The following is a 165021-nucleotide window of genomic DNA, read 5'->3' as shown; positions in this document are numbered from 1 at the left end:
CCCCTTGCCCCCTCCCTTGCCACTATGTGCAATTTGTGGTCTTGGAGGCGCCAAAGCGCGACCCGCGCCAGAAAAATCTCACTCGGACCAGTTCATCATGGCCAAGATCAGTGGCAACGAAATCCGTCCCGGCTATGTCATCGAGCACGATGGCGGGCTGTGGGTGGCGGTCAAGACCAACACCGTCAAGCCCGGCAAGGGCGGCGCCTACAACCAGGTCGAGTTGAAGAACCTGATCAACGGCACCAAGCTCAACGAGCGCTTCCGCTCGGCCGAGACCGTCGAGCAGATCCGGCTCGACCTGAAGGATTTCTCTTTCCTCTACGAGCAGGGCGAGGCCCTGGTGTTCATGGACACCGAAAGCTACGAGCAGCTCGAACTCGCGAAGGACTTCGTCGGCGAGCGCGCCGCCTTCCTGCAGGACGGCATGATGGTGACGGTGCAGCTTTATGAGGAACGGCCGATCGGCATTTCGCTGCCCGACCAGGTGACGCTGACCGTCACCGAGGCCGATCCGGTGGTGCGAGGCCAGACGGCGGCCTCCTCCTACAAGCCGGCGGTGCTGGAGAACGGCATCCGCGTGCTCGTGCCGCCCTTCATCTCGGCCGGCGAGCGCATCATCGTCGACACCAACGAAATCACCTACATGCGCCGCGCGGACTGAACGCGGGCCGGTAGGAAGACAAAGCCAGGAAGAAAAAATGGCGCGCTCCGCTCTCCTCAACGTCATGGTCCAGGCCGCGATGAAAGCCGGCCGCTCGCTGTCGCGCGACTTCGGCGAGGTGCAGAACCTGCAGGTCTCGATGAAGGGACCGGGCGACTATGTCAGCCAGGCCGACCGCAAGGCGGAAGAGATCGTCTTTGCCGAGCTTTCCAAGGCGCGGCCGGGCTACGCCTTCCTGATGGAGGAGCGCGGCGCCGTCGAAGGCGAGGATTCGCAGCACCGCTGGCTCGTCGACCCGCTCGACGGCACCACTAATTTCCTGCACGGCATCCCGCTCTTTTCGGTGTCGATCGCGCTCGAGCGCCAGGGCCAGATCGTCGCCGGCGTCATCTACAACCCGGCTATGGACGAACTCTACACGGCCGAGCGCGGCGGCGGCGCTTTCATGAACGACCGTCGGCTGCGCGTTGCCGGGCGCTCCAAGATGACCGACGCGGTGATCGGCTGCGGCGTGCCGCATCTCGGCCGCGGCCAGCACGGCAATTTCCTGATCGAGCTGCGCAACGTCATGGCCGAAGTCTCCGGCATTCGCCGCCTGGGCTCCGTTGCGCTCGATCTCGCCTATGTCGCGGCCGGACGCATGGACGGTTTCTGGGAAACCGGCTTGTCGTCCTGGGACATCGCCGCCGGCACCCTTCTGGTGCGCGAAGCCGGCGGCTTCGTTTCCGACATGAGCGGCGGACAGGACATGCTCGACAATGGCGAGGTCGTCGCCGGCAACGAACTCATCCAGCGCGTTTTGCTCAAGACGGTGAAGAAGCCGCTGTCGTCGCGCTGAGCGGGCGCGACGCGGTCGGGCACTCCTGCAAATCAAACGTGCGGCCCCGTCCTTTGCGTCGAAAGGACGCGCCGCGGTCGCAAAACCGCAACCGAATCTTGAAATACTGACCTGCGACGGCCCAGATTAGGGTTGCAGGATCATTTGATGAGCGACGCGCAGCCAGACACCCAGATCGAGATCCCCTTCGTGGGGCGCTGGCATTATTCGCGCGCTGAGATGATCGCCGACGGGATTGTCCACGCTGTCGGTATCGTGCTGGCTATCGCCGCCGGCTCTGCCTTCCTGGCTTTAGCCGCGTTCCACTCCGGCCCCGGCGAATATGTCGCCGCCGTTTTCTATGTCGTCTCGCTGCTCACCGTGCTGTCGGTTTCGCTGGCCTACAATCTTTGGCCTGTCTCGTCGCCGGCGAAATGGATCCTGCGCCGCTTCGATCATGCCGCGATCTATCTGCTGATCGCCGCCACCTACACGCCCTTCCTCGCCCAGCTCGACAACACGCCGCTTGCGCTGCCCATGATCGTCGTCGTGTGGAGCGCCGCGTTGGCGGGCATCGCCATCAAGATGTTCCTGCCCGGCCGCTATGACCGGCTGGCCATCCTCTTCTACCTCGCCATCGGCTGGAGCGGCGTCGTGCTCGCCGGGCCGCTGGTCGAGACGCTGCCGACGACCTCGGTCGCGCTGCTCATCGCCGGCGGCATCGTCTATTCCTGCGGCGTCATCTTCTTCGCCTGGAAAGGCCTGCGCTTCCACAATGCGGTATGGCACGGCTTCGTCGTCACCGGCGCCGGCCTGCACCTGGCCGCCATGGTCGACTGCCTGGTCATCAACCGGTTCTGAACCCGGAGCAATTCCAGGAAAAGCGTGTAGTGGTTAGGTCCGGCGCCTTCGCCGTGGCCTTCCGTCCGGAGTTGCGCCAAACAGAGAGCCGCCTGCGATATTGCCAAGCGCCATTCAATTTGGTCACAATTCCGTTTAGAGTCGCGGCAATTCTGCGGCGGGTGGCATCGGAAACGGGGCACGGATGGCTTTTCTCAGATCCTTCGGCAGGCGATCGGACGTCCTGGTCTATGATCCGCACAGGCTGTCGAGCCCGCAGGTCTTCCTGCTCACCATGATGATCTTCCTGATCATCGTCGCTTTCATCGCCGCCATCCTCACCCGCCAGATCTCGACCGCCTTCTCCAGCAACCCAGGCCTCAACGGGCTGATCGTCGGCGTGCTGGGAGTCGGCATCTTGCTTGCCTTCACGCAGGTGGGACGGCTGTTCCGCGAGGTGCGCTGGGTCAATTCCTTCCGCGCCGGCTCCGAGTCCACCGAGCCGGTCCTGCTGGCACCGATGAAAGCGATGATCAGCCGTTCGTCCTCGATGGCCTTCTCGACCTCCTCGATGCGTACGATGCTCGATTCCATCGCCACCCGCCTCGACGAAAGCCGCGACACCTCGCGCTACCTGGTCGGCCTGCTGGTGTTCCTCGGCCTGCTCGGCACCTTCTGGGGCCTGCTCAACACCATCGCCTCGATCCGCGAGACGATCGAGGCGCTGGACCCCGGCACCGGCGATGCCGCCGCCGTGCTCGATGCGCTGAAACAGGGCTTGTCGGCGCCGCTTGCCGGCATGGGCACCGCCTTCTCGTCCTCGCTGTTCGGTCTTTCCGGCTCGCTGGTGCTCGGCTTCCTCGACCTGCAGGCCGGCCGCGCCCAGACCCGCTTCTACACCGAGCTCGAAAACTGGCTGTCCTCGGTCACCGACCTGTCGTCCGATATCGTCGTCTCCGACACGTCGAAAACAGCCGAGTCGTCCGAGGATATCCGCCTGCTGTCGGAGCGGCTGCGCAGCCTGCAGGAAAATGGCGGCGGCTCCAATCCGCGCGTCGCCACCGCCATGGCCAATCTTGCCGATGGCATCTCGGGGTTGGTGAAGAACATGCGCTCCGAGCAGCAGATCATGCGTGACTGGGTCGAGGCCCAGTCCGACGAGCAGAAGGCCATGCGCAACACGCTGGAAAAGATCGCCGACGCGCTGAAGAAGCAAGGGGTCCACTGACGTGGCGCTGGCAAGACGGCGCGCCGACCGCCGCATCGACTATTGGCCGGGCTTCGTCGACGCGCTGTCGACGCTGCTGCTTGCGATCATGTTCCTGCTTACCGTCTTCGTTTTGGCGCAGTTCCTGCTCAGCCGCGAGATCTCCGGCAAGGATGCGGTGCTGAACCGCCTCAACTCGCAGATCAACGAGCTGACCCAGTTGTTGGCCCTGGAGCGCACGAACAGCCAGGACAAGGAAGATTCGCTCGCCAACCTGCAGGCATCGCTGTCGGCCGCGCAAGCCGAGAAGAGCCGCCTCGAGCAATTGCTGGCGCAGGGCGCCGGCGCCGGTGACGCCGCCAACAAGCGCGCCGACCAGCTTACCGGTGAGCTCAGCAATCAGCGCCAGATCAGCCAGCAGGCGCTGAGCCAGGTCGAGATCCTCAACCAGCAGATCGCCGCCTTGCGCAAGCAGATCGGCGCGCTCGAGGACGCGCTCAACGTCTCGGAGCAGCGCGACCGTGACTCCAACACCAAGATCGCCGATCTCGGCCGCCGCCTGAACGTCGCGCTGGCCCAGCGTGTCCAGGAGCTCAACCGCTACCGCTCCGACTTCTTCGGCCGCCTGCGCGAGATCCTCGCCGACCGCGAGAACATCCGCATCGTCGGCGACCGTTTCGTCTTCCAGTCGGAGGTGTTGTTTCCGACCGGCTCCGACGAGATCAACGATGCCGGCAAGGTCGAGATGAAGAAGCTCGCCGACGCCATCATCGAATTGCAGAAGGAAATCCCGCCGGAGATCAGTTGGGTGCTGCGCGTCGACGGCCATACCGACAACAAGCCGCTTTCCGGCACCGGCCGCTATCGCGACAATTGGGAACTGTCGACCGCGCGCGCGACGTCCGTCGTGAAGTTCCTGATCGAGAACGGCGTGCCGGCCAACCGTCTGGTCGCCGCCGGCTTCGGCGAGTTCCAGCCGCTCGATCCCGCCGACACCGACGAAGCGCGCAGCAAGAACCGTCGTATTGAACTCAAGCTCACCGAACGGTGATTTAAAGCATGTCTCCCGAAAGTGGGAACCGGTTTCGGGACAAAGACATGCGTAGAATCAAAGCCCTAAAGCGCACGGAGCGTACCTGAAAGATGGCGACGCGCTTAAGGATCACGCAAAGTCACGGGAAGTTGTTCGCCGGCTCAATACTTAGGGTGCCAAGTGCCGGCGACAATACCTGAAAAAATTATCTTTTTTTAATTACCCATCGCGAATCGACGCACCTAATTTGCTGCGCAGGGCCGGGGACCGCCGGCGATGCCTCCCATCGCGACGCGACGGAACTGGACGGCCCCGGAACGTCGGAAGGCTGGCGGCGCGACCGCTCCCTTCCCTGGCAGGAGGATGCGCCGCCATGCGCGCTTCAACATCACTCAAGACCGTAACTCTGGCTGCAGTACTGATCGCAGCCCCGCTCGCCGCAGCCTATGCCGCCGGCCATCACAAGGGGGCCCTCGACGCGACCGACCCGACCGATATGGCCGGACCGCGCGTGACCAGCCTGATCGAGCAAGTCCAGGGTGTGGACGAAGGCATCAACGATGCGCGGGAAGCCAACACCATCTCGGCCGCCGAGGCGCAGCAGTTGCATATGCGCGCCGCTCACATCAGCCAGGCCGCCGAGAAGGTCGCCGCGTCGGATCATGGCCGGATTCCCGCCGCGCAATATCACGACCTGCTGCGCCGTCTCGACCATGTCGATCAGAAACTGATGGTCGACACCGGCAGCGGCTTCCTGATGGGCGACGGCGCCGACGGCGGTCACTACCCGAACGGCTAGAGCAATTCCAGGAAAGTGCACAGCGGTTTTCCGTCCGGAACTGCCTGAAAGCAACCACTTGGAGCGGGCGGGCTGTTCCGTCACAAGCCGAGCCGCTCCAGGTTTCTTCGGAGGAAACGGAAGGGACCACCTGGCGCCCGAGGGACCTGGCCCCGAGGGCGTCCTTTTTCCGTCACCACCCCAACCAGAGCGCGAGGATGGCAAGCACCGCCGGCACCGTCTGGATGAACAGGATCTTGCGGCCGACGGTCGCCGCGCCATAGAGGCCGGCGATGGCGACGCAGAGCAGGAAGAACATCTTGACCTGGAACCCGCCGGCGCCGAGATAGAGCCCCCAGATCAGGCCGGCGGCGAGAAAGCCGTTATAGAGCCCCTGATTAGCGGCAAGCACCTTCGACGCGCTGGCGAAGTCCGGCGTCAGCTTGAACGCCTTGTGGCCGCGCGGCGTGTCCCAAAGCGCCATCTCCAGATAGACGATATAGCAGTGGATCAGCGCCACCAGCCCGACCAGGATATTGCCGATCATAGTCCCCTCCAGCGGTTTGTTCTCGGCATTGATCACGCCGTCGCCTCACAAGGCAAGACGGCCGGTCCCATCCCGACCGAGCGGGGTTGCCAAGCTCGGTGCCTTGGTATCTTTTCGCGCCAACCAAATTGAACCTGGGATCCATCATGTCCTTCCAGAAACTCGACGAACTCGGCCACAAGCTCGAAGCGTTGGAACATGCTCTAGCCATCCTCGGCGCCGATGAGGCGACGCACATGGCGGTCGGCGGCGGCGAGAAGCGCGCCGAGGCGATGTCCTCGCTTGCCGGCATGCTGCATCGTCAGGCCACGGCGCCCGAAATCGGCGACTGGATCGCTGCCGCCGAAGCCGAGCGGCTCGGCGAAGAGCAGCTGGCGGCGGTCCGGGAATTGCGCCGCCAATACACCAACCTCACCTGCCTGCAGGTGGAGTTCGTCGAGCGACAGACCGTGGCGCGCATGCGTTCCGAGCAGCTCTGGCGCGACCTGCGCGCCAAGAACGACTGGGCCGGCTTCCAGCCGGCGCTGGAAGGCGTCGTGACCCTGGTGCGCGAGGAGGCCGCGTTGCGCGCCGACGCGCTCGGCCTCGCCCCCTATGACGCGCTGATGGAACAGTATGACCCCGGCAACCGCGCCGCCGATATCACACCGGTGTTTGCCGAGCTGAAGGCCTTCCTCAAGGATTTCCTGCCGCGCGCGCTGGCCGCGCAGGAGGCGCGGCTGGCGAAGCAGCCGCTGAAGCCGCTCTCCGGCAGTTACGCCGTCGAGAAGCAGCGCGAGCTCGGCCTCGCCATGATGGCGGCGGTTGGCTTCGACCTCACCCATGGCTCGCTGTCGGTATCGCACCACCCCTTCTGCGGCGGCGTGCCGAGCGACGTGCGCATCACCACCCGCTACAAAACCTCCGACTTCCTGTCGGCGCTGATGGGCGTGCTGCACGAGACCGGCCATGCGCTCTACGAGCAGAACCTGCCGAAGGCATGGTCGCATTGGCCGCTCGGCAAGGCGCGCGGCATGGCTGTGCATGAGAGCCAGAGCCTGTTCGTCGAAAAGCAGATCGGCCGCAACCCGGCCTTCTGGCGCTGGGCGCTGCCGGTGGTCGAAAAACATCTCGGCGAAGCCTGGTCGCTCGACGACATCCTGCCGCATGTCCACCATGTCGAACGCGGCTTGATCCGCGTCGACGCCGACGAGGTCACCTACCCGCTGCATGTCATCCTGCGCTACGAGCTCGAACAGGAGCTCGTGTCGGGCAGTCTGGAGGTCGCCGACCTGCCCGAGGCATGGGATGCCAAGATGCGCGACTATCTCGGGCTGTCGACCATCGACAACCCGGCCGACGGCCCGATGCAGGACGTGCATTGGCCGGGCGCCGCCTTCGGCTATTTCCCTTCCTACACGCTGGGCGCCATGATGGCGGCGCAGCAATGGGCGGCCTTGACCAGGGAGCACCCATCCGCCGACCAGGATCTGGCCAAGGGCGATTTCGGCGCCGTGAACGGATGGCGGCGCGACAGGATCTGGTCGCGGGGCTCGCGCTGGTCGACACCGGAGCTGCTCGAGCGCGCCACCGGCGAGAAGCTCGACGCCGTTTACTTCACGGAGCACCTGCGCAAGCGCTACGGCAACTGACGCGCCCATCGACGCCTGTTGAGCCAGACCCGCAAAACATGCGCCACCGGGCTTTACTTTGGCGGGAAAGACTCTGACAAAGAGCGTCGTTGCGTCAACGGGCTTGGGTTGTTGGTGGGTAACAGTCTTCGCGGGGCCAGGTCTTTCCGCTGCCTCCTGCTCTTTTTGGTCTTGCTGGCCGGCCTGGTCTCGCCGGCGGGCGCCGATGAAATCGTGCGTAAGGGACCGGCTCCGGGCTGGATCAAGACGGTCGATATCCCGTCGGCCGACCCGGCGCGCGCCGACCGGATCAAGAACGGCATTTCATGGCTGCTGGCGGATGAGCAGATCATCCATCGCGATTACGGCTATGACGACTATTGGCGCTCGGTTTACAAAATAGTCGACCGGCCCGGCCTGGAACGGGGCGCCGGCATCGACCTGCAGTTCGATCCTTCGCGCCACAGGGTCACGCTCAATCATCTGCGCGTTATCCGCGACGGCCAGGTGCTGGACCGGCTGGCCGACGTCAAGTTCGACGTTTTCCGCCAGGAGAAGGACGCCGAAAAAGGTGTTTATGACGGCTGGCTGACCGCTCACGTCAACATCGACGACGTGCGCGTCGGCGACATCGTCGACTATGGCCAGACCTACGAGACCACGCCGCTCATCGGCAAGGATCTGTTCTTCGACAGTTTCTCGACCGAATGGGACGAGCCGGTCGGGCTGATCCGCACCAGCATCATCTGGCCGACCGCGCAGCCGCTGGCGATCAAGCCGCGCGGCACCGAGATCAAACCCGTCGTCACCACGTCAGGATCGGACACCGTCTATCTCTGGGAGATCGCCAATCCGAAACCGGTCAAGGTTGAGGACAACCTGCCGACGGAATTTCCGGCATGGGGATCGATCGACATTTCCTCGACCGCCAGCTGGCAGGGTGTGGTCGACGCCGTCCAGCCCTACTACAAGCCGGCGACCGCCTTCCCCGTCGCTTTCGCCGCGAAGCTGGACGAGCTCGCGGCCAAGCATCCGCAGCCCGAGGATCGCATGATCCAGGCGATGCGTCTCGTCCAGGACGAGATCCGCTATGTCAGCCTGTCGATGGGCTCCGGCTCCTACATTCCGCGCGATCCGGCTACCGTCATCCAGAGCGGCTTCGGCGATTGTAAGGACAAGGCCCTGCTTCTGGCTTCGGCACTGCAGCGGCTGGGCATCCCGGCGCAGGTGGCGCTGGCCGACCTCGACAAGGGCTGGGCGCTGGACCAACATCTGCCGGCAATCCGTGCTTTCGACCACGCCATCGTCAAGGCGACGATCGGCACGAAGACCTACTGGCTCGACGCCACCAACTACCTGCAGGGCGGCGATGCCAGCGACTTCTGGCAACCGGACTACGGTTTTGCCCTGCCGCTGTTCGGCAATGGTCAACTGGAGAAGATGCCCAGTCCGCAGCTGACCGGCCCGTCGATCAAGGTCGCGGAGGATTTTTCCTTTCCCGACAAGCCTGATGGCCGCCTGACGTTGGCGGTGCTTTCGACCTATGCGGGCGCCGACGCCGACGACATGCGCAGCAGCCTGGCCAGCCGCTCGCTGAGCGACCTGTCGGACTCCTACCTGAAATATTACAGCAAGCGTTATCCCGGCATCGAAAGCGCGGCGAAGCTGGAGATCTTCGACAATCGCGACGGCAACATCATCAACGTGCGGGAGAGCTATCAGTTGCCGGCGCAGGCGTTGGCCGCCAACGACCTCGCCAAGAACTTTCCAATCAAGGCGGCCGATCTCGGCACCGACCTGCCGACGCCGACCATGGTGGACCGTGTCGGCCCGGTCGCGCTTGGGCGGCCGATCTATCGCAGCCACGCCATCACGGTGAGCAATCTGAAGGCGAGGTTTTCCGGCGAAGAGATAAAGAACGTCGTGACGCCCTATCTGTCGCTGAAATCGTCGTGGAGCAACACGCCGACCACTTTCGAGGTGAAGTGGGACTTTCGGACGCTGGAGAGGGAGGTCCCGGCCAAGGCGATCGGGGATTATTTGAAATCGGTCAAGGACCTCGGCGACAACACCGACTGGTCTTTCAACTTTGCCTATCAGGATGCCCCCGAAGATCCGGCGCCCGCCGCTGCTCCGGAAGACAGGTCCAAACAGCAGGTCATTGGCGGGTTGCTGCTGGTCTCGATTTTCGTCGGCATACCGCTTTTCATGGCCTTGCGGCGCTGGTAGCCGTGCGGGCTTGCCTTGCCGAGCGCGTCTGGGACGGATCTTACTCCGCCGCGCCCTTGAAAGCGCTGGCTCCGGTCTCGAACTGCAACTTGGCGAGCCGCGCGTAAATGCCGCCCTTGGCGACCAGGCTCTGATGCGTGCCTTCCTCGACGATGCGCCCGCCCTCCATGACCAGGATGCGGTCGGCCTTGAGCACGGTTGCCAGCCGGTGCGCGATGACGATGGTGGTGCGGCCGCGCATCAGCCGCTCCAGCGCCCTTTGCACCAGCGTCTCGCTTTCGGCGTCGAGCGCCGAGGTCGCTTCGTCGAGCAAGAGGACCGGCGCGTCGCGCAGGATGGCGCGCGCAATCGCGATGCGCTGGCGCTGGCCGCCGGACAGCGTCACGCCGCGCTCGCCGACCTGGCTGTCATAGCCCTTGTCGAGCCTGGCGATGAATTCGTCGGCAAGGGCCGCCTTGGCCGCGGCCTCGATCTCGGCGTCGCTGGCGCCCTGCCGGCCAAAGCCGATATTGTCGCGCACGCTGGCGGCGAAGACGGTGACGTCCTGCGGCACGATCGCAATGCGCTGGCGGATGGCGGCCGGATCGGCCTCGCTCACGTCGACGCCGTCGATGGCGATGCGGCCGGACTCGGGATCGTAGAAGCGCAGGATCAGCGAGAAGACGGTGCTTTTGCCGGCGCCCGAAGGCCCGACGATCGCCACCGTCTCGCCCGGCTTCACCTTGAAGCTCAGGCCATGCACGGCGGCGCGGTCCGGCCGCGCCGGATAGGAGAATGAGACGTCGTCGAAGCTGATCGCGCCTTTGGCCGTGGCCGGCAACGGCAGCGGCTCGGCCGCCGACTGGATGGCCGACTTCTCGGCCAGGATCTCGGTCAGCCGCTCGGCGGCGCCAGCCGCCTGCGACAGTTCGCTCCATACTTCCGACAGCGCGCCGAGCGCCCCGGCGGCAAACACCGAATAGAGCAGGAACTGGCTGAGCGTGCCCGCCGACAGCGTGCCGGCAAGCACGTCGCGCGAGCCGAACCACAGCACCGCCACCACCGAGGAAAAGATCATGAAGATGGCGAAGAACGTCAGGAAGGAGCGCGCGAACACCGAAGCCCGCGCCGCCTCGAAGGCAGCGTCGACCGCACCCGCGAAGCGGCCGGTGACCAGCTTCTCGTTGGTGAAGGCCTGCAGCGTGCGCACCGCGCCGATCTGCTCGCTGGCGTAGGCCGTGGCTTCGGCGAGCGTATCCTGCGCTTGCCGAGACTTGCGCCGCACCGAGCGGCCGAAGGCGACCAGCGGCAGCACGATCAGCGGAATGGCGGCGATCACCAGGGCGGAAAGTTTTGGGCTGGTGACGACCATCATCGCTACCGCGCCGAGGCCGAGGATGACGTTGCGCAACGCGACCGAAGCGGTGGCGCCGACCGCCGACTTCACCTGCGTGGTGTCGGCGGTAAGCCGCGACACGATCTCGCCCGAATGCGAACGATCGAAAAACGCCGGCGACAGCGTCGTGACATGGGCGAAAACGTCGCGGCGGATGTCGGCCACGACCCGCTCGCCGAGCGTGATGACGAAATAGTAGCGGCTGGCCGACGCGGCCGCGAGCAGCGCCGCCATCAAAACCAGCGCCGCGAAATATTCCGCGATGAAGGTCGAGCCCGAGGCCTGGAAGCCATGGTCGATCATGCGCCGCACGGCCATCGGCAAGGCGAGCGTCGTCACCGCCGCGACGATCAGCGAGATGATGGCGCCGACCGCGAGCTTGCGGTAGCGGGTGATGTAGGGGAAAAGGCTGCGGAGCGGCCGGACCGAGCGCCTGCGCTGGTCTCCACTGACACCGATATCCGCCATGAGCGTTTCCTCTGGCCGCTTGCCGGTACCGCGCTTCAATATGCGCCCGCGGCGGCCTTGTGATTCAATTCCGGCTGATGTATAGGCTCGCCGACCGTTTTAGAAGCCGTGGCTTTTCATTAGCTGCGGCTTCGAGTTTTAAAAAGGGGCGCATCGACGCAGGCCTTTAGGCCCGTCACCAGCGCCGGCAGCCAGGAAACACGACAATGAAGGCCGATATCCATCCCGACTACCACACCATCAAGGTCGTCATGACCGATGGCACCGAATACCAGACCCGTTCGACCTGGGGCAAGGAAGGCGACACGATGAACCTCGACATCGACCCGACCACGCACCCGGCCTGGACCGGCGGCCAGCAGACCCTGCTCGACCGCGGCGGCCGCCTGTCGAAATTCAAGAAGCGCTTCGAAGGTTTTGGCCTCTAAGCCCGATACATCGACAGGATTTGAAAAACCCGCCCTCGAGGCGGGTTTTTTGTTGCCATGACGTCCCGCCGATAGGAGGCTGAGGCGACCATGATGGGGGGATAGAGGTGATAGATCTTGATGACGAGCGATGGTCCGACCTCCGGGGTGGGTACAAGGTCGTTTACGACCCAAGACCAGCCTTGCGCGCGTTGGCTACTCGCTACGACGACAAAACAATCTGGAACGAACTTTGGGAGGAATTGCACCATCAAGGGGATGTCGGGAGCGCATCCTACGCAGCGATCCCCGAGATCGTTCGCATCTCGACCGAGCACGTCCCCGCGAATTGGGCAACCTATGGCCTCGCTGCGGTAATCGAAGAGGCTCGGTTGGCGGATGAGCGCAATCCGCGAATCCCCGATTGGATCGAACCGCACTATAGGGCGGCTTGGCAGACGCTGCTGCATCTGGCGTTGCGAGACCTGGCAACCACCACCGATGAGGCGACCGCGACGTACGCATTGGCCGTCGTCGCATTCCATCGTGGCAGTCTCAGCATGTCCAGAATAGTGATGTTCACCGACGATGAGCGCGACGAAATGCTCAAGATGTATTGGGGCAGCTAACCTGCCTACTTGCCCACCAATTCCCTCAGCGCCATGCCTTTGTAAGCCGCGACCAGCCTGTCGCCCTCCTCGCGATCGACGGAGATTGCCAGCCGCACGGTGGCCTCGCCCATCTGCCAGACCAGGAATGCCGTGGTTTCCAGCTGGACCGGATCGGCACCAGGCCTGAGCCGCTTGAGCACCGCGACCAGGAAGTCGGCATTGGCCCGGCTGTCGGCGAGTTCGAGCTCGCGCAACGCCTTGTCGGCCTGCGTGCCCGACCAGACGTCGCGTATCACCGGCTCGGCCAGGAACAGCTGGTAGTAGATATCGACCAGCTCTGAAAACGCGCTCTTGAAGCCTTCCGCATCGCCGACATCCTTCAGCGCCGCCGAAATACAAGCCTGGCTTTCGGCTGTGTAGCGCTCGGCCAAGGCCCAGACGATCGCCCGCTTGTCCGGGAAGAATTGGTAGAGCGAGCCGATCGAGACGCCTGCCTTTTCCGCAACCTCGCCCATGCGCATGGCATCGCTGCCCTGCTCGGCAATCAGCGCCGAGGCGGCCGCAAGCATACGCTCGACCCGCTCGCGGCTGCGCTGCTGGCTCGGCGCTCGCCGCGGTGAAGCAATGGCGGCCTGATCGGCCTTCGCGGAGACTTTTTCATCCATGGCTCTCTCCGGGCGATTTTTCGAAAACTGGCTTGACTCACAAAATACGAGGGTTTATCACGTTTTGCAAATGTGAGGATTACTCATGTTTGTAAACGAAGAGGTCGAGATGAACACCACGCAGAAACCGATTTTGATCCTGGGCGGCACCGGCAAGACCGGACGCCGGCTTGCCGAACGGCTGACCGCGAAGGGCATTCCCGTGCGGATCGGCTCGCGCAGCGGCACGCCTTCCTTCGACTGGCAGGACAAGGGAACTTGGGACGCGGCGCTAGAAGGCGTCGGCGCCGTCTACATCAGCTACTACCCGGACATCGCCGTGCCGGGCGCCGCCGAAACGGTCGAGGCGCTGGCTAGGCTTGCAGTGAAACGCGGCATCAAGCGGCTGGTGCTGCTTTCCGGCCGTGGCGAGACCGAGGCGCAGCGCGCCGAGGAGATGGTCAAGGCTTCAGGCGCCGACTGGACGATCCTGCGCTGCGCCTGGTTCTCGCAGAATTTCAGCGAGGGCTTCCTGATCGAGTCCATCCTCGAAGGCGAAGTCGCCTTGCCCGTCGGTGCCGTTGGCGAACCCTTCATCGATACCGACGACATTGCCGATGTCGCCGAAGCCGTGCTGACGGAGCCCGGCCATGTCGGCCAGCTCTATGAACTCACCGGCCCGAGGTTGCTGAGCTTCGCCGAGGCCGTCGCCGAGATCGGCAAGGCCACCGGCCGCGACATCCGCTACCGGCAGGTTTCACACGCCGAATTCACCGAAACGATAGCGGCGCACGACCTGCCGCCGGAATTCGCCTGGCTGCTCGACGAGCTCTTCACCGAAGTGCTCGACGGCCGCAACGAGACGCTGACCGACGGCGTGCAGCGCGCGCTCGGCCGTCAGGCGAAAGACTTTTCCGCCTACGCGATCGAAACCGCCGCCAGCGGCATCTGGAGTAACTGAGATGATGAAACTTCTTCCCACCCTCACCTTCATTGCGGCCATCGGCGCGGGCGTCGTCGGCGGAGTCTTCTTCGCCTTTTCCAATTTCGTCATGGCAGCACTTGCCCGGCTGCCGGTTCCAAGTGGCATCGTCGCGATGAATTCGATCAACATCACGGTGATCACCCCGACCTTCATGACGGCGCTGTTCGGCACCGGCCTGATCTGCCTCGTGCTCATTGCCGCCGTTATCTTCGGCTGGAGCCAGTCGGGTTCGTACTGGCTGCTTGCCGGCGCCGTGATCTATTTCATCGGCAATCCGCTCGTGACCATGGTCTTCAACGTTCCGCTCAACGACGCACTCGCCGCCGTCGACCCGGACAGCGCCAACGGCGCCGCCGTGTGGGCGAACCATCTGAACCAATGGGTGATGTGGAACCACGTCCGCACCATCACCGCCATCGTGTCGATGGCCTGCTTTATCTTCGCCTTGCTCTAAGAGGTCTTGGGAACGCGAGGGCCCCCGCTCAGCCGTGGTCTTTCTGCGTGTCGCCCTTCGACGTATGCCCCTTGCGGTCGGCATGGCCGAGATCGCGATCCGGATCGATGACGTCGCGGACCAGTTGCTTGAGCTTTGCCGCATCCGGAAAACCGCCGTCGCGCTTGCGGTCCCAGACCAGCGTCTCGTTGCAGGAGATGGTGAAGATGCCGCCGGTGCCGGGCACCAAGGTCACCTCGCCGAGTTTGGTGCCGAAGGTGGAGAGCAGTTCCTGCGCCATCCAGCCAGCGCGCAACAGCCACTGGCACTGCGTGCAGTAGGTGATGCGGATGACAGGAAGCGGCTGCTCGCTCATCTAGGAACCAGGCAACCGATCACGCCGCGCTGAGTTTGGCCATGGTCTCGTCGTCGACCTCGAAATTGGCGTAGACACTCTGCACATCGTCATCGTCTTCAAGGGTGGCGACCAGTTTCATCAGCGACTGGGCCCGTTCTTCATCCACCGGCACATTGTTCTGCGGCTGCCAGATCGGCTTCACGGATTCCGCTTCGCCGAGCGAGGCTTCGAGCGACTTCGACACTTCGCCGAGATTTTCGAAGCCACAATAGATGGTGTGACCTTCTTCGTCCGATTCCACGTCATCCGCGCCGGCCTCGATCGCCGCTTCCATCACCTTGTCGGTGCTGCCGGCCGAGGCTGGGTAGTAGATTTCACCGACGCGGTTCCACATGAACGACACCGAGCCGGTTTCGCCGAGCGCCCCGCCGGCCTTGGTGAAGGCGGCGCGCACATTGGAGGCGGAGCGGTTGCGGTTGTCGGTCAGCGCCTCGACGATCAGCGCCACGCCGCCGGGGCCGTAGCCCTCATAGCGCACCGCTTCGTAGTTCTCGCCGTCGCCCGCGGACGCCTTGTTGATGGCGCGCTGGATGTTGTCCTTCGGCATCGATACGGCCTTGGCGTTCTGCACCGCAAGGCGAAGCCTGGGGTTCATCGTCGGATCCGGCGTGCCGGTCTTGGCGGCGACGGTGATCTCGCGCGCCAGCTTGGAAAACATTTTCGACCGCACCGCGTCCTGGCGGCCCTTGCGGTGCATGATGTTCTTGAACTGCGAATGGCCAGCCATGGCACCCCTATCGTGTTCGGCTAGAGCGGCGCGTAGCGAAATGAGATCATTTCACCATCCGCAACTGCTCGAATTCATTTCAGAACGCTCCAGGCATGCCTGCGAAGGCACACGGCGCTCTTTGTCGGAATGGCCGGCTTATAGATAAATCGTCTCAATTCGTCCAGACGCGCCGTCCGGGTGGCGCCAGAAGAGCGGATCACTCTTCGAGATCGGACTTGAGCCTGTCCAGAATGCTGATGGCGTGGCCGGCATATTGGCTGATCCAGCGATCGTGGATCTGCCTGATCGGCAAGGCGTTGAGATGGTTCCAGCGCTCGCGCCCCTCCCGCTTTACCACCACCAGATCGGCCTCCTCCAGCACCCGCAAGTGCATCATCACCGTGCAGCGGTCCATGTCGGCAAAGGCCTCGCACAGCGCGCCGGTGGTCTGCGGCTGGTCCTTCAGACGATCCAGCAATTCGCGCCGGCGCGGATGTGCCAAGGCCTTGAAAACATGGTCGTCCGCAGTTTGACTTGACATGTTATATTTATATAACATATCGTTTCGAGCAGCAAGGAAGGAGCTGTGGATATGTCCCTTGGATTCAGGATTTCCGGACGCATCGGCAAGCCGGTCGCTGAGGTCTTCGACGCCGTGGTCAACCCGACGAAGCTCAGCGGCTATTTCACCACTATCGGCGGCGCCTCAGCCCCGCTGGTCACCGGCACCACGGTCACATGGTGGAAGACGGTGCCCGTCGAGGTCGACGAGGTTACGAAGGACAAGCGCATCGTGCTGCGCTGGGACGCCACCGACGCCGACGGTAAGCCGACCTACAAGACCAGCATTGAAATGAATTTCGAGCCGCTCGACGACGGCGGCACTTTCGTCACCATCGCCGAGCAAGGCTGGCACGAAGGCGAGGTCGGCCTGAAGAAATCCTACCTCAACTGCGAAGGCTGGTCGCAGATGCTGGCCTGCATGAAGGCCTATCTCGAATACGGCATCAACCTGCGCGACGGCTATTACCGCAGCGAGTTGAAGGGCGAGCCGGCCAACGAGAGCAACGTCTGAGTCCGGTATTCGGGCCCAATATCCGAACAAGGAGGAGGTCGCCGATGACGAAAGCAACGCCATTCCTGATGTTTGAGGGAAAGGCCGAGGAGGCCATGACGCTTTATTGCGAGACCATCCCGGAAAGCCGGTTCATCGAGGTCACGCGTTACGGTTCGGGCGAGGACGGGGCGGAAGGTACGCTCAAGCTGGCGCGCGTCTCGATCGGCGGCGTCGAGGTCAGGCTCTACAACAGCCCGGTCCATCACGCGTTCACCTTCACGCCGTCCTTCTCCTTCTTCGTCGACTGCTCTTCCGCGCAGGAACTGGAGCGGATCGTCGAAACTCTCTCCAGGGACGGCGGTTTCCTGATGCCGCCCGGCAATTACGGGTTCAGCCAGCGTTTCGCCTGGCTCAACGACCGCTTCGGCGTCTCCTGGCAGATCAACCTGCCGTGATGGGACGCACGCCAGCCATCAGGACAACCCCCAACCCTTGGAGCAGAGCATGGACGCGGAGATCACCGGCGGCATCAACATCGCCATGAAGGTGCCGTCTCACCAATATGAGGCAACGATTGCCTTCTACCGAGATATCGTCGGCCTGAAGCCGTTTACTGCCAAGGCGCCGGCGATCGGCTTCGAGCTTGGCCCCAATCGCCTCTGGATCGACGAGGCGCCAATGATGAGCCAGGCCGAGGTTTGGCTGGAGCTTTTCACGCCGGATTTCGCCGGCGCCGCAGATCATCTCGACAAGGCGGGTGTCGTACGCTGCGACGCCATCGAGCCGCTGGGCGAGGGCTTCCGCGGCGGCTGGATCACCAATCCGGCCAACATCGTGCACATGGTGCGGGAACCGGATGCCTGGTGACCTGTTCCGAAAAGGAGAACGCCATGGAGATCAAGGAAAAACCAACCGCCGAGACCGCCATGCAGATCCGCCGGCCGGTCGCCGAGGTTTTCGAGGCCATCGTCAATCCGGCTGTCACGACGAAATTCTGGTTCACGCATTCGAGCGGCAGGCTGGACGAAGGCAAGCCGGTCGAGTGGGAGTGGCGCATGTATGGCGTCTCGACCAAGGTAGAGGTCAGCGAGATCGTTCCCAACGAAAAGATCGTCATGCGCTGGAGCGATCCGCCGACCACCGTCGTCTGGACGTTTACCGAGATGCCGGACGACACAACTTTCCTCGAAGTCGAAAATTTCGGCTTCGCCGGCTCCGGCGACGAGCAGGTCAATCAGGCGATCGGCTCGACCGGAGGCTTCGCGCTGGTGCTGGCCGGCGCCAAGGCGTGGCTGGAGCAGGGGCTGACGCTTGGCCTGATCGGCGACCGGCATCCGAAGGGCGTTTCGGCCGCATAGAGGCGCCGGCCCCGCGGCAAGCTCAATGCCCGCCGTCGGTCCTTTGCTTCTTGCGATTTCGCGCCAGCATGTTGAGGCCTTCTACCAGCGCCGAGAAACCCATGGCAGCGTAGATGTAGCCCTTGGGCACATGGTAGCCCATGCCGTCGGCGATCAACGTCATGCCGATCATCAAAAGGAAGCCCAGTGCCAGCATGACGATGCTGGGGTTCCTGGCGATGAAATTGGCAAGCGGCGTCGCCGCCAGCATCATCACGCTCACCGCAACGATCACGGCGATATACATGATGGCGATCTCGTCGGTCATGCCGACGGCGGTGATGATGGAATCGATCGAGAAGACGAGGTCGAGCAGCAGGATCTGAAAGATCGCGCCTGCGAGGCTCATCTGCAGCGTGCCCACCATCGTGTCCTGATGGTCCTGCGGGTCGACCGTGTGATGGATTTCCTTCGTTGCCTTCCACACCAGGAACAGGCCGCCGGCGATCAGGATCAGGTCGCGCCAGGAAAAGCCGTGTTCGAACGCCGTGAACACCGGCGTCGTCAGTTGCACGATGATCGAGATCGTGGCGAGCAGGATGAGGCGCATGACCAGCGCGGCCGAGATGCCCAGCCGACGCGCGCGGGCGCGCTGCGCTTGCGGCAATTTGTTGGTCAGGATCGAGATGAAGATCAGATTGTCGATGCCGAGCACGATCTCGAGCACCACCAGGGTCAAAAGTGCGATCCACGCGGTCGGATTGGAAACAAAGGCGAAATGCGGCGCCAGGAACTCGATGAGCTGCATGAAGGTCGTCCCCTCTACGATCTAGAGCAGTTTTCGCGGGTTTCGTCGCCAGTTAGGTACTGACCTTGGCTATATCAATGTCACGACCAGAAAGACGGTGCCGTTTCTTCCAGCCGCGGCCCGCGACGAAACGGCGCGATTTTTTCGGCAAGCCCGGTGCGGTCGGAAATATCGACACCGACGCCGCACAATGTCGCAGGTCCGCTAGCCGCCTCGAAACGCCCCTTCGGCACCTTCGACAGGAAGCGGTTGAGCGGCTCTTCCTTGTCCATGCCGAGCGAGGAATCATAGTCGCCGCACATGCCGGCATCGGAGATATAGGCGGTGCCGCCGTTGAGGATCTGATGGTCGGCAGTCGGCTGGTGCGTATGCGTGCCGACCACGAGGCTGGCGCGGCCGTCGACGAAATGCGCGAAGCACATTTTCTCCGAGGTCGCCTCGGCATGGAAATCGACGATGGCCGCATCGGCCTGCTCCCCGAGCGGACAGGCGGCGAGTTCGCGCTCGCCGGCCTGGAACGGGTCGTCGAGCTCGGGATGCATGAAGACGCGGCCCATGATGTTGGCGACCAGCACGCGCGCGCCATTCCTGGCGATATAGACGCCCGAGCCGCGCCCCGGCGTGCCCTTGGGGAAATTGGACGGCCGCAGGAAGCGCTCCTCGCGCGGCGCGAAGATCAGCGCGTCGCGCTGGTCCCAGACGTGGTTGCCGGTGGTGACGACATCCGCGCCGGCGGCAAGCGTCTCGCGAAAAATCTCTTCGGTGATGCCGAAGCCCCCGGCCGCGTTCTCGCCATTGACGATGACGAAGTCGAGCTTGAAGTCGGAAATCAGCCCCGGCAGCTGTTCCCAGACTGCCGTGCGCCCTGTTTTGCCGACCATGTCGCCGAGGAAGAGAAGTCTCATGCGGCGCTACGCGTGCCAAGCGCCCGCGACACCGTTTCCGGTTCCTTGGCGATAACCTGCAAATAAGCCTGCGCCGCCTGGTCCGGCTCTGTTCTGCCTTGCTCCCAGTCTCGCAGCGTGCCGAGCGGAATGCGATAGCGGACGGAAAACTCCTCCTGGGTGAGGTGCAAAGCCCGGCGGATCACCTTGACGCGAGCAACAGCCGCCATGCCCGGCTGATCCGTGCTGAGCGGCGGATTATCCCTGTCCGCCAAAGCCCCAGCTTCCGCATCCGCGTCGCTCATGTCGCGCAGACGGTTCCAATCGGTTCCGGATTCAGGCTTGGCGTGCTTGGTCATATGCTTTCTGCTCATGGCGCGTCGCCTTTCTGGCGGAGATCAGTCTTATTCGGTCGCCGCGTTCGGTGTAAACCACCGTCAGCACCAACCCACTGATGATACCGATGCCGATGAAGCGCTCCTCTTCGTAATTCATGAGCGATCCGAATAATGCAGCGCATAAATGTCGTCGAACAGGCGCTTGGCATCGGAAAATGCCACGCCGTGCTTGGCAAGATTGCTCGCGGCTTTCTCGTCGTCCCACTCGAATTCAAGCATTCGGGTCTACTGGAATTCAGTAGTATCTGTCAGAGGGGCACGAACGTCAAGTCGTGACACGGCGCCCGCGCAGCCAGAAGAACCAGACGTAGAACACAGTGAACCCGCCGGTGACGGCAAGCAGCAGCAGCCCGCCGCGCCAGCCTTTCATCGCGGCCGTATCGAGGTTCGATGGATCGGCGGGGTCGTAGTAGAATTCTATCCGGTCGCCCTTGGTGGCCTTGTAGAGGCCGATGTCCTTGTCCTTGCCGGACCATGTCATCGGTGCCTCGTTGGCGATGTAGGAGACGGCGACATTGATGCCATCGGTAACGAGACCGTTCGCTCGCGTTTCGCTGTAGGGACTGACATCCGTTACGGTGGCGGCCGTCCGCTGCCAGGCAACCTGGTGATGCAGGGTCGTTGCGATGATGTACGACGCCATGGCAAACAGAGTCACCGCGATCAGGGCGAAAGGCATCAGCAGGTAGCGCGCCAAGACAAACACCATGCCCCCCGTCGGTTCGGACTGTATTTCGGGAATATTTATCCGACGTGTCTTTGAGACACGTTAAGCAGATCGCGATAGTTCAATACGTTTCGCCCAAAAGTGCGCAGCAGTTTTTGAGACTGACATCCGTTAAAACAAGGAAGCGCGTGGCCTGAATCCGTGTCAGCGCGACGCGTTTCAGGCGGTATCGAAGCGCCGCAACCCGCTCTCGGTCAGTATTTCCGCAATGATGACATCATGGTTCTCTTCCGGCACCCGCTCGACTTCCTGGCAGTCGAAGGCGATGCCGATCAGCCTGGGCGTGATGCCCTTGTCGGCAAGCCTGGCGATCGCCCGGTCGTAATAGCCGGCGCCATAACCGATGCGGTGGCCGCGGGCGTCGAAGGCGGCAAGCGGCACCAGCATCAGCGTCGGGTCGAGCACTTCCGCCTCGGGATGCGGCCCGACCGTGCCGAAACCCATCTCGACCATCGGCGCGCCGCGCACCAGCTCGCGGAACACGATCGTGGTCTTGTCGAGGATAGCCGGCAGGCAGAGCCTGGCGCCCTTCTCGCGCAACGCGAACATCAGCGGCCGGACGTCGACCTCCGAGCGCATCGGCCAGAAGCCGGAGACGATCCGGCCGGGTTCGAAGTCGATTTTTTCCTTCGCCGTCTCGGCCATTTCGAGCGCGATCTCGACGCGCCAGAATTCGTCGAGCGCATCGCGTCGCGCCAGCGCTTCCTTGCGAAGTTGTTTTTTCAGGTCTTTGGAAGGTGACATGCTCAGACGCTAGAAAGGGCAGAATATGGATGGAGACGCAGGAACGACGTTTTCTAGCGCAAATCCAGGAAAAGTGCGCAGCGGTTTTCCGTCCGGAATTGCGCTCAAAACAAAGAGCAGCTGCAAGTCTCGCAAAATCGGGAGAGTGACGATCCACACGACCGGTGGAGAGGTCGATCCCGGGTGCCTACAAAGTAGGGGGGCGCCGTGTGAGAAAACCCACAGGTCTTCCCAGGGACAGCTCCCTATGGATCGATAAGGCCCCGGGGATAAGTTTCTCCTGCCGGGAAGCGCAGACCGTCGGCAGCAAATATAGGCCGGCGGTTGGCCGAGCGCCAGAGAAACGGATGGCGCTTGAGCGTTATTTGCCTGGTCGGTTATCGCCAGGGCCGGCCACTTCGGCTTCGAAGCTTGCGCGCATGCGCATGGCTCCTTACGGTCGCCGCAAAACGGCCAGGAGAAAAAATGCGTTTCGAAGGCACAGCGGCCTACGTCGCCGACAAGGACCTGATGGTCGCGGTCAACGCCGCGATCGCGCTGGAGCGGCCCTTGCTGGTCAAAGGCGAGCCCGGTACCGGCAAGACGGAGCTTGCCCGCCAGGTGGCCTCGGCACTCAAGCTCGATTTCATCGAGTGGAACGTCAAGTCGACCACCAAGGCGCAGCAGGGCCTCTACGAATATGACGCCGTCTCGCGGCTGCGCGACAGCCAGCTCGGCGACGAGCGCTTCAACGACATCGCCAACTACATTAAGCGCGGCAAGCTGTGGGACGCCTTCGCGGCGCAGAAGAAGGTCGTGCTTTTGATCGACGAGATCGACAAGGCCGACATCGAATTCCCGAACGACCTCCTGCAGGAGCTCGATCGTATGGAGTTCTTCGTCTACGAGACCGGCGAGACGATCCGCGCCGAATTCCGGCCGATCGTCATCATCACTTCGAACAACGAAAAGGAACTGCCCGACGCCTTCCTGCGCCGCTGCTTCTTCCACTATATCCGCTTCCCCGACATCGACACGCTGCACCGCATCGTCGACGTGCACTATCCCGACATCAAACAGAATTTGGTGCGGGCGGCCCTCACGCAATTCTACGAAATCCGCGATGTGCCCGGGTTGAAGAAGAAGCCTTCGACCTCCGAGGCGCTGGACTGGATCCGCCTGCTAGTCGCCGACGATATCGCGCCCGAGGATCTGCGCGCCGATCCGAAGAACATGCTGCCGAAACTGCATGGCGCGCTCTTGAAGAACGAGCAGGACGTGCATCTGTTCGAGCGCCTGGCGTTCATGGCCAGACGGCAGCAATAGCGCTTTCCCCTTCTGTGGACCGTTGCCGGCAAGCGGTCGCGCCCGCAGCTTTGGGCCAAAATGTTGGAGGAGAAAAAATGTCCGAGATCAGCATCCGCCCGCTCGCGCAGTCCGACCACGCCGATTGGCGGCGCCTGTGGACCGCTTACCTCACCTTCTACGAGACCAAGCTGCCCGAAGACGTCTATGACCTCACCTGGAAGCGCTTGTTCACGGCCGGCGAGTTCGAGCCAAAAGGCTTTATCGCCACGCTCGACGGCAAGGCTGTCGGCCTGACCCATTACCTCTATCACCGCTCCTGCTGGTCTTTGGTCGACAATTGCTATCTGCAGGATTTGTTCGCCGACCCGGACGTGCGCGGCAAGGGCGTCGGCGCGGCGCTGATCAAAGCCGTGCAGGACGAGGCCGGCAAGATCGGCGTCAAGAACGTCTACTGGATGACGCACGAGACCAACACCACCGCGCGCCGGCTCTATGACCATGTGGCTAGGCGGACGGGCTTCATCGAATACGATCTGTTATAAGGGCCAATGTTTATCCCCTTCTTCCTCGAATTGAAGGCCGCGCGGGTTCCCGTTTCGCTCAGGGAATATCTGTCGCTGCTGGAAGGGCTGGAAGCGGGTCTGGTCGACTATGACGTCGAGGCCTTCTACTACCTCGCCCGCGCCGCCCTGGTGAAGGACGAGCGCCATATCGACCGTTTCGACCAGGTGTTCGCGCATGTGTTCAAGGGCGTCGAGGCGCTCGGCGGACCGGATGCCGTCGACGTCGCCAACATCCCGGAGGAATGGCTGCGCCGGCTGGCGGAAAAGCACCTGACCGACGAAGAGAAAAAGCTGGTCGAGGCGCTCGGCGGTTTCGAGAAGCTGATGGAGACACTGAAACAGCGACTGGAGGAGCAGAAGGGCCGGCATCAGGGCGGCTCGAAATGGATCGGCACCGGCGGTACCTCGCCCTTCGGCGCCTATGGCTACAATCCCGAAGGCGTGCGCATCGGCCAGCACGAGAGCCGGCATCGCCGCGCGGTAAAGGTCTGGGACAAGCGCGAGTTTCGGAATTTCGACGACACCGTCGAGCTCGGTACCCGCAACATCAAGGTGGCGCTGAAGCGGCTGCGCCGCTGGGTGCGCGAGGGCGCCGAGGAGGAGTTCGACCTGCCGGGCACCATCCACGCCACCGCCGAGCACGGCTATCTCGACGTCAAGACGCGGCCCGAGCGGCGCAATGCGGTAAAACTTTTGATGTTCTTCGATGTCGGCGGTTCGATGGACGACCATATCCGTGGTGTCGAGGAACTGTTTTCGGCCGCGCGCGCCGAGTTCCGCCAGCTCGAATATTTCTACTTCCACAACTGCCTCTACGAGCGCGTCTGGAAGGACAATCGCCGCCGCCTTGCCGAGACGATCCCGACCTTCGACCTCATCCACAAATACGGACCGGACTATAAGGTGATCGTCGTCGGCGACGCCTCGATGAGCCCTTACGAGATCGCGCACCCGGGCGGCTCGGTCGAGCACTGGAATCCCGAGGCCGGAAGTGTGTGGCTGGCACGCCTGTTGCAGCAATGGCCGAACGCGATCTGGCTGAACCCGGAAGCCGAGAAGAATTGGGGCTATACCCATTCGATCCAGATGGTCGGCGAGATCTTCGGCGGCCGCATGTTCCCGCTGACTTTGGCCGGTCTGGAAGCGGCGACCAGGCAGTTGTCGCGCAAGCACTAGCCCGCTTTGGCTGGCAGGGCCTGTAACAAAGGCCTATGTTCGGGCGAATACCCGTTGCAAGCAACAACGAGCCGCCAAGGCCAAGGAGATTTCATGGACACCCACGCCTATCCCGTCACCCGCACCGATGCCGAGTGGCGCGCCCGGCTGACGCCGGAGCAATATGCCGTGATGCGCAACCACGGCACCGAGCGTCCCGGCAGCTGCGCACTGCTCTATGAGAAGCGCGCCGGCGCCTTCCATTGCGTTGGCTGCGACCAGCCGCTGTTCGAATCCAAGCTCAAATTCGAGAGCGGCACCGGCTGGCCGAGCTTCAACGATCCCGTCCCAGGCTCGATCGAGAACACTGTCGACCGCAGCTACGGCATGGTCCGCACCGAATGCCATTGCTCGCGCTGCGGCAGCCATCTCGGCCATGTCTTCGAGGACGGTCCGCCGCCGACCGGCCTGCGCTACTGCATCAACGGCGTGGCGCTGCGCTTCGAGCCTGCGGCCTGACCTATCTCGAATATGAATTCGCAAAGGGCGGCTTCGGCCGCCCTTTTTTCGTGGAGCAATTCCAGGAAAAGCGTGAAGCGGTTCGCCGTCACGAATTGCTCATAGCGAAGATCCTCAAACGACGGCCGTTGCGATCAACCACAGCGCGGAACCGAGCATCATTAGCTGTGCCGTGAAACCGCCAGCCTTCTCCGCCTTCCGCCAGACGGCGATCGTCAGGAAGATGTTGTAGGGCACGGGCAGGAAATGCACCGTCAGCACCAGCCAGAGCGGCAGCTTCAATCCGAGCAGGACAAGCGCCAGCGCCGACGAGGCGATGCTGATTGCCGTGCCGACCAGCAGCATGTCGCGCCAGAACAGCCGGTCGAGCGGCGCTTCGCCTCTCCAGCGGGCGCGGAAGAAGCCGATATTCTCGTGCGTTGCCGGAGCTGGGCTATCCATCAATCGGGCCTTGTCGGGCCGACCGCTAGACTCTCTGACCTTCGACGAAAATCGAACGCCGGGAGGTGCAGAAATCGGCCGCGAAAACGTGTAGCATCACAGACCTGTGATCCGCATCGCATTCTGTCTTTTGCATGGCAAACACGGAGGGATTCGGAATGGTCGGTCACGTGTACAATGTTCTTTTTCTCTGCAACGCCAACTCGGCACGCTCAATTATGGGCGAAGCCATCCTCAACCGGCTCGGCGCCGGCCGCTTTAAAGCCTATTCCGCCGGCGCTAACCCCAAGGGCACCGTTAATCCCTATGCGCTGCAGCTCCTGGAAAGCCTGAATTACGACACGTCCTTCGCCCGCTCGAAAGGTTGGGACGAGCTCTCCGGACCGAATGCGCCGGAGATGGATTTCGTCTTCACGCTTTGCGACAGCACGGCTAACGAAAGCTGCCCGATCTGGCCCGGCCATCCTATGACGGCGCTTTGGGCGGTGCCGGATCCATCCAAGGCCACCGGCAATGACGCCGAGCAGCATTTCGCCTTCGCCGACGCCTACCGCATGATGAGCAATCGCATCGGCCTTTTCACGAACCTGCCGATACATTCGCTGGACCAGATGGCGCTGCAGCAGCATCTGGAAGAGATCGGCCGCGATGAGGTTCGGGCAACAAGTTGAGCGGACCACCTGCGCGCGCAGCAGCGCTATGGCCGGGCTTCCCCCAGCACGGCGAGGACGGCCTCTTCGAAGCGCGAGCACTCCGTTACCAGCCAGTCGGCCATGGCGGGCCAGTTGTCCTCGGCGTAGCAGTTCACCCGCCACATCGAATTGATGCCGAGCCCCTCGCAACTCTGCTCCGGCTTGAGCTTCAGCCTCGTCTCGATCACCGGCTGGAACGGCCGCAGCCGCGACCATGATTCCGTCGCGCCCAACTTTTCATTGCGCCCGAAGAAGACGCCGACATGGTTCTGCGCCGGCGCGACATACATCGAAAGCACCAAGGCGAAATCAGGCATCCCGCGCTGCCAGAACCACGGCCCGCGCCGGGCCAGTGTGGCCCTTTCTTCCGGATGCCGTTCGGCGAACAGCGCCCAGAAGCCGCGCTGGCGGAACTCCGATGCGCGGCGGTCGCCGAAGTCGAACTCATTCATGGCCGGGCTCCGGCCATCGGCCTCAGGCCATGCCGAGCGCGGCCTTGTAGAGGTCCAGAATGGATTCCTCTTCCTGGCGCTCGGCCTGGTCCTTCTTGCGCAGCCGCACGATGGTGCGGATCGCCTTGGTGTCGAAGCCGGTGCCCTTGGCTTCGGCATAGACATCCTTGATGTCGTCGGAGATCGTCTTCTTCTCTTCCTCGAGCCGCTCGATGCGCTCGATGATGGTGCGCAGCTGGCCGGCGGCTACAGTCTGGCTGGTCTCGGTGATTTCGTCGGCCATTTTTCTCTCCGCGTCTTCTGAAGCCAAGGCGATTCCCGCCACGGCAAATTGGAGCGGGTTCCCTGCCCGAGCGGGCGCGGCGGGTCAAGACACTTGTCGAGCGGTTGTGGACGACTGCTGCCAGCCGTCCATTCATGGTGTGCCTTGCTCGTCACTTAAAAGCGATGAGCAGGTCCTTCGCATCGATCTGGTCGCCGGCCTTGACCAGCACTTCGGCAATCTCGCCGTCGCGCTCGGCATGCAGCGCCGTCTCCATTTTCATCGCCTCGATCGACAAAAGCACGTCGCCCGCCTTGACCGCCTGTCCGGCCGCCACGGCAAGCGCCGAGACCACGCCGGGCATCGGCGCGCCGACATGCCCCTCGTTACCGGGCTCGGCCTTGCGGCGCGCCTTGGCGGCGGAAGCGCCATGTGCCCGGTCCGGCACCTTGACGCGGCGCGGCTGGCCGTTGAGCTCGAAGAACACGGTGACCATGCCCTTGTCGTCGACATCGCCGAATGCCTGGCAACGAACCACCAAGGTCTTGCCCTTCTCGATGTCGAGGAAGATCTCGTCTTCCGACTTCATGCCGTAGAAATAGGTCGGCGTCGGCAACACGCTCACCGGCCCGTAGGTCTCCTGGGCGGCGGCGAAGTCGGTGAACACCTTCGGGTACATCAGCCACGAGGCGAATTCGTATTCGGAAAGCTTGCGATCGAGTTTCGTCTCGATGTCCTTGCGGCTCGCCTTGAGGTCGGCGGGCTTCAAGAGCGAGCCGGGCCGCACCGTGATCGGCTTCTCGCCCTTCAGCGCCTTCTTCTGCAGCGCCGCCGGCCAGCCGCCGGGCGACTGGCCGAGATCGCCGCGCAGCATCGACACGACCGAATCCGGGAAGGCGATGTCCTTGGCCGGATTCTCGACGTCGGCGACGGTGAGATCCTGGCTGACCATCATCAACGCCATGTCGCCGACCACCTTGGAGGACGGCGTCACCTTGACGATGTCGCCGAACATCAAATTGACGTCGTGATAGGCCTGCGCAACCTCGTGCCAGCGCGTTTCAAGCCCCAGCGAGCGCGCCTGCTCCTTGAGGTTGGTGAACTGGCCGCCCGGCATCTCGTGCAGATAGACTTCCGAGGCCGGTCCTTTCAGGTCGCTCTCGAAGGCGGCGTACTGGTTGCGCACCGCTTCCCAGTAGAAGGAGATGCGGCGGATCCATTGCGGGTCGAGGCCGGGATCGCGCTCGGTGCCCTTCAGCGCCTCGACGATCGAGCCGAGACAGGGCTGCGAGGTGTTGCCGGAAAAGGAATCCATCGCCGCGTCGATGGCGTCGGCGCCGCTTTCCACCGCCGCCAGCACCGTCGCGGCCGACAGGCCCGACGTGTCGTGCGTGTGGAAATGGATCGGCAGGTCGGTCGCCTCGCGCAGCGCCTTGAATAGTGCGCGGGCAGCACTCGGCTTGAGCAAACCTGCCATGTCCTTGACGGCGATGATATGCGCGCCGGCTGCTTCGAGTTCCTTGGCCAGACCGACATAATATTTGAGGTCATATTTGGCGCGCGCCGGATCGAGGATGTCGCCGGTGTAGCACATCGCCGCCTCGACCAGCTTGCCCTCGGCGCCGACCGCGTCCATGGCGACGCGCATGTTCTCGACCCAGTTCAGGCAGTCGAAGACGCGGAACAGGTCCACGCCGCCGCTTGCGGCCTGGCGGACGAAATGCTGCACGACATTGTCGGGATAGTTGGTGTAGCCGACGCCGTTGGCGCCGCGCAGCAGCATCTGCAGCAAAAGGTTGGGCGCCGCCTCGCGCACTTTGCTCAGCCGCTCCCACGGATCCTCGGTGAGGAAGCGCATGGCGACGTCGAACGTGGCGCCGCCCCAGCATTCCAGCGACAGCAACTGCGGCAGCGCCCGCGCATAGGTGCCGGCGATGCCGACGATGTCATGCGTGCGCATGCGCGTGGCAAGCAGCGACTGGTGGCCGTCGCGCATCGTCGTGTCGGTGACCAGCACCTGGCGCTGCTCGCGCATCCAGGCGGCGAATTTCTCCGGACCCTCGGCGTCGAGCCTCTGCTTGCTGCCGTCCGGAACATGGCCGTTGAGATAGGGCACCACCGGCGCCGCCGCATTGGCCTTCGGCATCGGCCGTCCGCGCGTCTCCGGGTGGCCATTGACGCTGACGTCGGCAAGATAGTTGAGCAGCTTGGTGGCGCGGTCCTGCCGCTTCACCTGCTCGAACAGTTCCGGCGTCGTGTCGATGAACTTGGTCGTGTAGGAATTGTCGGCGAAGCGCGGGTGATTGATGATCGCTTCGAGAAAGGTGAGGTTGGTGGCCACGCCACGGATGCGGAACTCGCGCAGCGCCCGGTTCATGCGCGAAATCGCCTCACCGGGCGTCGGCGCCCAGGCCGTCACCTTTTCCAGCAGCGGATCATAGAAGCGGGTGATGACCGCGCCCGAGTAGGCGGTGCCGCCGTCGAGCCGTATGCCGAAGCCGGCCGCTTCCCGATAGGCGGTGATGCGGCCGTAATCCGGGATGAAATTATGTTCCGGATCCTCGGTGGTGATGCGGCACTGCAGGGCGTGGCCGTTGAGCCTGATGTCCTTCTGCGCCGGCACGCCCGATTGCTTCGTGCCTATGGCGAAGCCGTCGAGGATATGGATCTGCGCCTTGACGATGTCGATGCCGGTCACCTGCTCGGTGACCGTGTGCTCGACTTGGATGCGCGGATTGACCTCGATGAAGTAGAACTTGCCGGTGTCGGCGTCCTGCAGGAATTCGACCGTGCCGGCGCCGATATAGCTGGTCTCGCGCGCGATCTTGAGTGCGTACCCGCAGAGCTCCTGGCGCAGCTCTTCGCTGAGATACGGCGCCGGCGCGCGCTCCACGACCTTCTGGTTGCGGCGCTGGATCGAGCAGTCGCGTTCGAACAGATGCACCGCGTTGCCGTGGGTGTCGCCCAGCACCTGCACCTCGACATGGCGGGCGCGCTCGATCAGCTTTTCGAGATAGACCTCGTCCTTGCCGAAGGCGGCCTTGGCCTCGCGCTTGCCTTCCATCACCTCGCGCGCCAGGTCTGCCTCGGCGCGGATGGCGCGCATGCCGCGGCCGCCGCCGCCCCATGACGCCTTGAGCATCACCGGATAACCGACCTCCTTGGCCAGTTTCTTGACCGCCTCCATGTCGTCCGGCAGCGGATCGGTCGCCGGCACCACCGGCACGCCGACCTCGATCGCCAGGTTGCGCGCGGCGACCTTGTTGCCGAGCCTCCGCATCGTTTCCGGCTTCGGGCCGATGAAGGTGACGCCGGCCTCGGCGCAGGCCTCGGCGAACTCAGGGCTTTCCGAGAGCAGACCGTAGCCGGGATGGATGGCGTCGGCGCCGGACAGCCTGGCGACCCGGATCACCTCCTCGATCGACAGGTAGCTCTCGATCGGCCCCATGTCCTTGGCCAGATGCGGTCCGCGCCCGACCTGGTAGCTCTCGTCGGCCTTGAAGCGGTGCAGCGAATATTTGTCTTCTTCAGCCCAGATCGCCACGGTTTTGAGGCCGAGCTCGTTGGCCGCGCGGAACACGCGGATGGCGATTTCGGACCGGTTGGCGACGAGGATCTTCGTGATGGCCAAGGACTGGGCTCCAGTAGCGTAAGGGAAGATGAACCGGCGCAATGATTAGCGTGAAAATGCTGCAGTGCAAACAAATTTGAGCGACACCTAAAACGATTTAGGTCGCTTGTTTGCGGCAGACGCGTCACCGCTGTCCTTCCAGCGCCATGGTCGGATGACGGCAGAGGCCTCCAACGCGCAGAGCAGGTCCCTCTCAAGGCGGCTGAGCCGCAAACGAAAATGCCCGGCGCGAGCGCCGGGCATCCCGTTCAAGTCGGCCTGAGTGCCGGCTTATTTCTCGAAATAGCTGTACTTGCCGTCGTCACCCTTCTTCCATTCGTAGATGACGTAGTCCGGACGGGTGATGTCGCCCTTGGCGTCGTAGCCGATCTCGCCAATAACCGTCTTCCACGGACCGCCGGACTTGATCACCTCAGCAACCTTCTGCGCGTCGTCGGCCGAACCGACCTTGGCGATGGCCTGGGCGATGATCTGCACGGCGGCATAGGAGTAGAGCGTGTAGGCTTCCGGTTCGAAGCCGGCGGCGCGGAACTTCTCCACGACTGCCTTGGCGTCCGGGTTCTTGCGCGGATCCGGAGCGAAGGTATTGAGCGTGCCGGCAACGGCGTCGCCAGCGATCGAGGCCAGTTCGTTGGAGACGATGCCGTCGCCCGAGAACATCGGCGCCTTCAGGCCCTGGTCGGCCGTCTGACGGATGATCAGGCCGGCTTCGGTGTGCAGGCCACCCCAGTAGATTAGGTTGACGTTGTTTTCCTTCATCTTGGCGATGAGGGCCGAGAAGTCCTTGTCGCCGACATTGATGCCTTCATACATCACTTCCTTGATGCCGTTGGCGTTGAGGTTCTTCTTGGTCTCGTCGGCAAGGCCCTGGCCGTAAGGCGTCTTGTCGTGGACGATGGCGATCTTGGCGTCCTTGAAGTTCTTGGCGATGTAGTCGCCGGCCACCTTGCCCTGCTGGTCGTCGCGACCGCAGGTGCGGAAGGTGTTCCACAGGCCGCGCTCGGTAAGCTTCGGATTGGTTGCCGACGGCGTCATGACGAGGATGCCGTTCTCCGCATAGACTTCCGACGCGGGAATGGTCACGCCCGAGTTGAAGTGGCCGTCGACGAACTTGACGCCGTCGGCGACGAACTTGTTGGCGACCGAGATGCCCTGCTTGGGATCGGAGACGTCGTCGCCGATCTCGATCTTGAGCTGCTGGCCGTTGACGCCGCCCGCGGCATTGATGTCGGCGACCGCCTGCTCCGCGCCCTTCTGCAGCTGCGCGCCGAAGGCTGCGTTCGGACCGGTGATCGGACCAGCGACGCCGATCAGGAGGTCAGCGGCCCACGCGCTGCCGCTGAACGCGATGAACGCGGTCAGCGCCACGGCGGACAAGAGTGATTTTTTCATTGAAACGCTCCCATTTACGGAGTGGGCGTGGATGATACTTTCATGCGATGCCCACCCTTATCGCAGAAAGCATAGAATGCCGATTTTCAGGCACTTGTCACGCCGATTCATCCCGGAAACGGCGTAATGGTGAACGTCAACCTTTCGGTTTCCAGCTTAATAAGGAAGCTCTTTCATAGAGCCAGTTATACTGTGTGACCATCTGGTTGGTGCGCGTGTATTGATAGCCGAGGAAGCCCAATATCATCAGCACGATGGTGTCGACGATATAGTAATGCAGCGAGAACATCGTGCCGTCGAACAGCGCGTGATGGATGAACCGGATGCCGACGCCGAGACCGAGCATATAGAAGAACAGCTGAACATAGCTGCTCCAGGTCTGAGCCGCGGCCTTGCCGGTCATCCACGCCGCCCAGCCGCCAAGCAGGCAGGTGACGAACAGGAACTGCCAGATCGAGGCTTCTTCGTAGATTATACCCATGATTGATATCCCCCGATCTTTAGTGATGCCCGCCTTCGAGATAGGCGGCGCGCACTTCCGGATTGGCGAGCAACTCCTTGCCGGTGCCGCTCATCGTCACATTGCCGTTGACCATGACATAGCCGCGGGTGGCGAGTTTGAGCGCGCCAAAGGCGTTCTGCTCGACCAGGAACACGGTCAACCCTTGCGACTTGTTCAATTCGCGGATGGCGTCGAAGATCTGCTTGACGATCAACGGTGCGAGACCCAGCGACGGCTCGTCGAGCAGAAGCAGCTTCGGCCGCGCCATCAGCGCTCGGCCGATCGACAGCATCTGCTGTTCGCCGCCCGACAGCGTGCCGCCGCGCTGGCCGATGCGTTCCTTGAGCCGCGGGAACAGAGAAAACACCTTCTCGACATCCTCGGCATAGTGCTGGAGGTTGTCGAGACTGGCGCCCATCTGCAGGTTTTCCATCACCGTCATGCGCGGGAAGATGCGGCGTCCTTCCGGCGACTGGGCAATGCGCAGACGGGCGATCTCATGCGTCGGCATCTGGGTGATGTCGTTGCCGGCGAAGGTGATGGTGCCCGCGCGAGCGCGTGGTGCTCCAAAAATGGTCATCATCAATGTCGACTTGCCGGCGCCGTTGGCGCCGATAAGCGCCACGATCTCACCCTGGTTGACGGTGACATTGACACCGTTCAGCGCCCGGATGTTGCCGTAATAGGTCTCGACGCCCTTGACGTCGAGCAGCGTTGTGCCGGCCATTATTTACGCCCTCCGCGCGGCTTGGCAGTCGAGGATTTCGGGGCCGGCTTGCTCTTTGTCGAATTCGCGCGGGCATCGACCTGCGCCGCTTTCGAGGCACCCTTCGAGACCGTGACCCGCTCGCCTTCATTCGCGTGTTCGACGGAATCGGAAACCGGCCCTGCCATCATCGAAGCGGAATTACCCGGTCCGTGCGCGGCATCCGGCCCGGTATCGAGCTGCTCGATGACATCCTCGTCGCCGACTTCGGTCAGCACTTCTTGGACCTCTTCGTCGTCGACGCCGAGATAGGCGGCGATGACGCGTGGATCGGTCCTGACCGACGCCGGATTGCCGTCGGAGATCTTGCGGCCGTATTCGAGCACGACGACATGGTCGGAAATCTGCATCACCACCGACATGTCGTGCTCGATGAGCAGGATCGAGGTACCCGTGCCCTTGATGCCCATCAACAGTTCGTTGAGCGCGGCCGATTCCTTCGGATTGAGGCCGGCGGCCGGCTCGTCCAGGCACAGAAGTTCCGGCCCCGTGCACATGGCGCGGGCGATCTCCAGGCGCCGCTGCGCCCCATAGGGCAGGTCGCCGGCGGGATCGTCGGCGCGGTCGACGAGATCGGCCTTCTCCAGCCAGTGCCTTGCGAGCTCGATCGACTCGGCCGAGGCCTGACGGTAGCTCGGGAAGCCGAACAGGCCGAGGAAGGTATAACCTGAAGCCTTCATCAGCTTGTTGTGCTGCGCGACCAGAAGGTTCTCCAGGAGCGTCATGCCGGAGAACAGGCGGATGTTCTGGAAGGTGCGCGCCACGTTGGCGCGCGCCGGAATCTCGTGGTTGGGCAGGCGCTCGAGCAGAAAGGTCGAGCCGTCGCGTTTGTTGAGCGTGATCATGCCCTCGGTCGGCTTGTAGAAGCCGGTGATGCAGTTGAACACCGTGGTCTTGCCGGCGCCGTTCGGCCCGATCAACGCGGTGATCTCGCCGCGCTTGGCCTGGAACGACAGATCGCCGATGGCGACCAGGCCGCCGAACTTCATCGACAGGTGCTCGACCTGCAGGATGAAATCGCTCATGGAAGCTTGCGCGTTCATCAGCCGTGGCCCTCCTTGGTGAAGGACGCTGAGACCGCTCTTCGTTCCTTGAGGAAGGCTGTCGGTTCCCGACTGCCGACGAAGCCGCGCGGCTTCCACAGCATCACGATCACCATGGCCATGCCGAACAGAAGCATGCGGTAGAGTTCCGGCGTGAAGTCCGGACCGAACACGGCCTTGAGGAAGTCGAGCTCGCGCAGGATCTCGGTGCCGCCGATCATCACCAGCGCCGCCACCGCAATGCCGCCGAGCGAACCCATGCCGCCGAGCACGACGATGGCAAGGATGATCGCCGATTCCAGGAAGACGAAGGATTCAGGGCTGACGAAGCCCTGCCTTGCGGCGAAGAACGAGCCGGCGAAGCCGCCGAACATGGCGCCGGTGGCGAACGCCGTCAGCTTGGTGGTGGTGGTGTTGATGCCGAGCGAGCGGCAGGCGATCTCGTCCTCCCGCAGCGCTTCCCAGGCGCGTCCCACCGGCAGGCGGCGCAGCCTGATGGTGACGAAGGCGGTGAGCAGGCAGAGCCCTAGGGCGAGATAGTAGAGGAATATCTTATAGTAGGCGCCCGATTGAGCGATATGCAGCACCTTGGCGATGTAGTTCGGGTCCGAGACGTTGAACGATATCAGCCCGAAGAAGGAAACCTTCGGAATGCCGGAAATGCCGGCCGAGCCGTTGGTCACTTCGCGCCAGTTGATCAAAACCAGGCGGATGATCTCGCCGAAGGCAAGCGTGACGATCGCCAGATAGTCGCCGCGCAGCCTAAGCACCGGGAAGCCGAGCATGACGCCCCAGAAAGCGGCCATACAGCCGGCGGCCGGCAGCAGGATCCAGAACGACAGGCCGAAATGCGTGCCGAGCAATGCGTAGGCATAGGCGCCGACGGCGTAGAAGGCGACGTAGCCGAGATCGAGCAGACCGGCCAGCCCGACGACGATGTTGAGGCCCCAGGCCAGCATTACATAGATCAGGATCTGGATGCCGAAATTGTCGACCCATTTGAGCGAGCCCTGGAAGCCGAACAGCAGCACCATCGCGATTGGATAGAGCAGGAGGATGACCAGGCCGATCCTGTTGAAGTTCTGCTTGATGAAGCCCGGCTCAGCGACGACCGCCGGGGTCGCGGCCTTCTCGGCCTTCGACCGCTCCATCGCCGGAACCGCGTAGGCGACATAGAGAAACCGGCCGACGGTAACGGCAATGACCACGATGGCGAGCAGCAACCAGCGCTGCACCAGGATGAGCTCGTTGGTGATGTTCTGGTCCGTCCTGAGACCGATGAACAGCACGAATAGGCCTAGCGAAATGGCGCCGGCATAGAACGCTTCGCGAAAAGCGCGCTGGATGGGAGTAGCGACTGCGTCGCGCCCCGAAGACACGGTAGCGGCCATGAGGATCAGACCTTTTCGACTTCAGGCCGGCCCAGTATGCCGGAGGGCAGGAAGATCAGCACGATCGCCAGGATCGAGAAGGCGGCGACGTCCTTGTAGTCGATCGAGAAATAGGCCGACCACATGCTCTCGATGAAGCCGATCAAGAGCCCTCCGAGCACGGCGCCTGGCAGCGAGCCGATGCCGCCGAGCACGGCTGCCGTAAAGGCTTTCACGCCCGGCACGAAGCCGTCCGAGAATACCACGACGCCGTAATACATCAGGAACAGCGTGCCGGCGACGGCGGCTAGCGCCGCGCCCATGATGAAGGTGATGGAGATGGTGCGGTCGACATCGATGCCGAGCAGCGCCGCCATCTTGCGGTCCTGCTCGCAGGCGCGCTGCGCCCGGCCGAGCGCCGTTCGATTGACGAGATACCAGAAGATCGCCAGCAGTGTGATGGTGACGATCACGATGATGATCTGCTTCAGCGAGATGCTGATGCCGTCAAAAGTGTAGACCTGAGAGACCAGCGGCGGGATCGGCTTGTTGCGGGGACCCTGCGTGACCTGCACGAAGTTGGACAGCGCGATCGACATGCCGATGGCGGTGATCAGCGGCGCCAGCCGGAACGAGCCGCGCAGCGGCCGGTAGGCCACCTTCTCGATCGTCCAGTTGTAGAGGCTGGTAAGCAGCATCGCCACGATCATCATGATCAGAAGCGCCACCACGATCGGCACGGAATAAAACAGTGCGCCGAGGATCAGGAAGACGATGAGCGCGGTGAAGGCGCCGACCATGAAAATGTCGCCATGGGCGAAATTGATCATGCCGATGATGCCGTAGACCATCGTATAGCCGATTGCGATCAGCCCATAGATCGATCCCAGCGTCAGCCCATTGATAAGCTGCTGGACGAAGTACTGCATATTTATGCGGCTCCCCTGGAATGTCGCCTTTGCGGACGCATTCCTTTTCGTATTTCCCCTAGTCGTAAAGTTTCGAGCCCGGATTGCAACGTGATTTTTCAATCGCTCCGCGTGGTTTGGAAGCACGCTGTCCGACTGCCCGTTTTTTCGCACCCGACCCCTGGACTATCGCGGACCCTATCATTGGCACAACGCAATGTCTTTGACGATTCAACCTTATGATGAGCTTCCTGTCGAAGAAACCCGCGTCAAAATAATTTGATGAGACGAATCCTTGCGTAATTCGAGGTGGTCCGTTTTGGACCGCCGCGCATTCCGCCGGGTTAGGATTCCATCATGTGACGGCCATGTGACGGCGAGGCACCTTTCCGCGTAGGGCAACCTCGCCGGAATGGAAGAACCTTGCAGCGGAGCCTCAGTAGGCAGAGCCTCCCTCTCCATTGAGACTGTGCTTTTCGGTCCCTCTGAGCGGCGGATTGAACACGCTCACCAGCACCATGTCGCCGGCGCCGTCGGCGCGCAGGAAATGATCGTCATGCGCGTCGAGCACATAGATCGTCCCCGGTTCGACGCGGTGGACGGTGCCGGTCATATCCTCGACCTCGCCGCTGCCGGAAATGCAATAGCAGGCCTCCAGGTGCCTGCGATATTGCAACCGCGACTCGCTGCCCGCGCGCACCACCGTGTGGCATATCGTGAAGCCCATGCCGTCATGCTGCGTCAATAACCGATGGCTGGTGCCATTGCCCCAGTCGACGAAGAAGTCAGTTTTTTCTACATCAGCCAATTGTCTGGTGAACATTGTCGCCTTTCCACGAAAAAGGTTTGCGAAGCGCCAGCGCTTCAAGATTGGCGACGGAGATCGACTTTTCCGCAACTAGCGATTAGATTTCGCGCCGCGCTCCGGATCAATGACGCAGGTCGAACCGCGCTTCAAATGACGGATTTTGGTCTGATCTGTTAGAGAATTTTACAGATGGATTATTTGCCGCTGAACGCGATCCGCGCCTTCGAGGCGACAGCCCGCCATTTGAGCTTCTCCGCCGCAGGCGAAGAGCTGCATGTCACCCATCCCGCCATCAGCCACCAGATCAGGCGACTGGAGGAGTGGCTCGGCGTGGCGCTGTTTCATCGTGACGCCCGCAAGGTCCGCCTGACCGAGGCCGGGCTTGCGCTGCACGCATCCGCGGGCGCGGCGCTGGCCGAGCTCGACGCCGCCTGCCGGCGCATCCGCAGGAGCGCCGGCCTGCAGTCGCTTTCGGTGGGCTGCATTCCCTCCATCGCCAGCCGCTGGCTCGTGCCCCGCCTGTCGGACTTTACGGCTCGCCATCCGGAGATCGCGATCCGCGTCGCCTATGCGAAGGCAGAGGACAGGCTCGAGGACGGCGACAATGATATCTTGATCACCCTCGGCGCGGATCCATCCCCGAGGGCTGCCGGCCTGAAGCTGTTTTCCCGCATAAGCCGACCGGCCTGCAGTCCGCACTACCTGGCGCGCACGGGCCGGCTGGATACGCCGGCGCGGATCGCGGCGGCGGACCTGTTGCATGACGAGACGCGCCATGGCTGGCAGGAATGGTTCGCGAAAGCCGGGATCGGAAGGACCGACATTGGCCGCGGGCCCGTCTTTGCCGATTTCAACATCCTGGCAACGGCCGTCATCGCCGGCCACGGCGTCGCCCTTTGTCCGATCGAGGTCTTTCGCGAGGAACTGAGGCGCGGCGACCTTGTCGTCGTCTCCGATATTTCGACCGATGACGACAAGGGCTATTTCTTGACGATGTCGGCCCGGCCTTCGGCGGCCGAGATCAAATTCGCCGACTGGTTCCGCGATCAGGTGTCGGCGCCTGTCAGCTGACGATGAACCCATGTGCGAACGGATCGCGGTCGTCGATGAAGATGGTGTTGAGCCCGGTCATGCGCGCCCAGCCTCCGATCGAGGGAATGATCGCCGGCTTGCCCGCGACGCTGACCTCTTTCTCGACCCTGCCCTTGAACAGCGAGCCGATGATCGATTCATGCACGAAGCTGTCGCCCGGTTTGAGCTTGCCCTTGGCGTGAAGCTGCGCCATCCGCGCCGAGGTGCCGGTGCCGCAAGGCGAACGGTCGATCGCCTTGTCGCCATAGAACACGGCGTTGCGCGCATCGGCTTCCGCGTGTTTCGGCTTGCCCGTCCACAGCATGTGCGACAGCCGGTTGATGCCGGGATTCTCCGGATGCACGAAGGAAAATTTCTCGTTGAGACGCTGCCGCACAACCGGGCTCCACGCGATGAAGTCGCCGGCCGTGTAATCGGCCATGTCCTGGTAGTTCTTTTGCGGCTCGACGATGGCGTAGAAATTGCCGCCATAGGCGACGTCGACGCTGATCTCGCCGAGCACTGGGCATTCGACGGTCAGGCCTTCGGCGTAGAGGAAGGACGGTACGTTGGTGATGCGCACCTCCTCGACATATTCGCCGACCTGCTTATATTCGGCGATGACGAGGCCGGCCGGCGTGTCGAGCCGAAGCACGCCCGGCGTCTTCGGCTTCACCAGCCCATGCTCGATCGCCATCGTGACCGTGCCGATCGTGCCGTGGCCGCACATAGGCAGGCAGCCTGATGTCTCGATGAACAGGATGGCGATGTCGCAATCCTCGCGCGTCGGCGGATACAGGATCGAGCCCGACATCACGTCATGGCCGCGCGGCTCGAACATCAGTCCGGTGCGGATCCAGTCGTACTCGGCGAGGAAATGCGCCCGGCGCTCCATCATCGTCGAGCCCTCGAGCAACGGCCCGCCGCCGGCGACGAGACGCACCGGATTGCCGCAGGTGTGGCCGTCGATGCAGAAGAAAGATTTTTTGGCCATGATGCTTCCTAAGGCAATTTCAGGAAAAGTGTGAAGCGGTTTTCCGTCCGGAATTGCGTCAAAACAAAGAGATCAGAAACGCTGCGGGCGGAACGGGGTAAGGTCGAGCGGCGGAGTCTGCCCGAGAACGAGATCGCGGATCAAGCGGCCGGTCGCCGCCGACTGGGTAAGGCCGAGATGGCCGTGGCCGAAAGCGTAGTAGACATTTGGCGCGCGCGCCGCGCCGATCACCGGCAGCGAGTCCGGCAGCGACGGGCGATAGCCCATCCATTCGCGGCCGCCCGAGGGGTCGAGCCCGGGCAGGAAACGTTTTGCTTTCTCCAGCATCGCCTTGGAACGGGCGAAGTTGGGCGGCCGGTCGATGCCGCCGAGCTCGACGGCGCCGCCGACGCGCAGGCCCGTTTGCAGCGGGGTGATGACGAAGCCGTGCCCGGAAAAGATGAGCTGCCGCTTCACGGCGAAAGCCGACGACGGCAGCGTCGTGTTGTAGCCGCGCTCGGTTTCGAGCGGGATGCGGTCGCCGAGATTCTTGGCCAGGAGATGCGACCAGGCGCCGGCGGCGATCACAAGCTTGCTTGCCGTTCGCCTCGTGCCATCGGCCAGCACGATCGTGGCGCCGTCGGCACCCGCCTCCACGCGTTCGACCCGCGCATGCTCGAAACGGGCACCAAGCTTTTCCGCATAGGCCCAGACCGCCTTGCCGAGCAGCTTCGGATCGGCGACCGTCTTCCAGCCCGGCACGAAGGTGCCCTTGACGAAGCGCGGCGAAAGACCCGGCTGGAGCGCGGCCATCTCTTCGCCCTCGATATGGCGGAAGCCGATGCCGAACCGCTGCCGCTCGGCCCAGCCGGGCAGCGAGGCGCGGAATTCTGCCTCGCTCTCATAGAACTCCAGCGAACCCTCCTCGCGCAGCATCGGCCGCGTGCCGGAGCGATCGAGCAGGCTCATCCACTCGGCCTCGGCAAGCTTCATCATGCCGGCTTGCGTTGCCAGGCTCGTCTCGTAATGCTTCGCCGCGCCCGCCCTCCAGAAGCGGATCAGCCAGGGCAGGAGTTTCGGCAGGTAGGCCGGCGGAATGGCCAACGGCCCGAGCGGGTCGGCGAGCCATTTCGGCAATTGCCGGATCATGCCTTTATGCGCCAGCGGCAGCACGTCGGAGAAGGCGAAGGCGGCGGCGTTGCCGGAGCTCGTCTCCTCGCAGATGCCGGTACGGTCGAAGACGGTGACGCTTCGCCCTGCTTCGGAGAGCAGGGCCGCGGCGCAGATGCCGATGATGCCGCCACCGATGATGGCGATGTCTTCGCCTTCTCCCCGCTCACGGGGAGAAGCTGCCCCAGTGGCGGAGCGTTGCTCCTGTTCCGGGAATTTGGAATTTCCTGGCACGTGAAGGCTGTCCTTTATTCGGCCGCCACCAGTCTGTCCGTCGATCGAGCACTTGCCTGGAGCGACGGCAACTTCGGCCGCACCGCCAGCGCATCCCGGACGATCGTCTCGACCGCCTTGCGGCGTTCGCCCGACAGCGGCTGGCGCGGCATGCGCACGCGGTCATTGGTACCGATCGCCAGCACTTCGGCAAGCTTGATGTTTTGGACCAGATAGGTCGAGACATCGAGGTCGAGCAAGGGCCGGAACCAGCGGTAGATTGCCAGCGCCTCCTCGCGGCGGCCCTGCTGCATCAGCTGGTAGATGGCGACGGTCTCGCGCGGGAATGCGGTGACCAGGCCGGCGACCCAGCCGATGGCGCCGACCGACAGCGCCTCGAAGGCGAGGTTGTCGACGCCGGTGAAGAGATCGTAACGGTCGCCGAAGCGGTTGATGATCTCAGTCGAGCGGCGGATGTCGTCCGACGATTCCTTGATGGCGACGAAGCGCTTGTCGGACGCCAGCTCCTCCATCAGGTCGACGGTGACGTCGACCCGGTAGGCGAGCCGGTTCGAATAGATCATCACCGGCAGGTCGGCGGCTTCGGCGACGGCACGAAGAGCGGCGACGGTCTCTTCGGGGTTGGTGTGGTAGATCGGGCTCGGCACCACCATCAGCCCATCGGCGCCTTCCTTGGCGGCGCGGCTGGCGATGCTTGCCGCCTCGCGAGTGCCGGGCTCATTGACGGTCAAGAGCACCGGCTTCTTGCCGGCGACCTTCCGCGCCGTCTTCAGCACCTCGATCTTCTCGTCATGCGACAGCATCGGGCCCTCGCCGAGCGATCCGCAGACGACGATGCCGTCGCAGCCGGCCTCCATCTGCAGTCCGTAGCAACGCTCCATCTCGGCATGGTCAAGGCGATCGTCGGCGGTGAATTTGGTCGTGACTGCGGGGAAAACTCCGGTCCACATGGCTCTTTCTCCTCTGATATATCAGTCGTATATCTATTAAGAGTTGGCCTGTCAACGATGAATCCGTTATGATATATGAAAAATATATCAGGAGTCCGTCATTGATCTCCCCACTGATATCCGCTGACGCGAACGCGGCCTTCGAGCCGGCGGCGACCAAGGCTTATCGCGCGTTGGAGCATATGATCGTCACGCTCGAGCTGGCGCCGTCGAGCTTCGTCACCGAGGGGGCGTTGATCGATCGCCTTGGTCTCGGCCGCACCCCGGTACGCGAGGCGATCCAGCGGTTGGCCTGGGAAGGACTTCTCGACATCAGGCCTCGCGCGGGCATCGCGGTCGCGCCGCTTCACGCCGGCGACTGGCTGCGGGTGCTCGACGCGCGGCGCGGCATCGAGGTGGTGCTCGCCCGCTCGGCCGCCCGCTTCGTCACTCGCGAGGCGGCCGACCTGTTCCACGAGGCGGCCCTGGCGATGCAGAAGGCGGTGATCTCCGGCAACGTCCTTGCCTTCATCCAGGCCGACAAGGCGCTCGACGAAGCGCTGGCCATCGCCGCCGACAATCCGTTCGCGGCGCGCGTCGCCGCCCCCTTGCAGACACACAGCCGTCGCTTCTGGTATCGCTACAAGGCCGACACCGGGCTTGCCGAGTCGGCCGAGCACCATGTGGCGCTGATCCGTTCCATCCTCGACGGCGACGAGGAAGCCGCCGCCAAGGACGCCAAGAAGCTGATGGCGCTGCTGCGCGGCCACGCCGAAGTGGCCGCGACGCGTTAGCAGGGCAGCACCTGTTTGAAGCGTCTCAGCCGCCCGGCTGTCTGACGGCGGTGGCCAGCGTGTCTTCCCATCCGTCGCCCGCCGCAAGGATGCAGCTCTGGCCTTTAACGTCGGTCATCACCATGGTCCAGGTTCCACTTGGCGAGACGAAGACCTCGAAGATGGCGACTTCTCCGGCCACGCCGTAGCCGAGCCGCTTCTCCTCGAATGCCGCGGCCAGCCGCGCGATCAGAACGTCGTGGCCGCCGCAGACGACTTGCGACTGCGCCGGGAACGCCGGCAAAGCCATCACGGCGCCGACCGCCGCCAGCTTGATCCATCGAAACGAAAATCCGTGTGCCATGGGGCACCTCCTTCGCCTTCGCATTCCGGCAAGGGAGGCACATACGGCCGCCTCAGTGTGCCGGAAGGCTCCAGGCCGGATTCGACGTCTTCATCACGTCACTCCTTATGGCTTCCGGTCTGTCCTCAGGGAGATCATGACTCCCTGGATTCGATATGGTGAAGCTTCGCCTCGTAAACAAGCGGCGCTTCGGAAAGCACCTTGGTGCAGTTCGCGGCTCGGCCGCCGTGGTTGCGCTCGACCCAACTCCCCGGTGGCGCTTCAGGCGCCCGGCAGCGCCGCGGTGATCGTCGGGCTGTCCCAGCCCTCACCGGCGGACAGGACGCAGCTCTGGCCTTTGGTGTCCGAGGCCAGCACGGTCCAGCTGCCCTGATCCGACACGAAAATCTCGAGTACGACGTTCGGGTTGATCAGACCGCGCCCGGCCTCGCTTTCATGGTACTTGTCGCCAAGCGCCTTGATGATGTCGGCTCGCGCAGCGCATTGTGAGGCTGCGCCCGCTGCCGCGGTTCCACTAGCCGTTGCCGCCGCAACCAACATCGTCGCCATAAGAAATCGTGTCATCCGACACCTCCTCGCGCCAGACGAGAACCCCGGCTGTCACCGGCGCTGTTCGATTGCCTGCACGCAAGGCAGGAATACAGCCTAAGGCGCATGGTGGTCTGTTGGTTCCATCACACGGCGATGGAATTATTAGAAGGTGCGGATGTTCTCTCGACGTGCCGCTTTGGGGCGAACATACCTGGAGTTGCACAGCGACCAGGTCGTGCACCATGCCGCACATAAAAAGAAAGCGCGGTTTGCACCGCGCCTTCTCAATCTTGGCTTATAAGACTGCCGCTCAGTTCATCGTCGGGATGACGAACTCGGCTCCGTCCTTGATGCCGGACGGCCAACGCGAGGTAACGGTCTTGGTCTTGGTGTAGAAGCGGAACGCGTCCGGGCCGTGCTGGTTGAGATCGCCGAAGGACGACGCCTTCCAGCCGCCGAACGTGTAGTAGGCGATCGGCACCGGGATCGGCACGTTGACGCCGACCATGCCGACCTGGACTCTGGATGCGAAGTCACGCGCGGCGTCGCCGTCGCGGGTGAAGATGGCGACGCCGTTGCCCATCTCGTGGTCGTTGGTGAGCTTGATGGCATCCTCATAGCGCGGCGCGCGCACCACCGAGAGCACCGGCCCAAAAATCTCTTCCTTGTAGATGCGCATGTCGGCCGTCACGTTGTCGAACAGGCAGCCGCCCATATAGTAGCCGTTCTCATAGCCCTGCATCTTGAAGCCGCGGCCGTCGACGACGAGCTTGGCGCCTTCCTTGACGCCGATATCGACATAGCCCTTGACGCGCTCCAGCGCCTGCGCCGTCACCAGCGGGCCGAAATCGGCCGCGGAGTCGGTCGAGGGGCCGACCTTCAGGCTTTCGACGCGCGGCACCAGCTTTTCCATCAGCCGGTTGGCGGTATCGTTGCCGACCGGGACCGCCACCGAGATCGCCATGCAGCGTTCGCCGGCCGAACCGTAGCCGGCGCCGATGAGCGCATCGACCGTCTGGTCCATATCGGCGTCGGGCATGATGATCATGTGGTTCTTGGCGCCGCCGAAGCACTGCACGCGCTTGCCCGCGGCGGTGCCGCGCGAATAGATGTAGTGGGCGATCGGCGTCGAGCCGACGAAGCCGACGGCCTTGATGTCCGGATCGTCGAGGATGGCGTCGACCACTTCCTTGTCGCCGTTGACGACGTTGAGGATGCCGGCAGGCAGGCCCGCTTCGAGGAACAGTTCGGCAATGCGGATCGGCACGCCCGGATCGCGCTCGGACGGCTTCAGGATGAAGGCGTTGCCGCAGGCGATCGCCGGAGCGATCTTCCACAGCGGGATCATCGCCGGGAAGTTGAACGGGGTGATGCCGGCGACGACGCCGAGCGGCTGGCGCATCGAATAGACGTCGATGCCGGGGCCGGCGCCGTCGGTGAACTCGCCCTTCATCATATGCGGCGCGCCGATGCAGACCTCGACCACTTCGAGGCCGCGCTGGATGTCGCCCTTGGCGTCGGCGATCGTCTTGCCATGCTCGCGCGCCAGGATGTCGGCCAGCTCGTCATAGTCGCGCTGGACCAGTTCGAGAAATTTCATCAACACGCGCACGCGGCGCTGCGGGTTGGTGGCCGCCCACTTGGGCTGCGCCGCCTTGGCGTTCTCGACCGCGGCGCGCAGTTCCGCCTGCGAGGCCAGTGCCACCGTGCCGCGCACGGAACCGTCCATCGGCTGCATCACATCCTGCTTGCGGCCGCTGGTGCCGGCGACACGCTTGCCGCCGATGAAATGACCGTATTCGATCATGCTTTCTCTCCCTGTTTTGGTGATGATGGCATTGTCCGCCTTTGCGGTGGCGATGGCAACGCGAGGAAGATCGCAACCGTTGTGCGGAAAATAGACAACGATGACCTGGTGTGCATTAATTGCCGCAAATGATGAATTGCTGAAGGCAGGCCGGTCCGATGAACTGGGATGACGTCCGCATCTTCCTCGCCGTGGCGCGCGCCGGCCAGATCCTCGGCGCGGCGAAACGCCTGGAGCTCAACCACGCGACCGTGTCGCGCCGCATCGCCGCGCTCGAGGAAGCGCTGCGCACGAAACTCTTCCGCCGTCTGACCACCGGCAGCGAACTGACGCCGGCCGGCGAACGCTTCCTCGACATCGCCGAGCGCATGGAAGGCGACATGATCGCGGCTCGCTCCACCATTGCCGGCGAGGGCGACGATGTCTCCGGCACCGTGCGCATCGGCGCGCCAGACGGTTTCGGCGTCGCCTTCCTGGCCAAGCGGCTCGGCGAACTGACTGCGCTGCACCGCGAGCTCACGATCCAGCTCGTGCCGGTGCCGCGCTCCTTCTCGCTGTCCAGGCGCGAGGCCGATATCGCGATCACCGTCGAGCGGCCGACCGAGGGCCGGCTGGTGGCCGGCAAGCTGGTCGACTACACGCTCGGCCTGTTCGCTTCCCGCGCCTATGCCGAGGCCAATGGCCTGCCACGGGCGCCGACAGATCTCGGCCGGCATACGCTGATCGGCTATGTGCCGGACCTCATCGTCAGCCCCTCGCTCGACTATGCCGCCGAGTTCAGCCCGGACTGGCGCACCAGCTTCGCCATCTCCTCGGCGCTCGGCCAGGCCGAAGCGGTGCGCTCCGGCGCCGGCATCGGCATCCTGCACACTTTCGTCGCCCGTTCGATGCCGGAGCTCGTGCCCGTCGACATGGTGGCGCCCATCCGGCGCGCTTACTGGCTGGTCTATCACGAATCGGTGAGGCCGCTGCGCCGCGTCCAGCTTGTCGCGAACTTCATCACTAGGGCGGTCGAACGGGAAAGAGGCCTCTTCGTCTAATCTGCGTCGAGCACGAACGAGCCCATCACCTCCCCGGCTTCGTCCGCCAGCGGCGCCCATTTGCGCGCGACTTCCTCGGCGCGCACGTGCCGCCTTGCGCTTGCCACAAAGTCCGCGAGTGTGGCACCAGCGCTTCGCCATGCTATTGCGGGCGAAGGGAATATTGGATCACCGGCGGAAACATGCGAGCCGTTCTTGCCATTCTGCCGCTGCTTTTTCTGTCGGACTGCGCCAATCCCTGGACAAAGGTTCCGGAAGCGGGGCTGCCGAAGCCGATCCGCAACGCCATGGCGCGCCCTTCGCCTTTCGTCATCGGCAATTATTGCGGCCCGGGCACGCGCACCGGCGATCTATCGGCCCGGCCGGTCGACCGTCTCGATGCCGCCTGCCAGGTCCATGACGCCTGCTACATTGCCCGCCACAATCATTGCGACTGCGACAGCGCGCTCGTCGCCTCCGCAAGGGGTATCCGCGACGACAGGACGGCGCCGCGCAAAATGCGCGGCGAGGCCGAATTGCTGATCGCCACCTTCGCGTTTCCCGTCTGCAGTATCTTTCCGCAAGGCTTCTTGCCGCCGCGCGACCCGGCCGAGCTCAAGGCCATGAACGGGACGACCGGATGAGCGTCAGATCGGCCACCATCAGGGTGTTGCTTGGACTGGCGCTGACGGCGCTGGCCAGTTGCGCCGGCATGCCTGGACATTCGGCCTGCGCCTTCTTTCCGGGCGACGAAGCCTGCGGCCGTCTGCCCGTGTCGGCCGACAGCAGCGGCGCCGCGTTCGCCACGGCGCATTATTTCGCCGGCGACGGCGACAAGGCTTATCAGAAGCAGTTCCAGGCGCTGCTCGCTCAAAGCCGCATCGATGCGCTCGACCGCGCCAACGGCACCGGCCGCTTCGGTCGCGACTGGCGCGAGGTCCAGAACAGCCGCTTCCACGCCACCTACCAGGCGCTGCAAAAGCTGGCAAAGCCGCTCGACCAAACGGACCTGACGCCGACGCAAGGCAAGTCCGGCGAGGGTCATTTCACCGGCCGCTGGCGCATGTCGCGGCAGACACTCTATCTCGATGCCGCCGCGCGGCCCGCGGCGCCCAAGACCTTCAGCTTCTCCGGCCTGCAGGCGCGCTCGGTCGAGATCGTGCTGCGTCAGGCAGGGCAACAGCCCGTCGACATCAGCGGCACCTGCAACGGCACGCTCGCGATCCGCGCGTCCAGCCGATCCACCACCGTCGCCAGGAACTCGCCGTTCCACCTCAGCCTGCCGGTAGCCGAAGCCTCCGTCAGCCTGTTTCCCGATGAGGCGCTCCGCCGCTGCGATCTGCGGGTCAGCTCTGCCCTGGCGCCGGCCGGCGCGCCGCTGACCTTGCTGCGCGAGGAGGCCGCCGATCCGTGGATCGCCGGGCTCGACAGCCGCTACGACCGTTGCCCGGTACCCAACCCGTCTGGGCTGGAGGAACTCGACCGCGTCTTTTACGCCAGCCGCTGGCTGTCGCAGACCTGCGCGCTGCCGCTCGGGTTGCCGGTCCTGCTGCGCAAATCGCGCGACGGCTTCAACGCCAAGGTCGACGCGCTGCTCGGCAGGACGCTCCCCGACAGCGCCTTCGACAAGGCCGATCCGGAACTGCCGCTCGATTTCTCCAACGCGCCGAAACTCAGGCTGATCTATCTGTCGTCGCTGGAGTTCAAGGCGGATTTCTCCGGCCGCATCATGGAGCGGCTGATCCGCCATCACGCGGCGCGGGGCACCAAGGTGCGCATCCTGGTGACCGACGTGTTGGAGCGGGAGAAGGACGACGTCATGCTGCACCGGCTGGCATCCGAATTCCCCAATGTCGAACTGCAGGAATATCGCTGGCAGGCCGATCACGGCGCGCCGTTCGACGAACAGATCTCACAGTTGCACAAGACCCATCACATCAAAATGCTGGCGACGCTGGCCGAGGAGCCCGGTCGCTCGCGCGTCATCATCGGCGGCCGCAATATCCATGACGGTTTTCTGTTCCACAAGCCGGTCGACCTGACCCGCTATGGGGACCTCGAGCAATACGGCAAGACCGACGGCTTTTCGCTGAACTACTATTCCAACTGGAGCGACTTCGACATCGAGATCGCCGACCAGGCGACCGTCGAGACGCTGGCCGCGCATCTGTCGACCATCTGGTTGCGTGACGCCGACACCAATTTGTCGCGGCCTTTTTCCGTTCCGGTACCCGGCGGCAGCCCGCGGGGCGCGGCGAGGCATTTCATTTCCGTGCCCTATGAGGACGGGCACGCGCTGGAGGCCTATTTCGTCGAGCTGATCGACACCGCCGAGCATCGTATCGAGATCGTCAACCCCTACCTCAACCTGACGCCCGATATCGCCCGCGCCTTCGACCGCGCGCTCGCCAGGGGCGTGAAGATCGACGTCGTCGGCCGCATCGACCTCAAGGGCGATATTGGCGGCCGGTTCCTCACCGCGCTCAACAAGCTGTTCGTCGAGAGATACGGCGACCGCATCAACATCCGCGAATTCAAGGCGCCGGATGTCGTGCTGCATTCCAAGATCATGATGATCGACGAAAGGCTGGTGGCCATTTCCTCGGTCAACCTCAACAACCGCAGCTTCTTCCATGACTCGGAGAACGGCATGGTGGTGCTCGATCCGGCTTTCTACCGCCGCATGAAGCCGGTCTATGACGACTATCTCGCCCATTCGCGCCCGGTCGCCACCAATGTCACGATCGGCTGGCCCTACCGGCTGCTGTTCAGCGACAGCTGGGTCCGGGAGGCGTTCTGACGCCACCGCTAGAAATGAATCAAGGTGTGTCGAGATTCAGGTCAGGCCGGGCCGAAAATGGTGGGTTCCGAGAACCGGAGCGGAGCGTACTTTTTGTACGTGAGCACCGGAAGCGCAGGAAGCCGCCATTTGCAGGCCGGCCTCACCTGAATATCGGCGCACCTTAGATGGGTTTCAGGTACCGTTCCGGGCTAAGATCACGCGCGTTGATCTCCGGCACCCGGTTCGACATGATGTCGGCGAGCACCTTGGCCGAGCCGCAGGCCATGGTCCAGCCGAGCGTGCCGTGGCCGGTGTTGAGGTAGAGATTGGCAACCTCGCTTAACCCGATCAAGGGCGGTCCGTCCGGCGTCATCGGCCGCAAGCCGCACCAGAAGCTCGCCGCCTTGAGGTCGCCGCCGCCGGGGAAAAGATCGCCGACCGAATGTTCGAGCGTACGGCGGCGCGATTCATGCAGGCGAAGATCATAGCCTGAAATCTCCGCCGTGCCGCCGACGCGAATACGGTCGCCGAGCCTGGTGATCGCCACCTTGTAGGTCTCGTCCATGACGGTCGACACGGGTGCGGCATCGGCATTGCTGATCGGCACGGTGATCGAATAGCCCTTCACCGGATAGACAGGAATCGGCCGCCCCAGCGTGCGCATGAATTGCGACGAATAGCTGCCCATCGCCATGACGAAGGCGTCCGCGGATTTCCATCCGGTATCCGTAAGGACATTGGTAAGGCGGTTGCGGTTCCTGACGATTTTTCGGATGGTCGAGCCGTATTCGAAGATGACGCCGCGCGCCACGCAGAGTTCCGCGAGCCTGTCGGTGAACATCTTGCAGTCGCCGGTCTCGTCGCCGGGAAGCCTGAGGCCGCCGACGAACTTTTCGCGCACCGCCGCAAGCGCCGGCTCGGCGCCGACACAGCCGTCGCGGTCGAGGATCTCGTAAGGCACGCCGTATTTCTTCAGCACCTCGACGTCGCCTCCGGTGCCGTCGAGCTGCTTCTGTTTGCGGAAAAGCTGGAGCGTGCCCTTGGTTCGTTCGTCGTAGGTAATGCCGGTTGATTCGCGCAGCGCCTTCAGCGTGTCGCGGCTGTATTCGGCAAGCGGCACCATGCGCGACTTGTTGAGCGCGTAGCGCTCGGCCGTGCAGTTGCGCAGCATCTTGAGCAGCCAACTCCACATGTTCGGGTCGAAAGCCGGCCGCACGACCAGCGGGCCGTATTTCATCAGCAGCCATTTGACGGCTTTGACCGGGATGCCCGGCCCTGCCCAGGGCGAGGCATAGCCGGGCGACACTTCGCCGGCATTGGCGAAGCTGGTTTCGAGCGCCGGTCCGGGCTGGCGATCATAGACGGTCACTTCATGGCCGGCCTCGGTGAGGAAGTAGGCGGTGGTGACCCCGATGACGCCGCCGCCTAGCACGATGACTTTCATTCCACGCTCCCTCAAAGGCCGATCATGCCGCGGAAGGGCCCGGATCGTCCCCTTCTGTCTGCCGGATTTTGCCGCGCCCGCCAAGGGGCCAGTGGTCGGCGGGTGCGCTGTAGACCAGTTTGAGCCCGCGACGCCGCCGTTCAGCGGCACGATCCTGCGCCGCCTGCCGCGCGGTCTCCGGCTGGTAGGCCACCTCCTCGAGAAGGATCGGCTCGGCACGGCCATCGGGCCACACAGCCAGCGCGGATTGGCCTGCCCGCATGCCAAGCAGGCAGAGGCCGCGCCACGTGCCGACCGGCAGGCCGGATCCGACAGGAGCGGATGCTTCGGCCTGCACCAGCGTCCGCGTTTCGGATGGGCCGCCGCTGGCGCGGAAAATCACCCGGCTGTTGAGCGTGGCAAGATCCGGCTCGACAGCCCCCGTCGCAATCACGCGGCTTTCGGCGAGCTTGCGCTCGAGCATCGGCACGATCGGATCGGCGAGCGCGCGTCGGCGCATCAGCATCGCTTTCAGCACCGCGAAGTCCTTGGCCGTCAGGCGGTAGAAGGTCCCGGTCATGGCGCCCTCCGTCTCTGCTCGACGGCGTCGATCGTTGCGGAAAGAACCCGGCTGTCGCGGCTTCGCCAGGAGACCGTGCGTCCGGCCCGGGCGCCGATCAGCGCCGTTCCAAGCGGCGTCAGCACCGATATGCGTTTCTCGGCGATGTCCGCCTCGGCCGGATAGACCAGCGTCACCTTCTGGACGCTTCCTTCCGCGCCCTGCAGCGTCACCGTCGAGCCCATCCGCACCACGTCGGCGGGCATCGCCGCTTCGGCGGCGATCCTGGCCCGGTCCATCTCGGCAAGCAGGTCCTCGGCCATGTCGGGCACGCGGTCGAGAAAGGCCCTGGCGAGGCTGCTCAGCCGGTCGTGATCCCCGGCGCTGACAAGGATGGTGTTGTTTCGGGAACGCGATTGCGTTGCTGCATGCATGGCATACCTCATGGACAGGCGCATCGGCGACCGAATGCGCGCATGCCGCCGGCTCCCGGTCTTCTCCAGGAATAGCGGCGGCGAACAAACCCGGGCCGCAAGGGCCGCCGGCTCGATGAAAATGTCTGGAACTCAAACGCCCCGGTTCATGCGGCCGCCGGCAAAGGCGGTCGCGCCGGGGTTACGCTCCCGCGATGGGGCAAACCCTGAAACAGGTTTTGGTATAAGCGAGGTTGCTCATGCCCCGAGCCTTGCCGAGAAGCACCAACTTGTCAAGCAAAGCACCCGGTTCAGGCGCCGATGTAGCGGCGGTGAAAGCGCGCGCCGAGGCTGATCAATACCTCGTAACCGATGGTGCCGGCGTGCCCGGCCGCGTCGTCGACGCTTTGCGACGGACCGATCAGCTCGACCAGGTCGCCCTCACGCAGCCTGCTTGCCGGAAGCGCCGAGATGTCGAGGATTATCGAGTCCATCGACACGCGCCCGACGAAAGGCAATCGCGCACCCTCGAACCAGGCAGCCGAAGCGGCGCGCCGATGCCAGCCGTCGCCATAGCCGAGCGAGATCGTCGCCAGCCTGAGCGGCGCGTCCGCCTGGTGCGCGTGGCCATAGCCGATGCCCGCGCCGGTATCGACTTCCCGCGTCTGCGCCACCTTGGCCTGCAGCCCGATCACCGGCAGCATCGGATTGGGTTCGTTGGGCATCGGGTTGACGCCGTAGAGCGCGGCGCCCGGACGGGCAAGGTCGTAGTGATAGGCCGGTCCGAGAAAGATGCCGGACGAGTTGGCCAAAGAGGCGGGGGCTACGGGCAGCATCTTGCGCAGCCGTTCGAATTCGCGCCGCTGATTCTCGTTCGCCGCCTCTTGCGGCTCGTCGGCGCGGGCGAGATGGCTCATCACGAAACGGATGTCGATGCCCTCGAAGGCGCCCGCCTCCACCGCGACCGCCTCGACTTCCGCCGGCGCCATGCCGAGCCGGGCCATGCCGCTGTCGACCTGGACGGCGGCAGGCAGACCCTTGGCCATGCTTCGCGCGATCTCGCGCCAGGCCTTCAACTGGATGGCGCTGTTGATGACCGGGCAAAGCCCGGCCGTCGCGGCTTCCGCTTCGGAGCCGGGCGGCAGCCCGTTCAGCACGAAGATGTCCGGCCCCGGGCCGATCGCCTTGCGCAGCGCGATGCCCTCGCCGAGCAACGCGACAAAGAAGATATCGCAGCCTTCTTTCATCAGCGCCGCGGCCACTTGCGCGGCGCCGAGCCCATAGCCGTCGGCCTTGAGCACACCGGCGCAGCGGACGCCATTGAGCCGCGCCTTGAGCCGCCGGTGGTTTTCCCGGATGGCGCCGAGATCGATGGTCAGGATCGCGCCGGCGGCCGCCTCGCTTACAGTCGAACCACCGGCAGCGACTGTTTGCAGCGAGGTCACTTCGGCATCACTCATCAAGGCAATCGCCTCAGACGGTTTGCAATTGTTGCGGCGACGCACGACTGTCGACGCCGGCGCCGCCCCTCACCTGCCTGCCGGCATCCTCTCCCCGTATAGTGACGGGGAGAGGGGCGCTGTCGCCGCCGATTTCGCCAATCACCAACGTCGCAAGAAGCGCGCCGAGGCCGCGACCAGCCCCTTCTCCCCGTCACTATACGGGGAGAAGTGCCCGGCAGGGCGATGAGGCGCAGCGCCGACGCTCCGCTAAAGTGCGCTTGCCGCGCGTCGTTCATGTTTGCCTCTTTGCCTGCAGCGCATCTGCATCAACAAAGCATGATCTCGACTATGGTGCCAACCTCTTCGCTTGCGAACTTAGTTGGAAGCACGCCTGCCACGTCTAGCGAGCCAGGTGCTGGAATGCCGCCACCACCTGCTCGTAGACCTTGCGCTTGAACGGCACGATCAACTCGGGCAGCTCACGCATCGGCCGCCAGGCCCACTCATCGAACTCGGCCGTGTGGCCGCCGGGCGGCGGATTGATCGCGATCTCGCTTTCATCGCCCTCGAAGCGGTAGGCAAACCATTTCTGCGTCTGGCCGCGATAGCGGCCCTTGAAGGCGACGCCGACCAGATGCGGCGGCAGATCGTAATTGATCCAGCGCGGCGCCTCGGCAAGCAGCGACACGCTGCGCATGCCGGTTTCCTCGTAGAGCTCGCGCCCGGCGGCCTCGACCGGCTCCTCGCCCTTGTCGATGCCGCCTTGCGGCATCTGCCAGAGCTGCGTCGTGCCGGCGAACTCGCTGTCCGGTTCGGCGATGCGATGCCCGACCCAGACCAGGCCGGCTTGGTTGAGGATCATCAGCCCGACGCAGGGACGGTAAGGCAGCGTTTCGGGATCGATTGTCTTGGCCATAGGTTAGGATTTCCAGCCGTGTTGGGAATTGACCGCGGCGAGGCGGACAGCGTTAGCCTTTTTGCGGATCGATCGCCACCGCCGAGATCGGCACGATCTCGATGCCGCGCTTCTTCGCTTCGGCGATCCAGGAGGTCACCGTGTCGACCGTGATGTCGAAAGCCGAACCGATGCCGACCGCGCTGCCCTTGGCCCGTGCCGCCGCTTCCAGGCTGTCCAGCTTCTTCAGGATCTCGCCGCGATCCTGCACGGCATCGATCGCCATGTCGCCGGCGACGAATGGCACGCCGTCCTTCAGCGCGAGATCGGAGGCGACGCTGCGCGAGGATGAGCCGTCATCGATATAGGCAAGTCCCCGCCTGCCGAGGTCGGCCATGAACGGTTGCATCGCCGAGGCGTCGGCCGAGAAGCGCGCGCCCATATAGTTCATCACCCCGGTATAGTTGGTCGTGCGCGACAGCGCCCAGTGCAGGCTCTTCAGGTTTTCGTCGGGGCTGGCCGACACCGTCAGTGTATTGCGGCCGGGATTGACGTTAGGATAATCGAACGGCTCGAGCGGCACCTGCATGACGATTTCATGCCCGCTCTGCCTCGCCGCCTGCATCCAGCGGCCGATGCTGTTGCCTTGCGGCGCAAATGCCAGCGTCACTTCGGCGGGCAGCTTGGCGATCGCTGCCTGCGTGCCGGTCTGCGAGACGGCGAGCCCGCCGATGACGATCGCCACGCGCGCGCCGCGCGCGCCGGACCACGGCCGCGCATAGACGTCGAAGGGCCGCCTGCCGTCGGCGGAGCGGATCGGCAGCGGACCGGTCTCGCTGGTCTCGATCAGCGCCCGGTCCGGAATGTGGGCGACCTTGAGATTCTGGCCCAGCGTCGACGGGTCGCGGATGACGATCGCCGCCTTCGGCGGGCCATCGCCCTCCTCGGTCTGGACGTGGATGATCTGCGGGCCGCCGCTCTTCATCGGCGTTCCGGCCTGCGGCGCGGCCGCCGCAACCGGGGCCGGCGCTGGCACCGGCACCGCAGCCGGAGCTGCAGTGACCATTGGTGTCGAGACGGCGGCTTCCTGCGGCTTGCGGAACGGTTCTTCACGCAGCGCTATCGCGCCGGAGACGCCGATCACGCCAAGCACGGCGAGCACAGCGACGAGCGAGCCCGGGCCGATGCCGCGCGAGGCGGGTCGCTTTGGCTGCAGCGACTGTCCAAGCGGGCGTTCGATGTCCTTGCCGATCTCAGCCAAGTTGTGTTCCCCGGAAGCACGCCACTCAAGTGAAGGTCACGATTTTCGTGCGCGTAAACTTCGCAATCGCTGGCGCGATACCCCAGACGCGTGGCGCCCCAACCGCGGTCCCCGAATCAAACTGCCGGAACCTGACGGTCCCGGCAGCATTGCATTGCTTCGCTCAGCCGGCCAGAGCTTTGCCCCGGCCGTGATGGCCTCACTGGTTGAGCACGGCCTTGTCCGGGTTCGGCGGGAACGACGGATCGGTCTTCTCGCCGCGCAGCAGCTGCTCGGCATAGATCAGCTGCAGATCGTCCTTCGGATCCGGCGGCACATAGGCGGCCGAGCCCGAGCCGGTGGAGCTCTCGTCGGCGCCCTTGATGTGGCCCTTGAGGTCGGATTCGCCACGCGTCAGGTCGCGGCCCTGCAAATCCGGCGGCAGCGGCTGGTCGACCTTGATGTCGGGCGTGATGCCCTTGCCCTGGATCGACTTGCCTGACGGCGTGTAATAGAGCGCCGTCGTCAGCCTCAGCGCGCCGTTCTCGCCGAGCGGGATGATGGTCTGCACCGAACCCTTGCCGAAGGACTGCGTGCCGACCACCGTGACGCGGCGCAGATCCTGCAGCGCGCCGGCGACGATTTCCGAGGCGCTCGCCGAACCGCCATTGACCAGCACGATCATCGGCTTGCCGCCGATGTCGTCGACCTGCTTCGGCTTGGCGTCGAAGCGGGTGACGTCCTTCGGATCGCGTCCGCGGGTCGAGACGATTTCGCCGCGCTTGAGGAAGGCGTCCGACACGCTGACCGCCTGGTCGAGCAGGCCGCCCGGATTGAGGCGCAGGTCGAGCACATAGCCCTTCAGCTTGTCGTTCGGCACCTGCTTCTTGATGTTCTCGATGGCGTTCTCGAGATCGTCATAGGTCTTTTCGGTGAAGGAGGTGATCTTCATGTAGCCGATGTCGTTCTCGACCCGGTACTTCACCGCCTTGACCTTGATGATGTCGCGCACGACCGTCAGCTCGATCGGCTTGTCGGCGCCCTGGCGCAGGATGGTGAGCTTGATCGGCGTGTTGACCGGGCCGCGCATCTTCTCGACCGCGTCGTTGAGGGTCAGGCCGCGAACCTCCTCGCCGTCGATCTTGGCGATGTAGTCGCCGGCAAGCACGCCCGCCTTGGCGGCCGGCGTGTCGTCGATCGGCGTGATTACCTTGACCAGGTCGTTCTCCATGGTGACCTCGATGCCGAGGCCGCCGAACTCGCCCTTGGTCTGCACGCGCATGTCCTGCGCCTGCTCGGCATTCATGTAGGAGGAATGCGGATCAAGCGAGGCCAGCATGCCGTTGATGGCGTTCTCGACCAGCGACTTGTCGTCCGGCGGCGTCACATAGTTCGCGCGCACGCGCTCGAAGATGTCGCCGAAGATCGCCAGCTGCTTGTAGGTCTCGGACCCCGCAGCGTTCGCCGCCGAACCCGGTGCGCCGTAGACCAGGCTCATTGCCGATGCGCCCATCAGCGCGCCGGCAAAAAGAAGCGACAGTTTCCGCATCATTTCACGTCCTTCCAGAGAATCGATCCGCCCACCATGGGGCCGGATCGACGGGTTTTCCATCCTTACGGAACTCGACATAGAGCTCCGACGCCGAATTTTCATTCCGCGAGGCCGAGGTGCTTGCCACCCGGGCCTCTCCCATCGCGCCGATCGGCTCTCCTGCGAGCACCGACTGTCCGGTCGCGACGCTGATTCTGCTCATCCCCGCCAGTACGACATGATACCCGTCGCCCGCATTGAGGATCAAGAGTTGACCATAGGAGCGAAACGGCCCCGCATAAAGCACGTTTCCATCCACCGGCGCGGTGACGATGGCCCCCGATTGTGTCGCAACCATGTCGCCTTGCATCGCAGCGCCATTGCCGTCGTCGGTGCCGAAACGGCGTTTGATCTTGCCGATGACCGGCAGCGCGACCTGGCCCTGCAAGGCCGAAAACGGCGCCGATCCCGTGAGGCGGTTGGCCTCCGGCACCGGCAGCGCGGCGAGCTCGGTGGTCGAGGCCGTCGTGTCGTTGTCGGTCGTCTTCCGCTCGCTCGCCTTGACCTTGTCCTGCGCCTTGCGCGCCTTGTCGGCTTCGAGCGATGCGATCAGATCCTTTAGGCTGCTCGCCTTCGCCGCCAGTTCCTGCGAGTGCTGCTGCTCGGCCGCTATAGCCGTCTGTGTATCGGCCTGCAGCTTCTTCTTGGCCTCGAGCAGCATGGTGAGCCGCTTCTTCTCCGCCGTCTGGTCCGTGACGGCGGCGGTGAGTCGCGCCCGTTCCGCCTCGATCGAGGCCGTGACGCGGGTCTGCTCCTTGAGATCGGCCATCAGCCTGTCGGTCTGCTGGCGCAGTTCCGGCACCACCGCGCCGAGCAGGATGGCGCTGCGCACCGACGATAGCGCGTCCTCGGGCTTGACCAGGATCGCCGGCGGCGGATTGAGCCCCATGCGCTGCAGTGCGCCCAGCACTTCGGCCAGCACGTCGCGCCGCGCCATGAGTGAGGCGCGGAGCTTCGTTTCCTCCGCCTTCAACCCTTCGAGCTTGGCGCCGATATCCTCGATGTCCTGGCCGAGCTTCTGCTCGGTCATCGCCGACTGGATGAGCGCCGCGGTGATCGAGGCATAGTCCTTGCGGACCGAGGCGATATCGGCGGCAAGCTTGGCCAGCCGCTCCGACGACAGCGTGATTTCCTTGGAGACCTGTTCGTATTCGGCCCGGCTCTGATCCGGATCGGGCGCAAGATCGAGCGAATTCTCGGCCGCCCGGGCCGGACCGAGCGCGACCACGGCGGCGACAAGGGTCAAGCCGCAGCGGCTGCGCCAAATGCGCGTTCTCGAATTCCAGCCTTCAGACATCAGGCCTCGACTCTATCCGCCGCTTCGTTAACGAATCATCAACCATGTTGGAAGCGCAACAATAACTTGGCGGCCACGCGATTGAGGCGGAAATCGGACAGCTACGTGTCTTCCGATCGTGCCTCCAAGGTTCGCAAATCCTCGGCCAGTCGCACCGGCACGTCCATCCGATCATGCAGGATGCTTATCACGCCGATCCGGTCGCCGGAAAGCTTGCGAAAGAACACATAGTGGCGGCCGTAGTGACTGAAATAGGCGTCCAGCTTCAAGTCGGCGGGAATCGCCAGATTGCCGGGAAGCTTTCGCCAGAGGGTAGGTGCTTCGGAAAGGGTTTGCAGGTGCTGATGCAAGTCCGTGATATAGCCGATGGCCTGGGCTTCGCCCCATTTCTCGACGGTATCGCTCCAGATGTGATCCTGCGCTTCGTCCGCTGGCGGGTAGAACAGGTACCCTGCCATGCCTAGAGGCTTCGGCTTTGATTGCGCCGAATGACATCCTGGGCCGATACGGCCTTAAATTCGCTCTCGTCAGCTCTCAGACCCGGCTCAAGCTGGCGTTTCAGCCAGTCCCACGCTTCGTTGCGGGTTTGCAGATCGCGGCGGATCAGAGCACGGATATATTCGCTCGCGTTTTCATAAAGGCCGTTCTCGCCAATCTGTTGTTGCAGATGAGCCTGCAGTCGACCGCCAACGCGGACATGGATGCTGTTGTCTGCGGCCATGAACCAATCCTTTGCTCCTCCAGATTGTGGAAGGCGTCGCAAATATTGTCAATATTTGCCACACGGTTCCTCCTGGTGACCGCCCGGCCGAGCACGGCCTCGCCCGACCCTTGAGTGCGACATCACGAGCGATGATACGGATGGCCGGATAGGATCGTGGCGATCCGATAAAGCTGCTCGCTCAGCATCACGCGCACCAGCTGGTGCGGCCAGGTCAGAGCGCCGAAGGACAGCACGAGGTCCGCCTGCTCGCGCAACGAGCTGTCATGGCCGTCGGCGCCGCCGATGGCGACGACCAGCGCCTTGCGGCCGCCGTCGCGCAACTGGCCGATGCGGCTGGCCAAGTCCTCCGAGGAAAGCGACTTGCCGCGTTCGTCGAGCAGGATGAGGACGGCGCCCGCCTGCAACTGGGCCTGCAGCTTCTGGGCTTCCTCACGGCGGCGCTCATCGGCGCTCTGTCCGCGGCTCTCGGGGATTTCGACGATGCCGGCAAATTCCAGCCCGACCGCGGGCCCGCTCTTGGCAAAGCGCTCGAAATAGCGGTCGGCGAGTTCTCTCTCGGGGCCGGTCTTCATCCGGCCCACGGCATGAACGGTGATCTTCATCCTCGCCCCGGCGAGCTTCGTCCTAACGCGTACCGTGACGTTTCACGGCACGCGGATCAAGGCTCAGTGCAAGGTCTCTTCCTCGAGGTCCGGCGCCTGCCACATCTTTTCGAGATTGTAGAATTCGCGGACTTCGGGGCGGAAGACATGGACGATGATGTCGCCCGAATCGATCAGGACCCAGTCGGCGCCAGCCAGCCCCTCGACGCGCGCCGTGCCGAGACCGGCATCCTTCAGCGCCTTGAGGAGATGATCGGCGACAGCCGAGACATGACGGTGCGATCGGCCCGAGGCGATGACCATATAGTCGCCGAGGCTCGATTTTCCCTGGATGTCGATTGAGACGATGTTTTCGGCCTTGGAGTCTTCCAGACTGGCAAGGACTGTGTCGATGGCGAGGGATGCGGCGGCGTTTCCGCTGATCCCTGCCGGCGAAGGCATGACGTCAGCCTTCTTCCGCAGTGCTGTTCTCAGTGTGTTTCCTTTCCCAACAAGAACAACCAAATCACCAGGCAAATCAGGTGACACCACTTAGATAGGCAGAGTTCCATTGCAGTTTCAAGACGGGGCGCCCTGCCGGTGCCAACGCGGCCCTCTTCGGCAGGTTCCGCAACTCCCCGAAAAAATCGGAACCCTTTGCGCCCGGCACGGGTTATCGGCTCAACGATCAAAGGGGACTCATCATGCCGACAGACCCGCAAGAGGCACTTCTCGTCGTTCAGGCGGGGCTTGCGCAGCTCTCCACGCTCATCGTTTCCTATTCCTTCTCGGCCATCGGCGCCGTCATCCTGCTGGTCGTCGGCTACTTCGTCGCCGGCCTCGCCGAGCGCTCGATCCGTGCCGGCCTCGGCCATATCCACGGCTTCGACGCGACCTTGCGGCATTTCTTCTCCAAGATCGTGCGCTACGCCATCCTGATCCTGGTCACCATCATGGTGCTCGGCCAGTTCGGAGTGCAGACGGCCTCCATCATCGCCGCCATCGGCGCCATCGGCCTCGCCATCGGGCTGGCGCTGCAGGGGACGCTCCAAAACATTGCGGCCGGCATCATGCTTCTGGCGCTCCGGCCCTTCCGCATCGGCGAATATGTCGAGGTCGGCTCGATTGCCGGCACCATCGAGGAGATCGGCCTGTTCGCCACCAAGCTGCGCTCCGTCGACGGCGTCTATGTGCTGGCGCCCAATTCGACGCTGTGGAACCAGCCGGTGCGCAACTTCACCCGCAATGGCGTGCGCCGCATCGACGTGACCTTGAGCATCGGTTCATGGAACGACATCGACCGGGCGCAAAAAACGCTGCTCTCGATCGCCGGCGCCGAAAAGCGCATCCGGCGAGAACCGGCGCCGATCGCCTTCGTCGCCGGCCTCGGCGACACGACGGTTTCGCTCACCTTGCGCTACTGGACATCCGCCGCCGACTATTTCTCGACCCAGATCGACACGACCAAGCGCGCCAAGCAGGCCTTCGACAGCGAGGGCATCTCGATCCCGCTGCCGCCGCCGGAAGTGCCGGCGCCGGAAGCGCGCAAGCAGTAAGCCGGCCGGTGTTTCACTTGGAGCCGGTCGGATCGTCCGGCGCGAAGGCAAGTTCCACCGGCAAAGGCGTCTGCGCGCTCATCGGCGCGAAGCTGCCGCTTGCGGGGGCAGGAGTCGGCCGACCCGCAATCACGCGCCACAGCACGAACAGGCAGAAGGCCGAAGCGATGACGATGCCGACATAGATGAAGGTCGCGGTGCCGAAGACGGCCGAAAGCGCGGTGACGATGCCCGGCACGATGAAGCCGGCCAGCGACCAGGCAAACAGCATCGAGCTCGACAGCGCCAGAAGCTCGTCCTTGCCGGCGCGGTCGGCGGCATGGGCGCTGGAGAGCGCGTAGATCGATTCCGCCGCCCCGTCCCAGATGAGATAGATCACCACCAGCGCCATCAGCGCGCCGCCGTCGAAGACGATGGCCAAAGTGCTGGCGACGACCGCCAGCGCCGCGGCGCCCGCCAGCACATAGCGCCGGTCGGTGCGATCCGAGACCCAGCCCAGCGGGATCTGCAGGATCAGCGTGCCGACCGGCATCGCCGACAACAACAGCGCCACATCCGCCTGGCTGTAGCCCTTGGCGGTGGCGTGGATCGGCGCGAAGCCGGAAACGATCATCGACAGGCCGCCGACCGCCAGCATGCCGGCCACGCCCACCGGCGAGATGCGCCAGGCGCGGCGCAGCGCGACGGAGGCGGCCTGCGGCGCGGGTGGCTGCGCCAGCCGCGTCATGCCTACCGGCAGGATGGAGAGCGCGGTGAAGGTGATGCCGATCAGCGACGCCGCGGCCGTGTGGATGTCGACCAAGGCGAGCGTGGCATAGCCCACGCCGAGCCCGGCGATATAGGCGACGTAGAACACCGCCATGACCCGGCCGCGGATCGAGTTCGGCAAGGCGTCGTTCAGCCAACTCTGCGCGACGATGAACAGCCCGACTATGGCAAAGCCGTAAAGCGCGCGCGCGGCGATCCACAGCAGGGGGATCGGCCCGGCGCCGATCGCCGCGTTGGAAAGCGCGATCAGCGCCGAAAGCACCATGAAGGCGCGGGCGTGGCCCACGCGCTTGACGAGCGGCCCGGTCAGGATGCAGCCGGCCAGCCCGCCGGCCGAAAGCCCGGTGACGATCAGCCCGGCCCATGTCGGGTCGAAACCGTCGGCGCCGAGGCGCACCGGGATATAGGCGAACATCAGCCCATTGCCGATCGCGATCAGCGCCATCGACACGATGACGCTGGCAATGGCAATCAATGGCGCCGATTGCGCGGCGCGTCCGGGATCGGTCGTGGCGGGGTTCTTTTCCAGCATGCTTGCGCAGCTTGGCTTAGCTGAGAGCAAAAGGCCGCTGTAAAAGCGACATGGCCGGATTTCCTTTCCCCGTTGTGGGAAGGAGGGCGCCTACCCCCTCGCCGCCTTGCGGATCGCGGTGGAGGAGAGTGACGAGCGCGGGCCGTGGATGAAGGTCCAGGCCGGCGCTTGCATGCGGGCAAGCAGCGGCGCGTCGCCCTCGTCGACACGGGCATAGTCGAAGGTCTTGGCGACCACCGACGACAGGAAGGAAAGCGTCGCGCCCGGGCGATCGATGACCGCGATCGGAAAGGTCAGCACGATCTCGCGCCAGCGTTGCCAGCGGTGGAAGTCACGCAAGCTGTCCGCGCCCATGATCCAGACGAAATCGACACCTGGATTGCGCGCCTTGACCAAAGCGAGCGTGTCGGCGGTGTAGCGCACATGTCGCGCCGCCTCGAAGGCGGTGACCTTGATCTTCGGGTTCCTGGCGATCTTTTCGGACAGCTCGATACGCTCGGCGAGCGGCGCGAGTTCCCGCACGCTTTTCAGCGGGTTGCCCGGCGTCACCATCCACCACAGCTGGTCGAGCGCCAGCTTTCTCAGCGCGATCTCGGCGACCAGCGCATGACCGGCATGCGGCGGATTGAACGAGCCGCCGAACAGCCCGACGGTCAGGCCCTTGGCGGCGTATGGCATGCGGAGATAGCGCGCGGGAACCGCGGGCTGAGGGGAAGAAAGCATTGTGCTAGGCCCCCCTCTCTGCCCTGCCGGGCATCTCCCCCTCAAGGGGGGAGATTGGCAGCTCGTCCGCAGGCGCAAATCTTGCGGCGTCGGTGATTGGCGAAGGCCGAAGTGACGTCTGATCTCCCCCCCTGCGGGGGAGATGTCCGGCAGGACAGAGGGGGGTGTCCAAGCGCAACGCTTCAGGCTCTAGGGGCAAACAGCTTCACGGCCTCACCTGCCCTGCCCCGCGCACGCGGTATTTGAACGAGGTCAGCTGCTCGACGCCGACCGGTCCGCGCGCATGCATCTTGCCGGTGGCGATGCCGATCTCGGCGCCCATGCCGAACTCGCCGCCATCGGCGAACTGCGTCGAGGCGTTGTGCAGGAGGATCGCCGAATCGATCTCGTTGAAGAATTTTTCGACCGCTGTCGCGTCCTCGGCGACGATCGCCTCGGTATGGTGCGAGGAAAAGGTCTCGATATGCTCGATCGCCCCAATGACACCGTCGACCAGCTTCACCGCGATGATGGCGTCGAGATATTCCGTCACCCAGTCGGCCTCGGTCGCCGGGTTGGCGTCGGCGAACGCTTTCATCACGTCGGCGTCGGCATGGATCTCGCAGCCGGCGGCGCGCAGCGCTTCCAGGATCGGCACCAGATGCGTGGAGGCCACCGCGCGATCGACCAGCAAGGTCTCGGCCGCGCCGCAGACGCCCGTGCGCCGCATCTTGGCGTTGACGGCGATCTTGACCGCCATGTCGAGCTTGGCCGAGCGGTCGATATAGAGATGGCAGATACCTTCCAGATGCGCGAAGACCGGCACCCGCGCCTCGGTCTGCACGCGCCCGACCAGGCTCTTGCCACCGCGCGGGATGATGACGTCGAGATTGCCGCCGAGGCCTTTCAGCATCTCGCCGACGGCGGCGCGATCGGTGGTCGGCACCAATTGGATGGCATCCTGCGGCAGGCCCGCCGCCTTCAGCCCCTCGACCATGCAGGCATGGATGGCGGCCGACGAATTGAGCGAATCCGAGCCGCCGCGCAGGATCACCGGATTGCCGGCCTTGAGGCAAAGCGCGCCGGCATCCGCCGTCACGTTAGGCCGGCTTTCATAGATGACGCCGATGACGCCGAGCGGCGTGCGCACGCGCTCGATGTGGAGTCCATTCGGCCGGTCCCATTCGGCGATGACGTCGCCGACCGGATCCTCGAGCGCGGCGATCTCGCGAATGCCTTCGGCCATCGCCTCGATACGCGAGGAACTAAGCTTCAGACGATCCATGAAGGAGCCCGACAGCCCGGCTTCCTCGCCATTCGACATGTCGATGGCGTTGGCGTCGAGGATGGCCTGCTCGTTGCGCAGGATGGCATCGGACATGGCGACAAGCGCAGCGTTCTTGGCCTTGGTGGAGGCGACGGCCAACGGTCGGGCGGCAGCACGGGAGCGCCGGCCAATATCGGCCATCAGCGCCACTGTGTCTTCGCCGGATTTTTCATGCAGCTTCAGCATGGCTGATCCTCCGCTCAGTCGTCGGCCAATACTTGGTCGCCGGCAACGCTTACCACAAGGTCGTCGCGATGGATCATCGCCGATCGCGCCTCGTAGCCGAGCACATTTTCGATCTCGGCCGTCTTCAGGCCCGCGATCCTTACGGCATCGGCGGCATCATAGGCAACAAGCCCGCGCGCGATCTCACGGCCCTCGGGCGACAGGATCGCCACCGTGTCGCCGCGCGAGAAATTGCCGCTGACCAGCTTTACCCCGGCCGGCAGCAGCGACTTGCCTGACTTCAGCGCGCCGATGGCGCCGGCATCGACGGTAAGGCGACCCGCCGGCTCCAGCTGCCCGGCGATCCAGGTCTTGTAGCCCTTCACCGGATTGGCGCTCGGCTTGAAGAAGGTGGCGCGCTCGCCGCGCTCGATCGCCATCAGCGGCGACAGCCTGGTGCCCGAGGTGATGATCATGGCGGTGCCGGCGGCATTGGCGATCTTGCCGGCATCGAGCTTCGTGCGCATACCGCCGCGCGACAGCTCCGAAGCCGCCGCCCCCGCCATCGCCTCGATGTCGGGCGTGATGCGATCCACCACCGGGATGAACTTAGCCTTCGGATCCTTGGCCGGCGGCGCGGTGTAGAGCCCGTCGATGTCGGAGAGCAGCACCAGCAGATCGGCGCCCATCATCGTCGCCACCCGCGCCGCCAGCCGGTCATTGTCGCCATAACGGATTTCCGAGGTCGCCACGGTGTCGTTCTCGTTGATGACCGGCACCGCCTTCATCTTGAGCAGCGTCGAGATGGTCGCGCGCGCGTTGAGGTAGCGGCGGCGTTCCTCTGTATCACCCAGCGTCAGAAGGATCTGGCCGGATTTCAGACCGTCCTTGCCGAGCGCGTCCGACCAGGCGCCGGCGAGCGCGATCTGGCCGACGGCAGCCGCCGCCTGGCTTTCCTCGAGCTTCAGCGCGCGCTTGCCCAGGCCGAGAATGGTGCGGCCGAGCGCGATGGCGCCGGACGACACGACCAGCACTTCCGCGCCGGCATTGGCAAGCACCGCAATGTCTTCGGCAAGCGAGGTCAGCCAGTCGCGCTTGAGGCCGCTCGCACGGTCGACGAGCAGCGCCGAACCGATCTTCACGGTAATCCGCTTGTAGGACTTCAACGACTTCATGGTCATTGCCGCCAGCGCGTCTCGACGGGAGCGGGCACGGCATCGCGCGCCTCGGCCACCACCGCCATCAGCGCGCGCAGCACCGCCTCGACGCCTTCGCCGGTGACGGCCGAGACCAGCAGCGGCGCGCGGCCGGCGGCGCGCTTCAGCGACGCGGCCTTCTTCTTGCGCTGATCCGCGTCGAGGATGTCGATCTGGCTGAGCGCGACGATCTCGACCTTGTCGGTCAGCCCGTTGCCATAGGCTTCGAGCTCGGCGCGCACGGTCTTGTAGGCCCTGCCCGGATTTTCCTCCTGCGCCGATATGAGGTGCAAGAGGACGCGCGTGCGCTCGACATGGCCGAGGAAGCGGTCGCCGATGCCGACGCCCTCATGCGCGCCCTCGATCAGGCCGGGAATGTCGGCAAGCACGAATTCGCGCCCGTCGATGCGCGCGACGCCGAGGCCCGGATAGAGCGTCGTGAACGGATAATCGGCGATCTTCGGCTTGGCAGCGGTCACTGCGGCCAGGAAGGTCGACTTGCCGGCATTGGGCAACCCGACAAGGCCGGCATCAGCGATCAGCTTCAGCCGCAGCCAGATGCTGAGCTCCTCGCCCGGCAGGCCGGGATTGGCGCGGCGAGGCGCCTGGTTGGTCGAGGTCTTGAAATGCTGGTTGCCGAAGCCGCCATTGCCGCCCTTGGCGAGCAGGAAGCGCTGGCCGACCACGGTCAGGTCGCAGATCAGCGTCTCATTGTCCTCGGCGAAGATCTGGGTGCCGGCCGGCACTTTCAGCGTGATGTCGGCGCCCTTGCCGCCAGTCATGTTGCGGCCCATGCCGTGCATGCCGGTCTTGGCCTTGAAATGCTGCTGGTAGCGGTAGTCGATCAGCGTGTTCAGTCCGTCGACGGCTTCCGCCCAGACATCACCGCCACGGCCACCATCGCCACCGTCCGGCCCGCCGAACTCTATGAATTTCTCGCGCCGGAACGACACCGATCCGGCGCCGCCGTCGCCGGAGCGGATATAAACCTTGGCCTGGTCGAGGAATTTCATCGTCGTTTCGAGTTTCTGCTATTGGCCTTGAGCGATTGCTCTAGGCGTGTTGAGATTCAGGTCAGGCCGAGCCGAACATGGCGGGTTCCGAGAACCGGAGCGGAGCGTACTTAAGTACGTGAGCACCGGAAGCGCAGGAAGCAGGCATTTGCAGGCCGGCCTCACCTGAATATCGACATGCCTTAAACCAAGGCAGGGCTAAGGGCGAGGCCGATTTGCGACTAAAGCTCCGGATGCCCTTTTGCCGGGGACGCGGTAGCACTGTTGCGGGGACGTGACGGGAGGGGCGCGGAATGAAGATCGTTTCCTACAACATCCAGTACGGCATCGGCCTCGACGGCCAATACGATGTCGGCCGCATCGCCGACGCGGTGCGCGGCGCCGATGTGATCGCGCTGCAGGAAGTGACGCGCAACAACCCGCGCAACGGCGGCCGCGACATGGTGGCGGAGATCGGCGAGGCGCTGCCCGGTTATTTTGCCGCCTATGGCAGCAATTTCGAGGTCAATATCGGCTCGCGCCTTGAGAATGGCCGCGCCATCTCGACCAGTTTCCAGCTCGGCAACATGGTGCTGTCGACGACGCCCATCCATCTGTCGCGCAATCTCCTTTTGCCGCGCAGCCGCAGCCTCGAGGCCATGAACTTCCAGCGTGGTGCGCTCGAGGCGCTGATCGAGACGCCGCTCGGCTTCATCCGCTTCTATTCCACCCATCTCGACCACCGCAGCCCGGTCGAGCGGCAGAACCAGATCCGCTTCCTGCGCCAGCGCCTGCTCAACTACGCGCTGGAAGGCGGCGGCCTGTCGGGCATTCCCGAGATCGGCCTGCCGGACCTGCCCTATCCGGAAGCCTTCATCGTCATGGGCGACTTCAACATGCTGCCGGGCTCGTCCGAATATGTCGAGCTTGCCGGCCGCTCGGATCACGAGTTCGGCATGCCCTTGACCGCCGACCTCGCCGTCGATGCCGCCCAGCGTCTCGCCGTCGCCGACCTGGTCACTTGGGTCGATCCCGACCGCCCCGGCGACAAAAGCCGCCACAAATGCATCGACTACATCTTCACCAGCGCCTCGCTGGCCAGATCGCTGCAGCGCCTGTGGTCCGACCGGCACGCCGTCGGTTCCGACCACCTGCCGCTCTGGGCCGAACTCGGCTGAGCCGCCTTCGAGCGCCGGCGCTTAGGCGTGTTGCTATTCAGGTCAGGCCGAGCCGAAAATGATGGCTTCCGAGAACCGGCCTACGCCGGCCGTAGCCTTCGTAGAGTGGAGACACTTATGAGGGCTTCGTCCGGCGAAGGCCGGAGCGGAGCGTACTTCTGATACGTGAGCACCGGAAGCGCAGGAAGCCATCATTTGCAGGCCGGCCTCACCTGAATTTCAACATGCCTAGAAGTGCACCCAGTTGCGCAGGCTGGTCCACGTCTTGCGATCCAGCCGGTAGCGCTCGACCGGCACCTGGCCGGCGACGATCGAGTTCAGCATGCCCTGGCCGGCATACTGGAAGCCGCACTTGTGGATGACGCGGCGCGAGGCCGGATTGATCACCCTGGTCGAAGCATGCAGCACCTGGATCGAGGTGTTCTGGAAGGCGAGATCGACCAGCGCGTGCGCGGCCTCCGTCGCGTAGCCGCGCTTCCAGTAGGGCTCGCCGATCCAGTAGCCGAGTTCCAGCCCGCGATCGGTGGTGTTCAGGCCGGCGCAGCCGACGAAAGTTCCCGTGCCGGCTAGGGTGAGCGCAAAGACGATGCCGGCGCGGCGCGACGCCGCCATGGCGAGGAAGGTGCGCGCTTCCGCTTCGCCATAGGGATGCGGCATGCGGGCCAGCATTTCGGCGACATGACGGTTGTCGGCAAGCGCAACGAGTTGCTCGAGATCGCTGTCGCGCGGGGCGCGCATGACCAGCCGCTCGGTGGCGAGCACCGGGCAATCGATCGCGTAACTTTCGTCTTCGGTATCTTCCGCTTCGGCAACCATTTTAGTCCTCCAGGGCAAGAAAAATGAAAAAGGAGAGATGGTGGCCCATCTCTCCTGATCCTTTTCCTGGCCTGGCCAGACACCGGTTCCCGAGATGGGCGCCGGTGTTATGGTGCGGAACCGGCTACTCCGCTGCTTTGGTAATCGGGTTGACCGATACGTAGGTTCGGCCGTTGGCTTTTTTGTTGAAGGTGACCGCGCCGGCTTCGAGCGCAAAAAGGGTGTGGTCCGTGCCCATGCCAACATTGGTGCCCGGATGCCAGGTGGTGCCGCGTTGGCGGATGATGATGTTGCCGGCGACGACGGCTTCGCCGCCGAACTTCTTCACGCCGAGACGCTTGGAGTGCGAATCGCGACCGTTGCGCGACGAACCGCCAGCTTTCTTGTGTGCCATTTGACTAACTCCGATGCGCCCTGAGGCGCTTGAATGGTCTTATGAACGCGTTCGCGTTCCGTTTCAAGTGCGTACCGGCGACGACCGTCGCCGGGCCATCTAACTTTTAACTTGCCTTACTTCTTCGCCAGTTCCTTGGCCTGCTCGCGCCAGTCCTTGATCTGGTCGGCGCTGAACGGCATGTGCTCGTCGATCTTGGCGACGTCCTTGTCGCTGAGCTTGGCGAGCTGCGCGAAGGTGACGATGCCCTGCTCGGCGAGGTCCTTGGCCGCGACCGGGCCGATGCCCTTGATCACGGTCAGGTCGTCCGGCTCGCCCTTCGGCGCCTTAAACAGCGGCGCGGCCTTTGCCTCTTCGCCGGCGGCGGCCTCGGTCTTGGCTTCCTTCTTGGCCTTGGGCTCCTTAGGAGCGGACTCGGCCTTCGCCTCGGCGGCGACCTCAGCCTTGGCCTCCGCCTTGGCGGCGGCCTTCTTCGACGGCTTGGCGCCACCCAGCAGGATCTCGGCGATCCGGACGGTAGTCAAAAGCTGGCGGTGGCCGATCTTTCGGCGCGAATTCTGGCGGCGGCGCTTCTTGAAGGCGATGACGGTGCGGTTCTTGCCCTGCTCGACGACTTCCGCCGTGACCAGAGCGCCATCGACGAACGGCGCGCCGAAGGTGACATTCTCGCCCTCGCCATGCGCGAGCACATTGCCGATCTCGACGATATCGCCGACCTTGGCTTCGACTTTCTCGATCTTCAGGAGATCGTTGGCGGCGACGCGATACTGCTTGCCGCCCGTTTTGATGACTGCGAACATTTTTTGCCTTTCGCTGTTCGGTCGGCCTTGATGAACCGCTCGGGCGGTTCGGCCGTCTTTTTGTCAGTCTGCGGGTTCAAAAAACAAGCGGCGCGGAAGAGCCTCCACGCCGATTGCGGGCTGTCCCTAACCGAAGGTTGCGCTGGAGTCAAGGCAAGCAGTCTGCGCCTGGACGATACCTCGAGCAGTACCGCCGGCAAAGGAGACGGGAGCACCCTCGCCGCCGCTTTTCGAAGAAGCTGGAAATCGGGCGAATAGGGCCTTGTAACTGAAGCGGTCAGCCGTTATCTAGTGCGCCGCGCCGGCAACGGCCGACCATGACCTCGCGGAGAGGTGGCAGAGTGGTCGAATGCACCGCACTCGAAATGCGGCATACTCGCAAGGGTATCGGGGGTTCGAATCCCTCCCTCTCCGCCATCCTGCTTTGCTCTCCGAGCTTCACAGGGTCAGCGCAGTCTCTCGCGCGAAGCAGGATGCCCTCCGAAGCTTTAGCGAAGAAGGGCGGGATTGCCCGACTTAAAACACCTCAGGTCCAGACCACGCGTTTCGATCGATCCATGCTCCGCTCGTGAAGCAGCACACACTCGCGTGACAAAAAACCGCCTATGGTCGACAATATTTGATCTCAAGGGATCTGCGGAGGACCGTTCGACATGCGCTCTGGGCGGAATCCAACAGTGTTCGGTCGGGTTTTGGACTGCCTATCGGCAGGGCGAACCATAGCGGTTGCCTTTGCAATCGCTATTTCCGTTTCGCCTTCGCATGCGGCGCAGCATCGTTTGCCCAGCGGTTACAAATGGGGTCGCTGCCTGCTTGTCGTTCAGGGCGAGACCCGCATATCCGGAAGATGCTCCTATCAGATCGAGAAGGGCGGCGATTTCAACATCCAGGGCCCCAAGCAGGTGTTTGCAGGCATCGACTATCCCGATCCGCATAGCGGGGCAGGTGAAATGTCCAAGGATTACTGGGCAGTCGTCTACAAGGACGGCGATACCTGGGCAGGCTATTCGAACGCGGAGATTGAGGCGACCCACGGCGACGAACGATGGGAAGATCTTCGCCGCGAAGGCGCGTGCTATACTGGCAAGGACGTGCGAGTGTGCCTTTGGAATTAGTCCGCGCCAGGCGATTGCAGGATTGAGTTCAGGCCGATCCATTGGCGAGTAAGCTGGTCGCCGCCATGCTCCAAATCATGGAATGTGTTTGCGCGGCGCCGCGGACCGCCGAGGCCTCGGCCGCGAACAGGCATACGCTTATTGCGCGTGGATGTGCTATATTTCATAGAAGCGAACATCTCTGAATGAAATTGCCAAGGGGACTAGCAGGCAGAGCCGCAACTTGAGTTGAGAGTGCGCGCCATGAGGTTCTGGGCCGCCATCATTGGTTTTTTCCTCCTCACCGCGGCGGATCTGCTGCAGTCCGGCGCCCTTGCCGCCCAGGGTAGCCGGGTTGCGCTGGTCATCGGCAACAGCAAATATGTCTATGCCCCCGCTCTCCCCAATCCTGCGAGCGATGCACGGCTGATGGCCGACATGCTGCGCAAGGTGGGGTTCAACGTTATCGAAGGCGTCGATCTCGACTATGCGGGAATGCGGGACCGGCTGAACAAGTTTACCGAGGCGTCCTACGACGCGGATACGGCGCTGATCTATTATGCCGGCCACGGCATGCAAGTGAACGGCAAAAATTATCTGATCCCGGTCGATGCCGAGCTTACTGCGCCGGCGCATCTCAAGACCCGCACGGTCCAGATGGACGAGTTGCTGGCCGCGCTCCCGCCGGATCCGGCCGTCGGCATCGTCATTCTCGACGCCTGCCGCGACAATCCGTTGGCGAGGACCTTGGCGGCCTCGTTGCCAAAGAGCCGCTCGGCCATGGCACCGGGCCTGGCGCCCATCGATATCAGCGGGTCGGACGTTGGCACCGGCGGCGTGTTGATCGCCTTTGCCACCGACCCCGGCGCTGTGTCCTACGACGGCGGCGGCGCCAACAGTCCCTATACGACCTCCCTTGCCAAGCATCTCGCCGAGCCCGGCGTGGAACTCCAGAGCGCGTTGACCCGCGTGCGGGGCGAGGTGACGGCCGAAACGAACGGCAAGCAGCGGCCTTGGCACAATGCATCGCTCGGTCGCGAGGTCTTCATAGGACCAGCGACGGAGACGGCCGTGGCGCCGGCTCCGCAGGCGCTGGCTTCGGGCAGCGGCACGCCGGCCCCGGCCCCTGATGCCGATCCGCGCGGATGGGAAATCGAGCAGCGCGTGTGGGACGAGGCCTCGAAGCGCAACACGGTAGCGCATTACGAAGCCTATCTTCAGCAATTTCCAAAGGGTGCGTTCGCTGACCTTGCCCGGCTCAATCTGGATCAGCTCAAGCAGCGTTCCACGATTGTCGCCGACACGAAAAGCGATGCGTCGCGATCCGCCGCGACGCCGCAACCCCCCGCGGCCGCCGGTCCCGAAAACGAGGCCGGCACGGAGTTGACGGAAAGTGCCATCGGGCTGGACCGCCAGGCAAAGATCGATCTGCAGGAGAGGCTGCTGGCCATCGGCTATGATCTGGATCGCGCCGACGGCGATTTTGGCGCCAAGACACGACAGGCCATCGGCAAGTGGCAGCAAGACAACAAGCTGCCGCCGACCGCCTTTCTTACCCAAGGGCAATATGCTCGTCTGAAACTCGACACGGAAGATGCACTGCAGACGTGGCGTGCCGAGCAGGCGTCCGAAGCGCAGGCAAAGAAACAGGAAAGCGTCGCGCCGCCAAGGCCGCCGAAGCCGCAACCGGTCGCCCGCGCCAAACCGAAACGAATGCAGCAACGCGAAGCAGCCAATCCCGGACCGGCACCGAAACCGAAGGCAACGGCACGGAAGTCCGGATACAAGACCTGCAGCGGGATTGACGGCACGTTCCAAATCCCTGCGTCGCAGAGATGTCCCTTGAGCGGCTACGCGCACTATTGAAGGTATCGGGCTCCATTGGTCCCGGCGGCGTCAGTTCCCCGATTCTTGGTCGCGCTCAGACTTCGCCGAACTCCACGTCCGCCTCGCGGATGAAATCGCGCAGCATTTCCATGTCCCAGGACAGCGGGCGGTCGTCGCTGTAATGCGCGATGCGCCGGCGCACGGCGCGGTAGATGGCGTCGGTGCCTGGTGCCCGCGCGGCCTTGCCGGCCAGGAAATCATGCGCCTGCGCGGCGGCCATGAGCTCGATCGCCAGGATGTATTCGGCGTTGTCGATGACGGCCAGGAGCTTGTTGGCCGCCACGGTCGGGTGAGCCAGGAAATCCTCCTGCAGGCCGGATGTGACGCCGCCATCCGTCGCCGCCGGCGCGGCAAGGCGCCGGTTCACGTTGCTCAGCGAAGTGGCGGTGTACTGGGCGATCATGAAGCCCGAATTGCAGCCGCCCTCGGCGGCAAGGAATGCCGGCAGATTGTTCACCAGCGGATTGACCAGGCGGTCGATGCGGCGTTCGCTCATGCCTGCGACCTGCGCCAGCGCAATCGTCAAGGCGTCGGCGGTCTGTCCGAGCGCGGGCGCTACCGGATGCGCCTGCGAAAACACAAGCGGCTCATCGGGCGTGCCGGCCACGGCGGGATTGTCGGTCACCGAAGCGAGTTCGCGGTCGACCAGCAGTGCCGAGCGCTCCAGCACCTCGCGCGCCGCGCCATGCACATGCGGCACCGCGCGGAGGCTCAGCGCATCCTGCGTGCGGCTGCCATGCGCCGCCGCGATAAGCCCGCTGCCGTCGAGCAGGCGCCGCAACGAGGCGCCGACGGCCTCGATGCCGGGCGACGGCCGCATGGCCAGCACGGTTTCGTCGAAGGCCGCCATCTGCCCACCGGCCGCTTCCAGCGTCAGCGCCGCGGCGGCGTCGGCCCAGGACAGCAGGCGCTCGGCGCGAACCAGCGCGATGCTCGTCAGGCCCGTGGCGCATGCGGTGCCGTTGACGAGGCTCAAGCCTTCCTTGGCACCCAGCACCAGCGGCTCCAGGCCGATCTCGGCCAGCGCCTCGCGGCCGCTCATTTTGCGCCCGGCAACCGTCGCCCTGCCCTCGCCGATCAGCACCAGCGCGATATGGGCATTGTGCGTGAGATATCCGGCCGATCCGCGGGACGGGACGTCCGGAACGCAGCCCCGCTCGAGCAAGGTGAGCAGGTTGCGCACGATCTGCGGCCGCACGCCCGAATGGCCATGCGCGAAATTCGCCACCTGCACGGCAATGACGGCGCGGATGCTGCGCTCGGGCACCAGTTCGCCGACGCCGCAGGCGTGGCTGAGGATGATGTTGCGCGACAGCTTCTCCTGCAGGGCCGGCGCCACAACCTGGCTTGCCAGCGCCCCGACCCCGGTGTTCACGCCATAGGCCCGAATGCCCTTTTCGACCAGGCTTGCCACGATGCGGTTGGCGTGCGCGATGCGATCCCAGGCGGCCGGGGCCAGGGCCAGATTTTCGCCGTCGCCGACCCGCGCGATGTCCCGCCAGCTTGCGGCATTGTCGATGGTTATCGTCATTCGTGGTCCCCGACATGCGCAGGGTATCCATCCCCCGCGGCGTCTCGCTTAAAGCGTCCCGATCGCGCCTTCTGTCGGAATTTCGCCGCAGCCGGCGCCAGAACGGTGGAAATTTGGCTTAGCCTAACCAACCACCGGTGCGGCGGTTTGCCGGCGGGCAACCATTGCCGGCAAAATCTTGAGCATCGGTCGCGGTCGCGTTTGGCGGCGGGATTTGGCCGTCTCTACCCCAGCTGTACCAGGCGTTCGATGAAACGCCCTTTGCCGGCATGGCGCTCCTGAATGGATTGAAGTCGGAGGCGAAATGCCTCGATCGTGCCCTGTCTTTCGGCAAGCGCCTGGAGGTCCAAAAGAAGAGCCGCGGCCTTGTCATAGCCGCCGGGGTTGCGGCGCCCGATTTCGTTTTCGATATCCGTCCAGACGCTGTCGCCTTGGCGTTGAATAGCGTCAAGCCGGACCCGGCGGGCTTTCTCAGCCGCTTCCATTTGCAGTCGTCGTTGTGCCGCGGCCAGGTCCGCCTCGGCACGCTCGCGGGCAAGGCGGATTTCTGCGGCATGGGCCTGCAGTTCGGCGACAGTGCGCAAGGCGATGGCCGGCGTCGCGTTCCCTGTCGCCAGGCGCGCCTGGACCATCGCGCGCAATTCCAACGACGCATGCAATTCACCGTCGAAGATTCGCACGAGCAGGTCGATTTTCCCGGTATCCGGGATGGCAGCGATTGTGCGTCGAACCATCTCCGGCGCCGCGTCATTGGGTATATTCGCAGCGCTTCGCTCGGCCCCTGCCTGGACGAGATCGCGATCGATGCCGAAGAAGACGGCGAACGCTTCCAGCGCTTCGGTCAGCGGTCCGATTCCCGGCATCGGCTCCAGCTGATCGGATTCGACCGCGTCGGTTTCGACAGCCATCAGCCAGGTGAGGTAGAAAAGCCGGAGGTCGCCGGCGAGCACATCGGCCCGCAGAGGCGCCAGGGCTTCCAGCCAACCCGCATTGTCATCGCCGACGTCCTCAAGCTCCAACTCTTCGCGCGCAATGCTCACGATCAGATTTTCGCCGGCGGTACTGAGCATGACGTCGTCGGTCGCTGCGAGGAAGGCGTCTATGCGATCCCGATCGACCAGCCCGGCCGGCAGCTTGATCATCAGGCGGCGGGAGCCCCAGTTGGCCAGATAGAGGTGAAGATCGAACCAGCGCTCCATGAATTCGTCCGGATCGCCCTTGAAGTCGCCCCACTCGTAGAAATTGGTGAAGCTGGTGGCGGTGATGCGCGCCCGCGACGACACTGCGCGCAGAGCCTGGCGGTCCGCCTGGCTGAGCGTGCGATCGATCGCCCGGAATTCATAATATTGGTATTCGCTCATTGTCGTCCTCAACCTTGACACAAGGTACGGCCAACCGACTGATAGCACGCTGCCGGAACAGCGCTCCATCGAGGCGAGTGATGAAAAAAGAAGAGCTGGAAAAACTCCTCAGCCACGGCGACGGCGACTTCAAGCTGTATCCGATAGACCGCTACCTGCATGCCCTGGCGACCGAGCGGCGAATGCCGGATCTCGCAATCGGCGTTTGCACCCTCAGGATCGAGGAAGCCGCACCTGCGTTGCGGGCGGTTGTCGCAAGGGCCGCCGATGGGACGGTTCTGTCGCAGGACGACGAAAGACTTCTTTTCCGGGGTTTGCATATTCTGGGTGGCGCGCGCGATACACAGGCCTGTCAATCCTTGTTGCGTTTGCTCCGTCGTCCAGGCCATGAGGTCGATGATCTGCTCGGCGACGCCATCACGGAAACGCTGCCGCGCATCTTCGCAGGCATGTTCGACGGCAATGCCCAGGCCCTGTTCAGCACCATCGCAGACCGCAATGTCGATGAATTTACGCGCGACGTGCTGTTGAGCGCCGCGGCCTTTCTGACCTGGGACGGGCGCATAGAGCGCGATCAGATGCGGCTCTTTCTCGAACGATTCCATGCCGAGAAGTTGGCCGACGACGAGGAGCATGTCTGGGTCGCCTGGATCGAGGCGATCGCCATACTAGGATGGCGCGACCTCGCGCCGCTGGTCCTTAGCGCATGGAGCGAAGGGCGCATACCACCAGGAGTGCTGGAGCGGCACGATTTCGAGGCGGATCTCGAAGCCGCCGAAAAGGCGCCGGACGATATCGAGCGATTCAAGAGCAACAGTCTCGGCTACATCGACGACGTGATTGAATCGCTGGATTGGTTCCGCCATTGGGAAGTCAGCGATAGCGATGAGGAGGAAGACTGGCAGTCGTCCTCGCCGTTTCCATGGGCGAGCCCGGAGGAACCGGTGATAAACCCCTTGCGGCATGTCGGTCGCAATGATCCATGCCCCTGCGGCAGCGGCAAGAAATTCAAGAAGTGCTGTCTGGCAGACCTGGAATGATGGCGCGCCGCAAGCAGCGCCTTCCCTGGAGCGTTTCACCGTTTCACGGAAACGGCGAACCACTTCATCTCTTGTTTGACGCAATTCCGAACGGAAGACCGCTCACACTTTTCCTGGAATTGCTCTAGCCCGACCCGCCCGCCTCATGCGCCGCGATCGCGCCCAAGAAAATTTCGCCGAACTCCTTGAGCTTCGCGGCGCCCACGCCGTTCACCTCGGCGAAATCGTCAAGGTCGCGCGGCTGGCGTTCGGCCATATCGATCAGCGTGCGGTCGGAGAACACCACATAGGCCGGCACCTGGCGTTCCTTGGCGAGCCGCAGCCGCAACGTCTTGAGCACGGCCAGCAGCGATGCATCGACGCCCTCGCCATCCGTGGTGGAGCCCTGCCCGGCGCGCTTCCTGCCGCGCGCGAGACGATCCCGGCCCTCGACGCGATACTCAAACGCAACCTCACCGCGGCCGAGCGCACGGCCGCTCTCGGAGATGGCGAGGCCGCCATGGCCGTCGGCATCCGGCGTCAGGAAGCCGCCGGCGACCAGCTGCCGGATCAGCGACAGCCAGACCGGCTTCCTGTGCGCGATACCTGTCCTGAAACTGGTCAGCTTCTGATGGTTCCGCGCCAGCACCTTCTCGGTCTCGTGGCCAAGCAGGATGTCGATGACATGGGCGGCGCCGAAACGCTCGCCGGTCTGCGCGACCGCCGCGAGGATGGTGCGCGCCTCCGCGGAGCCGTCGGCGCGCGGCGCCTGGTCGAGGCAGTTGTCGCAATTGCCGCAGGCCTGCGCCTCCTCGCCGAAATAACCGAGCAGCACCTGGCGCCGGCACTGCGCCGTCTCGCAATAGCCGATCAGCGTGTCCAGCCGGCGATGTGCCCGTCTCTTGTGCTCGGGCGACGTATCCTCATCGTCGATGAACATGCGACGCGTGCGGATGTCGCCGGCCCCGTAGAGCATATGCGCTTCCGCCGGCCGGCCGTCGCGGCCGGCGCGGCCGATCTCCTGGTAATAGGCCTCCAGGCTGCCCGGTAAGTCGGTGTGGAAGACATAGGCGACGTCGGGCTTGTCGATGCCCATGCCGAAAGCGATGGTCGCCACCATGACGACGCCGGACAGGCTCATGAAGGCGTTCTGGTTGGCCTCGCGCGCCTCCTTGCTCATGCCGGCATGATAGGGGAGCGCACGCACGCCGTTCTTCTCAAGGAAGGCGGCCATTTCCTCGGTCTTGCGACGCGACAGGCAGTAGATGATGCCGCTCTTGCCGGGGTGGCGCTCGACGAAGCGCAGCAGCTGGCGCTTGCTGTCCTGCTTGGTCTCCATCGCCAATTTGATGTTGGGCCGGTCGAAGCCCAGCACCAGGGTCTCGGCGCGGCCGGCAAACAGCCGCGCTTCGATATCGGCGCGCGTCGCCTCGTCGGCCGTCGCCGTCAGCGCGATGATCGGCACATCGGCAAACAGCCCGCGCAGCCGCGACAGGTCCTCATATTCGCGCCGGAAGGCCGGACCCCATTGCGAGATACAATGCGCTTCGTCGATCGCAATCAGGCTGACATCCAGCCGGGACAGCGCCTCCAGCATCCGCTCCGTCATCAGCCGTTCCGGCGCCAGATAGAGCAGCCGCGTCTGGCCGGACGCCACGCGGCGCCAGGCCGCGACATTGGCATCGCGGTCGAGCGAGGAATTGATCGTGTCGGCGGCCACACCGGCAAGGCGCAGGGCAGCGACCTGATCCTGCATCAGCGCCACCAGCGGCGACACCACTATGGTGAGCCCGCCTTTGACCAGCGCCGGAACCTGATAGCAGAGCGACTTGCCGGCGCCCGTCGGCATCACCGCCAGCACATGGCGTCCGGCGAGCAACGCCTCGATGACGGCGGCCTGGCCGGGGCGAAAATCGTCGAAGCCGAACACGTCCTTCAGCACGCGCCGCTGATGATCCCCGGCTCGCAGGCAGGCTGCCTGTGCCGGCATCAGGCCGACACCGGACAGGGGTTCGTTTTCGAGAACGTGTGGAGACCAGCCAAGTGATTCACCGCGTGATGCCCTGGAGTAGCGCAGCCGTCACCCGGTCACAACCGCGCCTGCGGCAATTCCAGGAAAAGTGTGTAACGGTTAGGCTCGGCGACTTCGCCGTGGCCTTCCGTCCGCAATTGCGCAAGAAACAAGTACAAGAGCCCGAAAGCTGTCGCCTCGCGCCAATGTCGCATCGAAAAGCCATCGCTGGCACACCGGCCGGAGAGTTCCGGGTGCTATGGTTCGATGCATCCATTGCTGGCAACTGTCGGCGCAGAAGGAGCTTCGCATGATCGATCAGGCCACGCTTCTCACCTACATCGCGGTGGTGCTCGGCTTCGTCTTCATCCCGGGACCGGCCACGCTGCTTACGGTGGCGCGGGCGACGAGTTCGGGCACCAGGGTCGGCATTGCCACCGGCGCCGGTGTCGCAGCCGGCGATGTGATCCACACGGTCATGGCCATTGTCGGCATCTCGGCGATCATCGCCGCCTCGGCGATGCTGTTCAGCGTCATCAAATATGTCGGCGCGGCCTATCTCGTTTACCTCGGCATCCGCGCCATCCTCGAAAAGGCGCCGGCCGACCTGGCCGGCAGGACGCTGCCCATCTCGGCCGGTAAGGCCTTCCGGCAGGCGATCCTGACCGAGGTGCTGAACCCGAAGACCGCGCTGTTCTTCCTCGCCTTCCTGCCGCAATTCGTGCACCCGCAAAACGGCTTCGTGGTGTTGCAGCTGATGATGCTCGGCGCGATCTTCGTTCTGCTCGGGCTGTTCAGCACGATCGTCTTCGCCCTCAGCGCGGGCGGGCTGGGCTCCTTCCTGCGCCGCAATCCGGCGGTGCTCAAATGGCAGGGCAAGGTGGTCGGCGGCATCTACTGCGCGCTTAGCGTGCGGCTTGCGCTGCAGCAGCGGTGAAACACCCTGTCTGCCTGCCGCAACCGTTAAGCCAATCTTCACCGTGTTGCGACACGGTTACCCTCCTGCGGCGATGTTTCGAGTACCGCGGCGGCGCCACAAGCGCCCAGGCAACAAACCCGCGCCTCACGGCGCGGGTTTTTCTTTCCGGCGGCGGAGCCTCAGCGGAGGAAATCGGCCCGATGAGGCGCAAAACTGTCGACCAGGCGTCCGGCCTCCAGCGCCTTGACGCCATGCACGAGGTTGGACGGCACGATGAAGCTGCTGCCTGTTTCGAGGATTTCCGACCGACCGTCGATGCTGACTTCGAAGCGTCCTTCGGCGACATAGCTTGCCTGGACATGCGGATGCGAATGCAGCGCCCCGACGCCGCCTTTCTCGAAGGCGAACTCGACCATCATCAATTCGGCCGTGTGCACCAGCACGCGCCGCTTGTTGCCATCCGGCGTCGGCTCCCAGGCTTTTTCGCCGGCATGGGAAAACATCTTAGTCATCGTCCGACATCCATTCGAGATTGACGGGAACCGTCACCGCGCCAGCCAGCCGCCGTCGACCGGCACCACCGCGCCATGCATGTAATCCGACGCCGGCGCCAGCAGGAACACCGCCGCGTCGCCTATATCCTCGGGCCGGCCCCAGCGCCCGGCCGGGATGCGCCCGAGGATCGCGGCGCTGCGGTCGGGATCGGCGCGCAGCGCCTCGGTGTTGTTGGTCTCGATATAGCCCGGCGCGATGCCGTTGACGTTGATGCCTTTGGCCGCCCATTCGCAGGCGAGCAGCCGGGTGAGGCCGAGCACCCCGTGCTTCGAGGCGGTGTAGGAGGCGACGCGGATGCCGCCCTGGAAGCTGAGCACCGAGGCGATGTTGACGATCTTGCCGCGCCGTCCCGGTTCAGCGAGCACGCGTCTCGCAAAACCCTGGCAGAGCCGGAAGACAGTCTTCAGATTGACATCGATGACATCGTCCCAATCGGCCTCGCTCAGGCCGATCGCGTCGGAGCGCCGGATGATGCCGGCATTGTTGACCAAACCGTCGAGCGGGCCGCTCTCGTTCCAGACCCTGTCGAGCATCGCGGCGGCCCCGGCCGGATCGCCGAGATCGGCCTTCACTGCCTCGAAGCTGCCGCCCGCGGCCGCGACTTTCCCGGCCGTGTCATCCATCGCCGAGCGGCCGACGCCGATGACCGCGCCGCCGGCGCGCGCGACCGACAGGGCGATGCCTTGGCCGATGCCGGTGTTGGCGCCGGTGACGAGGATGCGCTTGCCGGTGAGGCTGAAGGCGGAAAGATCGCTCAAACCCGTTCTGCCCTTCGCCAGCGGCCGATCGAAGGATCGGCCGTTCCTCGCATGTGGCGCCGCCCCGTCACAGGCGATAGGCCTTCTTGGCGAGCGTATAGGCCAACTCCCCGGCCAGCTCATGCGCCTCGTCCTCGCGCAGCCGATGCTCTGCCACCAGCCGCGCCAGGAAGGCGCAATCGACGCGGCGGGCAACATCGTGCCTGGCCGGGATCGAGGGAAAGGCGCGCGTGTCGTCGTTGAAGCCGACGGTGTTGTAGAAGCCGGCCGTCTCGGTGGTCATCTCGCGGAAGCGGCGCATGCCTTCCGGACTGTCATGGAACCACCAGGCCGGACCGAGCCTGAGCGCCGGGTAGACACCGGCGAGCGGCGCCAGCTCGCGCGCATAGCTCGTCTCGTCCAGCGTGAAGAGGATGACGGTGAGATCGCGCTCCAGCCCGACGCAGTCGAGCAGCGGCTTCAGCGCCGTCACATAGTCGGTGCGGGTCGGGATATCGAAACCCTTGTCGCAGCCGAATTTCTGGAAAACAGCCGGCGAATGATTGCGCCAGGAGCCCGGATGGATCTGCAGCACCAAGCCGTCGTCCAGGCTCATCTTGGCCATCTCGGTCAGCATCTGGGCGCGGAACAGTCGTCGTTCTCGCTCGTCCTGCGAGCCGCGGCGGACACGGCTGAAAAGCTCCTCGGCGGCCGCATCGGACAGGTTGGCGGTCTCGGCGGTCGGATGGCCATGATCGGAAGAGGTCGCGCCGAATTCCTTGAAATAGGCGCGCCGCTTTCGGTGCGCATCGAGATAGCCGGTCCAGCCGCCGGTATCGCATCCGGTGATGTCGCCGAGCCGGTCGAGATTGGCCAAAAACCCTTCGAAATCGGGATCGACCACAGCATCCGGTCGGTAGGCGGTGACGACGCGGCCCTTCCAGCCGCTGTCGCGGATCATCCGGTGCCAGTTGAGGTCGTCGAGCGCGCCCTCGGTGGTGGCGATCACCTCGATGTTGAAGCGCTCGAACAGCGCGCGCGGGCGAAAGTCGTCGCGCTGCAGCAGCGTAGCAATGGTGTCGTAGTGACGGTCTGCGGTGGCGGCGGTCAGCGGTTCGTCGATGCCGAACAGATGTTCGAGCACATGGTCGAGCCAGAGCCGGGTCGGCGTGCCGCGGAAGAGATAGTAATGCTCGGCGAAGCGCCGCCAGATCGCGCGACCGTCGGTCTCGACCGGCGAACCGTCGAGCATCGGCACGCCGAGCTCTTCCAGCCGCACCCCCTGGCTGAACAGCATGCGGAAAATGTAATGGTCGGGCACGATGAGTAGCTGCGCGGGGTCCGGAAACGACTCGTTCAGCGCATACCAGCGTGGATCGGTATGGCCGTGCGGGCTGACGATGGGCAGATCCTTCACGCCGGCGTAAAGGGCGCGGGCCAATGTGCGCGAATTCGCCTCGGGTGGAAACAGCAGATCGGGATCGGTCGGCGCGATCATCGAAAAAGCGGCTCCTCCAATGCATGTCGCCCAGAAGCGTGCCGCGGTTCCACGGCAACGGCATGCCTCGGCAAAAGACCTGAAGCGTGTCGCCGGACTCCTTAGGGCTGCGTATCGGTACGGTCGGCCTAGAATGATGTCAACGCGATCGGCAAGCCGCCGCCTCTTGCGATCGGCAAGCCGCCGCTCCTTGCGGTCGGCAGGCCGCCGCCTTCTTGCAGCGGTGGGGAACAGGTGATACGCCGCATGTGCTCCATCGTACGGGACATCGACATGCCGCTCCACCGAAACCTTTCAGCCGTTTTGGTGCCATGAGCAGCGGCCGCCTTTCCGAGCGGACGCTGCGATCCCTGCCACGCGAGGTTTCGGTCCCGGCCTATGATCGCGTCGGCATGACGCCTGGCATCGTCCATCTCGGGGTCGGCGCCTTTCATCGCGCCCACCAGACCGCCTATGTCGACGCCTGCCTGAGCGACGGCGAGAGCGACTGGGGCATCGTCGGCGTCTCGCTGCGCAGCCCCGATACGCGCGATGCGCTGGCACCGCAGGACGGGCTCTACACACTGGCGATCCGAGACAGCGCCGGCGAACAGCTGCAGGTCATCGGCTCGATCCAGTCCCTGTTCGTTGCTCCGGAAAAGCCAGGCGCGGTGCTCGCCGCGCTGACCGACCCACGCATCCGCATCGTCACGCTGACCATCACCGAAAAGGCCTATCTGAGAGCAGCGGACGGCACGCTCGACGGCGCGCACCCCGATATTGTCCATGACCTCGCCAACCCCCGAGCGCCGAAGACGGCGCACGGATTTCTCGCCGAGGCGCTGGCGCGTCGCCGCGCCGCCGGCACGCCGCCCTTCACGGTTCTGTGCTGCGACAACCTGCCGGCCAACGGCGCCACGCTGCACCGGCTGCTGATCGAATTCGCGGCACTGCAAGACAGCCGCCAGGGCGGCGCCGACCTGGCACGCCACATCGCCGACGAAGTGGCTTTCCCATCTTCCATGGTCGACCGCATTGTGCCTGCGACCACCGATGCCGACCGGGCGCGCATTGCGAAACAGCTCGGCGTCGAGGATGCCTGGCCGGTGATGACCGAGCCGTTTCGCCAATGGGTGATCGAGGACCGCTTTCCGGCCGGGCGGCCGGCCTGGGAGAAATTCGGCGTCACCATGGTCGAGGATGTGCGGCCGTTCGAGGACATGAAGCTCAGACTGCTCAACGGCGCGCATTCCGGCATCGCCTATCTCGGCCTGCTCAGCGGCCACGCAACCGTCGACCGCGCTTTTGCCGATCCGTCGATCCGGCAGTTCGTGGACCGGCTCTGGGCCGAGGCAGTTCCGACGCTGCCGCGGGATGCCGGGCTCGACACCGTTGCCTACACGGTCGAGCTCGCCGCGCGCTTTTCCAACACGGCACTCGCCCACCGTACCGCGCAGATCGCCAATGACGGCAGCCAGAAACTGCCGCAGCGTATCGTTGCCTCCGCTCTGGCGAGGCTGAAGGCGGGTCTGCTGCCGGAACATCTCTCGCTGGTCGCCGCCGCCTGGATCGCCGCATGCGCCGCGCGCGGCGGGACCTTGCCCGAAAGCCATTTCACCGATCCGCTCGATGCCGCCCTCGGCGACCTGTTCAGCAGCAATCTTCCGACAGAAGAGATGACGAAAGCCGTGTTCGACCTCGCCGGCTTTGCCAAGGGTCATCCGGAACGAGAGAGGCTGATCGAGTTTGTCGCCACCCACCTCGTCCATTTCAAGCAGGGCGGCCCGAAGCTGGCTCTCGCCGCGCTCGGCATCGGCAACGAACCACCGCCCCCAGGCTGACCGAGCAGCTTTCTCTGGACCGAGCCTAGTTGGCAGCCGCCCTGTTCACGACCTGCCGCGCGGCGTAGTCGACCCCACTCGAATTCCAGTACAGGCGCACGACTTTGCCTTCCAGATTTTCATAGGGAACGAAACCGACCGTAAATCGGCTGTCGGAGGAATTGTCGCGATTGTCGCCGAGCATGAAATAATGCCCTCCGGGCACTTCGAAGACGCGCGTGTTGTCCCCCACCGCATCGTCGGTGAGGTTGACCACCGAATAGGAGACGCCGTTAGGCAAGGTCTCGCGCTGCAATCTGCCGGTTTGCGAATCCTCCGATGCGTACGGGCCGATATCCTCGAGCCCGACCGGCACGCCATTGATATGCAGGACCCCCTCGATCATCTGGATTTTTTCGCCCGGCAGGCCGACGACACGCTTGATGTAATCGATGCTCGGATCCGGCGGAAATTTGAACACCACGACGTCCCCGCGCCGGGGTTCGGCGCCCCATACCCGGCCGTCGAAAGTCATCAATCCGAAAGGGTCACTGTAGCGGCTATAGCCATAGGCGTATTTGGCGGCGAAGAAATAGTCGCCTTCGAGCAGCGTCGGCACCATGCTGCCGGCCGGCGTCGAGAAGGACTGGAACAGAAAGGTGCGGACGATGAACCCGGCCACCACGGTGGCGTAAAACGCCATCACGAACACCGGAACGCCCTGCGCGTACCATTTGTCCGGCTTGAATCGGCGCGCCAGGGGGGCAACGATCGCCGCCCAGACGATCATCAAGCCGAAGCCCGAGTATCTGCCGACCGCGGCGAGATCCATGCCCGGCAACACCGGGAAGCCCGCGTAGCAAATCGCGATGCTGGCGGCAGTGACGGCGATAAGGCTGATGACGGCCAGCCTGCCGGCGCCGATCCACAGGAAGCCGGCGAACGGCCCACCAAAAGCCGCTATCAGGCCCGACGTCCACATGGATCGCGAGGCCGTTTCCGATTGCGTCGCTTGTTCCGTCATCGGCACCCCCCGAAGGCAGCCGGACTGTCTATCAAACGACAAATCAGGGCAAACAAAAAAGCGGGGCAGGCCCCGCTTTTTCAATCTCGTGCCATAGGCGCGATCAGGCCGGGATCAGCGCGCCTTCCAGTGTGGTGAGCTGGCTGAGGAACTGCTCGGCGCGGCTGCGCGCCACGTCGTCCTTGGCGTCGGCGGCGTCTTCCTTGGCGTCCTGGATGCGGCGGGCGAGGTCGGCGCGGTCGATGTCGTTCACATGCACGGCCGATTCGGCGAGCAGCGTGCAGCCGGACGGCAGGATGTCGGCGAAACCGCCGAACACGACATAGCGGTCTTCCTTGCCGCCCGTGGCCTTCACCGTGACGACGCCGGGCTTGATGGTGGTCATGACCGGAGCGTGCTGCGCCATCACCGTCATCTCGCCTTCGGCGCCCGGAATGACGACCGACTCGACCTGCTCGGAGACGAGCAGCCGCTCCGGCGAGACCAGTTCGAACTTGAAAGCTTCAGCCATGGTGTCTCACAAACGCTTGCATCGAAATGGCGCGGACGGACCGCCCGCGCCATCGAATGAGTAATTAGGCGGCTTCAGCCGCAAGGCGCTGCGCCTTCTCGACCGCTTCGTCCATGCCGCCGACCATGTAGAAGGCGGCTTCCGGCAGGTGATCGTAGTCGCCGGCGCAGAGGCCCTTGAAGCCCTTGATGGTGTCGGCGAGGTCGACCAGCTTGCCCGGCGATCCGGTGAACACTTCGGCGACGAAGAACGGCTGCGACAGGAAGCGCTCGATCTTGCGGGCGCGGGCAACCGTCTGCTTGTCTTCTTCCGACAGCTCGTCCATGCCCAGGATGGCGATGATGTCCTGCAGCGACTTGTAGCGCTGCAGGATCGACTGCACCTGGCGGGCGACCTGGTAGTGCTCCTCGCCGACGACCATCGGGTCGAGCATGCGCGAGGTGGAATCCAGCGGATCGACGGCCGGGTAGATGCCCTTTTCCGAGATCGCGCGGTTGAGCACGGTCGTGGCGTCGAGGTGGGCGAACGAGGTCGCCGGCGCCGGGTCGGTCAAGTCGTCGGCCGGCACGTAAATCGCCTGCACCGAGGTGATCGAGCCCTTGGTCGTCGTCGTGATGCGCTCCTGCAGCGCGCCCATGTCGGTGGCCAGTGTCGGCTGGTAGCCCACGGCGGAAGGAATACGGCCGAGCAGCGCCGACACTTCCGAGCCCGCCTGCGTGAAGCGGAAGATGTTGTCGACGAAGAACAGCACGTCCTGGCCCTGGTCGCGGAAATATTCGGCGACGGTGAGGCCGGTCAGGCCGACGCGGGCGCGGGCGCCCGGCGGTTCGTTCATCTGGCCGTACACCAGGGCAGCCTTCGAACCCTGGCCGCCGCCCTTCTTGTTGACGCCCGATTCGATGAACTCGTGATAGAGGTCGTTGCCTTCGCGGGTGCGCTCGCCGACGCCGGCGAACACCGAGAAGCCGCCGTGCGCCTTGGCGACGTTGTTGATCAGTTCCTGGATCAGCACGGTCTTGCCGACGCCGGCGCCGCCGAACAGGCCGATCTTGCCGCCGCGGGCATAAGGCGCGAGGAGGTCGAGAACCTTGATGCCGGTAACCAGGATCTGCGCTTCCGTCGACTGGTCGACATAGGCCGGAGCCGGCTGGTGGATGGCGCGCATTTCCACGCCGTCGACCGGGCCTTCCTCATCGACCGGCTCGCCGATGACGTTGATGATGCGGCCGAGCATGCCCGGGCCGACCGGAACCGAAATCGGCGCGCCGGTGTCGTAGACGTCCTGACCGCGGACCAGGCCTTCGGTCGAGTCCATGGCGATGCAGCGCACGGTGTTCTCGCCGAGATGCTGGGCGACTTCGAGCACCAGGCGGTTGCCGACATTGTCGGTTTCCAGCGCGTTCAAGATGGCCGGCAGATGATCTTCGAACTGCACGTCGACGACGGCGCCGATGACCTGGCGGACCTTGCCGGCGGCACCGACGCGCTTGGCCGCGGTGGTTGCCGCCTTGGCGGGAGCCGCTGCCTTGGCCGGAGCGGCCGCCTTCTTCGCCGGAGCGGCCTTGGCGGCTGCTGCCGCTTCCTTGGGGGCCGGTGCCGCCTTGGCGGTCTTCGGGGTAGCTGCTTTCGCCATCGTCTTTGCCCTTTTCGTCTATCCGTTGTTCACGCCGCTCGTCGGGGTGCGATCCCCGCGCGGCGCCTAGAGCGCCTCGGCGCCCGAAATGATTTCGATCAGTTCCTTGGTGATCTGCGCCTGCCGCTGGCGGTTGTAGGTGATCGACAGCCTGTTGATCATGTCGCCGGCGTTGCGCGTCGCATTGTCCATCGCGCTCATCTTGGCGCCCATCTCGCCGGCCGCGTTTTCCAGCAGCGCGCGGAAGATCTGCACCGCGATGTTGCGCGGGATGAGGTCGGAGAGGATCTCGCCCGGCTCCGGCTCGTATTCGTAGACGGCGCCGCCGCCATTGCCGGTGTCGGAAGCGGCCGAAGCCTGCGCCGCCGGGATGATCTGCTGCGCCGTCGGGATCTGGCTGATCACCGACTTGAACTGCGAATAGAACAGCGTGCAGATGTCGAAGCCGCCCTCGTTGAAGAGGTGGATGACCTTGCGCGCGATCGCATCGGCATTGGCGAAGCCGAGCGTCTTGACCTCGCGCAGGTCGACGCGCTCGAGGATCAGCGAGGCGTAGTCGCGGCGCAGGATGTCAAAACCCTTCTTGCCGACGCAGATGATCTTGACCTGCTTGCCGTCGGCGAGCAGCCGCCGGATGTGGTCGCGGGCAAGGCGCGCGATCTGCGAATTGAAGCCGCCGCACAGGCCGCGTTCGGCGGTGCAGACGATGAGCAGATGCACGTCGTCCCTGCCGGTACCGGTCATCAGCGCCGGGGCATCGCCACCGCCGCCGATCGCCTGGGTGATGTTGGCCAGAACCGCGCCCATGCGCTCGGAATAAGGACGCGCCGCTTCCGCCGCTTCCTGCGCGCGACGCAGCTTCGCCGCGGCGACCATCTGCATCGCCTTGGTGATCTTCTGCGTCGCCTTGACCGAGGCGATACGGTTACGAAGGTCTTTTAATGAAGGCATGCTTCAAACCTGATCCCGTGCGTCCGGCTTCTTGTTAGGCGAAGGTCTTGGCGAAAGCGTCAATCTCGGCCTTGAGCTTGGCGCGCAGATCGTCCGACAGCGCCTTCTCCTTGCGGATGCCGTCGAGCACGTCCTTGCCGGCCGAGCGCATGTGGCTGAGCAGGCCATGCTCGAACTTGCCGACCTGGTTGAGCGGCAGCTTGTCGAGGTAGCCGTTGACGCCGGCGAAGATCACCGCGACCTGCTCTTCGGTCTTGAGCGGCGAGAACTGCGGCTGCTTGAGCAGCTCCGTCAGGCGCGAACCGCGATTGAGCAGACGCTGCGTGGCGGCGTCGAGGTCCGAGCCGAACTGCGCGAAGGCCGCCATCTCGCGGTACTGCGCGAGCTCGCCCTTGATCGAGCCTGCGACCTGCTTCATCGCCTTGATCTGCGCCGAGGAGCCGACGCGCGACACCGACAGACCGACGTTGACCGCCGGGCGGATGCCCTGGAAGAACAGGTTGGTTTCGAGGAAGATCTGGCCGTCGGTGATCGAGATCACGTTGGTCGGGATGTAGGCCGACACGTCGTTGGCCTGCGTCTCGATGATCGGCAGCGCGGTCAGCGAACCACTACCGTTGTCGTCGTTGAGCTTGGCGGCGCGCTCGAGCAGGCGCGAGTGCAGATAGAAGACGTCGCCCGGATAGGCTTCGCGGCCCGGCGGGCGGCGCAGCAGGAGCGACATCTGGCGATAGGCGACGGCCTGCTTCGACAGATCGTCATAGCTGATCAGCGCATGCATGCCGCTGTCGCGGAAGTATTCGCCCATGGTGCACGCCGTGAACGGCGCCAGGAACTGCATCGGCGCCGGGTCGGACGCGGTGGCGGCGACGATGATCGAATACTCGAGCGCGCCGCGCTCTTCCAGCACTTTCACGAACTGCGCCACGGTCGAACGCTTCTGGCCGACGGCGACGTACACGCAGTAGAGCTTCTCCTTCTCGGGACCGTTGTCGTGCACCGATTTCTGGTTCAGCATCGTGTCGAGGATGATGGCGGTCTTGCCAGTCTGGCGGTCGCCAATGACCAGCTCGCGCTGGCCGCGGCCGACCGGGATCAGCGCGTCGATGGCCTTGAGGCCGGTCGACATCGGCTCGTTCACCGACTTGCGCGGAATGATGCCGGGCGCCTTCACGTCGACGCGCTTGCGTTCGGTGGCCTTGATCGGACCCTTGCCGTCGATCGGGTTGCCGAGCGCGTCGACGACACGGCCGAGCAGGCCCATGCCGACAGGCGCGTCCACGATGGCGCCGGTGCGCTTGACGGTGTCGCCTTCCTTGATGTCGCGGTCGTTGCCGAAGATGACGACGCCGACATTGTCGGCTTCGAGATTGAGCGCCATGCCGCGGATGCCGCCGGGGAACTCGACCATTTCGCCGGCCTGGACATTGTCGAGGCCGTAGACGCGGGCGATGCCGTCACCGACGGACAGAACCTGCCCGACTTCGGAGACCTCGGCCTCCTTGCCGAAATTCTTGATCTGGTCTTTCAGAATTGCGGAAATTTCCGCGGCGCGGATGTCCATCAGCCGACCTCTTTCAGTGCAAGCTTGAGCGAATTGAGTTTGGTTTTGAGCGACGTATCGATCTGGCGCGAGCCCATCTTGACGATCAGCCCGCCGAGCAGCGACGGATCGACGGTCATGGCGATGGCCACGTCCTTGCCGGCGATGCCCTTCAGCGCCGCCTTGAGCTCGGTCTGCTGCGCGCCCGTCAGCGCATGCGCCGAGGTGACCTCGGCGGACGCCTCGCCGCGATGCTCGGCGGCGATCCGGCGGAACGCCTTGATCATGCCGGGCACCGCGAACAGGCGGCGGTTCCTGGCGACGACGCGCAGGAAATTGCCGACCAGGCCGGTGATCCCGGCTTTGTCGGCGATGGCCGCGATGGCCCTGGCCTGGTCCTCGCTGGAAAACACCGGGCTGTTGATCAGCCGGGAGAGGTCGCCGCTGTCGTTGAGCATCGCCTCGAAGCTGGCGAGGTCGGCTTCGACCTTGGCGACCGAATTGTCCTGCAGTGCGAGCTCGAACAGCGAGCCTGCATAGCGTTCTGCGACAGCTGAGATTGGCGATGACGATTGGGCCACGGACCGTCTTTTCTCTTGTCTGACAGGCCGCAGATTGTTGGCGCGAGCGAAAACTCTGGCTAAATCTTTGACCTTACTGCATTTTTCCAAGCACGGAGGCGCGGCTTCCGCTATCCCCGGTCGAAAGTCGATTGCCGTCTAGCACAGGCTTTTTAAGACCGCAATGCATCGTCCGGCATGCTTTTCAGGCACTTTTGTCGCATCAGGCGGCGAAGGCCAACCCTAAGCGTGTGATTAGTCGCGAATTCACGGCACGAAGCCGAAGGCAAAGGCCAGCGGCAGCGCCGCCAGCGCCAATTCAACCACGATGGAAGCCCAGTTGAAAGGGGTGTTGGCGCCGTCCGACATCATCGACAAGAGCCGGCCGAAGGCGGTGAACAACCAGGAGAAGCCGAGCGCCATGTAGAGCAGCGGCTGCGCGAGAAGAATGCAGCACAGGCTGACGCCGAGATAGAAGCCCGACATGCGGCCGCGTCCCTCGGCGATCGCCGCCGCTTTCTCGGGCCTGGGCTGCAGGCGCAGCACGCGAAACGCAAGCCCCGGCGCCAGGAAGAGGAAAAGGCCGAGAGCGAGCGTGACGATGGCGCTCGACCACGCGAGCCACTCGCCCTGACTCGCCGGCCACGGAAACGCGAACTCCATATAATCCCCCTCGTATTTCTTGTTTTGAAATACCGGCATTCTAGCGAGGGAAAATCAACGCGCCAGAGGACGCGGACACATTGGTATCGCGCATCAGGACAGCGCGAAATCGACCGCGGCTTCGGCGTGGATGCGGGTGGTGTCGAACACCGGAATGTCGAAATCGCCCTGGCCGATCAGCATGGTGACCTCGGTACAGCCCATGATGACTCCGTCCACCCGGTCGGTGCGCCGCATACGGCCGACCTCATCGAGATAGGCGGATTTCGATTCGGGTTTGACGATGCCCTGGCAGAGCTCGTCATAGATCACCTTGTGCACCATGTCGCGGCCCGCTTGGTCGGGCACGATCGGTTGCAGGCCGTATTTGTCCGCAAGCCGCCCCTTGTAGAAATTCTGCTCCATTGTGAAGCGGGTCGCGAGCAGCGCCGGCCGCTTCACGCCCGCATCGACGACCGCATGCGCCGTGGCGTCGGCGATGTGGATGAGCGGGATCGACACCTCCGCCTGCACCGCGTCGGCCAGCTTGTGCATGGTGTTGGTGCAGATCACCAGGCCCTCGGCGCCGGCTACCTCCAGCTTGCGCGCGGCCTCGACCAGAAGAGCGCCGGCGCCTTCCCAATCACCCGCATGCTGCCGCTCAGCGATCTCGGCGAAATCGAACGACCACAGCGAGAGCTTGGCCGAATGCAGCCCGCCCAGCCGCTCGCGCACGATCTCGTTGAGCAGGCGGTAATAGATCGCCGTCGATTCCCAGCTCATGCCGCCGATGAGGCCAAGGGTTTTCATCACGGGCACTCCGTTGGGACTGTGGCTTTATAGGAAGCTCTGCGGGTCGATGTCGACCTGCACCCGCACCGAGCCCCGCAGCTTCGGTCCCTCGGCCAGCATGGCGCGGATGAAGCCTTGCATGTCGGCGCGCCGCTCGCCCTGGATCAGCAGGCGGAAGCGGTGACGGCCGCCGAGCAGCGACAGCGGCGCTTCGGCCGGGCCGAGCACGAAGAGATCGGAGGCCGTCGGCGCCGAGCGTCTCAATGCCCTTGCATGACTTTCCGCCTCGCCTCTTGTCGCCGCGCTGACGATGATGCCGGCGAGCCGGCCGAAGGGCGGCAGCGCCGCGCGTTCGCGCTCGGCGATCTCGCGCTCGTAAAAGGCTTCCGAATCGCCGGAGACGATCGCCCGCATCACCGGATGGTCCGGCTGGTAGGTTTGCAAGAGGCCGAGGCTCTTCTTGCCGGTGCGACCGGCGCGGCCCGTCACCTGGCTGAGCAGTTGGAAGGTTCGTTCGGCGGCGCGCGGATCGCCATTGGCCAATCCCAGATCCGCGTCGACCACGCCGACCAGCGTCATGCCCGGGAAGTTGTGTCCCTTGGCGACGAGTTGCGTGCCGATGACGATGTCGGCCTCGCCATTGGCGACGGCCTCGAGTTCGAGCCGCAGCCGGCGCACGCCGCCCAGAAGGTCGGATGACAGCACGATGGTGCGCGCATCCGGAAAATGGCCGACGACTTCTTCGGCGATGCGTTCGACACCCGGCCCGCAGGCGACGAGATGATCCAGCGTGCCGCATTCCGGGCAGGCCTCCGGCCGCCGCTCGTTGTGGCCGCAGTGATGGCAGACGAGTTGGCCGCGAAACCGGTGCTCGACCAGCCATGCCGAGCAGACCGGACAGCCGAAGCGGTGGCCGCAGACGCGGCAGAGCGTCAGCGGCGCGTAGCCGCGCCGGTTGAGGAAGAGCAGCGACTGCTCCTTCCTCTCCAGCGTGCGCCGCATCTGCTCCACCAGGACAGGCGACAGGAAGCCGCCGCGCGCCGGCGGCGAACGCCGCATGTCGATCGACTTCAGGTCGGGAAGTGCTGCTTCCGCGAAACGCGACGACAGCACGACCCGGTCATAGCGGCCCTGGCTGGCGTTGACCCGGCTTTCCACCGACGGCGTCGCCGAGGCAAGCACGACCGGAAAGCCGCCTATATGGCCGCGCACCACCGCCATGTCTCTGGCATTATAGAAGACGCGGTCTTCCTGCTTGTAAGCAGGATCATGCTCCTCATCGACGACGATCAGGCCGAGATCCTCGAACGGCAGGAACAGCGCCGAGCGCGCGCCAGCGACGACGCGCACGCCGCCTTCCGCCACCTGCCGCCAGACGCGCTCGCGCATCCGGGGCGGCAGGTCCGAATGCCACTCCGCTGGTTTGGCGCCGAAGCGATCCTGGAAGCGCTCGAGGAAGGCATGTGTGAGGGCGATTTCCGGCAGCAGGATCAGCACCTGCCCGCCCTTGTCGAGCGCCGCCGCCACGGCTTCAAAATAGACTTCGGTCTTGCCGGATCCGGTGACACCATCGAGCAACGTGACGTTGAAGGCATCGGCCGCGATTGCCGCGCGCAGCTTCTCCGCCGCCGCCTTCTGGTCCGGCATCAATTCCGGCACGGCATGACCGGGATCGGGCGCGGCCACCACCGGGCGCGGCGGAATCATCACCGTCTCGAACACGCCCTGCGCCCTTAAGCCGCCGATGACGGTCGAGGACACTCCCGCCGCATGCGCCAGCCCCGAACGCGTCCAGGCCAGCCCGCCTTCGGCCGTCTCCAGCACGCGGCGCCGCGCATCCGTCAACCGGTCCGGTTCGGCCAGCGTGCGCTGCAAGCCTTCGATCCACGGCTCCGGATCGAAAGCTTCGGGAGCTCGCAGGAGCATCCGCGCCACCATGCCCGGGGCCGACAGCGTGTATTGCGCGATCCAGTCGACGAAGCGGCGCATGGCGCGGTCGATCGGCGGGCAATCGAAGACCTGTTCGATCGACCGCAGTTTCTTCGCGTCGACCGTCTCGACCGTGCCGTCCCAGACGATGCCCGCGACCTGGCGCGGCCCGAGCGGCACGCGCACGATCGAGCCCGGCACCACGCGCATGCCGGGCGGCACGGCATAGGTGTAGGGCCGTTCGGCGGGCATCGGCACCAGCACCGGCGCGGCCGCGACAAAGGGCGAATCTTCGATCATCAGGCGTGACCTTGCCCTGACTTTGGTCTAGATCAAAGAGGACCCCCGCTTGTGCCTGGTGTTCGCCAGGCGATCCCCAAGGAGACAGCCATGAAGTTTTTCGTCGACACCGCTGACATCAAGGAAATTAAGGAGCTGCACGATCTGGGGCTGGTCGACGGCGTCACCACCAACCCGTCGCTGATCCTGAAATCGGGCGGCAAGATTTCCGAAGTCACCAAGCAGATCTGCGACATCGTCGACGGCCCGGTCTCGGCCGAGGTCGTCGCCACCGAATACAAGGACATGATGGCCGAGGCCAAGATCCTGGCCAAGATCGCGCCGAACGTGACCATCAAGGTGCCGCTGACGCTGGACGGCCTGAAGGCCTGCAAGACCATCCGCACCGAGATGAACCGCATGGTCAACGTCACGCTCTGCTTCTCGGCCAACCAGGCGCTGCTCGCCGCCAAGGCTGGCGCCTCCTTCATCTCGCCTTTCGTCGGCCGCATCGACGACACCGGCTCGGACGGCATGGAGCTGATCTCGGAAATCCGCACCATCTATGACAATTACGATTTCAAGACCGAGATCCTGACCGCTTCGGTGCGCACGGTGAACCACGTCAAGCAGGCGGCGCTGATCGGCGCCGACGTCATCACCGCGCCGCCGGCGACGCTGAAGGCGCTGGTCAATCATCCGCTGACCGATAAGGGCCTTGCCGCCTTCCTCGCCGACTGGGCCAAGACCGGCCAGAAGATCGGCTGAGACAGAATCTCTCATCAGAAACGAAAAAGGCCGGGCAACGGGGCCGGGCAACCGGCCTTTTCTTTTATCGATTGAATAGGGTGGCGCTCAGAGACCGCTTCGAAACTCGCTCCTGCGAGTCATATGAAGGTGCTTTTCGAGAACCGGAGCGCAGCTTACTTCAGTACGTGAGCACCGGAAGCGCAGAAAACGCCTTCAGATGGCCGCGGGAGTGGAGTTTCCAAGCGGTCTCAGGCTTTTTTGCCGTGCTTGACCAAGTCCTGGGCAATTGCCAGCCGCAAAAGATCCGCGAGTTCACGCGCGGCGCGGTTCTCGGCATCGATCTGCGCGCGGTAGGCCGCGTATTCCTGCAGCGGCCGGTCGAAGGACGACGGGATCGAGCGCTTGCCGACGGCAACCACCGTGCCGGCGGTATCCCGCAGCACATAGTTGGCGGTCAGCGTCACCGTGCCCGCCGTCGGCTCGTCTTCCTCGGTCTGCACCTGGACGATGGCCGCTGATTCGACCAGCTCTGTAACGCCGAGGTCGAGCGTATAGGCGGGTGAGGCCGGCTCGCCCGAGCCTTGCCCGAAGGCGAAGATCAGATTGTTGCGCACCTGCTGCGCGTAACGGGTGCTGACCGGCTTGATCGCGATCGAGGCCAGTTCGGCCGAGGGGCTGAGCTGCGACCCGGCGGACAACGGCTGGCTGGAATAGAGCGGCCTGACCGTGCAGGCCGAGACCAGCGCCAGCGCCGCGACCATGCCGCAAACCGCCAAGCGGCCGCGCAGGCGGGCCGCTTCTGACTTCATCGGATCAGGCAACGACATTGACGATCCTCTGCGGCACGATGATCACCTTGCGCGGGGCCTTACCTTCGAGTGCTTTTTGCACGAAGTCGAGAGCCAGCACTGCTTTTTCGACGGCACCTTGATCCGCGTCGCGGGCAATTGTCAAATCGCCGCGCTTCTTGCCGTTGACCTGCACCGGCAGCACGATCTCGTTGTCGACGACCAGCGCCGGATCGTAGACCGGCCAGGGCCGTTCGGCGACCATATCGGTGCCGCCCAGCGCCTGCCAGCATTCCTCCGCCAGATGCGGCATCACCGGAGCGATGATGTGCACCAGGATCTCCACTGCCTCGCGGCAGGCGCCTTTCAGCGTCGCGTCGGCCTTGCCTTCGGCGACGTCGTTGAGCGGCGTCGCCAGCGCGTTGGCGAGCTCATAGATGCGGGCGATCGCGCGGTTGAAGCCAAGCTTCTCGATGTCCTCGCCGACCGCCTTCAGGATCTTGTGCGCGGCCTTCGACACCGCGCCCGCTTCGCCATCCTTGGCCGTCGCCGGCTTGACGCCGGGAAGCTGCTCGGACGCGATCTGCACCAGGCGCCAGACGCGCTGCACGAAGCGGTGCGCGCCGGCGGCGCCATCGTCGGTCCATTCGACGTCGCGCTCCGGCGGCGAGTCCGACAGCATGAACCAGCGCGCCGTGTCGGCGCCGTAGCCATCGGTGATCTCTTCCGGGCTCACCGTGTTCTTCTTAGACTTCGACATCTTCTCCAGCGCGCCGATCGTCGCCTCCTCGCCGGTGGCGATCTCGACGGCGCGGCGCTTGCCGTCCAAATCCTCGAGCCTGACCTCGCCCGGCGACAGCCAGCGTCCATTGTTGGACGGGCCGCCGACACGATAGGTCTCGTGCACCACCATGCCTTGCGTGAACAGGCCCTTGAACGGTTCGGCGAGGTTCAGGTGGCCGGTCTCGCGCATGGCGCGGGTAAAGAAGCGCGAATAGAGCAGATGCAGGATCGCGTGCTCGATGCCGCCGATATACTGGTCGACGGCCAGCCATTCGTCGGCCGCTTTCGGCTCGGTCGGCTCATTGGCCCAGGGCGCGGTGAAGCGCGCGAAATACCAGGACGAATCGACGAAGGTGTCCATCGTGTCGGTCTCGCGCCGCGCATCGCGGCCGCATTGCGGGCACTTCACATGCCGCCAGGTCGGATGCCGGTCGAGCGGATTGCCCGGACGGTCGAACTCGATGTCGTCGGGCAGCTTGACCGGCAGGTCGGCCTTCGGCACCGGCACCACGCCGCAGGCCTCGCAATGGATCATCGGGATCGGGCAGCCCCAGTAGCGCTGGCGCGAAATACCCCAGTCGCGCAGGCGGAAATTCACCTTGCGCTCGGCCATCGGCCGGCCGCCGATGCTTTTCTGCTCCAGCAGCTTCGCCACTTCATCGAAAGCCTTCTCGGGCTTCATGCCGTCGAGGAAGCGCGAATTGATCATCACACCGTCGTCGACATAGGCCTCCTCGATGATCTGGAAAGTCTTTGCGTCGCCGTCTTCCGGCATGACCACCGGGATCACCGGCAGGCCGTATTTGTTGGCGAAGTCGAGGTCGCGCTGGTCGCCCGACGGGCAGCCGAAAATGGCGCCCGTGCCATATTCCATCAGCACGAAATTGGCGACATAGACCGGCAGCGTCCAGCTCTCGTCGAACGGGTGGACGACGCGGATGCCGGTGTCGAAGCCTTTCTTCTCGGCCGTCTCCAGCGCGGCCACCGAGGTGCCCATGTGGCGGACCTCCTCGATGAACTTGGCCAGTTGGACATTATCCTCGGCGGCCTTCTTCGCCAGCGGATGGTCGGCGGCGACCGCCATGAAGGACGCGCCGAAAATGGTATCCGGTCTGGTCGTGTAGACTTCCAGCTCATGCGCATCGCCAACAGGTGCCGCGAGTGGCCAGCGAATCAGCAGCCCTTCCGAGCGGCCGATCCAGTTGTGCTGCATCAGCTTGACCTTTTCCGGCCACTCTTCGAGCAGGTTGAGCGAGTCCAGCAGGTCCTGCGCGAAGTCGGTGATCTTGAAGAACCACTGCGTCAGCTCGCGCTGCTCGACGAGCGCGCCCGAGCGCCAGCCGCGGCCGTCGATGACCTGCTCGTTGGCGAGCACGGTCATGTCCTCCGGGTCCCAGTTGACCTTGGAGGATTTGCGCGTCACCAGCCCCTTCTCGACGAAGTCGAGGAACAGCATCTGCTGGCGGTGGTAGTAATCGACGTCGCAGGTCGCGAACTCGCGCGCCCAGTCGAGCGACAGGCCCATCATCTTGAGCTGCTCGCGCATCACCGCGATGTTTTCGTAGGTCCAGTCCTTGGGATGGACCTTGTTCTGCATGGCGGCGTTCTCGGCCGGCATGCCGAAGGCGTCCCAGCCCATCGGATGCAGCACGTTGAAGCCCTTGGCGCGCTTGTAGCGCGCCACCACGTCGCCCATCGTGTAGTTGCGGGTGTGGCCGATATGGATCTTGCCCGACGGATAGGGGAACATCTCGAGCACGTAGTATTTCGGCTTCGGGTCCTCGTTCCTGGCCTCGAACAGCTTCTTTTCGGCCCAGGCCTTCTGCCATTTGGGCTCTGACGTGCGCGGATTGTAACGTTCGGTTGCCATCGGATGTTTTTCACTTAAAAGCAGGTGCGCAGTGCCGGCCTAGGCGTGTTGATATCAGGTCAGGCCGAGCCGAAAATGGCGGCTTCCGAGAACCGGAGCGGAGCGTACTTAAGGTACGTGAGCACCGGAAGCGCAGGAAACCGGCATTTGCAGGCCGGCATCACCTGAATATCGACACGCCTAGGCCGGCAGCCGAGACTATGTCGTCGCGGTGTTCACCATGGATTGCCGGACCCGTCAACTGCGGCAGGCCGGCGTGGGCATGAAAACATAGGCAGGATATAGGCATGACGAGCGCCGTTGAGCAGCTTCACGCGGTCGAGGCGAAGATCGCGAGCGCCGAGCGCGAGGCGAAGCGCGGGCCCGGCGCCGTCACGCTGGTGGCGGTGTCGAAGACCTTCGCGGCCGAGGATATCCGCCCCGTCATCGAGGCCGGCCAGCGCGTCTTCGGCGAGAACCGCGTGCAGGAAGCGCAGGGCAAATGGCCGGCGCTGAGAGAGGCGTTTCCCGATCTGGAGCTTCACCTGATCGGCCCGCTGCAGTCCAACAAGGCGAAGGAAGCGGTGGCGCTGTTCGATGTCATCGAGACCGTCGACCGCGAGAAGATCGCCGCCGAGCTTGCCAAGGAGATGACCCGGCAAGGCCGGACACTGAAACTCTACGTCCAGGTCAACACCGGCTCCGAGCCGCAGAAGGCCGGCATCGAGCCGCGCGAGGCGGTCGCCTTCGTCAAACGCTGCCGCGACGTGCACGGCCTCGCCATCGAAGGCCTGATGTGCATCCCGCCGGCCGATGAGAATCCCGGCCCGCATTTCGCGCTGCTGGAAAAGCTCGCCCGCGAGGCCGGTGTCGGAAAGCTCTCGATGGGCATGTCGGGCGACTACGAGACCGCGATCGCCTTCGGCGCGACCAGCGTCAGGGTGGGCTCAGCGATCTTTGGCAGCCGCACCTAGGCACGGCTGCGCTGTCACGATCTCGTTATCGGGCGGCCAACCGAACGATAATGCTAGCGCCAGCGCTTGAAACGAAACGGTCCGTTCCTATTTCCCCAGGTGTCATCCAACACTTCTCCGGGGAATCCCACTATGCGCTATAACCAGCTTGGCAACACCGGCCTGTTCGTTTCCGAACTCTGCCTCGGTACCATGACCTTCGGCGCCGCCGGCCAAAATGCCCAATGGGGCCTGATCGCCAGCCTCGACCAGACGGGCGTCAACGAGATCGTCGGCCGCTCGATCGCCGCCGGCGTCAATTTCTTCGACACGGCGGATGTCTATTCGGTCGGCCAGTCCGAGCAGTTGCTGGGACAGTCGCTCAAGGATCTCGGCGTAAAACGTTCGGACGTGATCATCGCCACCAAGGTGCATGGCACCATGGGCAACGGACCGAACGAACGCGGCTCCTCGCGCGGCCACATCATGGATTCGGTCGACGGCAGCCTGGAGCGGCTGCAGACCGACCATATCGATCTCTACCAGCTGCACGGCACCGACACGGTGACGCCGATCGACGAGACGCTGCGGGCGCTCGACGATCTCGTCGCCAGCGGCAAGGTGCGCTATGTCGGCGTCTCCAACTGGCAGGCCTGGCGCATCGCCAAGGCTCTGGGCATTGCCGATCGCAAGGGCTTTGCCCGCTTCGAGACCATCCAGTCCTATTACTCGATCGCCGGCCGCGATCTCGAACGCGAGATCGTGCCGCTGATCAATGAAGAGAAGCTCGGCCTGATGGTCTGGTCGCCGATGGCCGGCGGGCTGCTCTCCGGCAAATACGGTCCGGGCGCGCCAGGCAATGGCGAGGGTCGCCGCGCTTCTTTCAACTTCCCGCCGGTCAACGAGGATCGCGCCTGGGCGGCTGTCGCCGTCATGCGCGAGGTTGCGAAGAAGTACGACGTCAGCGTCGCCACGGTGGCGCTGGGCTATGTGCTGGCCAAGCCTTTCGTCATGAGCGTCATCATCGGCGCCAGCCGCTTGGACCAGCTCGAGCAGAACCTCGCCGCGACCGGTTTGAAGCTCGACGCCGACGACCTTGCCAGGCTCGATGAGGTGAGCGCCCTGCCCGCCGAATATCCCGGCTGGATGCTGGAGCGGCAAGGCGCCGGCCGGCGTCCGGCGCCCTTCGTGCCGAAAGCGTAGTTCGCCTTCGAGACAAGCTGACCTTTCGGGAGCCGCGTGTCCTTGGACGCGCGGCTTTTCTGTTCACAGACGAACCGTCTCCGCCAGGAAGTCGAGAAAGGCCCGCACCCGTGCCGGCAGATGCTTGCCCTGGCCGACATAGACGGCGTGCGTCGGTTCCTCGTCGCCCGGATTGAACGCTTCCAGCAGCTGCACGAGCCGCCCAGCGGCGATGTCTGGCTCGACGTGCCAGCGCGCCAGCCGCGCAATGCCCGCGCCGGCCAGCGTCGTCAGCCGCATCGCTTCGCCGTCGCTGACCGTGGAATTGCCGACGATCGGAACCATCAGCGGCGCGCCTTTCGCATCCACGAATGGCAGGCCGTCGATGTGCCGCACGAAGCCGAAGGCGAGCAGATTGTGACCGCTCAAGTCGGCCGGCGTTCGCGGTGTGCCGCGCGCTTCGAGATAGGCGGGCGCCGCGACCACCACCATCCGGCTCTGGCCGAGCTTGCGCGCCACCAGCCGTGATTCGCGCAGCGGCCCGGCGCGGATCGCAACGTCGGCGCGCTCCTCCATCAGGTCGATGACGCTGTCGGTCAGCACCGCCTCGACGGAGATTTCCGGATAGCGTTCGAGGAAGCGCGGCAACAGCGGCATCAGCCGGTGCTGGCCGAACGGCACATAGCAATTGACCCTGAGCCTGCCGCGCGGCGCCGCGCCCGCCGCGGCCTCGCGCTCGGCCGCGTCGAGATCGGCGAGGATGCGCATGCCGCTGTCGTAAAAAGCGGTTCCTTCCGGCGTCAGCTGCAGCCGGCGTGTCGAGCGGCTGATCAGCCGGGCGCCAAGGCGGGCCTCCAGCCGCGCTATCAGCTTACTTATCGCCGACGGCGTCATGCGCAGCGCCCGCGCCGCAGCGGAAAAGCTGCCCGCCTCGACGACGCGGACGAACACTTCGACCTCGCCGGAACGGTTGATCTCGGGTCTTCCCATTCGTGAATCTATTTCACAGAAAATATGCCCGATGCAACACTGGTTCACAGCTCGGCGGATCACGATCTTCCCGGTTCGGGGCGCGGAGACTGGGCGTCCCTTTCCTGATCAACGGGACCGCAGCCATGCCTCTTGCTCTTTATGCCCTCACTGCCGGCGCCTTCGGCATCGGCGTCACCGAATTCGTCATCATGGGCCTGCTGCTCGATGTCAGCGCCGATCTCGGCGTCTCGATCTCGGCGGCGGGCCTGCTCATTTCCGGCTATGCGCTGGGCGTCGTCGTCGGCGCGCCGCTGCTTGGCGCTTTGACCGGCCGCCTGCCGCGCAAGACCTTGCTGCTTGCACTGATGGTGGTCTTCACCATCGGCAACCTCGCCTGTGCGCTGGCGCCCGACTACTGGACGCTGATGGCCGCGCGCGTGCTCACCGCTTTCGCCCATGCCTCCTTCTTCGGTGTCGGCTCGGTCGTTGCCACCGGCCTGGTCGCGCCCAACAGGAAGGCTTCGGCCATCGCGCTGATGTTCACCGGCCTCACCGTCGCCAACATCCTCGGCGTGCCTTTCGGCACCTGGCTCGGCCAGGCCTATGGCTGGCGCTCGACCTTCCTCGCCGTCACGCTGGTCGGCGTCATCGCCTTTGCCGTCATAGCGCTGCTGGTGCCGCGCGGCGAGCCAGCCGCGCCCGACAAAGAGGAGGGCTCCGAAGGCACGCTCGCCGTGCTCGGCCGCCGGCCGGTGCTGCTCGGCCTGTTGACCACGGTGCTGAGCTGGGTCGGCGTGTTTGCCGCCTTCACCTATCTGGCGCCGATCCTGACCCGTGTCAGCGGCTTTTCCGAAGCATCGGTGTCGCCGATCCTGCTGGTCTTCGGCGGCGGGTTGGTCGCCGGCAATTTGCTAGGCGGGCGCCTCGCCGACCGGCATTTGGTGCCGACGGTCATCGGCACGCTGGTCGCGCTCTCGGCTGTGTTGTTCGTCATGACCGCCGCGATCCACCAGCCGATCGCGGCGATCGTCGCCGTCGGCCTGCTCGGCGCCGCCGCCTTCGCCACCGTCGCGCCGCTGCAGATGTGGGTGCTGGAAAAGGCCAGGGGCGCCGGCCAGGGGCTGGCGTCCTCCTTCAACATCGCCGCCTTTAATCTCGGCAATGCCATCGGCGCCTGGCTCGGTGGTTTCGTCATCGACCACGGTCCCGGCCTCGGCGCCGTCCCGCTCGTTGCCGCCCTCGTGCCGCTCGCCGCGCTCGGCGTGGTGATCATGGCGCTGCGCCTCGAACGCGGCCGGACAATTGGCGCGCCAATATCGGCCCGGTGCTGAGCGCCTATCCCTTCGACATCCAATCAGGAGAAGAAAGATGGACTATCGACCTCTTGGTGCCTCCGGCCTGAAAGTGCCGACGCTTTCCTTCGGCGCTGGAACCTTCGGCGGTTCCGGCCCGCTCTTCGGCCATTGGGGCAACAGCGATGCGCGGGAAGCGCGCCGCCTCATCGACATCTGCCTGGAGGCGGGCGTCAATCTCTTCGATACCGCCGATGTCTATTCGAACGGCGCCTCGGAGGAGGTGCTGGGCGAGGCGATCAAGGACCGCCGCGACGCGGTGCTGATCTCGACCAAGACGTCCCTGCCGATGGGCGACGGCCCGGCCGACTGGGGCTCGTCCCGTTCGCGGCTGATCCGCTCGGTCGACGCGGCACTGAAGCGCCTCGGCACCGACTATATCGACCTGCTTCAGCTTCACGCCTTCGACGCCTCGACGCCGATCGAGGAAGTGCTGTCGACGCTGGACGACCTCGTGCGCTCGGGCAAGCTGCGCTATGTCGGCGTCTCCAATTTCTCCGGCTGGCAGGTGATGAAGTCGCTCGGCCTCGCCGAAAAGCACGGCTACCCACGCTATGTCGCGCATCAGGTCTATTACTCGCTGGTCGGCCGCGACTATGAGTGGGAGCTGATGCCGCTCGGCCTCGACCAGGGCGTCGGCGCGCTGGTTTGGAGCCCGCTCGGCTGGGGCCGGCTGACCGGCAAGATCCGCCGCGGCCAGCCGCTGCCGGAAAAGAGCCGTCTGCACGACACCGCCGATTTCGGCCCGCCGGTCGGGGACGAGCTTCTTTTCAAGGTGGTCGACGTGCTGGAAACGGTCGCCGCCGAGACCGGCAAGACCGTGCCGCAGGTCGCCATCAACTGGCTGTTGCGGCGGCCGACCGTGTCATCGGTGATCATCGGCGCGCGCAACGAGGAACAGCTGCGCCAGAATCTCGGCGCCGTGGGCTGGACGTTGGCGCCGGAGCAGGTCAAGGCGCTGGACGAAGCGAGCGCGGTGACGGCCCCCTATCCCTACTTTCCATACCGGCGCCAGGAAGGTTTTGCCCGGCTGAACCCGCCAGCGGTGTGAGCGTCGGCGTTGACACTGCCGATCTCCCCCCTTGCGGGGGAGATGGCCGGCAGGCCAGAGGGGGGTGCGAAGGAACTCGACGTTGACCAGAACCGCAAACTACGGGCGGCTTCATGAACAAACTGCTGAGATGTTGGCGGGACAGCACCCCTCTCTGCCCTGCCGGGCATCTCCCCCGCAAGAGCGGAGATCAGCTGTGCCGCCGCTCAGTGCACCACGAACTCCCCATCGACCTTCCGCCACTCATTCGGCGCGATCAGCTTGTGATGCGTGTAGGTCACCGAATGCAGCGGACCGTCGAGCTTCGTCTTCCAGAACTCGATGAAGCGGATCAGCACCGGAAACTTCGGCGCGATGTCGTAGTCCTGCCAGATGTAGCTTTGCAAGAGATGCGGATGGTCCGGGAAGTGGTAGAGAATCTTGGCCGTGGTCAGCCCATAGCCCCTGAGCATCAGGTCCAGTTCGGAATGGTCGCTCATTGCAGCCCCTAACGGTCGGTCTCCTTCCTCCCAACACGCGATTCTGCGCTCAGTTGCTTAACTGTCTATTGATTTTTTCTGATCGTATCCGGCTTTTCCTTCGCCAAAACAGTTGCTTAGCAGCGACGCGTGGCGAGTGCTGACAGTGTTTCGCGGTTGCCCCTGCGTCATCCCGCCGCGCGAATCCAACGTCTAATATTGCCGTCACGGCGGAACTGTTAATAATGCGCGCGAATTCGTGGCCGCTTCGCCACGACGCCGCCGGCAATCCAAGCCGGCGGAACGGTTTTGGGAGGAAAGCAAGGAAATGTCCGAGGTTCACGTCCACCGCGTCCAGCCGGCGTGGAAAAAGAACGCGTTGATCGACAACGATACCTACCTCAAATGGTATGCCGAAAGCGTGAAGAACCCGGACAAATTCTGGGGTAAGCACGGCAAGCGCATCGACTGGTTCAAGCCTTTCACCAAGGTCAAGAACACCTCCTTCGACGGCAAGGTTTCGATCAAGTGGTTCGAGGATGGGCTGACCAACGTCTCCTATAACTGCATCGACCGCCACCTGAAGAAACGCGGGAACCAGACCGCCATCATCTGGGAAGGCGACAATCCCTATGACGACAAGAAGATTACCTACAACGAGCTATACGAGCATGTCTGCCGACTCGCCAATGTGATGAAGAAGCACGGCGTCAAGAAGGGCGACCGCGTCACCATCTACATGCCGATGATCCCGGAAGCTGCCTATGCGATGCTGGCCTGCACGCGGATCGGCGCCATTCATTCGATCGTCTTCGGCGGCTTTTCGCCCGACGCGCTGGCCGGTCGCATCGTCGACTGCGAATCGACCTTCGTCATCACAGCCGATGAAGGCCTGCGCGGCGGCAAGGCCATTCCGCTGAAGGAGAACACCGACAAGGCGATCGACATCGCCGCCAGGAACTTCGTCATGGTCAATAAGGTCGTGGTCGTGCGCCGCACCGGTGGCAAGGTTGGCTGGGCTCCGGGTCGCGACTTTTGGTATCACGATGAAATCGCCTCGGTGAAGGCCGAGTGCAAGCCGGAGAAGATGAAGGCCGAAGATCCGCTGTTCATCCTCTACACCTCCGGCTCGACCGGCAAGCCGAAGGGCGTGCTGCACACCACCGCCGGCTATCTCGTCTATGCTTCGATGACGCATCAATATGTCTTCGATTACCATGACGGCGACATCTACTGGTGCACCGCCGATGTCGGCTGGGTCACCGGCCACAGCTATATCGTATATGGCCCTCTCGCCAACGGCGCCACCACGCTGATGTTCGAGGGCGTGCCCAACTATCCGTCGCAGTCGCGCTTCTGGGACGTTGTCGACAAGCACAAGGTAAGCATCTTCTACACCGCGCCGACGGCGCTGCGCGCGCTGATGGGCGCCGGCGACGGCCACGTGACGAAGACCTCGCGCAAATCGCTGCGCGTGCTGGGCTCGGTCGGCGAGCCGATCAATCCGGAAGCCTGGGAGTGGTATTTCAACGTCGTCGGCAACGGCAAGCTGCCGATCGTCGACACCTGGTGGCAGACCGAGACCGGCGGCATTCTGATCACGCCGCTGCCGGGCGCCACCAATCTCAAGGCAGGTTCGGCAACGCGGCCCTTCTTCGGCGTCGAGCCGCAACTGGTCGATGGCGACGGCAAGGTGCTCGAAGGCGCGGCCGACGGCAATCTCTGTATCACCGATTCCTGGCCCGGCATGATGCGCACCGTCTACGGCGATCACGACCGCTTCGTGCAGACCTATTTCTCCACCTACAAGGGCAAGTACTTCACTGGCGACGGCTGCCGCCGCGACGCCGACGGCTATTACTGGATCACCGGCCGCGTCGACGACGTCATCAACGTCTCCGGCCACCGCATGGGCACGGCCGAGGTGGAATCGGCGCTGGTCAGCCATGACAAGGTCTCGGAGGCCGCCGTCGTCGGCTACCCGCATGACATCAAGGGCCAGGGTATCTACTGTTATGTCACGCTGATGGCCGGCACCCAATCGAGCGAGGATTTGCGCAAGGAACTGGTCTCGCATGTCCGCAAGGAGATCGGCGCCATCGCCACGCCCGACAAGATCCAGTTCGCGCCGGGCCTGCCGAAAACCCGCTCGGGCAAGATCATGCGACGCATCCTGCGCAAGATCGCCGAGGACGATTACGGTGCCCTCGGCGACACCTCGACGCTCGCCGATCCGGCCGTCGTCGACGACCTCGTCGCCAACCGGCAGAACAAAAGAGCCTGATGACCGGCGAGCTCGGCACCGTCAGCCAGCTCTGGCGCTACCCGGCGAGCTCGCTCGCCGGTGAGCGGCTCGACGCCATCTCCGTCGCGGAGAAAACCGTCGAGGGCGACCGGCTGTTCGGCCTGGTCGATGCCGACGGCGAGATCGCCCGGCCGGACCGCGAAGCAAGATGGCATAAAGTGCCGCTGATCCGCACACGGCTCAGCGAGGACTGGCAGCTCGAAGTGGCCGTGCCCGGAGGCGGCTGGCTGCCGGCGCCCGATCCTGAAAGCGACGGCGCCGTGTCGGCCTTTCTCGGCTTCGAGGCCTCGATCCGGCCGTTCGGCGCGCAGCACGCGGCGCCCGACTATACCGGCCCACGGACCGAAGCCCGCTACGCCAAGGCGCCGATCCACATGCTCACCACCGCCTCGCTGTCCCGGCTGAAGGCATTGCATCCTGAAGGTACGCCCGATCCGCGCCGCTTCCGCCCCAACATCGTCGTCGACATGGATCCTGTCGAAGGCGGCTTTCCGGAAACGGAATGGATCGGCAGGAAACTCGCGGTCGGCGACCTGCTCTTGACCGTCTCGGAGCCGTGCCGCCGCTGTGGCTTCACCATCATCGCCCAGGACGGTTTCGACAACGATCCCGGCATCCTGCGCAATGTGGTGCGCCACAACGCCCACAATCTCGGCGTCTATTGCACCGTCGACAGGCCGGCGCGGATAGAAATCGGCGCTCTGATGCGGTTTGTCGACTGAAGCGACCCTAGAGCAATTCCAGGAAAAGTGCGTAGCGGTGAAGCTCGGCGACTTGGCCGTCGCCTTCCGTCCGGAATTGCGTAAAATCAAAGTACTTGGCCCCTACGCCACACAGATGTCGGACACCGAGACCTTCTGGAAGAGGTGCGGCGAGGCGACGGCCGAGGATGGGTAGGCAGAGAGCTTGGCCCGGAACTCCGGATGGCTGAAAGCAGCCCTGAAATCGGCCGTCGATTCCCAAACGGCATAATTGAAATAGGTCGGGCTTTCGCCGATGGCACGGTGCAGTTGTGTCGAAATGAAGCCCGGCTGGCGCTTCATGAAATGCGCATCGGCCTCCCACGCCTTCAGAAAGGTCTGTTCGTCGGCCTTGTCGAGGGCAAAGACGTTGACGAGCACTACGGGTGACGCGTCGATGGCGATCTGGCGTTCGATCGGAAAGGCGGGGTCCAGGGGATGCATATGAGGCATGACAAACTCCGTTCGATATGGTTTCATGATGTCATTATGGTACGATGAAGCAAATATGCTCATGTTGACATCTTGATGTCAATACAAATTCATGGTGACAAATAATGCACGGAACGAAACGCACGGACGCTGGCATCGCTTTGAGCGATCTCATTCTCGATCTGTTTCGGCTCAACAACCGCATCATCGTCGCGGGCGACAGGCTCGTCGCCAACCTCGGATTGACGAGCGCTCGTTGGCAGGTGCTCGGCACTATCAAAGCCGCGGAGCGGCCGCAGCCGGTCGCATGGCTGGCGCGGGATATGGGGGCCAATCGGCAGAACGTTCAGCGCATCGTCAACGACCTGGCGCAGGAACAACTAGTCGCCTTCAGGCCCAACCCTCATCACCGGCGAGCCCAGCTTGTGGTGCTGACCGATGCCGGGCAAGAGGCGTTCAACGCCGCAATGCATTTGCAGGCGCCTTGGGTAAACCAACTGTCGCAAGACATCGGCGTCGACGAGATCGAGACCACGCACGCCGTCGTGCGCGCGCTTCGCCGGAAGCTGGAAGGCGACGATAGCCTGCAGGACTAATCCTGCAAAACGGGACCGGCGGGAAGAATTCCGACGGACGCTAGCTGATTACCGGTACAAATCCGCCCGCGTCGGCGGCAGGCCGCTCGGGCCGCGGGCGCGCCTGGTGGCGACGGTCTGGAAAATCTGCGCCGAGCCGCGCTCGAAGGTGATCGAGCAACCCGTCAGATAGAGCAGCCATAGCCGCGCCTTGGCTTCGCCGACCTCGGCGATCGCCTCGTCGAAGCGCGCTTGCAGGCGCTCCGCCCACAGGCGGCAGGTCCGCGCATAATGCTCGCGCAGGTTTTCCACGTCATAGGCGAGGAACCCGTGCGCCTCGAGATTGCCGAGCGTCATGCCGATCGTGTCGACCTCGCCGCCGGGAAAGATGTATTTGATCAGCGCCTTGTATTCCGCGCCCTTGCGCAGCGTCTTCCGGGCGCTGCCCTTGCCGCGCCGGGTGATGGCATGATGCAGATAGATGCCGCCAGGCTTCAGCAGCCGGTGGACGGTCGAGAAATAGGTCGCGTGATTGGCGAGCCCCACCGCCTCGAACATGCCGATCGACGAGATCTTGTCGTAGCTGCCCGTAAGTTCGGTGTAGGATTTTATGTCGATGGTGATCCTGTCCTCCAGGCCCTCGGCACGGATGCGCTCGCGCGCCAGCTTCGTCTGCTCTTCCGACAGTGACACGCCATGGCCGATGGCGCCGTAATGCTTGGCGGCATGGATCAGCATCGCGCCCCAGCCGCAGCCGATATCGAGCAGCCGGTCGCCGGGTTTCAGCCTGAGCTTGCGGCAGATGTGATCGAGCTTGTCTTCCTGCGCCCGATCGATGCCGTTGGCGAAATCGGTGAAGTAGGCGCAGGTGTAGACCATGCGCTCGTCGAGGAAGAGCCGGTAGAATGCGTTCGAGATGTCATAGTGATGCTCGATCGCCTGCTTGTTCGAGCCGCTGATGAACGGATTGTGTCCTGCAAGATCCGTCCGCTTGGTCATCTGCTTTCGCGAAAACAGCACCGCAGGCAGGTCGCGCAGGATCGCCAGCTTTGGCAATGCCTTGAACCTCAACTTGCCTTGCGAAGGTAGAGCGTAGAGATCGAACAGCGAGCCGCCTTCGACGTCGATGGCCTTGGAAATCCACATCTCGACCAGCGTCGCGAAGGTCGGCCGGCGCGCGATCTGCCAGACGATGTCCTGGTCGTTGATGGCGAGCACCGGGCCGCCGGCGGGACCGATCCGCTCGCCGGTCCACAGTCTGACCGCGAAGCCGGGCTTCAGCGTTTCGACGACCGTCCGGATGATGCGTGCAGCCTTGCTGGTGGCGTCCATGCCATCCCCGATGCGCCAGTGCAGACGAACCGATGTTGGCTGTTTGGTTCACTGGCCGCAACGGGATTTTCGCTGCCGGTCTTGCCATTTGCGTGAGGACACCCCATCATCAGGGTGTGTTCAACGAACTGAAAGGAGGTGATCCGATGTCGAGTGATTTCGTTTTCCATAACGTGAGCTCAGCGGATTGCACTTCCGGGAAGCACCCTTCCCGTTAAGGCGCGAGACGCGCGGCAGGTAGCCCGAAGGGGCTGCCGCCAGGAGCCGCGTCATGGACGGAAACACGGAAGGCCGCCGGCTTCGTCAGAAGCGGCGGCCTTTTCCGTTCTGGTCTCGGCTCGATCGACGGCCGCTATCGGGTCACCGTCAGATTGTCGATGTTGCGCACGATGGACTGGAAGGCCTGATCGAGCTCGGCGCCGTTGGCCGCCTGGTAGAAATGCTTGGCATTGCCGGTGTCGGGGCTGGCGCAGGCCTGCAGCGTCGACCTGGCGTTCTTCTCCGTGAGCGCGAAGCCGATGGTGAAGATCTCGATGCCCTGGTCCCGCATCGCCGCGCAAAGCGTCGTTGCCGCGGTTCGCGTCTCGACCTTGCCGGCTTCGTTATAGACCTGATCCGGGCTGTCGGCGTCGAAATAGGACAGATTGAATTCGCCGTCGGTCATCAGGATCACATATTTCGCGACCTTCTTCGGATCCATTTTGGCCGGACGCTCCGAGGCCTTCATGATGCTGCCCCAGTTTTCCGAAAGCATGTACCAGGCCCATTGCACGCCGATATGGCCGGCGGTGCCGCCGGAAGCGTCGAGGTCCTTGATGACATTGTTCAGAGCCGAGGCATCCGTGGTCAGCGGCTGTATTGTCGCGAGGGGGCAGGCTCGTGTGCGGCTCTGCCTGGCGAAATCGGACAAAAAGAGATCGCGGTTGACCATGCTGACATCGGGACCCGCATCCGAATATTGATAGGTGCCCTTGCGCTCGGTGGCGCAGGTGTCGGGCCGCGTCGAGGCCGAGACATATCTCGGGTCGTCATTGCCGGGCGCCTGCTTGCGGTCGCTGGCCTTGGTCTCGACAAAGACCGTGCTGGCGGCAAGCGATCCGGCATTGACCGAATTGGCGTAGGGCACGATCGCCACCCGCACCCGCGGATTGGCGGCGTTCTGGCCGGTGAGGAACGAATCGACCGCGTTGCTCGCCGCCGTCCTCAGGTCCTTGATCTTCTGACCCGCCATCGAACCGGTGACGTCGAGCATCATCGCCACCTCGACCGTCTTGTCCGAATAGAGCGCCGTGGTCGACGACGTCACGCGCTGCATGTCGCCGATGCTGAACAGCGGGAAATAAAGGCTGACGTCGGTGTGCACATCCGCGCTTACGGTGCTGGCCGTCCTGTCGACGGTGAGCTTGTCCAACACGACCCGGTTGGCCTGCAGGATGCCGGCCGTGCTGTTGGCGTCGAGGAACGCCTGCACCGTTTTGTTGGCATCGGGCAGCGTGATGATGCCGAGGGTGAGATCGCGGGCCGTCGAGGTCACCGCGGCGTCGACGACGCCCTGCAAGCTCGATCTCGCATTGTAAAGCTGCGAGATATTCACCGCGAATCCCGCTCCCAGTGCGAGAACCGACGCGGCGGCCCCGAACAGAACTGCGAAATTGCCGTCGCGATTGCGGGCAAAGCCGTCCACCGCACGAACGACACCTCTGAACTGCCGCATCCCTTCCGCCTCCACTGTCCGCGGCGTCGTGCCGCTCGGCAAAGGCGTTGCAGGATCTCGGCCAGGCCCGGCCGGCAGCGGTCAGAAGGTCCTCGCCAACGGGTTAATTCGTTGTTTTTGCTGGAATCCGGCTGCTCGAAGAGTGAATGGGAGGTAAACAAAAATGCGTTGGCGAGCTGATCTTCATGAAGCGCTTACCATGATCCTTACGGCGGTCATGGTCGTTCCTTCTTCGGCACAATCCGACTGTGCCGAAGCGGGTCACGGCGGTGATGGAAGCAGCAGCCCAGGGTCTGTTGAGATTCAGGTCAGGCCGAGTCGAAAACGATAGCTTTTGAGAACCGGAGCGGAGCGTACTTTTCGTACGCGAGCACCGGAAGCGCAGAAAGCCAGCGTTTGCAGGCCGGCCTCACCTGAATATCAATAGACCCTAAGCCAGCATCTGCGTGCTGGCTGTCCGATCGATTCCATGATGCGGAGGATTGAAGCGGTTGCCTTCCTGCTCGTAGGTCCAGACCTTGAACAGGGCGAGCCGATGCGGGCCAAAACTGTGCAGCAGCGGCACGTCTGTGGCGTCGCGGCCGCGAGCGATGACGATCCGGCCGATGCGCGGCTGGTTGTGGCGAGGGTCGAACGCGTACCATTTGCCGTCGAGGAACACTTCCATCCAGGCAGAAAAATCCATCGGCGCCGGATCGGCTGGTACGCCGATGTCGCCGAGATAGCCGTTCACGTAGCGCGCCGGAATGTTCATGCATCGGCAAAGCGTGATCGCCAGATGCGCGAAATCGCGGCAGACGCCGACCCGCTCCTCATGCGCCTGAGCTGCCGTGCGGGTGGCGCGCGCATAGCCGTAGCCAAAGGAAAGCCGGCTGTTGACGTAGTCGACGATCGCCTGGACGCGCGCCCAGCCGGGCGGCAAATGGCCGAAAAGCTGCCAGGCGACGTTGCTGAGGTGGTCGGTCTCGCAATAACGGCTGCCGAGCAGATAGACCAGAACGTCGTCGGGCAGATCCGCGACCGGCGTTTCGCGCGCCAGCGTGTTGACCTCATCAGCCTCGCCGCTGTCCTCGATCACCGCGTCATAGAGGATGCGGAAATTGCCTGCGGGCGCCGTGAACCGGCGGCAGATATTGCCGTGCCGGTCGCGATAGGTCCGGGTCGGCACGGAAGGCGAGGTCATGACCCGCGTCTGCCGCTTGATGTCGGCATGCCGGTCGGGATGGATGTCGAGAAGCGAGATGATCGGCGTCGCCGCCGCGCATTCGATAGCGATTTCATAGCCGAGCCGGATCAGCATCGCATGCCCCCTTTTTGATTTTGGAAATTCTGCCGTTCAACGCCGCGAACCGGAAGGTTGTTCCCGTGCTAAGTCGAAATGGTGGGTATCTCGCCTTCTCAGGCAGTGCTGGCCGGTCTAAACTGGCTTTGCGTTTCGCCCTCCCGAAAACGATTCTCCAGGACATCCGATGTTTGCAGGCTCAAAGTTCGCCGCCTTCCTGTTCGATATGGACGGCACGGTGCTCAACTCGATCGCCGCGGCGGAACGGGTTTGGACGAAATGGGCGGAGCGCCACGGCCTCGACGTCGCCACCTTCCTGCCGACGATCCACGGCAAGCGGGCGATCGAGACGATCGGCGGATTGAGGCTTCCGGGCGTCGATGCCGTCGCGGAAGCCGACGCGCTGCTCAAGGCCGAGGCCGACGACCTCGAAGGCATCGTCCCGATCCCCGGCGCCGTCCCTTTCCTGAAGTCACTGCCGCCGGAGCGGTGGGCCATCGTCACCTCGGCGCCGCGCGAATTGGCGCTGCTGCGCATCGAGGCTGCCGGTATTCCGGTTCCCGCCATGATGGTGACGGCGGAAGATGTGACCCATGGCAAGCCGGCGCCGGACTGTTTCCTTCTGGCGGCAAAGCGTCTCGGCGTCGAGGCGCGCGACTGTCTGGTCTTCGAGGATGCGCCGGCGGGCATCGCGGCCGGCGAGGCTTCCGGCGCCTCGGTGATGGTGATCAGCGCCACCCATGTCCATCCGCTGCAGACGCGGCACGACAGCATTGCCAGCTACGACGAAATCGGCATTGCGGTCGACGACACCGGCTTGATCAGCCTCGAGCAGCAGCGCGACGCCGCCTAGGTCTTCTTTAAAAGTCGGCCGCGAGGCCCTTGACCTCCCAGTCGCCGTAGCGGCCGGGTTCCTTGCCGCCGCGGCCACCGATTTCCTTCGGCAATTGAGCTTCCGCCGCTCGATACTTTTGACGACGAGCCTCAGCTTCTGCTAACGCCCGCTGCGCTTCGGGCGTCAGCGTTTTTTGCGGCTCGTCGGCCCCTGTGACTGGTGCGGTTTTGCTTGGCTCTTCGGTCATGCGATACTCCCGCCGATTGAAACGGAGACCGGCGTCTCCCATCATATAGCCATGACACGAGAAGGATCGACCCCTATTGATGAGCATCGGAATATAACCGGATTCCACTTTTCGGTCCGATGCTTTGGCCCCTCCGACACCAAGTCAGACGGATGAAACGATGAACACGCTTCGCACCGCCATGCTTCTCGCCGCGATGACGGCGCTGTTCATGGGCATCGGCTATCTGATCGGCGGCTCGGGCGGCATGGTCATCGCGCTTTTGATCGCCGCCGGCACCAATCTGTTCAGCTATTGGAACGCCGACAAGATGGTGCTGTCGATGAACCGCGCCGTCGAGGTCGACGAAAAGAACGCGCCCGAATATTACGCGATCGTCCAGACGCTGGCCAAGCGGGCCGGCCTGCCGATGCCGAAGACCTATCTGATCGACAATCCGCAGCCCAACGCCTTCGCCACCGGCCGCAACCCCGAGAATGCCGCCGTGGCCGCGTCCACGGGCCTGCTCGAGCGGTTGAACCACGAAGAGGTCGCCGCGGTGATGGCGCACGAGCTTGCCCATGTGCAGCATCGCGACACGCTGACCATGACGATCGTGGCGACGCTTGCCGGCGCCATCTCGATGCTCGGCAATTTCGCCTTCTTCTTCGGCGGCAACCGCGACAACAACAACCCGTTCGGCTTCGTCGGCGTGCTGGTCGCGATGCTGGTGGCGCCCTTCGCCGCCATGATCGTGCAGATGGCGGTGAGCCGCACCCGCGAATACGCAGCCGACCGCCGCGGCGCCGAGATATGCGGCAATCCGCTGTGGCTGGCCTCGGCGCTCGACAAGATCGCGCGCGGCGCCGAGCAGATCCCCAATGAGGATGCCGAGCGCAACCCGGCGATGGCGCATCTTTTCATCATCAACCCCCTGCATGGCGAGCGCATGGATAGTCTGTTCTCGACTCACCCGAACACCGAGAACCGCATCGCGGCGCTGCGGGAGATGGCGCGCGGGATGGCCGGGCCCCCGCAAGCCAGCCGGCGCCAGGCTTCGCCGCCCCCCATCCAGCCCGAGGAGCCGTCAGCCGGTCCGTGGGGCAAGCCGGCGGAGCCCGAACCGACGCAACCGAAACCCAACCCCTGGGGCCGCAACCCAACCGGACCGCGCAATGTCCGCTCGAAGGGTCCGTGGTCGTGACGCCGCCGAGGCGCGGACATTCAGGCAATCCGCAACACAGGGCTGGTGACTCCAACGTCGCCGGCCTTGCCGCGCGCAAGGCGGCGGCAAGGCTGCTGGCCGCCGTCATCGATGCACGCACACCGCTCGATGGGTTGACCGACAACGAGCACGGCCATCCGCAATACAAGGCGCTCGACGGCCGCGACCGCGCGCTGGTGCGCGCCATCCTGGTCACGGCGCTGCGCCATCGCATGACCATCGCCAGGCTGCTGTCCAAGCGGCTGGAAAAGCCGCTGCCGCCCAACGCCACCGCGCTGTCGCATATCCTGCATGTCGCCGCCGCGCAAATCCTGTTCCTCGACGTTCCGGACAGCGCCGCCGTCGATCTTGCCGTCACCCACGCCAAATCCGATCCGCGCACCACCCGCTTCTCCGGCCTGGTCAACGGCGTGCTGCGTTCGCTGGCGCGCGCCAAGCAGGAGGAGCTTGCCCCGGCGCTTGCCGCAACCAGCGAGGCGCCGCAATGGTTCGTCGAGCGGCTAACCGCAGCCTACGGAGCCGAGAAGACGCGTGCCATCCTTGCCGCACATCGCCACGAGGCGCCCGTCGATTTCACGGTCAAGGCCGATTCTGCACTTTGGGCCGAGAGGCTGGGCGGCATTGTGCTGACGACCGGCACCGTGCGGGTCGAAAAACTCGCCGCCAATGTCACCGATCTGCCTGGCTTCGCCGATGGCGCCTGGTGGGTGCAGGATACGGCCGCCAGCCTGCCGGCGCGCCTGTTCGGCGGCATAAAGGGCCAGCGCGTCGCCGACCTTTGTGCCGCGCCCGGCGGCAAGACGGCGCAGCTCATACTGGCCGGCGCCGAAGTGACCGCGGTCGACACCTCGAAGAACCGGCTGGCGCGGCTGGCGCAGAATCTCGACCGCCTCGGTCTTACGGCCGAACTCGTCCCGACCGACCTTCTGGATTACCGGCCGGCGCGATTGTTCGACGCCGTGCTGCTCGACACGCCCTGTTCCTCGACCGGCACCGTGCGCCGTCATCCCGATGTGCCGTGGACCAAGACCATGGCCGATGTCGAAAAGCTCGCCGCGCTCCAGCGCAAGCTGCTTGCCCACGCCGTTACGCTCGTCAGGCCCGGCGGCCGCATCGTCTTTTCCAACTGTTCGCTCGATCCGATCGAGGGCGAGGAACTTTACAGCGCCTTCCTGACCGAAACGCCCGGGGTGATCGACGACCCGATCCGCCCGGGCGAGTTTGCAGACCTCGACCCGTTCCTCACATCTGTGGGCACGCTGCGCACCACGCCTGCCGACATGGTGCTGGAATCACCTGGAATTTCAGGCCTGGACGGCTTCTTCGCCGCGCGGATGAGACGGAGCTTTTGAAGCGTTATCTCATAAAACTTGCTGACTTTTTTAGGGACGGCACGGGCAAAGCGGCGTGAAGCGGTTCACTTTGGTGAATTCCGCCTTCGCATAAGTTCTTGAATCGCATAAGCTTGTGCTTGGGTTATGGGGACATCAGGAGGGCTATTGGCACTTGTTGCCGGCAGCACGGCACGTCTTTGGACGCTTGTCGCGAGGGAGTTCTGGCGCAAGACGCGCCGGCGTTTGCGCGCCGGCCCGATCTATCGCTGGCGCTATTCCGGCCGCACGCCCGAACGCGTCCTGATCGCGCCGCCGGATTTGCGGCTCGCCGATCCGCAGATCGCGCTGGAGATCTATTACGGCCGCTACCCGCTCTCTGGCCATCTGGTCGAGACCGGTGGCAGGTCGCCCTTTCAGCTCGAAGTGCCCAATCGCGGCTGGCAGAAATCGCTGCACGGCTTCCGCTGGTTGCGCCATATGCGCGCCACCGGTACCGAGCTCGCGGCAGCCAATGCAAGGGCCCTGGTCACCGACTGGATCGCCATGCACGGCAACCAGATCTCCGGCGTCGCCTGGGAGCCGGGAACGACGGCCAAGCGGGTGATCGCCTGGCTGCAGCATTCCTCGGTCGTGCTGCAGGGCGCCGAATTCCCATTCTATCGCGCCTTCCTCAAATCGCTGGCCATGCAGATCCGCTACTTGCGCTCGATGGCCCGCGAGATGCCGGATGGCGAGGGCAGGCTGCGCGCCCGCATCGCGCTGGCTTTCGCAGCCTTGTCCCTGCCGGCGCCGGCTTCGGCGCTGCGTTCCGCGACGCGCAACCTGGCCGAAGAGCTGGAGCATCAGATTCTGCCCGACGGCGGCCACATCTCGCGCAAACCGATGGCGGTGCTGGAATTGCTCGCCGACCTTTTGCCGCTGCGCCAGACCTATGCCAACCAGGCCGAGGCGCCGCCTTCGGCCTTGATCGGCGCCATCGACCGCATGTTGCCGGCGCTGCGCTTCTTCCGCCACCAGGACGGCAGCCTTGCCCGCTTCAACGGCATGGGCGCCACCATCCATGACCGCATCGCCACCATCATGCGCCACGACGACACGGTGGGAGCGCCGCTTCTGCACGCGCCGCATTCCGGCTATGAGCGGCTGTCGATGGGCGGCGTGACGGTGATTGCCGACACCGGCCCGCCGCCGCCGGTCGACGTCTCCATCGCGGCGCACGCCGGTTGCCTTGCCTTCGAACTCTCCTCAGGACGCCAGCATTTCATCGTCAATGCCGGCATCGACACTTACGGTGCCCCGGAATTCCGGCCGCTGGCGCGCGCCACCGCCGCGCATTCGACAGCGACCGTCAACGACACCTCGTCTGCGCGCTTCAGCCACTCGCTGCGTGTCAGCGATCTGCTGGGCTCACCGCTGATCGGCGGCCCGCAGCACGTGCCCTGCAAGCGCCTCGACCAGAAGGGCATGCAAGGTTTCGTCGCCCGCCATGACGGCTACGCCGCCCAGTTCGGCTTCCTGCATGAGCGCGAGCTGAAGCTGGCCTCGAACGGCAACGTGCTGACCGGCCGCGACCGTTTCCTGCGCCAAGGCGGCGGCGCGATCCGCAACAATGGCCGCGACTTCGTCACGGTGCGCTTTCACGTCCACCCCGACATCAGCGTGCTGCAGGACGACCATGATCGCTTCACGCTGGCCGCCGCGCATGGCGACACCTGGGTTTTCACCTGCGCCGAAGTGGTGCCGGAGGTCGAGGAATCGATCTATTTCGCCGGCCTGAGCGGCCCGCGCCGCAGCCGGCAGATCGTGCTTGCATTCAAGGCCTCGGAGATTGCCGAGGTCCATTGGCAGCTGACCCGCACAAACGTCGCCGGCTATCCCGAGAACAACTGAGTTCCGGACAAATCCGGCTGCGCGCTTGATTTCCCAGACTCACTTGATTTCCGAGGCTCATATGCTAGGGCCGGCCAACGCTCCCCCAACAGCCGTGAAAGGCCTCCGCATGGCCGTGCCCACAAAAAACATTCCGGCGCCCGATCTCGTTCCGGTGCGCCGCGCGCTGCTTTCCGTCTTCGACAAGACCGGCCTGATCGATTTCGCCAAGGCGCTCGCCGCTGCCGGCGTCGAGCTGGTTTCGACCGGCGGCACTGCAAAGGCGATCGCAGAGGCCGGCCTTGCGGTGCGCGACGTCTCCGAGCTGACCGGCTTTCCCGAAATCATGGACGGCCGGGTGAAGACCTTGCACCCGTCGGTGCATGGCGCGCTTCTCGGCATCCGCGACGACGCCGACCACGCCAAGGCGATGCGCGATCATCACATCGAGCCGATCGACCTTCTCGTCTCCAATCTCTATCCGTTCGAGGAAGTCCGTCGCTCCGGCGCTGGCTATGCCTCGATCGTCGAGAACATCGACATCGGCGGTCCGGCGATGATCCGCGCCTCGGCTAAGAACCATGCCTATGTCGCCATCGTCACCGACCCCGCCGACTATGCCTCGGTGCTCAACGCGCTGGAGATGAATCTCGGCTCGCTGTCGCTGGATTTCCGCAAGAAGCTGGCGGCCAAGGCCTTCGCACGCACCGCCACCTATGACGCGGCGATCTCCGGCTGGTTCGCCGAAGCGCTCGAGATCGAGCATCCGACCTGGCGTGCCTTCGGCGGCCGTCTCGACCAGGTCATGCGCTATGGCGAGAACCCGCATCAGGGCGCCGGCTTCTATCTGTCGGGCGATAAGCGGCCGGGCGTCGCCACGGCGCGCCAGCTTCAGGGCAAGCAACTCTCCTACAACAACATCAACGACACCGACGCCGCCTTCGAGCTGGCCGGCGAGTTCGACCCCACCCGCTCGGCGGCGATCGCGATCATCAAGCACGCCAACCCCTGCGGCGTCGCCGAGGGCGCGACGCTGAAGGCGGCTTACGCCAAGGCGCTGGCCTGCGATCCGGTCTCGGCCTATGGCGGCATCGTCGCCATGAACCGCATCCTCGACGCGGAAGCCGCGGAAGAGATCGTGAAGACCTTCACCGAGGTCATCATCGCGCCCGACGCGACGGACGAGGCTGCCGCGATCGTCGCCGCCAAGAAGAACCTGCGCCTCCTCGTCGCCGGCGGCCTGCCCGATGCACGCGCCGCCGGCACGCTCGTGAAGTCGGTCTCCGGCGGGCTGCTTGTGCAAAGCCGCGACAATGCAGTGGTCGACGACCTCGAGCTGAAGGTGGTGACCAAGCGGGCGCCGACACCGGCCGAGATGGCCGATCTAAAATTCGCCTTCCGCGTTGCCAAGCACGTCAAGTCCAACGCCATCGTCTATGCTAAGGACGGAGCGACGGTGGGCATCGGCGCCGGCCAGATGAGCCGCGTCGATTCCTCGCGCATCGCCGCCCGCAAGGCGCTCGACGCTGCGGAAGCGGCTGGCCTCGCCGAACCGCTGACCAAGGGCTCGGTCGTCGCCTCGGACGCCTTCTTCCCCTTCGCCGACGGCCTGTTGTCGGCGATCGAGGCCGGCGCCACGGCGGTTATCCAGCCCGGCGGCTCTATGCGTGACGATGACGTCATCGCCGCCGCCGACGCGCACGGCATCGCCATGGTGTTCACCGGGGTCAGGCATTTCAGGCATTGATGCTCGACGCGGAGATGCTTCAAGAATTTGGTCCGCTGAGTCGATTGGTGCGGTTTTCGAGAACCGGAGCGGAGCGGACATTCAGGTCCGTGAGCACCGGAAGCGCAGAAAACCGCGGCAAGCGGCCAGCGGAGTAGAATTATCGAAGCGTCTCCTACCGCTTGTCCGCCGGGTAGGGCGTCCCCACCAGGATCGCCATGCCGATGCCGAGGAACAGGATGATCGCCGCCATGCCGAGCCGTGGCGAATCGCTCAGCGTGGTGATGGTCGCCACCATGAACGGCGCCAGGAAGCTGGTCGCCCGTCCCGCCAGCGCATAGATGCCGAAATAGCGGCCGGATTCGGCGGCGGTGACACTGCGCGCCATGTAGGATCGCGACGAGGCCTGCACCGGGCCGAAGGCCAATCCGATCAGCAGGCCGTACAGAATGTAGGCCTTCTCGGCCGCGGTGCCGAACAGCCCCCCGGAATCCGCGGTCGACAGCGGGATCAGCCCGAGCAGCGTGAAGCCCGGTCCGGTCGAGACCACGCCGACGGTTGCGATCGACAGCATCACCAGCGCGATCATCACCACGTGCTTCGAGCCGAAGGCCGTATCAAGCCGCGCCGCGATCCAGCAGCCGAAGATGGCGACCACGTTGAGGATGATGCCGAACAGGCCGATCTCGGTGATCGACCAATGGAACATGCCGGCCGCGAAGGTGCCGCCGAGCGCCAGCAGCGCATTGACGCCGTCCTGATAGATCATGCGCGCCAGCAGGAAGCGCAGGATGCCGCTGCGGGTGCGCACTTCGGCCAGCGTCGACTTCAGTTCCGACAAGCCCTCGCGCACCGCCGGTCCGATCGGGATGCCCTTGGTGGCGTCCGGTGTGAAGAAGAACATCGGCAGGATGAACAGGAAATACCAGCCGGCCGACATCGGACCGGTGAAGCGCGCGTCCTCGCCGAGCTTCGGATCGAGCCCGAACAGCGGGTCGAGGCCGATGAGCGTCTTGCCGGTTTCCAGATTGCCGGCCAGGAAAAGCACCACGAAGATCAGCGCGATCATGCCGCCGAGATAGCCGAGCCCCCAGGCCATGTTGGAGATCTTGCCGATCTCCTCCTTCGGTACCAGCCGTGGCATCATGGAATCGTTGAACACGGTCGAAAATTCCGCCGCCACCGAAGCCAGCGAGAACAGCAGCACGACCAGGAAGAGGTTCGAGCCGGGCGCGGCGAACCACAGCAGGCTGAGGCTGACGATTTTGATCGTGGCGAAGAAGCCGATCCATGGCTTGCGCGGCCCGGTCTGATCGGCGATCGAGCCGAGAACCGGCGAAAGCACCGCGATGACCAGGCCGGCGGCGGCGATGCCGTAACCCCAGGCGGCCTGTCCGGCGGTCGGGTCGCTCGCCATGCGCGAGACGAAATAGGGGCCGAAGATGAAGGTGGTGACGACGGTGAAGAAAGGCTGCGCCGCCCAGTCGAAGAACATCCAGCCCCAGATGCCGCGCCCCGATGCTCGCTGCACTGTGTCTACTGCCGCCATGCTGATTCCCTCGGCCCGCCCGCGTCGGGCGTCATGTCTGCATGTTTTTCATGACGGCGCAAATACGCCCGGCTTGCGACCTGCGACGGCCGTCGCGCAGCCGAAGAAGAAGCGTTTGAACTCCACCTCCAGCCCTTCGCCCCTCAGCATCTCCGCCACATGCGAGGCATCGCCGAAATTGGTAGAATAGGTGCCGATCATCGCGAAATCCCGCGCGCCTCTGAGAAACATCCTTTCGACCAACGGCAACATGACCTTCAGATGGAACAGATAAAGCGGCCGCAGCCACCAGCCTTTCGGATCGGATGCCTCGATCATGCAAAAGACGCCGCCCGGCTTGAGGCATCGAGCGACCAGCTTGGCAAGCCTGGCGTGCTGCTCGCGATTGAACGTCTTCAGGCCGAAGGTCGAGACGATGAAATCGGCGCTTGCGTCGGGCAGGTCGCTTGCCAGCACATCGTCCTCGATGAAGGCGATCTTGTGGGCGCGGTGGGCATGCAGACGCTGCATGGCGCGCAGGTGCATGCCCGTTGAGATGTCGACTGCCGTGATGGCGCCGAGACCGGGAAAGCGCTCGAGCAGGTGGGGCCAGACTTCGCCTGTTCCCGCCATCAGGTCGTAGCCTGTCGGGTTTGGGGCCTGCGGTGTGGGCATCAGCTCGACACATTGCCGGCGCCAGCGCTCGGTAAAACCGAACGAGCAGATCAGGCTGAAGGCGATGTAGCGACCAGAGCAACGGTCGAAGACACCTTTGACGAACTTTGCGTCATAGATATCTTCGCTCGCTTCGTCATGACCTCGGGCGCGGCGGTCCAGGGGTGTTTCCGCGACCGAACGATCATCCTCGAACTTGTCCAGCCTACATCCCCGTCAGGTCGCTCATCAGGCCGGATGCCACCGACAGCCGCGACACGGTGATCTCGCCGCCCTCGGTCAGCGCTTGCAGCCGTTCGCGGATGCGCGCGACGCGCTCGCCGCCGGCCTCCAGCCAGGCCGCGACCGGATCCGCCGCCGTGCCGTGCGCGGTGAGCGCCGCCACCGCGATGCCGCGGCGCGCGACACCGATCGTGTCCGTCGCGCGCGACAGCGCCAGCTGGTCGTAATAGTCCGGCGGCATGATCGAGCGCGCGGCTTCCTCGACGCGCGGGATACGGAAGGCGTCGCTGACGGCGAAGAAGGCCTTGGCCGCGCTGACGATGTCGGCATTGGCCGTTCGCGCGGTGAGCGCGACGTCCGGGATCAGCTCGGCCACCTCGGCCAGAGCGAGTTTCTCGGCGAGCTTTTCCGGCGCGCCGCCCTTGAACAGGCCGTGTCGTCGCTCCTCGATGCGCTCGCGCGAGAAGGCCGGCAGCAGCGACGCCAGCTTCGGCTCGAGCGCCTTGCGGGCTTCCTGCAATTCGGCGATGCGCTGTCCCAGTGGCACGGAACCGGCTTCGTTCTTCAGGTACCAGCCGCTGGTCACGAAGATAAGCCGGCTAACCGCCTGATAGAGATCGAGCTGGACTTGGCCGTCGATCTGGTTGTCGAGCGCATCGATCTCCTTGTAGAGCGCGGGCAGCGCGAAGCCGTCGCGGACCATGGCGAAAATGCGCATGACATCGGCCGCGGTGCGGCCGGTGGATTCCTGCAGCCGGTTGACGAAGGACGGGCCACCGCGATTGACCAGATCGTTGACGAGCACCCGCGTGATGATCTCGCGCCGCAGCCGGTGGTCGCGGATCTCGCCGGCGAATTTCTTCGCCATGCGCTCCGGGAAATAGCCCATCAGATCGCGGTCGAAATGCTGATCGTCCGGCACGTCGCTGGCGACGATGTCGGAGAACAGGACGATCTTGGCATAGGCGAGCAGCACGCCGATCTCGGCCCGGGTCAGCGGCTCGCCGCGCGCCTCGCGTTCGGCAAGGGCCGCCGGCGAGGGCAGCGTCTCGACCGCGCGGTCGAGCAAGCCGCGCGATTCCAGCGCCGTCATGAAGCGCGCCTGGTGCGCGATGTCGGCCAGCCCACGCTTGCGGGCGAGCGACAGCGCCAGCGTCTGCTGGTAGTTGTTGGCGAGCACCAGCGCACCGACCTCGTCGGTCATTTCGGCGAGCAGCTTGTTGCGCGCCGGTCTCGCCAGCGAACCTTTGCGCATGGCGGATGCCAGCGCGATCTTGATGTTGACCTCGACGTCGGAGCAGTTGACGCCGCCCGAATTGTCGATGGCGTCGGAATTGCAGCGGCCGCCATTCAGGCCGAACTCGATGCGCGCCCGCTGCGTGACGCCGAGATTGGCGCCCTCGCCGATCACCTTGGCGCGCACGTCGAGCGCGGTGACGCGGATGGCGTCGTTGGCGCGATCGCCGACATCGGCATTGGTTTCAGCCGATGCCCGCACATAGGTGCCGATGCCGCCGAACCACAGAAGGTCGACCGGCGCCTTGAGGATGGCGTTCATGATCTCGACCGGCGTCGCCGTGGTCTTGGACAAGCCGATCGCGGCCGCCGCCGCCTGCGGCAGCGTGATCGATTTCTGGTTGCGCGAGACGATGACGCCGCCTTCCGACAGCTTCGACTTGTCATAGTCCTGCCACGACGAGCGCGGCAGCGCGAACATGCGCACCCGCTCGGCCATCGAGGCCGCCATGTCCGGATCGGGATCGATGAAGATGTCGCGATGGTCGAAGGCGGCGATCAGCCTGGTCTGCGGCGACAAAAGCATGCCGTTGCCGAACACGTCGCCCGACATGTCGCCGACGCCGACCACGCTGAAGGGCGAGGTCTGGATGTCGCGGTTGATCTCGCGGAAATGCCGCTTCACCGCTTCCCAGGCGCCCTTGGCGGTGATGCCCATCTTCTTGTGGTCGTAACCGGCCGAGCCGCCGCTGGCGAAGGCGTCGTCCAGCCAGAAATTATGCTTTTCGGAGATGGCGTTGGCGGTATCGGAGAAGGTCGCCGTGCCCTTGTCGGCGGCGACGACGAAATAGGGATCGTCCTGGTCACGCCGCACCACGCCGGCCGGCGGGATGACGCCGTCGACGCCGATGTTGTCGGTGATCGACAACAGGCTGGAGACGAAATTCTTGTAGGCCGAAGTGCCTGCTTCGAAGATGGCGTCGCGGCCGCCACCGGCCGGCAGGCGCTTGGGGAAGAAGCCGCCCTTGGCGCCGACCGGCACGATGACCGCGTTCTTGACCTGCTGTGCCTTGACCAGGCCGAGCACCTCGGTGCGGTAATCCTGGGCGCGGTCCGACCAGCGCAGGCCGCCGCGCGCCACCGGTCCGAAGCGCAGATGCACGCCCTCGACCTCGGAGCCGTAGACGAAGATCTCGCGCCATGGCCGTGGCGCCGGCAGGCCCTCGACCGCCTGCGAGTCGAGCTTGATCGCCAGCGACTGCCCCTTCTCCTTCGTATCGGCTACGAAATGATTGGTGCGCAGCGAGGCTTCGATGAGGTTGAGATAGCGGCGGATGATGGTGTCGTCATCGATATTTGGCACCTCCTCCAGCGCGTCCTTGATCTTGGCCTTGAGGTGCTTGGCCGCGACCACGCCATCGCCTTCCGCCGTCGGCCCGAGGCGGGCGACGAACAGCGCATGCAGGCCGCGCGCGATCTCGGGATAGCGGTTGAGCGCCGCGGCGATGAAATCCTGGCTCTGCGGGATGCCGGCCTGCTGCAGGTAGCGGCCATAGGCGCGCAGGATGGTGATCTCGCCTGACCACAGGCCGGCGGTCTGCGCCAGGCCGTTATAGCCGTCATTGTCGACATCGCCGCGCCACACCGAGAGGAACGCGTCCTCGAACAATGCGCCGCCGTCGGCGAGGTCTATTCGCGCGCCGTAGCTGTTCTCCAGCTCCATGTCGTGGATGTAGACCTTGGTCGCCGGATCGTCACCGACCTCGAAGGTGCGCTCGCTGATGACGCGAAAGCCGATGTTTTCCAGCACCGGCACGCGCCGCGACAGCGCCACCGGGCTGCCGAAGTGATAGATCTTCAGCGCCGCCTGCTGCGGCTTTTGGTCGGCATGGCGGTAATAGTCGATCGCTATTGGACTTCCGGCGCTGATCCTGGCGATGCGCCCGGCATCGGCCAGCGCCACGGCCGCCGAAAAGCTGTCGCGATAGCTTTCTGGGAAGCGGGCGGCGATCGCCTTCAGCGCCGGATCGCTGCCCGCGGCTTCCGCGGCCTCGGAGAGCGCGTCTTCCCAGGTGCGCACGATGTCGCGGATCGCTGCCTCGATCGTCGCCTGCTCGATCTTCGGTGTCTTGCCGCCGGAACGGCCGATGATGAAGTGCACGCGCGCCAGCCCGCCCTCCGGGAAGGCCGGGTAATAGGCCGACAGCCGGCCTTCGAACACGGTCTTGAGATAGGCGCCGACCTTCTCGCGCACGACACTGTCATAGCGATCCCGCGGCACGAAGATGATGACGGAAACGAAGCGATCGAACTGATCAAGGCGCACCAGCGCTCTGATCCGCGGCCGTTCGATCAGCCCGAGAATGGCGTTGGCATGCTTTCTGAGGATCGGCACCGGGATCTGGAACAGCTCATCGCGCGGATAGCTCTCAACCACATTGATCAGCGCCTTGCCGGAATGGTCGCTCGGATTGAAGCCGGACTTGGCGATTACGGTTTCGGCCTTCGAGCGCAGATAGGGGATCTTCATCACCGAGCGCGTGTAGGCGGTCGAGGTGAACAGGCCGACGATGCGCAATTCGCCCGCCAGCGCGCCTTTCGACGTGTAGGTCTTGATGCCGATGTAATCGAGATAGATGCGGCGGTGCACCAAAGATTTGGCGTTGGCCTTGGTGACGATCAGCGGCTCCGGCCCGTGCAGGAAGGCGCGGATCTCCGGCGTCGTCGTCACCGCCTCGGTGCCGCGCCGCAGCACCAGCACGTCGGGATCGGACAGGATGCCGAGGCCGGGCTTGTCGGCGCGCTCCAGCGAGCCGCTCTCCTCGCCGCCGACATAGTTGAATTCACGCATGCCGAGGAAGGTGAAATTGTCGTCGCGCAGCCATTCCAGGAAAGCGATCGCCTCGGCGACGCTCTTCTTGTCGAGCGGCACGGCCGAATAGCGGAATTCGGAAATCGCCTGGTCGAGCCGGGCGAGCATGCGCTTCCAGTCGACGACGGCGGCGCGGACCTGTGAAAGCATCTTCCCCAGCCGTTCGGTAAGGCTCTTCCCCTGCTCGGCATTCAACCTTGGAATGTGGACATGGACGACGCTCAGCCGGTCGTGCTCGTCATCCTCCTTGCCGCTGTCGCTGAGGACCTCGGCGACGCCGCTCTTGCCGTGCCGGACAGTGACGATCGGGTGGGTGACCAGTGTCGGCTCGCCTGAGGTCTCGGTGATCTCGCCAAGGATCGAATCGAACAGGAACGGCATGTTGTCGTTGACGACGGTGATGACGGTGACCGGCCGGCCGTCGCAGGCAACGCCGGAATCCGTCTCGACGGCGACGACGCTTTCGCCTTTCTTGTGCTTGGCAACGGCGCGGCCGGCTAGCTCGCCGGCGCGTTCGAGGTCGGCTGCGTGATAGGCCGCGATATCTTCGGTAGGCGCCCGTGCCAGAAGATAGTCGGCAAGCCTTGCCGGTTTCCCCTCCGCCTTCGCGGCGGCGGCAGCTTTCTTCTTTGGCTTGGATTTCACGCTGGCCATGACGCTTATTCCCTCCCGTGGCATGCTTTTGTGGCTATGGTAGCCAGATGAGCGCTGTTTGGCGACAAAGGTTTGACGACGCTTTAAAAAATTCGAACCGACGCCGTCGCCCCCGCGAGGAGAATGACCATGACCGGCAAAATAACCGCGCTCGACCTTGTCCAGGCCGAGCTCAGCGAGGCGACGAAGGCCTATTTCGCCAAATGCCGGGATAAGCTCGGCCTCGTCCCCAACGTGCTGCTCGCCTACGCCTTCGACGAGAAGAAGCTGCGCGCCTTCACCGACATGTACAACGACTTGATGCTGGGCGAGTCCGGCCTGTCGAAGCTGGAGCGCGAGATGATCGCAGTGGTCGTCTCCTCGATCAACCACTGCTTCTACTGCCTGGCCGCGCATGGCGCGGCGGTGCGCCAGTTGTCGGGCGAGCCGGCGCTTGGCGAGATGATGGTGATGAATTTTCGCGCCGCCGATCTGTCGGACCGCCAGCGCGCGATGCTCGAATTCGCGGTCAAGCTGACGGAAGAGCCGGCCAAGATCGTCGAGGCAGACCGCGCCGCGCTGCGGCAAGCCGGTTTCTCCGACCGCGACATCTGGGACATCGCTTCGACCGCCGCCTTCTTCAACATGTCGAACCGGGTGGCAGCGGCCGTCGACATGCGGCCGAATCCCGAATACCACGCCATGGCGAGGTAGCGGTCGCCGCCATTATATTAGCGGCTTCGAATTTTTCGTTGCCGACCCCGCCTTTTGGTCCGATGATCAAGGACTGCGGCGCAGCCGCATGTCAACGATTGCGGCGTAGCCGCATATCTGACTGCGGCAAAAGCCGCATATCGCAAGCGGCGTGGCCGCATGCCGGTTCGACGCCGCCGACAAGGGAGGAGAACATGGCGAAATTTCTCTATGTCTATCACGGCTCCGGCAAGATGCCGACCGACGAAGCTGGACGGAAAGCCGCGATGGATGCCTGGACCGGCTGGTACGGCAAGCTCGGCTCGGCCGTGGTCGACGGCGGCAATCCGGTCGGCATGTCCAGGACCGTTCTGCCCAGCGGCAAGGTCGAGAACAATGGCGGCAGCAATCCGACAGCCGGCTACACCGTCGTCGAAGCCAGGGACATCGACGATGCCGTCGCCAAGGCCAAGGAGTGCCCGATCCTGATGGACCCCGCCTTCAGCGTCGAGATCGCGCCGATCATCGAAATGATGTGAGGCAAGCGGTTCAGGCCGGCCGCCGCAGGCAGCTATGCCTGAACATCAACGCACCTTTCTACCGCGCGGCGATTGCCGCGGCAGCGCCCGCCATCGTCGTGGCGCTGACGCGGTTGGCGATCTTCATGGCGCGCTTGCTCTTCAGGAGCCGGCGCGCCTGCGATGCCGCCAGCACCCAGGCCAGATCGATGACCACCAGCACGGCCGCCATGGTCACCGTCAGCTCGACCCAGCCGACCACGCTGACCGAGGCAAGGTCGATGATGGTCGGCAGCAGCGCCAGATAGAACATCATGATCTTCGGATTGCCCAATGTCACCGCCATGCCGGCAAAGAACAGTTTGCCGGCCGAATCCTCGCGCGGCATCTCGCCTTCCCTGGCCTCGACCGGCGCCGTCCACATCTTGAACGCCAGATAAGCAAGGTAGGCGACGCCAACCCACTTAACGACGACGAAGGCGTAGTGGAATGTCTGCGCCACGACGGCGAGCCCGAACACCGCCAGCGACAGCCAGATCCCTTCGCCGATCCACATCGCCAGCAAGAACGGGAAGACATCGCGAAACCCCTTCGAGATCACCCGCGCCACCAGTGCCGCGATCGACGGGCCGGGCGAGCCGGCGGCAACGAACAGAGCGGCGGCGAAGATCAGCAGCGAGGCGAGATGCACGGCGAACCTCTTGTGGTGGAGAACTCGGGCCTATGAAAGTAGCGCAACCACCGCCATGACGAAAGCCGGACGACTTGCCGGATGGACGGCACGCGGCTAGAAGAGCCGCCCGACATCCATTTTCGAGCATCACTTTGCCTCAGTAACCGCCGGTCTCGCCAACTCCTCCGAACGCACCGCAGGCGCGGCCATTGGCGCCGCCTGCTCCATTTCCACGTGTTCTTCAGGCGGCGGTTCGAGACCGGTTTGGCATTGCTGAGCCGCTGCGCGGAATCCGCGCCGACGCCTGACTTCAAAACAAACAGCCTTCGCCACGCCGTGCCCGCACGAGCATGATCCCGAAAAGTGGTACTCGGTTTTCGGAAAAGGTCATGCTCAACAAAAGGCGCATCTCGGACATTGCCGGCCTGACGGACTTCCCGACGGGAAGGGCCTACCGGCATGTCTTCTACTTTGCGCGTCCGCTGGACGATCGCGCCCGCAATCGCGCCTCGGCCGTTCATCAACTGCAACCGCTGCGGCGGCGTCAGATCGTATCGATGCAGCGAAAAATTCCGCGTCAACGCGAACGGCAAGCGCATCGACATATGGTTGATCTACCGCTGCACGGTCTGCGAGAATTCCTGGAATTTCGCCCTTCTGGAACGCCAAAACCGTCGCGACATCGAGCCGTGCCTCCTCGCTGCGCTCGAAAGCAACGACCCGGTGCTCGTCCGCCGCCTTGCGTTCGATACCCTGGCGCTCAGAAATCGGGTCGGACGGATCGAGGAATTTCCGGACGTCGCGGTCCGAAAGGAACTGCTGGACGGCAGGCCGGAATGCGCGACCGTCCTCGCGCTCGAGATCCGGCTCGAAGGGACGACGCCCTTGCGGCTCGATCGCCTGCTTGCCGGCGAACTCGGTATCTCTCGATCGAGGCTACAGGCTTGGAAGCAGCGAAGGCGGCTGACCGTCGAACCGGACGGCGCCAAGGCAATGCGGAAGCCGCTTCGCGACCGCTTGGCGGTTCGCCTTGATCTGGCGGAGGAGACGGATTGCGGCAGGGTCCTGTCGGCGGCCGCATGCCGCTGAAACGAAAAGAGGGAGCATCCGCTCCCTCTTTCGAACCTGGTCTCGAATTTTACGCCGCGCCCATCACCTTGGCGGCCTTTTCGAAACGTTTGCGCTCGTTCGGGTCGAGATAGAGCTTGCGCAGGCGGATGGTCTTCGGCGTCACCTCGACCAGCTCGTCGTCCTGGATCCAGGCCAGCGCGCGCTCCAGCGTCATACGGATCGGCGGCGTCAGCTTCACCGCTTCGTCCTTGCCGGCGGCGCGGATGTTGGTGAGCTTCTTGCCCTTGAGCACGTTCACTTCGAGGTCGTTGTCGCGGCTGTGGATGCCGATGATCATGCCCTGATAGACCTTGACGCCCGGGTCGATGATCATCGGGCCACGGTCTTCCAGGTTCCACATGGCGTAGGCGACGGACTCGCCTTGCTCGTTGGAGATCAGCACGCCATTGGTGCGGCCGGGCAGCTCGCCTTTGTAGGGCTCATAGGCGAAGAACAGCCGGTTCATCACCGCGGTGCCGCGCGTATCGGTCAACAGCTCCGACTGGTAGCCGATCAGGCCGCGCGTCGGCGCATGGAAAACGAGGCGCTGGCGATTGCCGCCGGAGGGGCGCAGCTCGACCATCTCGGCCTTGCGCTCCGACATTTTTTGCACGACGACGCCGGCATGTTCCTCGTCGACGTCGATGACGACTTCCTCCACCGGCTCCAGCAATTCACCGTTCTCGCCCTTCTGCATGACGACGCGCGGACGCGACACGGCAAGCTCGAAGCCCTCGCGGCGCATCGTCTCGATGAGCACCGCAAGCTGCAATTCGCCGCGGCCGGAGACGAAGAAGGAGTCCTTCTCGGCCGATTCCTCGATCTTCAGCGCGACATTGCCCTCGGCCTCGCGCAGCAGGCGGTCGCGGATGACGCGGCTGGTCACCTTGTCGCCTTCGGTGCCGGCAAGCGGGCTGTCGTTGACGAGGAACGACATGGTCACGGTCGGCGGGTCGATCGGCTGCGCATGCAGCGGCTCGGTCACGGCCGGGTCGCAGAACGTATCGGCGACGGTGCCTTTGGACAGGCCGGCGATGGCGACGATATCGCCCGCCTGGGCTTCGTCGATCGGCTGGCGCTCGAGGCCGCGGAATGCAAGGATCTTGGAGACGCGGCCGGTCTCGATCTGGGTGCCGTCATGATGCAGCACCTTGACCGCCTGGTTGGCCTTCAGCGTGCCGGATTCGATGCGGCCGGTGATGATGCGGCCGAGGAAGGGATTGGCCTCGAGGATCGTGCCGATCATGCGGAACGGACCGGGATGGACGGTCGGCGCCGGCACATGCTTGACGACGAGGTCGAACAGCGGCGCCAGGCCCTGATCCTTCGGGCCCTCGGGGTTTTCCGATACCCAGCCGTCGCGGCCCGAGCCGTAAAGGATCGGAAAGTCGAGCTGCTCGTCGGTGGCGTCGAGCGCGGCGAAGAGGTCGAACACCTCGTTGACCACTTCGATATGGCGGGCGTCCGGGCGGTCGATCTTGTTGATGACGACGATCGGGCGGAGACCCACCTTGAGCGCCTTGCCGACGACGAACTTGGTTTGCGGCATGGGGCCTTCGGCGGCGTCGACGAGCACGATCGCCGAATCCACCATCGACAGGATGCGCTCGACCTCGCCGCCGAAATCGGCGTGTCCGGGCGTGTCGACGATGTTGATGCGGGTGCCGTGCCAGTCGACCGAGGTCGCCTTGGCCAGGATGGTGATGCCGCGCTCTTTTTCGAGGTCGTTGGAATCCATGGCGCGCTCGGCGACGCGCTGGTTGTCGCGGAAGGCGCCGGACTGTTTCAGAAGCTGGTCGACCAGCGTGGTTTTGCCATGGTCGACGTGCGCGATGATCGCGATATTGCGGAGGTTCATTTTTCTGGTCTCGGGAACGTTGCAGGCAGCAGGCTTAAAAAGCGCCGCCTTTTTCGGTTGCGCGGCTCATACAGGGTTTTTCGCAATTGCGAAAGGGGAGGCCCGACCCCAAATACATGGTCACTGATTCTTAAACGTCTTGGTGTGAAATGATTCCGTTAACCAAGGCGGAACCTTTGAGGGGCCGGGCAGTTCGATGTTCATGAGCGATCAGATGTCCAGATTGCGTCCGGTTTTCGGGTGGGCAGCGCTTGGCGTGCTCGTCGCGGCGGGCGCCGCACAGTCGGCCGCCGCGCTCAGGGAAGCCGACCCGATCACGCCGCCCGATGCCAGAACCGCGCAGCAGATGTTCGCCGACGCCCCCGACGGCGTCGATCCGATCGTCACCGGCCCGGTCAGCGCCGCCTTCAGGCAGCGCCAGAAGGATGCCAACTGCGACACGGCGGTTTGGCCCAACATCCCCAGAGCTTGCTACCCGGACTGACGCCCTTCATCGCATTTCCGAATTCTGGACCGCCGCGACGCTTTCGCATCACGGCACGGATCGCAGCGGCTTGAGCGGAGCGTGCGTTAAGTACGTGAGCACCGGAAGCGCAGGAAACCATCGTTCGCAGGCCGGCATCACCTGAATATCGACACAGCCTAAGCCGACCGCACCGGGTCCAGCGTGACCTTGTAAAGCTCGTTGTCGTCGCGATCCATCAGCCGCACGGTGAGCTGTTCGGTGGCGCCGGAAATATCGACCAGGCCGAAGAACTGCAGGCCGGCCGACGGCGGCAGGTTCTGGCCCTGCTCGGCGGTCGGCGCCTTGATGAACTTCAGCTCCGGCCCGAAGGTCATGTCGAGGTCGTTGGGGCCGAACGTGCCGGCGTGGATCGGGCCGGAGACGAATTCCCAGAACGGATTGAAATCCTGGAACTGCGCCTTGTCGGGGTTGTAGTAATGCGCCGCCGTGTAATGCACGTCCGCGGTGAGCCACACTGTGTTGGTGATGCCGGCGGTCTTGATGAAGCGCAGCACGTCGGCGAATTCGAGCTCGCGCCCCTTGGGCGAGCCATTGTCGTTGTTGCTGACGGCCTCGAAGCCGACCTTCTTCGCCGCGTCGTCCCAGACGACGAGGCTGAGCGGCATGTCGGCGGCGATGATCTTCCAGGTCGCCTTGGAGTTGGCCAGCTCGCGCTTCAGCCATTTGGACTGCTCCTCGCCGATCATGCGCGACTTCGGCGTCAGCGTTTCATCCAGATTGGGGCCGTTCGGGCCGCGATAGGAACGCATGTCGAGGAAGAAGACGTCGAGCAGCGGCCCATGCGAAATCTTGCGGTAGACGCGGCCCGGCTCCGACGGCTCGTAGCGGATGGTCGTCATCTCATGGAAGGCGCGCGCCGCCCGCGCCGCCAGCAGATGGATCGACTTTTCCTTGTAGCGGTCGTCCTTGCTGAGGTCCTTCGAGTCCGACCAGTTGTTCAGCACTTCGTGGTCGTCCCACTGGTAGAAGGTCGGGCAGATGGCGCTGAGAGCCAGCACATGTCTGTCCATCATGTTGTACTTCCACTGGTCGCGGTATTCGTCCAGCGTCTCGGCGACCTTGCGCTTGCCGTCGATCAGCACGACGTTCTTCCACTTGCCGCCGCCGGGCAGGTCGACCTCGTCCTTCATGGCGCCGTCGGCATAGATCGTGTCGCCCGAATGCAGGAAGAAGTCGGGCGTGTGCCTGGCGATGGTCGAGTAGGTCTTCATGCCGGTCTCGTCGATGCCCCAGCCCTGGCCGGCGGTGTCGCCCGACCAGGCGAAGCGCACATCGCGCTTCGAGGACGGCGCGGTGCGGAAGCGGCCGACGATCGGTTCGGACACGGCATTGATGTCGGAAAGATCGGCCGCGACCATGCGGTAGAAGACATCCTGGTCGGAGGCGAGATCGGTGAGCAGGCGCTTGGCCGTGTAATCGCTGGCCGGCGAGGTGTCGAGCGCGGCCAGCCTGGTGGCGTTGGCGAAGCTTTCGGTCGTCGACACTTCATACATCACGCGCGCCGGGCGGTCTGTGCGGGTCCACACCATGCCGGACGTGGCGTCGACGTCGCCGGACTGAACGCCGTGTGTGAAGGCCGGCCGCTGGTTGGCGCGGGAATAGTAGGGCAGTGCAAGCCCCGAGGCACCGACAAGGCCAAAGGCGCTGGCCGAGGTGACGAAGGCGCGGCGGGTCATCGAAAGCTTGTTCATGGCTGTCTCCAGGATGGCGTCGAACATCCCGGCCAAGCTCCCGCCTCAATGTTTCAGGCGCATATCGGAACCATGAAGTTTTGATAACAGTGAACAGAACTGCTGATCTCCCCCCTCGTGGGGGAGATTGGCTGTTCAGACCATCTGCGGCTCCGGCTCGAAAGCCGGCCTGCTGGTGTTGATCAAGAGCGAGATACAGGCCGCCGCGATGCCGGTCATCCCTGCGATCAGGAACGCCAGCTCGTAATTGCCCTGCAATTCCCGCATGGTGCCGCCGAAGGCCGCCGCCGCTGCCGCGCCGATCTGGTGGCCGGCGACGATCCAGCCGAAGACGATCGGGCCGCTGCGGTCGCCGAAGGCCTCATTGGCGAGCCTGAGCGTCGGCGGCACGGTGGCGATCCAGTCCAAACCATAGAGTACGGCAAAGATGATCAGGCTGGTTCCCGAGAAGCCGGAATAGGGCAGGTAGATCAGCGATAGGCCACGGATGGCATAATAGACGCCGAGCAGCTTGCGCGGATCGAAGCGGTCGGTGAGCCAGCCGGACAGCGTCGTGCCGATTAGGTCGAAAATGCCCATCAGCGACAGCAACCCGGCCGCCTGTACCTCGGGAATGCCCATGTCGCCGCAGAAGGCGATGAGATGCGTGCCGACCAGACCGTTGGTGGTGAAGCCGCAGATGAAGAAGGTGGCGAACAGGTACCAGAACACCCGCGTGCCCGCTGCGCGGCGCAGCGTGTTCAGCGTATGCGCCAGGAAGTTACCCTGCGACGCAGGCGACACCGGCGGCACGTCGTTGGCATCGGCGCCATAGCGCACCTGCCCGATCGAAGCGGGGCGCTCGGGCACCAGCAGCAACACGAAGGGTATCAGCGCCGCGGTTGCGATCGCGACCGCGATGGCCACCGGCTTCCAGCCGCCACTCTGCGCCAGCGAGGCGATGACCGGCAGGAACACCAGCATGCCGGTGGCGCTGGAGGCAGACATCAGGCCCATCATCAGACCGCGATTGGTCTTGAACCAGCGATTGACGATCGTGGCGCCGAGCACGCTCGCCACCGCGCCGGAGCCGATGCCGGAAAACACGCCCCAGGTGATGAAGAGATGCCAGGGCTGCGTCATGAACAGGCTGAGCACCGTCGATGCCGACATCACCAGCAGCGCGCCGAGCAGCGTGCGGCGGAGCCCGATGCGTTCCATCAGCGCCGCCGCGAACGGCCCTGTCAGGCCATAGAGCAGGATGCCGACGCTGGCGGCCCAGGAGGTCACGTCGCGACGCCATCCGAAGCTTTCTTCCAATGGGACCATCATCACCGACGGCGCCGAGCGAAGCCCGGCCGCGATCAGGAGACAGAAGAAAATGACGGCAACGACGACGAAAGCGTAGCGCTGGCCAAACGGACGGGATTGAGCTATCATGTTACTGACCGGTACGTTGCAATGGGATGGCGCCATACATACGTACCGGTCAGTAACATTGTCAAGCGGGTTATTTGCATGCCATCCGACAATAAAATTGAAGCGTCGATCAACGAGACCCCCGCTCCAAGGGCGGCGGACAAGATCCTCGACGTGGCGCGCGACCTGTTTTATCGCGAGGGCATCCGGGCGATCGGCGTCGACGAGATCGTCAGGCGCGCCGGCGTCACCAAGCCGAGCCTTTACCGCAGCTTCCCATCCAAGGATGAGCTCGCCGCCTCCTACCTGCGCAAATATGATTTGGAATTCTGGGAGCGCTTCGACGAGGCCGTCGACGCGCATCCCGGCAATCCGCGCGCGCAGATCATCGCTTTCCTGACCCGCGTCGGCAAACGCACGCAGAAGCCGGATTACCGCGGCTGCGGCATGACCAACGCGGCGGTCGAATATCCCGAGCGCGGGCATCCCGCGCGGGTGGTGAGCGAGAACAACAAAATTGAATTGCGCCGGCGCCTGCGCGCCATGGCCGCCGCGATGGGCGCCGGCGATTCCGACACGCTGGGCGACGGGCTGCTGCTCCTCATCGAGGGCGCCTATATCAGCGGCCAGCTTTTCGGCCTTGGCGGACCTGCCGCGGCGGTCGCCTGCAACGCCGACCTCTTGATCGAAGCCAGCTTGAAGAAATAGCAAACGGCGTTACGCTTTCGGCAACTCGAAACGGAGTTGTCAGCGATGCGCGCCCTTCTGATCCCGCTTGCTCTCGCCGGTTTCTGCCAGGCGGCCCAGGCCGGTGAAATCTCCAGCGCCTACACCGATCTCGATTCGAAGAAGGACTGCGTGACCTACGCCCAGGCCGCGGAAGGCGACGGCGACTGGGCGAACCTCGTCTGCTCCGGCTATCGCGGCTACCCGGTACTGATCGGCTACGACGATGCGCGCGAATCCGTCTATTACGGCTTCCCGTCGGACGACATGACACCGGTCTGGGAGAGTTTCACCGCCTTCAACGGCTCTGGCCCGAAGGTGGAATGGCGCATCGAGGCCAATGGCGACGTCGCCATCCCCTTCGCCGCCATCCATCGCCGCTCCGTCAGCGACCCGCAGGACGAGAAGAAATCGACCGATGTGCTGGTCGTCGCCAAGGTCGCGCAACCGGAAGATCATCAGGGCTGCACCGTCGGCCTGGTTTTGGCCACCGGCAACCCGCAGGCCAACGACCAGGCGCGCAAGCTGGCCGACGAAAAGGCGAAGACCTTCGTCTGCGGCAAGGACAAGCGCGAAGTGATCGGCGACGTGCCTCCCTTCGGCCGGGTGGATAACTAACCGCTTCCCCTAACCATTGGGCCAACGCCGGATTGGGTTCCCATTCGAAGGCCCGCCTAGTAAACCCTTGCGCGATCGCAGCCGGGAGGTTTCCGCTTGTCCAGTTCTGTCAACGTCGCGAACGAGAACGGCGTGGCGATTGTCATAATCGACAATCCGCCGGTCAATGCGCTGAGCTTCCATGTCCGCAAGCCGCTTTACGAAGCGCTCGCAGCACTGCGCGACGATCCAGGCGCCAAGGCCATCGTCATCGCCTGCGCCGGACGCACTTTCGTCGCCGGCGCCGACATCACCGAATTCGGCAAGCCGGTCGAGCAGCCGGAGCTGCGCGCCATCATCGCCTTGCTGGAAACGGTTCCCAAACCGACGGTCGCCGCCATCCACGGCACGGCGCTGGGCGGCGGGCTGGAGCTGGCCCTCGGCTGCCATTTTCGCGTCGCCGATCGCGGCGCGAAGCTCGGCCTGCCGGAGGTGAAGCTCGGCCTGCTGCCGGGCGGCGGCGGCACGGTACGGCTGCCACGCCTTGTGGGTGCCGCCAAAGCGCTCGGCATGATCGTGTCCGGAACGCCGATTTCGGCAGGCGAGGCGAAGGCGGCCGGTCTCGTGGACGCCGTTGTCGACAGTGATCTCTTGGCGGAGGCGATTCGTTTCGCTGGCGAAATGGCCGACCGGGGCGGGCCGTTCGTGCCGGTGCGTGACCGCAATAATCGCCTCGCCGAGACCGATCTTTCCGCCTTCGACGCCCAGGCGGCTGAGTTGGCCAAAAAGGCGCGCGGACTGGACGCGCCGCGTGCCTGCGCCGAGGCCGTGCGCAACGCGATCACCTTGCCGTTCGACGAGGCGCTTGCGGCCGAGCGGCAACTCTTCCTAAAACTCGTTTCTGGCGACCAGTCGCGCGCGCAGCGCCATCTGTTCTTCGCCGAACGCGAGGCCGCGAAAATTCCTGGCAAGGATTTGCAGAAGCGTACGGTCTCGCGCGTCGGCATCATCGGCGCCGGCACCATGGGCGGCGGGATCGCCATGGCCTTTGCCAATGGCGGCTTGCAGGTGACCCTGCTGGAGACGAGCGACGAGGCTCTGCGGCGCGGGCTGGCGACAATCGAGAAGAATTACATCGTTTCGGTCAGCCGTGGCTCGCTGACGGAGGAGGCCAAGCGGCAGCGGCTCGGACTGTTCAAGGGCAGCACCGACTATACCGATCTCGCCGACTGCGACCTGATCGTCGAGGCCGTGTTCGAGGACATGGCGGTGAAGAAGGAGGTGTTCGGCAAGCTGGGTGCGATCGCCAAACCCGGCGCGATCCTCGCCACCAACACCTCCTATCTCGACGTCGACGAAATCGCCGCATCGACCTCACGTCCCCAGGATCTGCTCGGCATGCATTTCTTTTCGCCGGCAAATGTCATGAAGCTGCTGGAGATCGTGCGCGCCGAAAAGACCGCGCCCGAGGTGTTGGCGACGGTCACCGATCTCGCGCGGCGCATCGGCAAGGTGGCGGTCGTCGTCGGCGTCTGCCACGGCTTCGTCGGCAACCGCATGCTGTCCGCGCGAGGTTCAGAAAACGAGTTCCTGCTGCTCGAGGGCGCGACGCCCGGCGAGGTCGACAAGGCGTTCACCGATTTCGGCTGGCCGATGGGACCGTTCCAGATGGGCGATCTCGCCGGCCTCGACATCGGCTGGCGCAACCGCAAGGCGCGCGGCCAGACGGCGGTGATTGCCGACACGCTGTGCGAGCAGGGCCATTTCGGCCAGAAGACCGGGCGCGGCTGGTATCGTTATGAGGCTGGCGCGCGCGAGCCGGTTGCTGACCCGGAAGTCGAGGCGCTGATCCGTGCCAAGGCAGCCGAACGCGGCATTGCCCGGCGCGAGATCGGCGCGGAGGAGATCATCGAGCGCACGCTCTATCCGCTCGTCAACGAGGGCGCGAAGATCCTTGAGGAAGGCGTCGCGGGTCGGGCCTCCGACATCGATGTCGTCTGGGTCAACGGCTACGGATTTCCGATCGGCAAGGGCGGGCCGATGTTCTGGGCCGGGCTTGCAGGCGCCGGCAATATCGTCGAGCGGCTGGAACACTGGCACCGGCAAACAGGACGGGCGATTTTCGAACCGGCGGCGATGTTGCGGCGATTTGCCGAGACGGGGTCGTGGGAGAGTGCTGGCGGAGCCCGGTAACTTCGTCATTCCAGGGCGAAGCGAAGCGTAGACCCTGGAATCCATGCCGTTCCATCAAACGAAGAATGCGACGGTCCAGAACAAGTGTCGGCGCGACCGGCGCCCGTCCTGCACCGTTGCGGCGCTCGAACGTTCCGGCATGGATCCTCGGGTCTGCGCCGCGTCGCTTCGCTCCTTGCTACGCCCGTGGATGACGAACGCAGAGGCGGCAACCAAATTTGACCATGTGGACAAAACTCAGGCGCCGTTCCATAGTCTCTCGTCTGACATTTTTTTGAACGGCCGGCTCGACACGGCCGTCGAGCAGAGGGGAATTTCAAATGGAAAACGAACGCAGCAAAACGCAACGCACGGGCCTGTCGCGGCGCAACGTGCTGGAACTCGGCGCGCTCGGCCTGGCGGCCACCGTGCTGCCCGGCGCGGCCTTCGCCAAGGACAAGAAGCTGAAGGTGGCGGCGATCTTCGCCACGCCGATCGAGGAGCCGTGGGACAACCAGATCCATGTCGCCTTGCAGAAGGCCGAGAAGGAGCTGGGCATCGAATACAAATGGTCGGAAAAGGTGCAGACCGCCGACTTCAGCCGCGTGATGCGCGAATATGCGCAGGGCGGCTACCAGCTGGTGCTGGGCGACGCCTTCGCCGCCGAGCGCGAATCGCGCAAGACCGCCAAGCAGTTCCCGAAGACGGCCTGGCTGTTCGGCTCCGGCGCCGGCCCCGCCGAACCCAATTTCGGCGTCTTCGACAATTGGATCCATGAGCCAGCCTACCTCTCCGGCATGATCGCCGGCAAGATGTCGAAGTCGGGCACGGTCGGCGCGGTCGCGGCGATGGGCATTCCGGAAGTGAACCGGCTGGTCAACGCCTTCTTTGCCGGCGCCAAGGAGGTCAACCCGAACGTCAAGAAGAAGGTCGCCTTCATCGGCTCCTTCTTCGATCCGCCCAAGGCCAAGGAAGCCGCCGTGGCGCAGATCGATGCCGGCGTCGACGTCATCTATGCCGAGCGCTTCGGCGTCATCGAGGCGGCGGTCGAAAAGAAGATCCTTGCCATCTCCAACATGTCCGACCAGTCGAGCCTCGGTCCCGACACGGTCATCACCGGCCCGGTGTGGGACATGTATCCGACGGTCGAGCAGGCGATCAAGCTGGTCAAGGCCGGCGTCTTCACCGCGCAGGACTATGGCGATTTCTCGCGCATGGCCAAGGGCGGCTCCTATCTTGCCCCCTACCATAAGTTCGACAAGACGCTGCCGGCGGAGGTGAAGGACCTGGTCGAGAAGAAGAAGGCCGAGATCCTCGAAGGCAATTTCCGCGTCGACGTCGACGAGAACACGCCGGTTTCGGATTGAGCGCTTCGGCTTGAGGTTGGCGCCAAGCCCCCCTCTCTGCCCTGCCGGGCATCTCCCCCTCGAGGGGGGAGATTGGCGGCTTCGGTCTCGGCGCTTTTCCTGCGACGTAGAACATTGGCAAAAGCCGGCGTGACATCTGATCTCCCCCCTCGAGGGGGGAGATGGCCGGCAGGCCAGAGAGGGGGCCTCGCACTGCCCTCAGCGCTTAGCCGGATCGCAAATCCAGGGATTCACCCTTGTCCGCCCCACTCATCGAAATGCGCGGCATCACCAAGAGCTTCGGCGCCGTCAAGGCGAACGAGGCCGTCGATCTTAGCGTCGCGCCCGGCGAGATCCTCGGCCTTTTGGGCGAGAACGGCGCCGGCAAGACGACGCTGATGAACGTGCTGTTCGGCGCCTATGCGCCGGACGCCGGCGAGATCCTGGTCGAGGGCAAGCCGGTCGCCATCCACAATTCGGCGGACGCTCTGGCCGCCGGCATCGGCATGGTGCACCAGCATTTTCACCTCGCGCCGCGCCTGACGGTGCTGGAAAACCTTCTGATTGGCATTCCGGGAAAATCCGGCCGCATCGACCGCGCCGGCGGACTGGCGCGGCTCAAGGAGATCGGCCGCCAGCACGGATTGAGCCTCGATCCGAACCTGCCGGTCTCGGCACTGTCGGTCGGCGAGCAGCAGCGGCTGGAGATCATCAAGGCGCTGTTTCGCGGCGCCAAGCTTTTGATCCTCGACGAGCCGACGGCGGTGCTGGCGCCGAGCGAGGTCGATGGCCTGTTCGCCGCCTTGCGCTCGATGGCCGCCCAGGGGCTCGGCATCATCTTCATCTCGCACAAGCTGAACGAGGTGCGGGCGCTGACCCATCGCTGCGTCGTGCTGCGCCACGGCAAGGTCGCCGGCCGCGTCGACCATCCGGCAGAAACCACCTCCGCCGAGATGGCCAGGCTGATGTGCGGCCACGAAATCGTGCCGCCCACCAGGGAGGTCTCGACCCCCGGCGCTTCCGTGCTGACGCTCGACGGCATCTCCACCTCGAACCATGCCGGCACGCCACTGCGCGATGTCTCGCTGTTCGTGCGCGCGGGCGAGATCCTTGGCATCGCCGGCGTCTCCGGCAACGGCCAGCGCGCGCTGGCCGACGTGATTTCAGGCATGCTGCCGCCAAGGGTCGGCTCGATGACGATAGCCGGCCAAACGGTCGCGCAATTCTCGCCACGCGCGCTGCAGGCGCTCGGTCTCGGCCGCATCCCTGAGGACCGGATGACGACGGGCCTTGTTACCAACCTGCCTTTGGCCGATTCCATGGTGCTGCCGCGCATTGGCACCGAGGCGTTCAGCCGCAAGGGGCTGCTCAACCCGGCCGCCATCCGCGCCTTCGCCGAGGAGCAGATCAAGGCCTATGACATTCGCTGCCCCGGACCGATGGTGCGCGCCGGCGCGCTGTCCGGCGGCAATCTGCAGAAGGCGCTTTTGGCGCGCGAGCTCGCCTTCGATCCGAAAGTGCTGATCGTGTCGCAGCCGACGCGCGGCCTCGACATCGGCGCTGCCCGCTTCATCCACGAAAAATTCCTGGCTATGCGCGCCAAGGGCTGCGGCATCATCGTCATCGGCGAGGACCTCGAGGAACTGCTGATGCTCTCGGACCGCATCGCGGTGATGTATGAGGGTCGCATCGCCGGCACGCTCGACAGCGCCGACGCTACCGTGGCAAGGCTCGGCCTGATGATGACCGGCGCGGAGGGCCACGCCTGATGTTTCGCCTCGAAGGCCGCACCTCGACGCCAGCCTGGTTCAATCTCGCTTTGCCGCTCATCGCCATCGTCGCCACGCTCATCCTGTGCAGCGGCCTGATCGCGATCGCCGGCGCCGGCGTCGCCGATGCCTATGGCGTCATGCTGTCGGCTTCGCTCGGCGACAGCTACGCCATCACCGAAACGCTGGTACGCGCGGCACCGATGATCTTCACCGGCTTGGCGGTTGCCATCGCCTTCCGCGCGAAATTCTGGAACATCGGCGCCGAAGGGCAGTTGCTGGCCGGCGCGGTGGCAAGCTGCTTCGTCGGCGCGATCCCGATGCCCGGTTACGTTGCCATGCTTTTGATGGCGCTGGCCGGCGCCGCCGCTGGCGCTATCGTCGCGCTGGTGCCGGCCACGTTGCGCATCAAATTCAAGGTCGACGACGTGGTGAGCTCGTTGCTGCTCAACTCGGTCATCTATTACGCGCTGATGGCGCTGATCGAAGGGCCGTGGAAGGATAGTTTCAGCGGTTATCCGATCTCGCCGCCGATCGAGGATTCGGCCGATTTCCCGGTGCTGATCGAAGGCACCCGCCTCCATGTCGGCGTCATCGCCGCGCTGATCGCCGCACCGCTGTGCTGGTTCCTGATCGCCCGCTCCACGCTCGGCTTCCGCATCCGCGTCACCGGCGAGAACCCGGAAGCGGCGCGCTATGGCGGCATCAACGTGCAGCGCGTGCTCACCTCCGCCGCGCTGCTCTCCGGCGCGCTGGCGGGCTTGGCCGGCGTCGGCGAGGTCGGCGGCGTCCACTTCCAGGTGATGAGCGACATATCGCCGGGCTACGGCTATTCCGGCATCGTCGTTGCGATGCTGGCCAGGCTCAACCCGCTCGGTGTGGTGCCGGCGGCGATCTTCCTCGCCGCCGTCATGACCGGCGCCGAAGCGATGTCGCGCGCCACCGGCGTGCCGGCCTTCCTCAGCGACGTCATCCAGGGCACGGCGCTGCTTGCCATGCTGGTCGCGCTGCTTTTCACCGCCTATCGCATCCGCCGCGTGGGAGCATCCTGATGAGCGCGGTGTTCGAGCAGATTTTCCAGATCGGCTTCCTTGCCGCGATCATCCGCATCGCCACGCCGCTCGCTTTCGCCACGCTCGGCGAAATGTTTTCCGAGCGCGCCGGCGTGCTCAATCTCGGCATCGAAGGCATCATGTTGCTCTGCGCCATGGCCGGATTCACCGCCGCCAGCTTGAGCGGCAGCCTGTGGCTGGGTGTGCTGGCGGCCGTGCTCGTCGGTGCGTTGATGGGCGCGCTGCATGCGTTCTTCACGGTGGCGCTGGGCTTGAGCCAGCATGTCTGCGGCATCGGCGTGACCTTGTTCTCATCCGGCCTTGCCTATTTCCTCTACCGGCTGATCTTCGGCCAGCAATCGGTGCCGCCGAGCATCGACGGATTCAAGCCGGTGCCGATCCCGCTGCTCTCGGACATACCGGTGCTCGGCCCTGCGGTGTTCAACCAGTTCACGCTGGTCTATCTCGCCATAATCGCCGTCCCGCTCGCTGCCTTCGTGCTCTACCGCACGCCCTGGGGCCTGTCGGTGCGCATGGTCGGCGAAAACCCACGCGCGGCGGACTCGGCCGGCGTCAGCGTCATCGCCACGCGCTTCCAGGCGGTGATCCTCGGCGGCGCGCTGATGGGCCTTGCCGGCGCCTTCCTCACCATGGCGCAGTTCAACGCCTTCACCTTCGGCGTCGTCTCCGGCCGTGGCTGGGTGGCGATCGCGCTGGTCGTGTTCGGCCGCTGGGATCCATGGCGCTCGGCCGGGGCGGCGCTGCTCTTCGCCTTCGTCGATGCGCTGCAATTGCGCATGCAGGCGAGCGGCCTCGGCCACATTCCCTATGAAGCCTTCCTGATGCTGCCCTTCATCTTCACCATCGTCGCCATGGCGTTCATGTCGCGCAACGCGGTCGCGCCGTCGGCGCTGCTGAAACCGTTCCGGAGGGAGGAGCGGTAGAGGACTTGGCGCTCTTTCCTCTCCCTCCGGAGGGGGGAGAGGTGGCGCTGCGAAGCAGCGACGGAGTGGGGGAACCACCTGGCAACCGCCGCCGACGGATGCGTAAATCTTCTCGCACCGCGCCGAGAGTCGACCCCCACTCCGTCGAGCTGCGCTCGACACCTCTCCCCCGATCGACGGGGGAGAGGAAGGGCGACGCCTCACATCGCGGTGAACGCGTTGTCCACGAACAGATGCGCGCCGTTGACGAAGCTCGATTCGTCGCTGGCCAGGAACAGCGCGGCCTTCGCCACCTCTTCCGGCTCGCCGATGCGGCCCTGCTGCGCGGCCATGGCGGCGTCGGAGACGTCGACGCCGAGCTTGCCGAGATCGGCCACCTCGCGCAGGCCATGCGGGGTGCGGATGAAGCCGGGGCAGACTGCGTTGCAGCGGATGTTGCGGTCGCGGAACTCGACCGCGATGGCGCGGGCGAACATGTGGCAGGCGCCCTTGGTGGTGTCGTAGAGCACTTCGTTCGGTGTCGCCGCCACCGCCGAGATCGACGAGGTGCAGACGATCGACCCGCCGCCAGCGGCGATCATCCCGGGCAGCACCGCGCGCGTCATCAAAAACATCGAACGCACATTGACGGCATGCAGCCAGTCCCACTCCTTGAGCGTCGTCTCCAAGAAGGGTTTTATGACGATCGTGCCGGCGTGATTAAATAGCACCGTGACCGGCCCTAGCTTTGCCGTCGCCGCTTTCACCGCCGCTTCCACCTGCGCTTCGTCCGAAACGTCGGCGACGAAATGCTCCGCGACATGGCCGCGTTCGCGGATCGCCGCCGCGGTCTTGCCGGCCGCTTCGCCATTACGGTCGATGATCGCCACCTTGGCGCCTTCGGCGGCGAACAGCTCGGAGGCCGCCCCGCCCATGCCTGTCGCGCCGCCCGAAACGATGGCGACCTTGCCCACCAGCCTTCCACTCATTTTTTCTCTCCTCCCGCTGAATATCGGTGAGGCGATGCTATCCGTCATGCGTCGGATGGCCAAGGCCGCCCGCTTGATTGGATGTTGTGCCTGTGATGCCCGCAACGGTCGATCTTCAGGCCTTTGACCCCTGTTGCCAGGCGCCCGGAAGTCGGCTCTGCGGCACTGACCGTGAGTATGAAAAACCACGATCCGCACCATTTCGACAATGTCGTTCCACAAATCGCCGAAAAATAGCACTCGACAAAGTCTACTAACTTTATAGATTAATGGTCGCGACGGAGGATCGACAATGTCCTACATTCAGAACGCCCAACGCAAAGGCCAGAGGCTTACCGCCGACCAGAGCTGGAGGCCCGCCTATGGCGGCACGTTCGCCTACCTCGTCTTCGCGCTGGCATTCGTGTTCACCGGCGCCGTCGTCTTCGGGATCATCCCCTGAGTGAGTCGGGGCCAGAGCAATTCCGGGAAAAGTGTGAGCGGTTTTCCGTCAGGAATTGCGTAAAAACAAAGGCCCCGCTGTCCAAAAATCTGCGTTGAGTAATCGGAGCTGAAGACTGGCTGCGGCCGGCGCGCTGCCGCGCGCCGACGCACGGATTTTGTTCGGGTTCGGAGCGGGGCGACCCAACGTGATGGAGGAGATGGCAATGCCGATCGAGTTCACGCATGTTCCAGACAAGCCTGCCAATGGCAGCTTCTTCTATGACTTTGCCGAGACGGCGACCAAATTGTCGCCGATCGAGGATGCCGGCTTTCGCAAGCTGGTCATCGACGATGCGGCAGGCCTGCTCACCAATATGGACATCGCCGCCCAGACGCTCGAGCGCACCGGCTCGCTCGAAGTGGTGCTGACGCATTGGGCCGGCGTGATCGAACCGACGGTCGCGGCAACGCAGCTCGCGGCGCTCGATCGCCGGGGTGGCGGCCGCCTGTCGCTTCGCATGCTGAGCGAACCGCTGGAAGACAGCGATGCCGAGGCCCGGCCGATCGGCCACAGCGTGGTCTGGCAGCGCATCGACGAATATCTGGTGTTGTTGAAGCGGCTGTGGTCGAACGACTGTCCCTTCGACCATGAAGGCGCCTTCTACAGCGTCCGGGGTGGCTTCGTGCCGCGCAAGGGGCCGCATGGCGCCGACCTCGTCATCCGCCTCGGCGGCCAGTCCGGCACGGCGCTGAAGGTCGCCGGCAAGCATGCCGATGTCTTCGAGCTCGCCGCCGGCTCGCCCGACGAGGTGCGGCAGTTGATCGAACGTGCGCGCAGCGCCGCCTCCGAGCACGGCCGCGGCGGCAAGTTGCGCTTCGCGCTTCCGGTCCGCATCCATGCGGACGGCTGGAGCGGCACCCCGGATCACCGGGCGGTCGAGATTGCCGGCCCGCCGGCGCGGCTCGCTCTGGCGCTTTTGCCCTATGCCGCGCTCGGCATCGAGGAGTTCATGATCAGCGGCATCGACCGTCCGGGCGAGATCGCCCGCATCGGGCGCGAGACGATCACGCTGGTCGCGAATTCGCTAGCGCGGCGCGAGGCGGAGATCCCGCAGCCCGGTGCGTTTGCCGCGCATCCCTTTGCGGAACACCGCGCGGGCTAGGGTATGATGCCGGGAAGTCACTTCACATCGGAGTAATCCAGGCCGTCCATCACATAATCCGCGAACAGGAAGTCGCGGATGCCGGCAATCCGGCCGTCCTCCCAATGGATGAGGATGAAGTAGCGCGGCGGCCCGTCCGGACGGGCCGGACTGGTGACCAGGATGGCGGGCCGGCCTTCGACGATACCGGTCGTGAAATGCCAATGCGTTTCGTCGGCATAGCGGCCGAAGTAATTGCCGACATATTCCTTGCCGTCGGCGCGCAGGCGGTTGACCAGCTCGAGCTTGACGTCCGAGGCGAGAAGACCGCGCAGGCCATCGAAGTCCCGGGCGTTGAAGGCGGCCACATAGTCGCCGAGGCGCCGCATTTCTTCGCGGTTGAGCGCCGGGCGGGGCGACGGCGTGCGCGGTGCGGCCGACAGCTTGCGCAGGCTATCGCGGCCCCGCTGCAGCGCGCCCTTGATCGCGGTGTCGGAGGTTTCGAGGATTTCGCCGATCTCCTCCAGGCTGTGTCCGAGCACGTCCTTCAGGACGACCGCGCATCGTTGCGCCGGCGGTAGTTGCATCAGTTCGGCCAGGCTCGCCTCGGCGGCAATGCGTGCATCCAGCGCCGGATTCTCGTCGGCGATCGTGTCGAGCTCGACCTCGCTTTCGCGCCCGCGCGAGCGGGCCCGCTTGCGCAGGAAATCGAGCGCCGCGTTATGCGCGATGCGAAACAGCCAGGGTTCGGTCTTGTCGGGCATGTCGCCATTCCTGATCGCCACGAAGCCTTTGGCCAAAGCCTCCTGGACGATGTCCTCACCATCGATGACCGATCCCACCATGCGCGACGCGTAGCGGTGCAGCTTGGCTCTGAGCAAAGCGGCATCGCGCTCGAAAGCGCGAAGCCGAGTCTCGGTCCCCGCAACGGATTGATCCTGCGAACCCGTCACGCAACCTCCTGGTCTTCGATCCCGCCCGTGTGGGAATAGGTGGTGTGGCCCATCACGCTCTCGCCGGCGGCGAGCTCGACGATGCTCTTCATGTACGCGCCAAAGCGCGGATCGCTGCGGAAGGCCGCGATGTCGTCGGCCGAGCGCCACTGCGAAATGTTGGCGACCTTGCTGCCGTCGCCGCCGACGACCACGGATGACGACAGCGAGCCTGGCTGCTTGCTGAAGAAGCTCCGCGTGCCCTCGGCTAAGGTCTTGGCCAGTTCCTGCTGCTTGCCAGGCTTGGCGGTGAAGACGTTGATCAAGGTCACTGTGGTCGACATGGCTTGGCTCCGTTGATTGGTTACGTCCTTCAAGACGAAGGCGGAACCGGAAACGGAACGGTGGCTTGAAAAAAGATCTTCAGCTGGCATCCGCAAGCCGCGACAGCCCGGCGATGACGGCAGCCGAATCCGCCAGCGCGCCGAAGACGCCGTCCTCGACCGTCACCATATGCAGCGCCGCCTCGTGGGCATATCGGTCGCCGCTGGCGCAGGCATCCGAAATCGTCAGGCACTGAAAATTGCGGTCGCAGGCCTCGCGCAACGTCGTGTGCACGCAGACATCCGTCGTGCATCCGGTGAACATCAGATGCGTGATGCCCCGCGCGCGCAGCACCAGTTCCAGATCGGTATAGGTGAAGGCGCCGTTGCAGGTCTTGTCGACGACGATGTCTTGCGGCGCGACCTCGATGTCCGAAACAATCTGGAAACCGGGGCCGGAGCGCAGCAGCACGTCGGTGCCTTCGAGCCCGGCGCGCTGGCGCCGCCATTTCTCGTAAGCCGTCATGTCGGCCATGTCGGCGCGGTAGCCCTGTCTGGTGTGGACGATGGTCAAGCCCGCGGCGCGGGCGGCTTCGATCAGCCGGTTCACCGCCGGCAGGATCGCTCTCAGCGGCGACGGATCATAACCCTTGCGGGCGAAATAGCCGGTCGGCGACAGGAAATCCTCCTGCAGGTCGATGACCAGCAGCGCCGTGTTTTGGGGCACCAGCCTGCCGTCATAAGGAAAGTCGAACGGTGTCGCCTTGATCATTGGCCAGCCTGCTTTGGTTGCTGAGCGCATCGTGCCCAGCAACCGTCTTGTCGTCCAGACCTCACCGCGTGGCGGGCGTCGCCAAATTGTTGATCAAAGTGGTCACTTTTATAGTTGACTTGCAATGTCATGTTTCATAGTCAACCGGGCATGGCCGCCTGGCGTCTTGATGCAGGGCGGCCCTGCGTTGCAATGATGAAGCGAGGACGAGTCTTGTCCCGAAACCGTCTCTTGGCGGCGCTGGCCGCGTCGCTCATTCTTTCGGCAGGTATCGTTGCGGCGCAGGAACAACCGGCGGCGCCTGCGCCGGTCGACCGGGCGCCGGCCACACCGACCCTGCAAACACCCGCGGCACAAACACCCGCGGCACAGGCGCCGGCCGCGCCAGGAGGCGCCCAGCCGGCTCTGAACGGCGCCATCGGCGAAGAACCCTCCATCTCGCTGACGCTGCCGCATGACCTGTCCCCCTGGGGCATGTTCATGAATGCCGACATCGTCGTGAAGGCGGTCATGGTCGGGCTGGCCTTCGCTTCCCTCGTCACCTGGACGATCTGGCTCGCCAAGTCGCTCGAGGTCTTCGGCGGCAAGCTGAAGGCCCGGCGCGCCGCCGATGCCATCGGCAACGCCGCGACGCTGATGCAGGCCGGCCGCGAACTTGGCCACAGCGGCGGTCCCGGAGCACTTCTGGTATGGGCGGCCGAGGAAGAACGCGCGCTTTCGGCCGGCGCGCTCGACCATACGTCCGGCGACGGCTTCAAGGAGCGTGTCGCCTCCAGGCTTTCGCGCATCGAGACGGCAGCGTCCCGGCGCATGTCGCGCGGCACCGGCCTGCTCGCGACCATCGGCTCGACGGCGCCCTTCGTCGGCCTGTTCGGCACCGTCTGGGGCATCATGAACGCCTTCATCGGCATCTCGCAGGCGCAGACCACCAACCTGGCGGTGGTGGCGCCGGGCATTGCCGAGGCGCTGCTCGCCACTGCCATGGGTCTGGTCGCGGCCATTCCCGCGGTCGTCATCTACAACGTCTTCGCGCGCTCGATAGCCGGCTACAAACAGATCCTCGCCGACGCTTCCGCCGGCGTCGAGCGCCTGGTCAGCCGCGATCTCGATTTCCGCACGGTGCCGCCGGCAGCGGCGATGCCGGCGGAGTAGCGGCGATGGCGGCGCGGATACGCGAGACCTCCGGCGAAGATCTCGAGGAAAGCCACGATATCAACGTCACGCCGTTCATCGACGTCATCCTGGTGCTGTTGATCATCTTCATGGTCGCGGCGCCGCTTGCCACGGTCGACGTCAATGTCGACCTGCCGGGTTCGACAGCGACGCCCGCCCCGCGCCCCGAGACGCCGCTCTTCCTCACCCTGAAAACCGATCTCACGTTGGCGGTCGGCAATGACAGCGTGCCCCGCCAGGCCTTTGCCGGCGTGCTCGACGCCCGCACCAAGGGCGACAGGCAGACGCGCATCTTCCTGCGCGCCGACAGAAAAGTCGGCTATGGCGATCTGATGGAAGTGATGAACCTGCTGCGCGCCGCCGGCTATCTGAAGGTCGCCCTGGTAGGGCTCGAAACGGTATCGGGCCGTGCTGGTGAGCAGGGCACGCCCGGAACTCCGGCGGCCGGCGCGAACGCCGCGCCGGCAGCGGGTGGAGGTTCGGCGCCATGACGCTCGCCGTCCTTTCCCGGATTTCCCAGCCGCGCCTCGGCCTGCGCGAGGCCGGTCTGTGGACGAGCGCGGCTGCGATCATCCTGGCCGCGCATGTGGCGGTCGCCTATGCGGTGCAGGACCTGAGTTTCGCCGAAATACCGGATGGTGGTCCGCCGCCGGCGCCGGCGGTCGAGATGGCGCCGCTGGTGATCGCGCCTGCGGTGCCGGAAGAGACGGCCATGCTGGACACGGTAACGCCGGAGCCGGCCGACGCGGCCGAGATGACGGAAAAGCCGGCCGAGGTGAAACCGGTGACCGACCCGTCGCCGGAGCAGCTGGTCGAGCAGGCAGAGCCGGTTGCCGAACCGCCGACCGATGCCGACAAGGCGCAAGAGGCCGAGCCTGCCGAACAGACAATGGCGGCGCTGAGCGATCAGCCGCCGCTGGAAGAGGTCGTGCCGGACCCTGCCGAGGCGATCGCGCCCGACGTCGTCATTCCGCTGCCCAAGCCGAAACCTGTCGAGGCGGAGGTGAAGACGCCGAAGCCGGTCGAAGCCAAAAAAAGGAAGGCCGAGAAGAAACCGCTCGAAAAGCCGAAAGAGCGGCCGAAGAAGGAAAAGGCACCGCCCCCCAAAACGACGATCACCGCCAGCATCGACGCCAAGGCTGCGGCCAAGGCGGCCGCGCCGCAGTCCACCGCCAATGTCGCGCGACGATCAAGCGTCAGCCCGTCGCGCTGGAATTCCAGCCTGGCGGCGTGGATCAGGCGGCACACGCGCTATCCGAGCCCGGCGCGCTCCAGGCGGGCCGAGGGCACGCCGAGCGTCACCTTTACGGTCGATACGTCCGGTAGGGTCGTCTCGGCCCGGCTGGCGCGATCCTCGGGCGACGGCGATCTCGACCGCGCGGCCCTCGCTGCCTTGCAGGGCGCCTCGGTGCCGGCGCCGCCGGCGGAGCTCGGCGCCCATGTCACGCGCACGGCTCCGTTCGTGTTCAGCTTACGGGACTAGGCCGGCGCGACGGATGATGATAGGCGGCTGACCGGTTAAGCTTTATCCAGAGGCGCCGCACGACCCTGCCGACCGAAATCAAATGACGATACTAACCCGCCGCAATCTCCTCAAAACCGCCGCTGTCGCCGGGCTCGCCGGAACCGGCGCCGCGGCCATCGGCAGGTTGACCGGCTTCGCCGCAACCACGCCCGGGCCGCTGGTGCTGAAAACCGCCAGCATCGAGGCGCAACTTATGGACGGCGCGCCGACGAAGAACGTGCTGACCTACAGCCAAGCCGGCATGCCGCCGGTCGTCAGGATGCGAAAGGGTGAGCCGTTCGCCGCGCGGCTGATCAACGGCATCGATGATCCGACGACCATCCACTGGCATGGCATCCGCGTTCCCAACAGGATGGACGGCGTGCCGTTCCTGGTGCAGCCCTACGTCTATCAGGGTGACCATTTCGACTATGCCTTCACCCCACCCGATGCCGGCACCTTCTGGTACCACCCGCATTGCAACACGTTGATCCAGATGGGTCACGGCCTGACCGGCGTGATCGTGGTCGAGAACCCGAAGGACCCGGTTTTCGATGCCGAGATGGTCGTCAACCTGCGCGACTGGCGGCTCGGCGACGACGGCCAGTTCATCGAACCATTCAGGCCGCGCGACGCGGCCAAGGCCGGCACCTTCGGCACAGTGCGCACCGCCAACTGGCTCGACCAGCCGCAATTCGACGCGCCCACCGGCGGTCTGGTGCGGCTGCGCGTCGCCATCACCGACGTCACCCGCATCTACGCCTTCCGCGTCGACGGCGCCGAGGCAACGGTCATCGCGCTCGACGGCAACCCTGTGCCGCAACGCTTCACACCGGATGCCCTGCAGCTCGGACCCGGCCAACGGCTCGAGCTTGCCGTCCGCATGCCCGACGACGAAGGCGCGATCGTCAGCCTGCGCGACGTACGCGGCACCAAGCCGAAAATCCTGGCGACGCTGCGTTCGGTCGGCAAATCGCTCAAGCGCGATCTTCGCGAACTCGGCCCCCTCGAAGCCAATCCGGTGGCGGAGGTGGACGTCGCCGCGGCCAAGCGCATCCCGCTGGCGCTGAGCGCAACGGCCGAAAACGTGCCGGCCGACGGCACTTGCGGCTCGCTCGGCTATAGTTTCTGGGCGATCAACAAGGTGCCGTGGCCGGGCGACACGCCCGACCCAACGGCGCCGCTGGCGGAGTTGAAGCTCGGCCAAAGCTACATCATCGATATGGAAAATCTGACGCCGCACACGCACCCGATCCACCTGCACGGCATGAGTTTCAAGGTTCTGTCGTCCTCGACTCGCGCGGTCCAGTCGCTCGTCTCCGACACCTATCTGATCCAACCCGACGAGAAGGTGCAACTCGGCTTCGTCGCCGACAATCCGGGCGACTGGCTGCTGCATTGCCACATCATCGAGCACCAGAAGACCGGCATGACGAGCTATCTTCGGGTGGCGTGAACAGAGTTTGGGCGCGGACACCTCTGCCCGCGCCCGTGCTGATGGCGGCTATTGCCTGCGCGCCTCGGCCTCGCGCCGCTCCTTCTTCTTGCGCCACGGCGCATTGGCTTCCCAGTCGCCGGCCATGATGCAGCCGTAAGGCAGCACCTCGTCGACGATTTCCGCCAGGCCGAAATGCTCGATCTGGCGGCGCATCGAAGTCGCGTTCTTGTAAGCGCTGGGCAGCTCCGAAATGTCGGTCACCCCGCTGAAGAAGCGGGCATCGATACCTTTGGTCTCCTCGGCGAAGATCTCGGCATCGCTGCGCCCGGCCTGCATGCGCCGGTGCTGGGTGCGCGAGAAATTGCGCCCGGCGCCATGCGGCGAGAAGCCGAGGCCGTTTTCGGCGTTCTTGCCGCGCACGATCAGCACCGGCTCCGCCATGTTGAGCGGGATCAGCGTCAGATCGGTCGCGTCGTCGGCCCAGTCGTCGAAGGCCGGCGTGGCGCCCTTGCCGTGGTAGAACAGCCCGTCCGAGCGGCGGAAGACGAAGTTGTGCTCGTTCCAGAACCGGTCCGAGACCTTCGCCGACAGCTTCTCGGCCGCCAGATCATGGATGAGCATATGGTTGCCCTTGGTCCATTCGCGGATCACCTGCAGGGCTTCCCAATACTCATCGCCTTCCCGCGTGTCGGCCGGAATCCAGGCGTTCTGGGGCAAGGTTTCCGGCGACAGCGTCCGGCGCACGCCTTCGGCGATCTTCATCCCCTTGTTATAAAGCCGCGCGCCCGGCGCGCGCGACCCGTGATGGGTCACCAGCGCCGTCTCGCCGCTCGACTTCAGCGTGCCGACATAGGCGAAATGGTTGCCGTCGCCCTGCGTGCCGAAATGCTCGATCGCGGCACTGGTCAGATCACGCAGCAAAGGGTTGGCCTCGAAACGCGCGAAGACCTCCTTGGACGGCCGGAACTGCTGGCCGCGCTGGCGCCCGCCGGGCCCGAAATGGGTCACGGCATGCACGGCGTCGAGCAGCGCGGCCGGCGCCACGCCGGGAAACACCGAGATCGCCATCGAGCAGCAGATATCGGCCGAATGCATGCCCGGATGGATGCCTTCGGACACGGCAACGCCGCCGACCGGGATAGTGCCGGGCGACCCCGCCGGGCAGGCGTCGGGCATGATGGCGCCGGCGCGGACCACGGGCGTGCGCATCAGCTCGGTCATGCTGCGGGTGACCGCCTCGACATTGGCGGCCTCATGCTGGTTTTCGGCCTGGATATTGAGATGCAGCGGCAGCGCACCGCCGGCATGAAGCGGCAGCGCCGGGGGCGGCGCGAAGCCGCGCGCAGCCTCGATCGCATCCTCATGCGATCCGCCCTGCTCCAGAACGCCGTTGGCCGCAACGAGCGCCCGGGCAAACCACTTGCCCTGCTGCATTCCGGCGTCGATCAAATCCTGTCCGCTTACGATCTCGGTCATGTCTTTCACTTTCAACTGCTCTGCACTCTGCAGATTTCGGTCTGGCGACAAGGGTCGGCAAGACAATTACTGAGCTACCGTCCAACCCAAGGATGGACGAGGATGAATCAAACACCCGACCTTCCGCCTCAATGAAGCGGATGCTCTATCCGGTAGTCCTGCCTGCATTCGCCATTCGCTTTCAAGTTTCCACTCATTCCATAGGCAGGCGACAAGTCGATGCGAGAAACCGGATCGATCCGTGGATCGACGGGTGGATTTGAACCACCTGGTTGCCAGATGTATTCCCGCAGGCATTCGCCCTGTTTAGTCGGCTGGCGACAAGGATCGGCAAGACGACGCTTGACTGCGCCACCCCGCTCCGTGGAGCGAGAGAGTGATTTGAACACCCGACCTCCCGCCTTTCAGCGGGCGCGCTACCTGTAGTCCTGCCTGCATTCGCCATTCATTCGTCTCGCCGCGGCGACAAGGGAGGATGAAACCCGGGAGTCCCGCTCGTGCCAGAGAGCGCCGCCAAGGTGAGGAGTCGAACCTCACGGAGCATCCCATTCTTTGGAGCTGTAGTTCCATCCGGCATTCGCCGCGGTTGTTTCTTGTGAGGTGTGACGACAAGTCTGTTGTGAAACTGCCTTTCTGTTCTACCGACTGAACTACGGAGCCGATTGGCAGCTCCGGCGGGAATCGAACCCGCGACACGAAAGTTAGGATGTAGTTCCACAGGCATTCGTCACGCCTTCGATCTCTATTCTCCTTATTCACCTGCGGCCAAGCCGCGAAAAAGTCGTCGGGCATGACGACAAGGGTGATGAAACATCTCCCTGCCTTGCGGCAGGGTCCTGCTCTATCCACTGAGCTACGGGTCCATAGCTGTCCTGCGAAGCTCGAAAAGCAAAGCAGGATGGCGGACCCGACGGGATTCGAACCCGCGACCTGGAGGGTAACAGCCTGTAGTTCCATCGGCATTCGTCATGCCCTGCGATTTGGCTTGCGGTGCCGGCGGACGCGCCGCCGGCACCATTTCTCAAAGCTCCACCGCCTCGATCGTGCGCACCCAATGGTCCGGGTCGCCGCCGGAGGCGAGCATCGTGCCGACCACGTCGAAGACGCGGTCGGAGAAGCCGCCGACATTCAGGACGTCGGCGCCACTCTTCGCCTGCGTGGTGGCGTAGGGCTGGATGTCGATGCAGACCAGCTTGGCCTTCGGGTTGTGCACCTTCAGCTTCTGCCATTCCTGCATCGTCGCCGTGCCCTGATACGCGTTCTGCGTCGCATCCACGCAGGACTGGTTGTCCGAAACGAACACCACCAGGTCGACCTTCGCCTTTTCGCGCACCAGCCGCGCCAGCGGCGCCGAGCAGTTGGTTCCGCCGCCGCCGATGGCCGCCAGCTTCGCCGCGTTGGTCATCACCGTGTCGCGAGCGTTGAGGTGGACATCCACCACATCGTTCTCGAACGGCAACACCCTCGCCGTCGGGTTGCGGCGCAGCAGCGCGGCGGCCACCAGGGCAGCCACGTCGATGCAGCGCACGGCCGAGGTCGCGCCCTTGCGATAGCCGGTCGCCGGCGAGGCCATCGATCCCGAAACGTCGGGGCAGACGACCACATTGCCTTCGACCCGCGGCACGTTGCCGAGCGCGACTTCCATCGCGTCCTGCAGCGCATCCTTGACCACCCCGGGCACACCCGCCTCCGCCATGGTGAAGGCCACCATCAGCTGGTACGGGAACACCCTGGCGCGCCGGACCTCGTCCGGATCGCTGAGGCGCGCCGCGAGCTTCTCGGCAAAACCCTCCACCTCGAACACGCCGTTGCGCGCGAAGCTGTTGAGGTTCTGCCGCAGCATCTGCCAGCCGGCCGTCTCGGCGATCTGCACCCAATGCTCGCGCGACAGCGGCATCGAGGTCAGCATCTGGAACGGCACTTCAGGCACCGGCAGCGACGGATCGCGTTTGAAGGCCTCGAAAGCCTTCAACACATCCGGCAGCGCGGCGACATCATGCGGCTTGCCGATGAGATAGCCGTAGAGCGCTTCACCCGAAGCCGAGGCCGGCTTCGGGTGAACCATCTTCACGACATCGGCCAGCGACGGGTCGTTGCCGACCGCGGCACGCACGATCTCGAAGTCCGACGCATGCTCGAGCCACGCCTGGACGAGGCGCTTCGGCCGCGAGCCGAGCGACTTGCGGCCGGTGGCGCCGGAGCGCATCACCTGCACGAAGTTGCGCAGCATCTTGCCGTTGCGCACGATGCGGGCGAAAGCGCGGTTGAACCCGTCGCCCTGCATCAAGGACAGCGCGGCCAGCAACAGCGCCGGCATGTCCTTCATGTAGCCCTGCTCGAAAGCATGGACGGCGGTCTTCGCCAGAAAGGCTGGTTCGACCTGCCAGGCAAGCTTCAGCACCTCGTCGAGCTGCTCGCGCGGCTCGGCATAGAATGTGGCGTTGAACGTTCCCGTCGCCGCCAGCTGAGCCAGGGCCTGCTCGGGCGACAGGCGGTAAGCCTGGGCGCCCTCATGGTTCCTGGCGTCAGCCGGCGGGAGCAGCTTTCCTGCAAACGTCGCAAACACAGATTTGTTTGCCATTGTCGTGATCCTTCTTGTCAACGCCAGGACCATTACAAGCCGCGTGCCAGTTTGAGCGCGGGGGAGCCGGGAGTGCTCGCTGAATTCGATAAGCTATTGTTTTTTAACAAGATAAAAATTCATACGTTGGAGCGACTGTCGCGAAGGCTATTTCCGATCACTCCGATATATGATACATGCATATCAATCTTTATACATTGAGATAAGAATGAGACGACGGGTAGCGATCGGCATACTGGGCACCACACTCGACGCCAGCGGCCGTGAGGACCGCTGGAAAAGATGGCGGCCGACGGTGGCGCTCTGCCAGCAGCCGGGTCTGTTCATCGACCGGCTGGAGCTGATCCATGGCGACAATTCGGAGCGGCTGGCGAGGCAAGTCATCGCCGACATCGAGGAGGTCTCGCCGGCGACGGAGGTCAGGCGGCATGTGATCCCGATGAAGGATCCCTGGGACTTCAGCGAGGTCTATACGGGCCTGCGCGACTTCGCCCGCGCCTATCCCTTCGACCCCGAGAAGGAAGATTATCTGGTCAACATAACCACCGGCACGCATGTGGCGCAGATTTGCTGGTTCCTGCTGACCGAAGCGCGCTTCATTCCGGCGCGGCTGCTGCAGCTTTCGCCGCGCAAGGAGGCACGCGACGATGTGTCGGGCAGCCATTCGATCATCGATCTCGACCTGTCCCGCTATGACGCGATCGCCACCCGCTTCGCCGCCGAGCGCGACGAGGCGACCTCGTTCCTGAAATCCGGCATCGCCACCCGCAACCCGGCCTTCAACCGCATGATCGACCAGATCGAGAAGGTGGCGATCCGCTCGCGCGCGCCGGTGCTGCTGACCGGCCCGACCGGCGCCGGCAAATCGCAGCTCGCGCGGCGCATCTATGAGCTGAAGAAGGCGCAGCGCCAGGTGTCGGGCGGCTTCATCGAGGTCAATTGCGCGACGCTGCGCGGCGACCAGGCGATGTCGACGCTGTTCGGCCATGTCAAAGGCGCCTTCACCGGCGCGCAGAACGAGCGTGCCGGGCTGATGAAGTCGGCCAACAAGGGCGTGCTGTTCCTCGACGAGATCGGCGAGCTCGGCCCAGACGAACAGGCCATGTGCCTGCGGGCGATCGAGGAAAAGCGCTTCCTCCCCGTGGGCGCCGACCAGGATGTCACCTCGGATTTCCAATTGCTTGCCGGCACCAATCGCGATCTCTCGATCGACGTGAAGGCGGGAAAATTCCGCGAGGACCTGTTCGCGCGGCTCAACCTCTGGACGTTTCAGCTGCCGGCGCTGCGCGACCGCAAGGAGGATATCGAACCCAACCTCGAATTCGAGCTGCGCCGCTTCGGCGAGCGCGAGGGACAGAACGTCACCTTCAACAAGGAGGCGCGCGAGCTCTACCTGAAATTCGCCGTCGCGCCGGAGGCGCAATGGCGGGCGAATTTTCGCGACCTTTCCGCGTCCGTGACGCGCATGGCCACGCTTGCCCCGCTCGGCCGCATCAACGAGGAAGCCGTGCGCGACGAGATCGGGCGGCTTGGCCAGCTCTGGCGTGACGGCGGCAGCGGCGACAACGATCCGGACGTACTGCTGCGCGACGTGCTGGGATCCGACCGGCTTGCGGAAATCGATCCGTTCGACCGCGCTCAGCTCGCCACGGTGGTCGCGGCCTGCCGCGACAGCAGCTCGCTCAGCGCCGCCGGGCGACGGCTCTTCGCCGTCTCGCGCCTGAAAAAGACCAGCGGCAACGATGCCGACCGGCTGCGCAAATATCTGATGCGGTTCGATCTGAGCTTCGAGGACCTCACCCGGCCATGAAGCGCCGGCGTTACTTCGATCGCCTGTCGCGTCGTTGCGCGAAACGCCCCTCGCCGTCCGTCCCGGGCCTTTCCTTGCCGGCTCCGGTCCGGGCGCGCGGCGCATCCATCAGGTTTCTGACCTTGGCATTGTTGTGAGCCTGGATGACCGCGCGGCTGAAATGAAGCAGGAACCCGAGCACTGACATAGGCACTTCCTCCATTGGATTGGCTGGTATGTCGGCGGGTGCTTGATGAATGCGCCCGGTCTGTTACGCGAGGATGGCTCGGAGGACGGCTGATCGTTTCCAAATGCGCGTGCTTCGAAACATTTGCATGCAAATGGGCCGGCCGTGAGGGCCTGTGGCGAAGCGTCGGCGACCCCGTGGACCGGTCCGAAAACTCGTCCGGCGCAAAGCCCGTGGTTCGGCAGGATTCAGTCGGGCGCCGGAAGCATGTATGCTCAACGATACTGATTCTTCCGATCGTTTTGGCTGGTCGATGTGAGAAAAATCGTCGCTGCACTCACCGTAACTGTAGTCCTTGTCGTCGGACTGCTCTTCCTTTTGCCCGCTCTTGTCTCAACCGACTGGGTTCGTGCCGAGTTGAGCCGGCAATTGTCGTCCGCGACCGGAATGACCATTCGGCTGGACGGACCGGTCAGGCTGTCGTTGCTGCCCAAGCTGGCGGTGGTGGCGGACGATATCTCGCTCTCGACCGGCACGGGCGACGTCGCGATATCCGCGCCGCGGTTTTCGACGTCGATAACCTTGTCGTCGCTATGGTCGAAAAAGCTCGAGATACAGTCCGTCGCGCTGACGGAACCGACGATCACTTTCGAGGCTTCGGCGAACGCGGAGCCAGCTCCGGAACCGAAGGATGTCCAGGCCGATCCGTTTGCGGCGATTGTCGACACGCTTGAGCGACTGGCGATCAACCAGCTGACCATAACGAATGGCACCCTTACCTCGGGCGCTTCGACCGGCAAGTCAGCCACGGTGACGGCAATCGACGCCGATCTCAGGGTTCCGGACCTCGACCGGGAGGCCTCGTTTTTATTGGCTGGAACCAGCAACGGCCGTCGCATCGAAATGAGCGGAAGTCTTTCCGCGTTGCGGCCGATCCTGCGCCAGCTCCCAGCCCAAATCACCGTCGAGGCGCGGCTCGACCCTGCGCCGGTTGCCAAATTTTCTTCGTTGCGGGCGAGCGGCGAGATTCAGCTCAACGGCAATGGCAGTTATCAGATCAAGGGCGGAAAGTTCGATATCGGCGACCAGAGCTTCCAGATGGACGCGCTCTTCCAGCCTGGGGCGCGGCATCACTTCTTCGCCGACCTGGCGGCCAAGCGCGTCGATATCGACGCCTTGGGCGATATTGGAAAGGGCGGTTCCAGCGCGGGCAAACCCCAGACCGGTTCCGGAGAGCCCGGCCTTGCCATGCTGGCCGCTTTCGATGCCGACATCAGCGTGACAATCCATGAATTGGTCGGCGGCAAGATACGGGCCTCCGACGTCCAGCTCGCCGCAACGCTGAGCGACGGGCAGCTCGAGGCAAAGCTGGAGCACTTTATCCTCGACGCGGGAAGCCTCACCGCGAAAGCCTCGACGAATGTCGGTGAAACGCCTCCGACCATAAGGGGCAATATTGCGAGTTCAGGGCTCGACATCGGCTCATTGGCGAAGCTCGCCGGACAATCCGTGCCGCTGTCCGGCAAGCTCACGGCCGATATGGGGTTCGCGTTTCGCGGGCTCACCGCCGAACGCATCCGCGGCAGCGTCAATCTGCAGGGAACGGTCGGGATCCGCGAGGGCAAGCTTCCGCTTGCGGCACTTGCCGATGCCAAGGACCGAACGGCCAACGATATTACCGGACTCAATCTTGACGCGAAGGTTCGCGATATCGGCAAGCCTGTCGATGTGACGGGCAAGCTCGCCTGGCGGGGACAGGCCGTTGCGTTCAAGTCGCAGATCGCGCCCGCATCCTTTCTTGGCCGTGCCTCTGTTGCCGACGCATTCGGGCCGATCAGCCTTTCGGTTTCCTCCAAATATCTCGAAGGCAGCATAAACGGCGTTGCCAGGGGTGGCGGCACGTTCAAGGGCCAGATCTCGGCCACATCGCCCTCGGTCGACAAGCTGATGCAATGGCTGGGACAAGGCGCATCCCGCAATCTGCAAGACTTTGCCTTCAAGGGCGATGTCGATGCCGGCCCGAAGCAATTCTCCTTCCAGAAGGCCTCCGTCGCCTTGAACGGCGTCAAGGCGACGGGGCAAGGCTCGGTGAAACTGGGGCAGGTTCTCACCATCCGCACGTCGCTCAATTTCGCGAAACTCGACTTTGCAGCGCTCGCCGGCGGCGGCGGGGCCTCGGCTGGCGGCAAACAGAAGCCGGGCGGGGCAGCCGACGCTCCGGCCGATCTTTCCTTCCTCGAGGGAATTGATGCCAGGATCGAGGTCGCGGCGGACAAACTCGGCTATGGCAAGGTTTTCGCGGGGCCGGTCGCAACCGTCCTGACGGTGGCCGACGGCAAGGCTCACCTGAATGTGCCGCAAAGCCCCTTCTACGGCGGCACGATTGCCGCGGAAATGACCGCCGACGGCTCCGGCGATACCGCTTCCCTGGATCTGAACACCGCAATCGCCGGCGCGGCCGCGGCTCCCTTGCTTCATGACGCGGCGGATTTCGACCGCATCGAAGGAACGCTCGAGGCGACGGTCGCGGTTTCTGGCTCGGGAAGGACCACGAAATCGCTTGCCCGTTCCCTGACCGGCAAGGCGGCGACGAAATTCAGTGACGGCGCCTTCCGCGGCATCGACATGGCGGAGGTCTACAACAATTTGGTCGGACTGCTCGCCGGCGGTTTCAAGCAGGACCAGGCCAAGAAGACGACGTTCACGGAACTCGGCGCCTCATTCGCGATCGTGAACGGCGTCGCGCAGACGACGGACATCAGCCTGCTGGGCCCGCTGCTGCGGATGAACGGCTCGGGCAAGATCGATCTCGCCGAGCAGACGCTCGACATGCGTCTCAATCCCCGCGTCGTCGCCTCGCTTGCCGGGCAAGGTGGCGACGTTGCCGTGAAGGGCATCGGGGTGCCGATCGTGGTCCAGGGCCCGATCTCCGCGCCCCGAGCCTATCCGGACCTCAGCGCGCTGGCGAAAGACCCGCAGGGCGCGCTGGACATGCTGGGGCGCCTCGGGTTGCCGACCGGAAAACTGAAACTCGACAAGCTGATCCCGGGTGCAAACGGCGACGGCAAGGGAGCGGCGGATCTGATCGGCGATCTTCTGCAAAATGCCGCGCCCCGGCCCAAAGCGCCGCCAGCCGCTCCGAAAGCAGCCGCGGCGCCAGCCAGCGGAAGCGCGGAAGACGTGCCGCCAGACAACGGCAGTACGGAAAATGCGCCGCCGCCGAGTTCGAACGCGGGTAGCGAGACGGAAGCCGAGGCTGCCGCGCCGGCGGTGGAACCTGCCCCGGTCGACCCGCAAGCCGCCCCTGCTTCGCCTGAAGCGCCAAAGAAGGGGGAAATAGACACGCTTCTCGATCAGCTGGCCAATTAGTTCCCCTACACAGGGGTTTTGAAAGGGGTTGGTTGAAGCCGCCTCAACGTCGTCATTCTATGGCGGAGCAAGGAGCGAAGCGACGCGGCGCAGACCATAGAATCCATGCCGCGATTTCGAAGCGCCGCCCGGGTTGCAGAATTTTGCTCCGTTGCACTCCTTGGCGAAGGTAACGGCATGGATTCTAGGGTCTTCGCGACGGAGCTTCGCTCCTGCTCCGCCCTAGAATGACGAAGGGGGGTGGGCATTCGGCCAATCTCCAACGCATGCCACCTGCCAACGCAAACAGAGCCGACCGGTCAAAATCCCTGTGCAGTCCCACCAGCGTTGTAGGGTAGCCTCCGCTCGCGGGATGGTATGAAAGACAACGGTCGCTCTCGTGACTTCAGCCTGACGCCGGCGCAATACATGACCTAACGCTCATATGTGCGGCCGAAAACCAAAGTGATTTCGACCGCCGCAAATCGCCCCCAATCAGGACGTTCTTCCGGCCCCGTATCTGGAGAGTTGGAGAGGCCCGATGAAATTACCTGTTCTTGCCCTTGCCGGGACCATGCTGGCGGTGATGCCAGCGGCAGTCCAGGCGGCGCCTATGATTGGCGTGCCGGCCAGAAATAGCCTGGTGCAGGAGGCGCGTGTGACATGCGCTTATCTGACCGAGGACGGCTACTGCGTGCGGCCGCACAAGAAGCACAAATACTGGAAGCGGCACCACTACTACCGCGCTTACCGCACCTATGCGCCGCAGCCGCCGGACGAGGATTACTGGCGCTATCAGCGTCCGCGGCCGATTATCCGGGTCGTTCCGAACTACCCGCGGCAGGACGAAGACAATTGGGATGATTGGGACGACTGAGCTCGTCTAAGCCCCGGAGCCGCGCTCCGTTTGCCAAGCGGCCTGTTCTCGGTCGCTTGGCCCGCAGTGGCCGGCATTCGGCGCCCAGGCAGCGCCTTTGCCGGTCCATCCACGAAGAGCGGGCGATGCGAACCCCCTACCGCTTCAGCGCGATGCTGATGCCGCTGAGATCGGCATTGACCTGCAGGCCGACCTGCCTGCCGGTGAGCTCGAGCTGGGCGCCCTTGTCGTTGGTCATGACGATCACCTGGGCGCCTTTGCCGAGCGCGCCGCCACCGCCGGCCGCACCGTAGACGCCCGTCACGTCGCTGGCGCGGCGGATGTGGCGCACCGTGCCCTGGAAATACGTCTTGGAAGCCCCGAAGGCGAGGCCGCCCGAGACGCCGCCGACCGAGATCGGATAGCGTTTGCCATGGAAAGTCAGCGTGCCTTCGCCGCCGGAGCCGCCGATGAAGAAGGCCGCCTTGTAGACCGAGAAGCGGATCGTGCCGCTGTCGGCATGCGCGGCGCTGGCAATGCTCATGCCCGCGACGGCAATTGCCGCGACCGCGACGGAACGGAACCTGGACGAAATCAGCATGATGGAACTCCTTGAGCATCGCCGCTTGCCCAGCCGGCCGGGCATGTCAGCTTCGTGTCGGAACATAGCTGAACAGTCTCGGCCCGTCATTGGTTCCGGGCGCACGGCCTGAAATCCGGCAATCACAAAATGCTGAGTGGAAAGGCAAAGCCGATACGAAGCAAACACTTGCGCTGGCTGGTGGAGCTGAGGGGGATCGAACCCCTGACCTCATCATTGCGAACGATGCGCTCTCCCAGCTGAGCTACAGCCCCGTTCCAGCGGATCGGCTTGTATCGGTCGCGGCCATTTGATGTCAAGGCGAAAGACCGTCGGACGACAGGCGCTATGGGCTGCGGGCCTTGCCCGCTCACCAAGCCCGCGGGCCTTGCCCGCACGCCAAGCAATGGCTACATGTCGGCGACAATTTGGAGACCGGCATGATCGCCCTTATTCAGACCATCGTCATGGCGCTTGACATCTACTGGTGGATCATCATCGCCTCGGCGATCTTTTCCTGGCTCTACGCCTTCAACGTCGTCAACTCGCGCAACCAGTTCGTCGGTACCATCGGCAACATGCTCTATCGGCTGACCGAGCCGGCATTGCGCCCGATCCGCCGCTTCATGCCCGATCTCGGCGGCATCGACATTTCGCCGATCATCCTGCTGCTGATCATTTTCTTCATCCGGCAGTTTCTGGTCACCACCGTCTGGTCCTGGGTCGTGACCGGCGGCTGATGAGCACGCCATTTCGGCTGCGCGAGAACGGCATCGACCTCTTCGTGCGGCTGACGCCGAAGGCGGCGCTCGATCGCATCGACGGTGTCGAGGCGACCGCCGATGGCCGCAGTCATCTCAAGGCGCGCGTGCGCGCCGTGCCGGAGAATGGCGCCGCCAACGCGGCGCTGGAACGAATGATGGCCAAGGCGCTGGGCGTTCCCGCGTCGGCCGTTTCGGTGGTTGCCGGCGGCACCTCGCGGCTGAAGACGCTGCGGATACTGGGTGATGCGGCTGAGCTGGCGAAGAAGGTTGAGGCCTTTTCCAAGTAATCGAGGACTGAGACGTAGGCGGGACAGCGCCCCTCTCTGTCCTGCCGGACATCTCCCCCACTTGGGGGGAGATTGGCAGCTTCGACGCCCCGTTCATTCTGCAACGTTGGAGATTGGCGAAAGCCGGCGTCACATCTGATCTCCCCCCAAGTGGGGGAGATGTCCGGCAGGACAGAGAGGGGCGCGAAGGATCGCCAACCTCGACGGCACAAGCCTCTGCAACCGCTCAATCCCCCAGCGGCAGCCTCGGATCGTCCACCTTCAGCGTGTTCACGCTCTGCTTGATGCGGCGCAGGTTCTCCAGGACTTTCGGCCCGCGCGATTCGGCCACCGTGGTCGCGATCATGTCGACGATGGCCAGCAGCGCGTAGCGCGACGAGGTCGGCTTGTAGATGTTGCCGTCCTCGACGGGCTGCAGCAGGATGACCGTATCGGCGACCTTGGCCAAAGCCGAATCCGGCGCCGT

The 165021-nt window shown here is 64.4% G+C and carries 157 protein-coding genes, 2 tRNA genes, 1 other RNA gene and 2 pseudogenes; 69 read left to right on the top strand and 93 right to left on the bottom strand.

All coding sequences use genetic code 11. The features are described from left to right. The first annotated feature begins 97 nt into the window (after positions 1-97). The 6 genes from efp (at position 98) to DPM33_RS26610 (ending at position 5360) form a co-directional block, all read left to right on the top strand. The gene (gene efp, locus DPM33_RS26635) at positions 98-664 is read left to right on the top strand and encodes an elongation factor P (protein WP_112100366.1); all 567 of its coding nucleotides are present in this window, start codon (positions 98-100) and stop codon (positions 662-664) included. Between the two features lie 37 nt (positions 665-701). Beyond that, positions 702-1502: an inositol monophosphatase family protein gene (locus DPM33_RS26630; protein ID WP_112100365.1), complete on the top strand. Its 801-nt coding sequence runs from the start codon at positions 702-704 to the stop codon at positions 1500-1502. A 147-nt stretch (positions 1503-1649) separates the two neighbouring features. Further along, positions 1650-2342: a PAQR family membrane homeostasis protein TrhA gene (gene trhA / locus DPM33_RS26625; RefSeq protein ID WP_112100385.1), complete on the top strand. Its 693-nt coding sequence runs from the start codon at positions 1650-1652 to the stop codon at positions 2340-2342. A gap of 184 nt (positions 2343-2526) precedes the next feature. Continuing rightward, the gene (locus DPM33_RS26620) at positions 2527-3549 is read left to right on the top strand and encodes a MotA/TolQ/ExbB proton channel family protein (protein ID WP_112100364.1); all 1023 of its coding nucleotides are present in this window, start codon (positions 2527-2529) and stop codon (positions 3547-3549) included. 1 nt (position 3550) lies between these two features. Continuing rightward, positions 3551-4579 (top strand): peptidoglycan -binding protein, encoded by a 1029-nt coding sequence (locus DPM33_RS26615; RefSeq protein ID WP_112100363.1) that lies wholly within the window; start codon positions 3551-3553, stop codon positions 4577-4579. A 355-nt stretch (positions 4580-4934) separates the two neighbouring features. After that, a complete protein-coding gene (locus DPM33_RS26610) occupies positions 4935-5360 on the top strand; it encodes a hypothetical protein (RefSeq protein WP_112100362.1) in 426 nt (141 codons plus the stop codon). 172 nt (positions 5361-5532) lie between these two features. Here the strand turns inward: DPM33_RS26610 and DPM33_RS26605 are convergent, their stop codons facing one another. Next, entirely contained in the window at positions 5533-5886 is a 354-nt protein-coding gene (locus tag DPM33_RS26605) for a DUF1304 domain-containing protein (protein ID WP_112100384.1), read from the bottom strand. A gap of 146 nt (positions 5887-6032) precedes the next feature. Here DPM33_RS26605 and DPM33_RS26600 point away from each other — a divergent pair, with 146 nt between their 5' ends. Further along, positions 6033-7517 carry a carboxypeptidase M32 gene (locus tag DPM33_RS26600; protein ID WP_112100383.1) on the top strand — a complete coding sequence of 495 codons (1485 nt, stop codon included), beginning with the start codon at positions 6033-6035 and terminating at the stop codon, positions 7515-7517. 165 nt (positions 7518-7682) lie between these two features. Further along, a complete protein-coding gene (locus DPM33_RS26595) occupies positions 7683-9725 on the top strand; it encodes a DUF3857 domain-containing transglutaminase family protein (RefSeq protein WP_167449231.1) in 2043 nt (680 codons plus the stop codon). A 40-nt stretch (positions 9726-9765) separates the two neighbouring features. On the opposite strand, the gene DPM33_RS26590 is transcribed toward DPM33_RS26595, so the two are convergent. Next, positions 9766-11568, bottom strand: coding sequence for an ABC transporter transmembrane domain-containing protein (locus DPM33_RS26590; protein WP_112100360.1), 1803 nt, complete (start codon positions 11566-11568; stop codon positions 9766-9768). A 206-nt stretch (positions 11569-11774) separates the two neighbouring features. Between DPM33_RS26590 and rpmE the strand changes: the two genes are divergently transcribed. After that, positions 11775-11996, top strand: coding sequence for a 50S ribosomal protein L31 (gene rpmE / locus DPM33_RS26585; protein WP_027166741.1), 222 nt, complete (start codon positions 11775-11777; stop codon positions 11994-11996). Between the two features lie 107 nt (positions 11997-12103). Further along, entirely contained in the window at positions 12104-12604 is a 501-nt protein-coding gene (locus tag DPM33_RS26580) for a hypothetical protein (protein ID WP_112100359.1), read from the top strand. A gap of 5 nt (positions 12605-12609) precedes the next feature. Here DPM33_RS26580 and DPM33_RS26575 read toward each other — a convergent pair whose 3' ends face one another. After that, positions 12610-13251: a TetR/AcrR family transcriptional regulator gene (locus DPM33_RS26575; RefSeq protein ID WP_112100358.1), complete on the bottom strand. Its 642-nt coding sequence runs from the start codon at positions 13249-13251 to the stop codon at positions 12610-12612. Between the two features lie 85 nt (positions 13252-13336). Between DPM33_RS26575 and DPM33_RS26570 the strand changes: the two genes are divergently transcribed. Both DPM33_RS26570 and DPM33_RS26565 read left to right on the top strand, forming a co-directional pair. Beyond that, the gene (locus DPM33_RS26570; RefSeq protein ID WP_245442393.1) at positions 13337-14191 is read left to right on the top strand and encodes an NAD(P)H-binding protein; all 855 of its coding nucleotides are present in this window, start codon (positions 13337-13339) and stop codon (positions 14189-14191) included. Position 14192: 1 nt separating this feature from the next. Beyond that, positions 14193-14669 carry an anthrone oxygenase family protein gene (locus DPM33_RS26565; protein ID WP_112100357.1) on the top strand — a complete coding sequence of 159 codons (477 nt, stop codon included), beginning with the start codon at positions 14193-14195 and terminating at the stop codon, positions 14667-14669. Between the two features lie 28 nt (positions 14670-14697). On the opposite strand, the gene DPM33_RS26560 is transcribed toward DPM33_RS26565, so the two are convergent. The 3 genes from DPM33_RS26560 to DPM33_RS26550 form a co-directional block, all read right to left on the bottom strand. Continuing rightward, positions 14698-15024, bottom strand: a complete 327-nt coding sequence (locus DPM33_RS26560; protein WP_112100356.1) for an Rdx family protein — start codon at positions 15022-15024, stop codon at positions 14698-14700. A 19-nt stretch (positions 15025-15043) separates the two neighbouring features. Then, positions 15044-15793: a YebC/PmpR family DNA-binding transcriptional regulator gene (locus DPM33_RS26555; RefSeq protein ID WP_112100355.1), complete on the bottom strand. Its 750-nt coding sequence runs from the start codon at positions 15791-15793 to the stop codon at positions 15044-15046. Positions 15794-15992: 199 nt separating this feature from the next. Next, positions 15993-16316: an ArsR/SmtB family transcription factor gene (locus DPM33_RS26550; RefSeq protein ID WP_112100354.1), complete on the bottom strand. Its 324-nt coding sequence runs from the start codon at positions 16314-16316 to the stop codon at positions 15993-15995. 51 nt (positions 16317-16367) lie between these two features. On the opposite strand from DPM33_RS26550, the gene DPM33_RS26545 reads away from it, so the two are divergent. Genes DPM33_RS26545 through DPM33_RS26530 form a run of 4 tightly spaced genes read left to right on the top strand, consistent with a single transcriptional unit; the run spans position 16368 to position 18190 of the window. Then, positions 16368-16850: an SRPBCC domain-containing protein gene (locus DPM33_RS26545; RefSeq protein ID WP_112100353.1), complete on the top strand. Its 483-nt coding sequence runs from the start codon at positions 16368-16370 to the stop codon at positions 16848-16850. Between the two features lie 44 nt (positions 16851-16894). After that, entirely contained in the window at positions 16895-17287 is a 393-nt protein-coding gene (locus tag DPM33_RS26540) for a VOC family protein (protein WP_112100352.1), read from the top strand. Between the two features lie 49 nt (positions 17288-17336). Beyond that, positions 17337-17699 (top strand): VOC family protein, encoded by a 363-nt coding sequence (locus tag DPM33_RS26535; RefSeq protein WP_112100351.1) that lies wholly within the window; start codon positions 17337-17339, stop codon positions 17697-17699. 23 nt (positions 17700-17722) lie between these two features. Further along, complete coding sequence (locus DPM33_RS26530; RefSeq protein WP_112100350.1) at positions 17723-18190, top strand: SRPBCC family protein; 468 nt, start codon at positions 17723-17725, stop codon at positions 18188-18190. Positions 18191-18212: 22 nt separating this feature from the next. Here the strand turns inward: DPM33_RS26530 and DPM33_RS26525 are convergent, their stop codons facing one another. The 8 genes from DPM33_RS26525 to ssrS all read right to left on the bottom strand — a co-directional run bounded on the left by DPM33_RS26525 (position 18213) and on the right by ssrS (position 22032). Further along, the gene (locus tag DPM33_RS26525) at positions 18213-18977 is read right to left on the bottom strand and encodes a TerC family protein (RefSeq protein WP_112100349.1); all 765 of its coding nucleotides are present in this window, start codon (positions 18975-18977) and stop codon (positions 18213-18215) included. Between the two features lie 80 nt (positions 18978-19057). Continuing rightward, the gene (locus tag DPM33_RS26520) at positions 19058-19882 is read right to left on the bottom strand and encodes a TIGR00282 family metallophosphoesterase (protein WP_040991654.1); all 825 of its coding nucleotides are present in this window, start codon (positions 19880-19882) and stop codon (positions 19058-19060) included. Next, positions 19879-20220 carry a helix-turn-helix domain-containing protein gene (locus tag DPM33_RS26515; protein ID WP_167449230.1) on the bottom strand — a complete coding sequence of 114 codons (342 nt, stop codon included), beginning with the start codon at positions 20218-20220 and terminating at the stop codon, positions 19879-19881. The genes DPM33_RS26520 and DPM33_RS26515 overlap by 4 nt, the downstream gene beginning before the upstream one ends. Continuing rightward, on the bottom strand, positions 20198-20356 hold the full coding sequence (locus DPM33_RS37510) for a BrnT family toxin (protein ID WP_281004822.1): 159 nt from the start codon (positions 20354-20356) through the stop codon (positions 20198-20200). Before DPM33_RS37510 ends, DPM33_RS26515 begins: the two co-directional genes overlap by 23 nt. Next, positions 20353-20478 carry a BrnT family toxin gene (locus DPM33_RS37505; protein WP_281004821.1) on the bottom strand — a complete coding sequence of 42 codons (126 nt, stop codon included), beginning with the start codon at positions 20476-20478 and terminating at the stop codon, positions 20353-20355. Before DPM33_RS37505 ends, DPM33_RS37510 begins: the two co-directional genes overlap by 4 nt. A gap of 46 nt (positions 20479-20524) precedes the next feature. Continuing rightward, positions 20525-20968: a DUF3592 domain-containing protein gene (locus tag DPM33_RS26505; RefSeq protein ID WP_112100348.1), complete on the bottom strand. Its 444-nt coding sequence runs from the start codon at positions 20966-20968 to the stop codon at positions 20525-20527. 177 nt (positions 20969-21145) lie between these two features. Beyond that, on the bottom strand, positions 21146-21730 hold the full coding sequence (locus tag DPM33_RS26500; protein ID WP_112100347.1) for a 5-formyltetrahydrofolate cyclo-ligase: 585 nt from the start codon (positions 21728-21730) through the stop codon (positions 21146-21148). Between the two features lie 146 nt (positions 21731-21876). Then, positions 21877-22032, bottom strand: a non-coding RNA gene (ssrS, locus tag DPM33_RS26495) — 6S RNA. Positions 22033-22195: 163 nt separating this feature from the next. Here ssrS and DPM33_RS26490 point away from each other — a divergent pair. From DPM33_RS26490 to msrB, 4 genes are all read left to right on the top strand, one after another. Beyond that, positions 22196-23035: an AAA family ATPase gene (locus DPM33_RS26490; protein WP_112100346.1), complete on the top strand. Its 840-nt coding sequence runs from the start codon at positions 22196-22198 to the stop codon at positions 23033-23035. 77 nt (positions 23036-23112) lie between these two features. Further along, complete coding sequence (locus DPM33_RS26485) at positions 23113-23559, top strand: GNAT family N-acetyltransferase (RefSeq protein ID WP_112100345.1); 447 nt, start codon at positions 23113-23115, stop codon at positions 23557-23559. 6 nt (positions 23560-23565) lie between these two features. Then, positions 23566-24756 carry a vWA domain-containing protein gene (locus DPM33_RS26480; protein ID WP_112100344.1) on the top strand — a complete coding sequence of 397 codons (1191 nt, stop codon included), beginning with the start codon at positions 23566-23568 and terminating at the stop codon, positions 24754-24756. A 93-nt stretch (positions 24757-24849) separates the two neighbouring features. After that, a complete protein-coding gene (gene msrB, locus DPM33_RS26475; RefSeq protein WP_112100343.1) occupies positions 24850-25254 on the top strand; it encodes a peptide-methionine (R)-S-oxide reductase MsrB in 405 nt (134 codons plus the stop codon). A 114-nt stretch (positions 25255-25368) separates the two neighbouring features. Here msrB and DPM33_RS26470 read toward each other — a convergent pair whose 3' ends face one another. After that, positions 25369-25695: a hypothetical protein gene (locus DPM33_RS26470; RefSeq protein ID WP_112100342.1), complete on the bottom strand. Its 327-nt coding sequence runs from the start codon at positions 25693-25695 to the stop codon at positions 25369-25371. Between the two features lie 158 nt (positions 25696-25853). Between DPM33_RS26470 and DPM33_RS26465 the strand changes: the two genes are divergently transcribed. Next, positions 25854-26366, top strand: coding sequence for an arsenate reductase ArsC (locus DPM33_RS26465; RefSeq protein ID WP_112100341.1), 513 nt, complete (start codon positions 25854-25856; stop codon positions 26364-26366). A gap of 26 nt (positions 26367-26392) precedes the next feature. Here the strand turns inward: DPM33_RS26465 and DPM33_RS26460 are convergent, their stop codons facing one another. The 10 genes and pseudogenes from DPM33_RS26460 to DPM33_RS26415 form a co-directional block, all read right to left on the bottom strand. Further along, entirely contained in the window at positions 26393-26839 is a 447-nt protein-coding gene (locus tag DPM33_RS26460) for a hypothetical protein (RefSeq protein WP_112100340.1), read from the bottom strand. Positions 26840-26861: 22 nt separating this feature from the next. After that, the gene (locus DPM33_RS26455) at positions 26862-27122 is read right to left on the bottom strand and encodes a DUF2312 domain-containing protein (RefSeq protein WP_095767239.1); all 261 of its coding nucleotides are present in this window, start codon (positions 27120-27122) and stop codon (positions 26862-26864) included. Positions 27123-27273: 151 nt separating this feature from the next. Next, positions 27274-30732: a pyruvate carboxylase gene (gene pyc / locus DPM33_RS26450; RefSeq protein WP_112100339.1), complete on the bottom strand. Its 3459-nt coding sequence runs from the start codon at positions 30730-30732 to the stop codon at positions 27274-27276. A gap of 270 nt (positions 30733-31002) precedes the next feature. Next, positions 31003-32124, bottom strand: a complete 1122-nt coding sequence (locus tag DPM33_RS26445; RefSeq protein ID WP_112100338.1) for a branched-chain amino acid ABC transporter substrate-binding protein — start codon at positions 32122-32124, stop codon at positions 31003-31005. Positions 32125-32260: 136 nt separating this feature from the next. Beyond that, a complete protein-coding gene (locus DPM33_RS26440; RefSeq protein WP_112100337.1) occupies positions 32261-32608 on the bottom strand; it encodes a DUF6867 family protein in 348 nt (115 codons plus the stop codon). A 16-nt stretch (positions 32609-32624) separates the two neighbouring features. Beyond that, positions 32625-33353 carry an ABC transporter ATP-binding protein gene (locus DPM33_RS26435; RefSeq protein WP_112100336.1) on the bottom strand — a complete coding sequence of 243 codons (729 nt, stop codon included), beginning with the start codon at positions 33351-33353 and terminating at the stop codon, positions 32625-32627. Positions 33354-33370: 17 nt separating this feature from the next. Next, a pseudogene (locus DPM33_RS26430) lies at positions 33371-34435 on the bottom strand (ABC transporter ATP-binding protein); the annotation flags it as partial. After that, positions 34435-35826 (bottom strand): high-affinity branched-chain amino acid ABC transporter permease LivM, encoded by a 1392-nt coding sequence (gene livM / locus DPM33_RS26425; RefSeq protein WP_112100334.1) that lies wholly within the window; start codon positions 35824-35826, stop codon positions 34435-34437. The pseudogene DPM33_RS26430 and the gene livM, both read right to left, overlap by 1 nt. Before the next feature lie 5 nt (positions 35827-35831). Beyond that, a complete protein-coding gene (locus tag DPM33_RS26420) occupies positions 35832-36734 on the bottom strand; it encodes a branched-chain amino acid ABC transporter permease (protein WP_112100333.1) in 903 nt (300 codons plus the stop codon). A 415-nt stretch (positions 36735-37149) separates the two neighbouring features. Then, a complete protein-coding gene (locus DPM33_RS26415) occupies positions 37150-37536 on the bottom strand; it encodes an ectoine synthase (RefSeq protein WP_112100380.1) in 387 nt (128 codons plus the stop codon). 174 nt (positions 37537-37710) lie between these two features. Between DPM33_RS26415 and DPM33_RS26410 the strand changes: the two genes are divergently transcribed. Continuing rightward, a complete protein-coding gene (locus DPM33_RS26410) occupies positions 37711-38592 on the top strand; it encodes a LysR substrate-binding domain-containing protein (RefSeq protein WP_112100332.1) in 882 nt (293 codons plus the stop codon). Here DPM33_RS26410 and DPM33_RS26405 read toward each other — a convergent pair. The 3 genes from DPM33_RS26405 to DPM33_RS26395 form a co-directional block, all read right to left on the bottom strand. Beyond that, positions 38585-39586 (bottom strand): 4-hydroxyproline epimerase, encoded by a 1002-nt coding sequence (locus DPM33_RS26405; RefSeq protein WP_112100331.1) that lies wholly within the window; start codon positions 39584-39586, stop codon positions 38585-38587. The genes DPM33_RS26410 and DPM33_RS26405 overlap by 8 nt on opposite strands. Positions 39587-39658: 72 nt before the next feature. Continuing rightward, complete coding sequence (locus DPM33_RS26400; protein WP_167449229.1) at positions 39659-40969, bottom strand: NAD(P)/FAD-dependent oxidoreductase; 1311 nt, start codon at positions 40967-40969, stop codon at positions 39659-39661. A 14-nt stretch (positions 40970-40983) separates the two neighbouring features. Next, entirely contained in the window at positions 40984-41919 is a 936-nt protein-coding gene (locus DPM33_RS26395) for a dihydrodipicolinate synthase family protein (RefSeq protein WP_112100330.1), read from the bottom strand. A gap of 68 nt (positions 41920-41987) precedes the next feature. On the opposite strand from DPM33_RS26395, the gene DPM33_RS26390 reads away from it, so the two are divergent. After that, complete coding sequence (locus DPM33_RS26390; RefSeq protein ID WP_245442392.1) at positions 41988-42692, top strand: GntR family transcriptional regulator; 705 nt, start codon at positions 41988-41990, stop codon at positions 42690-42692. 25 nt (positions 42693-42717) lie between these two features. Here DPM33_RS26390 and DPM33_RS26385 read toward each other — a convergent pair whose 3' ends face one another. From DPM33_RS26385 to DPM33_RS26375, 3 genes are all read right to left on the bottom strand, one after another. After that, positions 42718-43035, bottom strand: coding sequence for a hypothetical protein (locus DPM33_RS26385; RefSeq protein ID WP_167449228.1), 318 nt, complete (start codon positions 43033-43035; stop codon positions 42718-42720). 261 nt (positions 43036-43296) lie between these two features. Continuing rightward, positions 43297-43599, bottom strand: coding sequence for a hypothetical protein (locus tag DPM33_RS26380; protein WP_112100329.1), 303 nt, complete (start codon positions 43597-43599; stop codon positions 43297-43299). A 277-nt stretch (positions 43600-43876) separates the two neighbouring features. Further along, positions 43877-45373, bottom strand: coding sequence for a CoA-acylating methylmalonate-semialdehyde dehydrogenase (locus DPM33_RS26375; RefSeq protein WP_112100328.1), 1497 nt, complete (start codon positions 45371-45373; stop codon positions 43877-43879). Positions 45374-45531: 158 nt separating this feature from the next. Between DPM33_RS26375 and DPM33_RS26370 the strand changes: the two genes are divergently transcribed. The 3 genes from DPM33_RS26370 to DPM33_RS26360 all read left to right on the top strand — a co-directional run bounded on the left by DPM33_RS26370 (position 45532) and on the right by DPM33_RS26360 (position 49192). Continuing rightward, entirely contained in the window at positions 45532-46413 is an 882-nt protein-coding gene (locus DPM33_RS26370) for a LysR family transcriptional regulator (RefSeq protein ID WP_112100327.1), read from the top strand. A gap of 182 nt (positions 46414-46595) precedes the next feature. Then, the gene (locus DPM33_RS26365; protein ID WP_112100326.1) at positions 46596-47036 is read left to right on the top strand and encodes a phospholipase A2 family protein; all 441 of its coding nucleotides are present in this window, start codon (positions 46596-46598) and stop codon (positions 47034-47036) included. Further along, a complete protein-coding gene (locus DPM33_RS26360) occupies positions 47033-49192 on the top strand; it encodes a phospholipase D-like domain-containing protein (protein WP_112100325.1) in 2160 nt (719 codons plus the stop codon). The genes DPM33_RS26365 and DPM33_RS26360 overlap by 4 nt, the downstream gene beginning before the upstream one ends. 163 nt (positions 49193-49355) lie before the next feature. Here DPM33_RS26360 and DPM33_RS26355 read toward each other — a convergent pair whose 3' ends face one another. The 12 genes from DPM33_RS26355 to rsfS form a co-directional block, all read right to left on the bottom strand. Further along, positions 49356-50618: a D-amino acid dehydrogenase gene (locus tag DPM33_RS26355; RefSeq protein ID WP_112100324.1), complete on the bottom strand. Its 1263-nt coding sequence runs from the start codon at positions 50616-50618 to the stop codon at positions 49356-49358. A gap of 22 nt (positions 50619-50640) precedes the next feature. Next, entirely contained in the window at positions 50641-51177 is a 537-nt protein-coding gene (locus DPM33_RS26350; protein ID WP_112100323.1) for a GreA/GreB family elongation factor, read from the bottom strand. Continuing rightward, entirely contained in the window at positions 51174-51590 is a 417-nt protein-coding gene (rnk, locus tag DPM33_RS26345) for a nucleoside diphosphate kinase regulator (RefSeq protein ID WP_112100322.1), read from the bottom strand. Before rnk ends, DPM33_RS26350 begins: the two co-directional genes overlap by 4 nt. Before the next feature lie 290 nt (positions 51591-51880). Continuing rightward, the gene (gene alr, locus DPM33_RS26340; protein WP_112100321.1) at positions 51881-53029 is read right to left on the bottom strand and encodes an alanine racemase; all 1149 of its coding nucleotides are present in this window, start codon (positions 53027-53029) and stop codon (positions 51881-51883) included. 382 nt (positions 53030-53411) lie between these two features. Further along, the gene (locus DPM33_RS26330; RefSeq protein ID WP_112100320.1) at positions 53412-53927 is read right to left on the bottom strand and encodes an RNA pyrophosphohydrolase; all 516 of its coding nucleotides are present in this window, start codon (positions 53925-53927) and stop codon (positions 53412-53414) included. A gap of 52 nt (positions 53928-53979) precedes the next feature. Then, a complete protein-coding gene (locus DPM33_RS26325) occupies positions 53980-55167 on the bottom strand; it encodes a divergent polysaccharide deacetylase family protein (RefSeq protein ID WP_112100319.1) in 1188 nt (395 codons plus the stop codon). A gap of 199 nt (positions 55168-55366) precedes the next feature. Next, complete coding sequence (locus DPM33_RS26320; protein WP_167449227.1) at positions 55367-56698, bottom strand: S41 family peptidase; 1332 nt, start codon at positions 56696-56698, stop codon at positions 55367-55369. A gap of 1 nt (position 56699) precedes the next feature. Next, entirely contained in the window at positions 56700-58034 is a 1335-nt protein-coding gene (locus DPM33_RS26315) for a murein hydrolase activator EnvC family protein (RefSeq protein ID WP_112100318.1), read from the bottom strand. Between the two features lie 101 nt (positions 58035-58135). After that, entirely contained in the window at positions 58136-58492 is a 357-nt protein-coding gene (locus tag DPM33_RS26310; RefSeq protein ID WP_112100317.1) for a type II toxin-antitoxin system RelE/ParE family toxin, read from the bottom strand. Between the two features lie 2 nt (positions 58493-58494). Next, positions 58495-58755, bottom strand: a complete 261-nt coding sequence (locus DPM33_RS26305; protein ID WP_112100316.1) for a ribbon-helix-helix domain-containing protein — start codon at positions 58753-58755, stop codon at positions 58495-58497. Between the two features lie 122 nt (positions 58756-58877). After that, entirely contained in the window at positions 58878-59360 is a 483-nt protein-coding gene (gene rlmH / locus DPM33_RS26300) for a 23S rRNA (pseudouridine(1915)-N(3))-methyltransferase RlmH (RefSeq protein WP_112100315.1), read from the bottom strand. Positions 59361-59423: 63 nt separating this feature from the next. Then, the gene (gene rsfS / locus DPM33_RS26295) at positions 59424-59801 is read right to left on the bottom strand and encodes a ribosome silencing factor (protein WP_112100314.1); all 378 of its coding nucleotides are present in this window, start codon (positions 59799-59801) and stop codon (positions 59424-59426) included. Positions 59802-60043: 242 nt separating this feature from the next. Here rsfS and DPM33_RS26290 point away from each other — a divergent pair, with 242 nt between their 5' ends. Next, positions 60044-60895: a mechanosensitive ion channel family protein gene (locus DPM33_RS26290; RefSeq protein ID WP_112100313.1), complete on the top strand. Its 852-nt coding sequence runs from the start codon at positions 60044-60046 to the stop codon at positions 60893-60895. Positions 60896-60908: 13 nt separating this feature from the next. Here DPM33_RS26290 and DPM33_RS26285 read toward each other — a convergent pair whose 3' ends face one another. The 5 genes from DPM33_RS26285 to obgE form a co-directional block, all read right to left on the bottom strand. Continuing rightward, on the bottom strand, positions 60909-62195 hold the full coding sequence (locus DPM33_RS26285) for an MFS transporter (protein ID WP_112100312.1): 1287 nt from the start codon (positions 62193-62195) through the stop codon (positions 60909-60911). Positions 62196-62285: 90 nt separating this feature from the next. Next, entirely contained in the window at positions 62286-62873 is a 588-nt protein-coding gene (locus DPM33_RS26280; protein WP_112100375.1) for a nicotinate-nucleotide adenylyltransferase, read from the bottom strand. 250 nt (positions 62874-63123) lie between these two features. Then, entirely contained in the window at positions 63124-64410 is a 1287-nt protein-coding gene (locus DPM33_RS26270; RefSeq protein ID WP_112100311.1) for a glutamate-5-semialdehyde dehydrogenase, read from the bottom strand. 14 nt (positions 64411-64424) lie between these two features. Then, a complete protein-coding gene (gene proB / locus DPM33_RS26265) occupies positions 64425-65564 on the bottom strand; it encodes a glutamate 5-kinase (protein WP_112100310.1) in 1140 nt (379 codons plus the stop codon). A gap of 2 nt (positions 65565-65566) precedes the next feature. Continuing rightward, positions 65567-66598 (bottom strand): GTPase ObgE, encoded by a 1032-nt coding sequence (gene obgE, locus DPM33_RS26260; RefSeq protein ID WP_112100309.1) that lies wholly within the window; start codon positions 66596-66598, stop codon positions 65567-65569. A gap of 293 nt (positions 66599-66891) precedes the next feature. On the opposite strand from obgE, the gene DPM33_RS26255 reads away from it, so the two are divergent. Beyond that, positions 66892-67755: an endonuclease/exonuclease/phosphatase family protein gene (locus tag DPM33_RS26255; RefSeq protein ID WP_112100308.1), complete on the top strand. Its 864-nt coding sequence runs from the start codon at positions 66892-66894 to the stop codon at positions 67753-67755. 228 nt (positions 67756-67983) lie between these two features. Here DPM33_RS26255 and DPM33_RS26250 read toward each other — a convergent pair whose 3' ends face one another. From DPM33_RS26250 to DPM33_RS26240, 3 genes are all read right to left on the bottom strand, one after another. Continuing rightward, positions 67984-68571 (bottom strand): GNAT family N-acetyltransferase, encoded by a 588-nt coding sequence (locus tag DPM33_RS26250; protein ID WP_112100307.1) that lies wholly within the window; start codon positions 68569-68571, stop codon positions 67984-67986. A gap of 124 nt (positions 68572-68695) precedes the next feature. Next, complete coding sequence (rpmA, locus tag DPM33_RS26245; RefSeq protein WP_112100306.1) at positions 68696-68965, bottom strand: 50S ribosomal protein L27; 270 nt, start codon at positions 68963-68965, stop codon at positions 68696-68698. A 116-nt stretch (positions 68966-69081) separates the two neighbouring features. Next, positions 69082-69765 (bottom strand): 50S ribosomal protein L21, encoded by a 684-nt coding sequence (locus tag DPM33_RS26240; protein WP_112100305.1) that lies wholly within the window; start codon positions 69763-69765, stop codon positions 69082-69084. Positions 69766-70092: 327 nt separating this feature from the next. Between DPM33_RS26240 and DPM33_RS26235 the strand changes: the two genes are divergently transcribed. The 3 genes from DPM33_RS26235 (at position 70093) to DPM33_RS26225 (ending at position 72725) form a co-directional block, all read left to right on the top strand. Continuing rightward, positions 70093-70182: transfer RNA gene (locus DPM33_RS26235), tRNA-Ser, on the top strand. Positions 70183-70442: 260 nt separating this feature from the next. Further along, complete coding sequence (locus tag DPM33_RS26230) at positions 70443-70880, top strand: hypothetical protein (protein WP_146770324.1); 438 nt, start codon at positions 70443-70445, stop codon at positions 70878-70880. A gap of 243 nt (positions 70881-71123) precedes the next feature. Beyond that, positions 71124-72725, top strand: a complete 1602-nt coding sequence (locus DPM33_RS26225) for a caspase family protein (protein WP_112100303.1) — start codon at positions 71124-71126, stop codon at positions 72723-72725. Positions 72726-72780: 55 nt separating this feature from the next. On the opposite strand, the gene DPM33_RS26220 is transcribed toward DPM33_RS26225, so the two are convergent. Both DPM33_RS26220 and DPM33_RS26215 read right to left on the bottom strand, forming a co-directional pair. Then, the gene (locus DPM33_RS26220) at positions 72781-74277 is read right to left on the bottom strand and encodes an HAL/PAL/TAL family ammonia-lyase (RefSeq protein WP_112100302.1); all 1497 of its coding nucleotides are present in this window, start codon (positions 74275-74277) and stop codon (positions 72781-72783) included. A 224-nt stretch (positions 74278-74501) separates the two neighbouring features. Then, the gene (locus DPM33_RS26215) at positions 74502-75638 is read right to left on the bottom strand and encodes a hypothetical protein (protein WP_112100301.1); all 1137 of its coding nucleotides are present in this window, start codon (positions 75636-75638) and stop codon (positions 74502-74504) included. Positions 75639-75718: 80 nt separating this feature from the next. Between DPM33_RS26215 and DPM33_RS26210 the strand changes: the two genes are divergently transcribed. Further along, positions 75719-76678 carry a DUF1186 domain-containing protein gene (locus DPM33_RS26210; RefSeq protein ID WP_112100374.1) on the top strand — a complete coding sequence of 320 codons (960 nt, stop codon included), beginning with the start codon at positions 75719-75721 and terminating at the stop codon, positions 76676-76678. Positions 76679-76802: 124 nt separating this feature from the next. Here the strand turns inward: DPM33_RS26210 and recQ are convergent, their stop codons facing one another. Next, positions 76803-78647 carry a DNA helicase RecQ gene (recQ, locus tag DPM33_RS26205; RefSeq protein WP_112100300.1) on the bottom strand — a complete coding sequence of 615 codons (1845 nt, stop codon included), beginning with the start codon at positions 78645-78647 and terminating at the stop codon, positions 76803-76805. A gap of 331 nt (positions 78648-78978) precedes the next feature. Here recQ and DPM33_RS26200 point away from each other — a divergent pair, with 331 nt between their 5' ends. Next, positions 78979-79605, top strand: a complete 627-nt coding sequence (locus DPM33_RS26200) for a LysE family translocator (protein WP_112100373.1) — start codon at positions 78979-78981, stop codon at positions 79603-79605. Between the two features lie 161 nt (positions 79606-79766). On the opposite strand, the gene DPM33_RS26195 is transcribed toward DPM33_RS26200, so the two are convergent. The 3 genes from DPM33_RS26195 to uxaC all read right to left on the bottom strand — a co-directional run bounded on the left by DPM33_RS26195 (position 79767) and on the right by uxaC (position 82377). After that, positions 79767-80099: a cupin domain-containing protein gene (locus DPM33_RS26195; RefSeq protein WP_112100299.1), complete on the bottom strand. Its 333-nt coding sequence runs from the start codon at positions 80097-80099 to the stop codon at positions 79767-79769. Positions 80100-80132: 33 nt separating this feature from the next. Next, complete coding sequence (gene kduD, locus DPM33_RS26190) at positions 80133-80900, bottom strand: 2-dehydro-3-deoxy-D-gluconate 5-dehydrogenase KduD (protein ID WP_112100298.1); 768 nt, start codon at positions 80898-80900, stop codon at positions 80133-80135. A 67-nt stretch (positions 80901-80967) separates the two neighbouring features. After that, positions 80968-82377, bottom strand: coding sequence for a glucuronate isomerase (gene uxaC / locus DPM33_RS26185; RefSeq protein ID WP_112100297.1), 1410 nt, complete (start codon positions 82375-82377; stop codon positions 80968-80970). 311 nt (positions 82378-82688) lie between these two features. Between uxaC and DPM33_RS26180 the strand changes: the two genes are divergently transcribed. Continuing rightward, entirely contained in the window at positions 82689-84197 is a 1509-nt protein-coding gene (locus DPM33_RS26180; protein ID WP_112100296.1) for a mannitol dehydrogenase family protein, read from the top strand. Between the two features lie 25 nt (positions 84198-84222). Here DPM33_RS26180 and lepB read toward each other — a convergent pair whose 3' ends face one another. The 9 genes from lepB to DPM33_RS26135 all read right to left on the bottom strand — a co-directional run bounded on the left by lepB (position 84223) and on the right by DPM33_RS26135 (position 94061). Next, positions 84223-85200, bottom strand: a complete 978-nt coding sequence (lepB, locus tag DPM33_RS37500) for a signal peptidase I (protein ID WP_281004820.1) — start codon at positions 85198-85200, stop codon at positions 84223-84225. A gap of 103 nt (positions 85201-85303) precedes the next feature. Further along, positions 85304-85711 (bottom strand): F0F1 ATP synthase subunit epsilon, encoded by a 408-nt coding sequence (locus DPM33_RS26170; RefSeq protein ID WP_112100294.1) that lies wholly within the window; start codon positions 85709-85711, stop codon positions 85304-85306. Positions 85712-85775: 64 nt separating this feature from the next. Continuing rightward, positions 85776-87344, bottom strand: a complete 1569-nt coding sequence (gene atpD, locus DPM33_RS26165) for a F0F1 ATP synthase subunit beta (RefSeq protein ID WP_112100293.1) — start codon at positions 87342-87344, stop codon at positions 85776-85778. A 66-nt stretch (positions 87345-87410) separates the two neighbouring features. Continuing rightward, a complete protein-coding gene (locus tag DPM33_RS26160) occupies positions 87411-88295 on the bottom strand; it encodes a F0F1 ATP synthase subunit gamma (protein WP_112100292.1) in 885 nt (294 codons plus the stop codon). 34 nt (positions 88296-88329) lie between these two features. Next, on the bottom strand, positions 88330-89859 hold the full coding sequence (gene atpA, locus DPM33_RS26155) for a F0F1 ATP synthase subunit alpha (RefSeq protein WP_112100291.1): 1530 nt from the start codon (positions 89857-89859) through the stop codon (positions 88330-88332). Then, positions 89859-90419, bottom strand: a complete 561-nt coding sequence (locus tag DPM33_RS26150; RefSeq protein ID WP_112100290.1) for a F0F1 ATP synthase subunit delta — start codon at positions 90417-90419, stop codon at positions 89859-89861. The genes atpA and DPM33_RS26150 overlap by 1 nt, the downstream gene beginning before the upstream one ends. A 246-nt stretch (positions 90420-90665) precedes the next feature. Then, positions 90666-91061, bottom strand: a complete 396-nt coding sequence (locus tag DPM33_RS26145; RefSeq protein ID WP_112100289.1) for an AGROH133_08824 family phage infection protein — start codon at positions 91059-91061, stop codon at positions 90666-90668. Positions 91062-91154: 93 nt separating this feature from the next. Beyond that, positions 91155-91850 carry an aspartate/glutamate racemase family protein gene (locus DPM33_RS26140; protein ID WP_112100288.1) on the bottom strand — a complete coding sequence of 232 codons (696 nt, stop codon included), beginning with the start codon at positions 91848-91850 and terminating at the stop codon, positions 91155-91157. Positions 91851-91877: 27 nt separating this feature from the next. Next, positions 91878-94061: a primosomal protein N' gene (locus tag DPM33_RS26135; RefSeq protein ID WP_112100287.1), complete on the bottom strand. Its 2184-nt coding sequence runs from the start codon at positions 94059-94061 to the stop codon at positions 91878-91880. A gap of 90 nt (positions 94062-94151) precedes the next feature. On the opposite strand from DPM33_RS26135, the gene fsa reads away from it, so the two are divergent. Continuing rightward, positions 94152-94808, top strand: a complete 657-nt coding sequence (fsa, locus tag DPM33_RS26130) for a fructose-6-phosphate aldolase (protein ID WP_112100286.1) — start codon at positions 94152-94154, stop codon at positions 94806-94808. 230 nt (positions 94809-95038) lie between these two features. Here fsa and lptE read toward each other — a convergent pair whose 3' ends face one another. Both lptE and leuS read right to left on the bottom strand, forming a co-directional pair. After that, the gene (gene lptE / locus DPM33_RS26125; protein WP_112100285.1) at positions 95039-95617 is read right to left on the bottom strand and encodes an LPS assembly lipoprotein LptE; all 579 of its coding nucleotides are present in this window, start codon (positions 95615-95617) and stop codon (positions 95039-95041) included. Next, entirely contained in the window at positions 95604-98231 is a 2628-nt protein-coding gene (gene leuS, locus DPM33_RS26120; RefSeq protein WP_112100284.1) for a leucine--tRNA ligase, read from the bottom strand. The genes lptE and leuS overlap by 14 nt, the downstream gene beginning before the upstream one ends. A gap of 287 nt (positions 98232-98518) precedes the next feature. Here leuS and DPM33_RS26115 point away from each other — a divergent pair, with 287 nt between their 5' ends. Next, positions 98519-99184, top strand: a complete 666-nt coding sequence (locus tag DPM33_RS26115) for a YggS family pyridoxal phosphate-dependent enzyme (RefSeq protein ID WP_112100283.1) — start codon at positions 98519-98521, stop codon at positions 99182-99184. Positions 99185-99316: 132 nt separating this feature from the next. Then, positions 99317-100366 (top strand): aldo/keto reductase, encoded by a 1050-nt coding sequence (locus tag DPM33_RS26110; protein WP_112100282.1) that lies wholly within the window; start codon positions 99317-99319, stop codon positions 100364-100366. 63 nt (positions 100367-100429) lie between these two features. Here DPM33_RS26110 and DPM33_RS26105 read toward each other — a convergent pair whose 3' ends face one another. After that, entirely contained in the window at positions 100430-101335 is a 906-nt protein-coding gene (locus tag DPM33_RS26105; protein WP_112100281.1) for a LysR family transcriptional regulator, read from the bottom strand. Positions 101336-101460: 125 nt separating this feature from the next. Here DPM33_RS26105 and DPM33_RS26100 point away from each other — a divergent pair, with 125 nt between their 5' ends. Both DPM33_RS26100 and DPM33_RS26095 read left to right on the top strand, forming a co-directional pair. Then, positions 101461-102648, top strand: coding sequence for an MFS transporter (locus DPM33_RS26100; RefSeq protein WP_112100280.1), 1188 nt, complete (start codon positions 101461-101463; stop codon positions 102646-102648). Positions 102649-102685: 37 nt separating this feature from the next. Continuing rightward, positions 102686-103720 carry an aldo/keto reductase gene (locus DPM33_RS26095; RefSeq protein ID WP_112100279.1) on the top strand — a complete coding sequence of 345 codons (1035 nt, stop codon included), beginning with the start codon at positions 102686-102688 and terminating at the stop codon, positions 103718-103720. 206 nt (positions 103721-103926) lie between these two features. Here DPM33_RS26095 and DPM33_RS26090 read toward each other — a convergent pair whose 3' ends face one another. Then, complete coding sequence (locus DPM33_RS26090) at positions 103927-104199, bottom strand: usg protein (protein WP_112100278.1); 273 nt, start codon at positions 104197-104199, stop codon at positions 103927-103929. Positions 104200-104506: 307 nt separating this feature from the next. On the opposite strand from DPM33_RS26090, the gene acs reads away from it, so the two are divergent. Together acs and DPM33_RS26080 are read left to right on the top strand one after the other, a co-directional pair. Continuing rightward, positions 104507-106462, top strand: a complete 1956-nt coding sequence (gene acs / locus DPM33_RS26085; RefSeq protein WP_112100277.1) for an acetate--CoA ligase — start codon at positions 104507-104509, stop codon at positions 106460-106462. Next, entirely contained in the window at positions 106462-107205 is a 744-nt protein-coding gene (locus tag DPM33_RS26080; protein ID WP_112100276.1) for an MOSC domain-containing protein, read from the top strand. Before acs ends, DPM33_RS26080 begins: the two co-directional genes overlap by 1 nt. Before the next feature lie 102 nt (positions 107206-107307). Here DPM33_RS26080 and DPM33_RS26075 read toward each other — a convergent pair whose 3' ends face one another. Further along, positions 107308-107676, bottom strand: coding sequence for an antibiotic biosynthesis monooxygenase family protein (locus DPM33_RS26075; RefSeq protein WP_112100275.1), 369 nt, complete (start codon positions 107674-107676; stop codon positions 107308-107310). Positions 107677-107780: 104 nt separating this feature from the next. Here DPM33_RS26075 and DPM33_RS26070 point away from each other — a divergent pair, with 104 nt between their 5' ends. Further along, positions 107781-108251: a MarR family winged helix-turn-helix transcriptional regulator gene (locus DPM33_RS26070; RefSeq protein WP_112100274.1), complete on the top strand. Its 471-nt coding sequence runs from the start codon at positions 107781-107783 to the stop codon at positions 108249-108251. A gap of 48 nt (positions 108252-108299) precedes the next feature. On the opposite strand, the gene DPM33_RS26065 is transcribed toward DPM33_RS26070, so the two are convergent. From DPM33_RS26065 to DPM33_RS26055, 3 genes are all read right to left on the bottom strand, one after another. Then, positions 108300-109562, bottom strand: coding sequence for an SAM-dependent methyltransferase (locus DPM33_RS26065; RefSeq protein ID WP_112100273.1), 1263 nt, complete (start codon positions 109560-109562; stop codon positions 108300-108302). 352 nt (positions 109563-109914) lie between these two features. Beyond that, positions 109915-111276 carry a pilus assembly protein gene (locus tag DPM33_RS26060; protein ID WP_112100272.1) on the bottom strand — a complete coding sequence of 454 codons (1362 nt, stop codon included), beginning with the start codon at positions 111274-111276 and terminating at the stop codon, positions 109915-109917. Between the two features lie 430 nt (positions 111277-111706). Then, a complete protein-coding gene (locus DPM33_RS26055) occupies positions 111707-112576 on the bottom strand; it encodes a transglutaminase-like domain-containing protein (RefSeq protein WP_112100271.1) in 870 nt (289 codons plus the stop codon). A 169-nt stretch (positions 112577-112745) separates the two neighbouring features. Here DPM33_RS26055 and DPM33_RS26050 point away from each other — a divergent pair, with 169 nt between their 5' ends. Continuing rightward, the gene (locus DPM33_RS26050; RefSeq protein WP_112100270.1) at positions 112746-113411 is read left to right on the top strand and encodes an HAD-IA family hydrolase; all 666 of its coding nucleotides are present in this window, start codon (positions 112746-112748) and stop codon (positions 113409-113411) included. Between the two features lie 7 nt (positions 113412-113418). Here DPM33_RS26050 and DPM33_RS26045 read toward each other — a convergent pair whose 3' ends face one another. Further along, a complete protein-coding gene (locus tag DPM33_RS26045) occupies positions 113419-113640 on the bottom strand; it encodes a DUF1674 domain-containing protein (RefSeq protein ID WP_112100372.1) in 222 nt (73 codons plus the stop codon). Between the two features lie 160 nt (positions 113641-113800). Here DPM33_RS26045 and htpX point away from each other — a divergent pair, with 160 nt between their 5' ends. The 4 genes from htpX to purH all read left to right on the top strand — a co-directional run bounded on the left by htpX (position 113801) and on the right by purH (position 119794). Beyond that, entirely contained in the window at positions 113801-114823 is a 1023-nt protein-coding gene (gene htpX, locus DPM33_RS26040) for a zinc metalloprotease HtpX (protein WP_112100269.1), read from the top strand. Further along, the gene (locus DPM33_RS26035) at positions 114814-116196 is read left to right on the top strand and encodes an RsmB/NOP family class I SAM-dependent RNA methyltransferase (protein WP_167449225.1); all 1383 of its coding nucleotides are present in this window, start codon (positions 114814-114816) and stop codon (positions 116194-116196) included. Before htpX ends, DPM33_RS26035 begins: the two co-directional genes overlap by 10 nt. 126 nt (positions 116197-116322) lie before the next feature. Then, positions 116323-118068: a heparinase II/III family protein gene (locus tag DPM33_RS26030; protein ID WP_208648455.1), complete on the top strand. Its 1746-nt coding sequence runs from the start codon at positions 116323-116325 to the stop codon at positions 118066-118068. Positions 118069-118177: 109 nt separating this feature from the next. Continuing rightward, a complete protein-coding gene (gene purH, locus DPM33_RS26025; protein ID WP_112100267.1) occupies positions 118178-119794 on the top strand; it encodes a bifunctional phosphoribosylaminoimidazolecarboxamide formyltransferase/IMP cyclohydrolase in 1617 nt (538 codons plus the stop codon). 154 nt (positions 119795-119948) lie between these two features. Here purH and DPM33_RS26020 read toward each other — a convergent pair whose 3' ends face one another. The 3 genes from DPM33_RS26020 to DPM33_RS26010 form a co-directional block, all read right to left on the bottom strand. Next, on the bottom strand, positions 119949-121322 hold the full coding sequence (locus DPM33_RS26020; protein WP_112100266.1) for an MFS transporter: 1374 nt from the start codon (positions 121320-121322) through the stop codon (positions 119949-119951). Between the two features lie 48 nt (positions 121323-121370). Continuing rightward, a complete protein-coding gene (locus DPM33_RS26015) occupies positions 121371-122096 on the bottom strand; it encodes a class I SAM-dependent methyltransferase (RefSeq protein ID WP_245442395.1) in 726 nt (241 codons plus the stop codon). A gap of 85 nt (positions 122097-122181) precedes the next feature. After that, on the bottom strand, positions 122182-126960 hold the full coding sequence (locus tag DPM33_RS26010; RefSeq protein ID WP_112100264.1) for an NAD-glutamate dehydrogenase: 4779 nt from the start codon (positions 126958-126960) through the stop codon (positions 122182-122184). Positions 126961-127089: 129 nt separating this feature from the next. Between DPM33_RS26010 and DPM33_RS26005 the strand changes: the two genes are divergently transcribed. Beyond that, on the top strand, positions 127090-127653 hold the full coding sequence (locus DPM33_RS26005; protein ID WP_112100263.1) for a peroxidase-related enzyme: 564 nt from the start codon (positions 127090-127092) through the stop codon (positions 127651-127653). Between the two features lie 194 nt (positions 127654-127847). Then, the gene (locus DPM33_RS26000) at positions 127848-128171 is read left to right on the top strand and encodes a YciI family protein (protein ID WP_112100262.1); all 324 of its coding nucleotides are present in this window, start codon (positions 127848-127850) and stop codon (positions 128169-128171) included. 58 nt (positions 128172-128229) lie between these two features. Here the strand turns inward: DPM33_RS26000 and DPM33_RS25995 are convergent, their stop codons facing one another. After that, the gene (locus DPM33_RS25995; RefSeq protein ID WP_112100261.1) at positions 128230-128841 is read right to left on the bottom strand and encodes a LysE family translocator; all 612 of its coding nucleotides are present in this window, start codon (positions 128839-128841) and stop codon (positions 128230-128232) included. Between the two features lie 441 nt (positions 128842-129282). On the opposite strand from DPM33_RS25995, the gene DPM33_RS25990 reads away from it, so the two are divergent. Further along, on the top strand, positions 129283-129912 hold the full coding sequence (locus tag DPM33_RS25990; protein WP_112100260.1) for a DUF1062 domain-containing protein: 630 nt from the start codon (positions 129283-129285) through the stop codon (positions 129910-129912). Between the two features lie 49 nt (positions 129913-129961). Here DPM33_RS25990 and typA read toward each other — a convergent pair whose 3' ends face one another. Further along, positions 129962-131791, bottom strand: coding sequence for a translational GTPase TypA (gene typA / locus DPM33_RS25985; protein WP_112100259.1), 1830 nt, complete (start codon positions 131789-131791; stop codon positions 129962-129964). A gap of 214 nt (positions 131792-132005) precedes the next feature. Here typA and DPM33_RS25980 point away from each other — a divergent pair, with 214 nt between their 5' ends. Further along, entirely contained in the window at positions 132006-132275 is a 270-nt protein-coding gene (locus DPM33_RS25980; RefSeq protein ID WP_245442389.1) for a hypothetical protein, read from the top strand. A gap of 158 nt (positions 132276-132433) precedes the next feature. Here DPM33_RS25980 and DPM33_RS25975 read toward each other — a convergent pair whose 3' ends face one another. Together DPM33_RS25975 and DPM33_RS25970 are read right to left on the bottom strand one after the other, a co-directional pair. Continuing rightward, positions 132434-134008 (bottom strand): alkaline phosphatase D family protein, encoded by a 1575-nt coding sequence (locus tag DPM33_RS25975; protein WP_112100369.1) that lies wholly within the window; start codon positions 134006-134008, stop codon positions 132434-132436. 135 nt (positions 134009-134143) lie between these two features. Next, positions 134144-135427, bottom strand: coding sequence for an MFS transporter (locus DPM33_RS25970; RefSeq protein WP_112100258.1), 1284 nt, complete (start codon positions 135425-135427; stop codon positions 134144-134146). Positions 135428-135505: 78 nt separating this feature from the next. Between DPM33_RS25970 and DPM33_RS25965 the strand changes: the two genes are divergently transcribed. The 7 genes from DPM33_RS25965 to DPM33_RS25930 all read left to right on the top strand — a co-directional run bounded on the left by DPM33_RS25965 (position 135506) and on the right by DPM33_RS25930 (position 144012). After that, positions 135506-136114: a TetR/AcrR family transcriptional regulator gene (locus DPM33_RS25965; protein WP_112100257.1), complete on the top strand. Its 609-nt coding sequence runs from the start codon at positions 135506-135508 to the stop codon at positions 136112-136114. Between the two features lie 45 nt (positions 136115-136159). Then, the gene (locus tag DPM33_RS25960; protein ID WP_112100256.1) at positions 136160-136750 is read left to right on the top strand and encodes a hypothetical protein; all 591 of its coding nucleotides are present in this window, start codon (positions 136160-136162) and stop codon (positions 136748-136750) included. 96 nt (positions 136751-136846) lie between these two features. Then, on the top strand, positions 136847-138922 hold the full coding sequence (locus DPM33_RS25955) for a 3-hydroxyacyl-CoA dehydrogenase NAD-binding domain-containing protein (protein ID WP_112100255.1): 2076 nt from the start codon (positions 136847-136849) through the stop codon (positions 138920-138922). 320 nt (positions 138923-139242) lie between these two features. Continuing rightward, positions 139243-140268: a BMP family protein gene (locus DPM33_RS25950; protein ID WP_112100254.1), complete on the top strand. Its 1026-nt coding sequence runs from the start codon at positions 139243-139245 to the stop codon at positions 140266-140268. Positions 140269-140504: 236 nt separating this feature from the next. After that, positions 140505-142016: an ABC transporter ATP-binding protein gene (locus tag DPM33_RS25940; protein ID WP_112100253.1), complete on the top strand. Its 1512-nt coding sequence runs from the start codon at positions 140505-140507 to the stop codon at positions 142014-142016. Beyond that, positions 142016-143068, top strand: a complete 1053-nt coding sequence (locus DPM33_RS25935; protein ID WP_112100252.1) for an ABC transporter permease — start codon at positions 142016-142018, stop codon at positions 143066-143068. The genes DPM33_RS25940 and DPM33_RS25935 overlap by 1 nt, the downstream gene beginning before the upstream one ends. Further along, entirely contained in the window at positions 143068-144012 is a 945-nt protein-coding gene (locus DPM33_RS25930) for an ABC transporter permease (RefSeq protein WP_112100251.1), read from the top strand. The genes DPM33_RS25935 and DPM33_RS25930 overlap by 1 nt, the downstream gene beginning before the upstream one ends. 200 nt (positions 144013-144212) lie before the next feature. Here DPM33_RS25930 and DPM33_RS25925 read toward each other — a convergent pair whose 3' ends face one another. Continuing rightward, entirely contained in the window at positions 144213-144980 is a 768-nt protein-coding gene (locus tag DPM33_RS25925; protein WP_112100250.1) for an SDR family NAD(P)-dependent oxidoreductase, read from the bottom strand. Between the two features lie 292 nt (positions 144981-145272). On the opposite strand from DPM33_RS25925, the gene DPM33_RS25920 reads away from it, so the two are divergent. Both DPM33_RS25920 and DPM33_RS25915 read left to right on the top strand, forming a co-directional pair. Continuing rightward, the gene (locus tag DPM33_RS25920) at positions 145273-145422 is read left to right on the top strand and encodes a hypothetical protein (protein WP_112100249.1); all 150 of its coding nucleotides are present in this window, start codon (positions 145273-145275) and stop codon (positions 145420-145422) included. Positions 145423-145627: 205 nt separating this feature from the next. Further along, positions 145628-146566 carry an LLM class flavin-dependent oxidoreductase gene (locus DPM33_RS25915; protein WP_112100368.1) on the top strand — a complete coding sequence of 313 codons (939 nt, stop codon included), beginning with the start codon at positions 145628-145630 and terminating at the stop codon, positions 146564-146566. Between the two features lie 17 nt (positions 146567-146583). Here DPM33_RS25915 and DPM33_RS25910 read toward each other — a convergent pair whose 3' ends face one another. From DPM33_RS25910 to DPM33_RS25900, 3 genes are all read right to left on the bottom strand, one after another. Continuing rightward, positions 146584-147498: a sigma-70 family RNA polymerase sigma factor gene (locus DPM33_RS25910; RefSeq protein ID WP_245442388.1), complete on the bottom strand. Its 915-nt coding sequence runs from the start codon at positions 147496-147498 to the stop codon at positions 146584-146586. Continuing rightward, on the bottom strand, positions 147495-147821 hold the full coding sequence (locus DPM33_RS25905) for a putative quinol monooxygenase (RefSeq protein ID WP_167449224.1): 327 nt from the start codon (positions 147819-147821) through the stop codon (positions 147495-147497). Before DPM33_RS25905 ends, DPM33_RS25910 begins: the two co-directional genes overlap by 4 nt. Positions 147822-147900: 79 nt before the next feature. Next, positions 147901-148572: a cysteine hydrolase family protein gene (locus DPM33_RS25900; RefSeq protein WP_112100247.1), complete on the bottom strand. Its 672-nt coding sequence runs from the start codon at positions 148570-148572 to the stop codon at positions 147901-147903. A gap of 213 nt (positions 148573-148785) precedes the next feature. On the opposite strand from DPM33_RS25900, the gene exbB reads away from it, so the two are divergent. The 4 genes from exbB (at position 148786) to DPM33_RS25880 (ending at position 152705) form a co-directional block, all read left to right on the top strand. Next, entirely contained in the window at positions 148786-149724 is a 939-nt protein-coding gene (gene exbB / locus DPM33_RS25895; protein ID WP_112100246.1) for a tonB-system energizer ExbB, read from the top strand. 5 nt (positions 149725-149729) lie between these two features. Next, positions 149730-150236 (top strand): TonB system transport protein ExbD, encoded by a 507-nt coding sequence (gene exbD, locus DPM33_RS25890; protein ID WP_112100245.1) that lies wholly within the window; start codon positions 149730-149732, stop codon positions 150234-150236. Next, entirely contained in the window at positions 150233-151228 is a 996-nt protein-coding gene (locus DPM33_RS25885; protein ID WP_112100244.1) for a TonB family protein, read from the top strand. Before exbD ends, DPM33_RS25885 begins: the two co-directional genes overlap by 4 nt. An 82-nt stretch (positions 151229-151310) precedes the next feature. Continuing rightward, positions 151311-152705 (top strand): multicopper oxidase family protein, encoded by a 1395-nt coding sequence (locus tag DPM33_RS25880; RefSeq protein WP_112100243.1) that lies wholly within the window; start codon positions 151311-151313, stop codon positions 152703-152705. 48 nt (positions 152706-152753) lie between these two features. Here DPM33_RS25880 and DPM33_RS25875 read toward each other — a convergent pair whose 3' ends face one another. From DPM33_RS25875 to DPM33_RS25870, 3 genes are all read right to left on the bottom strand, one after another. Next, entirely contained in the window at positions 152754-154163 is a 1410-nt protein-coding gene (locus DPM33_RS25875) for an RtcB family protein (protein WP_112100242.1), read from the bottom strand. 128 nt (positions 154164-154291) lie between these two features. Further along, a complete protein-coding gene (locus DPM33_RS35925) occupies positions 154292-154552 on the bottom strand; it encodes a hypothetical protein (RefSeq protein WP_146770323.1) in 261 nt (86 codons plus the stop codon). A gap of 632 nt (positions 154553-155184) precedes the next feature. Continuing rightward, positions 155185-156744: a vWA domain-containing protein gene (locus DPM33_RS25870; RefSeq protein ID WP_112100241.1), complete on the bottom strand. Its 1560-nt coding sequence runs from the start codon at positions 156742-156744 to the stop codon at positions 155185-155187. Between the two features lie 208 nt (positions 156745-156952). On the opposite strand from DPM33_RS25870, the gene rtcR reads away from it, so the two are divergent. Next, positions 156953-158554: an RNA repair transcriptional activator RtcR gene (rtcR, locus tag DPM33_RS25865; protein WP_112100240.1), complete on the top strand. Its 1602-nt coding sequence runs from the start codon at positions 156953-156955 to the stop codon at positions 158552-158554. Positions 158555-158564: 10 nt separating this feature from the next. Here the strand turns inward: rtcR and DPM33_RS36385 are convergent, their stop codons facing one another. Beyond that, positions 158565-158741: a hypothetical protein gene (locus tag DPM33_RS36385; RefSeq protein ID WP_167449222.1), complete on the bottom strand. Its 177-nt coding sequence runs from the start codon at positions 158739-158741 to the stop codon at positions 158565-158567. A 294-nt stretch (positions 158742-159035) separates the two neighbouring features. Here DPM33_RS36385 and DPM33_RS25860 point away from each other — a divergent pair, with 294 nt between their 5' ends. Both DPM33_RS25860 and DPM33_RS25855 read left to right on the top strand, forming a co-directional pair. Continuing rightward, complete coding sequence (locus DPM33_RS25860; protein ID WP_112100239.1) at positions 159036-162089, top strand: AsmA family protein; 3054 nt, start codon at positions 159036-159038, stop codon at positions 162087-162089. 520 nt (positions 162090-162609) lie between these two features. Then, on the top strand, positions 162610-162945 hold the full coding sequence (locus tag DPM33_RS25855; RefSeq protein WP_146770321.1) for a hypothetical protein: 336 nt from the start codon (positions 162610-162612) through the stop codon (positions 162943-162945). A gap of 136 nt (positions 162946-163081) precedes the next feature. On the opposite strand, the gene DPM33_RS25850 is transcribed toward DPM33_RS25855, so the two are convergent. Continuing rightward, positions 163082-163525, bottom strand: a complete 444-nt coding sequence (locus DPM33_RS25850) for a lipid-binding SYLF domain-containing protein (protein ID WP_112100237.1) — start codon at positions 163523-163525, stop codon at positions 163082-163084. A gap of 178 nt (positions 163526-163703) precedes the next feature. Continuing rightward, positions 163704-163779 (bottom strand) — tRNA-Ala (locus tag DPM33_RS25845). 165 nt (positions 163780-163944) lie between these two features. Here DPM33_RS25845 and DPM33_RS25840 point away from each other — a divergent pair. Then, positions 163945-164244 carry a YggT family protein gene (locus tag DPM33_RS25840; RefSeq protein WP_112100236.1) on the top strand — a complete coding sequence of 100 codons (300 nt, stop codon included), beginning with the start codon at positions 163945-163947 and terminating at the stop codon, positions 164242-164244. After that, entirely contained in the window at positions 164244-164555 is a 312-nt protein-coding gene (locus tag DPM33_RS25835; RefSeq protein WP_112100235.1) for a DUF167 family protein, read from the top strand. The genes DPM33_RS25840 and DPM33_RS25835 overlap by 1 nt, the downstream gene beginning before the upstream one ends. Before the next feature lie 226 nt (positions 164556-164781). Here the strand turns inward: DPM33_RS25835 and DPM33_RS25830 are convergent. Then, positions 164782-165021: pseudogene (locus DPM33_RS25830) on the bottom strand (MurR/RpiR family transcriptional regulator); the annotation flags it as partial.

The sequence above is a fragment of the Mesorhizobium hawassense genome (assembly GCF_003289945.1).
GTDB lineage: Bacteria > Pseudomonadota > Alphaproteobacteria > Rhizobiales > Rhizobiaceae > Mesorhizobium > Mesorhizobium hawassense.
The sequence above is the reverse complement of the archived record's forward strand: the minus strand, read 5'-3'. Positions and strand labels throughout refer to the sequence as shown.

Bases quoted from the DNA above. Each gene is read 5' to 3' on its own strand.
- efp (WP_112100366.1), top strand. From the start codon at position 98: ATGGCCAAGATCAGTGGCAACGAAATCCGTCCCGGCTATGTCATCGAG.
- DPM33_RS26630 (WP_112100365.1), top strand. From the start codon at position 702: ATGGCGCGCTCCGCTCTCCTCAACGTCATGGTCCAGGCCGCGATGAAA.
- trhA (WP_112100385.1), top strand. From the start codon at position 1,650: ATGAGCGACGCGCAGCCAGACACCCAGATCGAGATCCCCTTCGTGGGG.
- DPM33_RS26620 (WP_112100364.1), top strand. From the start codon at position 2,527: ATGGCTTTTCTCAGATCCTTCGGCAGGCGATCGGACGTCCTGGTCTAT.
- DPM33_RS26610 (WP_112100362.1), top strand. From the start codon at position 4,935: ATGCGCGCTTCAACATCACTCAAGACCGTAACTCTGGCTGCAGTACTG.
- DPM33_RS26605 (WP_112100384.1), bottom strand. From the start codon at position 5,886: ATGATCGGCAATATCCTGGTCGGGCTGGTGGCGCTGATCCACTGCTAT.
- DPM33_RS26600 (WP_112100383.1), top strand. From the start codon at position 6,033: ATGTCCTTCCAGAAACTCGACGAACTCGGCCACAAGCTCGAAGCGTTG.
- DPM33_RS26590 (WP_112100360.1), bottom strand. From the start codon at position 11,568: ATGGCGGATATCGGTGTCAGTGGAGACCAGCGCAGGCGCTCGGTCCGG.
- rpmE (WP_027166741.1), top strand. From the start codon at position 11,775: ATGAAGGCCGATATCCATCCCGACTACCACACCATCAAGGTCGTCATG.
- DPM33_RS26575 (WP_112100358.1), bottom strand. From the start codon at position 13,251: ATGGATGAAAAAGTCTCCGCGAAGGCCGATCAGGCCGCCATTGCTTCA.
- DPM33_RS26570 (WP_245442393.1), top strand. From the start codon at position 13,337: ATGTTTGTAAACGAAGAGGTCGAGATGAACACCACGCAGAAACCGATT.
- DPM33_RS26565 (WP_112100357.1), top strand. From the start codon at position 14,193: ATGATGAAACTTCTTCCCACCCTCACCTTCATTGCGGCCATCGGCGCG.
- DPM33_RS26560 (WP_112100356.1), bottom strand. From the start codon at position 15,024: ATGAGCGAGCAGCCGCTTCCTGTCATCCGCATCACCTACTGCACGCAG.
- DPM33_RS26555 (WP_112100355.1), bottom strand. From the start codon at position 15,793: ATGGCTGGCCATTCGCAGTTCAAGAACATCATGCACCGCAAGGGCCGC.
- DPM33_RS26550 (WP_112100354.1), bottom strand. From the start codon at position 16,316: ATGTCAAGTCAAACTGCGGACGACCATGTTTTCAAGGCCTTGGCACAT.
- DPM33_RS26545 (WP_112100353.1), top strand. From the start codon at position 16,368: ATGTCCCTTGGATTCAGGATTTCCGGACGCATCGGCAAGCCGGTCGCT.
- DPM33_RS26540 (WP_112100352.1), top strand. From the start codon at position 16,895: ATGACGAAAGCAACGCCATTCCTGATGTTTGAGGGAAAGGCCGAGGAG.
- DPM33_RS26535 (WP_112100351.1), top strand. From the start codon at position 17,337: ATGGACGCGGAGATCACCGGCGGCATCAACATCGCCATGAAGGTGCCG.
- DPM33_RS26530 (WP_112100350.1), top strand. From the start codon at position 17,723: ATGGAGATCAAGGAAAAACCAACCGCCGAGACCGCCATGCAGATCCGC.
- DPM33_RS26525 (WP_112100349.1), bottom strand. From the start codon at position 18,977: ATGCAGCTCATCGAGTTCCTGGCGCCGCATTTCGCCTTTGTTTCCAAT.
- DPM33_RS26520 (WP_040991654.1), bottom strand. From the start codon at position 19,882: ATGAGACTTCTCTTCCTCGGCGACATGGTCGGCAAAACAGGGCGCACG.
- DPM33_RS26515 (WP_167449230.1), bottom strand. From the start codon at position 20,220: ATGACCAAGCACGCCAAGCCTGAATCCGGAACCGATTGGAACCGTCTG.
- DPM33_RS37510 (WP_281004822.1), bottom strand. From the start codon at position 20,356: ATGAATTACGAAGAGGAGCGCTTCATCGGCATCGGTATCATCAGTGGG.
- DPM33_RS37505 (WP_281004821.1), bottom strand. From the start codon at position 20,478: ATGCTTGAATTCGAGTGGGACGACGAGAAAGCCGCGAGCAATCTTGCC.
- DPM33_RS26505 (WP_112100348.1), bottom strand. From the start codon at position 20,968: ATGGTGTTTGTCTTGGCGCGCTACCTGCTGATGCCTTTCGCCCTGATC.
- DPM33_RS26500 (WP_112100347.1), bottom strand. From the start codon at position 21,730: ATGTCACCTTCCAAAGACCTGAAAAAACAACTTCGCAAGGAAGCGCTG.
- DPM33_RS26490 (WP_112100346.1), top strand. From the start codon at position 22,196: ATGCGTTTCGAAGGCACAGCGGCCTACGTCGCCGACAAGGACCTGATG.
- DPM33_RS26485 (WP_112100345.1), top strand. From the start codon at position 23,113: ATGTCCGAGATCAGCATCCGCCCGCTCGCGCAGTCCGACCACGCCGAT.
- DPM33_RS26480 (WP_112100344.1), top strand. From the start codon at position 23,566: ATGTTTATCCCCTTCTTCCTCGAATTGAAGGCCGCGCGGGTTCCCGTT.
- msrB (WP_112100343.1), top strand. From the start codon at position 24,850: ATGGACACCCACGCCTATCCCGTCACCCGCACCGATGCCGAGTGGCGC.
- DPM33_RS26470 (WP_112100342.1), bottom strand. From the start codon at position 25,695: ATGGATAGCCCAGCTCCGGCAACGCACGAGAATATCGGCTTCTTCCGC.
- DPM33_RS26465 (WP_112100341.1), top strand. From the start codon at position 25,854: ATGGTCGGTCACGTGTACAATGTTCTTTTTCTCTGCAACGCCAACTCG.
- DPM33_RS26460 (WP_112100340.1), bottom strand. From the start codon at position 26,839: ATGAATGAGTTCGACTTCGGCGACCGCCGCGCATCGGAGTTCCGCCAG.
- DPM33_RS26455 (WP_095767239.1), bottom strand. From the start codon at position 27,122: ATGGCCGACGAAATCACCGAGACCAGCCAGACTGTAGCCGCCGGCCAG.
- DPM33_RS26445 (WP_112100338.1), bottom strand. From the start codon at position 32,124: ATGAAAAAATCACTCTTGTCCGCCGTGGCGCTGACCGCGTTCATCGCG.
- DPM33_RS26435 (WP_112100336.1), bottom strand. From the start codon at position 33,353: ATGGCCGGCACAACGCTGCTCGACGTCAAGGGCGTCGAGACCTATTAC.
- livM (WP_112100334.1), bottom strand. From the start codon at position 35,826: ATGGCCGCTACCGTGTCTTCGGGGCGCGACGCAGTCGCTACTCCCATC.
- DPM33_RS26420 (WP_112100333.1), bottom strand. From the start codon at position 36,734: ATGCAGTACTTCGTCCAGCAGCTTATCAATGGGCTGACGCTGGGATCG.
- DPM33_RS26415 (WP_112100380.1), bottom strand. From the start codon at position 37,536: ATGTTCACCAGACAATTGGCTGATGTAGAAAAAACTGACTTCTTCGTC.
- DPM33_RS26410 (WP_112100332.1), top strand. From the start codon at position 37,711: ATGGATTATTTGCCGCTGAACGCGATCCGCGCCTTCGAGGCGACAGCC.
- DPM33_RS26405 (WP_112100331.1), bottom strand. From the start codon at position 39,586: ATGGCCAAAAAATCTTTCTTCTGCATCGACGGCCACACCTGCGGCAAT.
- DPM33_RS26395 (WP_112100330.1), bottom strand. From the start codon at position 41,919: ATGTGGACCGGAGTTTTCCCCGCAGTCACGACCAAATTCACCGCCGAC.
- DPM33_RS26390 (WP_245442392.1), top strand. From the start codon at position 41,988: ATGATATATGAAAAATATATCAGGAGTCCGTCATTGATCTCCCCACTG.
- DPM33_RS26385 (WP_167449228.1), bottom strand. From the start codon at position 43,035: ATGGCACACGGATTTTCGTTTCGATGGATCAAGCTGGCGGCGGTCGGC.
- DPM33_RS26380 (WP_112100329.1), bottom strand. From the start codon at position 43,599: ATGACACGATTTCTTATGGCGACGATGTTGGTTGCGGCGGCAACGGCT.
- DPM33_RS26375 (WP_112100328.1), bottom strand. From the start codon at position 45,373: ATGATCGAATACGGTCATTTCATCGGCGGCAAGCGTGTCGCCGGCACC.
- DPM33_RS26370 (WP_112100327.1), top strand. From the start codon at position 45,532: ATGAACTGGGATGACGTCCGCATCTTCCTCGCCGTGGCGCGCGCCGGC.
- DPM33_RS26365 (WP_112100326.1), top strand. From the start codon at position 46,596: ATGCGAGCCGTTCTTGCCATTCTGCCGCTGCTTTTTCTGTCGGACTGC.
- DPM33_RS26360 (WP_112100325.1), top strand. From the start codon at position 47,033: ATGAGCGTCAGATCGGCCACCATCAGGGTGTTGCTTGGACTGGCGCTG.
- DPM33_RS26355 (WP_112100324.1), bottom strand. From the start codon at position 50,618: ATGAAAGTCATCGTGCTAGGCGGCGGCGTCATCGGGGTCACCACCGCC.
- DPM33_RS26350 (WP_112100323.1), bottom strand. From the start codon at position 51,177: ATGACCGGGACCTTCTACCGCCTGACGGCCAAGGACTTCGCGGTGCTG.
- rnk (WP_112100322.1), bottom strand. From the start codon at position 51,590: ATGCATGCAGCAACGCAATCGCGTTCCCGAAACAACACCATCCTTGTC.
- alr (WP_112100321.1), bottom strand. From the start codon at position 53,029: ATGAGTGATGCCGAAGTGACCTCGCTGCAAACAGTCGCTGCCGGTGGT.
- DPM33_RS26330 (WP_112100320.1), bottom strand. From the start codon at position 53,927: ATGGCCAAGACAATCGATCCCGAAACGCTGCCTTACCGTCCCTGCGTC.
- DPM33_RS26320 (WP_167449227.1), bottom strand. From the start codon at position 56,698: ATGATGCGGAAACTGTCGCTTCTTTTTGCCGGCGCGCTGATGGGCGCA.
- DPM33_RS26315 (WP_112100318.1), bottom strand. From the start codon at position 58,034: ATGTCTGAAGGCTGGAATTCGAGAACGCGCATTTGGCGCAGCCGCTGC.
- DPM33_RS26310 (WP_112100317.1), bottom strand. From the start codon at position 58,492: ATGGCAGGGTACCTGTTCTACCCGCCAGCGGACGAAGCGCAGGATCAC.
- DPM33_RS26305 (WP_112100316.1), bottom strand. From the start codon at position 58,755: ATGGCCGCAGACAACAGCATCCATGTCCGCGTTGGCGGTCGACTGCAG.
- rlmH (WP_112100315.1), bottom strand. From the start codon at position 59,360: ATGAAGATCACCGTTCATGCCGTGGGCCGGATGAAGACCGGCCCCGAG.
- rsfS (WP_112100314.1), bottom strand. From the start codon at position 59,801: ATGCCTTCGCCGGCAGGGATCAGCGGAAACGCCGCCGCATCCCTCGCC.
- DPM33_RS26290 (WP_112100313.1), top strand. From the start codon at position 60,044: ATGCCGACAGACCCGCAAGAGGCACTTCTCGTCGTTCAGGCGGGGCTT.
- DPM33_RS26285 (WP_112100312.1), bottom strand. From the start codon at position 62,195: ATGCTGGAAAAGAACCCCGCCACGACCGATCCCGGACGCGCCGCGCAA.
- DPM33_RS26280 (WP_112100375.1), bottom strand. From the start codon at position 62,873: ATGCCATACGCCGCCAAGGGCCTGACCGTCGGGCTGTTCGGCGGCTCG.
- DPM33_RS26270 (WP_112100311.1), bottom strand. From the start codon at position 64,410: ATGCTGAAGCTGCATGAAAAATCCGGCGAAGACACAGTGGCGCTGATG.
- proB (WP_112100310.1), bottom strand. From the start codon at position 65,564: ATGAAGTCGTTGAAGTCCTACAAGCGGATTACCGTGAAGATCGGTTCG.
- obgE (WP_112100309.1), bottom strand. From the start codon at position 66,598: ATGAAATTCCTCGACCAGGCCAAGGTTTATATCCGCTCCGGCGACGGC.
- DPM33_RS26255 (WP_112100308.1), top strand. From the start codon at position 66,892: ATGAAGATCGTTTCCTACAACATCCAGTACGGCATCGGCCTCGACGGC.
- DPM33_RS26250 (WP_112100307.1), bottom strand. From the start codon at position 68,571: ATGGTTGCCGAAGCGGAAGATACCGAAGACGAAAGTTACGCGATCGAT.
- rpmA (WP_112100306.1), bottom strand. From the start codon at position 68,965: ATGGCACACAAGAAAGCTGGCGGTTCGTCGCGCAACGGTCGCGATTCG.
- DPM33_RS26240 (WP_112100305.1), bottom strand. From the start codon at position 69,765: ATGTTCGCAGTCATCAAAACGGGCGGCAAGCAGTATCGCGTCGCCGCC.
- DPM33_RS26225 (WP_112100303.1), top strand. From the start codon at position 71,124: ATGAGGTTCTGGGCCGCCATCATTGGTTTTTTCCTCCTCACCGCGGCG.
- DPM33_RS26220 (WP_112100302.1), bottom strand. From the start codon at position 74,277: ATGACGATAACCATCGACAATGCCGCAAGCTGGCGGGACATCGCGCGG.
- DPM33_RS26215 (WP_112100301.1), bottom strand. From the start codon at position 75,638: ATGAGCGAATACCAATATTATGAATTCCGGGCGATCGATCGCACGCTC.
- DPM33_RS26210 (WP_112100374.1), top strand. From the start codon at position 75,719: ATGAAAAAAGAAGAGCTGGAAAAACTCCTCAGCCACGGCGACGGCGAC.
- recQ (WP_112100300.1), bottom strand. From the start codon at position 78,647: ATGCCGGCACAGGCAGCCTGCCTGCGAGCCGGGGATCATCAGCGGCGC.
- DPM33_RS26200 (WP_112100373.1), top strand. From the start codon at position 78,979: ATGATCGATCAGGCCACGCTTCTCACCTACATCGCGGTGGTGCTCGGC.
- DPM33_RS26195 (WP_112100299.1), bottom strand. From the start codon at position 80,099: ATGACTAAGATGTTTTCCCATGCCGGCGAAAAAGCCTGGGAGCCGACG.
- uxaC (WP_112100297.1), bottom strand. From the start codon at position 82,377: ATGATCGCGCCGACCGATCCCGATCTGCTGTTTCCACCCGAGGCGAAT.
- DPM33_RS26180 (WP_112100296.1), top strand. From the start codon at position 82,689: ATGAGCAGCGGCCGCCTTTCCGAGCGGACGCTGCGATCCCTGCCACGC.
- lepB (WP_281004820.1), bottom strand. From the start codon at position 85,200: ATGACGGAACAAGCGACGCAATCGGAAACGGCCTCGCGATCCATGTGG.
- DPM33_RS26170 (WP_112100294.1), bottom strand. From the start codon at position 85,711: ATGGCTGAAGCTTTCAAGTTCGAACTGGTCTCGCCGGAGCGGCTGCTC.
- atpD (WP_112100293.1), bottom strand. From the start codon at position 87,344: ATGGCGAAAGCAGCTACCCCGAAGACCGCCAAGGCGGCACCGGCCCCC.
- DPM33_RS26160 (WP_112100292.1), bottom strand. From the start codon at position 88,295: ATGCCTTCATTAAAAGACCTTCGTAACCGTATCGCCTCGGTCAAGGCG.
- atpA (WP_112100291.1), bottom strand. From the start codon at position 89,859: ATGGACATCCGCGCCGCGGAAATTTCCGCAATTCTGAAAGACCAGATC.
- DPM33_RS26145 (WP_112100289.1), bottom strand. From the start codon at position 91,061: ATGGAGTTCGCGTTTCCGTGGCCGGCGAGTCAGGGCGAGTGGCTCGCG.
- DPM33_RS26140 (WP_112100288.1), bottom strand. From the start codon at position 91,850: ATGAAAACCCTTGGCCTCATCGGCGGCATGAGCTGGGAATCGACGGCG.
- DPM33_RS26135 (WP_112100287.1), bottom strand. From the start codon at position 94,061: ATGATCGAAGATTCGCCCTTTGTCGCGGCCGCGCCGGTGCTGGTGCCG.
- fsa (WP_112100286.1), top strand. From the start codon at position 94,152: ATGAAGTTTTTCGTCGACACCGCTGACATCAAGGAAATTAAGGAGCTG.
- lptE (WP_112100285.1), bottom strand. From the start codon at position 95,617: ATGTCGTTGCCTGATCCGATGAAGTCAGAAGCGGCCCGCCTGCGCGGC.
- leuS (WP_112100284.1), bottom strand. From the start codon at position 98,231: ATGGCAACCGAACGTTACAATCCGCGCACGTCAGAGCCCAAATGGCAG.
- DPM33_RS26115 (WP_112100283.1), top strand. From the start codon at position 98,519: ATGACGAGCGCCGTTGAGCAGCTTCACGCGGTCGAGGCGAAGATCGCG.
- DPM33_RS26110 (WP_112100282.1), top strand. From the start codon at position 99,317: ATGCGCTATAACCAGCTTGGCAACACCGGCCTGTTCGTTTCCGAACTC.
- DPM33_RS26105 (WP_112100281.1), bottom strand. From the start codon at position 101,335: ATGGGAAGACCCGAGATCAACCGTTCCGGCGAGGTCGAAGTGTTCGTC.
- DPM33_RS26100 (WP_112100280.1), top strand. From the start codon at position 101,461: ATGCCTCTTGCTCTTTATGCCCTCACTGCCGGCGCCTTCGGCATCGGC.
- DPM33_RS26095 (WP_112100279.1), top strand. From the start codon at position 102,686: ATGGACTATCGACCTCTTGGTGCCTCCGGCCTGAAAGTGCCGACGCTT.
- DPM33_RS26090 (WP_112100278.1), bottom strand. From the start codon at position 104,199: ATGAGCGACCATTCCGAACTGGACCTGATGCTCAGGGGCTATGGGCTG.
- acs (WP_112100277.1), top strand. From the start codon at position 104,507: ATGTCCGAGGTTCACGTCCACCGCGTCCAGCCGGCGTGGAAAAAGAAC.
- DPM33_RS26080 (WP_112100276.1), top strand. From the start codon at position 106,462: ATGACCGGCGAGCTCGGCACCGTCAGCCAGCTCTGGCGCTACCCGGCG.
- DPM33_RS26075 (WP_112100275.1), bottom strand. From the start codon at position 107,676: ATGCCTCATATGCATCCCCTGGACCCCGCCTTTCCGATCGAACGCCAG.
- DPM33_RS26070 (WP_112100274.1), top strand. From the start codon at position 107,781: ATGCACGGAACGAAACGCACGGACGCTGGCATCGCTTTGAGCGATCTC.
- DPM33_RS26065 (WP_112100273.1), bottom strand. From the start codon at position 109,562: ATGGACGCCACCAGCAAGGCTGCACGCATCATCCGGACGGTCGTCGAA.
- DPM33_RS26060 (WP_112100272.1), bottom strand. From the start codon at position 111,276: ATGCGGCAGTTCAGAGGTGTCGTTCGTGCGGTGGACGGCTTTGCCCGC.
- DPM33_RS26055 (WP_112100271.1), bottom strand. From the start codon at position 112,576: ATGCTGATCCGGCTCGGCTATGAAATCGCTATCGAATGCGCGGCGGCG.
- DPM33_RS26050 (WP_112100270.1), top strand. From the start codon at position 112,746: ATGTTTGCAGGCTCAAAGTTCGCCGCCTTCCTGTTCGATATGGACGGC.
- DPM33_RS26045 (WP_112100372.1), bottom strand. From the start codon at position 113,640: ATGACCGAAGAGCCAAGCAAAACCGCACCAGTCACAGGGGCCGACGAG.
- htpX (WP_112100269.1), top strand. From the start codon at position 113,801: ATGAACACGCTTCGCACCGCCATGCTTCTCGCCGCGATGACGGCGCTG.
- DPM33_RS26030 (WP_208648455.1), top strand. From the start codon at position 116,323: ATGGGGACATCAGGAGGGCTATTGGCACTTGTTGCCGGCAGCACGGCA.
- purH (WP_112100267.1), top strand. From the start codon at position 118,178: ATGGCCGTGCCCACAAAAAACATTCCGGCGCCCGATCTCGTTCCGGTG.
- DPM33_RS26020 (WP_112100266.1), bottom strand. From the start codon at position 121,322: ATGGCGGCAGTAGACACAGTGCAGCGAGCATCGGGGCGCGGCATCTGG.
- DPM33_RS26010 (WP_112100264.1), bottom strand. From the start codon at position 126,960: ATGGCCAGCGTGAAATCCAAGCCAAAGAAGAAAGCTGCCGCCGCCGCG.
- DPM33_RS26005 (WP_112100263.1), top strand. From the start codon at position 127,090: ATGACCGGCAAAATAACCGCGCTCGACCTTGTCCAGGCCGAGCTCAGC.
- DPM33_RS26000 (WP_112100262.1), top strand. From the start codon at position 127,848: ATGGCGAAATTTCTCTATGTCTATCACGGCTCCGGCAAGATGCCGACC.
- DPM33_RS25990 (WP_112100260.1), top strand. From the start codon at position 129,283: ATGTCTTCTACTTTGCGCGTCCGCTGGACGATCGCGCCCGCAATCGCG.
- typA (WP_112100259.1), bottom strand. From the start codon at position 131,791: ATGAACCTCCGCAATATCGCGATCATCGCGCACGTCGACCATGGCAAA.
- DPM33_RS25980 (WP_245442389.1), top strand. From the start codon at position 132,006: ATGTCCAGATTGCGTCCGGTTTTCGGGTGGGCAGCGCTTGGCGTGCTC.
- DPM33_RS25975 (WP_112100369.1), bottom strand. From the start codon at position 134,008: ATGAACAAGCTTTCGATGACCCGCCGCGCCTTCGTCACCTCGGCCAGC.
- DPM33_RS25970 (WP_112100258.1), bottom strand. From the start codon at position 135,427: ATGATAGCTCAATCCCGTCCGTTTGGCCAGCGCTACGCTTTCGTCGTC.
- DPM33_RS25965 (WP_112100257.1), top strand. From the start codon at position 135,506: ATGCCATCCGACAATAAAATTGAAGCGTCGATCAACGAGACCCCCGCT.
- DPM33_RS25960 (WP_112100256.1), top strand. From the start codon at position 136,160: ATGCGCGCCCTTCTGATCCCGCTTGCTCTCGCCGGTTTCTGCCAGGCG.
- DPM33_RS25950 (WP_112100254.1), top strand. From the start codon at position 139,243: ATGGAAAACGAACGCAGCAAAACGCAACGCACGGGCCTGTCGCGGCGC.
- DPM33_RS25935 (WP_112100252.1), top strand. From the start codon at position 142,016: ATGTTTCGCCTCGAAGGCCGCACCTCGACGCCAGCCTGGTTCAATCTC.
- DPM33_RS25930 (WP_112100251.1), top strand. From the start codon at position 143,068: ATGAGCGCGGTGTTCGAGCAGATTTTCCAGATCGGCTTCCTTGCCGCG.
- DPM33_RS25925 (WP_112100250.1), bottom strand. From the start codon at position 144,980: ATGAGTGGAAGGCTGGTGGGCAAGGTCGCCATCGTTTCGGGCGGCGCG.
- DPM33_RS25920 (WP_112100249.1), top strand. From the start codon at position 145,273: ATGTCCTACATTCAGAACGCCCAACGCAAAGGCCAGAGGCTTACCGCC.
- DPM33_RS25915 (WP_112100368.1), top strand. From the start codon at position 145,628: ATGCCGATCGAGTTCACGCATGTTCCAGACAAGCCTGCCAATGGCAGC.
- DPM33_RS25905 (WP_167449224.1), bottom strand. From the start codon at position 147,821: ATGTCGACCACAGTGACCTTGATCAACGTCTTCACCGCCAAGCCTGGC.
- DPM33_RS25900 (WP_112100247.1), bottom strand. From the start codon at position 148,572: ATGATCAAGGCGACACCGTTCGACTTTCCTTATGACGGCAGGCTGGTG.
- exbD (WP_112100245.1), top strand. From the start codon at position 149,730: ATGGCGGCGCGGATACGCGAGACCTCCGGCGAAGATCTCGAGGAAAGC.
- DPM33_RS25885 (WP_112100244.1), top strand. From the start codon at position 150,233: ATGACGCTCGCCGTCCTTTCCCGGATTTCCCAGCCGCGCCTCGGCCTG.
- DPM33_RS25880 (WP_112100243.1), top strand. From the start codon at position 151,311: ATGACGATACTAACCCGCCGCAATCTCCTCAAAACCGCCGCTGTCGCC.
- DPM33_RS25875 (WP_112100242.1), bottom strand. From the start codon at position 154,163: ATGACCGAGATCGTAAGCGGACAGGATTTGATCGACGCCGGAATGCAG.
- DPM33_RS25870 (WP_112100241.1), bottom strand. From the start codon at position 156,744: ATGGCAAACAAATCTGTGTTTGCGACGTTTGCAGGAAAGCTGCTCCCG.
- rtcR (WP_112100240.1), top strand. From the start codon at position 156,953: ATGAGACGACGGGTAGCGATCGGCATACTGGGCACCACACTCGACGCC.
- DPM33_RS36385 (WP_167449222.1), bottom strand. From the start codon at position 158,741: ATGTCAGTGCTCGGGTTCCTGCTTCATTTCAGCCGCGCGGTCATCCAG.
- DPM33_RS25855 (WP_146770321.1), top strand. From the start codon at position 162,610: ATGAAATTACCTGTTCTTGCCCTTGCCGGGACCATGCTGGCGGTGATG.
- DPM33_RS25850 (WP_112100237.1), bottom strand. From the start codon at position 163,525: ATGCTGATTTCGTCCAGGTTCCGTTCCGTCGCGGTCGCGGCAATTGCC.
- DPM33_RS25840 (WP_112100236.1), top strand. From the start codon at position 163,945: ATGATCGCCCTTATTCAGACCATCGTCATGGCGCTTGACATCTACTGG.
- DPM33_RS25835 (WP_112100235.1), top strand. From the start codon at position 164,244: ATGAGCACGCCATTTCGGCTGCGCGAGAACGGCATCGACCTCTTCGTG.